At 64.0% G+C, this 230686-nt stretch carries 199 protein-coding genes, 9 pseudogenes and 2 riboswitches (2 of these 210 only partly in view); of the genes and pseudogenes, 111 read left to right on the top strand and 97 right to left on the bottom strand.

Annotated features, from left to right (window positions below; genetic code table 11):
- The 4 genes in view from lexA to LK03_RS18375 are tightly spaced (at most 3 nt apart) and all read left to right on the top strand, a layout consistent with a single transcriptional unit that may run on beyond the window.
- Positions 1-505, top strand: the 3' portion of a protein-coding gene (gene lexA / locus LK03_RS18390; RefSeq protein WP_038413910.1) for a transcriptional repressor LexA. Its footprint begins 113 nt before the window's first position; the window shows 505 of its 618 coding nt (coding positions 114-618); its start codon lies beyond the left edge, outside the window; the stop codon is at positions 503-505.
- Positions 505-1128 (top strand): translesion DNA synthesis-associated protein ImuA, encoded by a 624-nt coding sequence (gene imuA / locus LK03_RS18385; protein ID WP_038413909.1) that lies wholly within the window; start codon positions 505-507, stop codon positions 1126-1128. The genes lexA and imuA overlap by 1 nt, the downstream gene beginning before the upstream one ends.
- Before the next feature lie 3 nt (positions 1129-1131).
- Positions 1132-2550 carry a Y-family DNA polymerase gene (locus tag LK03_RS18380; protein ID WP_038413908.1) on the top strand — a complete coding sequence of 473 codons (1419 nt, stop codon included), beginning with the start codon at positions 1132-1134 and terminating at the stop codon, positions 2548-2550.
- Complete coding sequence (locus tag LK03_RS18375; RefSeq protein WP_038413907.1) at positions 2547-5645, top strand: error-prone DNA polymerase; 3099 nt, start codon at positions 2547-2549, stop codon at positions 5643-5645. The genes LK03_RS18380 and LK03_RS18375 overlap by 4 nt, the downstream gene beginning before the upstream one ends.
- Before the next feature lie 8 nt (positions 5646-5653).
- Here the strand turns inward: LK03_RS18375 and LK03_RS18370 are convergent, their stop codons facing one another.
- Both LK03_RS18370 and LK03_RS18365 read right to left on the bottom strand, forming a co-directional pair.
- On the bottom strand, positions 5654-6475 hold the full coding sequence (locus tag LK03_RS18370; RefSeq protein WP_038413906.1) for an aldo/keto reductase: 822 nt from the start codon (positions 6473-6475) through the stop codon (positions 5654-5656).
- Positions 6463-7368 (bottom strand): LysR family transcriptional regulator, encoded by a 906-nt coding sequence (locus LK03_RS18365; protein WP_038413904.1) that lies wholly within the window; start codon positions 7366-7368, stop codon positions 6463-6465. Before LK03_RS18365 ends, LK03_RS18370 begins: the two co-directional genes overlap by 13 nt.
- 114 nt (positions 7369-7482) lie before the next feature.
- Here LK03_RS18365 and LK03_RS18360 point away from each other — a divergent pair, with 114 nt between their 5' ends.
- Together LK03_RS18360 and LK03_RS18355 are read left to right on the top strand one after the other, a co-directional pair.
- Entirely contained in the window at positions 7483-8181 is a 699-nt protein-coding gene (locus LK03_RS18360; RefSeq protein ID WP_038413901.1) for a CoA transferase subunit A, read from the top strand.
- Between the two features lie 34 nt (positions 8182-8215).
- Positions 8216-8887 (top strand): CoA transferase subunit B, encoded by a 672-nt coding sequence (locus tag LK03_RS18355; protein ID WP_038413900.1) that lies wholly within the window; start codon positions 8216-8218, stop codon positions 8885-8887.
- Positions 8888-8929: 42 nt separating this feature from the next.
- On the opposite strand, the gene pbpG is transcribed toward LK03_RS18355, so the two are convergent.
- Both pbpG and LK03_RS18345 read right to left on the bottom strand, forming a co-directional pair.
- Positions 8930-9856: a D-alanyl-D-alanine endopeptidase gene (pbpG, locus tag LK03_RS18350; RefSeq protein ID WP_038413899.1), complete on the bottom strand. Its 927-nt coding sequence runs from the start codon at positions 9854-9856 to the stop codon at positions 8930-8932.
- A gap of 248 nt (positions 9857-10104) precedes the next feature.
- Positions 10105-10452, bottom strand: coding sequence for a hypothetical protein (locus LK03_RS18345; RefSeq protein ID WP_028694105.1), 348 nt, complete (start codon positions 10450-10452; stop codon positions 10105-10107).
- Positions 10453-10598: 146 nt separating this feature from the next.
- Between LK03_RS18345 and LK03_RS18340 the strand changes: the two genes are divergently transcribed.
- Positions 10599-11420, top strand: a complete 822-nt coding sequence (locus LK03_RS18340) for a shikimate 5-dehydrogenase (protein ID WP_038413897.1) — start codon at positions 10599-10601, stop codon at positions 11418-11420.
- Positions 11421-11434: 14 nt separating this feature from the next.
- Here the strand turns inward: LK03_RS18340 and LK03_RS18335 are convergent, their stop codons facing one another.
- From LK03_RS18335 to LK03_RS18325, 3 genes are all read right to left on the bottom strand, one after another.
- Complete coding sequence (locus tag LK03_RS18335; RefSeq protein ID WP_038413896.1) at positions 11435-11683, bottom strand: hypothetical protein; 249 nt, start codon at positions 11681-11683, stop codon at positions 11435-11437.
- A gap of 101 nt (positions 11684-11784) precedes the next feature.
- On the bottom strand, positions 11785-12306 hold the full coding sequence (gloA, locus tag LK03_RS18330; protein WP_038413895.1) for a lactoylglutathione lyase: 522 nt from the start codon (positions 12304-12306) through the stop codon (positions 11785-11787).
- 226 nt (positions 12307-12532) lie between these two features.
- Entirely contained in the window at positions 12533-12895 is a 363-nt protein-coding gene (locus LK03_RS18325; RefSeq protein WP_038413894.1) for a histone-like nucleoid-structuring protein, MvaT/MvaU family, read from the bottom strand.
- Positions 12896-13175: 280 nt separating this feature from the next.
- Between LK03_RS18325 and cobF the strand changes: the two genes are divergently transcribed.
- Positions 13176-13925 (top strand): precorrin-6A synthase (deacetylating), encoded by a 750-nt coding sequence (gene cobF / locus LK03_RS18320; protein ID WP_038413892.1) that lies wholly within the window; start codon positions 13176-13178, stop codon positions 13923-13925.
- Here the strand turns inward: cobF and LK03_RS18315 are convergent.
- A complete protein-coding gene (locus tag LK03_RS18315; RefSeq protein ID WP_049870554.1) occupies positions 13901-14287 on the bottom strand; it encodes a response regulator in 387 nt (128 codons plus the stop codon). The two genes, cobF and LK03_RS18315, sit on opposite strands and share 25 nt — an antisense overlap.
- A gap of 242 nt (positions 14288-14529) precedes the next feature.
- Between LK03_RS18315 and LK03_RS18310 the strand changes: the two genes are divergently transcribed.
- The 6 genes from LK03_RS18310 to LK03_RS18285 all read left to right on the top strand — a co-directional run bounded on the left by LK03_RS18310 (position 14530) and on the right by LK03_RS18285 (position 22847).
- Positions 14530-18000, top strand: coding sequence for a response regulator (locus LK03_RS18310; protein ID WP_038413891.1), 3471 nt, complete (start codon positions 14530-14532; stop codon positions 17998-18000).
- The gene (locus tag LK03_RS18305; RefSeq protein ID WP_038413890.1) at positions 17997-18818 is read left to right on the top strand and encodes a CheR family methyltransferase; all 822 of its coding nucleotides are present in this window, start codon (positions 17997-17999) and stop codon (positions 18816-18818) included. Before LK03_RS18310 ends, LK03_RS18305 begins: the two co-directional genes overlap by 4 nt.
- Positions 18815-19390 (top strand): chemotaxis protein CheB, encoded by a 576-nt coding sequence (locus LK03_RS18300; protein ID WP_038413889.1) that lies wholly within the window; start codon positions 18815-18817, stop codon positions 19388-19390. Before LK03_RS18305 ends, LK03_RS18300 begins: the two co-directional genes overlap by 4 nt.
- Positions 19384-20610, top strand: a complete 1227-nt coding sequence (locus tag LK03_RS18295) for a hybrid sensor histidine kinase/response regulator (RefSeq protein WP_038413888.1) — start codon at positions 19384-19386, stop codon at positions 20608-20610. The genes LK03_RS18300 and LK03_RS18295 overlap by 7 nt, the downstream gene beginning before the upstream one ends.
- 44 nt (positions 20611-20654) lie before the next feature.
- Positions 20655-21032, top strand: coding sequence for a response regulator (locus tag LK03_RS18290; protein WP_038413887.1), 378 nt, complete (start codon positions 20655-20657; stop codon positions 21030-21032).
- 243 nt (positions 21033-21275) lie between these two features.
- A complete protein-coding gene (locus tag LK03_RS18285) occupies positions 21276-22847 on the top strand; it encodes a TerC family protein (RefSeq protein ID WP_038413886.1) in 1572 nt (523 codons plus the stop codon).
- Here LK03_RS18285 and rarD read toward each other — a convergent pair.
- Both rarD and LK03_RS18275 read right to left on the bottom strand, forming a co-directional pair.
- On the bottom strand, positions 22810-23697 hold the full coding sequence (rarD, locus tag LK03_RS18280) for an EamA family transporter RarD (RefSeq protein WP_038414820.1): 888 nt from the start codon (positions 23695-23697) through the stop codon (positions 22810-22812). The genes LK03_RS18285 and rarD overlap by 38 nt on opposite strands.
- 30 nt (positions 23698-23727) lie before the next feature.
- Complete coding sequence (locus tag LK03_RS18275; protein ID WP_038413885.1) at positions 23728-25314, bottom strand: EAL domain-containing protein; 1587 nt, start codon at positions 25312-25314, stop codon at positions 23728-23730.
- A gap of 304 nt (positions 25315-25618) precedes the next feature.
- On the opposite strand from LK03_RS18275, the gene hppD reads away from it, so the two are divergent.
- Positions 25619-26695: a 4-hydroxyphenylpyruvate dioxygenase gene (hppD, locus tag LK03_RS18270; protein ID WP_038413884.1), complete on the top strand. Its 1077-nt coding sequence runs from the start codon at positions 25619-25621 to the stop codon at positions 26693-26695.
- A gap of 18 nt (positions 26696-26713) precedes the next feature.
- Here hppD and LK03_RS18265 read toward each other — a convergent pair whose 3' ends face one another.
- Positions 26714-27514, bottom strand: coding sequence for a CSS-motif domain-containing protein (locus LK03_RS18265; RefSeq protein WP_038413883.1), 801 nt, complete (start codon positions 27512-27514; stop codon positions 26714-26716).
- A gap of 217 nt (positions 27515-27731) precedes the next feature.
- Here LK03_RS18265 and LK03_RS18260 point away from each other — a divergent pair, with 217 nt between their 5' ends.
- Positions 27732-28190 (top strand): nucleoside deaminase, encoded by a 459-nt coding sequence (locus LK03_RS18260; RefSeq protein ID WP_038413882.1) that lies wholly within the window; start codon positions 27732-27734, stop codon positions 28188-28190.
- An 8-nt stretch (positions 28191-28198) separates the two neighbouring features.
- Here LK03_RS18260 and LK03_RS18255 read toward each other — a convergent pair whose 3' ends face one another.
- From LK03_RS18255 to alkB, 12 genes and pseudogenes are all read right to left on the bottom strand, one after another.
- Complete coding sequence (locus LK03_RS18255; RefSeq protein ID WP_038413881.1) at positions 28199-29803, bottom strand: response regulator; 1605 nt, start codon at positions 29801-29803, stop codon at positions 28199-28201.
- 105 nt (positions 29804-29908) lie between these two features.
- Complete coding sequence (locus tag LK03_RS18250) at positions 29909-30964, bottom strand: tetratricopeptide repeat protein (RefSeq protein WP_038413880.1); 1056 nt, start codon at positions 30962-30964, stop codon at positions 29909-29911.
- Positions 30965-31071: 107 nt separating this feature from the next.
- Positions 31072-32172: an LLM class flavin-dependent oxidoreductase gene (locus LK03_RS18245; protein WP_038413878.1), complete on the bottom strand. Its 1101-nt coding sequence runs from the start codon at positions 32170-32172 to the stop codon at positions 31072-31074.
- Positions 32173-32481: 309 nt separating this feature from the next.
- The gene (locus tag LK03_RS18240) at positions 32482-34098 is read right to left on the bottom strand and encodes a dipeptide ABC transporter ATP-binding protein (RefSeq protein ID WP_038413876.1); all 1617 of its coding nucleotides are present in this window, start codon (positions 34096-34098) and stop codon (positions 32482-32484) included.
- Positions 34095-34997 (bottom strand): ABC transporter permease, encoded by a 903-nt coding sequence (locus LK03_RS18235; RefSeq protein WP_038413875.1) that lies wholly within the window; start codon positions 34995-34997, stop codon positions 34095-34097. Before LK03_RS18235 ends, LK03_RS18240 begins: the two co-directional genes overlap by 4 nt.
- Positions 34998-35000: 3 nt before the next feature.
- Positions 35001-35951 (bottom strand): ABC transporter permease, encoded by a 951-nt coding sequence (locus LK03_RS18230; RefSeq protein ID WP_038413874.1) that lies wholly within the window; start codon positions 35949-35951, stop codon positions 35001-35003.
- The gene (locus LK03_RS18225; protein ID WP_038413872.1) at positions 35948-37576 is read right to left on the bottom strand and encodes an ABC transporter substrate-binding protein; all 1629 of its coding nucleotides are present in this window, start codon (positions 37574-37576) and stop codon (positions 35948-35950) included. The genes LK03_RS18230 and LK03_RS18225 overlap by 4 nt, the downstream gene beginning before the upstream one ends.
- Positions 37577-37665: 89 nt before the next feature.
- A complete protein-coding gene (locus LK03_RS18220; RefSeq protein WP_038413871.1) occupies positions 37666-38460 on the bottom strand; it encodes a class II aldolase/adducin family protein in 795 nt (264 codons plus the stop codon).
- 16 nt (positions 38461-38476) lie between these two features.
- Positions 38477-38854: pseudogene (locus tag LK03_RS18215) on the bottom strand (NAD(P)-dependent oxidoreductase); the annotation flags it as partial.
- A gap of 59 nt (positions 38855-38913) precedes the next feature.
- Entirely contained in the window at positions 38914-40050 is a 1137-nt protein-coding gene (locus LK03_RS18210; protein ID WP_049870553.1) for an acyl-CoA dehydrogenase family protein, read from the bottom strand.
- 128 nt (positions 40051-40178) lie between these two features.
- Positions 40179-41090 carry a LysR family transcriptional regulator gene (locus tag LK03_RS18205; protein ID WP_038413869.1) on the bottom strand — a complete coding sequence of 304 codons (912 nt, stop codon included), beginning with the start codon at positions 41088-41090 and terminating at the stop codon, positions 40179-40181.
- Positions 41091-41172: 82 nt separating this feature from the next.
- Positions 41173-41817: a DNA oxidative demethylase AlkB gene (gene alkB, locus LK03_RS18200; RefSeq protein ID WP_038413867.1), complete on the bottom strand. Its 645-nt coding sequence runs from the start codon at positions 41815-41817 to the stop codon at positions 41173-41175.
- A 246-nt stretch (positions 41818-42063) separates the two neighbouring features.
- On the opposite strand from alkB, the gene LK03_RS18195 reads away from it, so the two are divergent.
- From LK03_RS18195 to LK03_RS18170, 6 genes are all read left to right on the top strand, one after another.
- Complete coding sequence (locus tag LK03_RS18195) at positions 42064-43338, top strand: aromatic amino acid transport family protein (protein WP_038413865.1); 1275 nt, start codon at positions 42064-42066, stop codon at positions 43336-43338.
- 159 nt (positions 43339-43497) lie between these two features.
- Entirely contained in the window at positions 43498-43998 is a 501-nt protein-coding gene (gene tpx / locus LK03_RS18190; RefSeq protein WP_038413863.1) for a thiol peroxidase, read from the top strand.
- Positions 43999-44214: 216 nt separating this feature from the next.
- Entirely contained in the window at positions 44215-45468 is a 1254-nt protein-coding gene (locus LK03_RS18185; protein ID WP_038413861.1) for an MdtA/MuxA family multidrug efflux RND transporter periplasmic adaptor subunit, read from the top strand.
- Entirely contained in the window at positions 45465-48563 is a 3099-nt protein-coding gene (locus LK03_RS18180; protein ID WP_038413859.1) for an MdtB/MuxB family multidrug efflux RND transporter permease subunit, read from the top strand. The genes LK03_RS18185 and LK03_RS18180 overlap by 4 nt, the downstream gene beginning before the upstream one ends.
- Positions 48560-51667 carry an efflux RND transporter permease subunit gene (locus tag LK03_RS18175; RefSeq protein ID WP_038413857.1) on the top strand — a complete coding sequence of 1036 codons (3108 nt, stop codon included), beginning with the start codon at positions 48560-48562 and terminating at the stop codon, positions 51665-51667. The genes LK03_RS18180 and LK03_RS18175 overlap by 4 nt, the downstream gene beginning before the upstream one ends.
- Positions 51664-53166: an efflux transporter outer membrane subunit gene (locus LK03_RS18170; RefSeq protein ID WP_038413855.1), complete on the top strand. Its 1503-nt coding sequence runs from the start codon at positions 51664-51666 to the stop codon at positions 53164-53166. Before LK03_RS18175 ends, LK03_RS18170 begins: the two co-directional genes overlap by 4 nt.
- A gap of 12 nt (positions 53167-53178) precedes the next feature.
- Here the strand turns inward: LK03_RS18170 and LK03_RS18165 are convergent, their stop codons facing one another.
- Positions 53179-53439, bottom strand: a complete 261-nt coding sequence (locus tag LK03_RS18165) for a DUF1652 domain-containing protein (protein WP_038413853.1) — start codon at positions 53437-53439, stop codon at positions 53179-53181.
- Positions 53440-53671: 232 nt separating this feature from the next.
- Entirely contained in the window at positions 53672-54319 is a 648-nt protein-coding gene (locus LK03_RS18160; protein ID WP_038413851.1) for a DUF1345 domain-containing protein, read from the bottom strand.
- Between the two features lie 197 nt (positions 54320-54516).
- Here LK03_RS18160 and LK03_RS18155 point away from each other — a divergent pair, with 197 nt between their 5' ends.
- On the top strand, positions 54517-55431 hold the full coding sequence (locus tag LK03_RS18155; protein ID WP_081951634.1) for a site-specific integrase: 915 nt from the start codon (positions 54517-54519) through the stop codon (positions 55429-55431).
- A gap of 17 nt (positions 55432-55448) precedes the next feature.
- On the opposite strand, the gene LK03_RS22580 is transcribed toward LK03_RS18155, so the two are convergent.
- From LK03_RS22580 to LK03_RS18140, 3 genes are all read right to left on the bottom strand, one after another.
- Positions 55449-55751 carry a hypothetical protein gene (locus tag LK03_RS22580; RefSeq protein WP_049870552.1) on the bottom strand — a complete coding sequence of 101 codons (303 nt, stop codon included), beginning with the start codon at positions 55749-55751 and terminating at the stop codon, positions 55449-55451.
- 147 nt (positions 55752-55898) lie between these two features.
- Positions 55899-57251 (bottom strand): GntP family permease, encoded by a 1353-nt coding sequence (locus tag LK03_RS18145; RefSeq protein ID WP_028694142.1) that lies wholly within the window; start codon positions 57249-57251, stop codon positions 55899-55901.
- A gap of 119 nt (positions 57252-57370) precedes the next feature.
- Complete coding sequence (locus LK03_RS18140) at positions 57371-57910, bottom strand: gluconokinase (protein WP_038413848.1); 540 nt, start codon at positions 57908-57910, stop codon at positions 57371-57373.
- A gap of 205 nt (positions 57911-58115) precedes the next feature.
- Between LK03_RS18140 and LK03_RS18135 the strand changes: the two genes are divergently transcribed.
- The 3 genes and pseudogenes from LK03_RS18135 to LK03_RS22940 all read left to right on the top strand — a co-directional run bounded on the left by LK03_RS18135 (position 58116) and on the right by LK03_RS22940 (position 60556).
- Complete coding sequence (locus tag LK03_RS18135; protein WP_038413847.1) at positions 58116-59150, top strand: LacI family DNA-binding transcriptional regulator; 1035 nt, start codon at positions 58116-58118, stop codon at positions 59148-59150.
- 23 nt (positions 59151-59173) lie between these two features.
- Positions 59174-60019 (top strand): annotated as a pseudogene (locus LK03_RS22945) (PAS domain-containing protein); the annotation flags it as partial.
- Positions 60020-60061: 42 nt separating this feature from the next.
- A complete protein-coding gene (locus tag LK03_RS22940; protein ID WP_430962086.1) occupies positions 60062-60556 on the top strand; it encodes a methyl-accepting chemotaxis protein in 495 nt (164 codons plus the stop codon).
- Here the strand turns inward: LK03_RS22940 and LK03_RS18125 are convergent.
- The 6 genes from LK03_RS18125 to LK03_RS18100 all read right to left on the bottom strand — a co-directional run bounded on the left by LK03_RS18125 (position 60531) and on the right by LK03_RS18100 (position 66750).
- Positions 60531-63788 (bottom strand): transporter substrate-binding domain-containing protein, encoded by a 3258-nt coding sequence (locus LK03_RS18125; RefSeq protein WP_038413843.1) that lies wholly within the window; start codon positions 63786-63788, stop codon positions 60531-60533. The two genes, LK03_RS22940 and LK03_RS18125, sit on opposite strands and share 26 nt — an antisense overlap.
- Before the next feature lie 6 nt (positions 63789-63794).
- Complete coding sequence (locus tag LK03_RS18120; RefSeq protein ID WP_038413840.1) at positions 63795-64409, bottom strand: response regulator transcription factor; 615 nt, start codon at positions 64407-64409, stop codon at positions 63795-63797.
- 272 nt (positions 64410-64681) lie between these two features.
- Complete coding sequence (cobM, locus tag LK03_RS18115; protein WP_038413838.1) at positions 64682-65428, bottom strand: precorrin-4 C(11)-methyltransferase; 747 nt, start codon at positions 65426-65428, stop codon at positions 64682-64684.
- A 33-nt stretch (positions 65429-65461) separates the two neighbouring features.
- A complete protein-coding gene (locus tag LK03_RS18110; protein ID WP_038413836.1) occupies positions 65462-65863 on the bottom strand; it encodes a cobalamin biosynthesis protein in 402 nt (133 codons plus the stop codon).
- Position 65864: 1 nt separating this feature from the next.
- The gene (locus tag LK03_RS18105) at positions 65865-66554 is read right to left on the bottom strand and encodes a CbtA family protein (protein WP_038413834.1); all 690 of its coding nucleotides are present in this window, start codon (positions 66552-66554) and stop codon (positions 65865-65867) included.
- Positions 66555-66564: 10 nt separating this feature from the next.
- Complete coding sequence (locus LK03_RS18100) at positions 66565-66750, bottom strand: CbtB domain-containing protein (protein ID WP_038413831.1); 186 nt, start codon at positions 66748-66750, stop codon at positions 66565-66567.
- Between the two features lie 110 nt (positions 66751-66860).
- Positions 66861-67088: riboswitch (cobalamin riboswitch) on the bottom strand.
- 62 nt (positions 67089-67150) lie between these two features.
- Positions 67151-67358: riboswitch (cobalamin riboswitch) on the top strand.
- A 100-nt stretch (positions 67359-67458) separates the two neighbouring features.
- Between LK03_RS18100 and cobW the strand changes: the two genes are divergently transcribed.
- The 5 genes from cobW (at position 67459) to LK03_RS18075 (ending at position 74488) form a co-directional block, all read left to right on the top strand.
- Positions 67459-68529 carry a cobalamin biosynthesis protein CobW gene (gene cobW / locus LK03_RS18095; protein ID WP_038413829.1) on the top strand — a complete coding sequence of 357 codons (1071 nt, stop codon included), beginning with the start codon at positions 67459-67461 and terminating at the stop codon, positions 68527-68529.
- Positions 68530-68532: 3 nt separating this feature from the next.
- Complete coding sequence (gene cobN / locus LK03_RS18090; protein WP_038413827.1) at positions 68533-72294, top strand: cobaltochelatase subunit CobN; 3762 nt, start codon at positions 68533-68535, stop codon at positions 72292-72294.
- Between the two features lies 1 nt (position 72295).
- Positions 72296-73300 carry an ATP-binding protein gene (locus LK03_RS18085; protein WP_038413825.1) on the top strand — a complete coding sequence of 335 codons (1005 nt, stop codon included), beginning with the start codon at positions 72296-72298 and terminating at the stop codon, positions 73298-73300.
- Between the two features lie 101 nt (positions 73301-73401).
- A complete protein-coding gene (locus LK03_RS18080; protein WP_038414817.1) occupies positions 73402-73968 on the top strand; it encodes a vWA domain-containing protein in 567 nt (188 codons plus the stop codon).
- A gap of 88 nt (positions 73969-74056) precedes the next feature.
- On the top strand, positions 74057-74488 hold the full coding sequence (locus LK03_RS18075) for a PACE efflux transporter (RefSeq protein WP_038413823.1): 432 nt from the start codon (positions 74057-74059) through the stop codon (positions 74486-74488).
- A 32-nt stretch (positions 74489-74520) separates the two neighbouring features.
- Here LK03_RS18075 and LK03_RS18070 read toward each other — a convergent pair whose 3' ends face one another.
- The 4 genes and pseudogenes from LK03_RS18070 to LK03_RS18055 form a co-directional block, all read right to left on the bottom strand.
- Entirely contained in the window at positions 74521-75378 is an 858-nt protein-coding gene (locus LK03_RS18070; RefSeq protein ID WP_038413821.1) for an SDR family oxidoreductase, read from the bottom strand.
- A 106-nt stretch (positions 75379-75484) separates the two neighbouring features.
- Positions 75485-75976: a DUF1543 domain-containing protein gene (locus LK03_RS18065; RefSeq protein WP_038413818.1), complete on the bottom strand. Its 492-nt coding sequence runs from the start codon at positions 75974-75976 to the stop codon at positions 75485-75487.
- 99 nt (positions 75977-76075) lie between these two features.
- A pseudogene (locus LK03_RS22935) lies at positions 76076-76401 on the bottom strand (DUF2388 domain-containing protein).
- Between the two features lie 136 nt (positions 76402-76537).
- The gene (locus LK03_RS18055) at positions 76538-77452 is read right to left on the bottom strand and encodes a LysR family transcriptional regulator (protein WP_028694161.1); all 915 of its coding nucleotides are present in this window, start codon (positions 77450-77452) and stop codon (positions 76538-76540) included.
- A gap of 209 nt (positions 77453-77661) precedes the next feature.
- Here LK03_RS18055 and LK03_RS18050 point away from each other — a divergent pair, with 209 nt between their 5' ends.
- From LK03_RS18050 to yiaY, 8 genes are all read left to right on the top strand, one after another.
- Complete coding sequence (locus tag LK03_RS18050; RefSeq protein ID WP_038413817.1) at positions 77662-78693, top strand: zinc-dependent alcohol dehydrogenase family protein; 1032 nt, start codon at positions 77662-77664, stop codon at positions 78691-78693.
- 257 nt (positions 78694-78950) lie between these two features.
- On the top strand, positions 78951-80336 hold the full coding sequence (locus tag LK03_RS18045) for a hypothetical protein (RefSeq protein WP_038413815.1): 1386 nt from the start codon (positions 78951-78953) through the stop codon (positions 80334-80336).
- Between the two features lie 433 nt (positions 80337-80769).
- Positions 80770-81525, top strand: coding sequence for an HAD-IB family hydrolase (locus LK03_RS18040; RefSeq protein WP_049870550.1), 756 nt, complete (start codon positions 80770-80772; stop codon positions 81523-81525).
- Between the two features lie 52 nt (positions 81526-81577).
- Positions 81578-82612, top strand: a complete 1035-nt coding sequence (locus LK03_RS18035; RefSeq protein ID WP_038413813.1) for a TerC/Alx family metal homeostasis membrane protein — start codon at positions 81578-81580, stop codon at positions 82610-82612.
- 128 nt (positions 82613-82740) lie between these two features.
- Positions 82741-84390, top strand: a complete 1650-nt coding sequence (locus LK03_RS18030; RefSeq protein WP_038413807.1) for a VRR-NUC domain-containing protein — start codon at positions 82741-82743, stop codon at positions 84388-84390.
- Positions 84387-86648 carry an ATP-dependent DNA helicase gene (locus LK03_RS18025; protein WP_038413805.1) on the top strand — a complete coding sequence of 754 codons (2262 nt, stop codon included), beginning with the start codon at positions 84387-84389 and terminating at the stop codon, positions 86646-86648. Before LK03_RS18030 ends, LK03_RS18025 begins: the two co-directional genes overlap by 4 nt.
- 85 nt (positions 86649-86733) lie before the next feature.
- A complete protein-coding gene (gene pgm, locus LK03_RS18020; RefSeq protein WP_038413803.1) occupies positions 86734-88371 on the top strand; it encodes a phosphoglucomutase (alpha-D-glucose-1,6-bisphosphate-dependent) in 1638 nt (545 codons plus the stop codon).
- Positions 88372-88549: 178 nt separating this feature from the next.
- The gene (gene yiaY / locus LK03_RS18015; RefSeq protein WP_038413801.1) at positions 88550-89698 is read left to right on the top strand and encodes an L-threonine dehydrogenase; all 1149 of its coding nucleotides are present in this window, start codon (positions 88550-88552) and stop codon (positions 89696-89698) included.
- A 32-nt stretch (positions 89699-89730) separates the two neighbouring features.
- On the opposite strand, the gene LK03_RS18010 is transcribed toward yiaY, so the two are convergent.
- Together LK03_RS18010 and LK03_RS18005 are read right to left on the bottom strand one after the other, a co-directional pair.
- On the bottom strand, positions 89731-90909 hold the full coding sequence (locus LK03_RS18010) for a hypothetical protein (protein ID WP_038413799.1): 1179 nt from the start codon (positions 90907-90909) through the stop codon (positions 89731-89733).
- A gap of 74 nt (positions 90910-90983) precedes the next feature.
- Complete coding sequence (locus tag LK03_RS18005; protein WP_038413798.1) at positions 90984-92603, bottom strand: NADP-dependent glyceraldehyde-3-phosphate dehydrogenase; 1620 nt, start codon at positions 92601-92603, stop codon at positions 90984-90986.
- A 137-nt stretch (positions 92604-92740) separates the two neighbouring features.
- On the opposite strand from LK03_RS18005, the gene LK03_RS18000 reads away from it, so the two are divergent.
- Positions 92741-94966, top strand: coding sequence for a putative bifunctional diguanylate cyclase/phosphodiesterase (locus tag LK03_RS18000; RefSeq protein ID WP_038413797.1), 2226 nt, complete (start codon positions 92741-92743; stop codon positions 94964-94966).
- 6 nt (positions 94967-94972) lie between these two features.
- On the opposite strand, the gene LK03_RS17995 is transcribed toward LK03_RS18000, so the two are convergent.
- Both LK03_RS17995 and LK03_RS17990 read right to left on the bottom strand, forming a co-directional pair.
- The gene (locus tag LK03_RS17995) at positions 94973-97462 is read right to left on the bottom strand and encodes a TonB-dependent receptor plug domain-containing protein (RefSeq protein WP_038413796.1); all 2490 of its coding nucleotides are present in this window, start codon (positions 97460-97462) and stop codon (positions 94973-94975) included.
- Positions 97463-97826: 364 nt separating this feature from the next.
- On the bottom strand, positions 97827-98834 hold the full coding sequence (locus LK03_RS17990) for a GlxA family transcriptional regulator (protein WP_038413795.1): 1008 nt from the start codon (positions 98832-98834) through the stop codon (positions 97827-97829).
- Between the two features lie 146 nt (positions 98835-98980).
- Here LK03_RS17990 and LK03_RS17985 point away from each other — a divergent pair, with 146 nt between their 5' ends.
- The gene (locus tag LK03_RS17985) at positions 98981-99451 is read left to right on the top strand and encodes a hypothetical protein (protein ID WP_038413794.1); all 471 of its coding nucleotides are present in this window, start codon (positions 98981-98983) and stop codon (positions 99449-99451) included.
- 129 nt (positions 99452-99580) lie between these two features.
- A complete protein-coding gene (locus tag LK03_RS17980) occupies positions 99581-99793 on the top strand; it encodes a PLD nuclease N-terminal domain-containing protein (protein WP_038413793.1) in 213 nt (70 codons plus the stop codon).
- A 70-nt stretch (positions 99794-99863) separates the two neighbouring features.
- On the opposite strand, the gene LK03_RS17975 is transcribed toward LK03_RS17980, so the two are convergent.
- From LK03_RS17975 to ligD, 4 genes are read right to left on the bottom strand one after another with little or no spacing between them, the layout of a single operon-like run.
- The gene (locus tag LK03_RS17975; RefSeq protein WP_038413791.1) at positions 99864-100523 is read right to left on the bottom strand and encodes a glycosyltransferase; all 660 of its coding nucleotides are present in this window, start codon (positions 100521-100523) and stop codon (positions 99864-99866) included.
- Complete coding sequence (locus LK03_RS17970) at positions 100520-101119, bottom strand: class I SAM-dependent methyltransferase (protein ID WP_038413790.1); 600 nt, start codon at positions 101117-101119, stop codon at positions 100520-100522. Before LK03_RS17970 ends, LK03_RS17975 begins: the two co-directional genes overlap by 4 nt.
- A complete protein-coding gene (locus LK03_RS17965; protein ID WP_049870548.1) occupies positions 101116-102162 on the bottom strand; it encodes an acyl-CoA dehydrogenase family protein in 1047 nt (348 codons plus the stop codon). The genes LK03_RS17970 and LK03_RS17965 overlap by 4 nt, the downstream gene beginning before the upstream one ends.
- Before the next feature lie 44 nt (positions 102163-102206).
- Positions 102207-104669, bottom strand: coding sequence for a DNA ligase D (gene ligD / locus LK03_RS17960; protein WP_038413789.1), 2463 nt, complete (start codon positions 104667-104669; stop codon positions 102207-102209).
- A 155-nt stretch (positions 104670-104824) separates the two neighbouring features.
- Here ligD and LK03_RS17955 point away from each other — a divergent pair, with 155 nt between their 5' ends.
- Together LK03_RS17955 and LK03_RS17950 are read left to right on the top strand one after the other, a co-directional pair.
- The gene (locus LK03_RS17955; protein WP_038413788.1) at positions 104825-105289 is read left to right on the top strand and encodes a hypothetical protein; all 465 of its coding nucleotides are present in this window, start codon (positions 104825-104827) and stop codon (positions 105287-105289) included.
- 20 nt (positions 105290-105309) lie between these two features.
- The gene (locus LK03_RS17950; RefSeq protein ID WP_038413785.1) at positions 105310-105489 is read left to right on the top strand and encodes a metallothionein; all 180 of its coding nucleotides are present in this window, start codon (positions 105310-105312) and stop codon (positions 105487-105489) included.
- 100 nt (positions 105490-105589) lie between these two features.
- On the opposite strand, the gene LK03_RS17945 is transcribed toward LK03_RS17950, so the two are convergent.
- The 4 genes from LK03_RS17945 to LK03_RS17930 all read right to left on the bottom strand — a co-directional run bounded on the left by LK03_RS17945 (position 105590) and on the right by LK03_RS17930 (position 109057).
- Positions 105590-106450 (bottom strand): CAP domain-containing protein, encoded by an 861-nt coding sequence (locus LK03_RS17945; RefSeq protein ID WP_038413784.1) that lies wholly within the window; start codon positions 106448-106450, stop codon positions 105590-105592.
- Positions 106451-106626: 176 nt separating this feature from the next.
- On the bottom strand, positions 106627-107502 hold the full coding sequence (locus LK03_RS17940) for an ABC transporter permease (protein ID WP_038413783.1): 876 nt from the start codon (positions 107500-107502) through the stop codon (positions 106627-106629).
- Positions 107499-108512, bottom strand: coding sequence for an ABC transporter substrate-binding protein (locus LK03_RS17935; RefSeq protein WP_038413782.1), 1014 nt, complete (start codon positions 108510-108512; stop codon positions 107499-107501). Before LK03_RS17935 ends, LK03_RS17940 begins: the two co-directional genes overlap by 4 nt.
- An 80-nt stretch (positions 108513-108592) precedes the next feature.
- Complete coding sequence (locus LK03_RS17930; RefSeq protein WP_038413781.1) at positions 108593-109057, bottom strand: hypothetical protein; 465 nt, start codon at positions 109055-109057, stop codon at positions 108593-108595.
- Positions 109058-109235: 178 nt separating this feature from the next.
- Between LK03_RS17930 and LK03_RS17925 the strand changes: the two genes are divergently transcribed.
- From LK03_RS17925 to LK03_RS17900, 7 genes are all read left to right on the top strand, one after another.
- Entirely contained in the window at positions 109236-109634 is a 399-nt protein-coding gene (locus LK03_RS17925) for an NUDIX domain-containing protein (protein WP_038413780.1), read from the top strand.
- Between the two features lie 212 nt (positions 109635-109846).
- Positions 109847-109987 (top strand): hypothetical protein, encoded by a 141-nt coding sequence (locus tag LK03_RS22355; RefSeq protein WP_167334505.1) that lies wholly within the window; start codon positions 109847-109849, stop codon positions 109985-109987.
- 110 nt (positions 109988-110097) lie between these two features.
- Complete coding sequence (locus LK03_RS17920; RefSeq protein ID WP_038413779.1) at positions 110098-112182, top strand: hybrid sensor histidine kinase/response regulator; 2085 nt, start codon at positions 110098-110100, stop codon at positions 112180-112182.
- Positions 112183-112334: 152 nt separating this feature from the next.
- A complete protein-coding gene (locus tag LK03_RS17915; protein WP_038413778.1) occupies positions 112335-112661 on the top strand; it encodes a hypothetical protein in 327 nt (108 codons plus the stop codon).
- 28 nt (positions 112662-112689) lie between these two features.
- On the top strand, positions 112690-113007 hold the full coding sequence (locus tag LK03_RS17910; RefSeq protein WP_038413777.1) for a hypothetical protein: 318 nt from the start codon (positions 112690-112692) through the stop codon (positions 113005-113007).
- Between the two features lie 250 nt (positions 113008-113257).
- On the top strand, positions 113258-114679 hold the full coding sequence (locus LK03_RS17905; RefSeq protein ID WP_038413776.1) for an aldehyde dehydrogenase family protein: 1422 nt from the start codon (positions 113258-113260) through the stop codon (positions 114677-114679).
- A gap of 128 nt (positions 114680-114807) precedes the next feature.
- Positions 114808-116136 (top strand): hypothetical protein, encoded by a 1329-nt coding sequence (locus tag LK03_RS17900; RefSeq protein WP_038413775.1) that lies wholly within the window; start codon positions 114808-114810, stop codon positions 116134-116136.
- Here the strand turns inward: LK03_RS17900 and LK03_RS17895 are convergent, their stop codons facing one another.
- Complete coding sequence (locus LK03_RS17895) at positions 116137-116877, bottom strand: IclR family transcriptional regulator (protein WP_038413774.1); 741 nt, start codon at positions 116875-116877, stop codon at positions 116137-116139.
- A 312-nt stretch (positions 116878-117189) separates the two neighbouring features.
- On the opposite strand from LK03_RS17895, the gene LK03_RS17890 reads away from it, so the two are divergent.
- Positions 117190-118113, top strand: a complete 924-nt coding sequence (locus LK03_RS17890) for a helix-turn-helix domain-containing protein (RefSeq protein ID WP_038413773.1) — start codon at positions 117190-117192, stop codon at positions 118111-118113.
- A gap of 24 nt (positions 118114-118137) precedes the next feature.
- Here the strand turns inward: LK03_RS17890 and LK03_RS22930 are convergent.
- Positions 118138-118653: pseudogene (locus LK03_RS22930) on the bottom strand (methyl-accepting chemotaxis protein); the annotation flags it as partial.
- Positions 118654-118995: 342 nt separating this feature from the next.
- Positions 118996-119988: pseudogene (locus LK03_RS22925) on the bottom strand (HAMP domain-containing protein); the annotation flags it as partial.
- Positions 119989-120580: 592 nt separating this feature from the next.
- On the opposite strand from LK03_RS22925, the gene LK03_RS17880 reads away from it, so the two are divergent.
- Both LK03_RS17880 and LK03_RS17875 read left to right on the top strand, forming a co-directional pair.
- Complete coding sequence (locus tag LK03_RS17880) at positions 120581-121798, top strand: multidrug effflux MFS transporter (protein ID WP_038413771.1); 1218 nt, start codon at positions 120581-120583, stop codon at positions 121796-121798.
- A 56-nt stretch (positions 121799-121854) separates the two neighbouring features.
- Positions 121855-122088: a hypothetical protein gene (locus LK03_RS17875; RefSeq protein WP_038413769.1), complete on the top strand. Its 234-nt coding sequence runs from the start codon at positions 121855-121857 to the stop codon at positions 122086-122088.
- Between the two features lie 8 nt (positions 122089-122096).
- Here the strand turns inward: LK03_RS17875 and LK03_RS17870 are convergent, their stop codons facing one another.
- Positions 122097-122534, bottom strand: coding sequence for an SgcJ/EcaC family oxidoreductase (locus tag LK03_RS17870; RefSeq protein WP_038413768.1), 438 nt, complete (start codon positions 122532-122534; stop codon positions 122097-122099).
- Positions 122535-122625: 91 nt separating this feature from the next.
- On the opposite strand from LK03_RS17870, the gene hisI reads away from it, so the two are divergent.
- Both hisI and LK03_RS17860 read left to right on the top strand, forming a co-directional pair.
- Positions 122626-123090, top strand: a complete 465-nt coding sequence (gene hisI, locus LK03_RS17865) for a phosphoribosyl-AMP cyclohydrolase (protein WP_081951632.1) — start codon at positions 122626-122628, stop codon at positions 123088-123090.
- Entirely contained in the window at positions 123087-124433 is a 1347-nt protein-coding gene (locus tag LK03_RS17860) for a dihydroorotase (protein WP_038413766.1), read from the top strand. The genes hisI and LK03_RS17860 overlap by 4 nt, the downstream gene beginning before the upstream one ends.
- 102 nt (positions 124434-124535) lie before the next feature.
- Here LK03_RS17860 and LK03_RS17855 read toward each other — a convergent pair whose 3' ends face one another.
- Positions 124536-125423, bottom strand: a complete 888-nt coding sequence (locus tag LK03_RS17855; RefSeq protein WP_205621219.1) for a GlxA family transcriptional regulator — start codon at positions 125421-125423, stop codon at positions 124536-124538.
- 144 nt (positions 125424-125567) lie between these two features.
- Between LK03_RS17855 and LK03_RS17850 the strand changes: the two genes are divergently transcribed.
- The 9 genes from LK03_RS17850 to LK03_RS17810 all read left to right on the top strand — a co-directional run bounded on the left by LK03_RS17850 (position 125568) and on the right by LK03_RS17810 (position 135269).
- A complete protein-coding gene (locus LK03_RS17850; protein ID WP_038413765.1) occupies positions 125568-126776 on the top strand; it encodes an S-(hydroxymethyl)glutathione dehydrogenase/class III alcohol dehydrogenase in 1209 nt (402 codons plus the stop codon).
- Between the two features lie 89 nt (positions 126777-126865).
- Positions 126866-127270: an RNA polymerase-binding protein DksA gene (gene dksA, locus LK03_RS17845; RefSeq protein WP_038413764.1), complete on the top strand. Its 405-nt coding sequence runs from the start codon at positions 126866-126868 to the stop codon at positions 127268-127270.
- 202 nt (positions 127271-127472) lie between these two features.
- Complete coding sequence (locus tag LK03_RS17840) at positions 127473-127877, top strand: DUF3597 domain-containing protein (RefSeq protein WP_038413762.1); 405 nt, start codon at positions 127473-127475, stop codon at positions 127875-127877.
- A 264-nt stretch (positions 127878-128141) separates the two neighbouring features.
- Positions 128142-129209, top strand: coding sequence for an LLM class flavin-dependent oxidoreductase (locus LK03_RS17835; RefSeq protein ID WP_156109547.1), 1068 nt, complete (start codon positions 128142-128144; stop codon positions 129207-129209).
- A gap of 11 nt (positions 129210-129220) precedes the next feature.
- Entirely contained in the window at positions 129221-130165 is a 945-nt protein-coding gene (locus tag LK03_RS17830) for an ABC transporter substrate-binding protein (protein ID WP_038413759.1), read from the top strand.
- Positions 130166-130364: 199 nt separating this feature from the next.
- A complete protein-coding gene (locus LK03_RS17825) occupies positions 130365-131996 on the top strand; it encodes a methyl-accepting chemotaxis protein (RefSeq protein ID WP_038413758.1) in 1632 nt (543 codons plus the stop codon).
- Between the two features lie 149 nt (positions 131997-132145).
- Positions 132146-133111 carry an ABC transporter substrate-binding protein gene (locus tag LK03_RS17820; protein ID WP_049870547.1) on the top strand — a complete coding sequence of 322 codons (966 nt, stop codon included), beginning with the start codon at positions 132146-132148 and terminating at the stop codon, positions 133109-133111.
- A 16-nt stretch (positions 133112-133127) separates the two neighbouring features.
- A complete protein-coding gene (locus LK03_RS17815; RefSeq protein ID WP_038413757.1) occupies positions 133128-134084 on the top strand; it encodes an aliphatic sulfonate ABC transporter substrate-binding protein in 957 nt (318 codons plus the stop codon).
- A 279-nt stretch (positions 134085-134363) separates the two neighbouring features.
- A complete protein-coding gene (locus LK03_RS17810; RefSeq protein WP_038414812.1) occupies positions 134364-135269 on the top strand; it encodes a LysR substrate-binding domain-containing protein in 906 nt (301 codons plus the stop codon).
- An 18-nt stretch (positions 135270-135287) separates the two neighbouring features.
- Here the strand turns inward: LK03_RS17810 and LK03_RS17805 are convergent, their stop codons facing one another.
- On the bottom strand, positions 135288-136295 hold the full coding sequence (locus tag LK03_RS17805) for a zinc-binding alcohol dehydrogenase family protein (protein ID WP_038413755.1): 1008 nt from the start codon (positions 136293-136295) through the stop codon (positions 135288-135290).
- A 173-nt stretch (positions 136296-136468) separates the two neighbouring features.
- Here LK03_RS17805 and LK03_RS17800 point away from each other — a divergent pair, with 173 nt between their 5' ends.
- Positions 136469-137095, top strand: coding sequence for a dTMP kinase (locus LK03_RS17800; RefSeq protein WP_038413754.1), 627 nt, complete (start codon positions 136469-136471; stop codon positions 137093-137095).
- Positions 137096-137116: 21 nt separating this feature from the next.
- Here the strand turns inward: LK03_RS17800 and LK03_RS17795 are convergent, their stop codons facing one another.
- From LK03_RS17795 to LK03_RS17765, 7 genes are all read right to left on the bottom strand, one after another.
- Complete coding sequence (locus LK03_RS17795; protein WP_038413753.1) at positions 137117-138412, bottom strand: NAD(P)/FAD-dependent oxidoreductase; 1296 nt, start codon at positions 138410-138412, stop codon at positions 137117-137119.
- A 37-nt stretch (positions 138413-138449) separates the two neighbouring features.
- Positions 138450-138872, bottom strand: a complete 423-nt coding sequence (locus tag LK03_RS17790; RefSeq protein ID WP_038413751.1) for a RidA family protein — start codon at positions 138870-138872, stop codon at positions 138450-138452.
- 29 nt (positions 138873-138901) lie between these two features.
- On the bottom strand, positions 138902-140041 hold the full coding sequence (locus tag LK03_RS17785) for a tyramine oxidase subunit B (RefSeq protein WP_038413750.1): 1140 nt from the start codon (positions 140039-140041) through the stop codon (positions 138902-138904).
- A gap of 190 nt (positions 140042-140231) precedes the next feature.
- Complete coding sequence (locus tag LK03_RS17780; RefSeq protein WP_038413748.1) at positions 140232-141449, bottom strand: multidrug effflux MFS transporter; 1218 nt, start codon at positions 141447-141449, stop codon at positions 140232-140234.
- Positions 141450-141672: 223 nt separating this feature from the next.
- Complete coding sequence (locus LK03_RS17775) at positions 141673-142983, bottom strand: hypothetical protein (protein WP_038413746.1); 1311 nt, start codon at positions 142981-142983, stop codon at positions 141673-141675.
- Positions 142984-143165: 182 nt separating this feature from the next.
- Positions 143166-143606: a GlcG/HbpS family heme-binding protein gene (locus tag LK03_RS17770; RefSeq protein ID WP_038413745.1), complete on the bottom strand. Its 441-nt coding sequence runs from the start codon at positions 143604-143606 to the stop codon at positions 143166-143168.
- Positions 143607-143616: 10 nt separating this feature from the next.
- Positions 143617-145104 carry an aldehyde dehydrogenase family protein gene (locus tag LK03_RS17765; RefSeq protein ID WP_038413744.1) on the bottom strand — a complete coding sequence of 496 codons (1488 nt, stop codon included), beginning with the start codon at positions 145102-145104 and terminating at the stop codon, positions 143617-143619.
- A gap of 342 nt (positions 145105-145446) precedes the next feature.
- Between LK03_RS17765 and LK03_RS17760 the strand changes: the two genes are divergently transcribed.
- The 3 genes from LK03_RS17760 to feaR all read left to right on the top strand — a co-directional run bounded on the left by LK03_RS17760 (position 145447) and on the right by feaR (position 148564).
- Positions 145447-146943: an APC family permease gene (locus tag LK03_RS17760; protein WP_038413742.1), complete on the top strand. Its 1497-nt coding sequence runs from the start codon at positions 145447-145449 to the stop codon at positions 146941-146943.
- On the top strand, positions 146924-147508 hold the full coding sequence (locus LK03_RS17755) for a DUF3156 family protein (RefSeq protein WP_038413741.1): 585 nt from the start codon (positions 146924-146926) through the stop codon (positions 147506-147508). The genes LK03_RS17760 and LK03_RS17755 overlap by 20 nt, the downstream gene beginning before the upstream one ends.
- A 111-nt stretch (positions 147509-147619) precedes the next feature.
- Positions 147620-148564, top strand: a complete 945-nt coding sequence (feaR, locus tag LK03_RS17750) for a transcriptional regulator FeaR (RefSeq protein ID WP_038413740.1) — start codon at positions 147620-147622, stop codon at positions 148562-148564.
- A gap of 59 nt (positions 148565-148623) precedes the next feature.
- On the opposite strand, the gene LK03_RS17745 is transcribed toward feaR, so the two are convergent.
- Together LK03_RS17745 and LK03_RS17740 are read right to left on the bottom strand one after the other, a co-directional pair.
- Positions 148624-148989 (bottom strand): cupin domain-containing protein, encoded by a 366-nt coding sequence (locus tag LK03_RS17745; RefSeq protein WP_038413738.1) that lies wholly within the window; start codon positions 148987-148989, stop codon positions 148624-148626.
- Positions 148990-149019: 30 nt separating this feature from the next.
- Positions 149020-150318: an NAD(P)/FAD-dependent oxidoreductase gene (locus LK03_RS17740; protein ID WP_038413737.1), complete on the bottom strand. Its 1299-nt coding sequence runs from the start codon at positions 150316-150318 to the stop codon at positions 149020-149022.
- A gap of 320 nt (positions 150319-150638) precedes the next feature.
- Here LK03_RS17740 and tyrS point away from each other — a divergent pair, with 320 nt between their 5' ends.
- Positions 150639-151868, top strand: coding sequence for a tyrosine--tRNA ligase (tyrS, locus tag LK03_RS17735; RefSeq protein WP_038413735.1), 1230 nt, complete (start codon positions 150639-150641; stop codon positions 151866-151868).
- A 73-nt stretch (positions 151869-151941) separates the two neighbouring features.
- A complete protein-coding gene (hpaR, locus tag LK03_RS17730; RefSeq protein ID WP_038413734.1) occupies positions 151942-152364 on the top strand; it encodes a homoprotocatechuate degradation operon regulator HpaR in 423 nt (140 codons plus the stop codon).
- A 12-nt stretch (positions 152365-152376) separates the two neighbouring features.
- On the opposite strand, the gene LK03_RS17725 is transcribed toward hpaR, so the two are convergent.
- On the bottom strand, positions 152377-152979 hold the full coding sequence (locus LK03_RS17725) for a TetR family transcriptional regulator (RefSeq protein WP_081951631.1): 603 nt from the start codon (positions 152977-152979) through the stop codon (positions 152377-152379).
- 242 nt (positions 152980-153221) lie between these two features.
- On the opposite strand from LK03_RS17725, the gene LK03_RS17720 reads away from it, so the two are divergent.
- Entirely contained in the window at positions 153222-154391 is a 1170-nt protein-coding gene (locus LK03_RS17720; RefSeq protein WP_038413732.1) for a p-hydroxyphenylacetate 3-hydroxylase oxygenase component, read from the top strand.
- Between the two features lie 72 nt (positions 154392-154463).
- On the top strand, positions 154464-155405 hold the full coding sequence (locus LK03_RS17715; protein WP_038413731.1) for a p-hydroxyphenylacetate 3-hydroxylase reductase component: 942 nt from the start codon (positions 154464-154466) through the stop codon (positions 155403-155405).
- Positions 155406-155465: 60 nt separating this feature from the next.
- Here the strand turns inward: LK03_RS17715 and hpaI are convergent, their stop codons facing one another.
- The 8 genes from hpaI to LK03_RS17675 form a co-directional block, all read right to left on the bottom strand.
- Positions 155466-156269 carry a 4-hydroxy-2-oxoheptanedioate aldolase gene (gene hpaI, locus LK03_RS17710; protein WP_038413729.1) on the bottom strand — a complete coding sequence of 268 codons (804 nt, stop codon included), beginning with the start codon at positions 156267-156269 and terminating at the stop codon, positions 155466-155468.
- Positions 156270-156279: 10 nt separating this feature from the next.
- Complete coding sequence (gene hpaH / locus LK03_RS17705; RefSeq protein ID WP_038414811.1) at positions 156280-157083, bottom strand: 2-oxo-hept-4-ene-1,7-dioate hydratase; 804 nt, start codon at positions 157081-157083, stop codon at positions 156280-156282.
- A gap of 17 nt (positions 157084-157100) precedes the next feature.
- Entirely contained in the window at positions 157101-158408 is a 1308-nt protein-coding gene (locus LK03_RS17700; RefSeq protein WP_038413728.1) for an MFS transporter, read from the bottom strand.
- Positions 158409-158452: 44 nt separating this feature from the next.
- Positions 158453-158863, bottom strand: coding sequence for a 5-carboxymethyl-2-hydroxymuconate Delta-isomerase (locus LK03_RS17695; protein ID WP_038413727.1), 411 nt, complete (start codon positions 158861-158863; stop codon positions 158453-158455).
- Between the two features lie 55 nt (positions 158864-158918).
- On the bottom strand, positions 158919-159842 hold the full coding sequence (hpaD, locus tag LK03_RS17690) for a 3,4-dihydroxyphenylacetate 2,3-dioxygenase (RefSeq protein WP_038413725.1): 924 nt from the start codon (positions 159840-159842) through the stop codon (positions 158919-158921).
- A 93-nt stretch (positions 159843-159935) separates the two neighbouring features.
- On the bottom strand, positions 159936-161396 hold the full coding sequence (gene hpaE / locus LK03_RS17685) for a 5-carboxymethyl-2-hydroxymuconate semialdehyde dehydrogenase (protein ID WP_038414810.1): 1461 nt from the start codon (positions 161394-161396) through the stop codon (positions 159936-159938).
- Positions 161397-161401: 5 nt separating this feature from the next.
- Positions 161402-162169: a fumarylacetoacetate hydrolase family protein gene (locus LK03_RS17680; RefSeq protein WP_038413724.1), complete on the bottom strand. Its 768-nt coding sequence runs from the start codon at positions 162167-162169 to the stop codon at positions 161402-161404.
- Complete coding sequence (locus LK03_RS17675) at positions 162166-162837, bottom strand: fumarylacetoacetate hydrolase family protein (RefSeq protein WP_038413723.1); 672 nt, start codon at positions 162835-162837, stop codon at positions 162166-162168. Before LK03_RS17675 ends, LK03_RS17680 begins: the two co-directional genes overlap by 4 nt.
- A gap of 168 nt (positions 162838-163005) precedes the next feature.
- Between LK03_RS17675 and hpaA the strand changes: the two genes are divergently transcribed.
- Together hpaA and LK03_RS17665 are read left to right on the top strand one after the other, a co-directional pair.
- Positions 163006-163911: a 4-hydroxyphenylacetate catabolism regulatory protein HpaA gene (gene hpaA / locus LK03_RS17670; protein ID WP_038413722.1), complete on the top strand. Its 906-nt coding sequence runs from the start codon at positions 163006-163008 to the stop codon at positions 163909-163911.
- Positions 163912-164082: 171 nt separating this feature from the next.
- Complete coding sequence (locus LK03_RS17665) at positions 164083-165276, top strand: Bcr/CflA family multidrug efflux MFS transporter (RefSeq protein ID WP_038413720.1); 1194 nt, start codon at positions 164083-164085, stop codon at positions 165274-165276.
- On the opposite strand, the gene LK03_RS17660 is transcribed toward LK03_RS17665, so the two are convergent.
- Positions 165273-166559 carry a DUF2254 domain-containing protein gene (locus tag LK03_RS17660; protein WP_038413719.1) on the bottom strand — a complete coding sequence of 429 codons (1287 nt, stop codon included), beginning with the start codon at positions 166557-166559 and terminating at the stop codon, positions 165273-165275. The genes LK03_RS17665 and LK03_RS17660 overlap by 4 nt on opposite strands.
- Before the next feature lie 300 nt (positions 166560-166859).
- Between LK03_RS17660 and pcaQ the strand changes: the two genes are divergently transcribed.
- The 5 genes from pcaQ (at position 166860) to pcaC (ending at position 171053) form a co-directional block, all read left to right on the top strand.
- Positions 166860-167789: a pca operon transcription factor PcaQ gene (gene pcaQ / locus LK03_RS17655; protein WP_038413717.1), complete on the top strand. Its 930-nt coding sequence runs from the start codon at positions 166860-166862 to the stop codon at positions 167787-167789.
- A 118-nt stretch (positions 167790-167907) separates the two neighbouring features.
- On the top strand, positions 167908-168627 hold the full coding sequence (gene pcaH, locus LK03_RS17650; protein WP_038413716.1) for a protocatechuate 3,4-dioxygenase subunit beta: 720 nt from the start codon (positions 167908-167910) through the stop codon (positions 168625-168627).
- Between the two features lie 10 nt (positions 168628-168637).
- Positions 168638-169243: a protocatechuate 3,4-dioxygenase subunit alpha gene (gene pcaG, locus LK03_RS17645; protein WP_038413715.1), complete on the top strand. Its 606-nt coding sequence runs from the start codon at positions 168638-168640 to the stop codon at positions 169241-169243.
- A 44-nt stretch (positions 169244-169287) separates the two neighbouring features.
- On the top strand, positions 169288-170661 hold the full coding sequence (locus LK03_RS17640; RefSeq protein ID WP_038413714.1) for a 3-carboxy-cis,cis-muconate cycloisomerase: 1374 nt from the start codon (positions 169288-169290) through the stop codon (positions 170659-170661).
- Positions 170661-171053: a 4-carboxymuconolactone decarboxylase gene (gene pcaC / locus LK03_RS17635; protein WP_038413712.1), complete on the top strand. Its 393-nt coding sequence runs from the start codon at positions 170661-170663 to the stop codon at positions 171051-171053. The genes LK03_RS17640 and pcaC overlap by 1 nt, the downstream gene beginning before the upstream one ends.
- Before the next feature lie 277 nt (positions 171054-171330).
- Here the strand turns inward: pcaC and LK03_RS17630 are convergent, their stop codons facing one another.
- Positions 171331-172653 carry an APC family permease gene (locus LK03_RS17630; RefSeq protein ID WP_038413710.1) on the bottom strand — a complete coding sequence of 441 codons (1323 nt, stop codon included), beginning with the start codon at positions 172651-172653 and terminating at the stop codon, positions 171331-171333.
- 99 nt (positions 172654-172752) lie between these two features.
- Positions 172753-173577 (bottom strand): carbon-nitrogen hydrolase family protein, encoded by an 825-nt coding sequence (locus LK03_RS17625; RefSeq protein ID WP_038413709.1) that lies wholly within the window; start codon positions 173575-173577, stop codon positions 172753-172755.
- A 170-nt stretch (positions 173578-173747) separates the two neighbouring features.
- Between LK03_RS17625 and LK03_RS17620 the strand changes: the two genes are divergently transcribed.
- Positions 173748-174527, top strand: coding sequence for a helix-turn-helix transcriptional regulator (locus tag LK03_RS17620; RefSeq protein WP_038413708.1), 780 nt, complete (start codon positions 173748-173750; stop codon positions 174525-174527).
- A 126-nt stretch (positions 174528-174653) separates the two neighbouring features.
- Entirely contained in the window at positions 174654-175967 is a 1314-nt protein-coding gene (locus LK03_RS17615) for an MFS transporter (RefSeq protein WP_038413707.1), read from the top strand.
- A 41-nt stretch (positions 175968-176008) separates the two neighbouring features.
- Here the strand turns inward: LK03_RS17615 and dapA are convergent, their stop codons facing one another.
- Both dapA and LK03_RS17605 read right to left on the bottom strand, forming a co-directional pair.
- Positions 176009-176884 (bottom strand): 4-hydroxy-tetrahydrodipicolinate synthase, encoded by an 876-nt coding sequence (dapA, locus tag LK03_RS17610; RefSeq protein WP_038413706.1) that lies wholly within the window; start codon positions 176882-176884, stop codon positions 176009-176011.
- A gap of 372 nt (positions 176885-177256) precedes the next feature.
- Positions 177257-178177 carry a LysR family transcriptional regulator gene (locus tag LK03_RS17605; RefSeq protein WP_038413705.1) on the bottom strand — a complete coding sequence of 307 codons (921 nt, stop codon included), beginning with the start codon at positions 178175-178177 and terminating at the stop codon, positions 177257-177259.
- A gap of 95 nt (positions 178178-178272) precedes the next feature.
- Here LK03_RS17605 and LK03_RS17600 point away from each other — a divergent pair, with 95 nt between their 5' ends.
- The 3 genes from LK03_RS17600 to LK03_RS17590 all read left to right on the top strand — a co-directional run bounded on the left by LK03_RS17600 (position 178273) and on the right by LK03_RS17590 (position 181411).
- Positions 178273-179463, top strand: a complete 1191-nt coding sequence (locus LK03_RS17600; RefSeq protein ID WP_038413704.1) for an MFS transporter — start codon at positions 178273-178275, stop codon at positions 179461-179463.
- An 88-nt stretch (positions 179464-179551) separates the two neighbouring features.
- The gene (locus tag LK03_RS17595) at positions 179552-180709 is read left to right on the top strand and encodes an MFS transporter (protein WP_240478623.1); all 1158 of its coding nucleotides are present in this window, start codon (positions 179552-179554) and stop codon (positions 180707-180709) included.
- A gap of 183 nt (positions 180710-180892) precedes the next feature.
- Positions 180893-181411 carry a hypothetical protein gene (locus tag LK03_RS17590; protein ID WP_038414808.1) on the top strand — a complete coding sequence of 173 codons (519 nt, stop codon included), beginning with the start codon at positions 180893-180895 and terminating at the stop codon, positions 181409-181411.
- A gap of 301 nt (positions 181412-181712) precedes the next feature.
- Here the strand turns inward: LK03_RS17590 and LK03_RS17585 are convergent.
- A pseudogene (locus LK03_RS17585) lies at positions 181713-182015 on the bottom strand (transposase); the annotation flags it as partial.
- A 381-nt stretch (positions 182016-182396) separates the two neighbouring features.
- Here LK03_RS17585 and LK03_RS17580 point away from each other — a divergent pair.
- From LK03_RS17580 to LK03_RS22050, 4 genes and pseudogenes are all read left to right on the top strand, one after another.
- Complete coding sequence (locus LK03_RS17580) at positions 182397-185504, top strand: autotransporter domain-containing protein (RefSeq protein ID WP_081951630.1); 3108 nt, start codon at positions 182397-182399, stop codon at positions 185502-185504.
- A gap of 508 nt (positions 185505-186012) precedes the next feature.
- Positions 186013-186957, top strand: a pseudogene (tnpC, locus tag LK03_RS17575) (IS66 family transposase); the annotation flags it as partial.
- A 208-nt stretch (positions 186958-187165) separates the two neighbouring features.
- Positions 187166-187576 carry a YybH family protein gene (locus LK03_RS17570; protein WP_038413700.1) on the top strand — a complete coding sequence of 137 codons (411 nt, stop codon included), beginning with the start codon at positions 187166-187168 and terminating at the stop codon, positions 187574-187576.
- 95 nt (positions 187577-187671) lie between these two features.
- Positions 187672-187991, top strand: a pseudogene (locus LK03_RS22050) (IS3 family transposase); the annotation flags it as partial.
- 32 nt (positions 187992-188023) lie between these two features.
- Here the strand turns inward: LK03_RS22050 and LK03_RS17565 are convergent.
- From LK03_RS17565 to LK03_RS17540, 6 genes and pseudogenes are all read right to left on the bottom strand, one after another.
- Positions 188024-189172 (bottom strand): annotated as a pseudogene (locus LK03_RS17565) (DEAD/DEAH box helicase); the annotation flags it as partial.
- Between the two features lie 465 nt (positions 189173-189637).
- Positions 189638-189778: a hypothetical protein gene (locus LK03_RS22235; protein WP_156109546.1), complete on the bottom strand. Its 141-nt coding sequence runs from the start codon at positions 189776-189778 to the stop codon at positions 189638-189640.
- Between the two features lie 221 nt (positions 189779-189999).
- On the bottom strand, positions 190000-190365 hold the full coding sequence (locus tag LK03_RS17555) for a DUF4440 domain-containing protein (protein WP_038413695.1): 366 nt from the start codon (positions 190363-190365) through the stop codon (positions 190000-190002).
- A gap of 69 nt (positions 190366-190434) precedes the next feature.
- On the bottom strand, positions 190435-190839 hold the full coding sequence (locus tag LK03_RS17550) for a DUF2251 domain-containing protein (RefSeq protein WP_038413693.1): 405 nt from the start codon (positions 190837-190839) through the stop codon (positions 190435-190437).
- A gap of 245 nt (positions 190840-191084) precedes the next feature.
- On the bottom strand, positions 191085-191408 hold the full coding sequence (locus tag LK03_RS17545) for a DUF6555 family protein (RefSeq protein ID WP_240478622.1): 324 nt from the start codon (positions 191406-191408) through the stop codon (positions 191085-191087).
- A gap of 140 nt (positions 191409-191548) precedes the next feature.
- Positions 191549-192721 (bottom strand): zinc-dependent alcohol dehydrogenase, encoded by a 1173-nt coding sequence (locus LK03_RS17540; protein ID WP_038413692.1) that lies wholly within the window; start codon positions 192719-192721, stop codon positions 191549-191551.
- Positions 192722-193104: 383 nt separating this feature from the next.
- Here LK03_RS17540 and LK03_RS17535 point away from each other — a divergent pair, with 383 nt between their 5' ends.
- The gene (locus tag LK03_RS17535) at positions 193105-197232 is read left to right on the top strand and encodes a CheR family methyltransferase (RefSeq protein WP_038413691.1); all 4128 of its coding nucleotides are present in this window, start codon (positions 193105-193107) and stop codon (positions 197230-197232) included.
- 26 nt (positions 197233-197258) lie between these two features.
- Here LK03_RS17535 and LK03_RS17530 read toward each other — a convergent pair whose 3' ends face one another.
- Positions 197259-197810: an ATP-dependent Clp protease proteolytic subunit gene (locus tag LK03_RS17530; RefSeq protein WP_038413689.1), complete on the bottom strand. Its 552-nt coding sequence runs from the start codon at positions 197808-197810 to the stop codon at positions 197259-197261.
- A gap of 272 nt (positions 197811-198082) precedes the next feature.
- Here LK03_RS17530 and LK03_RS17525 point away from each other — a divergent pair, with 272 nt between their 5' ends.
- Genes LK03_RS17525 through LK03_RS17515 form a run of 3 tightly spaced genes read left to right on the top strand, consistent with a single transcriptional unit; the run spans position 198083 to position 201029 of the window.
- A complete protein-coding gene (locus tag LK03_RS17525; protein WP_038413688.1) occupies positions 198083-198868 on the top strand; it encodes an endonuclease/exonuclease/phosphatase family protein in 786 nt (261 codons plus the stop codon).
- Entirely contained in the window at positions 198865-200067 is a 1203-nt protein-coding gene (clsB, locus tag LK03_RS17520; protein WP_038413687.1) for a cardiolipin synthase ClsB, read from the top strand. The genes LK03_RS17525 and clsB overlap by 4 nt, the downstream gene beginning before the upstream one ends.
- Positions 200067-201029 carry a lysylphosphatidylglycerol synthase domain-containing protein gene (locus tag LK03_RS17515; RefSeq protein ID WP_038413686.1) on the top strand — a complete coding sequence of 321 codons (963 nt, stop codon included), beginning with the start codon at positions 200067-200069 and terminating at the stop codon, positions 201027-201029. Before clsB ends, LK03_RS17515 begins: the two co-directional genes overlap by 1 nt.
- Positions 201030-201031: 2 nt before the next feature.
- Here LK03_RS17515 and LK03_RS17510 read toward each other — a convergent pair whose 3' ends face one another.
- The gene (locus tag LK03_RS17510) at positions 201032-201724 is read right to left on the bottom strand and encodes a tRNA (adenine(22)-N(1))-methyltransferase (protein ID WP_038413685.1); all 693 of its coding nucleotides are present in this window, start codon (positions 201722-201724) and stop codon (positions 201032-201034) included.
- A gap of 153 nt (positions 201725-201877) precedes the next feature.
- On the opposite strand from LK03_RS17510, the gene LK03_RS17505 reads away from it, so the two are divergent.
- From LK03_RS17505 to LK03_RS17495, 3 genes are all read left to right on the top strand, one after another.
- Positions 201878-202258, top strand: coding sequence for a RidA family protein (locus tag LK03_RS17505; protein ID WP_038413684.1), 381 nt, complete (start codon positions 201878-201880; stop codon positions 202256-202258).
- 63 nt (positions 202259-202321) lie between these two features.
- Positions 202322-204424: a TonB-dependent receptor family protein gene (locus LK03_RS17500; RefSeq protein ID WP_049870545.1), complete on the top strand. Its 2103-nt coding sequence runs from the start codon at positions 202322-202324 to the stop codon at positions 204422-204424.
- 110 nt (positions 204425-204534) lie between these two features.
- Positions 204535-206535 carry a peptidase U32 family protein gene (locus LK03_RS17495; RefSeq protein ID WP_038413683.1) on the top strand — a complete coding sequence of 667 codons (2001 nt, stop codon included), beginning with the start codon at positions 204535-204537 and terminating at the stop codon, positions 206533-206535.
- Positions 206536-206641: 106 nt separating this feature from the next.
- Here LK03_RS17495 and LK03_RS17490 read toward each other — a convergent pair whose 3' ends face one another.
- From LK03_RS17490 to LK03_RS17480, 3 genes are all read right to left on the bottom strand, one after another.
- Positions 206642-207925, bottom strand: a complete 1284-nt coding sequence (locus LK03_RS17490) for an NTP/NDP exchange transporter (protein ID WP_038413682.1) — start codon at positions 207923-207925, stop codon at positions 206642-206644.
- 2 nt (positions 207926-207927) lie between these two features.
- The gene (locus tag LK03_RS17485; RefSeq protein WP_038413681.1) at positions 207928-208839 is read right to left on the bottom strand and encodes an aldo/keto reductase; all 912 of its coding nucleotides are present in this window, start codon (positions 208837-208839) and stop codon (positions 207928-207930) included.
- Positions 208840-208946: 107 nt separating this feature from the next.
- Positions 208947-209411, bottom strand: coding sequence for a sterol desaturase family protein (locus LK03_RS17480; protein WP_038413680.1), 465 nt, complete (start codon positions 209409-209411; stop codon positions 208947-208949).
- Positions 209412-209819: 408 nt separating this feature from the next.
- Between LK03_RS17480 and LK03_RS17475 the strand changes: the two genes are divergently transcribed.
- Positions 209820-210515, top strand: a complete 696-nt coding sequence (locus LK03_RS17475; protein ID WP_038413678.1) for an MgtC/SapB family protein — start codon at positions 209820-209822, stop codon at positions 210513-210515.
- Between the two features lie 21 nt (positions 210516-210536).
- Here LK03_RS17475 and LK03_RS17470 read toward each other — a convergent pair whose 3' ends face one another.
- Positions 210537-212105, bottom strand: a complete 1569-nt coding sequence (locus LK03_RS17470) for a sensor domain-containing diguanylate cyclase (protein WP_038413677.1) — start codon at positions 212103-212105, stop codon at positions 210537-210539.
- Between the two features lie 213 nt (positions 212106-212318).
- On the opposite strand from LK03_RS17470, the gene LK03_RS17465 reads away from it, so the two are divergent.
- On the top strand, positions 212319-212567 hold the full coding sequence (locus LK03_RS17465; RefSeq protein ID WP_038413676.1) for a hypothetical protein: 249 nt from the start codon (positions 212319-212321) through the stop codon (positions 212565-212567).
- 41 nt (positions 212568-212608) lie between these two features.
- Here LK03_RS17465 and LK03_RS17460 read toward each other — a convergent pair whose 3' ends face one another.
- Positions 212609-213619 carry a DNA-binding protein gene (locus LK03_RS17460; protein ID WP_038413675.1) on the bottom strand — a complete coding sequence of 337 codons (1011 nt, stop codon included), beginning with the start codon at positions 213617-213619 and terminating at the stop codon, positions 212609-212611.
- Positions 213620-213960: 341 nt separating this feature from the next.
- Here LK03_RS17460 and LK03_RS17455 point away from each other — a divergent pair, with 341 nt between their 5' ends.
- The 3 genes from LK03_RS17455 (at position 213961) to LK03_RS17445 (ending at position 217549) form a co-directional block, all read left to right on the top strand.
- Entirely contained in the window at positions 213961-216288 is a 2328-nt protein-coding gene (locus LK03_RS17455; RefSeq protein WP_038414805.1) for a putative bifunctional diguanylate cyclase/phosphodiesterase, read from the top strand.
- Positions 216289-216356: 68 nt separating this feature from the next.
- The gene (locus tag LK03_RS17450; RefSeq protein ID WP_038413673.1) at positions 216357-217307 is read left to right on the top strand and encodes a site-specific integrase; all 951 of its coding nucleotides are present in this window, start codon (positions 216357-216359) and stop codon (positions 217305-217307) included.
- Between the two features lie 62 nt (positions 217308-217369).
- Positions 217370-217549, top strand: coding sequence for a hypothetical protein (locus tag LK03_RS17445; RefSeq protein ID WP_038413672.1), 180 nt, complete (start codon positions 217370-217372; stop codon positions 217547-217549).
- Positions 217550-217586: 37 nt separating this feature from the next.
- On the opposite strand, the gene LK03_RS17440 is transcribed toward LK03_RS17445, so the two are convergent.
- Positions 217587-218663 carry an alpha/beta hydrolase family protein gene (locus tag LK03_RS17440; RefSeq protein WP_038413671.1) on the bottom strand — a complete coding sequence of 359 codons (1077 nt, stop codon included), beginning with the start codon at positions 218661-218663 and terminating at the stop codon, positions 217587-217589.
- A gap of 121 nt (positions 218664-218784) precedes the next feature.
- Positions 218785-219393, bottom strand: a complete 609-nt coding sequence (locus LK03_RS17435) for an FMN-dependent NADH-azoreductase (RefSeq protein WP_038413670.1) — start codon at positions 219391-219393, stop codon at positions 218785-218787.
- Positions 219394-219624: 231 nt separating this feature from the next.
- On the opposite strand from LK03_RS17435, the gene LK03_RS17430 reads away from it, so the two are divergent.
- Positions 219625-220554 carry a LysR substrate-binding domain-containing protein gene (locus LK03_RS17430; protein ID WP_038413669.1) on the top strand — a complete coding sequence of 310 codons (930 nt, stop codon included), beginning with the start codon at positions 219625-219627 and terminating at the stop codon, positions 220552-220554.
- A gap of 17 nt (positions 220555-220571) precedes the next feature.
- Here the strand turns inward: LK03_RS17430 and LK03_RS17425 are convergent, their stop codons facing one another.
- Both LK03_RS17425 and LK03_RS17420 read right to left on the bottom strand, forming a co-directional pair.
- A complete protein-coding gene (locus tag LK03_RS17425; RefSeq protein WP_038413667.1) occupies positions 220572-220955 on the bottom strand; it encodes a DUF1294 domain-containing protein in 384 nt (127 codons plus the stop codon).
- A 1-nt stretch (position 220956) separates the two neighbouring features.
- Complete coding sequence (locus LK03_RS17420) at positions 220957-221787, bottom strand: undecaprenyl-diphosphate phosphatase (RefSeq protein ID WP_038413666.1); 831 nt, start codon at positions 221785-221787, stop codon at positions 220957-220959.
- 249 nt (positions 221788-222036) lie between these two features.
- Between LK03_RS17420 and pnuC the strand changes: the two genes are divergently transcribed.
- From pnuC to LK03_RS17375, 9 genes are all read left to right on the top strand, one after another.
- Positions 222037-222603: a nicotinamide riboside transporter PnuC gene (gene pnuC, locus LK03_RS17415; RefSeq protein WP_038413663.1), complete on the top strand. Its 567-nt coding sequence runs from the start codon at positions 222037-222039 to the stop codon at positions 222601-222603.
- Positions 222600-223124: an AAA family ATPase gene (locus LK03_RS17410; protein ID WP_038413661.1), complete on the top strand. Its 525-nt coding sequence runs from the start codon at positions 222600-222602 to the stop codon at positions 223122-223124. Before pnuC ends, LK03_RS17410 begins: the two co-directional genes overlap by 4 nt.
- Positions 223125-223444: 320 nt before the next feature.
- Positions 223445-223891 (top strand): hypothetical protein, encoded by a 447-nt coding sequence (locus LK03_RS17405; protein ID WP_049870544.1) that lies wholly within the window; start codon positions 223445-223447, stop codon positions 223889-223891.
- 1 nt (position 223892) lies between these two features.
- Positions 223893-224471: a hypothetical protein gene (locus LK03_RS17400; protein ID WP_038413660.1), complete on the top strand. Its 579-nt coding sequence runs from the start codon at positions 223893-223895 to the stop codon at positions 224469-224471.
- A 56-nt stretch (positions 224472-224527) separates the two neighbouring features.
- The gene (locus LK03_RS17395) at positions 224528-225415 is read left to right on the top strand and encodes a hypothetical protein (RefSeq protein WP_038413659.1); all 888 of its coding nucleotides are present in this window, start codon (positions 224528-224530) and stop codon (positions 225413-225415) included.
- 70 nt (positions 225416-225485) lie between these two features.
- Positions 225486-226166: a C39 family peptidase gene (locus tag LK03_RS17390; protein WP_038413657.1), complete on the top strand. Its 681-nt coding sequence runs from the start codon at positions 225486-225488 to the stop codon at positions 226164-226166.
- A 34-nt stretch (positions 226167-226200) separates the two neighbouring features.
- Positions 226201-226947, top strand: a complete 747-nt coding sequence (locus LK03_RS17385) for a hypothetical protein (protein ID WP_038413656.1) — start codon at positions 226201-226203, stop codon at positions 226945-226947.
- A gap of 46 nt (positions 226948-226993) precedes the next feature.
- The gene (locus tag LK03_RS17380; RefSeq protein WP_038413654.1) at positions 226994-228319 is read left to right on the top strand and encodes a transporter; all 1326 of its coding nucleotides are present in this window, start codon (positions 226994-226996) and stop codon (positions 228317-228319) included.
- A gap of 197 nt (positions 228320-228516) precedes the next feature.
- Positions 228517-230686 carry the 5' portion of an LTA synthase family protein gene (locus LK03_RS17375; RefSeq protein ID WP_038413653.1) on the top strand. Its footprint extends 41 nt past the window's final position, so 2170 of the gene's 2211 nt are visible here — the first part of the coding sequence; its start codon is at positions 228517-228519; the stop codon falls past the right edge of the window.

Here is a 230686-nt window from a genome sequence, read left to right as displayed (position 1 = left end):
CGGCTTCGCCTCGCGCAGCGTGGCGCGCAAGCACGTCAGCGCCTTGTGCGAAAGCGGCTATATCGATGTCACGCCCAATCAGGCCCGCGGTATTCGCCTGGTTGCTGCCGTCCGGCGTCCCGAACTGCTTGAGCTGCCGGTGCTGGGCCGGGTCGCCGCCGGGGCACCGATCGGTCCCGACCTGGACATCCACGAACACCTGCAGATCGATCCGAGCCTGTTTCGTCGCACACCAGACTACCTGCTCATGGTGCGCGGTGACTCGATGATCGGCGATGGCATCCTCGATGGCGATCTGGTCGGTATCCGCCAGCAGGGCGAGGCCCAGGATGGGCAGATCGTGGTCGCACGGCTCGATGGCGAGGTGACCATCAAACGCCTGCAACGTAGCGCCAGTGGCTATCGGCTGATGCCGCGCAACCCCGCTTATGCCCCCATCGAAGTCGGCGCCGACCGCGAACTGGTCATCGAAGGGGTGTTCTGTGGTCTGGTGAGGCGCGACTGATGGGCGCGGTGGTCGATCTCGAGCGTCTGCTCGAACAACGCCAGGTCTGGCGGGGTGGACAGACGCAGGTTCGACCCCAGGGCCTGCAACCTACCGGGCATGCACAGCTCGACCAGCAACTGCCTGAAGGCGGCTGGCCAGTGGCTGCGCTCAGTGAACTGTTGCTGGCAAGCACCGGCTGTGGCGAGTTGCAGCTGCTGTGGCCGACCCTGGCTCGGCTGACCGGCGAGCGGCAGCGGGTGGTGCTGGTGGCGCCACCGTTCATTCCCTATGCGCCGGCCTGGCAGGCAGCAGGTGTCGATCTGCGCTGGCTGGCGGTCATCGATGCCAGCGGCCATGACGTGTTGTGGGCCGCCGAGCAGTGCCTGCGCTCGGGCAGCTGCGCGGCAGTGCTGTGCTGGCCAGCCCAGGCCGACGACCGCGCCCTGCGGCGTCTGCAGGTGGCCGCACACACCGGCAATGCCCTGGCGATCGCCTGTCGGCCCTTGCAGGCAGCGAACAATCCGTCGCCTGCGGCACTGCGCATCGCCCTCGATGTGCGCCCTGCCCAGTGGCGCGTGCTCAAGTGTCGCGGCGGGCAGGCGTCTGGCGCGCCGTTGGCCCGTCCATGGCAGGGCAGATGAGCCATGCTCTGGGCCTGCATCGTGCTGCCGCAATTGGCGCTGGATACCGTCCTGCGCGACCGCGACGACCCCGACACGCCACTGGTGCTGCTCGGCGGTCCGACTCAGCGTCGGGTACTCCAGTCCGTCAATGCTGCGGCAGCCGGGTTGGGGCTGCGCGCCGGGCAGACGCTCACCGCTGCCCGCGCTCTGGCGGAGGGTTTCACCTGTGTCGAGTCCGATCCGGCCCGTATCGAGCAGGTGCAGCAGATGCTCGCCGCCTGGGCCTACGGCTACAGCGCCCAGGTCAGCCTGCATTATCCACGCTCGCTGTTGTTGGAGGTGGGCTCGAGCCTGCGGCTGTTCGGCGCCTGGCCGACCTTGCAGGCGCGGTTGCGCGAGCAACTGAATGCGCAGGGTTTGCGCCAGCGCATCGTGCTGGCGGCCAATCCGGTGGCGGCGCGCATGTTGGCCAATGCCCATGACGGTCTCGCTGCGACCACCCCTGAGCAGACCCATGCGGCCGTGGCGCAATTGCCGATCGCGCGCAGCGGCTTGCCCGAGGAAGTGGCTCAAGCCTTTGCCCGCATGGGGCTGCGCCATGTGCAGCAGTTGTTGGAGCTGCCACGCGAGGCCCTGGCCCGACGCTTCCCGGCCAGTGTGCAGCTGCACCTCGACCAACTGCTCGGGCGCCGCCGTCTGCCGTTGGCCTTCTATCAGCCGCCCCAATGCTTCGAGGCCTCGCTGGAGCTGAACTTCGATGTCGAATCCCATCAGGCACTGCTGTTTCCCTTGCGCCGCCTGATCGGCGACCTGGCGGTGTTTCTCGTCGGCCGCGATTGCGGCGTGCAGCGGCTCGATCTGCACCTGGAGCACGCCGAAGGGCAAAGCACCTTGCTCAGGGTCGGTCTGCTGAGCGCCGAGCGTGATGCAGGCTTGCTGTTCGAACTGACCCGTGGTCGCCTGGAGGCCCTGCGCATTCCGGCGCCGGTGCGCAAGTTGCGCCTGCAGGTCGATGACCTGCCGCGCTTCGTACCGAGCCACCAGGGCCTGTTCGACCCACGTGCGGCCCAGGCGCAATCCTGGCAACAACTGCGCGAGCGCCTGCGCGCACGCCTGGGCGATGCGGCAGTCAATGGCCTGAGCGTGTACGCCGACCATCGCCCTGAACAGGCCTGGCGCAGTGTCGAAACCGAGCCTGGCAACGCCGTCGGAGCAATGACCGGACAGCGGCCAGGCTGGTTGCTGGCCGATCCGCAGAAACTGGCGCCCAGCACGTTCACGGTACTCGGCCAAGCCGAGCGTATCGAGTCGGGATGGTGGGATGGCGGCGATGTGCGCCGCGACTATTTTCGTATCGAAACCCGTGACGGTTTGCGCGGTTGGGCGTATCAGGACATCGCTCAACCCGGCCAGTTATGGCTGCAAGGCTGGTTCGCATGAAGCAACCGCCGCTGTACGCAGAACTGCACTGCCTGTCGAACTTCAGCTTTCAGCGCGGCGCTTCGAGTTGCGACGAGTTGATGCGCCGCGCCGCCCAGCAGGGCTATCAGGCTCTGGCAATCACCGATGAATGTACTCTGGCCGGTATCGTCAGGGCCTGGCAGGCGGCCAAGGCCCACGGCCTCAAGCTGATCGTCGGCAGCGAACTGCGTGTGCGGGACGGCGCCGGGCTGGACGGTCCCAGGCTGGTGCTGCTGGTCGAGGACCTGCGCGGTTATCAGAATCTATGCGTACTCATCACCCGCGCCAGACGCCGGGCCGGCAAAGGCCAGTACCTGTCGTTGCGCGAAGACTTTCACGGTCAGGTCGAAGGGCTGCTGGCGATCTGGGTACCCGAGGTTACTGGCGATCCAGCGCCGGGAGCCTGGTTGCGCGAGGTGTTCGGCGAGCGTCTGTGGCTGGGCGTGCATCTGCACCGCGGCGCGGACGATGATCGCCTGCGCGCCATGGCCGAGCGTCTGGCCCAGCAATTGGGCATTCGTGCAGTAGCATGCGGTGATGTGCACATGCACGTGCGTGGGCGCCGCGCCCTACAGGACTGCCTGACCGCCATCGGTCTGGGTTGCAGCGTGTTCGATGCCGGCACGCGGCTGTTCGCCAATGGTGAGCGACATCTGCGCAGTCTGGAGCAACTGGCCGAGTTGTATCCTCCGGCATGGCTGGCCGAAACCTTGTCCATTGCCGAGCGCTGCGAGTTCGACCTCAGCGAACTGCGCTACCAGTATCCCCGCGAACTGGTTCCGCAGGGCCACTCGCCGAGCAGTTGGCTGCGCCACCTGTGTGACGAGCGCCTGCCGATGCGTTGGCCCAACGGCCCCAGCGTCAAAGTGCGTCAGGCTTTGGCGGGTGAACTGGCGCTGATCGAGGAACTGGGTTACGAGAGCTATTTTCTCACCGTGCATGACATCGTCGCCTTCGCCCGCAGCCAGCATATTCTCTGCCAGGGCCGTGGCTCGGCGGCCAACTCGGTGGTGTGCTATGTGCTGGGGATTACCGAACTCGACCCGATGCGCCACCGCCTGCTGTTCGAACGCTTCCTGTCCCGTGAGCGTAACGAGCCACCGGACATCGATGTCGATTTCGAGCACGAGCGTCGCGAAGAGGTGATCCAGTATGTGTTTCGCCGCTACGGCCGCCAGCGCGCCGCGCTGACCGCGGTGGTCAGCACCTACCACGCCGCTGGCGCCGTGCGTGACATCGCGCGGGTGCTCGGCTTGCCGGGCGATCAGGTCGATGCCCTGGGCAAATGCTGCGGGCGCTGGACCGATCACATTCCCGACGCCCAGCGTCTGGCCGAAGCAGGTTTCGACGCCCAAAGCCCTTGGCTCAAGCGCATTCTGATCCTGGCCGGTGAACTGATCGGCTTTCCTCGACACCTGTCGCAGCATCCCGGCGGCTTCGTCATCAGTGAGCAACCTTTGCACCAGCTGGTGCCGGTGGAAAATGCCGCCATGGCCGAGCGCACGGTGATTCAGTGGGACAAGGACGACCTCGACATGGTCGGTCTGCTCAAGGTCGACGTACTGGCGCTGGGCATGCTCAGTGCCTTGCGCCGCTGCTTCGACCTGATCCACCTGCACCGCGGTCGTCGGCTGACCCTGGCGACCATTCCCAGTGAAGACCCGGCCACCTACGCCATGATCAGCCGCGCCGACACCATGGGTGTGTTCCAGATCGAATCCCGCGCGCAGATGGCCATGTTGCCGCGGCTCAAGCCCAAGACCTTCTACGACCTGGTGATCGAAGTGGCGATCGTGCGGCCTGGGCCGATCCAGGGCGACATGGTCCATCCGTACCTGCGCCGGCGTCTCGGCCAAGAGCCGATCAGCTATCCCTCACCAGCGCTCAAGGCCGTGTTCGAGCGAACCTTGGGCGTGCCATTGTTCCAGGAGCAGGTGATGGAGCTGGCCATGGTAGCGGCCGACTATAGCCCAGGTGAAGCCGATCAGTTGCGCCGCAGCATGGCCGCCTGGAAACGCCACGGCGGCCTGGAACCGCACCGCAAGCGCCTGCTCGACGGTATGTTGCGTAACGGCTATGAGGTGGCGTTCGCCGAGCGCGTGTTCGAGCAGATCAAAGGCTTTGGCAGCTACGGCTTCCCCGAGTCCCACGCTGCCAGTTTCGCCTTGTTGTGTTATGCCAGCAGTTGGCTGAAGTGCCACGAACCGGCGATTTTCACCTGTGCCTTGGTCAACAGCTGGCCGATGGGTTTCTACAGCCCCGATCAGTTGCTGCAGCAGGCGCGGCGCCAGGGTATCGATGTGCGTCCGGTGGATGTGGCGCATAGCCAGTGGGATTGCACGCTGGAGCCTGACGCCAAGGGCGAACTGAGCATTCGCCTGGGTCTGCGACAGATCCGCGGGTTCATCGAAGCCGATGCCCAGCGCCTGATACAGGCACGTTCAGTACAGCCCTGGCAGAATGTCGAAGACCTCTGTCTGCGCAGCGCACTGGATGCGCGGGCCCGTGCCCGACTGGCCGATGCCGGGGCCCTGCGCGGGCTGGCCCGGCACCGCCATGAGGCCCGCTGGGCAGTGGCGGCGGTGCAGGCGCAGTTGCCGCTGTTCGCCGAGATCGGCAGCCTGGCTGAACCCGCCGTTGCGTTGCCGGTACCGAGTGTGGGCCAGGACGTTGCCGCCGATTACCAATCACTGGGCACCACCCTTGGCCCGCATCCGCTGGCGTTGCTGCGCCCGCGCCTGCGCGCACTGGGCTGTCGCAGTGCCGCCGAGCTGGATGAGCTGGTGCATGGCGATCAGCTCGCCATGGCCGGCCTGGTGGTCGGGCGGCAGCGACCGCAGACGGCCAGTGGTGTGACCTTCGTTACCCTCGAAGACGAATTCGGGCTGGTCAACGTGGTGGTATGGCGCGAGCTGGCCGAGCGTCAGCGCAAGGCTTTAGTGGGCTCACACTTGCTCAAGGTCAGCGGTCGCCTCGAGCAACAAGGCGAGGTACGCCACTTGATCGCCCGACGCCTGGATGACATCAGCCCGCTGCTGGGCGGGCTGAGTGTGCAGAGCAGGGATTTCCACTGAGATCGGCCTCAGACCATTTCCAGGCGCTGCTTATGGGTCGGCGCAGCGAAGGCTTCGTCGATGATCTGCACGTCATCCTCGGTCAGGCGCAGCGCGCCGGCAGCGGCGTTGAGCTGCACGTGCTCGGGACTCACGGCTTTTGGAATGGCGATGACGCCGCCCCCGTGCGTGGCCCAGGCCAGGCACACCTGGGCCACGGTCGCGCCGTGGCTTTCGGCCACTTCCTGCAGACGCGGGTGGCGCAGCAGGCGACCGCCCTGGGCCAGCGGGCAGTAGGCCATGATTGGCATCCGCTGCGCGCGACTCCAGGGCAGCAGGTCGAACTCGATGCCGCGCTGGCTGGGGTTGTACAACACCTGGTTGGCAGCGCAGTCGGGGCTGGGAAGCCCCTGGACATCGGCGAGGTCGAAGTTGGACACGCCCCAGGCGCCGATCTTGCCCTGTTCGCGCAGGCGCTCGAACGCCTCGATGGTTTCCTCCAGCGGGTGCTGGCCCCGCCAGTGCAACAAGTACAGGTCGATGTGCTCGGTACCCAGGCGCTTGAGGCTGCGCTCGCACGCTTCAGGCACACCGCGGCGGCTGGCGTTGTGCGGGTAGACCTTGCTGACCAGGCAGACGCTATCACGGCGCCCGGCAATGGCTTGGCCCACCACCTCTTCGGCGCCGCCCTCCGCGTACATTTCGGCGCTGTCGATGAGCGTCAGGCCAAGGTCGATACCCTGTTGCAGTGCGGCTACTTCGGCCGCACGCTGCTCTGCACGCTCACCCATGTACCAGGTTCCCTGGCCGATGACCGGCACCTCGCAACCTGCCAGTTTCATGTACTGCATGTCACCTCCGGTGTCTGAGTATGGGATAGCACCACGTCGAGCAACGCCTGCGCAGCGGTGGACAGTTTCTGTTCGCTCAGGGCCATGACGCCGACTCGCCGCTCGACACTGGGCTCGACCAACGTCACGCAGCGGGCGCCAAGCTCCTGCATCTGGCGAATGCACAAGGCGGGCACCGCGCTGACGCCCAGGCCGTTGGCGACCATCCGGCCGATGGTCGACAACTGATGGCTTTCAAAGGCCACCGCCAGGCTGCCGGCCGCCACGGGCGCGTGCTCCTCCAGCAGCAGGCGCACCGCAGACGGGCGCTGCAAGGCGATGAAGTCCTGGGCGAGCAACTGCGCCCAACTGACCTGCGGTTGTTCGGCCAGCTCAGAATCGGCCGGCACCACCGCCACGAAACGGTCCAGATAAAGCGGATAGAAACGCAAACCTTCACCACTGTCAGGCTCGAAGCCGATGCCCAATTCGACGCGGCGATGGCGGACCAGTTCAAGAACTTGTTCATTGATCACGTCGTGCACCGTGACGTTGACCTTCGGATAACGCTGGCGAAACACCTTCAGGGCCGGCGGCAGCAGGTTGCCGGCGAACGAAGGCATGGCCGCTACCGCGACGCGCCCCAATTGCAGGGTGAAACGCTGGCGCAGCATCTGCTCGGTGTCATCCCAGTCAGCCAGCAACCGCCGCGCCAGGGGCAGCAACACTTCCCCCTCGGCGGTCAGGCTGACGCTGCGGGTGGTGCGGGTCAGCAAGGCGCCGCCAAGGTTTTCTTCCAGCGCTTTGATGGTCAGGCTCAGCGCCGGTTGCGAAATATGCAGGTGCTCGCTGGCTTGGGCAAAGCTCTGGTACTTGGCCACGCTGACGAATGCGCGAAGCTGTTTGACGTTCATGAATCCTCGACGGGTCAGGAAAACTTATCAATCCATCAATTAATCAAAATTAACAAATCAGTAGTCTCGCGTGATGATGGCGGCCATGTCTCTCCCACACAAGGCGAACGAGCAATGGCTGGACTGGACAAACGTGTAGCAACCTATGAAGAAGCCCTCGAAGGGCTCACCGATGGCATGACCGTCCTGGCCGGTGGCTTTGGCCTGTGTGGCATTCCGGAAAACCTCATTGCCGAGATCAAACGCCGTGGTGTCAGCGGGCTCACGGTGGTCTCCAACAACTGCGGCATCGATGGCTTCGGCCTTGGCGTGCTGCTCGAAGACCGGCAGATCCGCAAGATGATCGCCTCCTACGTGGGTGAGAATGCCGAATTCGAACGGCAGTTACTCAGCGGTGAGCTGGAAGTGGAACTGACTCCGCAGGGTACGCTGGCCGAGAAGATGCGCGCTGGCGGGGCCGGGATTCCGGCGTTCTTCACCGCAACCGGCTATGGAACCCCGGTGGCCGAAGGCAAGGAAGTGCGCGACTTCAACGGCCGGCCCTACATCCTGGAAGAGGCCATCACCGGCGACTTCGCCATCGTCAAAGGCTGGAAGGCCGACCACTTCGGCAATGTCGTGTACCGCCACACCGCGCAAAACTTCAACCCGCTGGCGGCGACCGCCGGGCGCATCACCGTGGTCGAGGTGGAAGAGCTGGTCGAGCCGGGTGTGCTGCTGCCGGCAGAAATCCACACGCCAGGCATTTTCGTCGACCGGGTCATCGTCGGTCAGTTCGAGAAACGTATCGAGAAGCGCACGCTCAAGGCCTGAGCGCCCTTGTCTTTCCCTGAATGAGAATCCGCACATGGCACTGACCCGCGAACAGATGGCGCAACGCGTCGCCCGTGAACTGCAGGATGGTTATTACGTAAACCTGGGCATCGGTATTCCGACCCTGGTGGCGAACTACGTTCCCGCCGGCATGGATGTGATGCTGCAGTCAGAAAATGGCTTGCTCGGCATGGGCGAGTTTCCCACCGCTGAAACCCTTGATCCAGACATGATCAACGCCGGCAAACAGACCGTCACGGCCCGCCGCGGCGCCTCGGTGTTCGATTCGGCGCAGTCGTTCGCGATGATCCGCGGCGGCCATGTCGACCTCACCGTGCTCGGTGCATTCGAAGTGGATGTGCAGGGCAACATCGCTTCGTGGATGATTCCCGGCAAGCTGGTCAAGGGCATGGGCGGGGCCATGGATCTGGTGGCCGGCGCCGAGAACATCATCGTGACCATGACCCACGCCTCCAAGGACGGTGAATCCAAACTGCTCGAGCGCTGCAGCCTGCCGTTGACTGGTGCAGGGTGCATACGCAAGGTGCTGACCGACCTGGCGTACCTGGAAATCGTCGACGGTGCGTTTGTACTGCGCGAAACCGCGCCGGGGGTGACGGTGCAAGAGGTGAGGGCGAAGACCGCAGGGCGACTTATCGTGCCCGACGATGTGCAGGAAATGAGCTTCCCTGCAGACCTTGCCTGAATGCCCGGCCGACTGCGTGAGTGCGCAGTCGGCCGAGGACGATCATTCCACGGCGACCCGCGCGCGGGTATGGCGATCAGCCTTGTACTGCATGGCCACCGCGGGTGCCGGTTTGGCCGCGCCGGTTTCCAGCCACTGGCGCATCCGGCTGGCGTCGGCGAAGTGGGTGTACTTGCCGAACGCATCGAGAATGACCATCGCCACCGGGCGGTTGTCCATGCGCGTCAGCAACACCAGGCAGTGACCGGCTTCGTTGGTGAAACCGGTTTTGGTCAGCTTGATGTCCCAGTTGCTCTTGTTCACCAGGTGGTCGGTGTTGCGAAAGCCCAGGGTGTAGTTGGGTTTGCTGAAGGCCACGGTTTTTTCACGGGTGGTCGACAGTTGGCTGAGCAAGGGGTATTTGCGCGAGGCCAGCAGCAGCTTGCCCAGATCACGCGCAGTCGACACGTTCTGTGTCGACAGCCCGGTCGGCTCGACATAGCGCGTGTGGCTCATGCCCAGGCTACGCGCCTTGGCGTTCATGGCCTTGATGAAGGCCGGATAGCCACCCGGATAGTGGTTGGCCAGGCTGGTGGCGGCGCGGTTCTCCGACGACATCAGGGTAATCAGCAAGGTCTCGCGGCGGCTCAGTTCACTGCCCAGGCGCACACGCGAATAGATGCCTTTCATGTCCGGGTTGTTGGCGATGGTCATGCTGAGCATTTCGTCCATCGGCAGCTTGGCATCGAGCACCACCATGGCGGTCATCAGCTTGGTCACCGAGGCGATAGGCCTGACCCGCTCGGCATGGCTTGAGTACAGTTCCTTGCCGGTGTTGAGGTCGATCAGCAAGGCGCTACCGGAGGCCAGGTGCAAGCTGCTCGGGTCACGCTGAACCTGAGCGGGGGGTTGTGCAGCAGCGGTCGACGGTAAGGTCGCAGTTCCTGTGAACAACAGCAGCAGGCTGAGGATGGACAGGGAAGTTTTCACGTTAAGGCTCACTAGAAGTTGTTATGTCGTTGGCTGTGCAAGGGTTTCCCCTAAAAAACCGGCGCATTGTGGAGTATGGGCCAGGCGCTGTCGATTGCTCGTCGAGCAGCCTGGTGCAGATGAAAAAACCTTCATCCGTTCGTCGGTAAAGTGGCCATTGCAGATACGAAAAAGCCGGCGGCTGCAACGCCGTCGGCTGTTGTCTCGTTACTTCCATTACCTGCTCGGCAGAGCGGGCCCTTCGTTCGTCACCAGCGCGGCGGGCCGTAGTAATAGCCCGGTGGCGGGCCGTAATAACGGTAGTGCGGCGGTGGCGGTGGGGGCATTGGCTCGTAGCGCTCGACCACGTAGGGCTGGTAGTACACAGGGGGGGGCGGTGCCTGGACATACACCGGCGGCGGCGGGTAATAGGCGCGTTCGCGTTCGACGTACACCGGCCGATCGTGCCCACCCGACACGGCCGCACCAACCACTGCCCCGACCACCGCTGCGCCCAGTACCGGGCCGGCACCGCGCCAGCCGCCGTGGGCAGCCGCCGGGCCGCTCAGGGCCAGGGCGCCGATCAGCAGGGCTATCGCGGGTAGGTGACGCTTCATGTTCGATCCTCGCAAGGCACCCCACGGTCTGGGGCGTATCACTATGACCGCGAATTCGTGCCGTTGCGCACCCTCCCAGGGTAAAGGTTGTGTAAGGTTTAACCCGCGGCCTGACGCTGTCGACCCTCTACTCAAGGACCCCGCCCATGACTCTCACCCCCAGCCCTGCCACCGTGCTCTGCATTTCCCTGGCGGCACGCCCTGGCAGCTTCGGTATCCGCTTTCACAACCACCTGTATGAGCAGCTGGGTCTGGACTACTACTACAAAGCCATGACCACTCAGGACCTGCCCGCGGCCATCGCCGGCCTCCGTGCCCTGGGCATTCGCGGCTGTGGCGTATCGATGCCGTTCAAGGAAGCGTGCATGGCGCTGGTCGATGCCATCGACCCTTCGGCCGCTGCCATCGACTCGATCAACACGGTGGTCAACGATGCCGGCCGCCTCACGGCCTATAACACCGACTACCTGGCTGTGCGGCAACTGCTGGAGCGCCATGAGGTCGATCCCGGTACCGCTTTCGCTTTGCGCGGTAGCGGCGGCATGGCCAAAGCAGTGGCGTGCGCACTGCGCGACAGCGGTTTCAGTGAGGGGTTGATCGTTGCCCGCAACGAGCAGGCCGGACAGCAACTGGCCGATACCTGCGGGTATGGCTGGGTCAGAGACTTGGACGACCGCTGTCCGCCAATGCTGATCAACGTCACCCCGATCGGCATGGCAGGGGGCGCCGATGCTGAGCGATTGGCCTTCACCGACAACGCCATCGCGGCGGCGCAGTGGGTGTTCGACGTCGTCGCGATGCCCGAACGCACGCCATTGATCGCCCGCGCGCTAGCGCTGGACAAATCGGTTATCACCGGGCTCGAGGTGATCGCCCTGCAAGCGCTGGAGCAGTTTGTGCTGTATACCGGCGTACGACCGACTCAGGCCCAGGTGGATGCTGCGGTGAAGTTCGCCCGCAATGGCTAAGGCTTGCGACCGGGTCAGAAATGCTGCACGTGTCCATCGAGGTGCTGGTCTACCAGCCAGCGCCCATGGGCCAGCGCGGCCTGTTGAGCATGTTCCAGGTCGGCCATGAACTTCATTTCCACAGGCAACGACAGGCGTCGACTGACGTGCCCTTCAGGGTCGGTAATCAGACAGCCGCTGGCGTAGGGCAGGGGTGAGTCAGGATGGGCCATCACGCTGGCGGTGATGGTGTGGTCGCGGTATTCACAGTGAAGGGTTTGCATGAGAGAACCTCGCTGCGATGTCAGGGAGTACTCCTTCCCCTATAGCACAACGAGCCCCCTGTGGCGCAGCGAGCGACGAACGTCGCTGCGCCCGCGCAGCCTCAGAGTTCGGTCGGCTGGATGATCTCGACCCAGTAACCATCGGGGTCTTTAATGAAGGCCAGATGGTTCATGCGGCCATCGGCCAGACGCTTCTGGAATGGCACCTGCAGCGACTCGAAACGTTCGCAGGCGGCGACGACGTCTGGCACCGAAATGCAGATGTGACCGAAGCCGCGCGGGTCGCTGTTGCCGTCGTGGTAGGCGAACTGGCCATCATTCTCGGTGCCATGATTATGGGTCAGCTCCAGCACGCCTGGAATCGACTTCATCCACTGATGACGCGCGGTGTCATCCTCCGGGATGCTGTTCCTGTCGGCCAACGCGAGGAAATACAGGCTGAAGCCGGCCTCTGCGAAGTCACGCTTGTCGACCAAGGTGAAGCCCAGTACGCGTGTATAGAAGTCCAAGGATTTTTCGATGTCCTTGACCCGCAGCATGGTGTGGTTGAACACGAAGTTGGCAGTGGCCGCATCGGGTTGCGCGGTGATGCCCGGCAGGGCATGCAGATCATTCAGGCTCATGGGTACTCCAGAAAAACGAAGCCGGCAGCAAGTACCGGCACAACAATCCAGACCCCATGATACGGAAGAAATTCGATCGCACAAATGAAAGCGCCCTGCACGAAAGGTGCAGGGCGCTGGAATTAGAGGCCCGCATGTGCGGGCGCGTGATGGGGTCGCTAGTCCGTTAGCTGGTTCAATGATGCCGACGTCGCTGTGAAAAATGTGTGAACCATTCGTTCACGTTTCATCGACGGACCCAACTTTCTACCGTGTCGCTGCCGTACTGTTCTTTCCAGGCCTTCAGGCCACGGTGATTACCGCCCTTGGTTTCGATCAGCTCGCCGCTGTGGGGGTTCTCGTAGACTTTCACCACGCGCGGTCTGCGGTGTTGCTTGGCGGCTGGGGCAGGGGCTTTGGCCTGGCCCTTGGGGTCGAGGATCGCGACGATGTCGCGCAGACCCTTTTCGTAGGTCTTCATCAGCCCCAGGAGCTTTTGCTCGAATTCGATCTCGCGCTTGAGACCGGCATCTTTTTTCATCGATTCCAGTTGTGCAAGTTGATCTTGTAGGGCTTTTTCTGCGGCACGAAATTCTGCAAGTCTGGACATTGGCGTCACTCCTTTAAGACTGCCGTGGCCGGGCGCGACGAACATGATGCAACGCTAGCCGCCTGCCACCGAGTGGGATGAAACTGTTCGTTGAAGTGCAGTGTAGTTGTCGTCATGCGGGCGGTAAACCCCAACTTTCAATCTGCTGATTCAAACTTGTAAGCGAAAGTGGCAGGCTGTTTTCAAGCGCCCTAGTCGGAAATGTCGAGCGTTCGTTGAGTGTGCCAAACTGTACAGCATGGCTCGACAGTGGCGTAGGTTGTTAATGACGGGGTCAACTATGAAACAACTGTTGTTGATCGGAATTGGTCCGGGCGATCCTCGCCAGATCACCTTGCAGGCCATCGAGGCGCTGCGCCGCGCGCAGGTATTTTTCGTGCTCGACAAAGGTCTCATCGGGCGCGAGCTGTTGCGCACGCGCCACGCCATGCTCGATCAGCATCGAGCCGATGGCAACTACCGCCTGGTGCAGGTGGCCGACCCCAGGCGCGATCAGTGCGCTGCGCATTACCAGCGCGCAGTAGAAGACTGGCACGAACAGCGCGCCGCGCTCTATGCCCGATTGCTGCGCGATGAACTCAAAGAGGGTGAGACAGGGGCTTTTCTACTGTGGGGTGAGCCGGGACTCTATGACAGTACCTTGCGCATTCTCGATCGGGTACGTCAGCGCGGCCTGCAACTAACGCTGGAAGTGATTCCTGGCATCAGCAGCGTTCAGGCCTTGGCAGCAAAACATCAGATACCGTTGAACCGGGTCGGTGAACCACTGACCATTCTGCCGGGCCGGCGCATGCCTGATCAAAGCGCTATCGACAATGTGGTAGTCATGCTCGATGGCGACTGCCACTTTGCCCATCTGGAGGACCCGGCGTTGTTTATTTACTGGGGGGCTTATTTGGGCAGTAGTGATGAACTACTCATCGCCGGGCCTTTGCAGCACGTCAAGGCACGCATCCTGCAAGTGCGGGAGCGTGCTCGTCGGGAAAAGGGTTGGATCATGGACACTTACTTGCTGCGCAGAGTGTCCTGAGCGAGATCGCAGCCAGCCTTGCCAATCACGCTGACGACCTTGTCACGCAATTGATCGATGCCAAAAGGCTTACCGATCTTGTGCATGCCTTCAGGCACGATGAGGCCATCGGAATACCCGCTGACGAACAGGATCGGCAGCACCGGACGGAGCGCGCGGGCAAGCTCCGCCAATTCCTGACCAGACTTGTCTGGCAGGCCGACATCGGTCATCAGCAGATCCAGGGACTGCTCAGGGTTCTCCAGCACCTCAAGTGCCTTGGTCGCGTTCTCAGCTTGCAGAACTTTATAGCCGAGCTCATCGAGCACTTCGACGATCAGCATTCGAACGATGTCGTCGTCTTCGACAACCAGTAGAGGCATTACGTGAGTCCTGTTGATGGCGTGTCCCTATTCAGTGCTCTAGGGCCGGTAGAAGTTCCGCAGCATACCGGTCTGTGCAAATAGATGGAACGATTACCTCACGCGCCCTTCCAATACTGGCTAAGTGACTGCCATGCCTGAAAAACCCAGGTAAAATCAGCGCTTTTGCCCAGGCCAGCAAGCGGGTGAGCATCGATCGACGCTCGTCCGTCAACACTCTTCATTCGCTCAGGCGTCACGTGATGATTCAAGCAGCTTCGATGAACCAACGCAGTTTCCGCAAACTGCTCAGCCGCAACGTGGGCTTGCCTTTGGGGGTGGGACTGCTTGGCGCCGTCGCATTCGTCGTGGTGATCACTTACTTGCTGGCAGCCATGCGTTGGGTCGAGCACACCGACCATGTCATCGGCAATGCCAATGAAACGGTGAAGCTGTCGATCGATATGGAAACCGGCATGCGGGGTTTCCTCATTACCGGTGATGAGCGCTTTCTCGATCCCTACGAGGTGGCCAAACCGCAGGTGTTCGGCAGCCTCGACAGTCTGCGCGAGATGGTCGGTGACAACCCTCAGCAGGTCGACCGCATCGACCGGCTCAAGGCCTTGCAGCATGCCTGGAACGAGTTCGGCAGCGAAATGATCGCCCAGCGTCGGGCTGGCGACGACTTCAGCCAGGCCATTGGCAATGGCCGAGGCAAGCGCATCACCGATGAGATTCGCAAGGAATTCGCGATCTTCATCGACAACGAACAAAAGTTGCGCATGAGTCGCACCGATACCGTGAGCACGGTCACGACCATTGCCATCAGTGCCTTCGTGCTGCTCATCGTCGCCCTGACTGCGCTGCTGGCTTACCTCGGTCGTCGTGACCTGCTGGCGTTGTCTGCCAGTTATGACGAGAACCTCTGGGCCCAGCAACGCGCTACTGAACGCCTGGAACATCAGGCGTGGCTGCGCAACGGCCAGACGCAGTTGGCGGGAGAGGTGATTGGCCAGCTAACCTTGCCGTTGCTGGGCGACAGCATCCTGCGCTTCTTCGCCACTTACCTGGGCAGTGTGGTCGGTGCGGTGTACGCCCGTGACGAGCACGATCAGCTGGTTCGCGTCGCCAGTTATGGGCTGGACGCCGAGCAGCAGGCCCGTGAGCAGCGTTTGAGCAACCACGATGGCCTGCTGGCGCAAGCCGTGCAGCAGAGCAAGGTCATTCGCCTGGACGACTTGCCGGAAGGTTTCCACCGACTGAGCTCCGGGTTGGGCAGCGGCTTGCCACGCAGCGCCATGCTGGTGCCGGCCAGCCACGATGGTGACGTCAACGGCGTCATCGAACTGGGTTTCCTGCGTCCTTTGCAGCCGCGCGACGAAGAACTGCTCGAGCGCCTGGCCGGCAACCTCGGCACCTCCATCGAAAGCGCACGCTACCGCCAGCGCCTGCAGGAAGTGCTGGCCCAGACCCAGCAGCTCAATGAAGAGTTGCAGGTCCAGCAAGAGGAGTTGAAAACCGCCAACGAAGAGCTTGAAGAGCAGTCGCGGGTGCTCAAGGAGTCCCAGGCCCACCTGGAAACCCAGCAGGCCGAGCTGGAACAGACCAACGAGCAACTGGCCGAGCGCACCGACGCCCTCGACCGCAAGAACGCCGAGCTGAACAAGGCGCAGCTCGAATTGCAGGCGCGCGCCGAAGACTTGCAGCGTTCCAGCCAGTACAAGTCGGAATTCCTTGCCAACATGTCCCATGAATTGCGCACACCGCTCAACAGCTCGCTGATTCTGGCCAAGCTGCTGGGCGAAAACGCTGGCGGCAATCTCACCCCTGAACAGGTCAAGTTCGCCGACTCCATCTACGCCGCCGGTAATGATCTGCTCAACCTGATCAACGACATCCTCGACATCGCCAAGGTCGAGGCCGGCAAGCTTGAGATGCGCCCGGAAAATACCCCCATCGAACGGATGGTCGATGGCCTGCGTGGCATGTTCCTGCCGCTGGCCAACGACAAGGGGCTGGATTTCCAGGTGCGTATCGAAGGCCAGGTGCCGGCCTCGCTCTACACCGACCGCCAGCGCCTGGAACAGATACTCAAGAACCTGTTGTCCAACGCCATCAAGTTCACCGAGCACGGCCAGGTCAGCCTGACCATCAGCCACCCACCTGAGCGCGGCGTGGTCTTCGCCGTGCAGGATAGCGGTATCGGCATCCCGGCCGACCAGCAGCAGGCTATTTTCGGTGCGTTCCATCAGGTCGATGGCACCAGCAATCGCCGCTATGGCGGCACTGGCCTGGGCCTGTCGATTTCCCGCGACCTGGCGCAGCTGCTCGGCGGCGAAATCACCGTGAGCAGCCAGATGGGGCAGGGCAGCCTGTTCAGCCTGTCGTTGCCGGAACACTACGACGGCGAAGAACAATTGCCAGCCCCGCTGCCTGCGCGGGCGATGCTCACCCAGCAACCGATGCTTGCCGCCTTGCCGCCTGCGGCCCAGGCACCCCAGCCACTGGCGCCGGCATTTGCAGACGACCGAGAGCTGGCGCCGTTCAGCAACCGCTGCATTCTGGTGGTGGAAGACGAGCCGAACTTCGCTCGCATTCTCTATGATCTGGCCCGTGAGCTGGGCTACAGCTGCCTGCACGCCCAAGGCGCCGACGAAGGCTTCGAACTGGCCGAGCGGTATCTGCCTGACGCCATTCTGCTGGACATGCGCCTACCCGATCATTCTGGCCTGACCGTGCTGCAACGCCTCAAGGAGCAGGCCACGACGCGGCACATTCCGGTACACGTGATCTCCGTGGAAGACCGCGTCGAGGCCGCCCTGCACATGGGCGCCATCGGTTATGCAGTCAAACCTACCACCCGTGATGAGCTCAAGGATGTGTTCGGCAAGCTCGAAGCCAAGCTCACGCAAAAGCTCAAGCGCATCCTGCTGGTGGAGGACGATGACCTGCAGCGCGAGAGCATCGCCCGTCTGATCGGCGACGACGACATCGAAATCACCGCGGTGGCCATGGCCCACGATGCCCTGGCGCTCCTGCACGAGCACGTCTACGACTGCATGATCATCGACCTCAAGCTGCCGGACATGCTCGGTAACGAGTTGCTCAAGCGCATGACCACCGAGGACATTCGCTCGTTCCCGCCGGTGATCGTCTACACCGGTCGCAACCTGACCCGCGAAGAAGAGGCCGAGCTGCTCAAGTATTCGCGTTCGATCATCATCAAAGGCGCACGCTCGCCAGAACGCCTGCTCGATGAAGTCACCCTGTTCCTGCACAAGGTCGAATCTCAGCTGTCCCATGAGCGCCAGCGCATGCTCAAGACCGCGCGCAGCCGCGACAAAGTGTTCGAAGGCCGGCGTATCCTCCTGGTCGACGATGACGTACGTAACATTTTCGCCCTGACCAGCGCGCTGGAGCACAAGGGTGCCGTGGTGGTGATCGGGCGCAATGGCCGCGAGGCCATCGAACGCCTCGAACAGCATGACGACATCGACCTGGTGCTGATGGACGTGATGATGCCGGAAATGGATGGCTATGAAGCGACCCGCCTGATTCGTCAGCAGCCGCGCTGGCGCAAACTGCCGATCATCGCCGTGACCGCCAAGGCCATGAAGGATGACCAGCATCGCTGCCTGCAGGCCGGTGCCAACGACTACCTGGCCAAACCCATCGACCTTGACCGGCTGTTCTCGCTCATTCGTGTGTGGCTGCCGCAATTGGAGCGCATTTGACCATCGACCGTGACACCGATATTGAAATTCGTCTGCTGATCGAGGCCATCTACCTCAAGTACAGCTACGACTTTCGCGATTACTCCGGCGCTTCGATCAAACGCCGGATCCTGCATGCCGTGGGCCAGTTCGAATGCCGCACGGTGTCGGCGCTGCAGGAACGGGTGCTGCATGACCCGAGCATGTTCATGGAGCTGCTGCAGTACCTGACGATTCCAGTCAGCGAAATGTTCCGCGACCCTAGCCACTTCCTCGCCCTGCGCAACGAAGTGGTGCCACTGCTGCGCACCTGGCCCTCGCTGAAGATCTGGATCGCGGGCTGCAGCACCGGCGAGGAGGTGTATTCGATGGCTATCCTGCTGCGCGAGGAGGGTTTGCTCGAGCGCAGCATCCTTTATGCCACCGATATCAACCCGTATTCGCTCGAGCGCGCCAAGCAAGGCATCTATTCGCTGCAGAGCATGCATACCTATGCCGAGAACTATCGCCTGGCCGGCGGCCGTCGCGACTTTTCCGAGTACTACACCGCCGCGTATGGCAACGCCATCATGGACAGCAGCCTGCGTGACAACGTCACTTTCGCCGACCATAGCCTGGCCACTGACAGCGTGTTCTCGGAAACCCAACTGGTGTCGTGCCGCAACGTGATGATCTATTTCAACAAGGATCTGCAGGACCGTGCCTTCGGCTTGTTCCATGAGTCGCTGTGCCACCGCGGGTTCCTGGTGCTGGGGAGCAAGGAGTCGGTCGACTTCTCAGCCTACGCCAACCAGTTCGAGGCGCTGGTACGCCCCGAGCGGATCTTTCGCAAATCATGAGCAGCGTACAGGCCATCGTCATCGGCGCCTCGGCGGGGGGCGTCGCGGCGTTGTTCGAAGTGCTCGGCAATTTGCCTGCAACCTTCGCCGTGCCGGTGCTGTGCGTGCTGCACCTGCCCCAGGATCGGCCCAGCCATTTGGCCGAGGTGATGCAGCGGCGGCTGCGGCGCACGGTGCGTGAAGGCTGTGACAAGGAACGTATCGTGGCCGGGATGATCTACGTCGCAGGGCCGGGGTATCACTTGTCGGTCGAGCGTGACCTGAGCCTGTCACTGAGTCAGGAGGACCCTGTGCACTTTTCCCGCCCGGCCATCGATTTTCTCTTCGAATCGGCTGCCGACGCCTATGGTCGTGAGCTGGTGGGCGTACTGCTTACCGGGGCCAACCAGGATGGCGCCGTGGGACTGGCTCGAATCAAACAAAATGGCGGCCTGACCATCGTTCAGGACCCCCGTGAAGCACAGGTCGCATTGATGCCGCAGGCCGCCCTGGCCCTGCATCGACCCGACCATATTCTTTCTCTGAGCGGTATCGGGCAGTTGCTCGCCACCCTGGAAGCCAGCGCATGCTAAGCCACATCACCGCGAAACTGCTGATCGTCGACGATCTGCCGGAAAACCTGCTGGCTCTGGAAGCCTTGATCCAGGGCGATGACCGCGAGGTGCATCAGGCGCAGTCGGCGGACGAGGCCTTGTCGCTGTTGCTCGAACACGACTTCGCCCTGGCCATTCTCGATGTGCAGATGCCCGGCATGAACGGCTTCGAGCTGGCCGAACTGATACGTGGGATGGAAAAGACCAAGCACATTCCCATCGTCTTCGTCAGTGCCGCCGGACGCGAGCTCAACTACGCGTTCAAAGGTTACGAGAGCGGTGCGGTGGACTTCCTGCACAAGCCCCTCGACACATTGGCCGTGAAAAGCAAGGTCAGCGTGTTCGTCGATCTATTCCGGCAACGCGAAGTGCTCGACCGCCAGCTCGAGGCGCTGGAACGCAGCCGTCAGGAGCAGGCGCTGCTGCTGACACAGCTACAGGCTGCGCAAACCGATCTGGAGCACGCGGTGCGCATGCGCGACGACTTCATGTCGATCGTTTCCCATGAGGTGCGTACGCCGCTCAACGGGCTGATTCTCGAGACCCAGCTGCGCAAGATGCACCTGTCGCGGGGCAACGTCGCAGCGTTCAGCCCGGATAAGCTGCAGACCATGGTCGAGCGCGACGAGCGGCAGATCAATAGCCTGATTCGTCTGGTCGAAGACATGCTCGATGTGTCGCGCATTCGCACTGGCAAGCTGTCGATTCAGCCCAAGGCGTTCCCAATCGACAGCCTGTTGAGTGGGCTGGTCGAGCGCTTCGCTGCCCAGGCCGAAGCACTGGAAACCCACATCGAGCTCACCATCAAGGACACCCTCTGCGGCGACTGGGACGAATTTCGGATTGAACAAGTACTGGTGAACCTGTTGTCCAACGCCTTGCGTTACGGCAATCGCAAAACGGTCCATGTACGCCTGCACCGTGATGGCGAGATGGCCTGTGTGCAGGTCCAGGATCAGGGCATCGGTATCAGCGAGCTGAATCAGAAAAGGATTTTCCAGCAGTTCGAACGGGTTGCCGCGCAACATGCCCGCACCGGTCTTGGTCTGGGGCTGTACATCTCCGAGCAGATCGTCCTGGCCCACGGTGGGCGCATCGAGGTCGACAGCGAGGAAGGCAAAGGCTCGACATTCAGTGTGTATCTCCCTTTGCCGGTGCTGGAAACACAAATCGACCCGGTCCAGGCAACCTCTGCCTGACTCTGAGGTCTTAGGGCCAACTTGTTGAATTCAAAGGCGTTGCCATGAGCGAAGATGCACAAGATGTGGTGTTGGTGGTCGAGGATGAACCTGCCATCCGTATGATTCTGCGCGACTATTTGTCGGGCGAGGGCTACCACGTGCTGGTGGCCGAAGATGGCGAGCAGGCGTTCGCCATCCTGGCGAGCAAGCCGCACCTGGATCTGATGGTCACGGACTTCCGTCTGCCTGGGGGGATTTCCGGTGTCGATATCGCCGAGCCGGCAGTCAAGCTGCGTCCGGACCTCAAAGTGATTTTCATCAGCGGGTATCCTGCCGAGATTCTCGAATCCGGCAGCCCGATCGCGCGCAAGGCGCCGATTCTGGCCAAGCCGTTCGATCTCAACACCTTGCGTGAGCAGATTCAGACGCTGCTCAAGTAACGATGCTCGATCAACGGGAGAGCAGAGCGCCTGCCTCCCGTGAGGCATGGCGCGCTGACCGTGTTGGCGGGACAGCTTTTGTAATAGTTTCGCGCTGTAAGATTTATCGGACTGAACTGTAGGATTATCTTCCGAAATTTCTATCAAGGTATCTATGAGCGCCTTCCCGGAGCCTCCCAGTTTCAGGTCGTCACGACCGTCCCGCCTGCACCCCCGCCCGTCCCTTCACGAGAGTAGTCGCTAATGGAATGGCTTGCCGACCCCACGGCCTGGCTAGGCCTGCTCACGCTCATCGTGCTGGAACTGGTGCTGGGTATCGACAACCTGGTGTTCATCGCCATCCTTGCTGACAAGTTGCCGCCGCATCAGCGCGACCGCGCGCGCATCATCGGCCTGAGCCTTGCGCTGATCATGCGTCTGGGCCTGCTGGCCAGCATTTCCTGGATGGTGACGCTGACCGAGCCGCTGATCGACATCTTCGGCAAAAGCTTCTCGGGACGTGACCTGATCATGCTGTTCGGTGGTGTGTTCCTGTTGTTCAAGGCGACCATGGAACTGCACGAACGCCTGGAGGGGCATGAGCCGCAAAACAACGGCGCAGTGCGACATGCGGCGTTCTGGCCGATCGTCGCGCAAATCGTGGTGCTCGACGCGGTGTTCTCGCTGGACGCGGTGATCACTGCGGTGGGTATGGTCGAGCAGCTGTCAGTGATGATGATCGCGGTCATTTTCTCGATCGGTATCATGATCGTTGCCAGCAAACCGCTGACCCGCTTCGTCAATGCGCACCCGACGGTGATCATGCTGTGTCTGGGCTTTTTGATGATGATCGGCTTCAGCCTGACCGCCGAGGGCCTGGGCTTCCATATCCCCAAAGGCTACCTGTATGCGGCGATTGGTTTCTCGCTGCTGATCGAGCTGTTCAACCAGTTGGCCCGCGCTCGCCGCAAGCGCCATGTGCAGACCCAGCGGCCGTTGCGTGAGCGCACCGCCCATGCCGTCTTGCGCCTGCTTGGCGGGCGTCGCGTCAGCAGTGACGAGGTGGGCGAGGAGATCGCCGATCTGGTCGAGGGGGGTGAAAGCGAGGTGCTGTTCGACCGTCGTGAGCGGGTGATGATCAGCGGGGTGCTGAACCTTGCGGAACGGCCGATCCGTACGGTGATGACGGTGCGCGCCGAAGTCGACGCTATCGATCTTTCATTGGACGCCGCCGCGATTGCCCAGGCACTGGCCCACTCGCCGTACTCGCGATTGCCGCTGATCCGTAATGGGCGTATCGAAGAGCCGCTGGGCTACGTGCACAAGAAGGAGCTGATCAAGGCGCTGCTTTCGGGCGAGACCCCTGACCTTGAAGGTGCCGCCCGCAGCGCTCTGAACCTGCTGGAGAGCTTCAGCATTCTCAACGCGCTGGAGCAGATGCGCAGCCAGTCGACGCACATTGCCTTCGTCGTCAACGAATTCGGTGACTTCACCGGCCTGCTGACCATGACCGATATTCTCGAGTCGATCGCCGGCGAGTTGCCCGATGCCAGTGAGATCGCCGGTCCCGGCATCGTCGAAGATGGCCAGGGCTATGTGGTCAGTGGTGCGTTGAACCTCAGCCAGATCCAGGCCCGAACCGGCTTTACCGCACGGGCCACCCAGGACTACCAGACCCTGGCCGGGCTGGTCATGAGCCTGCTCGATCGCCTGCCGCGGGTCGGTGATCGATTGGCCTGGAATGGCTGGACCCTGACGGTCGTCGCCGTGGAAGAACGGCGCGTGCGTCAAGTGCGACTCACGCAGGACGACGACGCTGACGCAACAGGTGCCTGAAGCCTTCGAGTACCAGCACCAGCACCGCTGCCCAGATCGGCAGGTAGGTCAGCCACTGGTCGGGACCGATGGTCTCGCCCAGTAGCAGCGCGACGCCGATCAGCAGCACCGGTTCGACGTAGCTGAGCAGGCCGAACAGGGTAAAAGGCAACATGCGGCTGGCCAGCACGTACGAGATCAGCGCTCCGGCGCTGATCGCCCCCAGTACCGGAATCAGCAGGTACAGACGGCTGTGCTCCGCCATGTCCGCGGTTGACAGCGGCCCTTGGGCGACGAAATACACCGCCCAGGGCAGCAGCAGGCACATGTCCCACCACAGCCCACCGAGATGGTCGGTCTGGCAGCGTCGGCGCAGCACGAAGTACACCGGATAACCGAGCACTACCACCAGGGTTTCCCAGGCGAAGCTGCCATGCTGGTACAACTCGTGCCCCACCCCCAAAGCCGCGCAGGCCACGGCTACGCCTTGCAGACGCGACATCCGCTCCCCGTAGACCAGTCTCCCGGTCAGCACCATGGCCAGTGGCAGCATGAAATAGCCCATCGACACTTCCAGGCTACGGCCATGCAGCGGCGCCCACAGGAACAGCCACAGCTGGATGCCCATCAGCCAGGACGTACCGAGCATGCCGAGCAACAACGCCGGCGTCTGGCGCACCCGTGCCAGCAGGGCGCCCACCCGTGGCCAGTCGCGTGAGGCCAGCATGAACAGCGTCAGGCAAGGCAGGGTCAGCAGGGTGCGCCAACCGAAGATCTCCTCACCATCGAGGGGCGACAGCAAGGAGGTGTAGAAGTACATCACGGCGAACAGGCACGACGCCACGACGGATACAACGATACCTTTTGACACGAACGCCTCGGCAGACAAGTGGGCCAATGATCAACCGTTGATGATCTCAGGGGCGGTCGGGGGCGGCAAGCTGACAGGGCCCGGTCCTGCGGCCAGAGACTTGAGGAAGTCGGCTACAGGCATGGGCCGGGCGAACAGGTAGCCCTGCTGGAAATCGACCGCGGACTTGGCCAGGTAGTCGCGCTGGGCGACGGTCTCGACGCCTTCAGCGACGATGCCCAGATTGAGCTTGCCGCACAGCTCGATGATGCTGTCCAGGATGTGCAGCGACAGTGCATCGGCGCCGACCAGGGCGACGAAACTGCGATCGATTTTCAGGTAATCAAAGTGGAATTGGCGCAGGTAATTGAGGCTCGACTGGCCGGTGCCGAAGTCATCCAGGGCGATCTTCACCCCCATTTCGTGGAGTTTGTCGAACAGCTCCAGCGTGATCGGCGTCGGTTCGATGAGCTTGCGCTCGGTCACTTCCAGGGTCAGCGACACCCGGCCTGGCGGAAACTGTTCGAGAAAGCGCTGGCAGTCGTGCAGCAGACTGAGGTCACGGCAGTGATCGGCGGTGATATTGAAGCCGATGTGGAAACCGTCGTCGAGCAGACCAGCGAATGGCGCCAGGCTACGCGCGGTATCGTCCATCAGGACGCGGGTCATGGCGACGATCTGCCCGGTGTGCTCGGCGTAGGGGATGAACAGGTCTGGGCGCACCAGACCATCGCGTGGATGCTGCCAGCGCATGAGTACTTCTGCGCCCGCCCAGCGGTAGTCGCCCTCGCGCACCACAGGCTGCAGGAAAGGTACGAACTCGTTGGCCAGCAGCGCCCGCTCCAGCTCCGCACGCGGTGACGAGGCACGGCGTATCTGCCAATGGCACAACACGCCGGCAAACGCACCGAGCAGCCCCAGCAACGCCAGCAGCGCCGGGTAGTGACCGAGCAGGTAATCCCAGGCCGGATCGGCACTGAAACCGGTATGCACCGTGATCGGGTAGCGCGTGGAAGCCAGGCTCACCGGCGTTCGCGCCACTGTGGGCAGCGGTCCGCTGCGCACCTGGCCGCTGGCTTCCAGCCACTGCTCGCCCACTTGCAGCTGGACCGCAAGCCCGGCAGGGCTCAGGCGTAAGGCGCTCAGGAGGTGCTCGCCATCCACCGTTGCCAATACGCCTCGCCCGGCGCTGTCGAGGCGGTAGATCAACAGCGGTCGGTCCGGGGTCAGCGAGTTGCCGGGCAACAGCCACAGCTTGCCCTCGGTGTAGTCGTCAGGGTCGACCTGCTCTTCATATTCGCCCAGCAGCGAGGTGCAATACAGGCGGTTATTCTGGAACAGCAGCGTCGCGCGCACGAATGGCACGCGTGCGGCCTGCGCGCGCAGTGCCAGGCTGGCCTCGGCGCAGGGTTTCCCGGCCAGAGGCAGCAGGCCCTGGGCGGCCCCGGCAAGGTTGTCGAGAATCCGCTCAGTGTGACCAAGCACCTGGCTTGCAGCGGCTTCGCTCTGCATTTGCAGCTCGCGTTCGGTCTGCCAGCGCAGGGCGATCAGGCCAACAATCACAGGCAGCAGGCCGACGGCCCAGGGGAGGAGTGCGCGCCAGCTCCAGCGGGCAGGACGGCGGACCGAAAGGGGCATGCTGATCTAACCTTTAGGGAGGAAACACTGCGCAGGATAGCCGTTTGTCATCGCTGGGCAACATCGATCAGCGACAAACTTGATTACGCTCTATAGAATCACGTTACGAATAAAACAATAAGCCGTCCCGCTCCGGGATGGCTGCCCGCCGAGAATGGGTAGTCATGGCACCTCATGGGTTCAAACTGATCATTGGTGGCTTTCTCGCCCGCAGCGTGCGCGGTGTGCCGTGCTCACCGCCTTGTCATTGCGCAGCACCACTGTGCAAGACCTGCCGTTCATTCTGCTGACAAAGGTACCTCCAATGACTGATCTCCATGAAAACCCCATGGGCCTGATGGGCTTTGAATTCATCGAGCTGGCCTCGCCCACGCCCGGCGTGCTGGAACCGGTATTCAAGGCGCTGGGCTTCACTCACGTCGCCACGCACCGTTCCAAGAACGTGCATCTGTATCGTCAGGGTGACATCAACCTGATTCTCAATAACGAGCCCAAGAGCGTGGCTTCGTATTTCGCTGCCGAGCACGGCCCATCGGTATGCGGTATGGCGTTTCGCGTGCGCAACGCTCATCAGGCTTATGCCCGCGCGCTTGAACTGGGTGCGCAACCCGTGGAGATCGAGACCGGACCGATGGAGTTGCGCCTGCCAGCGATCAAAGGTATCGGCGGGGCGCCGCTGTATTTGATCGACCGCTTCGAGGAGGGCAGTTCGATCTACGATATCGACTTCACCTTCCTCGACGGCGTCGATCGCCACCCGCAAGGCGCGGGCCTCAAGATCATCGACCACCTGACCCACAACGTCTATCGCGGACGCATGGCCTATTGGGCCGGCTTCTATGAAAAGTTGTTCAACTTCCGCGAGATTCGCTATTTCGACATCAAGGGCGAATATACCGGGCTAACCTCCAAGGCCATGACCGCGCCCGATGGCATGATCCGCATTCCGCTCAACGAAGAGTCGTCCAAGGGCGCCGGGCAGATCGAAGAGTTCCTCATGCAGTTCAATGGCGAGGGCATCCAGCACGTGGCGTTTCTGACCGACGACCTGATCCAGACCTGGGATGCCCTCAAGGCACTGGGCATGGTCTTCATGACCCCGCCGCCGCAGACCTACTACGAGATGCTCGAAGAACGCCTGCCGAACCATGGTGAGCCAGTGCAGGCCCTGCAGAGCCGCGGCATCCTGCTCGATGGTGCGGCGCAGGATGGCAGTCGCCGTCTGTTGCTGCAGATCTTCTCCGGCACGCTGCTGGGCCCGGTGTTCTTCGAGTTCATTCAGCGCAAGGGCGACGACGGGTTCGGCGAAGGCAACTTCAAGGCGCTGTTCGAATCGATCGAGCGCGATCAGGTTCGGCGTGGGGTGCTGAACGCCGAGTAACGCGTTATGCGCCGCCTTTCATGGCGCCGCGCGCACGCGTCGGCGCTGACTGCTGAGCATGCCCAGGTACACACCTGCGCTGGTCAGTACTCCGACCAGGATGAACGACGGCAGGCTGCCCACGCTGTGTTGCCAGAGCAGTCTGCTGAAGGTGCCGGCCGAATAGCCGGCACGCACCTTGAAGCCGTAGGCGGAGGACGTCTTGCTGACCCGGTTGAAGACTACCTCGGTGTTCTGGTGGCGGTAGTTTTCGGCGCTGATCCAGACCGAATGGTCGGCGAATTTCACCTCAATGATCTCGCCCCCGGCAAACTGCGATAGACGATCCCTCAACGGTTCTCCGTAGACCGTGGCCTGCAGTAAATAGTCGTCATATTGCCGGGCGAACGACAGCAGCGCATCGGGCGCCTCGACCGCCCGCTCCGACAGTAAAGTCATCCCAAGCCCTGCCAGCCCCTGCAACGTTTGCAGGTGCTTGGGCTCCTGTTCGCTGGAGCCGCACGAGCTGCCGTTGGCCTCAAGCACCTGCATGGAGCGCAGCAAGGGGCTGGCGCTGACCTGGCGGCGTAGTCTGGCCGCCAGGCCGGTGCAGTTGTAGGAAGGCGCATAAGCGATATGCGCGCTGGTATCGCGCAGCGAATCGAATACCTGATCGAGTGCGCGGACCGTGCGCGCTGCAGTACTTCGCGCCTGGGTCTGCAGCTCGCTATCGACCTGGTGAACCATCACCAGCATGCCGCACAGCACCGGAATCAGGCCGATGCCCAACGTGGTCAGTAGCGTTGGCAGACGTCGTTGGGCAAGACGGCGTGTATTCATGGGCACTTCATCCTCTGTCGGCGGGCGTACCCCGCGCAGCGGCTGCGCGAGGGGAATCGGCGCAGGTTAGGGTAAAACGACTTCTACGGCGGGTGGCTTATTTCAGCCCGTTGCCCGGCTAGTGAAGACACGTGCTGTGAGACTTGTCGCAGGCAGCCATGGCTGCACGCTGGCAGTGTGCTAGCCTAGAGCCGCCTTCAACCCCTACGGAGCCGCCATGGACCACTCACTCAGCAACCCGGACCCATTCATGCAGGCGGCCATCGAAGAGGCCCGCAAGGGACTCGAAGAGGGCGGTATTCCGATCGGTTCGGTGCTGGTTCACCGGGGCGCGATCATTGGCCGGGGCCATAACCGCCGCGTGCAGCAGGACAGCGCGGTGCTGCACGGAGAAATGGACGCGCTGGAGAACGCCGGCCGGCAGAGCGCGGCGGTTTACCGTGAAAGCATCCTGTACACCACCTTGTCACCGTGCCCGATGTGCAGCGGGGCGATCCTGCTGTATGGCATCCGTCAGGTGGTGGTGGGCGAGAACCGCACCTTCATGGGCGAAGAAGCCCTGCTGCGCAGTCGCGGGGTCAGTATCGAGGTGCTGGACGACAGCCAGTGCCAGCGCTTGATGGGCGATTTCATCGAGTGCCATCCCGAACTGTGGAACGAGGACATCGGCCGCTGAAGGCGGTCTTACTCGCCCTGCAATATAGCCAGTACCCGGTCGCGCACCTGCTGCATCGCAAAGGGTTTGCACAGCAGATCCATGCCCGCCTCGAGGAAGGCTTCGCGAGCCATGGCCGTTTCCGCGTAGCCGGTGATGAACAACACCCGCAGCTCCGGCTGATGGGTACGCGCGATCTGCGCCAACTGACGACCGCTCATGCCTGGCAAACCGACATCGGTGATCAATAGGTCAAGCGCATGACCACTGCGCAGCAACTCCAGCGCTTCGCCCGCATCGGCTGCGCAGCTGCACGCCAGCCCTTCTTCAGTCAAGGTCTGGTGAAGCATTTGCCGCACCTGATGATCGTCTTCGACGATCAGGACATGGAATTCGGTCGGGCCTGCATGAGCGTCTCTGATAGGGTCTTGCGCGCGCTGCGGCGCTTCTGCGCAATGATCCACGAAGCGCGGCAGGTACAACGTGGCCTGGGTACCCAGACCGATCTGACTGCTGAGCGTCACATGTCCGCCTGACTGCTTGCTGAAGCCGTACACCATCGACAAGCCCATGCCGATGCCCTGGCCGGTGGGCTTGGTGCTGAAAAACGGCTCGAAGGCATGTTCGAGAATGCCCGGCGCCATGCCCTGTCCGCTGTCGGTGACGGTCAAGCTCAAGTAGTCGCCGGCGGGCAGGGCGTCGGCGAACTGCGCTTGAGGGAAATGGCAGTTGCGTGCCTCCACCTTCAGCACGCCGCCACTGGGCATCGCTTCACAGGCGTTGCACAGCAGGTTGTCGAACGCGTCGGTCAACTGAGCGGGATCGGCCTGGGCCTGCCAGAGGTCGTTGGCAAGGCTCAATTGCACGGTGATGCCAGGCCCTGTCTGACTCGCCAGCTGCGCGGAACGCAGCCAGCCGGCGACATCGATGGGCTGGCTTTCCAGCGATTGGCGTGAGGAAAACGCCAGCAGCCGATGGGTCAGCCGGGCGGCCCGGTTGACCGCCTCGCGTCCCATGTTGAGCACCGCCGAGAGACCTTCGATCTGCCCACGGTCCAGACGCCGCCCGGCGATTTCCAGGCTGCCGCCAATGCTGGTCAACAAATTGTTGAAGTCGTGGGCGACGCCGCCCGCCAGTTGGCCAATGGCTTCCATCTTGCGCGTATGGTGCAGCATGTCCTGGTGCTGCTGGCTGAGTCGCGCTTGACGCTGCAAGGCCTTATCGAATCCGCTCAGTTGATCTCGGCAGCGATATTGCAGCTGCCGCGCGCGCAGCGCGCTCTTGACCAGCCCCAGCAGTTGCACATCCTGGCAGGGGTGCGGCAGCAGGAACAGATTGCCCAGGATGGCCCAGTCCGAGGTCGACTGCGGCGCGCACAACAGCAGTACCGGCAGGTCGGACCAAGGCGGCTGGGTGGCAAGGAACGTGCGCAGGCCGTCCAGATCGCAAGACAAGCTATGCTCGTCGACGATGGCCATGGCCGCACCATCGACCAGCCACTGTCCCAGGTTGTGCAAGTCATCGGTGGCGGCGCAACCGAATCCGGCTCGGCTGAGCAGTTGCGAGGTATGGTCGGCACGCTGTGAGGGGGCCAGAATCAACGCGCGCTCATCCAGTGAAATCGTCCTGGCCACGAGGCGCTCCTGTGAGAAGTGGACACTATTACAGCACTGGACTGTGCCCATCGCGGCGCGGTTCAAACTGTCCGCAGCCGCCCACCGTATAACTGCCGAGTGGTGTCACAAACCCTGTTGCAGGGCTGGATCGTCAGGGTTTTGCCGCTCAAGTTCGGCGAGCAGCACCTGGACGTTCTGCAACTGCCCGGTTTCTTTCCAATAGTCGATCAACAGCAGGCGGGCACGACGATCGTTGGGGTGCTGGTCGAGCAAGGTCTGCAACTGAGTTTGCGCTGCATCGACTTGTTCGAGCTGATGCAGGCCGGTGGCAAGGGTGTAACGGTAGTCGGCGTTGTCTGGCTGCAGCTCGACGGCGCGAGAAAACGCCAGCAGGGCGTATTCGGTCTGCGCATGGCGCTGCAACCAAAGCCCCAGCTCGTGCTGCAGGAAGGCCGAGTCGGGCTGTTCGGACAGGGCTTTGGCCAGCACCTCGCGCGACGCATCGTGCTGGCCTTGTCGCTCCAGCAAACGTACCTGGGTGGCCAGCGCTTCGCTGCTGTGCGGTCGCAATGCCAGGCTGCGCTGCAGGGCGCGGCTGGCGTCGGGGTAGTCGTTCTCGTGCAGGTACAGGCGAGCCAGGTGCAACTGCGCATCAGCGTCGTCCGTTTGCGCCTCCAAGGTCTGCTGATACTGCTCGAGGGCATCGCGCAATGGGCTGAAGTAAAGACCGATGGCATCGGGCGACAGCCCCAGTAACGCATCGACCGCCGCGTGGCGCACGCTCAGGTCCTGGTCTTCCAGCAAAGGCCCCAGGGCCATGCTGCGCTGCGCCGCGGGCAGTAGCCGCTGGATACCGGCGATGGCCGCTCGGCGTACCTGGGGTTGGGCCGCGGCGAGATCTTGCTTGGCCAGTTTCAGGGCGATGGATGAAGGGTAATTGGGCAGCTCTTGGTACAGCGCGGCGCGCCGCTCGGGAGACAAGTCGTTGCGTTGCAGCTGCTGGTAGAGCAGGCGTGCCGCCCCCGGCTGACCTTGATGGGCCAGGCGCATGGCTTTGCCATAGCTGTGCGGCGCCAGTGCGACCGGCGTTGGAGCCGGTGTACGCCACAGGTAGCTGAAGGTGGCGACAACGGCCAGCACCAGGGCGAGGGCGATCAGGTAGTGGGTGCGTCTGCGCATCGTCCGCTCCATGGCAAGTGGAGCGGCAGAGCTTGGGACACGCGCCGGGCAAATGCAACGGCTGCCGTCTGGGGCCGGCCGCGCAGGTGCGCGTGGGCGCTGCGGGTTCAGGCGCGCTGAGCTTCGCCCAGTTGATCGTAAGCTGCGACCTGAGTCCGGATCAGCGGTAGCAGATCGCGGCCGTACTGCACGGCATCCTGCAACTGATCGAAACCGCGGAACAAAAAGGTGCTGACTCCCAGTTTGTAGTACTCCAGCGCTGCTTCGGCGACTTGCTCGGGCGTACCCACCAAGGCCGTGGAGTTGCCTGCGGCACCGGTCAATGCGGCGATTTCAGTCCACAGCCGCTGGTCGTGGACCTGGCGCTGGCTGGCCAGTTGCACCAGGCGCTGCGAGCCGACATTGCTGTTACCGAAGCGTTTGTCGCGATTCGATGCGGCGTGTTGCCCATGCAACTGGCGGGCGTCGGCGAGAATCTGCTCGGCGCGCGCCCAGGCTTGTTCTTCCGTGGCGCCCAGGATCGGACGCAGCGACAGGCTGAAGCGGATCTGCCCTTCACGGCCATGTCGCGCAGCAGCCTTGCGCACCTTGGCGATGCGCTCGGCGACTTGCTGCAGCGGCTCGCCCCACATCATGTAGACATCGGCATGCCGCGCGGCGACGTCCACCGCTGCATCCGAGGCGCCCGAGAAATACACCGGCAGCTTGCCCTTGGGTTTGACCAGCGTGAGGTTGTCCTCGACCTGGTAGTGCGCACCGTGGTGGTTGAACGGCTCGCGTGCGTACCAGGTTTTTTGCAGCACCTGCAGGTATTCGTCGGTACGCGCGTAGCGGGCATCCTTGTCGAGAAAATCGCCGTCGCGTTGCAAATCGCCGCTGTCGCCGCCGGTGATGACATTGATCGCCGCGCGGCCGGCACTGAGCTGATCGAGTGTGGCCAATTGCCTGGCTGCGAAGGTTGGGGCCTGAAAGCCCGGACGATGGGCCACCAGCAGCCCAAGCCGCTCGGTGACTGCCGCCACATAGCTGGCCAGAATCAACGAGTCCGCCGCGCTGGTGTTGACTGCCAGCAGCGCCTTGTCGAAGCCTGCGTATTCCTGGGCCTGGGCGAAGGCCTTGATGAACGGCAAATCCACCTGGGGACCGCGCGGTGCCTGGGATTCGCTGCCTTCCTGAGGGCCGATCAGGCCGATGAACTCAACGCTCATGCAAGCACTCCTGTGCGGGTTGGGGTGGGCAGTTGTCGGGTGGTCATGGCAGTGCTCCTGCGCGGTGGGTGAGTGATCAGGGAAAGCGGCCTCCGCCAGGAGTGGGGTTGGTCTGGGTTAGACCTTAAAGGCTTGCATGGGAAGAAGGGAAAGGCTTTTTAGCTCTAAGCTAATATGCGCTTTGGGAATTAATATTGGATTTGGATATCGGCTTTATGCATTTAGCGGCAAGCCTTGAGCGGCAAGCGACAAGCGATGTGGGGTCTGCTTGCAGCTTGCAGCTTGCAGCTTGCAGCTTGCAGCTGCCCGCTAGGGCCGCCCTCGGCTAGGAATGGCATCGAGCAGGGCTTGGGTGTACGGGCTGCTGGGGCGTTCGAACACGACGCTCAGCGGGCCTTGTTCGACGACCTGGCCCTTGCGCAGTACCAGCACCTCATCGGCCATGCTCGCCACCACCGCCAGGTCGTGGGACACCAGCACGTAGGCCAGCCCCAACTCGCGTTGCAGTTCGTCGAGCAGTTGCAGCACCTGGGCCTGCACCGACACATCCAAGGCGCTGACCGGCTCGTCGAGCAGCAGCAGGTCGGGCTTGAGCGCCAGCGCGCGGGCGATGGCGACCCGTTGTCGTTGCCCGCCGGACAACTCACGCGGCAAGCGCTCAAGACACGCCACGGGCAAATGCACGCGATCGATCAGCTCGCAGGCGGCCCGTTCCAGCTCGGCCAGCGTGTGCATGCCGAACGCCTGCAACGGCTCGACGATGCTGTCGAACACGGTCAGCCGCGGGTCGAGGGCAGCGAAGGGGTTCTGCTGCACCAGCTGGATGCGTCTGCGCAGCGGGCGAAACTCGCGCCAGCTGAGGTCGGTGACGTCCTGGCCAGCGAAGTGCACGCGGCCCTGACTGGGACGCTCCAGGCCCAGTGCCAGGCGCAGCGTGGTGCTCTTGCCCGAGCCTGATTCGCCGACGATGGCCAGGGTCTGCCCCGGATACACCTGCGCGGTCAGATCATCAAGGGCGACGAAACGCGCACCGGCGGCGCTGCCGCGGGGCAGTTCGAAGTGCTTGCCGACGGCCTCAAGGCGCAACAGCGGCTCGGCGCCGGGGGCGGCGCGAAAGGCCGCTCGGCTGCGGGTGACGAAGGCGGGCGCAGCGGCCAGCAGGCTGCGGGTGTAGGCCTGCTGGGGCTGCTCGACGATATGCTGCGGCGGGCCCTGTTCGACCAGCTCGCCGTGTTTCATCACCAGCAGGCGGTCGGCGCGCTCGACCGCAACGCCCAGGTCGTGGGTGATGATCAGCAGCGAGATACCGCGCTCGGCCACCAGCCGTTGCAGGTGATCGAGGATGGCGCGCTGCACGGTCACATCCAGGGCGCTGGTCGGCTCATCGGCGATGATCAGTTGCGGCTGGCCAGCCAGCGCGATGGCGATCAGCACCCGTTGGCGCATGCCGCCTGACAACTCGTGGGGATACTGCCGGGCGCGCAGCGGGGGATCGTCCAGGCCCACCTGTGCCAGCAGCGCCAGCACCTCGGCCTGGGCCTGCGGGTGGCGGCTGCCGCGCGGCAGGTGCAGGGCTTCGGCGATCTGCTCGCCGATGCGCAGGGTCGGGTTGAGGCTGACCATCGGGTCCTGCGGCACCAGGCCGACCGTGCGCCCGCGCAGTTGGCGTTTCTGTGTTTCGCTGGCGTGGCGCACATCGACGCCGCTCAGCCACAGTTCGCCCGAGTCGATGCGCGCATTGCCGGGCAACAGGCCGAGCAGGGCGTTGGCCAGGGTCGATTTGCCCGAGCCGGATTCGCCGACGATGGCCACGGTTTCCCCGGCACCGAGGCTGAACGACAGGCCGCGCACGGCGGCATGGCGCTGGCCTGCCACGGCGTAGCTGACCTGCAACTGATGCACCTCGATCAAGGCAGGCGTGCTCATCGCGGCACCTCCTCGGCGCTGCGCGCCAAGTGGTTGAGGCTGAACACCACCGCCACCACGCACAGCCCCGGCAACAGCGAGACCCAGGGCGCGGTGATGAGAAAGTGCCGGCCATTGGCGATCAACGTGCCCCATTCCGCAGCCGGAGGGGCGGCGCCGAAGCCCAGGAAACTGAGGCCGGCGGTGGCCAGGATGGCGGCACCGAAGTCCAGCGTCGCCAGGACCGCCACCGGCCCCCAGGCATTGGGCAGCACATGGCGCAGCAAGGTGCGCGGCCAGCTGACCCCCGCCAGTCGCGCCGCCTCGACATACGGCAAGGTCTTGACCCGCAGTACCTCGGCGCGGGTGGTGCGGGCAAAGCCCGGCAGAATGCCGACGCCCACGGCAATCGCCACCGGCACCGTGCCAAAGCCGATGGCGGTGACGATGGCCAGCGCCAGCAGCAGTCCGGGCAGCGCCAGTAGCACGTCGACCACGCGCATGATCAGCGCGTCCACCCGCCCGCCGGCAAAGCCTGCCAGCACGCCCAGGCCCAGGCCGCCGAGCAGCGCCAGGCCGACTGCCAGCAACGCCGCCTGAATCGACAGGCGCGCGCCGTACAGCACCCGGGTGAATAGGTCGCGGCCCAGTTCGTCGGTGCCGAACCAGTGCACTGCATCGGGTGCGCGCAGCTTGTCGGCAGGTGCAGTGGCGTAGGGGTCGAAGGCCGTCAGCCAGTGCGGCACCAGTGCTGCCAGCAGGGCGAACGCGACCACGGCCAAGGCCAGGCTGAAGCCTGGGCGACGCAGCAACGGCAGCACTGTCAGTTGCAGTCGGCGCAGGCGGCTGCGGCGGCGCCAGGTCGCCGCAGCGGGGGCCAGCGGCGTGGAAGCCGGGTAAACGGGCGATGGAGTAGTCATGCTTCACGACACCTTTGGGCAATGGCTGATACGCGGGTCCAGATAGGGGTAGAGCAGATCGACCAGCAGGTTGATGACCACGAACGCCGCTGCCGACACGCTGACGATCGCCAGCACCACCGGGATGTCCTGGCGCAGCACCGCTTCCTGCGCCAGGCGTCCGACGCCATTGCGCGAAAAGATGGTCTCCACCAGTACCGCCCCCGACACCGTGTTGCCCACCTGCAGGCCGACCAGGGTGAGAATCGGCAGGGCGGCGTTGCGCAGGCCGTGGCGCGCCTGCACCTGCGCGCGGCTCAGGCCCTTGGCGAATGCGGTGACGATATAGGGCTCTTGCCACACGCCCTGAAAGCCCCGCTGCAGCACCTGGGCGTACACCGCAGCGCTGGGGATCGCCAAGGTCACGGCGGGCAACACCAGGCTGTCGAAACCACGGCTGCCGGTGGCCGGAAACCAGCCCAGGCCGAAGGCAAAGACCTGGATCAACAGCAGGCCCATCCAGAACACCGGCACCGAAAAGCCCAGCGAGGGCAGCCGGCTCAGTGCGGTTTTCAGTGGCCGCCATTGCAGGTAGGCGGTCAGGTAGCCCAGGCCGATGCCGCCGAGCAGCGACAGCACGATGGCCAGCCCGGCCAGGGCCAGGGTCTGCGGCAGGCGTTCGGCCAGCAGCGCAGTGACCGGCCGGTTGAGTGACAGTGAATGGCCCAGATCACCGTGCAGCGCCCGCCACAGCAGGTCGGCATATTGCTGCCACAGGCCCTGGTCGAGGCCGTAGTAGGCGCGGGCCTTGGCCAGGTCTTCGGCCGACAGCCCATCAGCCTCCATGCCCGAGGCGCTGAGCATGATCGACAGCGTGTCACCCGGCAGCAGGTAGAGAATCAGGTACGTCACGGTGTAGGCGCCCCACAGCACCAGCAGCGCCTGGCCGATACGGCCGATCAGGTAGCGCTTCATGGCTGCTTGACCTGAATGTCATTGAGCAGGGCGAAGCCTTCGGCGGTCCAGCGGAAGCCCTCGACCCGCTGCGCCGTAGCGGCCTGCCAGACCCGTTCGTACAGCGGGAAGGCAGCGACCTGGTCGAGCAACAGATCCTGCAGCTCGCCATAGGCTTGAGCGCGCTGGGCGTCGGCGGTCGCGGTGATGCCGCGATCGAACAGTGCCTTGACCGCTTCCAGCGTATGCGGTTCGTAGGTATTGGTGGCCAGGGTGGCGCTGTTGGCAGCGCGCGGATCGAGAATGGTCTGCAGGATGATCGGATCAGCGCGGGTCATGTAGGTCGAGGTCAGGTCGTAATTGCCCGAGGCATTGCCGGCCACCCACTCGGCGCGGGTCAGCACGTTGAGCTTGAGGTCGATGCCGACCTTGCGCAGTTGGTCTTGCACCAGCACGTCGCCGGCGCTCTCGGCAGGTGAGAGGTTGTAGCGCAGGCTCAGGCGCTTGCCGTCCTTGTAGCGGTAGCCATCGCTGCCCGTGTGCCAGCCGGCATCCTCGAGCAAACGCTCGGCACCGCGCGGATCGTAGGCGAGCTTGTCGGTCTGAGGCTTGAAGTACGGCGTGGTCACGTCGTACACGCCGCTGACCACCGGAAACTCGGCGTTGTACACGGTATGGGCATAGCTGCTGCGGTCGATGGCCTTTTGCAGGGCCAGCCGCACCTGACGGTCACCGAGCACGCGGCCATTGCGCGTGTTGGGGTAGAGGTTCAGCGCAGGGCCGGGCAGCGAGCGGCTCTGAATGGTCGCGCCTTTGGATTGCAGCAGCTTGAGGTCGACCTCGGAAAACGGGTTGCGCGGCCAGAGAATGTCGGTCTTGCCTTGCAGGAACAGGCCGTTGCGTACGCTCTCTTCCGGGGTGTAGCTGATGTTCACCACCTCGAGGTGGGCGGCGCCGCGGTTGGCGACATTGGCCGACGGCCAGGCGTAGTCGGGGCGCTTGCGCAACTTCGCGCCGACTTCCGGGGTGTAGTGTTCGAGCACGAACGGGCCGCTGCCGATGATCTGCCCCAGCGAGCGCTGCTGGGCGCTGAGGGCATACGATGCCGGCGCGAGAATGCCCAGGTTGGTGGTCGAGGTGGCTTGCAGGAAGCCCGCGTTGGGTCGCGACAGCACCAGGCGCACGGTGAACGGGTCGAGCACCTCGGCATGCTCGTAACCGGCCAGGTAGGTGGCGCCGAAGGTGGCCGGCAGTTCGTCGGCGAAGGCCTTGTTGCTGTCGAAGGCGGTCTTCACCGCGGCGGCATCGAAGCGCTCACCGTTACTGAAGGTCACGTCCTGGCGCAGGGTGAAGGTGTAGCTCAGGGCGTCATCGCTGACGCTCCAGGACTGCGCCAGCCAGGGGATGATCTTGCCGGTGAGTGGGTCCTGGTCGGTCAGCGATTCGACCACGTTGCGCAGCAGCACACGGTGTTCCAGCCAGTAGACCTGGAACGGATCGACGCTGACCAGCGTGGTGTTGTCACCCCAGAAAGCGATGTTGAGGGTCTGCCCGGCGTCGGTCTCGGCCTGGGGCGAGCAGCCGGCCACGGCCATGGCCAGGGTGCAACTGGCGAGCAGGTGTTTGAGCGAGAGTCGGTGGGTCATGGCAGCGTCCTGGTACGAAGCGGCGGGGGTGGCGCCGTAGGAGGGTGGGAGAGCAGGGGCCAGCAGCGGCGCACGTGGTGCTGATGGGTTCAGGCCTGGTAATCGCGACCGTGGCGGTCGAGTTGGCGAATCAGGGCATCCCAGTGCCGCTGAATGCCTTCGCCGTGGCCTTCGGAGAAGCGCTTGGCCTGCTCGTGAACTTTGGCGATCGCCGCTGGCGCTGCGTGCAGCAAGTCGGCGTTGCCGCCGGCCTGGGCAGCGATCTGAATGTTGCAGGCGCGCTCCAGGCCATGCAGTTCACGGAAGGCGTGCTCGACGCTGACCCCGCCGGTGAGCAGGCCGTGGTTGCGCAGAATGAAGATGTTGCTCTGGCCCAGGTTGGCGACCAGGCGTTCTTGCTCGTCCAGATCCAGCGCTACGCCTTCGTAGTCGTGGTAGGCCACTCGGCTGTAGTAGGCCAGCGCGTGCTGGGAGATCGGCAGCAGGCCGGCACGCTGCGCCGAGACCGCCGCGCCATCGCGGGTATGGGTGTGCAGCACGGCCTTCAGATCAGGACGCGCGCGGTGGATGGCGCTGTGGATGACATAGCCTGCCTGGTTGATGCCCAGCCCCAGCGGGTCATCGATGAGGGTGCCATCGACGTCGACCTTGAGCAGGTTGGAGGCGGTGATTTCGTCGAACAGCAAGCCGAAGGCGTTGATCAGAAAGTGCTCGTCAGGCCCGGGCACACGGGCCGAGAAATGCGTATAGATGTGGTCGGTCCAGCGAAACAGGGCGGCCAGCCGGTAGGCCGCCGCGAGCTTGACCCGCACTTGCCATTCTTCGGCGCTGACACGCTGGCGCAGGTCGGGGGCTTGGCTGGGAACAACAGACAGTGAATTCATGGAAGGCTCCGGAAAGTCAGTAGCCGCGCTGGGCGTCGACCAGGTTGTGCAAGGGCGCCTGCTGGGTGTAGCGGGCGGTGTTGTCGAGAAAACGTTGCAGCAACAGTTGTGGCCCGTCGGCACTGATCGCTGCGGTGTGCGGCGATCGGTACACCTTTGGGTGGCGGTACAGCGGGTGGCCATCGGGCAGTGGTTCGGGGTCGCTGACATCGAGGCTGGCGCGGCCGATGCGCCCTTCGTCCAGCGCACCGAGCAGCGCTTGCTGATCAAGCAGGCCGCCTCGGGCGATGTTGATCAGTTGCAGGCCGGGTTTGGCACGGGCCAGCACGCGAGCGTCGATCAGGCCGCGGGTGTCAGTGGTCAGGGGGGCTACGAGCACCTGGTGCTCAGACCGTAGCGCAGGCAATGCAGCGTTGGCAGCGGCGTCCAATTGGCGGGCGATGATCGAGCGGCTCATGGGCGGGCGCCTTCTAGCGTGGCGCGGCCGCGCTGGGCGAACACCACATCGTCCTGGGGCGTGTGGATACGGCTGCAGAGCACGTCGCGCAGGTGCCGCTCCAACGGATTGCTGCGCGAAAGCCCAGGATTGCCGGCAGCCTCGACGGCCAACTGCACCGCCTCGATGGCATGGCTGCACACCCGTTGCTTGAGCTGGCCGGCATGCACGGCAGGCACCAGGCCGGCGACCGCGGCGTCGAGCAAGGTACGGTTGTCGAACAACAAGGTATCGATACGCCCGGCCAGTTCCTCGAACCGCGGCAGGCTCGCCAGGGCAGCGCCGAGGTTGCTCGGCACGCGGCGGTGCAGAAAGCCCAGCAGCCAGTCGCGCGCGGCCTGGGCCACGCCGTCGTACAGCGCCGGCAGCAGGGTCGACATCCACAGCAGCGTTTCGCTGTCGAACTCGGCGCGTGGCGCGCTGGCCGGACTCACCGCCACGGCGTGCTCAAGGGGAATCAGCACCTCGTCGAAATGCACTTCATGGCTGCAGGTGGCGCGCATGCCCAAGTGGTCCCAGGCCTCGATGATGCGAATGCCGGGGGTATCGCGGTGTACCAGGAAGCCGCCGACCAGCGGATCGGCATCATCGCTGCGCGCCCACACCAGGTACCAGCTCAGGCCATAGCTGCCGGTGCAGTACAGCTTGCGCCCCGACAGGCGCCAGCCCTCGGCGCTGCGCCTGGCCATGGTTGCCGGCAGGCCGCCGCGGGCCGGGGTGCCCAGTTCGGGTTCGACGCGAAAGGCATTGATCAGCGCACCGTGCGCCACCGCCTCGCGGGCCAGGCGCTGGCGCAGGTGCAGCGGCCAGCGCGTGTCGTCCTGCAGGCGCAGGTGTTGCAGGTACTGCATGACGACGATCAGCGCGCTGGCCGGGTCACCCTTGGCGATGGCCGCAACGACGCGGCGTGCGGTCGCAAGGTCGGCGCCCGCGCCGCCCAGGGCAGTCGGCACGGTCAGCGCAAGCAGACCGTGCTGGTGCAGCAGCGCGATGTTGTCGGCAGGAAATTCGCCGCTGCGGTCGTAGCGCTCGGCGTTGGTGGCCAGCGCCTGGGTCAGTTCGGCCAGGGTGGCGTCGGAGGGGGCGTAACGCATGGGGTCCATCCTGGAATACGGGGTTGCTTAAGACCGTATTCTTCTGAATGGACGCTGTAAAAGTCTTTTTGCTTCTAAGCTAATTATTTGTTTATAGAATCAAAGGTAAGTTTGTTAATGCAAAACTTTTATTTAATAGGGCTGGCCGAAGCGCCGTTGAGCAAGCGCCCGGCAATGCTGCCGAACAGCTCCACTGGTTCTTGCAGGTTGCCCAGATAGCGCGGATGGAACAGCCACAGGTCGACCTGCGGCTTGAAGTCACTGACCTGCAGCACGTCCAGCTGATCGCGGTGGCGGCTGGCTTGCAGTAGCGGTTCGGGTACCAGGCCCAGGCCCTGGCCGTTGGCGACCAGGCCCAATTGCAGGTCGGTGCCGAACGTCTCCAGGTTGATCGCAAGGCTCAGGCCCTGTTCGCTCAGGGCGCGCTGCAAACCGGCGCGAAAGCCGCAACCGTCGGGGTTGAGCACCCAGCCCTGGCTGTAGCAGTCCTTGAGCTTGTAGCTGCGCTTGACCGCGCTGCCCTTGGCGGCGACCACCCGCAGTGGCATGCGCATCAACGACTGGCTGGCGATGCCTTCAGGAAAGATCTTGCCGGCCGGGAACAGCGCGGCGGCGGCGTCCAGTTCGGCATTTTCCATGCGTGCGATCAGGCTGCTGCCCCAACCGCTGGTGACCTGGGTGCGCAACGCCGGGTAGCGCTCGCGCAATTGCCCGAGGGCATCGAGCAGCAGCACATCGCCCAGGGTCTGCGGCACGCCCAGGCGCAAGGTCCCCGACGGCGCACCGTCATTGGCCACCAGTTCGTGCAAGGCGTCGATTTCGCGCAGGATCGCCTTGCACTGCTCGAACACGCGCACGCCCATTGGCGTCGGTTTGAGCGGTTTGGTGTGACGGTCGAGGAGGGTGGCGCCGAGGTCTTCCTCGAAGTTCTGCACCCGCCGGGTAATGGCCGGCTGGGTCAGTTGCAGCGCTTCGGCGGCAAGGTTGGTCGACTGGCAGCGGATGACTGCCACGAAGGCGTCCATGTCATCGATTTTCATATTCGGCGCTCACATAGTGGCGAGAGGGGACATACCCGCGCAGCATAATGGTGCGCGCGTCGGTTGTCACAGCCCGCGCCGTTCAGCGCGCCTTGCGCAGGGTCAGGTTGATGCGCCGAGCGCCCATGCGCGGGTGCTCACCTGGCTTGATCGGCAGCACGCCATGGAACCGCAGACGGTCTTCGCCGCCCCACACCAGCACATCGCCATGGTTCAGCGGCACCCGCTGCGTGGCCTCGTTGCGCGCGTGACCGCCGAGCAGGAACACCGCCGGCAGGCCCAGGGAAATCGACACGATGGGCTGACTGAAATCGCGCTCGTTGCGATCCTGATGCAGCGACAGCCGGGTGCCGGGCAGGTAGTGGTTGATCAGGCAGGTGTCGGCCAGGAAGTGCTCGAAGCCTGCCGCCAGGGCCGCTTGCGCAGCCACTTCCACCAGCAGCGCTGGCAGCGCCGGCCAGGGCGCGCCGGTCAGCGGGTCGTGCTCGGTGTAGCGGTAGCCACGTGCATCGCTGATCCAGCCAAGCGTTCCGCAATTGCTCACGGGCACGCCAATGGCCTGGCCGCCCGGGGTGCTCATGTGCCGAAAAGGCGCGGCGCGCAGCACTGGGCGCAGGACGTCGAGCAGGCTCTCGACGCGCTCCAGAACCAGGCCCGGCAGCAGCACGGTGTGGCTCGCCAGGCGCTGGGTCTGGCCGCCGAACAGGTCGAGATCGGACTGGATCATGGTCGTATGTTGACGGCTGAAAGGGTCGCCAGTGTAACCCAGCGCATCACACGGCCCTAAACTTGAGTGCCTTCCTGGGACTTGGTGCGACCGGTGGCTAAAGGTGCAACCGCTGCTCGGAGAGGGCTTCGCAAGCGCCCCCAATGGGTGCACAATCGCGCCCCTCTTTTTCGGTTGGGCTGGCGCGACCCCCGTGTTTCGCCATGCTCAGCCTGTTGCAGTCTTGCGAGTGGAGTTGCACCCGGAATGAATGAGCAGGCCCCAAGCGTTGAACAACAATACCAATCGACCCCTACAGAGCTGGCCAGTTGGTCCCGTCAGGACACCACCTGGATGCTCGGCCTGTTCGGCACCGCCATCGGTGCCGGCACCCTGTTTCTACCCATCAATGCCGGTCTCGGTGGCTTCTGGCCGCTGCTGATCCTGTCGCTGCTGGCGCTGCCGATGACCTACTTCGCCCACCGCGGCCTGACCCGCTTCGTGCTGTCCGGGCGCGGCGGCGACATTACCGAGGTGGTGGAGGAACATTTCGGCCTCACCGCGGGCGCTGTCATCACCGTGCTGTATTTCTTCGCCATCTTCCCCATTCTGCTGATCTACAGCGTGGCGCTGACCAACACCGTCGCCAGCGTGATGGAGCACCAGTTGCACATGCAGCCCCCGCCCCGCGCGCTGCTGGCGTTCGTGCTGATTCTTGGCCTGCTGGCCATCGTGCGCTGCGGTGAGGCGGCCACGGTCAAGGTCATGAGCCTGCTGGTCTACCCCTTCATCGTCGCCCTGGCGCTGCTGGGCCTGTACCTGATTCCGCACTGGACCGGCGGCATCCTCGACACCGCGCATCAGTTGCCCAGCGGCTCGGCCTTCCTGCACACCGTGTGGCTGGCGATTCCGGTGATGGTGTTTTCATTCAACCACTCGCCGATCATCTCGGCCTTCGCCGTCGACCAGAAGCGCCGCTATGGTGAGCACGCCGACGAGCGCAGCGGCCAGGTGCTGATGCGCGCGCACCTGCTGATGGTGGCGATGGTGCTGTTCTTCGTCTTCAGCTGCGTGCTGACCCTCGACACCGCTCAACTGGCCGAAGCCAAGGCACAGAACCTGTCGATTCTGTCGTACCTGGCCAACCACCTGGAAAACCCGATCATCCGCTTCGTCGCGCCGCTGATCGCCTTTGTCGCCATCGCCAAGTCGTTCCTCGGTCACTACATCGGGGCCAGCGAGGGCCTCAAGGGCATGCTGACCAAAGCTGGCGTGCGCACCGGCGAGAAGACCCTCGACCGCGTGGTCGCCGGCCTGATGCTGGTGGTGTGCTGGATCGTCGCCACGCTCAACCCAAGCATCCTGAGCATGATCGAATCGTTCGGCGGGCCGATCATCGCCGTGCTGCTGTTCCTCATGCCGATGTACGCCATCCGCCGCGTGCCGTCGATGCGCAAGTACAGCGGGGCGATGTCCAATGTGTTCGTCACCCTGGTGGGGCTGGTGGCGTTGACCTCGGTGGTGTACGGGTTGGTGAGCTGAAAGCTGGCTTTTTGAGTGGGCAGGCAATAATTGTTCGCGGCTGAAGCCGCGACGGCCTGTCCACACTCCCCGCAACAATTTCACCCCCGCCCATAGGCACCCGCCTGGCTTCATGCTTAACTCCTCGTCCTCTTCAACTGTGCAAAAGGAACCCGTTCCATGGCTCAAGTCACCCTCAAAGGCAACCCGGTCCAGGTCAACGGCGAACTGCCTCAGGTCGGTGCCCAGGCACCTGCGTTCAAGCTGGTCGGTGAAGGTCTGGCGGACGTGTCGCTGGCTGATTTCGCCGGCAAGCGCAAAGTGCTGAACATCTTCCCAAGCGTCGATACCCCGACCTGCGCCACCTCGGTACGCAAGTTCAATGCCCAGGCCAACGACGTGGCCAACACCGTGATTCTCTGCGTGTCCGCCGATCTGCCGTTCGCCCAGGCGCGCTTCTGCGGTGCTGAAGGTCTGGAAAACGTCAAGAACCTCTCGACCCTGCGTGGCGCCGAGTTCCTGGAAAACTACGGCGTCGCCATTGCCGAGGGGCCGCTGGCCGGCCTGGCTGCGCGCGCGGTGGTAGTGCTCGATGAGCACGATAAAGTGCTGCACAGCGAACTGGTCGCCGAAGTCGGCAGCGAGCCGAACTACGACGCGGCGCTGGCTGTCCTGAAGTAAGCCGGGCAGGGCAGGCCCCCAGGGTTTGCCGACACATCAGGTAGCGCACCAAGACGGCCTGGAAGCCATTCCAGGCCGTTTTTATTTAAAGTGCCCAGCGCCAATTGCGTCTGGCGTGGGTAAAGGCGCTGTAAAGGGCCTTTGCTAAACCCCTCGCAATGCTTATCGTTCACACCTCCCGACACTGCTGTCTCTCGAACAAGGTCTGTTCAACCCATGCAAGCTCCCGTCTCCCGCTCCCCTCGTCGCTGGCTCATCGGCCTGCTGATCCTGCTACTGGTGGCCGTGCTGGCCTGGTGGCTGTGGCCTGCCGAGGCGGACAAGGCGCCCAAGGCCGGGGGCCGGCCAGGCTTTGGCGGCTCGGCAGAGGCCGTACCGGTGCGTGTCGAACCGGCGCGCAAGCAAGACTTCCCGCTTTATTACAAGGCCCTGGGTACGGTCACCGCCACCAACACGGTGAACGTGCGCAGTCGGGTGTCCGGCGAGCTGGTGAAGATTCATTTCCAGGAAGGCCAGCAGGTCAAGGCCGGTGATCTGCTCGCCGAGATCGACCCGCGTAGCTACCGCATCGCCTTGCAGCAGGCCGAAGGCACCCTGGCGCAGAACCAGGCGCAACTGAAAAATGCCCAGATCGATGTCGCCCGCTACAAAGGCCTGTACCAGGAAGACAGCATCGCCAAACAGACCCTCGACACCGCCGAAGCGCAGCTCGCGCAATTTCAGGGCCTGATCAAGACCAATCAGGCCGCCGTCAGCGATGCCCGCCTGAACCTTGAATTCACCCAGATCCGCGCGCCCATCAGCGGCCGCGTCGGCCTGCGTCAGCTCGATCTGGGCAACCTGGTGGCGGCCAATGACACCGCAGCGATCGCCGTGATCACCCAGACCCAGCCGATCAATGTCGCCTTCACCTTGCCGGAAACCGAACTGGCCACGGTGCTTGAGCGCTACCGCACTGGCGCCAGCCTGCCGGTCGAGGCCTGGGACCGCGCCGAATCCAAGCAGCAGGCCACCGGCGTACTGGCCAGCCCCGATAACCAGATCGACACCAGCACCGGCACCCTGAAGTTCAAGGCACGCTTCGAAAACCGTGACCAGGCGCTGTTCCCCAACCAGTTCGTCAACGTCCGCCTGCTCGCCGATACCCTCAAGCAGGTGGTGGTGGCCCCGGCTGCGGCCATTCAGTTCGGCACCGACGGCACCTTCGCCTACGTGGTCAATGCAGATAACAAGATCAGCGTGCGCCCGCTCAAGGTCGGCCCCAGCGATGGCGAGCAGAGCGTGATTCTCGATGGCCTGGCGGCAGGCGACCGGCTGGTGCTCGAAGGCACCGACCGCCTGCGTGAAGGCACGGTGGTGGAAGTGGTCGAAGACAGCTCGCAGGTGCCAGCAGGCCCAGGCCAGCAACTGCAAGGCAAGGACAGCGACAGCGCGGCGCAGCCGGCCGATGCAGCGAAGGCCGGTGCATGAACCTCTCGCGCCTGTTCATCCTGCGCCCGGTCGCCACCACGCTGAGCATGCTGGCGATCGTCCTTGCCGGGTTGATCGCCTACAAGCTGTTGCCGGTCTCGGCCCTGCCGCAGGTCGATTACCCGACCATCCGCGTCATGACCTTGTACCCCGGCGCCAGCCCGCAGGTGATGACCAGCGCCGTCACCGCGCCCCTGGAACGTCAGTTCGGGCAGATGCCGGGCCTTACCCAGATGGCCTCGACCAGCTCGGGCGGGGCTTCGGTGCTGACCCTGCGCTTCAGCCTGGACGTCAACATGGACGTCGCCGAACAGCAGGTGCAGGCCGCCATCAACGCTGCCAGCAACCTGTTGCCCAGCGACCTGCCAGCGCCGCCGGTGTACAACAAGGTCAACCCGGCCGACACCCCGGTGCTGACCCTGGCGATTTCTTCCAAGACCCTGCCTCTGCCCAAGCTCAACGACCTGGTCGACACCCGCGTGGCGCAGAAAATCGCCCAGATCAGCGGCGTGGGCATGGTCAGCATCGCCGGCGGCCAGCGCCAAGCGGTGCGCATCAAGGTCAATGTCGAAGCCCTGGCCGCAGCCGGGCTGAACCTTGAGGATGTGCGCACCCTGGTCGGTGCTTCCAACGTCAACCAGCCCAAGGGCAACTTCGACGGCCCGACACGGGTATCGATGCTCGATGCCAACGACCAGCTGCGCTCGCCCGAGGAATACGCCAACCTCATCCTCACCTACAACAACGGTGCGCCACTGCGCCTGAAGGACGTCGCCGAAATCGTCGACGGCGCGGAAAACGAACGTCTCGCCGCCTGGGCCAACGAGAATCAGGCGGTGCTGCTGAACATCCAGCGCCAGCCAGGGGCCAACGTCATCGAAGTGGTCGACCGCATCAAGGCGATGCTGCCATCGATCACCGATAACCTGCCCGCCGGGCTGGATGTCAGCGTACTCACTGACCGCACTCAGACCATCCGCGCGGCGGTCACCGATGTGCAGCACGAGCTGTTGATCGCCATCGTGCTGGTGGTGATGGTCACCTTCGTGTTCCTGCGCCGGGTCAGCGCGACGATCATTCCTTCGATTGCCGTGCCGCTGTCGCTGATCGGCACCTTCGGGGTGATGTACCTGGCGGGTTTTTCGATCAACAACCTGACCCTGATGGCGCTGACCATCGCCACTGGCTTCGTGGTCGACGACGCGATCGTCATGCTGGAAAACATCTCCCGGCATCTGGAGGAGGGCGAGACGCCGCTGCAAGCGGCGCTCAAGGGCGCTCGGCAGATCGGCTTCACCCTGGTTTCGCTGACCCTGTCGCTGATCGCCGTGCTGATTCCGCTATTGTTCATGGCCGATGTGGTCGGGCGGCTGTTCCGCGAGTTCGCCATCACCCTGGCGGTGGCGATCCTGATTTCCCTGGTGGTATCGCTGACCTTGACGCCGATGATGTGCGCGCGGCTGCTCAAGCCCGAGCCCAAGGAACACGAGCAGGGCCGCTTCTACCGCGCCAGCGGGGCGTGGATCGACTGGCTGATCGCGCGGTATTCCAGTGCCCTGACCTGGGTGCTGCGTCACCAGCCGCTCACCTTGCTGGTGGCCATCGGCAGCCTGGTGCTCACCGTGGTGCTGTACCTGATGGTGCCCAAGGGCTTCTTCCCGGTGCAGGACACCGGGGTCATCCAGGGCATCTCCGAAGCGCCCCAGGCCACCTCGTTCGCCGCCATGAGCGAACGCCAGCAGGCGCTGAGCCGGCTGATCCTGCAAGACCCGGCGGTACAAAGCCTGTCGTCCTACATTGGCGTGGACGGCGACAACGCCACGCTCAACAGCGGTCGCCTGCTGATCAACCTCAAGCCCCACGCCGAGCGCGACGACACCGCCGCAGCGGTGATCAACCGCCTGCAACCCAAGCTGGACAAGCTGGTCGGCATTCGCCTGTACATGCAGCCGGTGCAGGACCTGTCCATCGAAGACCGGGTCAGCCGCACCCAGTACCAGTTCAGTCTGTCGTCACCCGATGCCGAGATGCTCGCGCAATGGAGCGGCAAGCTGGTCCAGGCCCTGCAACAGCGCGCCGAACTCACCGACGTCGCCAGCGACCTGCAGGACCAGGGCTTGCAGGTGTACCTCAACATCGACCGCGACAAGGCCAGCCGCCTGGGCATCACCGCCGCGCAGATCACCAGCGCGCTGTATGACGCGTTCGGTCAGCGGCAGATTTCCACCATCTACACCCAGGCCAGCCAGTACCGCGTGGTGTTGCAGGCACAGAATGCCAGCAGCGGCGGCCTGCAGGCGCTCGACTCGATTCACGTCAAGGCGGCCGATGGCGGGCAAGTGCGCCTTTCTGCGCTGGCCCAGGTCGAGCAGCGCCAGGCGGCGCTGGCGATTTCCCACATCGGCCAGTTCCCGGCGGTGATGATGTCGTTCAACCTGGCTGACGGCGTATCGCTGGGCGAGGCGGTGAAAGTGATCGGCGAGGTCGAGCAGCAAATCGGCCTGCCGATTGGCGTGCAGACCCGCTTCCAAGGCGCTGCCGAGGCGTTCCAGGCCTCGCTGTCGAGCACCTTGCTGCTGATTCTGGCCGCCGTGGTGACCATGTACATCGTGCTGGGCGTGCTCTACGAGAGCTACATCCATCCGGTGACGATCCTCTCGACCCTGCCTTCGGCTGCGGTGGGCGCTTTGCTCGCGCTGCTGCTCAGCGGCAATGATCTGGGCATGATCGCCATCATCGGCATCATTCTGCTGATCGGCATCGTCAAGAAGAACGCGATCATGATGATCGACTTCGCCCTGGAGGCCGAACGCAACCAGGGCATGGCGCCGCGCGAGGCGATCTACCAGGCGGCGCTGCTGCGCTTCCGGCCGATTCTGATGACCACCCTGGCGGCGCTGTTCGGCGCCATACCGCTGATGCTCGCCAGTGGTTCGGGGGCCGAGCTGCGCCAGCCGCTGGGCTTGGTGATGGTCGGCGGGCTGCTGGTCAGTCAGGTACTGACGCTGTTCACCACGCCCGTGATCTACCTGTACTTCGACCGTCTGGCGCAGCGCTGGCGGCGGCGTACGGCAGCGCAGCAGGCTGACGCATGAACCTCTCGGCGCCGTTCATTCGTCGCCCGGTGGCGACGCTGCTGCTGAGTCTGGCGATCATGCTGCTCGGCGGGGTGAGCTTTGGTCTGTTGCCGGTGTCGCCGCTGCCGCAGCTGGATTTCCCGGTGATCGTGGTCCAGGCCAACCTGCCTGGGGCCAGCCCCGAGGTGATGGCCGCCACCGTCGCCACGCCGCTGGAGCGCAAGCTGGGCAGCATCGCCGGGGTCAGCACCCTGACCAGCAATTCCAACCAGGGCTCGACCCGGGTGATCATCGGCTTCGACCAGGGCCGCGACATCAACGCTGCCGCCCGCGAGGTACAGGCGGCCATCAACGCAGCGCGCAACCTGCTGCCCAGCGGTATGCGCAGCATGCCCACCTACAAGAAGATCAACCCGTCGCAGGCGCCGATCATGGTGCTCTCGCTGACCTCCGACGTGTTGCAGAAGGGCCAGTTGTACGACCTGGCCGACACCATCCTGTCGCAGAGCCTGGCCCAGGTCAGTGGCGTTGGCGAAGTGCAGATCGGCGGCAGCTCGCTGCCAGCGGTGCGCATCACCCTCGAGCCGCAATTGCTCAACCAGTACGGCCTGGCGCTGGATGAGGTGCGCACTGCGGTGTCCAACGCCAACCAGCGCCGGCCCATGGGCTTCGTCGAGGATGCCGAGCGTAACTGGCAGGTGCGGGCCAACGACCAGCTGGGCATGGCCAAGGATTACGAGTCGCTGGTGATTCGCCAGAAGGACGGGGCGATTCTGCGTTTGTCCGATGTCGCCACGGTCAGCGATGGGGTGGAAAACCGCTACAACAGTGGTTTTTTCAACGACCGTGCGGCGGTGCTGCTGGTGGTCAACCGGCAGACCGGCGCCAACATCATCGAGACCGTCGAGCAGATCAAGCAGCAATTGCCCGCGTTGCAGTCGCTGCTGCCGGCCAGTGTGCAACTGAACGTCGCCATGGACCGCTCGCCGGTGATCAAGGCCACTTTGCAGGAAGCCGAGCACACTTTGCTGATCGCCGTGGCGCTGGTGATTCTGGTGGTCTATCTGTTCCTCGGCAACCTGCGCGCCTCATTGATTCCGAGCCTGGCGGTGCCGGTGTCGCTGGTCGGCACCTTCGCAGTGATGTACCTGTGCGGTTTCTCGCTGAACAACCTGTCGCTGATGGCGTTGATCCTGGCCACCGGGCTGGTGGTGGATGACGCCATCGTCGTGCTCGAGAATATTTCCCGGCACATCGAGAACGGCGAAAAGCCGCTGCAGGCGGCTTTCCTCGGGGCCAAGGAAGTCGGCTTCACCTTGCTCTCGATGAACGTCTCGCTGGTGGCGGTGTTCGTCTCGATCCTGTTCATGGGCGGTATCGTGCGCGGGCTGTTCATGGAGTTCTCGGTCACCCTGGCGGCGGCCATTCTGGTCTCGCTGCTGGTGTCGCTGACCCTCACGCCGATGCTCTGCGCGCGCTGGCTCAAGCCCCACGAGGCGCAGCGCAACCGCCTGCAACGCTGGAGCGACCGCCAGCATGCGCGCATGGTCGCCGGCTACGACCGTAGCCTGGGCTGGGTGCTGCGCCATCCGAAACTGACCCTGCTCAGCCTGCTGGCGACTATCGTGCTCAACGTCGCACTGTACGTGATCGTGCCCAAGACGCTGATGCCGCAGCAGGACACCGGCCAGTTGATGGGTTTTATCCGCGGCGACGACGGGCTGTCGTTCACCGTCATGCAGCCGAAGATGGAAGCCTATCGCCGAGCGTTGCTGGCCGATCCTGCGGTGCAGAGCGTGGCCGGCTTCATCGGCGGCAACAGCGGCACCAACAACGCCATGGTGCTGGTGCGTTTGAAGCCGATCGCCGAGCGCAAGGTCGATGCGCAGAAGGTCATCGAACGTTTGCGCAAGGAACTGCCCAAGGTGCCCGGCGGGCGTCTGTACCTGATGGCCGACCAGGACCTGCAACTGGGCGGTGGCGGGCGCGACCAGAGCTCGTCGCAATACCTCTACACCTTGCAAAGCGGCGACCTCGTAGCGCTGCGCGAGTGGTTCCCGAAGGTCACCACGGCGCTGCGCGCACTGCCAGAACTGACCGCCATCGATGCCCGTGACGGCGCCGGCACCCAGCAGGTGACGCTGGTGGTCGACCGCGACCAGGCCAAGCGCCTGGGCATCGACATGGACATGGTCACCACGGTACTCAACAACGCCTACAGCCAGCGGCAGATCTCGACCATCTACGACGCCCTCAACCAGTACCAGGTGGTGCTGGAGATCAACCCGCGCTACGCCTGGGACCCAAGTACCCTCGAGCAGGTGCAGGTGATTACCGCCGCGGGTGCGCGGGTGCCGCTGTCGACCATCGCCCGCTACGAAAACACCCTGGCCAACGACCGCGTCAGCCACGAAGACCAGTTCGCCTCCGAAGACATCGCCTTCGATGTGGCCGAAGGCTACAGCCCCGACCAGGCCCTGGCGGCGGTGGAGCGGGCGGTGGCCAAGCTGGGCCTGCCCGAATCGGTGATCGCCAAGCTCGGCGGCACCGCAGATGCCTTCGCCAAGACCCAGGAAGGCCAGCCGTTCATGATTCTCGGCGCGCTGCTGCTGGTGTACCTGGTGCTGGGCGTGCTCTACGAGAGCTACATTCATCCACTGACCATCCTCTCGACCTTGCCGTCGGCCGGGGTTGGCGCATTGCTGGCGCTGTACCTGACCGGCGGCGAGTTCAGCCTGATCTCTTTGCTCGGCCTGTTCCTGCTGATCGGCGTGGTGAAGAAGAACGCCATCCTGATGATCGACCTGGCCTTGCAGTTCGAGCGTCACGAAGGACTGTCGCCGGAGGAGTCGATCCGCCGCGCCTGCCTGCTGCGCCTGCGGCCGATCCTGATGACCACCCTGGCGGCGATGCTCGGCGCCTTGCCGTTGCTGCTGAGCACCGCCGAGGGCGCGGAAATGCGCCAGCCGCTGGGCCTGACCATCATTGGCGGCCTGGTCTTCAGCCAGGTCCTGACCCTGTACACGACGCCGGTGGTGTACCTCGCCCTCGACCGCCTGCGCCATCGATTCAACCGTTGGCGCGGTGTGCGCACCGACGCTGCTCTGGAAACCCCGCTATGACCTTCGCCACCACTCCACTTCATCGCCTGCTCAAGCGCCTGGGTGACGGCCGCGGCTCGCGCGTGCTCGGCGCCGGGCTGTGCGTGGTCTTGCTCAGCGCCTGTAGCCTGAGCCCCGACTACCAGCGTCCGGTGCTGGCCACGCCGCTGCAGTTCAAGCATGCCGAAGGCTGGACCCAGGCACGCCCGGCCGACCACGTCCAGCGCGGGCACTGGTGGGAGCTGTACGATGACGCCCAGCTCAACCAGCTGGTCGACACCCTCAACCGCAGCAACCAGACCGTGGCCCAGTACGAGGCGCAGTACCGTCAGGCTACGGCATTGGTGCGCAGCAGCCGCGGCGCGCTGTTCCCGAGCCTGGATCTGAGCGTCGGCAAGACCCGCTCGTCCCAGGGCACCGGCAGCAGCAGCTCGAGCCTGTCGAACAACAGCAGCGGCATCCGCAATACCTACAACGCGCAATTGGGCGTGAGTTGGGAAGTCGATCTGTGGGGCAAGCTGCGCGAGACGCTCAACGCCAACCAGGCCAGCGCCGAGGCAAGCATCGCCGAGCTGGCCTCGATTCGCCTGAGCCTGCAATCGGAACTGGTGCAGAATTACCTGCAACTGCGCGTCATCGATGCGCAGAAGCGCTTGCTCGAGGCCACGGTGGCGGCTTACCAGCGCTCGTTGCGCATGACTGAAAACCAGTACCGCGCCGGCATTTCCGGGCCTGATGCCGTGGCCCAGGCCCGCACCCAACTGCACACCACCGAAGCTGACTTGATCGACCTGGCCTGGCAGCGTGCGCAGTATGAAAATGCCATTGCCGTGCTGTTGGGGCGCGCGCCGGCGGACTTCGCCCTGGCGCCGAGTACGGCGATTCCGGCGCTGCCGAGCGTGCCTATGCAGCTGCCTTCGCAACTGCTGGAGCGCCGTCCCGACATCGCCGCCGCCGAACGCCGGGTCATGGCCGCCAACGCCAACATTGGCGTGGCCCGCGCAGCGTACTTCCCCGACTTGAGCCTGAGCATGAGCGGCGGCTATTCCAGCAGCAGCTACAGCAACTGGATCGAGCTGCCCAACCGCTTCTGGTCGGTCGGCCCGTCGCTGGCCATGACCCTGTTCGACGCCGGACGGCGCAGCGCCGAGGTCGACCGTACCGTGGCGGTGTATGACCAGACCGCCGCGCAATACCGGCAAACCGTGCTCGATGGCTTTCGCGAGGTGGAAAACTACCTCGTGCAGTTAAGGGTGTACGGCGACGAAGCTGTGGTCCGCCAGCAGGCCTTGGACGCCGCACGGCAATCGCTGCGCCTGACCGAAAACCAGTACAAGGCAGGGCTGATCGGCTATCTGGACGTGGTCAACGTGCAGGCCACGGCATTGAGCAACGAGCGCAGTGTGCTCAACCTGCTGCAAGGTCGGTTGCTCGCCAGCGTGCAACTGATTGCAGCGCTCGGTGGCGGCTGGGATCAGACCCAGGCCGACGCCGACCGCCAAGCGCTCGAGCCACGATGAGGTGGGTCTGACTCAGCCGGCATAGCGCAGCGCGCAGAAAGGCACGAAGGCGTCCATTTCCGCTTCCACCGCTTCGATAATGCGCTCGACCTCGGCCGGTGCCATGATCGCCGCGCAAGGGATGCCGGCAATCGCCATCACGGTCTCGCCGCTGGCCCGGTCGAACAGGCGCGCGATCATGCTGCGCGGCGCATCCATGCTGGCTTCGAAACCCAAAGGGTGGAAATGCCAGCGCATGACCTGACATGCGTTGGGAAACGTCATCGTGTTCATACCAGCCTCCATGTTCATCCTGAACGAGGTCACGGCCAACCCGCCCAGGGTTGGGCGGAATCATTACCATAGCAGTGGTTGGGAGAAAGGTTCCCGCGAATCGATGACGGCGTCATGACCACGTGACGCGGTTCACAGACGATGACTATTCACCTTCACCCCAAAGGCCGGTACCAGAGCAGTTGGTTCGCTCTGATCCGCCGTGAGGGCATTTGCAGCGTCGGACCGACGGTCAGTTCAGCAGACCAGCGGCGATGTTGATGGTGAAACCCAGAATCGCCGTGTTGAATACGAAGCCGACCAGCGAGTGAGCCAGCACCACCCGGCGCATGGGCCGCCCGGCCACGCCAATATCGGAGGTCTGCACCGCCACGCTGATGGTGAAAGAGAAGTAGTGGAAGTCCCAGTAGTCGGGGCAGCGCTCGCCATCGGCGAAGCGCAGCGGCACGTCCTTGCCGTCGTGGGTATAGAACAGCCGCGCGTAGTGCAGGCTGAAGATGGTGCCGATCAACAGCCACGAGCCCGCTACGGTGAGGCCGGTGTACAGGTAGTGCAGCAGCAGTGCCGAACCGTGCAGGCCCTTGCTCGAGATCAACTGCAAAGTCACCGCCGCCAGGCTGGCGATTGCCGCCACGCTGACCGTGAACAACACCAGGGCGGCGTTTTCGTCCTCGATGCGCGCGACCTTGCGTACGGTGTCCGGCCCCGAGCGGCAGGTCAGCCACAGCACCAGCGCCAGGTATAGCCAGACACTCAGATTCCAGCCGGCCAGCACCCGTTGTACGGCGTCGTCCGCCGGAATCAGCCAGGCACCAAGCAGGCCGACCAGGGTCGCCAGGCTCAGACGCGGATGGGAGTGGGTGAGGCGGTACAGGGCCATCGGTCAGGTCTCCGTCGATTCCTGACTCTAGACCACGGGCCATGAGACAAAATCCTCTGCGTTCGAAGCGGCCAGGTAAATCGGTTACCATCGCCGACAACCCGCTTTCCCGATCAGCAGCCATCTGAGCCGTTGATCCCCGCTCTACGGCCCACGTCGCTTCCCCAGCCACGTGGCCCCGCAACAGGATGTACACCGTGACCGACCTCCTGCATAACCCGCTGCTGCAGTACCTGGCGCGGCTGGCGCCGTCCAGCCAGCAGACCATGCGTTACGTGCTGCAGGATGCCGCCGACCGCCTTGGCTTCGACGACCACGCCATCACCGACGTGCCTTGGCACCACCTGCAACCGGGCCACCTGATCGGCCTGGTTGCGGCCTTGCGCAGCGACGGCTACGCGCCCAACTCCTCATCGCTGTACGTCAACGCCATTCGTGGGGTGATGAACGAAGCCTGGCGCCAGGGCCTGATCGACCATGAGCAACTGCTGCGTATCCGTGAGATCAAGGCCGACAGCGGCACGCGCCTGCCGCCTGGGCGCAACCTGCGCCGCAGTCTGATTTGCGAACTGATGGAGGTGTGCGCCGCCGACCCGCGACCGCAGGGGGTGCGTGACGCGGCGATCATCGCGCTGCTGTATGGCACGGGAATGCGCAAGTCGGAGTCGGTGGATATCGACCTGTCGCACGTCAGTTTCGTCGAGCGCAGCTTGCAGGTACGCGGCAAGGGCAACCGCCAGTTGCTCAAGTACGCACCGCCCTGGGCGTTCGAGAAACTCCAGGCATGGCTCGATCTGCGCCGCGACCAGCTACCGGTGGGTGAGGCTGACGATGAGTTTCTGTTCAACCGCATCCGCCGTGGCAACCACATCACCCGCGCGCGCATCACCAAGCATGCGATCTACTACATCGCCCGACAGCGCGGAACTCAAGTGGGTGTGAAGATCATGCCGCATGATTTTCGCCGGGCGTTCATCACCCGGGTGATCGAGGAACACGATCTGTCCATCGCGCAGAAACTGGCACACCACGCCAACATTCAGACCACCGCCAGCTACGATCGACGCGACGACAACGAACGGCGCAGGGCAGTCGAGCGTTTCGACTACTGACCTGCGCCGCGAGCCGCTCAGGGCTTGGTGGTCGAGGGGGTTGCCGGGGTCATCGGCGCCGTGCTGCCCGAACCGGGCAGGCTCGGATCATCTGCCGGGTTGGCCGGCGCGCGCTGATTTTCCGCAGGCAGGCGCTGATCGTCGTCGGGCAAGCGCGGATCGGTAGCGCGCGGCATGTTCTTCTGCACGGGTTCGAGTGTGGTGCCCACGCCAGGGGTGGGCGCGGGGTTGTGCGGATCATCGGGGTAGGTAGGTCCCGTGCCGACGGCCAGGGCCAGCGGCGAGACGAGCAGGGCGGCTAACAGCAGTGAACGTTTCATCGGGCAGGCTCCTTTGCGAAGGGAAGGAGACGACCGAGCCCCGTTCAGCAGCGCCGGATGTGGACGGAGCTGCTGAACGGGGCACGGCCGCCTCTACTGCCTTGGGCCAACGGCGTGGGGCAAAGGTGCGGCCGTGCCGATCAACGGTCACACCACCAGCGACAGCGCCATGATGAAGATGATGCCCACCACCGACAGCAGGGTTTCCATCAGCGTCCAGGTTTTCAGGGTTTCGGCCACGGTCATGTTGAAGTACTGCTTGACCAGCCAGAACCCTGCGTCGTTGACGTGGGACAGAATCAGCGAGCCGGCGCCGGTGGCCAGCACCAGCAGTTCACGGTTGATGCCCGGCACCAGTTCCACCACTGGGGCGACGATGCCGGCGCCGGTGATGGTGGCAACGGTCGCTGAACCGGTGGCGATACGAATCACCGCGGCCACCAGCCAGGCCAGCAGAATGGGTGAAATCTCGGCCTGCACCGCCATCTGCCCGATGACGTTACCCACGCCGGTGTCGACCAGCATCTGCTTGAAGCCGCCACCGGCACCCACGATCAGCACGATGGCCGCGGTCGGCGCCAGGCTTTGGTCGAGCATCTTCATGATCTGCTGACGCGAAAAACCGCGTGCCGAGCCGAAGGTGTAGAACGCCAGCAACAGTGCGGCGAGCAGGGCGGTGATCGGGTGGCCGATCAGGTCCAGCCATTGGCGCACGATGTGTTCGGCCGGGAGCACCACGTCAGCGAAGGTCTTGAGCAGCATCAGCGCCACTGGCAGCAGCACGGTCAGCAGGGTGATGCCGAAGCTGGGCAGCTCGCGGGTCTGCGACTCGCGGGCGATCTGGTCCATCAGCTCTTGCGATGGCGTGCCAGGAATGTAGCGGGCGATGAAGGTGCCGAACAGCGGACCGGCGATGACGGCAGTGGGCAGTGCCACCAACAGGCCATAGAAGATGGTGCGGCCGATATCGGCATTGAAGATACCGATTGCCAGCAGCGGCCCCGGATGCGGCGGCACCAGGCCGTGCACCACCGACAGCCCGGCGAGCAGCGGAATGCCGATCTTCACCAGCGAGACGCCCGTGCGCCGGGCGACGATGAACACCAGGGGAATCAGCAGCACGAAGCCGATTTCGAAGAACAGCGGAATGCCCACCAGGAAGGCGGAGAACATCATCGCCCAGTGCACGTTGCGCTTGCCGAAGGCGCGTATCAGCGTCTGCGCGATCTGATCGGCGCCGCCGGAGTCGGCCATCAGCTTGCCGAGCATGGTGCCCAGCGCCAGGACGATGCCGACGAAGCCCAGCACGCCGCCGAAGCCGTCCTGGAACGATTTCATCACTTTGGCCACCGGCATGCCCGAGGTGAGGCCGAGGAAGCCGGCGGCCAGCGTGAGGGCGACGAAGGGGTGGACCTTGAAATGGGTGATCAGCACGATCAGGCCGATGATGGTGACCAGAGCGTCGAGCAGCAGGAAGGTGTCTGTAGCCAGTCCGAACATGGAAGTATGCCTCGGTATTATCGTTGTTCTGTGTTGAGCGATGCGTCGTGGCCAGGCCAGGACGCGCACCCGCGCTTGTCTGGGACAGCGCTGTCTTCGGTGAGCCGGGGCAGCGCCCTCTAGGCGCTGCGGGCCAGTCCCGACTCACCTGGGTGCTTTAACCAGGTATCGACCTGCTCGGCCAGCGTAGGGATTGGCTGGGTGGCGTCGAGGGTCAGGGTCAGGGCTTCGCCCTCTGGCGATTCGAGCGCAGCGAACTGGCTGGCGATCAGGCTGGCCGGCATGAAATGTCCGGGCCGTGCCAGCACGCGTCGTTCAGCTTCAGCGGGGGTCAGCTGCAGGAACACGAACGCCAGGCCCGGCACGGCATCGCGCAGGGTTTCACGGTAGCGGCGCTTGAGTGCCGAGCAGGTGAGGATGGGGCGCTCGCCGGCAGCGATGGCCGCTTGCAGCTCCTGGCCAAGACGCACCAGCCAGCCGGCTCGATCGTCATCGTCCAGGGCGATGCCGGCACTCATCTTGCGAATGTTTTCGGCAGGGTGAAAGGCATCGCCCTCGATCAGGCGACCGCCGCTTTTCCCGGCAATGGCCGAGCCGATGCAGCTTTTGCCGCAACCAGCGACGCCCATGACCACGATGGCGGACAGGGAAGGATTCATCAGTACCTCCTGCGGGGCGAGATAGCGCTGTCTTGAATCAGCTACAAGGCAGGCTGGCGCTACTTCCCGGGTTTTATTGGTCTTGTGGTGAACGCAGTCGGGCGCTCGAGCAATGCCGACCAGCGAGGATGCATTGCCTAGGCCCTGAGACAGCGCTACCTTAGTGGCCGTTCCCCATCCATGCAAGTAGTAAAATGACAACACCATGACGCGCACAGGTTCTCGCACCACCGGTCGTCCCACACTGGCCGAGGTGGCCAAGCTTTCCGGGGTTTCACCCATCACCGCTTCGCGCGCGCTGCGTGGTGTCAGCACCGTGGCGCCGGCGCTTGCTGAAAAAGTCCAAGCCGCGGCCGCTACGCTCGGCTATATCGCCAACCCTGCGGCCCGTGCCCTGGCCTCGGCACGCAGCCATTCGGTGGTGGTGCTGATTCCCTCGCTGTCCAACCACTTGTTCATCGACACCCTCGAAGCCATCCATGAGGTGATGCGTCCGCGTGGCCTTGAGGTGCTGATCGGCAACTACCACTACGACGCGGTCGAGGAAGAGAACCTGATCCGCAACTACCTCGCCTACCAGCCCTGCGGCATTCTGCTCACCGGCCTTGAGCGCAGCGAGGCATCCCGGCAGATGCTTGCCGCCAGCGGAGTGCCGTGCGTGCACATGATGGAACTGGGGGGCGCAGAACTGGGGGGCGCAGGTGAGGCGCTGTCAGTCGGCTTCTCGCAGTTCGAGGCAGGCCGCGCTGCGGCTCGGCACCTGATTGCACGCGGGCGGCGTCGCCTGGGATTCATCGCCGCCCAGCTCGACCGCCGCGTCATGCAGCGTGCCGAGGGGTTTCGTCAGGGGCTGGCCGAGGCCGGTCTGAGTGCGCCAGAGCTGGAACTGCTGGCCCCCGAGCCGTCTTCCATCGCCCTGGGCGGGGCGCTGTTCAGCCAGTTGCTGGCACAGGCCGACGACGTCGACGGTCTGTTCTTCTGCAACGATGACCTGGCCCAGGGCGCCGTGCTGCAGGCGCTGCGCGAGGACATCGCGGTGCCTGGACGGGTGGCGATGGTCGGCTTCAACGATCTGCCCGCCTCGGCGCACATGGTGCCGCGGCTGACCTCGATCCGCACGCCGCGGGCGGCCGTGGGACGGGCCGCGGCCCAGGCTTTGCTGACGCTGCTCGATGGCAAGCGGGTCGCCGTCAGCCAGCTTGATCTGGGCTTCGAGCTGATGGTGCGCGAGAGCTCCTGAGATCCGACGAGCGTACTGGCCAGATGCTTGTAAGGCCAAAGTGGCGATCTATGCTCAGCACACCGCGCATAAGGGAGGCCGGGGTCATGTTCGATTACCGTCGCAAGTCCGATCTGATGGAAATCCAGCGTTGCCGTGAAGCGCTGGCAGAGCGTGAGGCGAAACTGGCCGCCATCAGCCACTCGATGGCGATGCTGGAACTGGCAGCGGACGGCACCATCATCGACGCCAACGAGGGTTTCTGTGCCCTGTTGGGTTATGCCGACGAGACGCTGCGCGGTCAGCATCATCGGCGACTGTGCAGCCAGAGCTATGCCCAAAGCCTCGACTATCGTCAGCTCTGGCATGATCTGGCCCACGGCACGCCACGCAGCGGTACCTTCATCCATCTCGATCAGGCAGGCCGAGAACGGTGGCTGGAGGCCAGCTACTTGCCCGTGTGCGATGAGCAGCAGCGAGTGACGCGGATTCTGCTGCTCGCAAGCGACGTTACCGAGCGGGTCCAGCAGACCCATGAGCAACGCTATCTGTTGCAGGCCATCGGCCGGGCGATGGCGGTGATCGAATTCACCCCCCAAGGCCACGTGCTGACCGCCAACGACAACTTCCTGCGCACCCTGGGCTACGAGCTGGACGAAATCGTCGGCCAGCACCACGGCATGTTCTGCCGCCGTCAGGAGCGGGAGTCGGCGCAGTACCGCGAATTCTGGGCGTCGCTCAATCGTGGTGAATACCACTGTCATCGCTTCGAACGGGTCGACAAGCAGGGGCGTGTGGTTTATCTGGAGGCCGCTTACAACCCGATCTTCGACCACCAGGGCCGGCTCAGCAAAGTGGTCAAGGTCGCCAGCGACATCACCGCGCAGGTCAGCACCCAGCAGACCGCAGCCAATGCCGCCCACGCCAGTTCGGTGCAAACCGACGCCAGTGCCCGCAAGGGCACCGAGGTGGTGCAGCAGACCGTCGCCGTCATCGAAGAGATTTCCACCGAGCTCAACCAGGCCGCACGCAGCCTGGATGCCGTCAGTCGGCAGTCGGAACTGATCGGCAAGATCGTCCTGACCATTCGCGGGATTGCCGATCAGACCAATCTTCTGGCGCTCAATGCCGCCATCGAGGCAGCCCGCGCCGGTGAGCACGGGCGCGGTTTTGCGGTAGTCGCTGACGAAGTGCGCAACCTGGCGGCACGCACCAGCAAGGCCACACTGGAAATCGTCGATGTGGTCCGGCAGAACCATGACCTGTCATTGACTGCCGTGGCCAGCATGCAGTCGAGCCTGAGCCGCACCGGACGCGGGGTGGCGCTAGCCAACGAGGCAGGCACGGTGATTCTGGAAATCCAGCAGGGTTCGCGGCATGTGGTAGATGCCATCAGCCAGATCAGCTCGACCCTGCAGTTGCACTGAGGCCCGCCTCCAGCTCGCTGGCCAGTGCTTGCAGGCTGGCCTGCAGGGCAAGCAACGCATGGCCGGTCGGCAGGCCTTGCGTACACGCCTGCTCCAGCGCCTCGCAGTTGGCCACCACCTGCGGCACCTTGAGCATCTTGGCGCCGCCCTTGATGCGATGCACCAGTTCGCGCAGCGCCTGCCTGCCGGGCTCTGCGCCCAGGGCGTGCAGGGCGTTGAGGTCTTCGGCGTTGCTTTGCGCGAGTTGTTCGAGCAAGCGTCGCACCAGCTTTTCGTCACCCTGGGTCAGGTGCAGCAGATTGTCCAGGTCGAAGCCGCTGGCAGGTGCGTCATGGACCTGCACGGCGCTGCCAGGCAGGTGGGTCTTGAGCGTCTTCAATCCCACCGGTTTGAACAGGCAATCGTCCATGCCGCTGGCCAGGCAGCGCTCGCGCTCTTCGATCTGGGCATTGGCGGTGATGCCGATGATCCGGCACGGCGGGCTGTCGGTCTGCCGTTCGCGCTCGCGGATCTGCCGGGTCAGTGCATGGCCGTCGAGCAACGGCATGCTGCAATCGGTGAGCACCACGTCGAAAGCGCCCGGCTGCCAGAGGGCCAGCGCCGCCTCGCCGTTCTCGGCCACTACCACGCGGTGGCCCAGCGTGCTCAGCTGCTTGTCGAGCAGGAGCAGGTTGGCGGGATAGTCGTCGACCACCAGAACGCGTAACTGCGCTGCATCGAGCGCCTCTTCGCCAAGCGGCGCAGTGACCACAGCCACTGGTTCCGTGGCCTCGAGCGGCAGTTGCACCAGCACCCGCGTGCCGACGCCTTTGACGCTCTGCAGCTCAAGGCTGCCGCCCATCAGCTCGCTTAAGGTGCGACTGATGACCAGACCAAGGCCTGCGCCCTGCCGCACCTTGCTGCAGTCGAGCTGGCCGAAGGTGCTGAACAGCCGCGCCTGATCGGCAACGCTGATGCCCTCACCACTGTCTTGCACCTGCAGGTCCACCCGCAATCGACCTTCGTTGTCTTCGAGCTGCAGCGACACCACGACCTTGCCGTGCTCAGTGAACTTGATGGCGTTGCTCAGCAGGTTCGACAGCACTTGTCGCAAACGCAGCGCATCGACCTTGACCCACACCGGTGCCTGCGGCAATTGCACCTGCAGCGACAAACCCTTGACCCGCGCATTGCCTTCGAAGACCCGGGCCGTAGCGCTGACCAGCTCGCACAGCTCGGTCGGTACCGAGTGCAGGGTCAAGTGCCCGGCTTCGATCCTTGAAATATCGAGGATATCGCCGATCAACTCCAGCAGCCCAATCGCCGAATCGTGCGCGGTCTGCAGTGAGACGCTGTCGCACTGGCCGCGGCGACTGTCTTCCAGCGCCAGTTCCAGCAGGCCGATGACGGCGTTCATGGGCGTGCGGATTTCATGGCTCATGGTCGCCAGGAACGTGCTTTTCGCCTGGCTGGCCTGTTCGGCATCGTTCTTCGCCTGACGCAGTTGTTCCAGCAGGCTGCGGCTGAGCGTCAACTGTGCCTGAAGGGCCTGCTGCGCCTCGGTGCGCTGATTGATCAGCTTGCGCAGATAGGTGTTCCAGAACACCACACCGGCCAGCAGCAGCGCGGAAAACACCAGCACTTGCAGCACCAGGGTGCGGTAATTGCGCCATGGGCTGTCGCTGACCACCGCGTTGGTGCGCCAGCGGTTGATCAGTTGCTCCAGCTCGTCCGGGGGGATGCTCATCAGCGCCTTGTCGAGAATATGCTGCAGCAGCGGCAGCTGCGGCGCGACACCGAACGCGGCGACCGCCGGTTCCTCGTCGAGCACCGACGCGATCTGCAGCACGTTTTTGAACACGTGGGTGATGTAGTAGGTGGCATTGACCTGCGAGCTGAAGGCGATGTCTGCTTCGCCATTGGCCACTGCCTCCATCATGCGCAGCGGATTTGGCACTTCGACGAACTGGATGGCGCCGTAGCGCTGGCGCAAGGAATCGCGCAGGGGTGAGCCGCTGAGCACGGCCACCCGTAGGTGGCGCATCTGGTTGAGGTCGGGCGGCGGTTCGTCCGTGCGAGTGATCAGCACCCGTGGGCTGACCAGATAAGGGCGGGTATAGCGTAACCGCGCGGCACGCTGACTGCCGTAGCCCAGCGCGCCGATGATTTCCGCATCACCGCGCACCAGTTGCTCGACCATGGCCTGCACCGAGTCGCGCTGGACGATCTGGAAACGCAGCCCGGTGCGCAGGCCGATCTGCTCGAGCAGGTCGAGGGTGGCACCGCGTGGTTGCTGATTGGCATCGCTGAAGGTCAGTGGCGCCAGGGTATCGGTGACCAGCACGCGCACCGTCGGGTGCTGATCGATCCAGCGTTGCTCTTCGGCGGTCAGGGCGCTGAGGTGACGCTCGAGCAGAATGCTGGTGTTACCGCTGGTCCAGCGCCGCAGGATGTTCAGCCGCTCGCTGTTGAACACCCGTGTCAGCGCCTGGTTGATCAGACTGCGCAGGCGCTGATCGTCACGGCGCAGGGCGAAGGCGAAAGCACCGACGGGTGCATTGACGAAGTGATCGATTTTCAGCTGTCCGGGGTAGCTCATGCCGATCAGGTAATCGGTGCTGATGGCGTCGCCCAGGTAGACATCGGCCTGGCCCAGCGCCACGGCCGCCAGGCCTGCCAGGGTCGAGCGGTAGAGGGTCAACTGCGCCTTGGGGTACAGACGCCGCACCATGGCCGTAGGCAGGTAGTGATCGACGCTGGCCAGGCGCAGCCCGGACAGGTCGTCATCCTTGCGCAGGCTGCGGCCTGGCCTGGCGACGATCACCGGTAGGTCGTCGGCGTAGGCGGTACTCAGGGCCAGATCGGCGTCAGCGGCTTCGAAGGCGTTGGAGCTGCCAAGCAGGTCGATCTCGCCCGCGTGCAGGGCGTCTATGGCGTGCTGGCGTGTGGAGAAACGTCGCACCTCGATGTGCACGCCCAACTGCTCGGCCAGAAGTCCCGCATAATCGGCGCTCAGGCCTTCGTAGTCGTTGAGGCTGGTATTGATCTCGAAAGGCGGGTAGTCCGGTTGTGAGCTACCCAGCACCAGGCTGCCGCGCTGCTGGAGCCAGATGCGGTCCAGGTCGCTCAGTGTCATGGGGGGGGCAGCGCTCTGTGAGCGCGCCAGCAACTGGCGCGGCTGGCTGTCGACCTCGGCCTGAACGGGTAGGGCCATCAGCCCGGTCAGCAGCAGGGCTGACAGCATCCGCTTCATGGGTGCTCAGTTCACTTGGTTGCGTTTGGCTAGGTCGACCATCTCCACCAGCGACTCGGTCTTGAGCTTGTCCATGATGCGTCCGCGGTAGGTGCTGATGGTCTTGGCGCTGAGGTTCATCTTTTCCCCGATGAACTTGTTGCTTTCGCCGCGGGTGAGGCGACGCAGCACTTCCACCTCACGGTTCGACAGGCTCGCCAGGCGCGCCGACTCGCTTTCCAGCGAGCTGCTGTTGACGGCCATCTGCGGGAAGGTCGAATAGCCTTTGACCAGGGCCTTGAGGGCGAAGATCAGCGAGTCGAGGTCTTCGTCCTTGTTGACGAAAGCCGAGATGCCGGCGTCCAGACAGCGCCGCACGTAGAGATCGGCAGGTTGGCCGGTGAGGACCATGATCTTGGGGGCGGGCTCGAGCAGTTGCAGGCGCTTGATCACCTCCATACCGTCCAGGCGTGGCAGGCCGATATCGAGGATGACAACGTCGGGGTGCAGTTTGCGAGCCATTTCAACCGCCTGCATGCCGTCGCTGGCGGTGCCGACCAGGTCGAAATGCTGGTTCTCGAGCAACATGCTTACGGCAAATCGAATGGCAGCGTGGTCATCGACTACCAGTACGCTTGTCATGGGAAAACTCCTGTCGGAAAGGTGGTCCGTTTCCTGAAATCACCCAGGAACACGTCGCTGCCTCAGCAGAGGACGCGCACCATACGTCGAATCTGGCGGCTTAGTAATGGCGGACAGAGAAGTGTTGAAAAAGCCTTGATGATCTGACGAAAAATCCTACAAGCGAAGGTGATGAGTGCAGTCTAGGCGACGCCTGACGTCCTACGCAGGGGAGACGATGGAAGGCGCCTTCCCGGCAGTGCAGGCGAGGTGCAACGGGTGAGCGTTGCGGCTCAGGGGCGATACAGGTGGGCGTGGCTGGCGCGGTAAAGTGCCGACTCGGAGAACGGCGCATCGCCCAGCACTGGACCGACCAGGATCAGCGCAGTACGCCGAAAGCCCTTGGCGTTGGTGAGGTCGGCGATATCTTCGAGCGTACCCAGCACCCAGTCCTGGTCGGGCCAGGTGGCACGGTGCACCACTGCCACCGGGCACCGGGCACCGTAATGCGGCAGCAACTGGGTGACGATTTGCGGCAGATGCCTGACGCCCAAGTGGATCGCCAGGGTGCAGCCATGCCGGGCCAGATCGGCCAGTTGTTCACCCGCAGGCATGGGTGAGCTGTCGCCGTAGCGGGTGAGGATGACCGTTTGCGCGACGCCGGGCAGGGTGAGTTCGCAGCCCAGCAGTGCGGCACTGGCCGCGGTGGCGGTCACACCGGGAATGATCTGGTAAGGAATGTCGAGCAGGCGCAGCCTGGCGATCTGTTCGCCGATGGCACCATACAGGCTCGGATCGCCGCTGTGCACGCGAGCCACGTCCTGGCCTTGGCGGTGCGCGTGGTCGATGGCCTCGATGATCTGTTCGAGGTTCATCTCGGCGCTGTTGAGCACCTGCAGCGCCTGGTGCCCTTCAAGCACCGCCGCTGGAACCAGCGAGCCTGCGTAGATGATCACCGGGCACTGACGGATCAGGCGCTGGCCCTTGACCGTGATCAGCTCCGGGTCGCCAGGGCCGGCACCGATGAAATAGACCGTCATGAAAAGTCCTTGCTGCGGGTCGAAAGGGCGCGATTATCCGCGTCCAGCCAGCGCAAGGGTAGCCTTGCCTGCGACACGCCGCTCGACCCACAGGCGCGCTGACCCTTCGGCGCAGGTGGCGGCCACCAGCGCGGCGCTCTCGGCCACACCCCAGCAGCCGGTGTGGGCGAAGGCGCTGGCCGAGCGTTGGCTAAGCTGGACGACGACCCCGTTCAACGTGGCGGCATCGAAGGTCAGCAGCGGTAGACCCAGCTGCGCGGCCAGCGCTACAAGTCCCGGTTCAGCAGCCTTCAGGTCGATGCTGGCGATGGCCTTGAGCGAGGCAACCGCCAGACCCTGCTGGTGCAAGGTGTCGTGCAGCAGCGCCGACAGCGCCTGCACCGAGCAGCCGCGTTGACAGCCGAAGCCGGCATACAGCGCCGGCTCAGCGGGCATGTCAGGCACGCGCGCCGCGCCGGTACAACCAGGCGCTGAGCAGCCCCAGGGCCAGCCAGAAGGCGGCGTTGGTCAGCCATGAAGCGAGCTTGAACTGTGCCTCCAGGGCCTCGGGGGCCAAGCTTGCGTGCATTTCCGGTTGCGGTGCGCCGACCACATGCGGCGCTACCAGCAAGGCAGCGCCGAGCAGCTTGAACAGCCACGAGCGGGCGAAGACCATCAAGCCCAGGCCTGCTGCGGTAGCAGCGGCGGTGGCGATCCACCAGGTCTGTCGCTGCCCCAGATCGGCGGCGGCAGTGCCCGGCAATTCCGGCGGCAAGCCCAGGGTCGGTGCCAGGCAGAACACGGCAAAGCCAGCCAACCCCCACAGCGCGCCGGTGGCAACCCTGTTCGGCTCGCGCAGGCTATAGAGCGCGGCCAGCATCAGGGCGAAACCGACCGCGACCACCAGGTTGCCGCCTGTGGTCGACAGTACCCGCTGCCAGCCGTCTTGCGGCGCCCAGGCTTCGGCGCTGTGTTCGTGAGTAGCGGCGCCCTCGGGGTGTTCGTGCTGCGTGGCCACCGGTTCGGCGACCTCGAAGGTTTCGGCCTGGAGAATCAGCGGGCTGACCCACAGGCTTTGCAGCGCAGTCAGCAGCAGCGCGGCGAGCAGGCCACTGAACCCGGCGGTGCGGGCGATACGAGTGATCATGGCGGCGGTCTCAGTGGCAGGGGAAGGCGGCGCTGTGGCGGGTGTCGTGGGCGGCGTTGTGCACCGCTTCGATGTGCGAGAAGCCGGCGAAGTACACCAGGCACAGGCCCAGCAGGCTGGCGCCGAGGGCGACCGTGATGCGCTGGCTCAGGGTGGTGGGGGTGACCAGGGTAGGTTTGGCGCTGGTGATGGGCATGACGCGTTCCTCTGCTGACTGAAAGACAGACTCTTCGAAGGCAGGCCACGCGCGAACGCCCCAGCACCGGACGGCACTGAGGCAGACGACAGCGCCCGCCCACCGCGGGGTGTAGATCGACGCATCAGGCCGGTCTCCGGGCTGGCGAGCGGAAGCAGGGCTTCCAGTGCGTGGCATCGTCCTTCCCAGGCCGTTGCAGTGGCCCAGTGGTCAAGACGCCTGGCTCGCTTACCGTTGCGGGGGCAGCACCGGCCTTGTCCTGTCTGCCTGGGCAGCACGGACGCACCGGTTTCCCGTTTCACCCCAATACAAGGGGCACCTGAACGTAAGTGCGCTAGCAAATCATGGGGCGTATTTCCCGTCAATCACCGCCAGCGGTTGACCGTCTGGCAGGCACTGCGTAGCCTTGCCGCTTCGAGGTTCTCGGGTGGCTGTCTTTGCCCATCCGAGCTAAGACGGGAACGCGGTAAAGGCCGCGGCTGCCCCCGCAACTGTAAGCACCGAAGCACATCGACACGGCCACTGCGCAGCTGCGGGAAGGCGTCGATGTCCAAGCTCTTGATGAGCCCGGTGCAAGCCAGGAGACCTGCCTCGGACGGCTTTCGACTATCAACCGGGCGGGGTGATCCGGTGGCGAGCACGCTCGGCCAGCCTGGCCGCAGGCGATCGTCCCGCATGCCCGCGCCATCCTGCCAAGGGCACCGATCCATGAAAACACTGGCCAAGCTCCCCGTTACCATCGTCACCGGCTTCCTCGGCTCGGGGAAAACCACGTTGCTGCGGCACATGCTCGACAATGCCCAGGGCCGGCGGATCGCGGTGATCGTCAACGAGTTCGGTGAGCTGGGTATCGACGGTGACATCCTCAAGCAATGCAGCATCGGCTGCAGCGAAGAGGAGGCCACCGGCCGGGTCTATGAACTGGCCAACGGCTGCCTGTGCTGCACGGTGCAGGAAGAGTTCTTCCCGGTGATGCGCGAGTTGGTGGCGCGCCGGGGCGACCTGGACCACATCCTCATCGAAACCAGTGGCCTGGCCTTGCCCAAACCTTTGGTGCAAGCGTTCCAGTGGCCGGAAATTCGCAATGCCTGCACCGTCGATGCGGTGATTACCGTGGTCGACAGCCCGGCGGTCGCCGCCGGCACCTTCGCCGCCTACCCCGACCAGGTCGACGCCCAGCGCAAGCTCGACCCAAATCTGGACCACGAATCGCCGCTGCACGAGCTGTTTGCCGACCAGTTGGCCAGTGCTGACCTGGTGGTGCTGAACAAGGCTGACCTGATCGACGCCGAGGGCCTGGCCAAGGTCCGCGCCGAGGTGCAGGAAGAACTGCCGCCTGCGGTGAAAGTGATCGAAGCCAGCAGCGGTCGTCTGCCGCTGGAGGTGCTGCTGGGTCTTGGCGCCGAGTCGGAGGTGCACATCGATGGCCGCCGCACCCACCACGATTCGCACCACGACGAAGACGGCGAGCACGACGACCACGACCACGACGCCTTCGATTCGATTTCCCTCGACCTGCCCGAAGCCGACGAGCGCCTGCTGCTCGATGCGCTGGGCCAGTTGGTGGCCGAGTTCGGCATCCTGCGCGCCAAGGGCTTCGCGGCAGTGCCCGGCAAACCCATGCGCCTGCTCATCCAGGGCGTTGGCAGCCGCTTCGACAAGCACTTCGACCGCCCATGGCGCAGCGATGAAGCGCGCATCACGCGCCTGGTGCTGATCGGCCAGGACCTCGACGCCGCGGTGCTCGAAGCGCGCCTGCGCCAGGCCCTGGGCGCCTGATCGATGCACCTGCTGCGCACCCAGCCCGGCGGCTTCGTACCCGACGATAGCATCGCCGACCTGGGCCAGACCCCAGCCGAGCTGGTGATTCTGTGCAGCGGTGATTCGCACCTGGCGCTGCTGGCCGAAACCGCCGAGCAGTTGCCGGCGGATTTCCCCAGCGTGCGCCTGGCCAACCCGATGCAGGTGCAGAACCACGCCTCGGTCGACCTGTACGTCGATGAGGTGCTGCGTCACGCCAAGGTCATCCTGCTGTCGCTGCACGGCGGCGTCGGCTACTGGCGCTATGGTGTCGAGCAACTGGTCGAGCTGGCCGCGCGCGGGGTACAGCTGATTCTGGTGCCCGGCGATGACCGTCCCGACCCCGAGCTGACCGACCTGGGCAGCGTGCGCGACGCCCGCGCCGAGCGGCTCTGGCACTACCTACGCCAGGGCGGCAAGGCCAATGCGCTGAACCTGTTCAACTGCATCGCCAGCACCTGGCTGGGCCGCGATTACGCCTGGCATGAGCCCGAGCCCTTGCCGCGCACCAGCGTCTATCATCCGCGCATCGCCAATGCCGGCCTGGCCGACTGGTACGCCGACTGGCAGGTCGACTTCCCAGTGGCGCCGCTGCTGTTCTATCGCTCGCACCTGCAAGCGGCCAATACCGGGTTCATCGACCAGTTCTGCGCGCGGATGCGTGCCGCTGGGCTCAACCCGCTGCCCATCGCCGTTGCCAGCCTAAAAGATGCCGCCTGCCTTGAGCAGGTGCAAGCCTGGATGGACGAGGTCGAAGCTGAAGTGGTGGTCAACACCACAGGTTTTGCCCTGTCCAGCCCGGAGCGCCCCAACCTGCGCCCGCTGCGCCGTGACGTGCCGGTGTTGCAGGCCATCTGCGCGCAAGACAACCAGCCTGCCTGGGAGCAGAGCGAGCAGGGCCTCGGTGCGCGCGACCTGGCCATGCACATCGTGCTGCCGGAACTGGACGGGCGCATCATCAGCCGGCCGATCAGCTTCAAGGACCTGGCCTGGCGCAGCGAGCGCAGTCAGGCCGATGTGGTCTGCTACCGTGCGCACCCCGAGCGCATGGATTTCGTCGCCGAGCTGGCGCGGCGCTGGGTCAACCTGGCGCGCCTGCCCAACGGGCAGAAACGCGTGGCCCTGGTGCTGGCCAACTACCCGACCCGCGACGGACGCATCGGCAATGGCGTCGGCCTCGACACCCCGGGCGCTGCGCTGAACATTCTTCGTGCCCTGCAACAGCAGGGCTATCCGCTTGACGCGCTGCCTGAAAGCGGCACCGCCTTGATTCAGCAGTTGCTGGGCGGCGTCACCAACGATCTTGAGCAGCTCGACCAGCGCCCCTGCGCGCAGAGCCTGAGCCTTGACGACTACCAGCGCGCATTCGCCCAGTTGCCGGAAAGCAACCGCCAGGCGGTGTTGCAACGTTGGGGCTCGCCTGAACACGACCCGATGTTTCGCAGTGGGCGGATGATGATCGCCGGGCTGCGCTTTGGCCTGACCTTCGTCGGTATCCAGCCGGCACGCGGTTATCAGCTCGACGCCAGCGCGGTGTACCACGACCCCGACCTGGTGCCGCCGCATGGCTACCTGGCGTTCTATTTCTGGTTGCGCCATGCCTACGGTGCCGATGCGCTGGTGCACGTGGGCAAGCACGGCAACCTGGAGTGGCTGCCGGGCAAAGGCGTGGGGCTCTCGGCGCAGTGCTGGCCGGATGCGTTGCTCGGGCCGTTGCCCAACGTCTACCCGTTCATCGTCAACGACCCGGGCGAGGGCGCCCAGGCCAAGCGCCGCACCCAGGCGGTGATCATCGACCACCTGATGCCGCCGCTGACTCGCGCCGAAACCTACGGGCCGCTGCGCCATCTGGAGCAACTGGCCGACGAATACTACGACGCGCAACTGCTCGACCCACGCCGGGCGCGCGAACTGCAGCGTGACATCCTCGAACTGATCAAGGCCAACCACATCGACCGCGAATTGCAGCTCGAAGGCCAGTTGGATGACGCCGCGCTGTGGCTGCCGCGCCTGGACACCTACCTGTGCGACCTGAAGGAATCGCAGATACGCGACGGCCTGCATGTGTTCGGTGAGTCGCCGCACGGGCGCCTGCGCCGCGACACCTTGCTGGCGCTGCTGCGGGTCGAGCGCGGTGATGGCAAGGGCGCCAATGCCAGCCTGGTGCGGGCGCTGAGCAAGGCCCTGGCGCTGGGCTTCGATCCGCTCGACTGCGACCTTGGCGCGCCGTGGCAGGGTCCGCACCCTGAGTGCTTGAAGCCTTATGGCGAGGGCTCCTGGCGCACCTGTGGCGATACCCGCGAGCGGCTGGAACAGTATGCGCTGGCGTTGATCGAGCAGGCCCTGGCGGGCAGCTTGCAGCTGCCCGATCAAGCCGCCTGGCAGCCCCTGGCTGAAGTGCTGGGTGGTTTGGTCGAGCACGTCGCCCCTGATCTGGACCGCTGCGGCGACGCTGAACTGAACGGTTTGCTCGCCGCCTTGAGCGGGCGCTTCGTCCCCGCAGGGCCCAGCGGCGCACCCAGCCGCGGGCGCCTCGATGTGCTGCCCACGGGGCGCAACTTCTACACCGTCGATGTGCGCAACCTGCCAACCCCGACCGCCTGGCGCCTGGGTTTTGCCTCCGCCAGCCTGATTCTCGAGCGTCACCTGCAAGACCACGGCGATCACCTGCGCCAGTTGGGCCTGTCGGTGTGGGGCACGGCCACCATGCGCACCGGCGGCGACGACATCGCCCAGGCCATGGCGCTGATGGGCGTGCGTCCGGTGTGGGCCAGTGGCTCGCAGCGCGTCGATGATTTCGAAATCCTGCCGGTGAGTGTGCTCGATCGGCCGCGGGTGGATGTGACCTTGCGCGTATCGGGCTTTTTCCGTGATGCCTTTGGCGGGCTGATTCGCCTGTTCGATGCCGCGGTGCAGGCGGTGGCCGCGCTCGATGAGCCAGACGACATCAACCCGCTGGCAGCCCGGGTACGCGCCGAGCGCAGTGCCTTGCTGGCGCAGGGTGTCGAGGCCGAGCAGGCTGCGCGCCAGGCCGGTTGGCGCGTGTTCGGCGCCAAGCCGGGCAGCTATGGCGCGGGTGTGCAGAACGCCATCAACGGGCGCCTGTGGCAGGATCGCGCAGATCTTGCCGAGGTCTACCTCAACCACGGCGGCTACGCCTACGGCGCCGGCGATGAGGGGACACCTGCGCGCGCCCAGTTCGCCCAGCGCCTGAGCCAGGTGCAGGCGGTGTTGCAGAACCAGGACAACCACGAGCATGACCTGCTCGATTCCAACGACTATTACCAGTTCCAGGGTGGCATGCTGGCTGCCGCAGAAACCTTGGCCGACGCGCCACGCGCCAGCTACCACGGTGACCACAGCCAGGCCGACCGACCGCGCATCCGCACCCTCAAGGAAGAGCTGAACCGGGTGGTCCGTGCCCGCGCGCTCAACCCCAAGTGGATCGACGGCGTGAAACGCCACGGCTACAAGGGCGCGTTCGAGCTGGCGGCAACCGTCGATAACCTGTTCGCCTTCGACGCCACCACCCACTTGATCGACGATCATCACTACCAGGGCCTGGCCGATGCCTACGTGCTCGACCCCGCCACCCGCGACTTCATGCGTGAGCACAACCCAGACGCCCTGCGCGACCTCACCGAACGCCTGCTCGAAGCCCAGCAGCGCGGCCTGTGGGGCGAGCCGGGTGCGTACCGCGAAGCCCTCGAATCCCATTTGCTCGACGGCGAGGAAGACGCCTGACATGACCCAACCTGTGCAATTTCCCCTGGCCGCCGTGGTCGGCGCCGATGACCTGAAGCTGGCGCTGTGCCTCACCGCCATTGACCCGCAGATCGGCGGCGTGCTCATCGAAGGCCCGCGCGGCATGGCCAAAAGCACCCTGGCCCGCGGCCTGGCCGCGTTGCTCGACGACGCCCCGTTCGTCACGCTGCCGCTGGGCGCCACTGAAGAGCGTCTGGTCGGCACGCTGGATCTGGACGCAGCGCTGGGCGAGGGCAGGGCGCAGTTCTCGCCGGGTGTGCTGGCGCAGGCCGATGGTGGCGTGCTGTATGTCGATGAAGTGAACCTGCTGCCCGATGCCTTGGTGGACTTGCTGCTGGACGTGGCTGCCAGTGGGGTCAACCGTGTCGAACGTGACGGCATCTCCCATCAGCACGCGGCGCGCTTCGTGCTGATCGGCACCATGAATCCGGAAGAAGGCGAGTTGCGCCCGCAACTGCTCGACCGTTTCGGCCTCAACGTGCTGCTCGACGGCCTGCCTGCCCCCGAGGCGCGTCAGCAGATCATCCGCCGGCGTCTGGCCTTCGATGCCGATCCGCAGGGCTTCATCGCCCAGTGGCAGCCGGCCCAGCTTGCCCTGCGCGAGCGCTGCCAGGCCGCGCGCGCGGCGCTGGGCGCGATACCTCTGGATGACGCAGCACTCGAGAGCATCACCGCGCAGTGCTTCGCTGCTGGGGTCGACGGCATGCGCGCAGACCTGGTCTGGCTGCGCGCCGCCCGTGCCCACGCCGCCTGGCGCGGTGCGCGGCACATCGAGCAGGAAGATATCGATGCGGTGGCCGAGTTCGCCTTGCGCCATCGTCGGCGCGAGCCCGCGTCGGCACCGCCTCCACCGCCACCGCCCCAGGGCGATGCTCGCCGCCCAGATAATCATCAAGACGCTGCAGGCGACTGGGGCGCACTGCCGCCACAGGCGGTTACCAGCGGCGAGCGGCGCGAGGTGCCGAACTGGGCAAAAAAGCCCTGAGCATCCCCCAGCCGGCAGCTTCGCTGGTGGATGCCAGGCCCGGTGATGGACGGCGCCCTGGCGCCAGCCGTGGCCGCGCCCAATCCAGTGCCAGCGGACGCGTGGCGTGGTTGCCGACCCTGCTCAAGGGCCGCCCGCGCGTACGCGGCGATTTGTGCTGGCAACAGCGCCGCGGCCAGGCGCCGGAGCTGTGGCTGGTGATCGTCGATGCGTCCGCCTCGACCCGACGGCACGGCGCGCTGGCAGCCTGCAAAGGCGTGCTGGCCGAGGTGTTCGACCAGGCCTATCGGCGTCGCGCGCGTCTGGCGCTGCTCACCGCCAGCGGGCGTATCCCGCAATGGCAGCGTCACGGCCTGAAGGCCTCTGCGGCGTTGCAACCCTGGTTGCAGCAACTCGGTGCCGGCGGCGGCACGCCGTTGCTGGCCGCACTCGCCGAGGCGCGGCAATGGCTGCTGCGCCGCGCCAACCAGCATCCGCACGAGATGCAGCGTTGCCTGGTGTTCACCGACGGTCGTCTGCAACGCTGGCAGGCCCTGGCACCGCTGCCGTGTGACAGCGTACTGGTGGACATGGAGCGCACTCCGGTACGCCTCGGTCGCGCCCAGCAGCTCGCCGAGCAGTTGCATGCCCAGTACTGGCACCTCGACGCACTCAACCCTCGGCGCTAGCCGCGCCTGCAGGCGACATGGCGGACTACGCCGAGAAGCCGTACCCTGCAGCGCTGATGCGCATTTCCCACCGACTCTGGAGCCTGCCATGCAAGGCACACCGCGCAAGATCGTCCAGGCCATCCTCTATGAGGCGATCGCCGTCGCCTGCGTTGCCCCGGCGCTGGCCTGGCTGTTCGATGCCGGCATGGCCCAGTCCACCGCGCTCTCCTTGATCATGTCGGGCGTGGCCCTGAGCTGGAACATGGCCTTCAACTGGGCCTTCGAACGCTGGGAGTCTGGCCGCAAGCAACGCCGCCGCACCCTCTGGCGGCGCTTTCTCCACGCCTTGGGCTTCGAAGGCGGCCTGGTTTTGCTGCTGCTGCCGCTGGTGGCCTACTGGCTGAGCATCAGCCTGTGGCAGGCGCTGCTGACCAACCTGGCACTGTTCGCCTTCTTCTTCGTCTATGCATTCGTGTTTCAGTGGGCCTTCGACAAAGTGTTCGACGTGCCGTTGTCAGCGCAGCAGGTCAGGGGCTAGGCGCCGGCGTTGTGGGCTGGCGACTGCTCCGGCTACAAAATAGGCTTGCCCCCCGTCACCGCATAGCGCGACCCAGAAATATAACTCGCCTCATCCGACCCCAACAGCACATAGATCGGTGCCACTTCCACCGGCTGGCCGGGGCGGCCCATGGGGTAGGCGGCGCCGAAGTTCTTCACCGCTTCATCGGGCATGGTTGCAGGAATCAACGGGGTCCAGATCGGGCCGGGGGCGACGCTGTTGACGCGGATGCCTTTGTCGCCCAACAACTGGGCAAGACCTGCGGTGAAGTTGGCAATCGCCCCTTTGGTGGTGGCGTAGGCCAGCAACTGCGGGGAAGGATCGTCGGAGTTGACCGAGCTGGTGTTGATGATCGAGCTGCCTTTGGGCATCGACGGCAAGGCGCGTTGGCAGATGCGGAAGATCGCCGTGATGTTGACGTCGAAGGTCATCAGCCACTCGTCGTCGCTAATCTCGTCGAAGTGCTGGTGCGCCATCTGGAACGCGGCGTTGTTGACCAGGATGTCGATACGGCCGAACTCGGCGACGGTCTTGTCGACGATGTCGTAGCAGTGCTGCTTGTGCGCCAGGTCACCCGGCAGCAGCAGGCACTGACGTCCGGCAGCCTCGACCCAGCGCGCGGTCTCCTGGGCATCTTCATGTTCATCGAGGTAGGCGATGGCCACATCGGCGCCTTCACGGGCGTAGGCGATCGCCACGGCACGACCGATGCCACTGTCGGCACCAGTGATCAGCGCGATCTTGCCTTGCAGCCGGCCATGGCCGGTGTAGGACTGCTCGCCGCAATCTGGGTAGGGCTCCATCTTGCGCTGCGAGCCTGGCACGCTCTGCGGTTGCGACGGAAAGGGCGGTTTGGGGTATTGGCGCATGGTCTGGCTCCTGCAGGTTGGATACGTTGATACCTGTTCGAAGAGCCTGGCCAGCGAGTGTTGGAGTGGATGCGCCACTTAGGCGACGGACGGCCATCGGCCGGGATCAGATCAGCAGGTAGTCACTGCGCTGCACGATGCCGCCATGCTCGCCCTCGAGCAGGTGTACATAGCGCCCGTCGATGCGATCGACCGGCAGGCAATCATCGACATCGATGACCGCATCGGTGTGCGGCTTCAGCCAGCCGCGCACCATGCGCTGGCGCCCGATACGCTTGGCCTCGGCCTTGTCTGCCGCGACCACCAGCAGATAGCGATGCGCCTCGCCAAACACCCCACGCTCGTAGCCGCCCAGGTTGAGAAAGAACAGCCGCGGCGCGCCCGGCGCCGGGCTGGCATCGCTGAACTCGACCCGATAGCCCTCGACGCCCGACACTTCCAGCCATGAATCGATGTGCAAGCCCTTGGTACTGCCAAACCAGCCAGCACGCAGTTGCGGGTAGGTGTCTTGCAGCGAGTCGGCCTGTGCGAACAGCACGTCGTGAACTTCGATACTGGCGCGCGGGTGGCGCCCGCCGAGCATGATGATGAAAAGCATGGAGGGTTCCGTTAGGGCTGGGCTGGTCAGTGTCCTTGGACAAGCGAAAGGCTATCCGAACCGGCGAAAAGGGTACCTGTTGCCCAGTACATTCTGGAGTCAGAAGGATGCAGCGATCGCCTGGGCAAGCTGCAGGTCGTTCATCAAAGGCGGTTCATAGCTCGAACGGTAGCGCCGCGATGCCTGTTCGAACTGCGCGCCACGTATCTCCCGTCCGAACCGATGAACGCCAAGGCATCGGACTTGACGGTTCTGAGTTGCTGTTGCCAGTCGTCCGTCATCCCCGTGGACCACGCCGAGGATAGAAACGGCCCGAATGTGGTGTACAGCGTCAACTTATCGGAGGGTTTGGCATTTTCATTGGCAATGACAGGGTTGCCAGCCAGCACCAGTGCGGTGATCGCCAGCATCTTCCATGGCTTCATTGTGGGTTGCTTTCAGGGTGGCCAGGGGCGTCACGATAGCAGAGTCGACTACGAGCAGAACGCAAAAGCTCGGTGTTGGGACTGGGGCGCTTAAGTGCTCAGTGTCGTCTGTGCAGCGATTTAGCGGGTCGAGCGATCAAAGGCTATCCGGATCCCCAAAAAACATCTGAATCCGCGACCGCAACCAGCGCTCTCCCGGGTCGTTATCCTGCGCCCCACGCCAGGCCATGTGCAGTTCGAAGCTCTGCAGCGGCAGGGGTGGGTCTTCGGCGCGCAGGCCGCCGGCGGCGGTGAGGGCTTCGGCGGTGTAGTCGGGGACGGTGGCGATGATGTCGGTGCCCGACAACAGGCTGCCCAGGCCGTTGAACTGCGGAACGGCGAGCACTACGTGCCGCGTGCGCCCGAGTTCGGCGAGGGCGTCGTCGATGAAGCCTGAGAGGTCGCCTGCGAATGACACCAGGGCATGTGGGCGTTTGCAGAAGTCGTCGAGGCTGATGGCGCCGGGAATGCTGTCGGCGCGCAGCAGCTTGGCGGTGCTGCGCCTTAGCAGCTTGCGCTTGGCGTTGGCCGGCAGGTCGCTGGTGTAGCTCACGCCCACGGAGATCTCGCCGGAGGACAGTAGCGTCGGCATCAGCAGGTAGTTGACCCTGCGCACCACCAGCACGATGCCCGGTGCTTCGGCGCGGATGCGCTTGAGCAGTTGCGGCAGCAGGGCGAATTCGGCGTCGTCCGACAGGCCGATGCGAAACACCGCGGTGCTGGTGGCCGGATCGAACTCGGCGGCGCGGCTGACGGCGGTGGAAATCGAATCCAGCGCCGGCGAGAGCAGGGCAAAGATTTCCTGAGCCCGGGTCGAGGGCTCCATGCTGCGCCCGGTGCGCACGAACAGTGGGTCGTCGAACAGGTTGCGCAGGCGTGCCAGGGCGGCGCTGATGGCCGGCTGGCCGAGAAACAGTTTTTCCGCGGCACGGGTGACGCTGCGTTCATGCATCAGGGTTTCGAACACGATCAGCAGGTTGAGGTCTACACGGCGCAAGTCGTTGCGGTTCATCGAAAAGGGCCTATTGCCTGGGGCTGGGGCAGGGTGAATCTTACGGGCAAAGGCTGTTACCCTGCATCGTTTTCCGGCCTGTGCATCGGCAATGCCAGGCGAATCAATCGATGACAGGCATGTCGACTATCAATGGCCACTGATGGCTGCCAGGTTCAAGCCCGGATAAAGTCCGTGGTCATACGAGATTCACAAAGGTGAGGTAGGCGATGTCGCGCATCATCCGTTTCCACAAGTTCGGCGCCGCCGACGTGCTGCGCTGCGAGGAACGGCCCGAGCCGAGCCCGGCCAGTGGCGAGGTGCAGGTCCGGGTCGAGGCGATCGGCATCAGTTGGTACGACGTGCTCTGGCGGCAAGACCTGGCCCCTTCGCAGGTGCGCCTGCCGTCGGGGATTGGCCATGAAATGGCTGGGGTGGTCACCGCCCTGGGCGAGGGCGTCGAGGATCTGGCGATCGGTGATCGGGTCGCCAGCTTTCCGGCCACCAGCCCCAACGACCATCCGGTCTATGGCGATGTCATCGTGCTGCCGCGCAGCGCCCTGACCCGCTACCCTGAGGTGCTCAGCCCGGTCGAGGCCAGCGTGCACTACACGCCGCTGCTGATCGCCTACTTCGCCTATATCGACCTGGCCCGGGCCAAACCTGGGCAAAGCGCGCTGGTCACCGATGCCAGCCACTGTGCCGGCCCGGCCTTCGTACAGCTCGGCAAGGCGCTGGGCCTGCAGGTGTTCGCCGCCACCAAGGAGCCCGAACAGCGTGAGTACTTGCTGCAACTGGGTGCCGACAAGGTGATCGTCACCGAAGAGCAGGACTTGCTGCTGCAGGTCAGCAAGTACACCGGCGGACGTGGCGTGGACATGGTGCTCGATGGCATGGGCGGGCCGCAGATGTCCATGCTCGGCGACGTCCTGGCACCGCGCGGCAGCCTGGTGCTGTATGGCCTGCAAGGCGGCAACCAGACGCCATTCCCGGCCTGCGCGGCATTCAAGAAGAACATTCAGTTCCACCTGCACTGCGTGAGCAACTTCACCGGCAAGCCGGAGCTGGGTATCGACCAGGACCAGGCTGCGCTGCAACGGGCGCTGATCGATATCAACCGGTTCACCGCCGAGCGCAGGCTGACTCCACAGATCATCAAGGTCTACCCCTTCGAGCAGGTGGTCGAGGCGCACCGGCATATGGATGCCTGTCCTTGTGGTGGGCGGGTGGTGCTGGAGATGACCTCAGCCGAGCCGCACTGAAACGCCACGCTCCTTCCTGCAAGACACGGCCTGTACCGCCTACACCCGTGTAGGCGGGCCTCGCTCACATCCTTCTCCTGAAACGTCCTACAGCTCAGCAAAAATTCCCCTACAGAACGTGGGAAGAAAGCCTCATCGCCAACTGCCTCAGTGACTGTCTACCGTTGTCGCGCAGGAAATGCTTCCCCTGTTCAGCACGTGCGGGGGAAGAACAGGACAGGGTCGCAAGCCTGAGGGATTCAGGGAGGGGGAGGGCAATGAGTGACATGCACGAACAAGCCATGCAGGCGATTTATCGCCAGGTGCTCGAGCGTTTGCTCGAGCAGATGGCGCAGGCGCAGCGCGCCTCGCTGCAGTTGTTGATCCAGCGCCTGCTGGTGGCGGCCGGCGGCGCGCAGTCGATTGGGCGCTTCCGCCTGGTGCTGCTGCACGGCCCGGACCGCCCCAGTGCGCATTTGCTGGCCTGCCTGCGGGCAGCTCAACTGAGCATTGCCCAGCGCTCGGCGCAGACGTTCCAACTGCGTGTCGTGGTGGTCGCCCAACCTGGCGCCGGCGCGGCCGAGCTGATCAGCCATGAGCGTTGCTTCAATGCGTTGCTGCTGCACAGCGATCCGCGCGTCGAGCTGCTGGTGGCGCGAGCCGAAGGTGCCAGGCCGTTCGACGTGCAATGGTTGCTCGCTGAACCGGCGGACACACTCAACCGCAAGGCCTGGCTATTGTCCGGGCATCTGCCCGGTAACCCACTGCACAGCCTGCTTGGCAGTCGCCTGTGGCTGCAACTGGCCCACGCCTGCGCGCCTGTATTGCGCTGTGAAGAGCACGACTGCGTGGTGGTCATGGCCATGCCGGCCAGCCAACGCCGGCGCCTGCTGGCCTGGGGGCGGCGTTGCCTGCGCCTGGCCGATCCCGAGCAGCCACCACTGCCCAACTGCATCGCCGCCTGGGTCGATGCGGTGGCGCGTCTGCATGCCCATCTGAGTCGTTTGCCTGGCCCGGCGGCGCGCGTTGCCGGACCTGGGGCCAAACATGCCTGCGCCCATGCACTGCAATTGCTCGACCTCGACGAATTGTTGCAGCACCTGGGTCGTACCGATCGTCTAGACCGAATGCTCGGCCTGGGCGAAGACGCTCCTTGTGCCGCGCCTGGACTGCAGGCGTTCAAAGATCCGCATCTGTCGGGGCATGTCCTTGGACTACAGGCGCATTACCTTGGCGGGGACCGCTATCCACAGACCCTGCGCTCGGCCCCGCGGACCCATCACCTGGGACGCGGGCAATCACTCCGGCTGACCCCGCAAGCCCTGCGCGAAGACGCAGAACAGCGACTTCTGCGCGGTTACGGTGTGGCGGATCGGCAGATGGCGTGCCTGCTGTTCAATCCTTTCATCGATCGTGGCCGCCGACTGGAAGCCTTCGTTGAGCATTGTCATCCGAACATGGCGGTCGCCTTGCCGTACCTGCACAGCGCCTTGCAGGGCCAACCGTGCCCGGCTTCGGTGGTGCGTTGGCTGGTCGGCGTCAGCGGGCTTTCGCTGATCATGATGCGTGGGCTGTACGCGCTGCGCCTGGATGAACGGACCCTGCGCCTGTCGCAGCAGCTGATGCGACGTGATGCGGCTTTGCGCATGCAGGCCACCGGCTAACGCCACACCCGAGCCGGTCGCGCGCCGGCCGTGGGCAGGGGCAAAAGGAAAAAGGGGCTGCACGATGGGCGCAAACCGTCTAAGGTGCCGCGGCGCTGGCGTCACATCAGGCAATACGTGTACGGACATCGGTAGTCAGCAGACCCGGCAGGGTTGGCCGACTCGGTCCATACTCCCGGCGGCTGGTCCAGGCTAGGTGGGCGCACCTGCGAGGCGCGGGCGAACTCGCCCGGTGACGTGCTGTCACCCGTATTCGAAGGTTCGCCCACGCTGATGGGCCAGACGCCGACAGGTTGCAGCATCCTGCGCGGCCTGTGACAGCCGGCGCATGTGTTGCCACCGAGTGGCGAAAACGGAAAAACGCCCCAGGGCATGGAGTGAGGCCCGCCCAGCGCGGGATCGCAGAATGAGTACGTATAGCGGAGGTCGCTTGATGACCCAGGAAATGATGGAGGCGGGCCCTGCAGACGCAGAAGTTCTGTCAGTGTTCGACTTCGATGGCACCTTGACCCACCGCGACAGCTTTGTCCCCTTCTTGCTGTTCGCCTTCGGCAAACGTGCCTTCGCCGTGCGCGCCCTGCGCATGCTGCCCGATTGCCTGCGGTACATCGGCAAAGGCCTGACCCGCGATGAGCTCAAGGCTGCCTTGATCGCCACCTTTCTGACGGGCGTCGAAGAGCAGTGGGTGCAGCGCAAGGCGGTGGAATTCCAGCGCGCGTACTGGAAGCGCCTGATGCGTTCGTCCGGGGTACGCTCGGTGGCTGCCGAGGTCGACAGCGGCGCGCACGTGACCATCTGTTCAGCCTCGCCGCGGCTGGTGTTGACACCGTTCGCCGACAAGCTCGGCATCAAGCTCATTGCCACCGAACTGGAAGTGGTCGATGGCCGCCTGACCGGTGCCATCAGCGGCAGCAACTGCCGCTGCGAAAACAAGGTACTGCGCCTCGAAGCGGTGTATGGCTCGCTGGACAACTATCGGCTGCGCGCGTGGGGCGACACCCGTGGCGACCACGAGCTGCTGGCCGCCGCCCACGAGCCGCACTGGCGGCATTTTCACCCACGCTGGAAGCGTGGGCGGCTGAAGGTCGAGCGCATCGTGGCGCGCCTGCGCGAGGACGAGGCGCTGTCCAATCCGGTCACCGGCACCTTGCGCAGCGAGACCCCGCACGACCAGCAGTCCAGGCACTGATTTCCACCGGTTGCAGCAGCCGGCTGATTGTCGAACTTGAAGGTACATGCCCATGCAAGCCTCCCCTCTCGGTTTTCCCCCTGTGACCATGACGGTTTTCATTGGCATCGCGCTGGGCGCCTTGCTGCTGGACATCGCCACGCACCGAGGGGACAAGCCGGTCACCTTGCTCAAGGCCTCGTTGTGGTCGGTGTTCTGGATCGTCGTCTCGCTGGGCTTCGCCGGTTTTCTGTACTACCAGCACGGCCCGCAGGTAGCCAGCCTGTTCGTCACCGGCTACGCCCTGGAAAAAGTGCTGAGCGTCGACAACCTGTTCGTGTTCATGGCGATCTTTGCCTGGTTCAAGGTGCCCGAGGGCCTGCGTCACAGGGTCCTGTACTGGGGCATCATGGGCGCCATCGTGTTTCGCGGAATCTTCGTGGCCATCGGCACCGGGCTGCTGGCGTTCGGTCCATGGGTCGAGGTGGCGTTCGCGGTGATCGTCGCCTGGACGGCGATCATGATGCTGCGCTCAGGCGGTGACGACGAAGAAGAGGTGGATTATTCCAAACACATCGCCTACCGCTTCGCCAAGAAGCTGTTCCCGGTGTGGCCGAAGCTGTACGGCAACCACTTCTTCGTACGCCGCAAGACCCTCGAGGCCGAATTGCTCAAGCCGGAACACCAGGGCATGACCCTGGCGGCCAAGGGCGGCCTGTTCGCCACGCCGCTGTTTCTGTGTCTGGTGGTGGCCGAGGTGTCGGACATCCTGTTCGCCTTCGACTCGGTGCCAGCGGTGATCGCCGTCAGCCGCGAGCCGCTGATCGTCTATTCGGCCATGCTGTTCGCCATCCTCGGGCTGCGTACCATGTACTTCGTGCTCGAGGCGCTCAAACGCTACCTGATTCATCTGGAAAAAGCGGTCATCGCGCTGCTGTTCTTCATTGCCGTCAAGCTGGCGCTCAACGCGACCGATCACCTGTTCCACCACGGTTATGTCATCGAGCCGAACACCAGCCTGCTGGTAGTGATGGTGACTCTGGTGATCGGCATTCTCGCCAGCCTAGTGTTCCCCGAGAAGAAAGCGGCCGAGCCTGAGCCCAAGTGACGGTGGCTGCGTTCAGGCGTCATTCCGGCGCCTGGGACGGCAATGGCGAACCGACCTACGGCCCTTGCAGGAACGGCTGATCTGTATGTATAAACAGTGCCCGTTTCCGTTTTGCCCGGCCTTGCATCGTGATCGCCCATTCTGTTCAAGACCCGCTCTATTACCTGCACAACTTCCGCCAGGTGCTCGCCTGGGTAGGGTCGCGCTACGCCGACCTGCTCGATGAGCACGAGCAGCGCTTCATTCACGACTTCCACCACCTCGCCGAGCCGTCCCAGGCATTGCTGGTACGCATGGTCATGCGCAAGGGCGAGTTGTTTCGCAGTGATCGCCTCGACTACGCCGAAATCGGCGACACCCGCAGTGCCCTGTTGCCACTGCTGGAGCAGGGCTGGGTATGTGAACAGCCGAGCCTGAGCATCGAGCAGCTCGCCGCAGTTCTGCGCAAAGAAGAACTGGCAGAGGGCTTTTGCGCCATGCTACGCCAGCCCAAAGTGGCCAAGTCGCAACTGCTGGCGCAACTGAGCGAGCTGCAACTTGCGCCACGGCCGTTGGCGCAGTGGTGGCCGCAGTGCCCCATCAGTATCCTGCACTGGCGCCTGCAAGCGCTGTGCGACCGCTTGCGTCTGCTGTTCTTCGGCAATCTGTACCAGGACTGGTCCGAATTCGTCCTCGCCGACCTGGGCTTGCTGCGCTTCGAGCAGGTGGCGTTCTGCAGTGAATCGCGAGCCTTGCGCCAGCGCAGTGAAGTGGTCCTGGCGATGGCCTTGCACCACTGCGCCGAGCAACTTGAACAGGGCCAGCCGCCCGCTGAAATCCTCGCCACACTGGAGGGCCTGAGCGCCGACAACCCCTGGCTTGAACGGCGCCGCTCGCGCCTGCTGTTCCAGGTTGGCCGGCAGTGCGAGCGCCAGGCCGATTGGTCGCTGGCGCTGGCGGTGTACCAGGATTGCGCCCACGCCGAGGCGCGCATCCGCCAGGTGCGCGTGCATGAGCGCAGCGAGCAGTGGCAGGCGGCCCATAGGCTGGCCCAGCAGATCGCTGCGGCGCCGCGCAATGCCCTGGAAGTGCAGGCCTGCGAGCGCATGCTGCCGCGCCTGGCGCGCAAGCTGGGCGGGCCGCCGCAAACGCGCCGCCGCGCCCGCGCAGTGCAGACCCTCGAACTTGAACTGCCTCGCGAGCTGGCTACCCTGGGCGTCGAGCGCGCGGTGCGTGAGCACCTGTTGCAAGAAGGCGGCGAAGTTCACTACGTGGAAAACACCTTGCTCAACAGCCTGTTCGGGCTGTTGTGCTGGGAGGCGGTGTTCGCACCGATTCCCGGCGCGTTCTTCCACCCGTTCCAGAGCGCCCCGCAAGATCTGCACGATGCCGACTTCATGAGCCGCCGTCAGGTCCAGTTCGATCGCTGCCTGGCGCAGTTGGCCGATGGCAGCTATCGCCAGGTGATCAACGAGCGCTTCCAGAGCAAGTTCGGCCTGCAGTCGCCGTTCGTGATCTGGCAGGTGCTGACACCCGCCTTGCTGGAGCAGGCATTGCATTGCCTGCCAGCGGCGCACCTGCAGGCGTGCTTTCTGCGCTTGCTGCAGGACATCCGCAACAACCGCACTGGCATGCCCGACCTCATCCAGTTCTGGCCGCAGCAGGGTGGCTATCGAATGATCGAGGTCAAAGGCCCCGGCGACCGGTTGCAGGACAACCAACTGCGCTGGCTGGCCTTCTGCGAGCAACACGGTCTGCCGGTGCAGGTCTGCCATGTGCGCTGGCGCGAGGCGGCATGAGCTACAGCGTGGCCGTGCGGGCGCTGTGCGAGTTCAGTGCCAAGGTCGGTGACCTCGACCTGCGCTTCACGCCATCGCCCAGCGCCGAGCAGGGCATCGAAGGCCATCGCCGCGTGGTGGCCGGGCGCGGCGCAGGTTATGAGGCCGAGGTGGCGCTGTCGGGCGAGTACCGGGGGCTCAAGGTACGAGGCCGCGCCGACGGCTATGATCCTGCGCGCAATCGCCTGGAAGAGATCAAGACCCATCGCGGCGACCTCTCACGTCAGCCAGACAACCACCGCCAATTGCACTGGGCGCAGGCCAAGGTGTACGCCTGGCTGCTGTGCCAGAGCCGTGGATTGCCCAGCATCGAGGTGACGCTGGTTTACCTGGACATCGACAGCCAGCGCCAGACGTTGATCAGCGAGTCGTATCAGGCCGACGCCTTGCAGGGCTTCTTCGAGCTGCAATGTCAGCGTTTCATCGCCTGGGCGCAGGCCCAGGAGCAGCGCCTGGCCACACGCGACGAGGGCTTGCAGGCGCTGAGCTTTCCCTACCCGCAGTTTCGCCAGGGTCAACGCCAGCTCGCCGAGACGCTGTACAAGGCCGTCAGCACGGGCCGTTGCCTGCTGGCCCAGGCCAGCACCGGCATCGGCAAGACCCTTGGCACGCTGTTTCCGCTGCTCAAGGCGATGGTGCCGCAGCGCCTGGATAAAGTGTTTTTCCTCACTGCCAAGACTCCTGGGCGCAAGTTGGCCCTCGATACCTTGCAGCAGATCGAGCAGGGCAGTGGCCAGCCGGCGCTGCGAACCCTCGAGCTGATCGCCCGCGACAAGGCCTGCGAACACCCAGACAGCGCCTGCCACGGCGAATCCTGCCCGTTGGCCAGGGGCTTCTACGATCGCCTGCCCGCCGCGCGCCAGGCGGCCGGGCAACGTCAGTTGCTCGACCAGGCCGGGTTGCGCGAGGTCGCACTGGCGCATCAGGTGTGCCCGTACTACCTGGCCCAGGAAATGGCCCGTTGGGTCGATGTGGTGGTCGCCGACTACAACTATTACTTCGACGCCCACGCGCTGCTGTTCGGCCTGGCCCAGGCCAACCAGTGGCGGGTAGCGGTGCTGGTGGACGAGGCGCACAACCTGGTCGAGCGCGGCCGGCAGATGTACAGCGCAAGCTTCGATCAGGGGCAGTTGCTGGCCTTGCGTCAGCGCAAGCTCGAGGGCCTGGGCAGCGTGCTCGACCGGCTCAACCGGCAGTGGAACGCGCTGTACAAGGCGCAGGTGGCGCCGTACCAGGCCAGCGACCGGGTGCCCGAGGCGTTCGTCGGTGCGGTGCAGCAGTTCATCGGCCACATGCAGGAGCGCCTCGAACAAACCCCGACCCAGGTCGACGGGCCGCTGTTGCAGTTCTATTTCCAGGCCCTGCAGTTCAGCCGTGTGGCCGAGCTGTTCGACGAGCATTACCTGTTCGACATCACCCAGCGCCAGGGCCCGCGCAAGCGCCGGCTGGCCACGCTGTGCCTGCGTAATGTAGTGCCGGCGCGGTTGCTCGGGCCGCGTATGCAGGCGGCGCGCAGCGTCACGCTGTTCTCCGCGACCCTGGGTCCGCAGCAGTTCTACCGCGACCTGCTGGGCATGCCCAAGGACACCGCCTGGCTGGAAGTGCAGGCGCCGTTTCGGGCCGAACAGTTGCAAGTGCGTATCGTCAGCGACGTGTCGACCCGCTATCACCAGCGCCAGGCCTCGGTGGCACCGATCGTGGCGCTGATCGCCGAGCAGTACCAGCGCCAGCCGGGCAATTACCTGGCGTTCTTCAGCAGCTTCGAATACCTGCAACAGGTGGCCGGCGAACTGGGCCGCTGCCATGGGCAGATTCCCAGCTGGTCGCAGGCTGCCGGCATGGATGAAGCGGCCCGCGAGGCCTTTCTGGCGCGCTTCGTCGCCGATGGCCGCGGCGTGGGGTTCGCGGTGCTCGGCGGCGCGTTTGCCGAAGGCGTCGATCTGCCCGGCACACGGCTGATCGGGGCCTTCGTCGCCACCCTTGGCCTGCCCCAGGTCAACCCGGTGAACGAGCAGTTCAAGCAGCGCCTGGGCCGGCAGTACGGGGCGGGGTACGACTATGCCTATCTCTACCCAGGGGTGCGCAAGGTGATCCAGGCCGCCGGGCGGGTGATTCGCGGCGATGGTGATCGCGGCGTGCTGCTGCTGATCGATGAGCGCTTCGCCGAGCCGCGGGTGCAGCAGATGTTTCCCGGCTGGTGGCGGCACGCGGCGCAATAATCACGGCCAGCCATCGCGCGGCACTGCAACTCTTCGTACACTGTGCGCTCTTACCCCCTACATTCGTTGAACTCGAGGTTCTTGCATGACGCTCAGTCCTTTGGCAGGCAAACCGGCTCCGGCCAGCGTGCTGGTCGATATCCCGCGCCTGCTGACTGCTTACTACACCGGCCGCCCCGATCCGGCCATCGCCGGGCAGCGCGTCGCCTTCGGCACCTCGGGCCACCGTGGCACCTCGCTGGAGCTGAGCTTCAACGAAGACCACGTGCTGGCGATCACCCAGGCCATCTGCCTGTACCGCGCCGCCAATGGCATCGACGGCCCGCTGTTCATCGGTGCCGACACCCACGCGCTGTCCGCGCCGGCTGCCGCCAGTGCGCTGCAGGTGCTGGCCGCCAATGGCGTGCAGGTGATGCTGTCCAAGGACGACGAATACACCCCCACGCCTGCGGTGTCCCACGCCATCCTCTGCTACAACCGTGGGCGCACCAGCGGCCTGGCCGACGGCATCGTCATCACTCCCTCGCACAACCCGCCGCAAAGCGGTGGCTTCAAGTACAACCCCACCAACGGCGGCCCGGCCGACAGCGATGTCACCAAGTGGATCGAAGCCAAGGCCAACGAACTGCTCGCCGCCGGCCTGGCCGGGGTCAAGCGCGTGGCCCATGCCGACGCCTTGCAGGCCGCCACTACCCAGCGCCATGACTACGTCAGCAGCTATGTGGCCGACTTGGAAAACGTCATCGACTTCGAGGTGATCCGCGCCGCCAAGCTGCGCCTGGGCGTCGACCCGCTGGGCGGGGCAGGGGTGCGCTACTGGGCGGCCATCGCCGAGCGTTACCAGCTCGACCTGGAGGTGGTGAACAGCGAGGTCGACCCGACCTTCCGCTTCATGACCGTCGACTGGGACGGGCAGATTCGCATGGACCCGTCCTCGCCCTACGCGATGCAGGGCCTGATCGGCCTGCGCGAGCGCTTCGACGTGGCCTTTGCCTGCGACCCGGACCACGACCGCCACGGCATCGTCACTGCCGAGGGCCTGTTGGCGCCGAACAACTACCTGGCCGTGGCCATCGATTACCTGTACCGCCACCGCCCTGAATGGCGCCAGGACGCCGCAGTCGGCAAGACCGTGGTGTCCAGCGGCCTGATCGACCGCGTCACCGCGCGGCTGGGCCGCGAGCTGTACGAAGTGCCGGTGGGCTTCAAGTATTTCGCCCAGGGGCTGTTCGACGGCAGCCTCGGCTTCGGCGGCGAAGAGAGCGCCGGCGCCTCGTTCCTGCGCCGTGATGGTTCGGTATGGGCCACCGACAAGGACGGGCTGATTCCAGCGCTGCTCGCGGCCGAGATGACCGCGCGTACGGGTCGCACCCCGAGCCAGGCCTACAACGACTTGACCCAAGCCCTGGGCAAGCCCTTCGCCACCCGCGTCGAGGCCAAGGCCGACGCGCGTCAGAAGGGCCTACTGAGCAAGCTTGCGCCCGAGCAGGTGACCTCTACCGAGCTTGCCGGCGAGCCGATCGAGCAGATCCTCAGCCACGCGCCGGGCAACGGCCAGGCCATCGGCGGCCTCAAGGTCATGACCGCCAACGGTTGGTTCGCCGCACGGCCGTCGGGCACTGAAGACATCTACAAGATCTACGCCGAAAGCTTCATCGACGAGGCCCACCTCGAGCGTCTGGTGGCTGAGGCGCAGGTGCTGGTCGATACGGCCATCGCCTGAAGCAATATTCGCGGCCAAACCGCCCCTACAACCCCCGTAGGGGCGGTTGAGCCGCGATGGCCGGCAAAGCCGGCCCACCCGCACCCATCCCCCCTCACCCCATTGCCCTGGATCAATATCCCCGAATCCGCAACAGCCCATGCTCATAGCAAACCGCCATAGCCGTTGAGGATTCGCCATGAGCAGCACCTTCTTCATCCCCGCCGTGAACATCATGGGCAACGACTGCCTGAACGAAGCCATGGACGCCATTGCCGGCTACGGTCTGCGCCGGGCGTTGATCGTCACTGACCAAGGGCTCGCACGTGCGGGGATTGCCGCGCGCATCGCAGGCCTTCTGGCCGAGCGCGACATCGACTCGCGCATCTTCGATGGCGCCAAACCCAACCCCACCGTCGGCAACGTCGAAGCGGGCCTGGCGGTGCTGCAGCGTGAGCGCTGTGACTGTGTGATCTCCCTCGGTGGCGGCTCGCCCCACGACTGCGCCAAGGGCATCGCCCTGTGCGCCACCAACGGTGGGCACATCAGTGACTACGAGGGTGTCGACCGTTCCAGCAAGCCGCAGCTGCCGCTGATCGCCATCAACACCACCGCCGGCACCGCCAGCGAAATGACCCGCTTCTGCATCATCACCGACGAAGTGCGCCACGTGAAAATGGCCATCGTCGATCGTAACGTCACGCCGCTGCTGTCGGTCAATGACCCGGCGCTGATGGTCGGCATGCCGCCGTCACTCACCGCCGCCACTGGCATGGACGCGCTGACCCATGCGGTCGAGGCGTACGTTTCGACCGCGGCCACGCCGATCACCGACGCCTGCGCGCTCAAGGCTGTCAGCCTGATCAGCCAGTACCTGCGCCAGGCCGTGGCCCACGGCAGTGACCTGCAAGCCCGTGAGCAGATGGCCTACGCCCAGTTCCTCGCCGGCATGGCCTTCAACAACGCCTCGCTCGGCTACGTACACGCCATGGCGCACCAGCTTGGCGGCTTCTATGACTTGCCCCACGGCGTGTGCAACGCGGTGCTGCTGCCCCATGTGCAGCGCTTCAACGCCCAGGTCAGCGCGGCGCGCCTGCGCGACGTGGCCAAGGCCATGGGGATCAAGGTGTGCGGCCTGAACGATCAGCAAGGTGCGCTGGCCGCCATCGAGGCCATCGAGCAGCTCTCGGCCGACATCGACATTCCCAATGGCCTGCGCGCCCTGGGCGCCAAGGTCGAAGACGTGCCCCTGCTGGCAGCCAATGCCCTGAAAGACGCCTGCGGCCTGACCAACCCACGCAGCGCCGTGCAGAGCGAAATCGAAGCGATCTTCAAAGCAGCGTTCTGACTCCAGGCCAGCGCTGATGCCGCACGCCGGTATCAGCGCTCGCGCATGAAGAACCCGGCCACGTACTTGCGAAACGTCTCAAGGCTCTTGAAGTCGGCATAACGCTTGAAGGTTTCGGCATCCGGCTCAGGGCCCAGCGGTTGCTCGAGCAGCGACACCGACAGCACTCGGTCCTGGTCGGAGGTCAGCACCAGCTCATCCATCACCTGGCCGCCGATCACCGGGCGGCGCATCTGCACCTTGCCCCCTTTGCCCGCCATCCAGTCGATCAGCGACACCAGCGCCTTGAGCGGTTCGCGCTCCTCGTCGCGATACACCGGAAACAGCTGCGCACGCGACAGCACCGGCACGCTGGCGATGTGGATCAGCTCGTAGAAGTGACTGCCCGCGGTTGCCGGCGAATACAAGCCCAGCGCCAGCAGCGGCCCGCTGGTGCGGCTTCCGCCCCAATACAGGTGGTGGCCCTGGAAATCGAAGCCCTCACTGCTGCGCGCGCTGAACACTTTGCGGCCCTTGATCTGCTCGACGCAGTCGAGCAGCAGGCCGTGGCGACGATGGTTGCCGAACACCGTGGCCTCACGCAGCCGCGCCTTGAGCATCATCATGTGCTTCATGTCCAGCCGCGTTTCCAGGTAGTTGCTGGCCGGCACCCGTTCGAGCAACGGGTAGCGGCCGGCGACACTGCGCAGGGCAGCGAACTGCTGGGTGAGGTCTTGCTTGAGGTGGGTGGCGTAGAGGTTCAGGCCGCTGGTTTCGATCCAGGTCAGCAGCAGTGACAGCAACTGCGGTTGCTCGTGAGCAGCGCTGCGCGATGGCCCGCCAGCGCTTGCTGCGCTGCGAAAATCGCCGATCAGGCGCAACGGCGTATCCGGTGCCAGCCAGGCGGCCGGTGGCGTCTGGCTGGCGCTGGCGCCGGCTTCGCGCTCGACCTTGCTGAACGGACAGCCCGGCGCGTGTTCGGCGGTGCCGGGGTTATTCTTCAGAAAGAGTGTGCCGGTGTGGCCGTTTAGGCTGACATTGAGTACCGGCAGCACGTCGCTGCGACAATCGCAGGCCAGCCACTGGTTGGCGCTGCGCACGCGCATCAGCCATTGATTGGCTTGCAACAGCTGCGGCCCGTTGAGCTGTTCGCTGGCGAACGCACTGAGCAATTGCACTTCGGCAGGGGTGAGGGTGCGCACCAGCGCGGCGTTCTTGTCGATGATTCGCATGTCGGCATCCAGGCAACGTGCCCCGAGCTTCCGGTAAAGCCGCGGCGCTTTCAACTGCGCCGCGGCGCTGCGCCTCAGAAAATGTAGTCGGTGCTGAGGAAATTCGACTGCCGATTGCGGATGATCTCGCTCACCAACTGTTTGTTGGCGGCATTGAAGCGGGTAGCGACCAGCGTGCGGATGGAAAACACCCGCAACGCATCGTGCACCGACAGCGTGCCTTCGGCGCTGTTCTTGCGCCCGTTGAACGGGTAGGTGTCGGGGCCGCGTTGGCACTGCGCGTTGATGTTGATGCGCCCGACCTGGTTGGCGAAGGTATCGACCAGCCGGCCGATGGTCGCCGGGTCGTTGCCGAACAGGCTCAGTTGCTGGCCGTAGTCGGAGTCGAGCACGTAGTCGATCACGCTCTGGATGTCGCCATAGGGCACCACGGGAATGATGGGGCCGAACTGCTCTTCATGGTAGACACGCATGGCCGCGTTCACCGGGTACAGCAACGCCGGGTAGAAGAACGCGCCACGGCGCTGCCCGCCACCCTCGTTGAGTACCCGGGCGCCGTGGGCGCAGGCATCGGTCAGCAGGCCTTCGAGGTAATCCGGTTTGCCCGGCTCAGGCAGTGGCGTCAGGGCCACCCCCGGCGTCCAGGGCATGCCGGCCTTGAGGGTGGCGAGTTTCGCTTGCAGGCGTTCGAGGAAGGCCTCGACCTGCTGTTCATGGACGAATAGAATTTTCAGCGCCGTGCAGCGCTGGCCATTGAACGACAGCGCGCCGGTCAGCGCTTCGTCGACGGCGTTGTCCAGATCGACGTCGGGCAGGACGATGCCCGGGTTCTTCGCATCCAGCCCCAGCACCGCGCGCAGGCGATGCGGGCGCGGGTGCAGCTTCTTCAGTTCGGCGGCGGCCTTGTGCGTGCCGATGAAGGCGAACACATCGACCTTGCCGCTGGCCATCAGCGCGCTGACGGTGTCGTGGCCACGGCCGTAGATGACGTTGATCACCCCAGGCGGAAAGCTGTCGCGGAAGGCTTCGAGCAGCGGACGGATCAGCAGCACGCCGAACTTGGCCGGCTTGAACACCACCGTGTTGCCCATGATCAACGCCGGAATCAGCGTGGTGAAGGTTTCGTTGAGCGGGTAGTTGTACGGCCCCATGCACAGTGCCACGCCCAGCGGCGCCCGGCGAATCTGGCCCAACGTGCCTTGTTCGAGCTCAAAGCGGCTGGAACGGCGGTCGAGTTCCTTGAGCGCACCGATGGTGTCGGTGATGTAGTCGCAGGTGCGGTCGAATTCCTTCTCGGCGTCCTTGAGGTTCTTGCCGATTTCCCACATCAGCAGCTTGACCACCGCGGTGCGTTGCTCGCCCATGCGCTGCAGGAACTGCTCGACGTGCTGGATGCGTTCGGCGACGCGCAGCGTGGGCCAGGTGCCGCGGCCGTTGTCGTAGGCACGCACGGCGGCGTCCAGGGCGCTGAGAGCGGTGTCGGCGTCGAGCAGCGGCGTGCTGCCCAGGATCAGCGGCTGCTCGCCGTCTGCCGATTTCAACGAGATCGGACTGCGTACGGCGGCCAGGGCACCGGGCCACTGGCGCAGTTCACCGTCGACCAGGTATTCGCGTTGCTCCTGAGGTTGGCCAGGACGCCAGGCCTCGGGAATCTCGTCAATGCTGGGGAAAAGAGCGTCGAGCACAGCATTCATGGGTGGCGCACCTCGCAGTTCAGACACGTTGAATCGGTTCAGCCCGGGCATGGCCCCAGCGCTGGAAAAACACCAGTGTGGCTCAACATTTGCCACCTCGCGCCGATACAGCAGCAATCGAATGATCTATCGGGCTTATGAGTACAGCGAACGAGAAGGACCTTCCAGCTGCCGCCAAACCTCTGCGCAGGCGTCTTCAGCGCCTGCTGCCTGCAGGTTTCGCGGCCATCGGCATTGGCTTGGCATTACTGCTGGGGCATCTCGATGAGCAACGCGATCAGGGTGAACGTCTGGCTGCGATCAACGCTCGGCTGGGTAGCCTGGGCGCCGGTTTGCAGGCGCAGTTGCGTGCGACGTACGGCGAAACCGAAGGCATGGCGCAGCTGATCATCGCCGACGGCAAGATCAGCAGCGTGCATTTCCAGAGCATGGCCCGCGAGGCGCTGAGTTCATCGCCTTACATGCGCAGCATCACCCTGGCCCCGGACGATGTGATCGACGAGGTCTATCCGTTGCAAGGCAACGAGGTATTGCTCGGCCTGGATTATCGCAGTCTGCCGCAGCAATACCCGCTGGTAGAGCAGGCCCGCGAGCGGCGTGACGCGGTGCTGGCCGGGCCGATGAAACTGCTCGAAGGCGGTTACTCGCTGGTCTACCGGCGGCCTGTGTTCCTGCCCGGCAAGCGCGGGGTGAGTTTCTACTGGGGTAGCGTTTCGGTGGTGGCCGATGTCGAGCACCTGCTGCGCGCCGCCGGTTTGAACCCTTACAACCCCCTGCAGCTGGCCATTCGCGGCACCGACGGACGCGGCGCCGAAGGCGGCATGATCTGGGGTGACGAGCGCCTGTTCGAGACGCCCCGGGCCAGTGTGCTGGTGGAGGTGCCGGGGGGCGTCTGGCAACTGGTCGGTGCGCCGCCGGATGGCTGGCCGTTAGCCAGCCCGTTTCGTTCGCCGTTGTTCCTGCTGGCGCTGGGCTGCACCGCGTTGTTCAGCCTGTTCGTCGCGCAACTGACACGCAGCCAGCGCCTGCTCGCCGAACGCAATGCCGAACTGGGCGAGTCCCAGGCACAACTGCAACGCCTGGCCCATTACGACGTCATCACCGAACTGCCTAACCGCGTGCTGTTCCAGCAGCAGTTGCAGGCTGCTATCGCCGATGGTCACGGCCTGGCCGTGCTGATGCTCGACATCGACGGTTTCAAGCAGGTCAACGATAGCCTCGGCCATGCCATGGGCGATCTGCTGCTGCGTCTTGCTGCCGAGCGCTTCGAGGCTACCTTGCCTGCCAGCGACCGCCTGTGCCGGCTGGGGGGCGACGAGTTCGCGTTCATTTTGTTCGGCAATCACGATCCAGTGATCGAGCGTGCGCAGGCGCTGCTCGCTTGTCTGCGCCGTCCCTTCGACCTGCAAGGCAACGCCACGCTGGTCACCGGCAGCATTGGTCTTGCCTGCTTCCCCCAGCACGGCATAGCGGCCGACACCTTGCTGCGCCACGCCGACACGGCCATGTACGCCGCCAAGGAAGCGGGCCGCAATGGCTGGCGCGCCTACCACGAAGACATGACCGAGCGCCTGCAGCAACGCCTGGTGCTGGAGCGCAACCTGCGCCGGGCCTTGCAGTGCAACGAGTTCGAGCTGTGGTATCAGCCCAAGCTGGCGCTGGGCAGTGGACGCCTGCAGGGGGTCGAGGCGTTGTTGCGCTGGCGAGATCCTGAACATGGCCTGATCTCGCCGGGCGAGTTCATACCCCTGGCCGAGCGCACCGGGTTGATCCTGCCGCTGGGCGAACGGGTGCTGGAGCTGGCCTGCGCGCAGTTGGCCGAGTGGCGCGCGCTTGGCTGTCTGCCGGGCACGCTGGCGATTAATGTGGCGGCCTTGCAGATCGAGCGCAGCGATTACGTTGCCAGTTTGCGCGACACCCTGCAGCGCTTTGACATCAGCCCGGCGCTGCTGGAGGTGGAGATTACCGAGAGCCTGCTGATGGAAAGCCAGCAACAGGCCTTCGCGGTGCTGGCGCGCTTGCGCGCGATGGGTGTGGTCACCGCAGTCGATGACTTCGGCACTGGTTATTCTTCGCTGGCCTACCTGCGCAGCCTGCCCATCGACCATCTGAAGATCGACCGCGCCTTCGTCAAGGACCTGCCCGACGATGCCCATGCCGTTGCCATCGCCCAGGCCATTATCGATCTGGGCCATGCCCTGGGGTTTCGCATCACCGCCGAAGGCATCGAGACGCAGGCGCAGTACGACTTCCTGTGTGACGCCGGCTGTGACCAGGGTCAGGGCTACCTGCTCGGCCGACCCATGCCAGCGGCGCAGCTGCAAGCCTGGATGGCCGCGCAGCAGATCAGCGATCCTGTCTAGACCCGCCTAGAAATCGTAAGCGAGCTTGGTGTACCAGAACCCGCCACCGGGATGGAATGGCGGGTTGCCGTAGCCCGCCTGGTTGCCGTTGGCGTTGTACACGCCGTTCTTGTCGGGCCGCACGTTGAACAGGTTGGTGCCGCCCACGCTTACCGTGAGGCTGTCGAGCAACAGGTAGGAAAGATCCAGGTCAGTGATCCACTTGGCGCCGAAACTGCGATCCTGGCTGGGGTTCTGCTGCCAGGTCTCGACCTTGCCGTAGCGGGTGGTCTGCAACGTACCCGTGAAGTTGCCCAACAACCACTGGCTGCCCAGCACCCACTTGGTCTTGGGCGAGGCCGCCACCAGATCACCCTCGCGGCCGTGGCCGACCACATTGATACCCGCGTCGCTCAGTGCCTGGGGCGTACCACGACTGCCGCGCACGGTGGTCTTGTTCCAGTTGAAGCCCAGGGTCCAGCGCACATCGCCCCATTCGCCGAACTCACTGGTGTGGTCGCCGACCAGGTCAAGGCCGCGGGTGCGGGTGTCGAAAGCGTTGGTGTAGTAGTTGATCCAGGTGGTGCGCGCCAGACCCAGCGAGGCGAGGATGTCGCCCACCGCGCCTGCGCCGTTCTGCTGATCGTAGAGGTTTTCCGTGAGCACGATGCGGTCGTCGATGTCGATCAGGTAGGCATCCAGGGTCACGCTGGTGCGCCGTGCCGGCTGCCAGGTCAGGCCCAGCCCGGCGTTGCGGGATTTCTCCGGGTCGAGGGTGTCGCCGCCGAAGGCCAGCGCTGCGGCGCTGCCGGGGGCGACCGTGCGGCGCAGGGCCGGCACCACGTTGCCGTTGGCGTCCAGCGCGGTGCGGTTGTCGCTGACGGTGTAGCCACTCTGGGTCAGGGAAGGCGCGCGAAACCCGCTGCCCAGGGTACCGCGCACGGCGACGCTGTCGCTCAGCTCATAGCGTGAGTTGAGCTTGAAACTCGCGGTGTTGCCCGAATCATCGTCGTAATGCTCCAGGCGCGCGGCCGCGCCCAGGTACCAGACCGGACTGAGGTCCAGGCCCAGGTCAAGGTAGCCGGCGTAGTTGTTGCGCTTGACGTCGGCTTCGTCCTCCGGGCGGATGGTCAGTGCCGCCTGGGCGCCGACTGCGGTCTGCCCGTTGGCCAGGGCATACAACGGGTTGGGGCGGCCATCGGGTAGGGTGGCCGGGTAGGTGTAGGGGCCGACCGAGTAGGCCAGCGGGTCGCCTGCGAAGGTGCGGAAACGTTCCCAGCGGTGTTCCAGCCCCGCCGACACCCGGGTCGGTACGCCCAGGCCAAACAGCCCGTCGAAGGCGCGGGTGACGTCGAAGTTGTTCACCCACTGGTCGAATTGCAAGGTCGCCAGGTCATCGAACGAGGTCGGTGAGGCCGGGCCGTAGGTGGGGTTGATGGTCAGGTCGCTGGACTGCTGATTCTTGTTGCGCCCATAACTGGTGGACAGGTCCCAGTCCCACAGCCCGGCATTGCCCTTGGCGCCAAGCAGCCATTGGTAGTCGGTGTCCTTGATGTTGTTCAGCGGGTAGTAGCCGTCGGGGAACAGTTCAGGGATCGACGCATTGCTGTTGGGCAGGCGGTAGTTGTTGTAGGCCTCCAGGCGGCGCTCGCCGTAGGTGGCGAAGGAATACAGCTTGAATGCATCGCTCAGTGGCAGTTCGGCGTTGTAGCCCAGGTTGAAGGCGCGCAGGTCGGGGTCGCCGTTCTTTACCGCGCGACGATCCCAGCCGGCCTGGCGTTCGTCTTCGAAGTAGGCGCGGTAGCTGGGGTCGGCTTTGTCGATCCAGGTGGCTGTGCCGCGTTTGCGTGCATCTGCGAACAGGTGCAGGAAACCGCCGTCATCGCCCAGACTGAAACCTTTGTCGCCGCCGAGCTTGAGGGTTTCACCCTGTCCGCTATATAGCTGGCCGTAAGTGCTTTCCACGTGTCCGCCCTGGGCGCTGTTCTTGAGGATGATGTTGATTACCCCGGCCACGGCGTCCGAGCCGTATTGCGCTGCGGCACTGTCCTTGAGCACTTCGATGTGGTCCACCGCGCTGATCGGGATCATGTCGATGTCGACCGCGTTGGCGCCGCTGTTGTCGGTCGAACCGCTGGCCGGCACGGCGCCGTTGTGACGGCGTTTGCCGTTGACCAGCACCAGGGTATAGGCCGGGCTCAGCCCGCGGTTGCTCAATGGCCTGACCCCGGACTGAAAGCCTGCGGTGTTGGTGCCGAAGTTGAACGAGGGCAACAGTTTGGAAATGGCCTCCGACAGCTCGGCGCGACCGCTGCGCAGCAATTGCTCACTGCTGATCACATCGATCGGCGCTGGGCTGTCGGCCACCGTGCGCTGGTTGCCGCGCACACCGGTGGAAATCACCGTGACGGTCTCCAGGCGCGCATCGTCGCTGGCGGGCAGGGCGTTTGCGGTGGGGGCGAGCAGGCAGGCAAGGGGCAAGCCCAGCAGGTAAGGGGTGCGCAAGGCGTGGGTCATCATGTCCTCTGTAGCGCGCCATCGAGGGTCACGCGGGGCAGAGAGCGACAGGTGGTGGTGGGTCGCGAAGAAGAAATCGGCGGCGTCCAGTGAGGGTTGGAAGCAGGCCAGACAGGCCGGCGGGGGGTGAGTGCTCCGGCTTGGTTAATAACGTAAGGGTATTTGCAGAGCGAAGGAAATGCCGTTTTCTTCTAAGTTAATTATTTATCTTCTGTATTTATCAATTGGTTTTTATGCGTATAGCTGATTTTATGATCGGCAGTGGCGGTTCGCCGCTGAAGACGCACCTACAAGGACAGTTCAGCAATCGCGCCAGCGCCGTGTAGGAGCGGAGTCAGCCGCGACGGCCGGTGAAACCGGCCCGCTACTCGCCCAGGCGCTGCTCACGCGACGGCGGGTAGCCGAAGTAGGCGGCGTAGCACTTGCTGAAGTGCGACACCGAGACGAAGCCGCAGGCCACTGCCACGTCCATGACCGAGAGGTCGGAGTACTGCAGCAGGCGACGGCTCTTGGTGATGCGCAGCTCCATGTAGTAGCGCCGCGGTGAAGTGCCCAGCTGGGCCTGGAACAGGCGGTCGATCTGGCGCCGCGAGCGGCCGCTGTAGGAGGCCAGTTGGTCGAGGCTGAGGGTCTCTTCCAGGTTGTTTTCCATCAGCTCGACGATGTTGCGCAGATGCAGGCTCATGGACTTCTTCGCCCCCGGGCCGACCTGGCGGTAACGCGCGCCCGAAAACGACAGAATCTCTTCCACGCCCTCGGCCAGGGCGTCACCGTGCATGCGGCGCACCAGGCCCAGCATCAGTTCCATGGCGCCATTGGGGCTGGCGGCGCTGAGGCGATCGCGGTCGAGGGTGAAGCTGGCCGGGGTGATGCGCGTCTGCGGGCTGCGCTCGGCCAGGCTGGCGCGCTGCTCGGGGTGGATGCTGCAGCCATAGTCGGCCAGCACACCGGCGCGGCCGAGGAACCACGCGCCGTTCCATAGCCCGCCCAGGGCCATGCCGTGACTGGCGCAGTCTTCGAGCAGGCGGTCCAGCTCAGGGTATTTCAGCGATGTGCGCAAGCCGCCGCAGACCAGCAACAAGTCGAGGTTCTTCAGCTCGCGTGCCACCAGCGGTGTGGCGATCAACTCCAGGCCAAGGTCGCTCAGAACCCGCTCGCCGGTCATCGACAGCGGCGCGAACGCGAAGCTGTCGGCGCGCAGCAGGTTGGCGGTCACCAGCACATCCATGGCCACGGTGAAACTGGCCATCGAGAAGTGCTCGAGCAGCACGAAGCCGACCTGATACGGCGCCTCGACCTCGGCGCTGGCGGATTTGAGCCGCAGCATGTTGCTGGTGCTGGCCTTCTTGCTGAACTGACGAGGTGTGGCCACTCTGAACTCCGCTGGCGAGTAACGGCGCTGAGTGTGCGGGGGGCGCCCGGGAAAGACAACTGCACGGGTCGTTATGACGCTGGCGGCAAACTCGGCGACGCACTCGGAGTATGCTGTCGATCATCATTCGCCCAAGGACACCCTCGATGAAATACGTTCCCGCAGTGCTCCTGTGCCTGCTGCCGCTATTCGCCCACGCACTGGAACGCGGCGACCCGATCGCGCCCTGGACCCTTAGCGACCAGCATGACCAGGCCTACACCCTCGGCAACGACACGCGCATTCTGCTGGTCGCGCGCGACATGGACGGCGCCAAGCTGGTCAAGGCTGCGCTGATCGACCAGCCCAAGGGCTATCTGGAAGCGCGCGATGGCGTCTTCGTCGCCGACATCCAACGCATGCCGGCCATCATCAGCAAGCTGTTCGCCGTGCCAGCGATGCGCGATTACCCCTACCGGGTCATGCTCGACCGCGACGGCCAGATCGCCAGCCGCTACCCCGCAGGCGAGGGCCAGGTGCTGTGGCTGCAGCTCGACCAGGGCCACGTGCAGGAGCAGCATTCGTTCAGCGATGCCGCCACGCTCAAGCGCGCCTTGGACAAGGCGCCTGCACGCTGAGCGGCACAGCCAGCGCATCCACGACAGAACATATCCGCTGGCGGCAGCGACGCTTGCCGCTACGCTTCAGATGGAACCCTTGCCGCTTGCCGTGACCGAACGTACTACTGGCTCATTGGGAGAACGTATATGGAAATCGGAACGATCTGGATCATTATCGCTGCCGTGGTGATCATCACGCAGATTTGGGCGATCTGGCACATCATCGGCAGCGATCGCCGGGCCGAGCGCAAGATGCTGTGGGTGGTATTCGTCGTCTGGGCGCCGATCCTCGGTGTGCTGGTATGGCTGGTCAAAGGCCCACGCGCCGTGAAAGGTCGCGAAGTACTCAAGGAAAAATGATCGTCCCACCCGCCCGGCGCGCCAGGACGGCGCGTAGGTCTGGCCGTCTCCTGGCAGGGGGCACCGGCGATCAGCCGGGCTGCGCCAGACCTATCAAGTAATCCCCGAACCCCTCCCGGGCACGCGCGTCGCCACGGCTGCTGGTGGCTACGCTGTTGCGCGCGGTCCAGATGATCTGTGCGCCGCTGTCCTGAAGGGCGTGGACCAGGTGTACGTCCTCATGGGCCGCCAAAGGCTGAAACCCCCCGGCACGTTGATAGGCCAGGGCGCTGATGCCCAGGTTGGCACCATGTATGTGTCGATGCCCCTCACAGGCCTGGTAACGGCTGCGGTATTGCGCACGCAGGGCTGCGTCCTGCCAAGGCTGCCAGCGCTCGATGTGGACGGTGCCGCATACCGCATCGGCGGCGCAGTGCATCTGCCAGCTCAGCCAATGGGGCGGAACCTTGCTGTCGGCATCGGTGCAGGCCAGCCAGCGCACCCCGCGTTCGAGCATGTGCTGGGCACCCGCGCGGCGCGCCATGCCGACATTGCCTGCATCCACCGCAACCGTGTCGACGCCATGGCGCTTGGCAATTGCTGCCGTGCTGTCGCTGCAGCGGTCCAGCACCACCACGACCTGCACCGAATGCCCCAGCACCTGGGCCTGTGCGGCCGCCGCGTGGACTGCGCGCAGGCAGCGGCCGAGGCGCCGCGCTTCGTTGTGCGCCGGAATCACCACGCCGATCATAGGCACCTCTCTTCGAGGTCGATGGCCCGTGGGCGGCATGTCCAGTAGGCCAGCTGAAAATCGGCTTCGTCGTGCAGCAGCAAGCGGTGCAACGGCAGGTGCTGTTCGAGCATGGCGTGCACCTGCTGGCCATCTTGGGGACAGCCGTCGATAGGGTGGCGCCAATGACAGGCCAGCAGGCCGCCGTCTTCGGTGAGGCTGCTCAGTGACTGCTCGATGACCCGCAGCCAATCGTCGGCATCCAGGTAATAGCCGATCTCGCCGAGCACGATCAGGTCGAAGCGCTCGCCTGGCCAGTCGGCCGGCAAGCGCCCCAGCTCGACGCTGGCGTGGCTGAAACCGGCCAAGCGCTGGCGGGCCAGGCTCACCGCGGTGGTGTTCAGGTCCTGACACACCAGGCGCGCGCAGCGTTCGGCGAGCAGGGCACTGAGCTCGCCATTGGCGCAGGCCGGCTCGAAGATCCGTTCGAAGAACTGACGGGGCAGGCAGGCCATGATCAGCTCACGCTTGCGCCGTTCGTACCAGCGGGTGCGAAACGCCCAAGGGTCTTCATCACCTGCATAGAGCTCGGCGAAATACTGCGCATCGATACTCATAGATCCCACGCTCCTGTGGAAAGGTCTGCGACCTGTTGGCCCAGCACGGCGAGGTCGCGTTCGGCGTGGCTCTGCCTGAGAAACACCGGTAGATCGGCACTCAGGCGGGCGAAATGGTGATTGCGGCAGAAGGGCGTGGCGCCCAGGGCTCTGCCGACATGCTGGATGACCTGCTCGGCCGCCTGCTCGACCACTGCCCGCAGCTGACGTACGGGCAGCTCGGCAGTGGCGCGTGGCTGCGCGTCGATGTGCAGCGCACACGCTCGCAGGCTGTGGGCGGCAGCGTTCAAGGCCACGTCCACGGCACCCAGATGGGCGTGGGCATGGGCGTCACTGTGGGGTTTGCGGCAGTGCTCGCGCAGGTACTCGGCCAGCGACCGCGCCGCGCCATACCAGCAGGCGGCGATGCCGCCGCCGCCGTGCCAGAAGCCGGCACGGCTCAGGTACTGGCCGGGGCTGCCGACCAAGGTCGCCGAGCAGCCTGTGAAATCGATTTCAAGGCTCGCCGACCCGGCCATGCCCACCGCCTGCCAGGCATCGCTGCGGATTTCGATGCCCGGCGCGTCGAGCCTGACTGCGACCAGGTGCGGTCGCAGGTCTTGATCCCAGGCCGTGAGCAAGGCGCAGTCGATCAGCGCGGCGCCAGAGCACCAGGCCTTGCGCCCAGTCAGCGTAACGTCGCGCCCCCCGCGGGCGACGATCCGTACCCGCGCGGCCGGCGGTTCGGCAGCCCACACGCCCCAGATCTGCGGCGGCTGCGCCAGCTCGCTGGCGGCGCATTCGGCCAGAATGGCCAGGGCATCCGTATGCCCCTCGTAGAGCTTGGTCAAGGCCAGGTCGGCCCCGCCTACGTACGCCAGGGAGCGCCAGCGCGCCAGCGTCTGACCGGCACCGGGCAGTGGCAACTGGTCCAGACCTTCACCCGCCAGCATGCGCAGACGCCCGGTGAGCAGGGGCTCGATCGGACCCGGCAGGCTTGCCTGGAAAAAGGGTTCGAGGCAGTGCAGCAGGCGAGTGTCGCTGGCATCAGAGGTGGGCGGCATGGGTTCGGCTCCGGCACGAAAGCGGGTGGGCGAGGCGGCGTTCATTACGCCAACCCCAGCTGCTGGCGCATGCGCCGGGTGATGGATTGGCGAGTAGCGGGCATCGTCGCCCACGGATCGTCCACGCTGTCCAGGCGCTTGAGCAGGGTGGCGATGGTCCATTGGTCGGCGCCCTTGAGGCGCGGCAGTTCTTCGCGGCTGACCGGTACCGACGCTGCCAAACCGGGGCGTGCGCGCAGTGAGTAGGCGCACACCGTGGTGGCACCTAGCCCATTGCGCAGGTAGTCGATGAAGATTTTACCGACGCGATTCTTCGGCCCCGACACATCGGTCAGGCGCTCGGGGAACAGCTCGGCCAGGTGACTGACGATGGCGTGGCTGAAATGCTTCACGTCATCCCAGCCAGCGCGGCGAGTCAGGGGCACGATTACGTGCAGGCCCTTACCACCGCTGGTCTTGATGAACGCCGTAAGGCCCAGGGTATCGAGCAATGTGAGGGTCAGTTCGGTGGCCTGCAGCATTGCCTTCCACGGCAGCGCCGGGTCGGGATCGAGGTCGAGCACGAAACGATCGGGCCGCTCGAACGACTTGCCGGTGGCGTTCCAGCTGTGCAACTCCAGGGTGTTCATTTGCACCGCGGTCAGCAGCGCGGCGCTGCTGTCCAAAGTCATCGCCGCCTGGCCTGCCTGTTGCTTGCTGTAGCTGTGACTATCCGGCAGGTGCAGCTGGGCGGCGTGCTTCTGGAAGAACAGCTCGCCGTCGAGGCCCTCTGGGGCGCGCACCAAGGCCACTGGACGCTGCTCGATGTGCGGCAATAGCCAACCCGCCACGGCGGCGTAGTACTCGGCAACCTGTTGCTTGGTAGTGCCCGTGCTGGGGTCGATGACCCGCTCGGGGTGAGTCAGCTGCACGGTGGCGAGCGTGGCGTGTTTCGATGGGCTCGGAGCGGGGCGTTCGAGGTCGATGGCCTTGGCCGGCTTATCGTCGCGCAGGCCATGAAACACCGCATGCCGGACGCTGCCGGCGCGGGTGATCTGCGCGTACGACACCTCGGCCAGCAATCGCGGGCGCAGCCAGTGAACGCCCCGTGCTGCTGCCCCGGTAGGCGGTCGTTGCAAGGCCGGCTTGCTGCTGTGCAGCCGTCGCAGGCGAGCATGAATCTGCGTCAGGCTCTGGCTGCTGAAACCGGTGCCGACCCGGCCGGCGTAGCGCAGCGCGCCGCTGTCATCGTGCAGCGCCAGCAGCAGCGCGCCGAAACCTTCGCGACTGCCTTTGGGGTCGGTGTAGCCGACGATGACGAACTCTTGCCGGCGCTGGCACTTGAGCTTGATCCAGTCCTGACTGCGACGGCTGCGGTAAGGGCTGTCCGCCCGCTTGCCGATCAAGCCTTCCAGGGACAGCTCGCAGGCGCTGGCCAGCAGCGAGTCGACCGGCCCTTCGAAGTCCTCGGAATAGCGCAAGGTGTCGCTGGGTTGCGACTCAAGCAGCCGTTGCAAGGCGGCGCGGCGAGCGTGCAGGGGTTGCTCACGCAGGTCGTCGCCATTCAGCCAGAGGGCGTCGAACAGGTAGTAGGTGAGGCCGTCGGCCTGGTTGCTGTCGAAGGCGTTCTGCAGGGCCTGAAAGTCCGCCACGCCGTTTTCATCGGCCACCACCACTTCACCGTCGAGCCACCCCGACGTGAGCTTGAGTGCGCGCAAGGCGTCGATCTGGCGCGGCAGCCTGGCGCTCCAGTCGTGGCCGTTACGGGTGAACAACCGCACATCCTTGCCATCGATTCGTGCCAGCAGGCGGTAGCCGTCGAACTTGACCTCATAACGCCAATCGCCGCTGGGTGCAGCTTCCACCAGCGTCGCCAGTTGTGGCTTGAGGATGGCGGGAAGGGTGGCGTTGTCGGTCTTGCGCCGAGCGCGAGCGGCGGGTTGGGTGCGTTTGGGTTCGGGGTGACTGGAGGCGAGGGTGCGCTCGCTGAGCACGCTGTCTGGAAGTGCTTCGACCACGCTGTAGTCGTGCTCGCTGCGGGCATGCTCGTCATCGGACTTGACCAGTAGCCATTGCTCCTTCTTGCCGGCCAGGCGGGTGCGAAACAGATTCCACAGGCCTGAGAGCTTTTCGCCGTGCAGCCGAAACTGCAGCTTGCCTTTGGCGTAGCCCGCCAGGGCATCGCCTTGGGGTTCCCAGATGCCGCGATCCCAGACGATCACGTCACCGGCACCATAATGGCCTTCCGGGATATGCCCTTCGAAGCTGGCATAGTCCAGCGGGTGGTCTTCGACGTGCACGGCCAGGCGCTTTTGCCCAGGGTCGAGCGATGGGCCCTTGGGTACCGCCCAGCTTTTGAGCGTGCCGCCCAGCTCCAGACGAAAATCGTAATGCAGGTGGCTGGCATCGTGTTTTTGAATGCAGAACTGCAGGGCTTGCGCCTTGCCGGACCGACCGCGCTTGCCCGTAGGTTCCGGCGTAGCACTGAAATCACGCTTGCGCTGGTACTCGTTCAACGGCTTGGCCATACGACAAGGCTCCGGGAGGTTCAGCGAACAGCTGTCAGGGTTGGGAGCCGGGGGTGGACAGGGGAGTTCAAACAATTGCTGGGTTGCAGGAAAACTGAATTATCCCAATCGGTGCGCAGTCGACCATTCATACCTGACCGGATGGAGTAGCCAGCATGGCCCACAAAGACGACACCACTACCCCTGTCCCTGCCGAGCTAGACAATCTCGACGACCGCATGGGCAGCGTGCATGAACTGGACTTCTCAGACCGCGCCCAAGGGCCGCAGGGACGTATTGGCGACGAACTGTCAGCGCGCGAGGTCGAGCAGGACTACCCTGAACAGCGAGTCGCCAATTTCGGCATGAGCGGCGGGGAAGCCCTGACTGAAGGCGAGCATGAGGATGGCGTCACCGACGATGATCTGAGTCCCGGAACGTTGTTCGATGAAACCGGTGCACGTGATCCTTACGAGCCAGGCAACGGCGGCCCGGCCGATCAAGACCTGCGTGAAGTGCCAGCCGATGAAATCGGTGCGGGTACCGGGCTTGATGAAGCCGAATTGGCTCATCGCCATCCGCTGGATGGCAAGCCATGGTCTGAGCAAGAAGACACCCCGGACAACCGGGATGATGCGTAAGACAACCTGAGGATAACGTCATGAACCAGCAAACCTGTGCCTGTCCACACTGCTCCTGCAGCCTGGGTGCCAATGCCGTCGAACGTGACGGGCGTCGTTACTGCTGTGAAGCCTGTGCCAGCGGCCATGCCAACGGCCAGGCCTGTGAGCAAGGCGGTTGTGGCTGCGCCAAAGGTGCCTCCGCGCCCCATGGGCACTGACGCACCTTGAGCGTTTTCGCGGCCCGCGCCGCTCCTACCCCCCCTTGTAGGAACGGCGCAAGCCGCGAAGCGCTTGATGCACTAAAATCTCCCCGGCCTGCTACTGCGCCGTACCGAACAACCCCGTCCAGTAAATCCCCGCATCGCTTTTCGGATCCACCGCATACGCAGCGCCCATCTCGTGGAACTCAGGGTTCATCAGCGTGGCGCAGTGGCCAGGGCTGGCCAGCCAGCCATCGACCACCTTGCGCGGGGTGTCACGACCAGCGGCAATGTTTTCGCCGATCTGCTGGTACAGGTAACCGGCCAGTTCAGCGCGGTCGCCAGGCGTGCGGCCGTCGCGGTCGATATGGTCGAAGAAATTCTGATTGGCCATGGCCCGGGTATGACTGGCCGCCACTGTGGCCAGAACTTCGCTCCATTGCAGCGGCGCGGCTTCGGCAAAGGGTTGACCGCCACATTGGCGGGGCAGCTTGCGCGCGGCATTGACTTCCTGCAGCAACTTTTGCCCCTCGGCCTGCCAGTCGCCCAGGCGACCGCTGAGCAGCGGCCGGGCCAGGACGATGCGCCAGTCACGGCCTTCCTGGCTGACGCCGATGTCGACGAACTGCGGGTCGAGCACTACCTGGCAGAAGCTTTCCTTGATGACGTTCATGGCCGCATTGGCATCGCGCGGGCCCGAGAGGCTGATGGCCTGGACGTTGACCATCGGGTAGGCGGCGCGGCTCATGGCCTGTTGCAGATCGCGGGTGCCCTCGGGCGACAGTGCCAGGCGGGTGTCGCTGTTGAGCGGCGGCAGCTCCAGCGAGGCTTCACCCCCGCAAGGCTGAGCCTGGCTGCGCCAGGTGTTGATCGTCTCGATCAGCTGCGCTTCTTCGCCGCTGGCGGCCAGGCCCTGGGTCGACAGGGTCAGACCAAGCGACAGTGCGGCGCAACGGGCCGCGAGTGACAGAACGCGCATGATGATCTCCCTATGACTGGCAGCACTGCCTCGAAAGGCCGCGCTGCCCATCCTACACAAGCCCACGGCGTTTGGCCTGTGCTGTGCAGCGGCATGAAAACAGCCGCTGGATAAGCGGCGCAGAAGGCAGTAGACCGGTCATGGGGGAAAAAGTGCAACGGCGGCCAGGCGTGAGGTCAACGGTGGTCGCGCACGCGCTCACCCTCGACCTTGGCGCTGCCATAGCCTTGGCTGATGCGGTCGATGACCATCGCCAGCGCCACGATCGCAAGCCCCGCTTCAAGACCCTGGCCGACGTTGAGGGTCTGGATGCCGGCCAGCACGTCCTCGCCCAGACCCCGCGCACCGATCATCGAGGCCACCACCACCATCGACAGCGCCATCATCACTGACTGGTTGAGCCCGGCCATGATGCTCGGCAGGGCCAGGGGCAAGGCAACCTGCCGCAGACCCTGCCAGCGGCTGGCACCCAGCCCCTGGGCGGCCTTGAGCAATGAAGGATCGATCTGCGCCAGGCCCAGATGGGTGAGGCGCACCAATGGCGGCAAGGCATACACCAGGGTGGCGAACACGGCCGGCACCTTGCCCAGGCCGAACAGCATCAGCACTGGAATCAGGTACACGAACGCGGGCAGCGTCTGCATCACGTCCAGCACCGGTAACAGCAGGCGGCGGGCCAGCGAACGGGTGGCCAGGAGAATGCCCAGCGGCACCCCGACCAGCACGCACAGCCCGGTGCTGACCAGCACCAAGGCCAGGGTCTGCAGCAGTTTGTCCCACAGCCCGAGCATGCCGATGGCCGTGACCAGGCCCATCAGCACCAGCGCACGCAGCCAACTGCGACTGGCGTGCCAGGCCAGTACGCCGACCACTGTAACGATCAGCCACCACGGCAGCCAGCGCAGTCCATCTTCAAGCCCCACCAGCAGGCGCAGCAGCTGGTTCGACACGCTGCGCAGGCTATCGCCATAGTGCAGCACCAGCCAGTCGACCCAGGCATTGACGGGTTCGGCGAAGGAAAACTGCCAGCTCTGCGGGAAGCCCGCGCTCACAGGGCGGCCTCGACCTTGGCCGCTTGCTCAGCCGGCAACCAGGCCTTCCACACCTGCGGATTGGCCTTGAGGAAGGCTTGCGCAGCGTTCCGCGCGGGCTGACGTGAGCTGCTCATGCTGGCCAGGGTCTTGTTCAACAGGTCGATGGGCAGGTCGACTTTCTCGAACATGGCCACCAGGTCAGGGTACTGCTCACGGAATGCCTTCGACACGCCAATCGACAACTTCGCCGGCAGAGACTGACTGCCGCGCGGCGCGGGATTGCGTGCATCGGTCAAGGTGGCCCAGGCGCTGGCGTCGTAGGGCGGTTCCTGCAGGCGCACCAGGTCGTAGCGGCCAATCAGCGGGGTTGGGCTCCAATAGTAGAACAGCACCGGCTGGCGCAGCTTGATCGCCGAGGTCACTTCGGCATCCAGCGCGGCGCCGGAGCCGGTGCGCACGTTGCTGTACAGCTCATCGAGCCCATAGGCCTTGAGCTTCTGGCTGTTGACGGTTTCCGAGGTCCAGCCACTTGGGCTGTTGAGGAAGCGGCCTTTGCTGGGGTTTTCCGGGTCTTTGAACAGTTGCGGGTAGCGCTTGAGATCTTCGACGCTGCGCAGGTCGGGAGCCAGCGCCGCTTTGCCGGTGGCCGGGTCGCCTTTGACCACGTAGGCGGGCACCCACCAGCCTTCCTCGGCATTCTTCACCGTGTCACCCAAGGCGAAGACCTGGCCGGCCTGCTCGGCCTTGACCCAGGCAGGACTGCGTCCGGCCCATTCCTCGGCAATCACCTGCAGGTCGTTGCGCGCCAGCGCCACCTCCATGCTCACCGTGCTGCCGGGTAGGGTGTCGGTGGGGTAGCCGTAGCCGTGCTCGACGATCAAACGCAGCACTTCAGTGGTCAGCGCGCCACTTTCCCAGCCGATTGCGCCGAAATGGATGGGGGTGTCAGGCGCAGCGCTGACGCGCTCGGTGCTGAACAGGGCAAAGCTGAGCAGCGCGCCGGCAAGCAGGGCGGGGAGAGTCTTCATAGGTGTCCTTGGGGGCGTCAGGCATTAGGTTCGGCAAGTGTAGACGAGCCTTGCCGGGTACCCGGTGCGCCCCCGAGGGCTTAGCGCGGCAACTGCGCCAGTGCCTGACGCAGCGGCTCGGCCTCGCTGAAGCGTTGTTCGCGTACCACCTGGCCGTCCTTGAGTTCCAGCCATTGCACACTGTCGCGATCACCGCCGTAGCGCCCGGCGACGGCGCCGGTCTGGTCAAGGACGATGCGGTAGTTGGCTGAACGCATGGCCGGCAGCATGACCATTTTCGCCACCCCTGGCATTTTCTCGATGTCGGCGACGTAGATTACACCGCGTTCCTCCAGGTAGCCCGCTGGCTGCTCGCCGACGCTGGCGTTGACCAGCTTGGCGGTGGACATGCTGCGCGCCACCAGCAGCACGCGGGTGGCATCGTTGAGGGTATAGGCCTGCTCATGTTGATCGAGCAGGGTCCAGGCGCCGTGCGGGGCGCTGGTGTCTACGGCGAGGGCGCTGCTGGACAGGCACAGGGTCAGCGCGACGGTTAACCATTTCATGACAAGCGACTCAGCTGGAAAAGTGCCAGCACGATAAGCGCTGTCTGCGCATATGCCAACCGCGCGCACGGTTGAACTTCAAGATTCACGAAAGTGTCATTCGAACAGGTTTGCACTGACGTGCTCGATACCCACACAGGCCAGTTGCAGGTAACGGTTCAACGAACAAGGCGGACGGATGCCGGAACACAAGCACAGCGACACTAAACTCCGGGCGACCATTCTCTGTCTGCGCAGCAGGCAAGTCCTGCTGGTTCGCAAGCGGGGCGGCAAATGGAATTTCCCGGGCGGTGCCATTGAGGCCAACGAGACGCCCAGGCAAGCCGCGGCGCGTGAACTTCGCGAAGAAACCAGTCTGTGCCTGCCCGGCCTGCTGCCGCTGTGCGCGATAACTGCCGGCTCGACCTTGCACCACGTGTTCACTACGCAGTTCGACGAGGGCGCAGAACCGGTGCCACAGAACGAAATCGCCGGCTGCAAGTGGGTGGGGCTAGGAGCGCTTGGACGCACGCCGTTGACAGCAGCGGCAATGGCACTGTTGTCGATGCAGATTCCGGCGTTGATGGATGTCTTTTGACCTTCGCACAAGTGTGACCCGTAACTGGCACGAAATTCTCATCCGTAGTGCAGGCGTTACGCCGCTGAGTTGATTCGCACACTTTCATCCACCCCACACAACACGAACAAGGGGGTTCCATGAGTTGTCTGATCTGTGCTGGCCAGGCAGAGTCCATTCAGTGCGCCTCCGGTTGGGAGCAACGTCAGTGCCAGCAGTGCGGGTGTTACCGAATGTCCCAGGCATTGATCCTGCAGATGATGGAAGAGGGCCAGATATTCGATTCGACCAAGATGCGCGCCTGGTTGCACGGGCAGCGAGGCATGGTCGCGGTGCCGTCGATCGAGTTTCGCCAGGCCATTCTCATGCCATGAGTTTGCTGCCATCATGCGCTGTCGAACACGGCGCACTTCGCTGCGCACAACCCTGAAACCCCGCACGAGGCGGGGTGTCTGACGGTCCAGATGCAGGACTGAGGCATGTGATGGACCAATCAGGCAATCGCACTTCCCCTTGCGGCGACACCAGCCCGGCCGCATCGCGCCCTGGCACCGACGCACAGGAGCGCCTGCAACTGGCGCTGGATGCGGGTGCCATCATCGGCACCTGGGTCTGGGATATCGCCCTTGATCGCGTCACCGCCGACGAGCGCTTCGCCAGTGCTTTCGGGCTCTGCGCGCAGCGCTGCATGGCCGGCATTGCCATCGAAGAAGCCTTCGAGTCTATCCACCCTGACGACCGCGAGCAGGTTGCCCTGCAGATTCGCTCGGCCATGAGCCGCGGCGGTGCGTACCGCTGCGAGTATCGCGTACGCCAGGGCGAGGACGAGTATCGCTGGATCGAGGCCAACGGCCGCGCCGAACTCGATGAGCACGGCCAGCCGGTGCGTTTCCCGGGAGTATTGCTCGATATCGAGTCGCGCCGCGCCGCCGAGGCCGAGCGCGACCGCATGTCGGTGCTGCTGCGCACCTTCACCAGCGCGGTGCCCGGCGTGGTGTACGCCAAGGACCTGCAAGGTCGCATGCTGGTCGCCAACCACGGTACTACCGAACTGATCGGCAAGCCGCCGTCGTTCTACCTGGGCAAGACCGACCTGGACTTTCTCGAAGACAAGCAGCAGGCGCTGCAGATCATGCAGACCGACCAGCGCATCATGCGCGCTGGCAAGGCCGAACAGATCGAAGAGCAAGTAGACATGCCCGATGGCTCGGCGGCCACTTGGCTGTCGGTCAAGGCGCCTTTGCGCAATGACGAGGGTGAAATCATCGGCCTGATCGGCTCGTCCATGGACGTCACCGCGCGCAAGAATGCCGAAGCGGCGCTGCAGGAACTCAACCGTTCATTGGAAAGCCGGGTCAGTCAGGCCGTGGCCGAGCGGGAAGCGGCTCAGGCGGCGCTGCGCCAGGCGCAGAAGATGGAAGCGGTGGGCCAGTTGACCGGCGGCATCGCCCACGACTTCAACAATCTGCTGGCAGGCATCACCGGCAGCCTGGACCTGATCAAACTGCGCTTGAGCCAGGGGCGCCAGGCCGATGTCGAGCGTTACGTCGGGGTGGCCCAGGGCGCTGCGCAGCGGGCTGCGGCGTTGACTCACCGCCTGTTGGCCTTTTCCAGACGCCAGACCCTGCAGCCTGTGCACACCGACATCAACGGCCTGATCCTCGATCTGGAAGAGCTGATCCGTCGTACGGTCGGCCCTTCGATCACCGTCAAGGTCGAGCTCAGCCCCAGCACCGACACCTGCCTGGTCGACCCGGCACAGGTCGAGAATGCCCTGATCAATCTGTGCATCAACGCCCGTGATGCTTTGCTTGGCGGCGGCTGCATGACCATCAGCACCACCAGCCAGTGGCTCGAACACGGCCCGGATCTGGACCCGGAGCTGGCTCCAGGGCGGTATCTGAGCATTTGCGTGGCCGACGACGGCATCGGCATGAGCCCTGAGGTGCTGGCCAAGGCCTTCGAGCCATTCTTCACCACCAAGGAAGTGGGCGCCGGGACCGGACTTGGCCTGTCGATGATCTACGGCTTCGCCAAGCAGTCGGGCGGTCAGGTGCGCATCGAGTCTCATCCGGGACAGGGCACCCGGGTGTCTCTGCAGTTGCCTAGCCACGCGGTGTCGGTAGCGCTCGATGAGCGCAGTGAAGTCAGCGTGCCGAGCCCTGTGGCGCACGCCGGTGAAACCGTGCTGGTGGTCGACGACGAGCCCTCGGTGCGCCTGTTCGTCACCGAGTTGCTGAGCAGCCAGGGTTACCTGGTGCTGGAGGCCGCCGACGGCCAGGCCGGTCTGCAACTGTTGCAGTCGGACATGCGCATCGATCTGCTGGTGACCGATATAGGCTTGCCCGGCACCCTCGACGGTCGGCAGATGGCCGATGCTGGTCGCCAGCTGCGTCCGGCGCTGCCCGTGCTATACATGACTGGCTTTGCCGAGCCACACGTGTTGCACGACTGCCCGCAGGACCAGGGCAGCGCCGTGCTGATCAAACCGTTCGCCTTGGAACGATTGGTCGCCAGCGTCAGTCAGTTGCTGGGCAAATCGGCGGGTGAGCAGCAGGACTCAGCATGATCGACCACACTGATATGGAAATATCCTCTGCGTTGCTACTCCGGCGATGACAACGTTCTGTTACCCTCAAGCGCATATCCACTAGCCACTACTGATCCAGGCACCACGCCGTTTGCAGTTCAACGACCTCATCGAGGAAAGGGAGATTCACCATGACCGTTACCGACCGTCTGAGCTTGCTTCAGTACGAGCATCTGAGCCTGGGTGGGACCGCAGCGGCGCAGTTCACCCTTTCCCTGGACGCGCTGCGCGCGCTGAGCCTGGCCGAGCGCTATGAGCACCCGGCGGCGCTCTACCTGGGTGACATCGCCGATGTCGACAATCGTGATGAATTGCTCGGCGCCAAGCACCTGGCCCTGGGCTTCGCCCATGGCCTGATCGTCGCCAAGGTCATCAGCGAGGCCAAGGGCGAGGCGCTGCGCCAGGTCTTCCAGGACGCTGCCGAGCGGGCCATCAAAGACCTCGCCGACCAGGCCTGAGACGCGCGCCCGACAGCGCCGCCACGGTATGTACCCGACCACCCCGGACGGCCGTTATTTCGTGGTCAAGGGCCAGCTCTGTCGGTGTAGCAACCCGGACCTTGACCCCGCCCAGCGCCAGCACTGGGTCAAGAGGCTGATGACCGCGCGGCGTGCGGTCAAGACGGCCAAGGCCGCAGACGATGACGCGCAATTGCGTGCGGCCCGCCAGGCGGTCAATGAAGCGAAGGTCGCGCTGGGTGAGCGCGGCCCGGTGTGGTGGCGCGATGGCAGCCCCGACTACAACCGCAGGCAGGTGCGCAACACCCCCTACGCGCAATGGTTCAACGAGCAGCCACAAGGCTGACTCGCCTGCCGTTCCCCAGCCAGACGGCGCTGCTCGCCACCTCTGCCACCACCGGGCCGGCGATTGCTCCAGCTCAGGGCCATGGCGTCGCACAATCCCGCCGTTTTGGGCTAACCGTGTTCGGCAGGCGCCGACTAGCATCGGTTCCAGGCCCAAGGCTGCTGCACTGAGCAGCCAACGGCGTCGAACCCTGTTGGTCCCACCTGAACGTGGCTTCGCGCCTGCGCGCGGCGCTGCCGAGGAAGTGTGTATGGAAACGTTCCACCTGTTGATCGATGGTGTTGCCCAAGCCGGGGAGGCCGGTGATTTCGCCGTACTCAATCCGGCCACCGGGGACGCTTTCGCCCGCTGTCCGGCAGGCTCCCTGGAGCAGCTCGACGATGCCGTGCGCGCCGCCCGCGCAGCGTTCGCCGCCTGGAGCCTGAGCAGCGCTTCGACCCGGCGCACGTGCCTGAACCTGGCCGCTGACGACATCGAGCGCGAAGCGGCCGATATCGCTCGGCTGATCGTGCAGGAGCAGGGCAAACCTCTGGCCCTGGCCATGTCAGAGGTCATGGGCGCGGTCGCCTGGACGCGCTACAACGCCGAGTTGAAGATTCCCGTCGAACTGATCGAAGAAACCCCCCAGCAACGCGTCGAGCTGCACCGCAAGCCACTGGGTGTCGTGGCCTCCATCACGCCGTGGAACTGGCCGTTCATGATCGCCGTTTGGCATATCATTCCGGCCCTGCGCGCGGGTAACTGTGTGGTCAGCAAGCCGTCCAGCCTGACGCCGCTGAGCACCCTGCGCCTGGTGCAGATTCTCGACCGCCACCTGCCGCCTGGGGTGATCAACATCGTTACCGGCGAGAAAGGCTTGGGCAGCGCCATCACCACCCACCCTGACATCGACAAGATCGTCTTCACCGGCTCCACCCCCACCGGGCAGAGCGTGATGCGCGGCGCGGCCAGCAACCTCAAGCGCTTGACCCTCGAGCTGGGTGGCAACGACGCCGCAATAGTGCTGCCGGGGACTTCGGTCGAAGCGGTGGTCGACGATATCTTCAATGCCGCCTTCCTCAACATGGGTCAGACCTGCGCTGCACTCAAGCGCCTGTACGTGCACGAGTCGCAGTACCAGGCCTTCACCCAGGCGCTGGCCGAGCGCGCCGGGCGCGAGGTGATCGGCGATGGCTTGCAGCCTGAGGTGAGCTTCGGCCCGGTGCAGAACGCCGAACAGCTGGCGTTGGTCAGCGAGCTGGTGGAAGATGCGCGGCGCGCTGGTGCGACGATTCTGTGTGGCGGCGAGCGGCTGGCGGGCAACGGTTACTTCTATCCGCCGACCATCGTCGCCGATGTCAGCGATGGCCAGCGCCTCGTCGATGAAGAACAGTTCGGCCCGGTGTTGCCGGTCATCGCCTATCACGACGTCGAGGACGCCCTCAAACGTGCCAACCGCAGCAGCATGGGCCTGGGCGGCTCGGTGTGGGGTACCGACGTGGTCAAGGCCCAGGCACTGGCGGCGCGTTTGCAAAGCGGCGTCGCCTGGGTCAACTGCCACGCGCAGATCCAGCCCAACACGCCGTTCGGTGGTTGCAAGATGTCCGGCTTCGGCGTCGAGTTCGGCCTGGACGGGTTGCTCGAATACACCGGCCAGCAGTTGCTGTTCGTGCGCAAGGCGCAATCGACCTGAGTCAGTTGGCTCGGCTCGCAGCGGTCAGCGCCCAGGCGCGATCGCTGACGTTTTCCAAGTCATCGGCAGGTGCCGGTGACCTTCACTTGCACTGATAAGAATGCCGTCAAGGCACCCAGGAGCACTGCATGACCCACCCCCTGTTCACCAAGACCGCCCGGCACAGCCTGATGCTTTCCCTGGCACTGGGCGTCAGCCTGCCAGCGCCGGCCTACGAGCTGTACAGCGACGACGATGCCCACCTCAACGCCGATGTATTGGCGGTGTATGGCCTGTTCAACAGCCGCAAAAACTATGACGGCACCCGTGGCGGTTCGACCTGGCGCGAGGGCTTCGTCAAATACGGCCTGAGCGGCGATTACCGGCTGCGCGATGCCGGCACCGCCTACGGCGGCTTCGCCATGGTCAGCTCGGCCACCTGGGGAGATGGCGATGCCGGTGGCAACAGCACAGGCGATGAAGGCACCAGCAAGATCGAAGACGCCTTCCTCGGCTGGCGCTCGGGCGATCTGTTCCCGCTGCTGGGCAAGGACGGCGTGGACATTTCCGGCGGTCGCCAGGTGGTCAAGCTGGGACGTGGCTTCATCATCAACGACGACGGTGCCAACCTCGGCAAGGGTCCGGCCGATGGCGCGCTGAACCGTGGCGGCGCCTATTACCTGGCGGCTCGCCACGCGTTCGATCGTACTGCGGTGGTGCGCCTGGGCGGGCAGGAGGGCGTGCATGGCAGCCTGGTGTGGCTGCAATCAGACAACCGCGCCCAGGCGAAAACGGAAATGGCTGCCGGCACCTTCGAATACACCAACGAACTCGGCACCCTCGGCCTGACCTACATCCACGGCATGGACGTCGACACGCGCTGGGCCAGCGACTTCCAGCGCCAGCGTGACGGCATGAACATCTACAGCCTGCGCGGCGAGGGCAGCGCCGGTGTCGAGAACGCCTTCTTCGCCTTCGAGTACGCCCGCCAGGACAAGCCCAACGGCACCCTGCCCAGTGCCTGGTACGCCGAGGCGGCGTACACCTTCGCCGACGCCCCGTGGACGCCCAAGGCCACTTACCGCTATTCGCGCTACGCGAAGAACTGGGACTTGATGTTCACCGGCCAGAGCACCGGCTACGGCACTTGGTTCCAGGGTGAAGTCACCGCCAACTACGCAGGCCCCTTCGCCACCAACGTCGGCATCCACCACGTCGGGCTGATCGCCAACCCGCTGCCCAACGTCACCCTCGGTGCGCTGTACTACGACATCAACAGCATCGAAAAGCGTCAGGCACTGAACCTGACCGCCCGTGAGCTTGACCTGTACGTGGAGTGGGCGATCAACGATCACCTGATCGTCACGCCGCTGGTGGGGCTGTACAAGCCCGAGAAAGACAGCACCACTGGTGGCAACCAGATCAACGGCAACGGCACTAACGTGTATACCCAACTGGTGGTTGCCGTACCGTTCTGATCAGTCCGCCTGCAACTTCGCGGCGATGCTCCGAGCGGTCTGCATGACCCGCTCGGTCACCGCTTCCTGGCGCAGCAGGCGGAAGTTGTCGCTGGTGCCGACCGCCGCCAGGCTGCCGAGAATATCGTCGCTGCCCGCGGCGAAGATCGGGGCGGCAATGCCGGTGAGCCCCAGGTTCAGTTCGTCGTGGGTGACGCAGTAGCCGTCCTTGCGAATCTTCTTCGCCGCCTTGGCGAAGCCCTGCCAGTCGTAGGCGGCCTGTGGGTCGCTGGACATCTGCTCATCGAACAGGCGTTGCAGGCGTCGGCCTTTCTGGAACGCGATCAGCACTTTCGATTGCGCACCGCGAAAGAACGGCAGCGGTTGACCGCGGCCGAAGGCGAAGCGGTAAGTGTCGCTGGGCTCGGCGATGTAGGTGTTGATGATGCGTCCGTCGTAGAACACGCTGGCGAACACCGCAAGGCCGGTCTCGTTGGACAGTTCATGCATCAGCTCGCGCCCGGCGATCAGGATCGGGTCGTACTGGCGCATCATCCAGTCCAGTTCGATGATCCGCGGCCCCAGGCCATAACTGCCAGCATCGACCCGCACCAGCAGGCCCGCGTCGCACAAATCCTTGACGTAGCGGTACACCGTCGCGCGGGACAGCCCCATGCGTTCGGCAATGGTCTCGGGGTCGATTTTCAGGGTAGTCGGGCTGAACAGGTCCAGCACGCTCAGCATCTTGCTCAGGCTGCTCATCTTGCTCCATCACGTGTGAAAGGGCGCTGCCGCTGCGCAGGCGCCAGGGTGGGCAGAGGATAGGAGATTTATGCTGAGAAAAACAGATTCACAGGTTGATCACGATACCGATTAACTGTGCATTAATCTCACAATGTGAGTAATTAGCAAATTAATTGCTTGAATGCTCTGTGCTGATATGGGATAAATCTTTCCATCTGCAACGTTTGCGCCCAGGCAGGCGGCCCATGCTGGCGCTTGAACCTGTGCCGGCGTCAGGGAGAACGCCGCGCTACAGAACCTTCTGCGCTTGCTCACCGAGGGGCACGCCTCATGTTCGTCGAAACCCGTCGTTTCCATGACTCGCAGCAACATGCCGGGTCCATTGCAGGCTGGGACCAGGTGTATGCCCAGATCGAGCGTGGCCCCCTCACCAGCCAGTTGACCCAGGCTTGCGGCACAGGTTTTCAGGTGTTCCGTGAAGTGCTGGACAAACGTGTGTTGCAACAAGGCCGGGCGCCACGCGGACGGCTGTGTATCGCCCTGTCGCTGGAGGCCAGTTTTCCGCCGCTTATTCAGGGCCAGCAGGTCGCTGACGGCGGCGTCGCGCTGCTGCGCGATGGAGAGGAGTTCACCTTGCATGCCCCTGCTGGCAGCCAGGTGCTGGCGGCCAATATCGACCAGACGCGCTTCGCTCGACATGCCGCGCTGGAACTTAGCGAAGGCCAGCGCCAGCGCCTGCGCAGTGCGTCACAGGTGGCGCTGAGCGGTGCACCGCTGCAACGTCTGCGCCAACGCCTGAGCGCCTTGCTCGAGGCCCCCGGGTTGCCGGAAGCGCAGATCCAGGAGCAACTGCTCGAAGCTTTTCTCGACTTGTTCCAACTGGCCGAAGACGACGTGCGCAGCCGGCGCGGCAACCTGGCGGTCAGCGCCTACCTGGTGCGGCGCAGTCAGGAGTTGCTGCAACAGCAACCCGATCAGCCGCTGAGCATCCTCGACATCTGCCATAGCCTGCGGGTCAGCCGGCGCACCTTGCAGAACAGCTTCCAGCAAGTCACCGGCCTGCGCCCGCTGGAGTACCTGCGCAACGTGCGCCTGAACAGCGTACGACGCACCTTGCTAAGCACCCGTGCCGAGCAGTGCAACGTCAGCGAAGTGGCCTGGCGCCAGGGCTTCTTCCACCTCAGCCACTTCGCCGCGCATTACCGGGCGTTGTTCGGCGAATGCCCTTCAGCGACCCGCCGCCACGACGCCTGAGCCAGGCGCCGCAGCGCAGCAGCTTCAGGTGCGAAAATGCGCCAACAGCGCCTGTTGATCTTCGGCCAGGCCGTCCAGTGAGCGGCTCAGGGTGCTGGATTCGTCCATGCGCTCGGTCAGGCGTTGGCTGATGCCACGAATCTCGCTCATGCGCTGGGCAATTTCATCGATCACCTGATGCTGCTGGCCGGTGGCCGAGGCGATGTGCTGGTTCATCTCGTTGATGGTGTCCACGGCGCGGCTGATGGTTTGCATGCTGTCGTGGGTGTGATTGATCTGCTCGACCACTTGCACGGTACGCTGGCGGCTGTCGAGCATGCCCTCCAGGGCGTCCTGGGTCAGGCTGCGCAGACGCTCTACCACCTCGCGGATTTCTGTGGTGGAGTGCTGGGTGTTGGCGGCCAGGGTGCGCACCTCATCGGCGACCACGGCAAAGCCGCGGCCCTGGTCTCCGGCGCGGGCGGCTTCGATGGCCGCATTGAGCGCCAGCAGGTTGGTTTTCTGCGCCAGGGTGCTGATCACGTCCAGTACCTGATTGATCTGCGCGCCGCTGTTGGCCAGGGCCTCGATGCGCCCCAGGGTGTCGCGCAGGTTGTCGTCCAGCTCGGTAATGCCCTGGCGGGTGTCGTCGAAGCGCTGCATGCCCGCGCGGGTCTCCAACTCGGCGGTACTGGCCGCCTGCGCCGCGCTGGCCGAGTGGTTGGCGATTTCCTCGGCATTGGCGCCCATCTGTACCAGCGCGGTAACGGTCTGCTCGACCTGGCCATGCTGCTGGTACATGTCGCTGTTGACCGCGCGGGTGATGTCAGCCGAGCGACTGGCGCAGGCGCGTGCCTCGCCGGCGGTGCTCTGAATGGTGTGCAACAGCGGTTGCAGCTTTTCCAGGAAGCGGTTGAAGCCGTCCACCAGGCGGCCCGGCTCTGCCGCCCGACGCTGCGGCAGGCGCTGGGTCAGGTCGCCGTCACCATCGACCACGCTGTCCAGCGCGTCGGCCACCTGCAACAGTGGCCGGGTGGCGCTGTGGGTCGCCCAGCCCAGAATCAGCACGCCCAGAAGCGCGCACAAACCACCCCAACTCAGGCTCTGCCAGTTGGCCTGACGACTGGCGGCGTCGAAGCTGGCTTGCAGGCGCAGCGCAGGTTCTAGCAGCAGCGTCTTGGCCACCTGAACCTGCAAGGTCCAGGGGCGCGCACCCTCGATGGGGCTGAAGGCGGCGTTGACCTGCGCCTGAGGGCCTTCGACATCACCGTTGACCTGAGCCACGGCAAGCCCTGTGGCCGAGGTCAGCCCCACGCTGGCCTTGCCCTCGTAAAGCTGGCGCTGCAACTCGCCGGTCAGGCGCTGCAACGTGGCCAGACTGATGTCGACGCCCACCACACCGATGACCTTACCGTCACGCAGCAGGGGCAGGGCGACGCTGCTCATCAGCGTGTCCTGGCCTTCGACACTGACCGTATACGGCTCGATCACGCAGGCCTGGGCGGTTTTCGTCGGGCAGGCATACCAGGCGTTTTCCGCCTCGCTGCCGGGCGCCGAGCGGTCGAGAAGAATGTTGTCTTCAGTCAGCGCGGTCTGCTGCGCCTGGCCCGCCTGGGCCTGCGACCAGTACAAGGCGAAGCGGCCACTGGCATTGCTGGCCAGGGCCGTTTGATCGACGAAACCGCTGTCTTGCCCGTCCAGCGCGTTACGCTCGAACACCACGTACAGGCCGAGCAGTTGCGGGCGTTGCGCCAAAGCCGTGGCGGCCCTGCCCACCAGTTGCTGGCGCAGGGCCTGGGCGCTGATCAGGCCGCGCTGTTGTTGCTCCTGCAACTGCAGCAGTTGCCCTGCCAGGCCCTCCAGGTACAGCCGGTTATCGTCGAACACCCGCTGCATGCGCAGCGCCTGGGCAGCAGCGCTGTCTTGCAGGCGGGCCGTGGCCAGTTGTTCGAAGCGCTCGGTGCTCTGTTGCTGCAAGGTGCTGGAGATGCGCTGCGCCTGCCACAGGGTGGCGCACAGGATCGACACCACCACTGCCAGCAGGCACACGCCGCCAAGCAGAGTGATGCGCCATTTGATGCTCATACCGGAAGGGTTCATGCGGGCTCCTTGGATCGATCACGGGCGAACCGCGACAGCGCCTGGGCGGGGCGCAGGTTGCGCGTTGTTTTTATAGGGGGCGGGCGATCTGGCGCGCTGACCCGAGCTTAGACTGCACATTGCCATCATCGACATCCCATATCGGCAGCTTAAGCAGGGTACTGAAGGATTCGCCGCCCAGCGGTGGTGCGTGATCGTCTGCCGAAACGGGATAACGTCGCGCCGGCTGAGGGCCCTATGCTGGATTCGTGGTGGGGCAGGCTGGCCCGGGGTCCAGCCTTCTCGCCACTCCACGCTCACCCTCCTCACGACGCAGATTGTGCTTGTCGTCCGGCTGCACCCCACGGTGCAGTCGGGATTTTTTTGTGTCGTGCGCCCTGAGGCTTCCATGCCCGAGAATCCACGCCGTCTGATCTGGCTGCTGGCGCTACTGGCCGCCTTCGTACCGCTGTCGATCGATACGTATTTGCCGAGCCTGCCGCAGATCGCCGAGCAGTTGCAGGCCGACGCCGCCAGCGTGCAGCGCACCGTAGGCGTGTTCCTGCTTGGGCTGTGCAGCGGCATGCTGGTCTACGGACCGTTGTCGGACCGCTTCGGCCGGCGCCGCCTGCTAGTGCTCAGCCTCATCCTGTACATCGCCGCGAGCCTGGCCTGCATGGCGGTGCGTGAAGTGGGGCAATTGCAGGTGTTGCGCTTCATTCAAGCCTGGGGCGGGGCGGGGGCCATGGTGCTTGCGCGCACCATCGCCCGTGATCTGTTTCCACAGGAGGCGGCGCGCACGCTGTCGCTGATGCACCTGATCGCCATGCTCGCGACCTTGGTCGCGCCCTTGCTCGGCACCTGGCTGGTGCTGCTGGGCGACTGGCCGGTGATTTTCCTCGCCCTGGCGCTGCTCGGCATGCTGTGCCTGGCCGCGGTCATCCTGCGTCTACCGGAAAGCCTGCCGGTGAGCGCCCGCATCGGCTCGTTGACCCATGCCTACGGCCATTACCTGGCGGTGCTGCGCCATCCTCTGGGGATGGCCTACATTCTGGCGATGGGGCTATCGGTGGGCGGCATGTTCTGCTTCATCACTGCGTCGGCGTTCGTTTTCATCGACTACTACGGCTTCTCGCCGCGTGGCTACAGCCTGGTATTTGCTCTCAACCTGTTCGGCATCGTCCTCGCCAGCCTGCTCAACGCGCGCCTGTTGCCGCGGCGCGGCCCGCTGGCGCTGATTGGCGTGGGCAGCGCGCTGTGTGCCGCAGCCGCAGCGCTGCTGTTGGTGCTGGCCTGGGGCGGCTGGCGCGCACCGGGGCTGCTGGTGGCAGTGGTGATGGTGTTCATGGGCTGCAGCGGGCTGATCGGGGCCAATTGCATCGCTCGGCTGATGGCGTTGTTCAGCCATAATGCGGGCGCTGCGGTGGGGCTGGCGGTGTCGCTGCAATTTGCCTGCGGGGCGGCGTTCAGTGGCTTGGTCAGCCTGTTGCAGGACGGCTCGCCGCAGATGATGTGTGTGCTGATGGCGGCCAGTGGCATGGGCGGCGGCCTGTGCTGGCTGCTGATTCGTCGGCTGGAGCGCGACGCACGGGCGGTGAGGGAGGGCAAGGTACTGGCGCGGAACTAAAAGGCTGACCAGTGGGTCAGGTAAAACACTGCCCTCTCAACCTGTGGAGCCTGACCATGCCTGTGTTCAACCTCGATTACCGCCTCGCCGACAAACCCCATCAACAGCGTCTGGAACTGGATCAGGCCTCGCTGACCCAAGCCGATGCCGCGTTGCACCTGCTGATGCTGCACTTCGGCGACAGCGAGAACAGCCTGTTGATGCCTCAAGCCGACGCCAGCGCCGCCGAGGTGCTGGCCCAGGCCGAGCTGCTGGGTCTGAGTCACATCACCGTCACGCCTGAACGCTGAAGCACGCTTCAGGCTTCGAGGGAGGAGTGGTGGCCGGTGATCAGCCACTGGCCGTCGATCTGCTCGAAGGTGAACAGAAAGCGCGCCGGCACGGTGCGCGGCTGGCCGTCCTCGCGGTAGACGAAGGTATACAAGCCGCCCACCACCACGGTGCCCAGCTTGCGGCTGACGCGCTTAGTGAACACCTGGATGTCGCACACCAGGCCATCGTTGGCGAGAAACTGCTCGAAGTAGCCGCGGCGACTGTCGCGGCAATCGCGTACCTGGTTGGACAAGGTCGGCACCAGGATCGCGTCGCTGGCGTACAGCGCCAGGACCGCATCGACGTCACGGGTCGAGACCGTCGCGGCCCAGCGATACAGCGCCGCCTTGGCTGCGGCCAGGCAGGCCATTTCAACATCGGCGCAGGATTGGGTAGGTGCGGCAAGTGACGCGGTTGCGGTCATGCTGATGGCTCCTGATCAGGCGAACGGTGGTGGCAGGGGTTGCCTACGGGTTTAAGTGTTATAACATAACATTTTACCCGAGGTAGTCCCTATGTTTCTCCTCCTGGAACAGGCCCCGGCCGGCAGCCGTTTCGCCTTTGATGCACTGTGTCGGCACATCCCCTGGAACGAACACGGCCTGATCGCCGCCGTAGCGCAGCAGCACGACACGGGCGAGGTGCTGATGCTGGCCTGGATCAACCCGACAGCGCTGCGCGAGACGCTATCCACGGGCCGCGTGTGCTATTGGTCACGCTCACGCCAGCGCCTGTGGCGCAAAGGCGAGACATCAGGCCATGTCCAGCGCCTGATCGAAGCACGACTGGACTGTGACGGTGACGCGCTGCTGCTGCGCGTCGATCAGCACGGTGCGGCTTGCCATACCGGGCGGCGCAGTTGCTTCTACAACCGTATCGACGGCGGGAGTGTCGAGGTCATGGGCGATGCAGCTTCCGGCCCACCGCCCTCGCTCCAGGCACCTGCTTGCGAGGTGTCGCTGTGGGAGGTGCCGTCATGAAGCGGCTGATCATTCGCAACGCGCGGCTGGTCAACGAAGGCCGGGTGCAGGATGCCGATGTGCTGGTGCTCCATGGCCGTATCGACAAGATTGCCGCCAGCATCGACGGCGTGCAGGCTGACACCGAAATCGACGCCGCTGGGCAGTGGCTGCTGCCTGGGATGATCGACGATCAGGTGCATTTTCGCGAACCCGGTACAGGCGCCAAGGGCTGCATGGCCAGCGAATCGCGGGCGGCGGTGGCCGGTGGCATCACCAGCTTCATGGACATGCCCAATACCCAGCCAGCGACCCTGACGCTGGCGGCGCTGGAAGACAAGAAAGCCCGCGCCGCAGCCGGCTCGGTGGCCAACTACGGGTTTCACTTCGGCGTCAGTCAGGACAACCTCGACGTGGTGGCAGCGCTCGACCCGCGTCAGGTGGCGGCAACCAAGGTGTTCATGGGCGCCTCGACCGGCAACCTGCTGGTCGACGATCCGGCACTGCTCGAGCGCCTGTTCGCCTGCGTGCCGACGGTTTTGCTGGCGCACTGCGAGCACACGCCGTCGATCCTCGCCAACCAGGCGCGCCTGCAGGCGCGCTACGGCCAAGCCATCGCTGCCGCGATGCACCCGTTGATTCGCGACGCCGACGCCTGCCTGCGTTCTTCACGCCTTGCGGTCGAGCTGGCCAGGCGCTTCGACACCCGCCTGCACGTGCTGCACCTGACCAGCGCCGCCGAGCTGCACATGTTCAGCCCCGGCCCGCTGACCGGCAAGCGCATCACCGCCGAGGTCTGCGCCCATCACCTGCTGTTCGATGACGGCGACTACGCAAGGCTGGGCAACCTGATCAAATGCAACCCGGCGATCAAGACCCGCGCCGACCGTGATGCGTTGCGCCAGGCACTGCGCTGCGGGCGGCTGGATGTCATTGGCACCGACCACGCGCCGCACACCTGGGCGGAAAAACAGCTGCCGTATGCCCAGGCTCCAGCCGGGCTGCCGCTGGTGCAGCATGCGCTGCCGGCGCTGTTCGAACTGGTCGAGGAGGGCTGCCTGACCCTGGCCGAGCTGGTGAGCAAGACCAGCCACGCCGTGGCCGAGCTGTTCGGTGTGCAGGACCGCGGCTATGTGCGGGAGGGCTACTGGGCCGACCTCACCCTGATCGAGCGCCTGCCCGCGCCACGCCCGGTGCGCGATGATCCGGTCCTCGCGCACTGCGGCTGGACGCCGTTCATGTACCACGCACTGCGCCACCGGGTTACCAGCACCGTGGTTTCGGGGCAACTGGCCTGGCATGCCGGGCGCATCGTCGAGGGCTGTCAGGGCTTGCCGCTGAGCTTCAGCGGCAACGCGCGTTGAGGGGGATTACAGCGCCACGGTGTGGCGTTCGCGATACGCCTTTGGGGTCATGCCCAGGCAGCGTTGGAAGACCCGACGCAGGCGGTCTTCGGAGGCATAGCCTCAATGGCTGGCAACACGCTTGAGCGGCATCGTTCCCTGCACCAGCAAGCGTTGCGCACGCTCCAGACGCGCGCGTTCGACAAAGGCACTGGGGCTGCACTGCGCCTCGCGCTGGAACAGCCGACGCAGGTTACGGCTGCTCATGTTCATGCGGGCAGCCAGGTGTTCGAGGCCAAGCGGCTGTTCGAGGTGCTGGAGAATCCAGCCTTGCAGCGCGCCGATGCCGGCGTGCTGGGCCATCTGGCTGCCCAGGTGCTGGCTGAATTGCGCCTGGCCGCCGGGGCGTTTGAGGTAGATCACCAGTTCCCGGGCGATGGCTAGCGCCAGGGCCTGGCCGAGGTCCTGCTCGACCAGCGCCAAGCTCAGATCGAGCACCGCCGACACGCCGGCGCAGGTCCATAGATGCTGTTGCTGGATGAAGATGGCGTCGGCGTTGACCCGCAGCGCCGGGTAGTCCTGCGCCAGCCGGTCGGCCAGGCGCCAGTGGGTGGTGACCTCCAGGCCCTTCAGGACGCCGGCCTCGGCGAGAAAGAACGCCCCCGAACACACGCCGATCAGCCGCTGCCGGCGCGCCGCAACGTGGCGGCACCAGTCGATCAGCGCCGGCTGCTGGGCCAAGGCCTGATGGATGTCGCGGGCGCCGATCACCAGCGCGGTGTCGGCGCAGGCGGGGTCGGGCAGCGTCGTGGCGCTGAAACTGATCAGGCTGTCGGCCATCACCTCACCGGCTTGCGGCGCTACCAGACGCAGGTCGTAGGCGGGGGGGTGGCCGAGGGCCTGGCGCTGCTGGTTGGCATGATCGAAGACGGTGAGCGCGCCAATCACTTCGATGGCTTTGCAGCCGGGGTAGACGACGATGTGCACGGTGCGGGGAGGGGTGAGCCTCATGGGCGGGGAATCCTTGCAATGCGGGTGGCGCCGCAATCGGACAGTCTGCGCGCGGATGCGGCCAACCTGTGCGTCCGGGTCTGGCAGCGCAGCGGTGATGCGGTATGTTTGTGTTACGTTATAACATTATCAAGGAGTGCTGCCATGAAAACCCGCGCCGCCATCGCCTGGGGTCCCAACCAGCCGCTGGAATTCGAAGAGATCGACCTCGAAGGCCCCAAGGATGGCGAAGTGCTGGTACGTATCGTCACCACCAGCCTGTGCCACACCGACGTGTTCACCTTGTCCGGGCGTGATCCGGAGGGCAAATTCCCGTGCATTCTCGGCCATGAAGGGGTCGGCATCGTCGAGGACGTTGGCCGTGGCGTCACCTCGGTGCAGCCTGGCGACCACGTGATCCCGCTGTACACCCCGGAAGACCCCAACTGCCCGTTCATTCAGTCGGGCAAGACCAACCTCTGCCAGACCATCCGCAAAACCCAGGGCGAAGGGCTGATGCCCGACGGTACTAGCCGCTTTTCCTACAAGGGGCGGACGATCTTCCACTACATGGGCACCTCGACCTTCAGCGAATACACCGTGTTGCCGGAAATCGCCGTGGCCAGGATCGACCCTGCCGCGCCACTGGCCAAGGCCTCGATCATGGGTTGCGCGATTCCCACCGGGGTGGGGGCAGTGCGCAACACCGCAAAGGTCCGCCCTGGCGACATGGTGGCGGTGTTCGGCCTGGGTGCGGTGGGCATGGCGGTAATTCAGGGCGCGGTGCTGCAAGGCGCCGGACGCATCATCGGCATCGACGTCAACCCCAACAAGTTCGCCCTGGCCCGTTCACTGGGCGCCACCGAGTGCGTCAACCCGCGCGACTACAAGGAGCCGCTGCAGAACGTCATCATCGACATGACCAACGGCGGCGTGGACTTTTCCTTCGAGTGCGTGGGCAACGTCGAGCTGATGCGCGCGGCCTTGGAGTGCTGCCACAAGGGCTGGGGCGAAAGCATCATTATTGGCGTCGCCGGCGCCGGTGAAGAAATTGCCACCCGACCGTTCCAACTGGTCACAGGCCGGGTGTGGAAGGGCAGCGCCTTCGGTGGCGTACTGGGCCGTTCCGAGCTGCCGGGCATGGTCGATGAGTGGCTGCGCGGTGAAATCGACGTCGACCCCTACATCACCCACAACATGGACCATGAATCCGTGAACGTAGCCTTCGATCTGCTCAAGCGCGGCGAGGCCATTCGCTCGGTGATCCATTACCGCGAACGCGACACCCTCAGCCACGACCTGCCCGGGGTGATCGTCGACCGCCACGGCCGGGTCATCGCCAAACCGCCAGCAGCGGCCGGCCAGCCCGTTTGAGTCACTACCCGCAGCGCCCTCGCGGCCCGCGCTCGACCTGTGTGTCGGGCGCGGGCCCTGACGTTTCTGCCTGCACAGGAGCCCCCGCCATGACCGAGCAAGAACTGCTGGCGCAACCCGCCGAAGCCTATATGAACGCCGAACAGCGGCGCTTCTTCTACGCCCTGCTGAGCGCCCAGCGTGAAGATCTGCAACAGCGTATCGCCACCGAATTCGACGCCATGCGCGAGGTCGAGCCCAATGCCGACCCCATCGACATCGGCGCCGCCGAACATCAACGGCAATGGCAACTGCGCTTGCTGGAGCGGGAGAAGAAGCTGCTGGACAAGATCGACCAGGCCCTGGAGCGCCTGGCCAGAGGCGAATACGGCTGGTGCCAGCACACCGGCGAGCCGATCGGCCTCAAGCGCCTGCTGCTACGGCCCACGGCCACCCTGAGCATCGAAGCCAAGCAGCGCCAGGAAGCCCAGGAGCGGCATCGCCGCGAGTTCTGAGAACGGCCAGGCCCAGGCCGGGTGCGTGGCTCGGTGGCGCGCAAGATCGCCCGCTGTTGGCGGCGGGTGGCCGAGCGATTGCCGCCGGGCTACTGATCAGGACCGACTGTGCAACTCGATCAAACTTTGCTGCGCCGCCATGAGTCACCCATGGGTCGCCATTGCTCATCCAGGGCTGGCACTTAGCTACAGGGAGATTCACATGAGCCTGTTCCGCTCGATTCTGGAAAAACTCGGCATCGGTCAGCATGATGCACCCAAGGCAGATGCTGCCCCTTCGGCACCGCCTGCCGGCGGCGCCAGCGCGCCGAACAGTCCCGCCCCCGGTGCGGCGCCTGCGGCGGTCAGTGAAGTGGATGTCGCGCAAAAGCTCGAGAGCCTGGCCACCCAGCATTCCGAGCCGCTCAACTGGCGGACCTCGATCGTCGACCTGCTGAAGCTGCTCGGCTTGGACAGCAGCCTCACGGCACGTAAAGAGCTGGCCAGTGAGCTGGGCTACAGCGGCTCGACCGATGACTCGGCAGCGATGAACACCTGGCTGCACGCCCAGGTCATGAAAAAGCTCGCCGAGAACGGCGGCAAGGTGCCAGCTGAGCTGCTGCACTGATCGCAGACTGTCAAGCCATTCCACCAAGGGCGCGCAGGTTACTCACCTGCGCGCCCTTGGCGTTTTCAGCTTCTAGCTTGCAGCTTGCAGTACCTAAAAGATGCAAAAAAACAATATTAGGTTATGCCTAAAATGAATTTCCTCGCCCGACCGCGACGCGGTAGCATCCCACCAATCACATCTAAACAACTAGATTTTTATAACCAATAGTGCCGGCGCCGCGCCGGCGGCGAGGGCATCACTATGAGTGTGGAGATTCTCGGCATGATTACCGCCACCCCCAGTTCGGAGGTGGATCAACCCTTGGGCGAGGCGGTTGACCCGGCGTTCGTCCGGCGGTTCGCCCAGGCCCACGAGGCGGCAGGCTTCGACCGGGTGCTGGTCGGCTATTTCAGCAATGCCGCCGAAGGCGTGGTGGTCAGCTCGTTCGTCGCCGCCGCAACCCAGCGCCTGGGCATCCTGCTGGCGTATCGCCCAGGGGTGGTGGCGCCACCGTTGGCCGCTCGGCAGCTGGCGACGCTCGACCAATTCAGCGCTGGGCGCTTGGCGCTGAACGTGGTCAGCGGTGGCAACGATGAGGACCTGGCCCGCGATGGCGATTACCTCGACCACGACCAGCGCTACGCCCGCACCGATGAATACCTACACGCGCTGCGTGCGATCTGGACTGCCTGTGAGCCGGTGCACTTCGACGGCGCTTTCTACCGCTTCCAGGGCGCCTCGCCAGCGGTTCGGCCGGAGCAGAAACCGCACATCCCGATCTACTTCAGTGGTTCGTCCGATGCTGCCATTGCGGTGGCGGCGCAGCATGCCGACACCTACATGCTCTGGGGCGAGCCGCTGGCGGCGGTCGACGCGCACGTCCGCCGGGTGCGCGCCGCGGCGCAGGCCCAGGGCCGCGATCCGCGCTTCTCGGTGTCGTTCCGGCCGATCATTGCCGACACCGAGCAGGCCGCCTGGCGGAAAGCCGCCGAGGTGCTCGAACAGGTGCGCGAGCAGCGCAGCAAGCTCGGCCTGCCGCTGCACGACCACCAGCCCGAGAACGTCGGCTCGCAGCGCCTGCTGGCCGCCGCGCAGCAGGGCGATGTGCTAGACACCCGGCTGTGGACCGGGGTCGCACAACTGACCGGCGCACGCTGGAACTCCACCGCCCTGGTCGGCACACCGGAACAGGTCGCGGCAGCCCTTGGCGAGTACTACCGCCTGGGTGTGTCGACCTTCCTCATTCGCGGCTTCGACCCGCTGGCCGACACCGTGCAGTACGGCAACGCCCTGATTCCCGCCATTCATGCCCACATCGCCCGCCTGCCATCACTGCGCCAGGCCAGCTGAGGAACCGCTCGATGAAACTACCGTCCCGCCTGCGCGCCACCGTCGTCGCGCTGCTGCTCGGCGCCCCCCTGGCCCAGGCCGCCGACCTGCCGCGCCTGAGCGTCGGCGATCAGAACTACTACAACGTGCGCGCCTCGATGGAGGCCTCCGGGGTCCTGGAAGGCGCGCCGTACACCGTTGACTGGAAGCATTTCCAGTCTGCCGCCCCGGTTGCCGAAGGCCTGCAGGCCGGCGCGCTGGACCTGGGCTTTCTCGGCGACTCTGGGTTCATCTTCCTGGCTGCCAAAGGCGCGCCGGTCAAGCTGATCGGTGTCTCGCGGCAGAACCCCGACACCATTGCCTTGCTGGTGCCCAAGGACTCGCCGGTCAAGACCATCGCCGACCTCAAGGGCAAGAAAGTCGCCTATTGGCCGGGGGCCTGGAGCCAGCAACTGACCCTGCGCGCGCTGGAAAAAGCAGGGCTGCCCAATGACTACGTCGAGTTCGTCAAGCTCATGCCCATCGACGCCGCCGCCGCGTTGCCACGCGGCAGTATCGATGCCTTCCCGGTGTGGGAACCGTACATTTCGCAGCAGATCGTGTTCTCCGGGGCGCGGCCGATTCTCACCGCGCGCAACCTGATGCCCGGGTTGTCCAGCGTGGCCGCCAATGTCCAGTCGATCGAGCCCAAGCGCGCGCAGATCGCCGATTTCCTCGGTCGCCTGCAACAGGCCCGGGCCTGGGTCGAAGCGCACAAGGAGCAGTACGCCGACACCTGGGCGAAGAAGGCCAATCTTGACCAGGCGGTCTCACGGCACTGGATCGGCCAGGCCGCCATGAGCGTCGGCCCGGTCGATGCCGAGGCGGCCAAGGATTACCAGGATACCGCCGACTTCCTGCTGCACACCGGCGCGCTGCCCAAAGCGTTCGATACCGGCAGCGTCATCGATACCTCGTTTGCGCAGGCCTTTCACTGAGGGTATGGGTTGAAGAGGGCCGCGGCGCGGCCCATCGTGGATAAACCTCCCGGCTACCGCTTCGCTTATACAACGAACTTTTCTTGTACAAGAAACGTCCGAGCACTGATGTCATTTGGACATTGAACAGCCATTACCCAACGCGCCAACGCGCGCCAGGGGCAGGCGACCAGCCAGTGCTTTCGGGAGCCGTCATCCAGTGTTTGCCAATCTGAGCCTTTCCAAGAAGCTGTACGCCGGTTTCGGCCTGATTCTGTTGATCATCGTCGTGCTGGTGCTTGCCGCACTGCGCGGCTTCGACCAGGTCAGCAGCAGCGTCAAGCGCAACATCCACAGCTATGAAGTGCTCAACCAGTCGGGCGGTATGCTGCGCAGCCTGATCAATATCGAAACCGGCATGCGCGGCTATGCGCTGACCGGCCGCGACGGCGACCTTGCGCCGCTGCGCGAGGGTGAAAAGGAGTTCGCCGAGTATTTCCAGCGCATCCGCAGCGCCACCGCGGATAACCCGCAGCAGCAGGCGCGCCTGCAACAGCTGCAAGGCCTCTATCAACAATGGCGCGGCGAGGACATCCAGGCCAACCTGACCCTGCGCGAGCAGGTCAATGCCGGTACCCAGTCGCTGGCAGCGCTCAGCGAGCAGATCAGCGCCGGTCGTGACAAGGCGCGCATGGACGCCATGCGTGATGTGGTCAGCCAACTGCGCGAAAACGAAAAGGCCCTGCTCGAAGAACGCAGCGCCCTGATGAACCAGGCCAAGGCCTCGGCGTCGTGGATTCTGATCGGCGGCGGCCTGGCCGCGGCAGTGCTGGCCATGCTGATCGCCTGGTCACTGTCGAACAACCTCGCCGGGCGGCTCGAGCAGGCCCTGAACGTGGCGCGGCGCATTGCCGAAGGGCGCCTGGACAACAGCATCGATGAGCGCGGCCGCGACGAGGTGAGTGTGCTGCTGCAGGCCTTCGCTGCCATGCAATTGCGCCTGCGCGGCATGATCGGCGAAATCAAGCACGGTGCCGAGCAACTGGTTGGCGCTGCGCAGAGCATCTCGGCCGCTTCCCTGCAACTGTCGGCCTCGGCCCAGGAGCAGTCCCATTCCGCCTCGTCCATGGCCGCCACCGTCGAGCAATTGACGGTGAGCATCAACCATGTCGCCGACAACGCAGGCGACGCCCACGCGCTGTCCAGCGAATCGGGTCGCCAGTCCACCGAAGGCGGCAGCGTGATTCAGGAAACCCTCGAGCGCATGCGTGTGATCGCCAACACCGTCGAAGCCTCGGCCGGGCAGATCGGCGAGCTCGATCAGCACGCCGAGCAGATTTCCAGCATTGTCGGGGTGATCCAGGGGGTGGCTGAGCAGACCAACCTGCTGGCGCTCAACGCCGCCATCGAAGCCGCGCGGGCCGGCGAGCAGGGCCGCGGCTTCGCCGTGGTGGCCGACGAGGTGCGCCTGCTGGCGCAGCGTACAGCCAACTCGACCCAGGAGATCACCGATATGGTGAAGAAGATCCAGAGCGGCACCCGCGATGCCGTGCAGCAGATGGACGTCGGCGTCGAGCAGGTCAAGGGCGGGTTGCTGCTGGCGCAACAGGCGGGTGAGGCGATCGTGCACATTCGCCAATCGTCCGGCGATGTGGTGCGGGTGGTCGACCAGATCTCCCTGGCCCTGCGCGAACAGACCGCCGCCAGCCAGGATGTGGCGCGCAACGTCGAGCGCATCGCGCAGATGTCGCAGCAAAACAGCCAGGCGGTGGAACAGACCAGCGACACCGCCGGCGACCTGCAACGCCTGGCCCAAGGTCTGGAGCGACAGGTCAACGTGTTCGTGCTGTAGACCGGGGCAGCGGCAAGTAGCTAGCGGCAAGCTGCAAGATAGCGCATATTAGGTTATTCCTAAAATGCATTTAATTTATTGATTAGTTGACGTTACAGTTCTAAGGCATGGGCGACATGAAGCCGCCCCCCTGAATGCCGAGGAACCTCATGTCTATTCGAACCAAGCTGCTGACCCTGGCCGCAGCCTTGCTGCTTGCCGGGCAGGCCAGTGCCGCCGAGCGCCTGACCCTGCGCATTGGAGACCAGAAGGGCAACATGCGTGCCCAGCTGGAAGCTGCCGATGCCCTGCGCGATCTGCCCTATGACATCCACTGGGCCGAGTTCCCCGCCGCTGCGCCGTTGGCCGAGGCACTCAATGCCGGGGCGATCGATGCCGGCATCATCGGCGATGCCCCGCTGCTGTTCGTGCAGGCCTCGGGGGCACCGGTCAAGGCGATTGCGGTGGACAAGTCCGACCCATATGGCACGGCGTTGCTGGTGCGTCCCGATGCGCCGCTGCACAGCGCAGCCGACCTCAAGGGCAAGCGCATCGCCACCGGTCGCGGCTCGATCGGGCACCATCTGGCGCTCAAGGCGCTGGATCAGGTGGGGCTGAGTGAAAAAGACGTGGAGTTACGTTTCCTCGGGCCGGTGGATGCCAAGATCGCCCTCGCCAATGGCTCGGTGGACGCCTGGTCGACCTGGGAGCCCTATACGGCTCTGGGCGAGCTAACCGGGCAAGCGCGGGTGCTGGTCAACGGCCGAGGGCTGTCGAGCGGCAACAGCTTCCTCGCCGCGACCAACAAGTCCCTGGAGCAGCCCGACAAGCGTGCAGCGCTGCAGGATTACCTCAATCGCCTGGCCGGCGCGCAGGCTTGGGCCAACCAGCACCTGGACAGTTACTCGAAAACCCTGGCGGCGATCATCGGCTTTCCCGAGAAGGCCGCTCGCCTGCAATTCGAGCGGCGCAAACTGCGTTGGCAGGTGATCGATGCGCAGACCGTGGCCGCGCAGCAGGACACCGCGGACTTCTACCATGCCCATGGCCTGATCGGCACTCGCCTCGACGTCGCGCCGACCTTCGCCAGCGATTTCACCCTTCCCGGCGCCGCCAAGCTGGCCGTGCAACCCTGACTGCGGAGAGTGCCCCATGCTGATCAAACCCCTGCGCCAGCTGGCCGTGGCGCTGCTGGCCAGCGCCTTGCTGCCAAGCCTGGCGCATGCCGAGCAGACCCTGCGCATCGGCTACCAGAAGTCCTCGACCTTGCTGACCCTGCTCAAGGCGCAAGGCAGCCTCGAACAGCGCCTGCAGGCTGAGGGCATTCGCGTCAGCTGGCACGAGTTTCCCAGTGGCCTGCCGCTGCTGGAGGCGCTGAACCTGGGTAATGTCGACCTCTCCGCGGACGTCGCAGATACCGTGCCGGTGTTCACCCAGGCCGCCGGCGCCAAGCTCACCTACTTCGCCCGGGAAGCGCCGTCGCCCACCGCCCAGGCGATCCTGGTGCCCGCCGACTCGCCGCTCAAGACCCTGGCCGACCTCAAGGGCAAGCGCGTCGCGGTCACCAAGGCTGCTGGCAGTCATTACCTGCTGATTCAGGCCCTGGCCAAGGCGGGGTTGAGCTTCAAGGACATCACCCCGGCATATCTGATTCCCGCTGACGGGCGGGCCGCGTTCGAGAACCACAAGGTCGATGCCTGGGTGACCTGGGATCCTTACGTAGCCAGCGCCCAGCGCCAGCAGGACGCGCGGATTCTGGCCGATGGCAGCGGGCTGGCCAGCTACCAGCGCTACTACCTGGCCGGCAGCGACTACGCCAAGGCCCACCCCGAACTCCTGCAACAGGTGTATCTGGCGCTGCGCGAGGCCGGCGCCTGGACCAAGGCCAATCCGGCCCAAGCGGCGCGCATCCTCGGCCCGTTGTGGGGCAACCTGGACAGCGCCACGGTCGAGCAAGCCAATGCCCGGCGCAGTTATGACGTACAACCGGTCAAGCTCGACAACCTGGCCGAGCAGCAGCGCATCGCCGATGCGTTCTACCGCGAGGGGCTGTTGCCCAAGCCGGTGGATGCGCGGGCGGTGAGCGTTTACGAGCCGGCGCAGAACTAGGGTCTGTATGAAAAGTCTTGAGGCGCCGGTCAGGCAAGGCCGATGGCGGCCCCGCGAAAACAGGCGAAAAAGCGGAGCGTACTGTAGTACGTGAGCATTTTGAGGCTGTTTTCAACGCAGCATGACCAAGTATCAAGGCTTTTCGTACAGAGCCTGGCGGTCTTCACGGCGTCAGGGCCGGGCATTATCCGCCTGCCTCGGCACCAAGTTTGGCTGCAATCCCGCTTTGCCAGTACGCTGGCCCGCCGAGCCACCGCCAAGACCGCCTTCGTGAAGAAAATCATCCGCGTCGATGACCTGCAAATCTTCGTCACCACCGCTGGCGCCGGGAGTTTCTCGGCTGCTGCGCGGCAGTTGGACATTTCTCCGGCGCTGGCCAGTGGCGCCATGCAGCGGCTCGAGGCTAGCCTGGGCGTGCGGTTGTTCGTGCGCTCGACCCGCAGCCTGCGCCTGTCGGAGCACGGCGAGCGCTATTTGCCCCACGCGCGCCAGGCGCTGCAGGCCTTGCACAGTGGCGAGGCGGTGCTCAGCGAAGGCCGTGACGAGATTGCCGGCACGCTGCGGCTTTCAATGCCTTCGGACACTGGCCGCAATCTGTTGCTGCCTTGGCTCGATGCCTTCCAGCTTGCCCATCCGCGCCTGCTGTTGCAGGTGCGCCTGAGCGACCAGGTCGCTGACCTGTTCAGCACGCCGCTCGATGCCAGCATTCGCTATGGACAGTTGGCCGACTCCAGCCTGGTGGCGGTGGCCCTGCTGGCCGATAACCGGCGCATCGCCTGCGCTTCGCCTGACTACCTGGCGCGCCACGGCTGGCCAGACACGCCGGCCGCGCTGAGCGAGCACAATTGCCTGCGTTATGTGATCGACGAGCAGACCCACGAGCGCTGGAGCTTCCGCGTTGGCGAAACCGTGCAGACCGTGCAGGTCGAGGGTGATCGGGTCAGTGACGATGCCGAGGTGGTGCGGCGCTGGGCGGTGGCAGGGCTGGGCATCGCCTACAAGTCACGCCTGGACGTGCTCGACGACCTGCGCCATGGCCGTCTGCTCGAGCTGTTCCCCGAAACCCGCGGCCAGCCGGCGCCATTGCAACTGGTGTGCGCCCACCGCACCGCCCTGACTCCGGCGGTGCAGGCCCTGCGCGGGTTTCTGCTCGAGCGTTTGCAGCAGTATGTGCTCGAGCAGTAGGGCGCTGTGGGGGGTGGCTCAGAAACCTTCGAGGACGATCTTGCCCTTGGCCTTGGCGCTTTCGATCAGCCCGTGGGCGCGGCGCAGGTTGCTGGCATTGATGGTGCCGAAATGCTCGCCCAGGGTGGTTTTCAGCACGCCGTCGTCGACCAGCGCCGAGACCCGCTGCAGCAGCTGATGCTGCTTGATCATGTCGTCGGTGTGGAACAGCGAGCGGGTGAACATCAGTTCCCAGTGCACCGACAGCGACTTGCGCTTGAACGGCACCACATCCAGCTGCTTGGGATCGTCGATCAGCGCCAGTTTGCCCTGCGGGCGCAGAATCTCGACGATTTGCGCCAGGTACTGGTCGGTGTGGGTCAGGCTGATCACATAATCCACCGAACCCAGCCCTTGGGCGTCGAGCTGTTCAGCCAGCGGCGCCGAATGATCGAGCACGTGATGGGCGCCTAGTTCGGTGACCCAGGCGCGGGTTTCAGGGCGTGAGGCGGTGCCGATCACGGTCAGCCCGGTGAGCTTGCGCGCCAGTTGCAGCAACATCGAACCGACGCCACCCGCGGCGCCAATCACCACCAGTTTTTGCCCTTCACCGCCGTTTTCCGCCACGCCCAGGCGGTCGAACAGCAGCTCCCAGGCGGTAATCGAGGTCAGCGGCAGGGCCGCGGCACTGGCTGCATCCAGGCTGCGCGGCTTGTGCCCGACGATACGTTCATCGACCACATGAAATTCGCTGTAGCAGCCTGGGCGGTCGATGGCCCCGGCGTAGAACACCTCATCCCCGGGCTGGAACAGCGTCACCTCGGCGCCCACCTCACGCACCACGCCCACGGCATCCCAGCCCAGCACCTGCGGCGCATCGCTTTGGCGACTGGCGCGGACCTTGGTGTCCACCGGGTTCACCGCGATGGCGCGCACCTCCACCAACAGATCGCGGGCGCCTGGCGTGGGCTTGGCCAGTTCATGGTCGAACAACGACTGTGGGTCGCTCAGGGGCAGGGCAGGGGTGGTGAAGACGACGGCTTTCATGGCAAGACCTTGTGCGAAGTTGGTCGAGCGAGCCTAGAGCGCTTGGCGCGCTTCGACCAGCAAGGCCACGCGGGAAGTGTTTCGTGATAACGACGAAAGTGGCGCAGGTCGCTGATCCACAGGCAGACTACCCCTTCGTCGATTCGAAAAAGATCCCCGCCCGTGTATGCCCCATGACCCGCCCACTGCTGATTTGCCTCGACGGCGCTAAGGGCGTCGGCAAGACCACCCTGCTCGAAGCCGTGACCCACGCCCTGCGCCGCCAGGGCCACACCGTGGTGCGCCTGAGCGAGCGCAACCATGACCCACAGCGCGCCGAGACCATGGCCCTGGTCAACGCTTGTGCACGGCACCCCGACGCCGAGCTGGAATGGCGCATCTGCCAGCGCCTGGCCGACAGCCGCGCCTGGATCAGCCGCGAGGTGTTACCTGAGCAACCGCCCGGCAGCTTGATCTTGATGGACCGCTGGTTCGCCTCCGACGCCGCCTTTCGCCGCAGGGTGGCGTTTGCCGATGTGCTGCAACTGAATGTGCAGCGCGGCGTGCAGGTGCCGGACTTGCAGGTGGGCGTGGTGACTGACCCGCACCTGTCCTGGGCCCGCGCCCAGGCGCGCAGGCAGGGGCTGCGCAGCACGGTGGTGCAGGCGTTCGAAGACCATGTGGCGTGCTCGCAGGCGTTCGAGCGGGTGATCGGCGAGCAGGGCTGGTTGCAGTGCCGCAATGACGGCGCTCTGGCCGTGGCGGCCACGCAACTGCTAAGCGCCGTCCACGTCGTGCTCGAGCGCAACGCCGGAAACTGACGCCACGCAGCGGCAAGCGCTTCAGGCAAACCGGTCGAAGCGATACGGGGTCGGGTCGGTCAACGGTGTCTGTTGCGTGAGCAGGTCAGCAGCCAGTTGCCCGGCCGCCGGCGAGGTGCCGAAGCCGTGCCCGGAAAAACCGGTCGCCAGGGTCAGCCCTGGCAGCCCGGCGACCGCGCTGATCACCGGATTGGAGTCAGGCGTGACGTCGATAGTCCCGGCCCACGCGGCGGCGATGCGCGCCTGCTCGAAGGCCGGCCAGGCGGCTGCGAGATTGCGCAAGGCGTCGTCGTTGAGCCCTGTGTTGACTGCTGGGTCCTGCACGCGAACGCGCTCGAAGGGCGACACCTGATCGGCTTGCCAGCGCCGCGCCAGGCGCAGGTCATTGAAAAAATACTTGCCCAGGCTAATACGTAGGAAGTCGCGCTGCGCCCGCAGTTGCGGCAGGTAGCGTTTGCCGAGCAGCAGGTGATCCAGCGTCAGGTGGGCATCGAGCTTGCCGCGCTGGGTGATGATGAAGCCGCCATCGAGGTGCTTGCGGAACGAGAAATCCGGCGCGCCGACAGCGATTTCGCTCGGGCCTTGCATGGGCGCGGTGCGCAGTACCGAGCAAGTCAGGGGCAGGGTCGGCAGGTCGATGCCGAGGTTGCCAAGAAAGCGCCGTGACCACAGACCTGCGGCCAGCAGCACCTGGTCGCAGCGGATCTCGCCATGCTCGGTGACCACGCCGCTGACCCGCCCAGCGCTGGTTTGCAGCGTACGAACGGCGCACTGTTCGATGATCACGGCGCCCTTGGCCATGGCCGCGCGGGCGATCGCACTGGCGGCCAAGGTTGGCTCGGCGCGGGCATCGGAGGGGGTGTACAGACCTCCGGCCCAGGTGCCCCGGCCGCCAGGCACCTGACGGGCGATCTCGGCGTTGCTCAACAGACGCGAATCCAGCCCCAGGTGCTCGACGCTGCCCAGCCACTGCTGGTGCATGGCCATCTGCGCTTCGCTGCGGGCGATGAACAGGATACCCGCCTGCCGGTAGCCGACGTCGCAGCCTACCCGCTGCGGCAGGTGCGCCCAGAGCCGGTCGGCCGCCAGCGCCAGCGGGATGTCATGGGCATGGCGGCTGGTCTTGCGCACCCAGCCAAGGTTGCGCGAGGACTGCTCGCCGGCCAGGCGACCTTTCTCCAGCACCACCACCGGGATGTTGCGCTCGGCGAGGGTCAGTGCGGCGGTCAGGCCGACGATACCGCCGCCGATGATCACGACCGTGGTCGCAGCGGGTTGGTGTGGATGGGTGATGACGCGGTCGATGACAGGTGACATGGCAGTTCTCGGCGACAAGGAAGGGGGCCGCAAGGCGTTACTGGCCCAGGCGAATCAACGTGACATCGGCACGTGAGGCGCCGCGGTAGGCAGTGACCTCCAGCTCGACCTTGTAGATGCTCGAACCCAACGGCGGGCAGGTAACGGTGGTGGCCGGGTCGATACCGCGAAACTTGGCGCCGATCACCTCCAGCACCGCGGCCACATCGTCGGGTTGCTGGATGAACACCCGCGAGCAGATGACGTCGGCCAGGCTGGCATCGACGGCGGCCAGGGCACTTTCGATGTTGGCGAAGACCTGGTGGGTCTGTTCGATCACGTCGTCGGCGATCTGCTGGGTCTGCGGGTTGCGGCCCGCGGTGTTGGAGACGTAGATCCAGTTGTCGACAGCCACCAGGCGCGAGTAGCTGGCCAGGTCTTCGAATTTGGAGCCGGTTTTCACTTTACAGATGTGGGTCATGGGGGAGCCTCGTAAGCGGGTTGAGTGGATTAGCTGAGAACGGGTGTTTCCCACAGGTTGAGCCTTACGCCAATGCCGCGCTCGAGTGCGTTGCGGTACACCACGGTGCCCCAGGCAACGTCTTCGACCGGCATGCCACCGACCGACATGAGGATGATTTCCTCGTCGTTGCGTCGACCCGGGGCGTGGCCTGCGACGATCTTGCCCAGGTCTTCGACCTGCGCGGCATCGAGGCTGCCTTCGGCGATCAGGTCCATGAAGCGCACGCCCACCAACGGCACATGGTGATGGGCAGGTTTGGGTAATTCATCGAACCAGGCTTCGTACAGGCCGGTGTTGTCGACCACCTTGCGCACGTCGGCCTGCTCCATCCCGGCATCGATGCTGCAAGGCGCCGGCATGGCCAGGAAGGCCCCAGGCTTGACCCATTCCCGCTTGACCAGCGGGTAGCGCGACGGATCGCCCACTTCTCCTGAGCTGCAGTAGCTGACCAGGTCGGCACCACGCACGACCTCTTCGAGGGTCTGCACCACTTCGATATGGGTGATCTGCGGGAAGGTCTCGTTGACCCAGCCGAGGAACGTGTCGAGGCTTTTCTGACTGCGGCCCTTGATCTTCAGGGTGTCGACCTGCGGGCAGACGGCCATGAAGGCGGCAACGGTGGTCTTGCCCATCACACCGGGACCGGCCAGGCCGATGACCTTGGCATCCTTGCGCGCCAGGTGCCGAGCGCCGACCCCGGGGATCGCGCCGGTTCGGTAGGCCGACAGCAGGTTGGCCGACATATGCGCCAGCGGAGCGCCGGTGTCGGCATCGTTGAGAGTGAGCATGAGGATAGAGCGCGGCAGGCCCTTTTCGCGGTTGGCGATGTTCGATCCATACCACTTGGCGCCGGCAGTCTGGAAGTTGCCACCCAGGTAGGCCGGCATGGCCATCATGCGGCGGTCGGCGGTGGGCTTGGGCATGGTCGCGAACGGTGACTGTTCGGGGAAGGTGATCATCGCCCCGTGCGAGTCGCTGTTGGGCCCCGCCATGCGGTAGTCGCCGTGGTAGAGCAGGCCGAACATCTCTTCCATGGTGTCGACACAGGCCGGCATGTCGGTGACCCCGGCGCGGATCATGTCCTGCTCGGAGAGGTAGATGAAATCGATGCGGGTATCGAGGGTCATGGCGTGTCTCACTGCGCGAGCGGCACGCAGGGCACCGCTGCTGATCGGATGTTGTTGTTGTGCCGTGCCAGTGCAGGCGGCGAGCGACGTGCAGTGTCGCTAACGACTGGTAGGTCGTCTTGTGTCAGCCTGCCAGCCGCGTTGATCGTGCGTGCCATGGCCGCTGCCGCCCGGCGGGCATGGCATGATCTCAATGATCGGCCAGGGCGAAGCTCACCGGCGCATCACGCAGGCAAAGCGCGGTCAGCCCGCACACGACCAAGGTGCTGGCCGTCAGCAATACGGCCCAGGCCAGCGGACCATGGGCCAGCGCCAGCGCTGCCAGCGGCGAGGCGCTGGAGGACACCGACAGCTGGATGGCGCCGAGCAGGGCGGCGGTCGATCCGAGCGAGGTCTGCTGCGACGACATCACCAACGACATTAGCGTCGATTCAGCAATGCCCAGGCCGAACAGCGCCAGCGCCATGCCGCCTGCGACCCCTGGCAGACCGATGCCGCTGAATGCGCTGAGCAACGTCAGCAGCGCGCCTGCCGTCATGCAGCGTACGCCCAGGGTACTCAGCCTGTTCAGGCCCAGACGAGCGACTCGGCGGCTGGCGAACAGAGCACCGAGCATCACTGCGATGCCGGTGGCGCCAAACAGCAGGCCGAAGTGCTGACCGCTCATGCCGTAGTGCTGCTGGTAGACCAGCGTGGCGCCGCCGATGTAAGCGAACAGGAAGAAGAACACTGCAGCGACTGCCAGCGCCGGGCGCAGGAAGCGGCGGTCGCGCAGGATGCCCAGATAGGTGCGCGCTGCACGGCGCAGGCGCAGCGGTTCGCGTTGATTCGCCGCCAGCGTTTCGGGCAGGGTCAGCAGGCTGTTGATCAGCACCACAACGCCTAGCCCAGCCAGTACCAGCATCACCGCACGCCAGCCGAAATGGGCGTCGATTACCCCACCCAGAGCTGGCGCCAGAATTGGCGCGACGCCTTCGATGGTCATCAGCAGGGCGAACAGCTTGGTCGCTGCAACGCCGTGGCTGACGTCGCGCACCATGCTCATGATCACCACCAGGGTCAGGGCGCTGCCCAGCCCCTGAAAGAAGCGCAGGGCAATCAGCGTGTCCAGGCTCGGCGCCAGGGCCGCAGCGAACGAGCAGACAATGAACAGCAGCAGACCGGCAATCAACGGTTTGCGCCGACCATAGGCGTCGACCACAGGACCGAACAGCAACTGCCCTGCGCCCATGGCCAGCAGAAAGAAGGTCAGGGTCAATTGCACGTGGGTAAAGCTCGCCTGATAGTCGCGGGCGATCTCCGGCAGGCTCGAGAGGTACATGTCGATGGCTGAAGGGCCAAGCGCCCCGATCAGACCGAGGCCGACGGCAAACTTCATCGGCACAGAGGAGGATTGATTGACTTGCATGGGGATCTCTTCGAAAGTCAGCCTACCGGTCGGTAGGTTGGCGCATCCTAAGGGTGATTTTCGTGCAGGTCAAACACTCGGCACGGGCATGCAAATGCACTGGCAGGCTCAGGCAAGCCACAACGTCGAAAAGCGTCGATAGTGGGCATGCCTCACCGGGGCGTGCTGGAACTCATAGGTACTACGCTTGACCGCTGGCGTGCGCGCCAGCGGTCTTTTTTCGTCAAAACGGCACGGCCACGGTCAGTTGGCTATACACGTTGGTGCCATTGCCACCGACCTGATTACCGCCGTTTTCCTCGGACTTGCGTGGCTGGTACAGGCCTACCAGTGGGCTGATGATCAGGTGTGGACTGACGGCCCATTCGGCGTAAAGGTCCAGCTCACGGGCATCGAGGTTCAGGTGATTGCGTGTGCGCACGGTGCTGAAGTCGAAGTACAAGGCGCCGACGGTGAGGTTTTCCAGCGGCGTCGCCTTCAGGCCGACATGGTGAATGCCGGTGTTGCTGTTGAACGGCCCGGCGTAGTTGGCGGCCACCTCGCCCTGAAACCAGGTGCCGTAGCCGCTGGACAGACCGCTGAACAATGAATCCCACTGGTCGGAATAGCGCGTATAGCGGTAGCTGACCTGCGGCGTCCATGGCTCGTCGGCGAACGTGTAGCCCGCCTGCAGGTACCAGGCCTGCTGCGCCCCGCCGCGTTTGTCCTGCCAGGCGTATTCGAACGCAAACTGTGCGTTTTCGATGCCGGCGCTGCCTTCGCCGCGCAGGCTGTAGACGTTCATCCCCTCTCGCGCCTTCTGAAACTCGCTGGCCCAGCGGTCCGCGACGTCGATGCCATGAATCCAGGTCAGGCCCAGCGTGCCCAGGCTGTGCGTGTAGTCCAGGGTGCCGGCGGCCAGCTCGGTCTGTGCCTGCGCGCGGTTGTCGGACTTCAGCCATTGCAGGCTGCCGTGCAGACCGTCCTGCCCGCCCAGGCGCAGGACGGCAGTGCGGTCGAAGGCGTGGCGAGCAGCCAGGTAGTAGGCGCCGCCCCGATCGAGCGCGCCATCGGCCACGCCATTGCCCAGATTCGGACCATCGTCATTGATCAAAAATCCGCGGCCCAGGCGGACCACCTGGCGCCCGAAGGAGACGTCCACGCCATCCTTGCCCAGCAGCGCCAGGCGATCCGCTGAGCGCCAGCCCAGGTAGGCGTCCTCGATCTTGGTGGTGCGCTCCGAGCCGTCGGTGTTGCCTGCGGCATCCCCATCGCCCCACGTACCGGAACTGACCCAGTTCAATGCTCCGTAGAGCGTGCCGTTGCCGGCCAGACCCTGATCTCCGCTGACCCCGTACTTGATGAAGCCCTCGCGCCAGGTCGAGCCCCCGGGCGTGGCGTCGTAGTTCTTGCGGGCGTTGAACATGCCCCACACCGCCAGCAGGTCGGCATTCAGGTGACTGTCGTCGTCAGCGTACAGTTCGTAGGCAGGCGTTGCCTGGCTGACGAGCAAGGCCGCCACGGCCAGGGTCGACAGCGTTTGCACTTTGAACATTGCACTTTCCCTCGTTGTCATGCGCCTTTGCCAGAGCGCTTTGTTATTCGTGGGCACTCGTGCAGAGTGCCGTCGCGGTTGGCAGCGACGGCCTATTAGCGCTTGTACGGGGGAGGAGGGTCTTGCCTGTGCCTGCCAGCGCGTTTGCACGCCCCGGCCAGGCATGGCGATGGCGAGCCGGTTCAGTCTTGCAACAGACGTGCGATCTGTTCGACAGCGGCCTTGGCGCAGAGGGTGTCGAGCGCCTCGCTGGCGCCTGACACGCCAATCGCGCCGATGATCTGCTGTTGATGGTGCAGAGGCTCGCCGCCACCGAACAGCGCCATGTCCGGCTGCAACGGCAAGCCGCTGCGTACGGCTTCGGAACACTGTGCCAGGCGCGCGTGCCAGTCAGCGGTGGGGATACCGAAGCCGAGCGCGGTCAGCGCCTTGCGCTGGGCGATGGCCTGGGCCTGAGGCGGCGCACCGTCCATGTGCGCGCTGTGCAAGGGCATGCCGCCAGCATCGACCAGCACGATACTGACCCTGACCTGCCGTTGCGCGGCAGCGTCCAGCGCAGCCTGCAAGCCGCGCATGGCCAGCGGCAGGCCCAGGTTCCACTGCTGACGCAGCCATTGCGACATCTCAGTGCCCTCAGTAGCGGATCATCACCGACTTGAGTTCGGTGAAGTCATCGATGAATGCCGAGCCGAACTCCCGACCCACACCGGATGCCTTGATGCCGCCAAACGGCACGGCAGGGTCGAGCAGGGTGTGCATGTTGACCCACAGCGTGCCGGCCTGAATCTCGGGGATCAGGCGCATGGCCTTGCCCAGGTCGTTGGTCCACACGCTGGCGCTCAGCCCGTAGGGCGAGGCGTTCATCAGGTGCAGCAGTTCATCTTCGTTGTCGTAAGGCAGGAATGTCGCAACGGGGCCGAAGGTTTCCTGGTTGAGCAGGGTATCGCTGGCCGAGCTGGCGAGAATCACCGTGGGCTCGACGAAGCAGCCCGGACCGCTGGAGACCTGACCGCCATGAATGATCTGGCTGCCCTCGGCGCGGGCGGTGGCGAACAGCTCGGCCAGTTTCTGCTGGTGCGGCTTGTTGGCCACCGGCCCGAACTGGGTGCTTTCATCCAGCGGCGAGCCGATCTTGAGTTGTCCCAGGCGCTGCGACAGTGCTGCCAGCGTCTCGTCGATCCGCGAGCGGTGAACGTAGAAGCGTTCCCCCGCAGCACAGATCTGTCCGGAATGTAGAAAGCCGGCTTCGATAATGCCGTTGACCGCTGTATCGATGCTTACATCGGGCAGGAATGCCACGGCATTCTTGCCGCCCAGTTCGAGCGTGGCACGGGTCAGCCGGGCGCCCATGGCGGCCTGGCCTACCGCGATGCCGGTGGGCACGGAGCCTGTGAACGAGACCTTGTCGGTGTCCGGGTGTTCGATCAGCGCCTTGCCGACCTGGCCGGCACCGGTCAGCACGTTCAGCGCACCGGCAGGCAGGCCTGCTTCGCTTGCCAGTTCAGCGATGCGCAGCAGCGTCAGCGGGGTGAACTCGCTCGGTTTGATGATGATGCTGCAACCGGTGGTCAGCGCCGAAGCCAGCTTCCAGATGGCGATCATGGTGGCGAAGTTCCACGGCACGATGCCGACCACTACACCGATCGGCTCGCGCAGGGTGTAGGCGCTGTAACGTTCGCCGGCGAAGGAAGGCAGCGATGGGGTGATGGTCTGGCCGGTGATCTTGGTCGCCCAGCCTGCGTAGTAGCGCAGGAAGTGCGCCGCCTGTTCGACTTCGAAAGCACGCGACATGCCGATCAGCTTGCCCGATTGCAGGGTTTCGAGCTGCGCGAGCTCTTCGCGGTTGGCTTCCAGCAACTCCGCCAACTTGAACAGCACCGCTGCGCGGGCGGCAGGTGCGGTGCGCGACCACGTGTTGAAGCCTTGCCTGGCTGACGCCACGGCCTGGTCGACGTCACGCTCGCTGGCATCGGCAATGTGGGCGATGGTCTGGTCATTGGCCGGGTTGCGCACGGCGATTCGGCCACCGCCCTGGCTCGGGGTGGTGCGGCCGTCGATGTAATGACCATGGTCGCGGGCCAGGAAGGCGTTGACGCAGGGAAGGAGGGCGATATCGCTCATGAAAGCTCCAGGGCAAAATGATGCGCTGGCCAGTGCTGCTTGAGGGACGTTCACCCGCGAGCCTTTCGGGCAACTCCACGCGTGCAGATACTGACCAGGCGGTGCATTGAACGACTGAGGCTAATGGATGCACAGCCTGGGATCTTGCGCCTAGCTGCCAGGTGATATGACCGTGCCTGCCAGCCCTGGCGCCACTGGCAGGCTGCTACAAGAGCTGCGGCAGCCAGGAGCAAGACGTCCGCTGGACACCGGCGCACAGTGACCGACGCATGGAGGCAAGCAGCCGTGCGTGCAGAAACCTTTGCCGCGCTCAACGCCATAACAACAAGCCGGGGCACAACGATGTCATTCGCCAACAAGCTCACTGAGCATCTCAACCAAGGCACGGTCGGTTTCCCCACCGCACTGGCCAGCACCGTCGGTCTTATCATGGCCAGTCCGGTGATTCTCACCGCCACCATGGGCTTTGGCATCGGCGGCAGCGCCTTCGCCATCGCCATGGTTATCGCTGCGCTGATGATGCTGGCGCAGTCGACCACCTTCGCCGAGGCCGCGTCGATTCTGCCCACCACCGGTTCGGTGTACGACTACATCAACTGCGGCATGGGCCGCTTCTTCGCCATCACCGGGACATTGTCGGCCTACCTGATCGTGCACGTGTTCGCCGGCACCGCCGAAACGATCCTGTCCGGCGTCATGGCCCTGGTGAACTTCGAACACCTCAACACACTGGCCGAATCGGCTGGCGGGTCGTGGCTGCTGGGCGTGTGCTTCGTGCTGTCGTTCGCGCTGCTCAACGCCTTCGGCATCAGCGCGTTCAGCCGCGCCGAAGTGGTGCTCACCTTCGGCATGTGGACCACCCTGATGGTGTTCGGCGTGCTTGGCCTGATCGCAGCTCCCGCAGTGACGCTGGACGGCCCGTTCGGCACCTCGCTGGTGGGCACCGACCTGATGACCATCCTGTCGTTGATCGGCATGGCCATGTTCATGTTCGTTGGCTGCGAATTCGTCACCCCGCTGGCGCCGGAGCTGCGCCGCAGCGCCTGGGTGTTGCCGCGGGCCATGGCACTTGGCCTGTTCGGCGTCGCCAGTTGCATGTTCATCTACGGTGCGGCAATGAAGCGACAGGTAGAGAACGTGGTGGTCGACGCTGCAACCGGCACGCGTCTGCTCGACACGCCCATGGCCATTCCGCATTTCGCCCAGCAGGTAATGGGTGACATCGGGCCGATCTGGCTGGGTATCGGTTTCCTCTTCGCCGGCGCTGCCACCATCAACACGCTGATGGCAGGGGTGCCGCGTATTCTGTACGGCATGGCTGTCGATGGCGCCTTGCCCAAAGTCTTCACCTACCTGCATCCACGCTTCAAGACGCCGCTGCTGTGCATCGTGGTGGTGGCGCTGATTCCCTGCCTGCATGCCTGGTACCTGGGCGGCAACCCGGACAACATCCTGCACCTGGTGCTGGCGGCGGTGTGCGCCTGGAGCACGGCGTATCTGCTGGTGACGTTGTCGGTGGTGATCCTGCGCATTCGCCGGCCCGACTTGCCACGCGCCTACCGCTCGCCACTGTTTCCGTTGCCGCAGATCGTCTCCAGCGTCGGCATCATCATCGGCATGTCCTTCATCACCCCGCCTGGGATGAACCCGGCAGATATCTACGTGCCATTCGCCATCATGCTCGCCGGCACGGCCAGCTATGCGTTGTTCTGGACCCTGTGCGTGCAGAAGGTCAACCCGTTCAAGCCGGCCCGGGTCGAAGAGGTACTAGAGAAGGAATTCGCCGCCGAGCCCGGCCACAGCGTGGAGCACCCGCAGCATGCTCGCCCGGTTGCGTGAGCGGCTGGGTAGACCCGGCGCGCCGGCAGGCTATCGCCCGGGGGTGACCCTCAGCCACCTGCTGCGCAACCTGCAACCGCTTCAGGTCATCGAACAGCAGGCGACCATGGCCTGCGTGCAGGACTCGGTACGCGGCTGGCAGGGCGAACTGCGTGAGTGCGTGCAAGCGCATCTGCTGATGCATGTGGTGACGTGCGAGGTGCACCTGAGCGTGCCGGCGGCGCAACCGGGTGCACTGCGCCTGGACCTGCGCCATACCGGTGCGCTGCGGCGCACGGGCGTGACGTGTATCTACCGCAGTGGCGACCGGCAGCGCTTCATTGCCTTGCGCGACCACCTCTTGAGCGATGCCCGCCTGTTGCAGGCGCTGATGCCGCTCGACTTCAAGCGCCTGAGTCTGGAGTGCCATGACGGCCGCTGGCAGCTCGTGCTGGAGCACATGGGCGGTAGCGAGGTGGTCAACCGGATGCCGGCGCTGCGCCGCTACATCCGTATCAGCCCGGAGCAGCGCACGCATCTGCTTGACTGCCTGGCGCGGTTCGATGAGGTGCTCAAGCGCCTGTAGGTCGTCTGGCACGTCCTTTGCTGGCTTTTCTCGACAAAATGTTACAGTTGTACGGCCATTGTTAACATGTTATCAATGCCGCATAACAATAACGCTGCGTCGAGGATCGTTATGCATACTCAACAGCTCAATCACCAGGGCCTGGAGCGCTGGACCCAGGCCATGCAGCAAATCTGCGGTCGGTTCGAAACGGCGCTGGCGGCCAGTCATGCCCTGTTCATCGGAGAAGTGGCGGCCGGCTCGCGTGCCGGACTGCCGGTCGCAAGCCTGCGTACCAATGCCGGCAGAATCTGCCGCCTGGGCGAAAACCCCACGCTCGACGATGATCAGCACTGTTTTCTGGTCAGTCAGCGCACCGGGCATTCCAGCGTGACTCAAGGCGGCGAGCAGGTGATGCTGATGCCCGGTGAGCTGTTGCTGATGGATTCGGTGGGCCAGTGCGAAATCATTCCCAATGGCCTTATCGAGCATGTGTCGCTGGCGCTGCCGCGCGAGCAGGTGCGCCAGCATCTACGCCCGGCTGCGCCTCTGTTCGGCAAGATATCGTCGGTCAATACCTGCGGGCGCATGCTTCATCTGCTGATGGACCAATTGTGCAAGGAAGGCTGCAGTGGCGAGGACGCAGCCCAGGGCCAGGCCCTGCAATGTGCGCTGATCGCGTTGCTCGATTCGGCCCTGGAGCGCAATGCCGAGAGTAGCCCTTGCAGGCCCGGCGTCGTGCAGGGTGCGCAGCTGCGCAGCTACGTCGAGCAAGTGATCGATGAGTCGCTGTCCCAGCCTGGGTTGACGCCGGCCAGCCTGGCCGCCCGACTGAGCATTTCAGTGCGGCATCTGTACCGGATATTCGAAGAGCAGGGCGACAGCGTCTGTCGCTATATCCAGCGCGCACGGCTCAAGCGCAGCGCTGACGACCTGGCCAACCCCTGCTACCGCGGCGACTCCATCACCTCGATCGCCTACAAGTGGGGCTTCACCGATTCGGCGCATTTCAGCCGCTCGTTCAAGAAGCAGTTCGAGTGCTCGCCCAAGGACTTTCGTGCCCAGGCGCTGCTCTGAGCGAGCCAGCGGTGCCGCTTGTGCGTGCCTGACGACACGAGCAAGCGGCACGGCCTGAGTCAGGCCACAGCCAGGTAATGCTTGACGAACGACTCGCTCAGCACTTCCCACAGCACCGGCGTGCCTTTGCTGACGAACCAGGCATCGCCCGCCTTGTAGCGGGTGACTTGGCCGGTGGACTCATCGGTCAACTGGATTTCCCCGGTCACCACCACTGCCTGCTCGGCGAAGGGGTAGACCATACGGAATTTGCCGCGTGTGGTACCGAAATAGGCGCTGCTGACCGGATCGTCCGGGGCGCCGTAGGTCATCTTGCCGAAGGCTTTGACTTCACCTTCGAGGATTTCCGAGCCCAGGTCAGCGACGCTGCCCCACGCATCGAGTTCAGACAGTTGAATGCCCTGGCGGGCGGCAGTAAGGGTCATGGCAATGCTCCTGAGTGGGACAGTCGCGGTCTAGCGACGGCCGTTGAAGTAGCCCGACAGCTGGTGCACGGTCTTGCCGGCGGTGAGCAGCAGCGGGCGGAAATGGTCTTTGCCGACGATGCGAGCATGCTTGACCGAGCGCAGCAGGTCGTAGCGCGCCGAGCCCTCCAGCATGCCTTCGGCGAGGATCTTGCAAACGATGTGACTGGGGGTCACGCCGAAGCCGGAATAGCCCTGAACGTAGAAGGCGTTGGGGCGGTCGCTCAACGTGCCGATCTGCGGGAACAGGTTGGCGCTGGTGGCCATCGGGCCTCCCCAGGCAAGGTCGATGCGAACATCTTTCAGATAAGGGAAGATCTTGAGCATCAACGCCCGGTTCCAGGCCGCGAGGTCCAGCGGTATATGCTCGATGAATGAGGTCGCGGCGCCAAACAGCAGACGGTTTTCCCGGGTCACACGGTAGTAGTCGATCACCGGTCGAATGTCACTGTAAGCGCCGCGAATCGGGCTGATGCGCTCGATCAGCTCGTCCGACAGGGGCTCGGTCATCATCTGGAAGGCATAGGTGTTGATGGTTCGTGCGTGCAGCTCGGGTTCGAGCTTGTTGAGGAAGCTGTCACAGGCCCACAGCAGCTTGCTGGCACGCACCGAACCGCGTCCGGTGCGTACGGTGATGCGTTCGCCGTAGGTCACCTGCAGGGCGGGGCTGTGTTCGAAGATCCGTGCCCCGTGGCCAACCAGCGCCTGGGCCTCGCCGAGCAGCAGGTTGAGCGAGTGCACGTGGCCGCCACCCATGTGCAGCAGGCCGCTGCTATAGGCATCGCTGCCGATGATCTGGCGCAGCTCACTGCCGGCCAGGAAGCGAATCTCGTCGTGGTCGTTGATCGATTTGAAGTCACGTTCCCACTGGCGCAGCGTATTGGCCTGGCGCTCATTGAAGCCCAGGTAGCCGTAACCGTGACGGAAGTCGGCATCGATAGCGTAGCGGGCGATGCGCGCCTTGATGATGCCGGCCCCCAGCTCGCTGATTTCGAAGATCTGCCGCAGGCCCTGTTCGCCGACGCTGTTCTTGATCTTCTCCAGGTCGTGGCCAATGCCGGCCATGATCTGCCCTCCGTTACGCCCCGTTCCGCCAAACCCCAGGTAGCGCGCCTCCAGCACCACCACATTGTTGACACCTTGTTCGGCCAGCTCCAGGGCGGTGTTGATACCGGAAAACCCGCCGCCGATGACCACCACATCTGCATCGATGTCGCTTTCCAGGATCGGGAAGCTGAGGTTGTACTTGCGGGTTGCGGTGTAATAGGTCGGGGTCTCGATGTTGATCATGACGCAGCCTGTCGAATTGGGATTGTGAAGGTCCGTCGCCGCCGGCGGCTCTATGACGCCATTGGGCACCTAACGAAAGGTAGGTGTCTTGATTACGCCTGCCAGTGAGTTTAACCAGCCTGCCAGGTGGGGATAAAAGCCGCTACTTGACCTCGCCGGCAAACTTTTGGATGATGCGGCCCATGAACATGTTAACTAAATCACTTCGTTACCGTTACTACGCTTCCTCGTTCTGAGGCGGTCGTAGCTACGTGCACGTCATCCGCCCAAGGCGGCCTGACGTGGGTCTTGCGCCTTGGGCCACAACCTGAGGAGCTGTCATGAGCGAAGCTCAATTCGACCTGATCGACCACCTGCACGCCAGGGGATTCATCCACCAGAGCACCGACCTCGAAGGCCTGCGCGCGCATTTGCAGGAGCGGCCGCGTACCTTCTACCTGGGCTTCGACGCCACTGCCGACAGCCTGCACGTCGGTCACCTGCAAGGGCTGATGCTGATGCGCTGGCTGCAGCAGGCGGGCCATCGGCCGATCCTGCTGATCGGCGGCGCGACTACCCGAATCGGCGACCCGAGCTTTCGTGACGAAAGCCGGCCCATTCTCGATCAAGCGCAGATCCAGGCCAATATCGCTGGCATCACGCGCACCTTCGGCCGTTACCTGCAGCTGGGCGAGGGCGCCGGATTGGTCGTCGATAACGCCCAGTGGCTCGACGGCATTGGCTACCTGCAGTTTCTCGATCAGGTTGGCCGCTATTTCTCCATCAACCGCCTGCTGACTTTCGACTCGGTGCGCCAGCGCCTGGAGCGCGAGCACTCGCTGTCATTCCTGGAGTTCGGCTACACGCTGTTGCAGGCGCACGACTTCACCGAGCTGGCGCGCCAGCACGACTGCACGGTGCAACTGGGCGGGGCCGATCAGTGGGCCAACATCATCAATGGCGTGGAACTGGGCAGGCGCCGCGACCAGCGCGCACTGTTCGGGCTGACCATGCCGCTGTTGACCAGCAGTGATGGCAAGAAGATGGGCAAATCGGTCAACGGTGCCGTGTGGCTCGACGAACAGCGCTTGTCGAGCTTCGACTTCTGGCAGTTCTGGCGCAATTGCGATGACCGCGATGTGGCGCGCTTCCTGGCGTTGTTCACTGAACTGCCGATGTCGCAGATCGCCGAGCTGACCCGTGACGGCGGCGCGGCGCTGAATCAGGCCAAGGTGCTGTTGGCCGACCAGGTGACCACGTTGGCGCATGGCCTGGAGGCCGCGCAGCTAGCGCGGGAAGCGGCCAGCGGGGTGTACGGTGCAGGTGAAGACAGCGGTTTGCAGAGCTTGACGCTAAGCCGCGCTGTGCTGCAGCCGGCGACCCTGGCACAGGCCTTGGTGCAGGCTGGCGTGCAGCCCTCGCGCGGCGCGGTGCGGCGCCTGGCCGAAGGCGGCGGCCTGCGCCTGGACGGCGAGCTGGTGCACGATGTCGACGCGCCGCTACCGGCTGGCACGTTGCAGTGGCGGCTTAGCCTGGGCAAGAAGCGTCACTACCGGTTGACCATCGACTGACTGGTTAATGTATTAATGAGCGCGTGCTGGCATACTCGCCGCACGCTCCTCATCGATCACGTTCCAGGTAAGAATGACCCAGCCCAGACCCTCCCTGACCCTCACGCTGCTGCAAGCCCGCGAAGCCACCATGGCGTTCTTTCGCCCGGCTCTGAACGCCCACGATCTGACCGAACAACAGTGGCGGGTGATCCGTATCCTGCGTCAGCAGGGCGAGCTGGAAAGCCATCAGCTGGCCGAACTGGCATGCATCCTCAAGCCCAGCATGAGCGGGGTGCTCAAACGTCTGGAGCGTGATGGCATCGTCGCCAGGCGCAAGTCGCCAGAAGATCAGCGGCGAGTGTTCATCAACCTCACGGTCAAAGGCCAGCAGGCGTTTTTGGCCATGAGCGAAGAGATGGGTCGCAACTACGACAAAATCCTTGCGCAGTTTGGCGAAGACAAGCTGCAACAACTGATGCAACTGCTGGAAGAAATGAAGAAGATCAAACCCTGAGCCGGCCCGCGCTCATTGGTTCAGCGACAGCGAGTCGTCAAGGATTTTCAGCAGCGAGGCCGCACGCCGGGTATATACCGCCGGGTCGGCGTACATCAGCTCTACATGCAGGCTGTCGATGATGCCGAGGTAGGCATCGGCATACAGTTCTACCCGAGTGCCGGCGTTGGCCGCCCAGGCGAAGCGAGCGCTCAGGGCGTCGCAAAAGCCTTTGCGCACACCCTCCAGGTAGTGCTCGAACCCTGAGGTTACCTGTGCCTTGACCTCCGCCGGGGGCAGGAATGCGCTGCGCAGGATCAGCCGCAGGTGCTCGGACTGCTGATAGCGCTCGGCCAGCTGCAGCACCAACCAGTGTCCGGGGGCCAGCGCATTGACCGCCTCTTGCTCGAACATTCGCTCGACGAAGGTGGTCTCGCTGGCCAGTGCCCGCTGGAACGCGGCGACGAACAACGCATCCTTGTTGACGAAGTGCGCATACAGCGAGGCCTTGCGCATGCCAGCCAGCTGGGCGATTTCATTCAGCGAGGAGGCGTCGTAGCCATTGGCCGCGAAATGGCCGATAGCGGCGTCGCACACCCGTGCCGCCGAGGGGGAAAGCGCTTTCAACAGTGTCACTCCTTGATGAGCGCGAGCGGGCGCGCAGGGTGGGGGGGCGATTGTGGTGGCCGTGGCGGCAGCGGTCAACGGCTTGCGTCCAGGCTCGATGCCAGGCCCATGAAAAGTGCAATCTTCCCCGCGTAACGTGCATTTCTCGGCATCTGCCAGCGCCACATACTGAACGCGTCATCGAGATCAGACGGCCTTCCTGTGCTGCATCCAGGCGGCTTGCTGGTCATCCAATAATAAAGAGACCGTTCATGAAAAAGCCAAACCCCTTGCTGGAAGACCTCAAGGCCATTCTCCCTGCCATTGCCGCCAATGCCAGCGCCGCCGAGCAGGCGCGCAGTGTCCCGGCCGAAAATATCGCGCTGCTCAAGAGCATCGGCATGCACCGCGTGTTCCTGCCCAAGCGCTTTGGCGGCATGGAGCTGTCGCTGCCGCAGTTCGCCCAGTGCATCGCCGTACTGGCCGGCGCCTGTGCCAGCACGGCCTGGGCGATGAGCCTGCTGTGTACCCACAGCCACCAGTTGGCGATGTTCCCGGCCAGGCTGCAGGAGGAAGTCTGGGGCGACGACCCGGATGCCACGGCCAGCAGCAGCATCGCCCCGTTCGGTCGCACCGTCGAGGTCGAAGGCGGCGTCAGCTTCAGCGGCGAGATGGGCTGGAGTTCGGGCTGCGACCATGCCGAGTGGGCGATCATGGGCTTTCGTCGGGCCAATGCCGAAGGCACCCAGGATTACTGCTTCGCGGTCCTGCCGCGCAGTGACTACGAGATCCGTGACGACTGGTACGCCATCGGTATGCGTGGCAGCGGCAGCAAGACCCTCATCGTGCGCGACGCCTTCGTTCCCGAGCACCGTATTCAGAAAGCCAAGGACATGATGGAAGGCAAGTCCGCAGGCTTTGGTCTGTACCCGGACAGCAGGATCTACTTCGCTCCTTATCGACCGTATTTCGCCAGCGGTTTCTCGACCATCAGCCTGGGTGTGGCCGAGCGCATGCTCGAGGTCTTCCGCGACAAGACCCGCAACCGTGTGCGTGCCTACACCGGTGCCGCGGTCGGTGCGGCGACGCCAGCGCTGATGCGCCTGGCCGAGTCGACGCACCAGGTGGCTGCCGCCCGTGCGCTGCTCGAACAGAGCTGGAACGACATTGCCGAGCACAGCGAGCAGCATCAGTACCCATCCCGCGGCACCCTGGCGTTCTGGCGCACCAACCAAGGCTATGCGGTGAAGATGTGTATCGAGGCAGTCGATCGGCTGATGCAAGCCGCAGGCGGCGGCGCCTGGTTCGAAAGCAACGAGCTGCAGCGGCTGTTCCGCGACTCGCACATGACCGGCGCGCATGCCTACACCGACTACGACGTCTGTGCGCAGATTCTTGGCCGTGAGCTGATGGGTCTGGAGCCGGACCCGACGATGGTCTGAGCAGACCCGCACCGTCCTGACAACCACAACAATGAACAGGGCAGGCCATTGCGGCCTGCCTGGGAGTCTTGCATGTCCGTTTCTACCCCAGTCACCGATTTCGACACCCGTGCCTTTCGCCGCGCCCTGGGCAATTTCGCCACTGGCGTCACCGTCGTCACTGCCGCCGGTCCCAGTGGACGCAAGGTGGGTGTGACCGCCAACAGCTTCAACTCAGTGTCGCTCGACCCGGCGCTGATCCTCTGGAGCATCGACAAGCGCTCCACCAGCCATGAGGTGTTCGAAGAAGCGTCGCACTTTGCCGTGAACATCCTGGCCGCTGACCAGATCGACCTCTCCAACACCTTCGCCAGGCCCAAGGATGACCGTTTCGCCGGCATCGAACACGAAGCGGGTATCGGTGGCGCGCCGCTGTTCCCAGACTGCTCGGCACGTTTTCAGTGTCAGAAATTCCAGCAACTGGACGGTGGCGATCACTGGATTCTGGTTGGCAAGGTGGTGGCTTTCGATGATTTCGGCCGCTCGCCACTGCTGTACCACCAAGGCGCCTACTCGATGGTGCTGCCGCACACGCGTATGACCCCGCGGGCTGAAGGTCAGGCGCCGAGCAGCCACTTTCAGGGCCGCCTGCAACACAACCTCTACTACCTGATGACCCAGGCCCTGCGCGCCTACCAGGCCGACTACCAGCCGCGCCAGTTGTGCACCGGCCTGCGCACCAGCGAGGCGCGCATGCTGATGGTGCTGGAGAACGATGCCGGGTTGAGCCTCAACCAACTGCAGTACGAAGTGGCGATGCCGGCGCGGGAGATCGAAGAGGCTGTGGCCAACCTGACCCGTAAAGGCCTGATCGCCGATGACGAGGGCAGGGTGCGTCTGTCGACCAAGGGTGTGGATGAAACCGAAGCGCTGTGGGGCATCGCCAAAGAGCAGCAGGACAAGGTCTTTGCCCAGTTCAGCCAAGACCAGCTCGATACCTTCAAGACCGTGCTCAAGGCCATCATCCAGATGTGAGCCTGACGGGATACAAAAACGGCGCCCAGTGGGCGCCGTTTTCATGTGTGCGTGAAACGCTCAGTACACGCTGCCGCTGCTGCCGGCAGGCACGGGTGTGTCCTTGAACGCGCCGGCTAGCTCGCGCAACCCACGCATCAGCACGGTGGTGTCGACGCCCACGGCGACGAACGCCGCCCCCAGTTCGATGTAGCGGCGAGCGAGCGTCTGGTCGGCGCTGAGAATGCCCGCGGCCTTGCCGGCCCTGGCGATGCGCACGATGGCGTCTTCGATGACCGCCTGGACCTGCGGATGCCCCGGATTGCCGCGATGACCCAACGCCGCACTGAGATCGGCCGGGCCGATGAACACGCCGTCGACGCCATCGACGGCGAGGATCTCATCGAGGTTGGCCACGCCTTGCTGGTTTTCGATCTGCACCAGCAGGCACATCTGTTCGTCGGCATGATCCAGATAGCCGGCAATGCTGTTCCAGCGCGATGCCCGCGCCAGGGCGCTGCCGACACCCCGCACCCCGCTGGGTGGGTAGCGCACGGCGCGGACCAGCTGGCGCGCCTGCTCGGCAGTCTCGACCATCGGCACCAGCAGGGTCTGCGCACCGATATCCAGCACTTGCTTGATCAGCGCGGTATCGCCGATCACCGGACGAATCACCGCCTGGCTGGGGTAGGGAGCCACCGCCTGAAGCTGCGCGAGCATGCCGCGCAGATCATTGGGAGCGTGTTCGCCGTCGATCAGCAGCCAGTCGAAGCCTGCGTTGGCTGCAAGCTCCGCGCAGTAGGCATCGGCCAGGCCGAGCCACAGGCCAATCTGCGCCTCGCCGCTGCGCAGGCGCTGTTTGAAATGGTTGATGGGCAGGTTCATGGTCAACTCCTCAGACGAAGCGGCAGGCGATGGAGCCGAGCAGGTCGTAGTCGACATGGAACGTGTCGCCAGGACGCGCGGCCACCGGACGGGTGAACGAGCCACCGAGAATGATCTGTCCAGGTTCGAGAGTGACGTCATACGCGGCCAGCTTGTTGGCCAGCCACGCGACGCCCTTGGCCGGGTGGTTGAGCACCGCCGCGCTGACCCCTGACTCCTCGATCACGCCATTGCGGTAGAGCACGGCAGGCACCTTGCGCAAGTCGATATCGCTGGGGCGAACGGCGCGGCCACCCATCACCACGCCGGCGTTGGCGGCGTTGTCGGAAATGGTATCGAACACCTTGCGGGTGACCTGGGTCTGCGGATCGATCTGCTGAATACGTGCATCGATGATCTCCAGCGCCGGGATCACCCATTCGGTGGCCTCCAGCACATCGAACAGCGTCACGTTCGGGCCTTTGAGTGGCTTGCCGAGAATGAACGCCAGCTCCACCTCGACTCTCGGCACGATGAAGCGCTCGAAGGGGATGTCGCTGCCTTCTTCGAACAGCATGTCGTCGAGCAGCGCGCCGTAGTCCGGCTCGGTGATATTCGACGACACCTGCATGGCGCGAGAGGTCAGGCCGATCTTGTGGCCCACCAGTTTGCGCCCTGAGGCGATCTTCTTCGCCACCCAGGCGCGCTGAATCCCATAGGCATCCTCGATGGTGATGGCTGGATGCTCGAGGGAAAACTGACGGACCTGCTCACGCTGGCGCTCGGCCTGGTCGAGGCGCTCGGCGGCCTGTTGGATGGAAACGGTATCTAGCATGGTAAAGGTCTCGGCGTTCAAGGATTGACGATGGCGGCCTGGGTGCGCAGCACCAGCAGGGCACCGAGGGTGATGAAGACGGCAAGGGCGTAGAGCGCCAGACTGGCGCTCTGCGTGGTGTCGCGGACCCAGCCGATGAAATACGGCGCGGCGAACGAGGCGACACTGCCCAGCGAGCTGATCAGGGCGATGCCGGCTGCCTGGGTGCGGGCATTGAGGAACGCCGGCGGCAGCTGCCAGAACATCGGCAGCGCCGCGCTGGCACCCATGCCTGCCAGCACCAGCCCAGCCAGCACAGAACCTGGGTTGTGCGGCGCGACCGCGGTGATGGCGATGCCGGCGGCAGACATCAGCATTGGCACGCTCAGGTGCCAGCGGCGTTCACGCCGACGGTCGCTGGAGCGCCCGCAGGCCAGCATGAAGGCGCAGCCGGCCAGGTACGGCAGGGCGCTGAGCAGGCCGACGTTGGCATCACTGCCGATCCCGGCGCCATGAATCAGGCTGGGCATCCAGAAGGCCAGGGTGTTCACCGCCAGCATCACCGCGCAATACACCGCCACCAGCAACCAGATCGCCGGACTGCTGACGATGCCACCCAGTGAGGTCACGGTCTTGCGCTGTTCCTCCTGGCCAAGCTGGGCGCGCAGCCCGGCCTTCTGTGGCTCGGTCAGCCAGCTGACCCGCTCGAAGTGTTCCGGCAACGCGCGCAGCACCACCAGCCCGAGCAGCACCACCGGCGCCCCTTCGAGCAGGAACATCCACTGCCAGCCGCGCAGCCCACCGACCTCGTGCATGAAGGTCAGAATGGCGCCGGACAGCGGTCCACCGACCACGCCTGCCAACGGCACGGCGATGGCGAACAGCGCGGTGATCTGTGCGCGTCTGCGCGCCGGGTACCAGCGGTTGAGGTACACCAGAATCCCTGGGAAAAAGCCTGCTTCGGCAGCGCCCAGGGCAAAGCGCAGCAGGTAGAAACCGCTGCTGCTTTCCACCAGCAGCATGCTGGTCGAAAGCGTGCCCCAGACCACCATGAGCGTGGCGATCCAGCGCCTGGGGCCTACTCGCTCGAGCATCAGGTTGCTGGGTACGCCAAACAGCGCGTAGGCGATGAAGAACAGCCCGGCGCCCAGGCCGTAGACCGTGTCCGACAAGTGCAGGTCCTGGCTCATCTGCATCTTGGCAAAGCCGATGTTGATGCGGTCGAGGTGGGCGAACAGGTAACAGATCAGCAGCAACGGCATCAGTCGCCAGGTCACTGCACGGTGGGTGGCCTCGGCCAGTTGCGCCTGGGCAGGGGCGGGTGCAGCGTGTTGGAGTTTGCTCATGATTTTTGTACTTATTCTGGAGGCAAGCGGTGACAGGGCCGGACTCAGACCGGGCGGTTGAACAGCGGGTGCAGGGTGCTGTGCTTGGCGTCGTAGACCTGCTGGGTGCTTTCATCGATCTGCAGGGTGATGCCCACCGGGCGGCGTTGCAGCAGTGGGTCGAGGCACTGGGTCAGTACCTGCAGCAGGCTGTCGCCGACGGCTTTGTGCACCGCCGGGCTACGGCCGCTACCCATGCGCAGGTTGGCGTAGAGAAAACCGTAGTCGCCCTGGCCATCGGCGACCGCGCAATGCGCCGCCGGATAGGCCAGCACCCGTGTGCCACCGGTGGGGAAGACTGCCTTGCCGGCTGCGTCGCGCTGTTCCAGCATGCGGTCGGCCAGCGCGCGGCACAGCCCGGGTATATCGGCGTCGTGTTCCAGGTCAGGGGTATAGAGCAGAACCAGATGTGGCATATCGACCTCGTCTTGGCATAAACGCCGAGCCACCGCTTTGGGCTCGGCGAGCGCATCACAGGCGGCTGGTGAAAACCACCGCTTCAGGGTGGGCGGCCTGGGCCGGCGGGATCGCCGAACCGTCCTGGGGCGTAACCGGGAAGATGGCGTTGATCTGGCCGGTGCCCGAGGAGCCGAAGTAGGGCGTGACCACCTCGGCATGGCCGTCGTAGTCCGACCAGCCCAGCACGCCCATCAGCATCGCGGTGTCGTGCATGAAGCCCTCGCCATGGCCTTTGGCGGCGTACTCGGGGAGCATCCCGCAGAATTCCTCCCATTCGGCGTTCTCCCACATCTTCACCACACGGTGATCGAGGGTTTCCAGAAATGGGCTCCAGACCTTGGTGGCGAACGCTGGCGCCTGACCGTTCTGGGCGAAGCGGTGGGACAGCGAGCCACTGGCGAGGAACGCCACGGTGCCGTCGTAGTGATCCTCGACCGCCTTGCGCATGGCCCAGCCCAGGCGCGCGCTGTCGGCCAGGTAGTGAGAAGTGCACAGCGCCGAGACCGAAATCACCTTGAAGTGCTGGTCCTGATTCATGTAGCGCATCGGCACCAGGGTGCCGTATTCCGGCCCGAGCGTGGTGGCGTGGTGGGCCATGGTTTCTACGCCGAACCCATTGCACGCGTCGGCCAGGATCAACCCCAGCTCTTTGTTGCCAGGGAAGGCATAAGGCATGTTGCTGATGAAGTGCGGCAGCTCGTTGGAGGTGTACACCCCCTCGAAATGCTCGCCGCAAAGAATGTGGTAGTTGGCATTGACCAGCCAGTGGGTATCGAACACCACGATGGTGTCGACGCCCAGCTCACGGCAGCGGCGGCTGATGGTGTGATGCCCGTCGATGGCCGCCTGGCGAAAGCCCTGGCGCGGGCCAGGCAACTCCGACAGGTACATGCTGGGCACGTGAGTGATCTTTGCTGCCAGGGCGACTTTACCCATGATCAGACTCCTTGTTGTTGTCATCAGGCTGGGGTGTCGGGCGCAGCGGTCGGTCTTGCCGACCCCGCCGCGCCCGGCGCTTCAGCGCTTGGGTCACACGCCCCAGCGCGGGATGTGGTGACTGCCCATGGAAATGCACACGTTCTTGATCTCGGCGAACACTTCGAAGCTGTACTGACCGCCTTCACGGCCGGTGCCCGACCCCTTGATCCCGCCGAATGGCTGGCGCAGGTCGCGTACGTTCTGGCTGTTGATGAAGACCATGCCGGCCTCGATACCGCGGGCCAGTCGATGCGCCTTGCCGATGTCCTGGGTCCAGATGTACGAGGCCAGGCCGTACTCGGTGTCGTTGGCCAGTTGCAGCGCTTGGGCCTCATCCTTGAAGGGAATCAGGCATACCACCGGGCCGAAGATCTCTTCCTGGGCGATGCGCATGCTGTTGTTCACGTCAGCGAACACGGTGGGCTGAATGAACTGCCCCTTGTTCAGGTGCGCGGGCAGGTTGGCCGGCCGCTCCAGGCCACCGGCAAGCAGCGTGGCCCCTTCCTCCAGACCGATGCGGATATAGCCGGTGACCTTGTCGTAGTGTTGCTGGGTGATCATCGAGCCGACCTGGGTTTTCGGGTCGTTCGGGTCACCGACGATCAGGCGCTTGGCGCGGGCCGCGAACTCGGCCACGAACTGCGGGTAGACGCTTTCCTGGATGAAGATGCGGCTGCCAGCGGTGCAGCGTTCGCCGTTGAGCGAGAAGATGGTGAACAGCGCCGCGTCCAGCGCGCGCTCCAGGTCAGCGTCCTCGAAGATCAACACCGGCGACTTGCCGCCCAGTTCCATCGAGTACTTCTTCAGGCCTGCGGCCTGCATGATTTTTTTGCCGGTGGCGGTGCCGCCGGTGAAGGAAATGGCGCGCACATCCGGGTGACGGACCAGTGCATCGCCGGCGGTGGCGCCGTAGCCCTGAATCACGTTCAGCACGCCATTGGGGATGCCGGCCTCCACTGCCAGACGACCCAGTTCGTTGGCGGTCAACGGCGACAGCTCACTCATTTTCAGCACTGCGGTGTTGCCCAGGGCCAGGCACGGTGCGGTTTTCCAGGTGGCGGTCATGAACGGCACGTTCCACGGCGATACCAGACCACAGACCCCGACCGGTTGGTACAGGGTGTAGTTGAGCATCTGGTCGTCGACCGGGTAGGTGTGGCCATCCATGCGCGTGCACACTTCGGCGAAGAACTCGAAGTTATGCGAGGCGCGCGGAATCAGCACGTTGCGGGTCTGATGGATCGGCAGGCCGGTGTCCTGAGTTTCCAGTTCGGCCAGTTTCGGCACGTTCTGGTCGATCAGGTCGCCGAGCTTGCGCATCAATCGCGCGCGTTCCTTGGCCGGGGTGTTGGCCCATTTCGGGAAGGCGTCCTTGGCCGCCGCGACCGCCTGGGCAACTTCCTCAGCGCCGCCGCTGGCGACTTCGCCAATGGCCTCGCCAGTGGCTGGGTTGTAGTTGATGAACGTGTCTTTGCTTTCGACCTCACGGCCGTTGATCCAGTGCTTGATCATGCTGCTCATGCCTTGTTGTTCTTGAAGAAGTCAGCTTCGCTGACGATGCGATTGACCAGGCGGCCGACGCCTTCGACCTCCACCACCACCTCATCGCCCGGCACCACATCGGCCAGACCCTCGGGGGTGCCGGTGGCGATCATGTCGCCCGGTTGCAGGGTCATGAAGCTTGAGAAGTATTCGATCAGGTAGGGGATGTCGAAGATCATGTCCGCGGTGGTGCCTTCCTGCTTGAGCTCACCGTTGATCCAGGTGCGCAGCCTCAGGTTGCTGACATCCGGCACATCGCCGGCGTCGACGATCCACGGGCCGACCGGGGTGGTGGCGTCGCGGTTCTTCACCCGCAGGTTGGGCCGGTAGTAGTTCTCCAGGAAGTCACGAATGGCGTAGTCGTTGCACACCGTGTAGCCGGCGACATAGGCCAGGGCATCCTCACGGCGAACGTTCTTCGCCGGCTTGCCGATCACCGCCACCAACTCGCACTCGTAGTGCATGTACTCGACGTTATCGGGGCGCCAGGTCACCTGGTTGTGCCCGGTGTAGGTGCCGGGCGACTTGATGAAGGCCAGCGGCTCGGTGGGCGGGGTGAAGGCCAGTTCGCGGGCGTGGTCGGCGTAGTTCAGACCCAGCGCGAACATGTTGCCGCTGGCCGGCGGCAGCCACTCGACCTGGGCCTCACCAAGCAGTTGGCCATCGGCCAGGCGCACTGCGTTGTCGGCTTCGACGGTGACGGCGTGAACACTGCCCTGATAACGGATACGTGCGTGTTTCATGCCTGCTCCTCCGGCCCGGCGACGATGGTATTGGCCAGGCGACCCAGGCCGGTGATCTCGACTTCCACGTGATCCCCCGGGTGGACATCGACACGGCCTTCCGGGGTACCGGTAATCAGTACGTCGCCGGCATGCAGGGTCATGAACTCACTGAGTTCGGCGATCAGTTGCGCGATGCTGCGATGCAGGTTGGCGGTGCTGTTTTCCTGCACCACGGCGCCATTGACGTAGAGCTTGAGGGTGAGGGTGTGGGGATCATCGATTGCCGAAGCCGCCACCAGGTCTGGACCGATGGCGCAGAAGCCGTCGCGGCACTTGGCCTTGACCGCAGGGCGGTAATAGCTGTCTTCGGGCAGGCTGTATTCATTGACGATGGTGTAGCCGGCCACATGCTGCATCGCCTCGGCGACGCTGACGCGGGTGGCATCCTTGCCGATCACCACGCCCAGTGCCGGGCCGGGTTGCAGACGCTCGCCGGCGGGGTGAATCACCTCGCCACCGTGGACGTTGCGGGTATTAGGGGTCTTGATGAACAGCACCGGCTTGATCGGCGCCTGTTTGTACGGCGGCTGCTCGAACTCGGCCAGACGCTGCTGCAGCAGGCCGTTGTAGTTCAGCGCGACGCCGAACAAGGTGCCGTTGGCAGCGTCATGCAAGGCATGGCTCATGCTTCTCTCCTGGCAGTGAAGGGCGGGGTCCGCACCCTCATTTCGTTAATTTGTTAATGTTATAGTTAATATGTTAACAATGGTCAACACGCACGGCTTGTGGCACTCGCCTGACCGATGCACCATGAGCCTCGACATCGTGCTCGACCCACCGCTGGATACCCTGCCATGAGCAACCGCCATCCGATCCCCAACATCAACATTGGGCAGGTCTACGATCAGCGCTACAGCGATAGCGAGGTGCACCATGACAAGCTCGGCAACCTTGCCGGCTTCTTCGGTCGCAACATGCCGGCGCACCGCCACGACCGTTTCTTTCAGGTGCATTACGTCAAGTCTGGAACGGTGCGGGTGTACCTCGATGACCAGCAATTCATCGAATCCGGCCCGCTGTTTTTCCTCACCCCGCCGACGGTGACCCATGCCTTCGTTACCGAGGCCGAGAGCGACGGCCATGTGCTGACCGTGCGCCAGCAACTGGTGTGGCAATTGATCGAGGCAGATGCCAGCTTGCTGCCGGCCGGTCTGCAGGTCAGCCCGGCGTGCGTGGCGCTGAGCAAGCTGCCGGAGGCGGCGCAGGCCGAGGCGAGGCGTCTGGAGTGGTGTCTGGATGCGCTCAGTGAGGAGTTCCTCGCTTCGCGTCCGGGACGCGAAGCAGCGTTGCAGTCGCTCACGCGGCTGATCGTGATCAGCCTGTTGCGCCTGTGCCCCAATTCTCGCGAGGCCTCTGCGGCCCGGCATGAAGACCTGAAAATCTTCAACCGCTTCAACGCGTTGATTGAAGAGCATTACCTGGCGCATCAGCCGCTGGCTGCGTATGCGGCGCAGATGGGCGTGACCGAGGCTCGCCTGAACGACATCTGCCGGCGTATCGCCGACCTGCCATCCAAACGCCTGGTGCTGGAACGGCTGATGCAGGAGGCCCGGCGCCTGCTGCTGTTTTCCTCCAGCTCGGTCAACGAAATCTGCTACCAGCTCGGCTTCAAGGATCCGGCATATTTCAGCCGGTTCTTCAGCCGCTATGCAGGCCTCACCCCAGGTGAGTATCGGCAGCGGCAGGCGCAAGGGCAGTGACATAGGGCGATACCGAGGTGGAGTCATCGTTGTTTGTCATCGATGCTCGCAGCTTACCGGCCCGCCATGAATGGGTTTTCCGTGGAAGCGCTTGCACTTTCCATGGGTGGCCCTTGGCGTCATTCGTGGTGAATGTTAATAAGTTATCGAAATAGCCCGGCCGGAGCATCCATGTCGATCCACCCCAACCGTCTTATCGTTCTGCTCGCTGCGTTGGTGGCGTTCGCGCCGTTGTCGATCGACACCTACCTGCCAAGCCTGCCGATGATCGCCAGCGACCTGGCCGCCGACCCCAGCCGTGTGCAGTTGACCATCGGTATATTTCTCGTCGGCTTGTGCGTCGGCATGCTGGTGCACGGTCCGTGCTCGGATCGTTTTGGCAGGCGTCCGGTGTTGCTCTGGGGCATGGCCTTGTACCTGTTGGCCACGGTCGGTTGTCTGCTGGCACAAAGCGTCGAGGCATTGATCGTCTGGCGTCTGCTGCAAGGACTGGGCGGTGCTGCCGCGGCGGTGCTGGCCAGGACCATCGTGCGCGACCTGTTCTCGCTCGGCGAAGCGGCGCGCACGCTGTCGCTGATGCACCTGGTGACGATGCTGGCAACGCTGGTGGCACCGCTGATCGGCAGCGTTCTGATGCAGTGGCCCAGTTGGCGCAGCATCTTCGTCGGGCTGTTGGTTTTCGCAGCGGTATGCCTGCTGGCCAGTGTGCGCTACATCCCCGAGACCCATCCGCTCGAGCGCCGAGCCGGTTCGCTGGTCAGCGCACTGCTGGCGTACGGGCAGATTGCCCGCAGTGCTGAGGCGCTGGCCTACATCCTCTGCATGGGCCTGTCGTTCGGCGGTATGTTCGCCTTCATCACCGCCTCACCGTACGTCTACATCGACTACTTCCAGGTGTCGCCGCAGGGGTATGCCTGGCTATTCGCGCTGAACATCCTCGGGGTGATCGTGGTGACCTTGGTCAACGCGCGCCTGGTCGGGCGACATGGCCCACTGGCCATGCTCGGTGCCGGGGCGGCGCTGGTCAGTGTCGCAGCGTTGGGCCTGGGGATCGTCGGCAGCCTGGCAACACCGAGCTTGCCCGTGGTGGTGGCGCTGATAGTGATCTATGTAAGCGTCACCGGCCTGATGGGTGCCAACTGCGTGGCCAGCCTATTGCGTTTGTTCCCAGCCAACGCTGGCGCCGCAGCGGCACTTGCAGTGGCCAGCCAGTTTGCCCTTGGCGCTGCGTTCAGCGTGCTGGTCGCCGCACTGGCCGACGGCTCGCCACGCCCCATGTGCTGGGTGATCGCTGCGGCAGGGGCAGGCTCGGCGCTGTGCTACCTGGGGCTGCGCCGCGGCTGGTGGGCTGGCGCGTCGCGCTAAGCACTCGGGAGATCGCCCGCCACCGCCCGCAGCCGCTGCTTGTCTTCTTCCAGTTGCAGCGCCAGGTCGGCGCGTTTGAGCAGCAGTCTGGCGTGCAGCCGGCACTGCTCACCGAACAGCGCCGGGTCGATCTGCGCCAGGCTCTGCAAGGCCTTCATGAAGCGGATGTCGATCTCAAGCAACCCGGCGCCATCGCGGGCGATGAGGGTGAAGAAGTCATCGAACAGGTCCTCGACTGCGATGGCACGCACATGCACCTGCCGGCAGCGGTCGTCTTCATCGAGCGGTTCGGGCGCCTGCTTCGACCACTGGGCAAAGCAGCGCACCCCCCGGCCAATGACATCGATCACCGTGCCGGAGTCGTTGGTGGCAGGCGACAGCGCCCGGGAGGCGATCTCGGCCAGTACCGACAAGCCAAAGCGCGGGTCCTGGTCGAAGGTACGGCGCAGGCCAATGGTGATGGCCGCGAGCAGTTTGGTTTCAACGTCGACCTGAGCCTCGGCGCCGCCCGCGCCGTCGTTGTGCCAGACGACCCGCGCCAGCGGCGCGCCCTCGTGCAGGAAGCTGCCGGGCAGCACCTCCAGGTAGATCGCCAGGCCATGCTGTTCGGTGACCGCGCCCAGGGCACTGACATCGATGTGCTGGACATAGCCGGTGTCACGGCTGAGCAGGGTAGCGGCACTGGCGGGAAGCTTCAGATCTGCGGGGTAGGGCGCAGCACCGAGAAACGGCCATTTGCCACGTCGCTCCAGGGCGGCAAGGGCGGCGGTCTCGACCCGGTCGATGGTTTCGCCAACGCGCCCGAGCTTGGACAAGTGGTCGATCCAGCGCAGCAGGGTGTAGACGATCAGCATCACCATGACGATGGTCACTGCGAACAGCACCACACGGCCTTGTGCGCCGTAGGCACCGGTGCTCAAGGCGATGATGCCGACCAGGCTGAACAGGAACGAGCCAATGAAGGTCGCCAGCGCGTTCTGCGTGGTCGAGTCCTCCATCACCAGGGGCGTTGCCCTTGGCGTCACGCCGTTACTCGCCGCGCTGTAGGCCGACACCATGGTGCTCAGCGAGAAGGTGGTGACCGCCAGCATGCTCGAGGCGATGATGCTGAGGATCTTGTCCACCGAATCGGCACCGACCTTGGCTGGCAGCGAAGGCGGCACGAAGTCGCGCAGGGCGATGGCCAGCAACGCCGTCAGCACCCCGGCCAGAGAAAACAGCGTGGCGCGGAACCACAGGCGTTTGGTGGTTTGCGACAGAAGCCAGCGCCAGCGAGCGATCATCCTGGAAGACCTTGCGGTGATTAAAGCGTGGTTGGACGGCAGGGCGCGGCCTGCCGGGGTCATTGCTCGATTGAGTCGTTTTCCGGGGGCAGAGTTTCATTGCTGCCAGCCCATTCTGACCCCATGGGCAGTGCAGCGCCGTCGCCTGCGTTGCGCGGCATGCGCAAAGCCCGACAGGTGTGCTAGCGTGGCCGCCGCCGAACGGGTGCCAGGACCGTCGCACGGGTTGGCACTTCATGATCGAACGATGAGAACACGGCTGCTGAAGATCGGCCCGGTCAACTTGTTCCAGGAGCCCCGATGAGTATCGACAACCGCATCAAGTTTCGTCACTTGCAGTGCTTTCTGGAGGTGGCGCGGCTGGGCAGCCTGGCGCGGGCGGCGAACCGCTTGGCGGTCAGCCCGCCAGCGGTATCCAAGACCCTCAAGGAACTGGAGGACGTGCTTGGTACCCAGCTGTTCGCGCGCAGCAAGGGCGGCGCTGAGCTGACCGCCGCCGGGCGCGACTTCCAGCGCTACGCCGGGCCCTGTGTGCAGGCGCTGCGCGAGGGGGTCGAGCGCCTGCACGATGCCGAAGCGCGCACCAGCAGCGTCCGGCTGGGGGTGTTGTCCACCGCCGAAGGCGGCTTTCTTCCCGAGGTGGTGCGGCGCCTGCACGAGCGGCATGCCGCGCTGATCCTGAGCGTAGTGACCGGGCCCAGTTCGTACCTGCTCTCGCAACTGCGCCTCGGCGAGCTCGACCTGGTGGTCGGGCGCATGGCCGACAGCCCGGATATCCAGGGGCTGACCTTCGAGCACCTGTACAACGAGCCGTTGACCCTGGTGGTGCGCGCCGCTCACCCGTTGCTCGATGAACCGTTCGACCCCTCGGCGCTGGCCCGCTACCCGTTGGTATTGCCCATTGCCGGTACGACCATCCGCAAGCGCATCGACAGCCTGTTCATCGAGCAGGGCCTACATCTTCCACAACGACGGCTGGAGACGCTGTCCCTGAGTCTGGGCCGGCGCTATGTCGACGACAGCGATGCGCTCTGGGTGGCGCCCATCGACGCGGTACGCATGGCACTGGCCAGCGGCGAGCTGGTCGAGCTGGCCCCCCAGTTGCGCGAGGCGGGCGGTTCGGTGGGGATTTGCAGCAACACCACGTTGCCGCTGTCGTTGAGTGCCGAACGTTGCCAGGCGGTGTTTCGCGAAGTGGGTGCAGAGTACCGTGACGGGGTCTATCCATAACCACTTGGTTAATGATGTGCCACCCCTTTTCAATTTTCATCGCTGAGTAACTGGCGGACACTGCGGCGCATCGCCTGATGCTCTACAGGCTCCTATAACTCCAATAAAGGAGACCGCCATGTCCGAACTGGACACCAGCCGTTTCGTCATCCGTGATCGCAACTGGCACCCCAAAGCGCTGACCCCGGACTACAAAACCTCCATCGCCCGCTCGCCGCAGCAGGCGCTGGTCAGCATTCCCCAGTCGATCTCGGAAACCACTGGCCCGGATTTCTCGCACCTGAAAATGGGCAAGCACGACGATGACTTGCTGCTGAATTTCAACACCGGCAGCCTGCCGATCGGCGAACGCATCCTCGTTGCCGGGCGGGTCATGGATCAGTACGGCAAGCCGATCCCGCATACCCTGGTGGAAATGTGGCAAGCCAACGCCGGTGGCCGTTACCGGCACAAGAACGACCGCTACCTGGCGCCGCTGGACCCCAACTTCGGCGGGGTCGGCCGCGTCTTGACCGATGCCGACGGCAACTACCTGTTCCGCACCATCAAGCCAGGGCCTTATCCATGGCGCAACGGCCCGAACGATTGGCGGCCAGCGCATATCCACTTCTCCATCAGCGGCCCATCGATTGCCACCAAGCTGATCACCCAGCTGTATTTCGAAGGCGACCCGCTGATCCCGCGTTGCCCGATCGTCAAATCGATCGCCAACCCCGACGCGGTGCAGAGCCTGATCGCCAGGCTCGACATGAGCACGGCCAACCCCATGGATTGCCTGGCCTATCGCTTCGACATCGTGCTGCGCGGCCAGCGCAAGACCCACTTCGAAAACTGCTGAGGATTGCGCCATGGCTATTGAATTGCTGCCCGAAACCCCTTCGCAAACCGCCGGCCCGTTCGTACACATCGGCCTGGCCCTGGAGGCTGCAGGCAATCCGCCGCGCCCGCAGGAAATCTGGAGTGAACTGGCCAAGCCAGACGCGCCGGGCGAACACATTCTGCTGATCGGTAGCGTCTACGATGGCAACGGCCATCTGGTGCGCGACTCGTTCCTGGAGCTCTGGCAGGCCAACCATGAAGGCCAGTACGACCGCGCCTTCGATGTGGAAAAACCGTTCAACAGCTTCGGCCGCACCGCGACCACCTTCGATGCCGGCGAGTGGACGGTCAAAACCGTCAAGCCCGGCGTGGTCAACAACGCCGCTGGCGTGCCGATGGCGCCGCACATCAACCTGTCGCTGTTCGCCCGGGGCATCAATATCCACCTGCAGACGCGCCTGTACTTCGATGACGAAGCCCAGGCCAACGCCCGCGATCCGGTGCTCAACCTGATCGAACAACCGCAGCGCCGCGAAACCCTGATCGCCAAGCGCTGCGAAGTGGACGGCAAGCTGGCCTACCGCTTCGATATTCGTATTCAGGGGCAGGGCGAGACGGTGTTCTTCGACTTCTGAGCCAGCGCCCAGGCAATCATCCACGGCAATCACGGAGTAGCGCTTTGAGTCGTCCAAGCAACCAACTGTTCGATGCCTATTTCACCCATCAGGACATGCGCGAGGTGTTCAGCGACCGCGGCCGGGTGCAGGGCATGCTGGACTTCGAGCTGGCCCTGGCACGCGCGCAGGTGCAGGTCGGCTTGATCCCTGCAGACGTGCTGGAGCCCATCGCTGCTGCCTGCCACGCTGAAGACTACGACTTCGCCGAGCTGGCCGAGGCCATCACCCGTGCCGGTAACTCGGCGATCCCGCTGGTCAAGGCGCTGGGCAGGAAGGTGGCAGCGCAGAGCGTTGAGGCCGAGCGCTTCGTGCATCTGGGTGCCACCAGCCAAGACGTCATGGACAGCGGCCTGGTGCTGCAAGCCCGTGCCGCCATCGCCTTGCTCGAGCGCGACCTGGCGGCGCTGGGCGATGCCCTGGCCATGCAAGCCGAGCGCTACGCCGCGTTGCCGCTGGCAGGACGAACCTGGTTGCAGCAGGCCACGCCGGTGACCCTGGGTATGAAGCTTGCCGGTCTGCTGGGCGCGCTGACTCGCCATCGCCAGCGCTTGAGCGAACTCAAGCCGCGCTTGCTGTGCCTGCAATTGGGCGGCGCTTCCGGCAGCCTGGCAGCGCTGGGCGAGAATGCCTGGCCGGTGAGCGAGGCGCTGGCTGTCGAGCTACACCTGCACCTGCCGGAACAGCCCTGGCACACCCAGCGCGACCGACTGGTGGAGTTCGCCAGCGTGCTGGGGCTGATTGCCGGCAGCCTGGGCAAGTTCGGCCGTGATATCAGCCTGCTGATGCAAACCGAAGTCGGCGAGGTATTCGAGCCGTCGGCTCCGGGCAAGGGCGGCTCGTCGACCATGCCGCACAAGCGCAACCCGGTCGGCGCTGCGGTGATGATCAGCGCCGCGACCCGCGCTCCAGGCCTGCTCTCGACCCTGTTCGCCGCCATGCCCCAGGAACATGAGCGCAGCCTAGGCCTGTGGCATGCCGAGTGGGAAACCCTGCCCGAGCTGTGCTGCCTGGTCTCCGGGGCCTTGCACCAGGCGTTGTCGGTGGTGACCGGCATGCAGGTCGACCCCGCACGAATCGAACGCAACCTGCAACTCACCCAGGGCCTGGTGCTGGCCGAGGCGGTCAGCATCGCCCTGGCGCAACGGATTGGCCGCGACGCCGCGCACCACCTGATCGAGCAGTGCTGCCGCCAGGCAGTCGAGGAACACGCGCAGCTGCGCAGCGTGCTGGGTGCCAACAGCGCGGTCAGCGCCCAGCTCTCGGCCGATGAGCTTGACCGCCTGCTAGACCCTGCCCACTACCTGGGGCAGGCCACCCACTGGGTCAGGCGGGCCATTGCCGAACATTCCACTTTCAGCGCCCAGGAGAATCACTGATGGACGAACAACAACGCTACGAGCAAGGCATGCAGGTTCGCCGCGCAGTACTGGGCGATGCCCACGTCGAGCGCAGCCTGCAGAAACTGACGCCGTTCAACCAGGAATTCCAGGACATGATCACCCGTCACGCCTGGGGCGACATCTGGACCCGCCCAGGCCTGCCACGCCACACGCGCAGTTTGATTACCATCGCCATGCTCATCGGCATGAACCGCGAAGGCGAACTCAAACTGCACCTGCGCGCGGCGAAGAACAACGGCGTGACCCGCGACGAAATCAAGGAAGTGCTGATGCAGAGCGCGATCTATTGCGGCATTCCGGCGGCCAACGCCACGTTTCATCTGGCCGAGGACGTGTGGGATGAGTTGGGGGTCGAGTCGTTGGAGTGACGGCCATTGCCTTGCATTCGGATCGGGCGGTGCGTACTTCGCCTTGAACGCCTATGAATCGGACGTTGGCGAATGGGGGGTGCAGATCGGTTGCCCAGCTGTCGCCGGAGTGCTTGTGGCTGACGACACCACGCTGATGGCTAGCCTGGACATTTCGTGCAGGCAAAAGAAAGCCCGCTGCTAGGCGGGCCAAGTCCATCACGTAGGGATAGGGTGATACTGCGCCCCCTTCCGTGAAAATTAAGTCAATCCCACGTCGAAAGCGTGTTATCCGTTCTCACGCTTCGTCGAAGTGCATTTCCGGTGGCTGCCGGCGCAAACCGCCGGTCATGAAGAACAGATACACAAGCCCAATCGCCAGCCAGCCAAGCCCCAGATAGATCGCCAGGTGATCAAGACTCGCCATCAGCCACAGGTCGGCGATCAAGCCCATCAGCGGGAACAGCACATATGCCATCAGCGCCTTCGCGCCCCGTTCGCGCTGGGCTATCCAGTAGTGAAAGATCACTGACAGGTTCACCAGGCTGAAGGCCAGAAATGCGCCGAAGTTGATGAATGACGTCGAGGTGGTGACATCCATGCGCAGCGCCAGCAACGCAACGATGCCGCAGAGGATGATGCTGCTCACTGGCGTGCCAAAGCGTTCGCTCAAGCGGCCGAACACGCGTTTGGGCAGCACGCCGTCGCGGCCCATGGCGAACAGCAATCGCGAGGCGCTCGCCTGGGCAGACAACCCGGAGGTGAACTGGCCCACGATCAGGCCGATCAGGAACAAGCTGACGAAGATATCGCCGCCGATGGTCTTGGCGATTTCCGAGGCTGCCGAATCGGCGCTGGCAAACTCTGTGGAAGGGTGAGCGAGTTGCACGAAGTAGCTGGCGACGATGAAGAGGGCGCCGCCCAGCAGGGTAATCAGCAGAATCGCTCGGGGAATGGTCTTGCGCGGTTCGTGGGTTTCTTCGGTCAAGGTACTGACGGCGTCGAACCCCAGGAACGAGTAACAGGCGATCGCCGCGCCGCTCATCACCAGCGGCAACTGGAAACTGTCCTGATAGAACGGGGCCAGCGAGAACAGCGGCTGATTCAACTCGCCGGTGGCGTAATGCGCCGCCAGGCCGACGAACGCGGCCAATACCAGAAACTGCAGCAACATCAGCAAGCCGTTGACGGTTTTCGCCACCTGCAACCCGATGATGTTGATCAGCGTGGTGATGACAATGAAGGTCAGCACCCACACCGGCTGCGGCACGTTCGGGAAGGCTGAATGCAGATACGCCGCGCCGATCAGCCAGATGGCCATGGGCAGGAACAGATAATCGAGCAACACCCCCCAGCCGGCCAGAAAGCCCAGTTTCGGGCTGATGGACTTGCGTACATAGGTGTAGGCAGAGCCGGCAACGGGAAACGCCTTGGCCATCTTTGCGTAACTCAATGCAGTGAACAGCATCGCGATGGAGGCTGCCACATAGGCGGAAGGCACCGCGCCACCTGTGGCATCGGCAAGAATGCCGAAGGTGCCGAGCACAATGATCGGTGTCATGTAGGCGATACCGAAGAGCGTGACCGCTCCCAGCGAAAGGGTCCGCTTCAATTGGGCCATGTTGTGTGTACTCCGGTTTGTGTTTTTTATGGAGTTGATCTGCCAAGGCCGAGCCATGGCCCTGGCATAGAAAGTAGGGGCAAGGGTGCTGCTGACGATTCAACGTCGGTTGATCAGAAACTCCCGTAGCCCGTCAGCGTGTTCGATGAGTTGGCCTGGCAGTTCGAAGCGGCGTTCGTCGAGGTAGCTGTAGTCGCGGCGCGCTTCCTGCACACGGGCCAGGTCCAGCTCCATGTGCATCCGGCACGGCTCACGGCCTGCCTCGCAGAGCACCTGCCCATACGGGTCAACGACCGTGCTTCCACCGGCGAACACCAGCTCGCCGTCCCCGGCGCCGACGCGGTTGACCATCACCGCATAGGCCTGGTTTTCCATGGCGCGTCCGCCGATGGCAGTGCGGTGGGTGGGGCCGTAGGGGTCCATATTGCCGTTGGTGACCAGCAGCAACTCGGCGCCCAGCTGGCCCAGGGCGCGGGCGCTTTCGGGAAACTCGATATCGAAACAGATCAACAGCCCCACCCGAACGCCTTTGAACAGCGCAGTGGCGTAGCGGTCGCCCGGGGTGAAGATGCCCTTGTCGGAAGCCCACAAATGCGTTTTGCGGTACTTCAGGGCGATGCCCTCGGCGGTGATCAAGACGGTGGTGTTGTAGAACTGGCCGTCTTCGCCTGCCTCGGCGAGCCCCACCCCCACACCGACGTTCTTCGCTCTGGCGGCCTCGATCACCGCACTGACGGCAGGGCCGTCGAGCGGCTCGGCGATGCGCGAAATGTTCTGCTCGGTGGGAAAGCCCATCAATTGGGTTTCCGGAAATACCAGCAGGTCCGTGTCCGGCGCACTGGCGTGGATCGCCTGGAGCGTGCGCTCCAGGTTGTAGGCCGTGTCGCCGTCGCGACCTGCCAATTGAACGAGTTCTACTTTCATGAAGGCTCCTGACGATACGCAAGGGGTCGAGCGGCTGACCAAACCGATGCAGTGGGTACTTGAGGTAAAGTGGCGAGGCTGCGCAGCGGGCCGACCCGGCTGACCCGAGTATGCCGTCACGTTGCCAGTAGGGGTAATCACGCCCTTGAGGTACCCCTAATGAGGTAGTCATGACCCTGACGTTACAAGACATCGCCTGGCATCGCTCGGTAGGCCAACTGATCGAAACCCTCGACCAACCCCACTTCTGGCTGCGCCTGGTACGCCTGCTCGAACATTACGTGGAGTTCGACAGCTGGGTGGCGCTGCTTTTCAGCAACGGCCGCCCGGAAGTGTTCGCCGCATGCCCCGGCGAGGACGGGGGGCCAGACCCTTTGTTCGAGGATTACCTCAAAGGCCTGTACCTGCTCGATCCGTTCTACATCGCCAGCCGCGAAGCGCCTGCGACCGGCCTGCAGCAACTGGCCTTCGTCGCGCCTGAATGCTTCGAGCAGACCGATTACTACCAGCATTACTTCCGCCTCAACGTCGTGGCCGATGAAATCCAGTACAACGTGCAACTCGATGCAGAGCGCACGTTGTGCCTTTCTTTGGGCAGTCGCATTCGTTACAGCGTTACGCAGCTGGCGATGCTGGACCTGGTCCAGCCCTGGGTCTCGGCGCTGATGCGCCAGCGCCTGCACTTTGAAACCATCACCGCCCAGGCCGTACCTGCGCCAAAGTGGCAGGACCGGCTGGAGCAGGCCGTCGAACGACTGGAAACACCGCTCACCGCACGGGAGCTGGAAGTGGGGCGGATGATGCTCAGTGGCTGTTCGAGCAAGGAGATCGCACGCAAACTGGCCATCTCCTCGGAGACCGTGCGGGTGCACCGCAAGCACATCTACAGCAAGTTGAATATCAAGTCGCAGTCGGAGTTGTTTGCGTTGTTCTTGCGCGGGCAGGGGTGATGAGCCGCTGGCGACACGCGCGGCCTTTCTGGCGTCACTCACCCCGCGCATATAATGCGCGGGGCTGGCACGTCGAAAACGCCTGGCCTTGAAACCACTACACCGTCGCCCGCCAAGAGACAGTAAATGCCCATTGCGAATGCAACCCCGGCCAGCACTCACACCGACCCTGGCACTAGCGCGCTGTACGGCAAGATCACCTGGAGGCTCATTCCCTTCCTGTGCTTTTGCTACCTCGCCGCGTATCTGGACCGCATCAACGTCGGCTTCGCCAAGCTGCAAATGCTCGAAGACCTGCAGTTCAGCACCGCCGCCTATGGCCTGGGTGCCGGGCTGTTCTTCGTCGGCTATATCCTCTTCGAAGTGCCGAGCAATCTGATCCTGCAGCGCGTCGGCGCCAAGCTGTGGATTGCCCGCATCATGATCACCTGGGGCCTGCTGTCGGCCTGCACGATGTTCGTCAGCACCACCACGCAGTTCTATATCCTGCGCTTTCTGCTCGGTGTTGCCGAGGCCGGCTTCCTGCCGGGGGTGCTGTACTACCTGACCCTGTGGTACCCCACCTACCGGCGCGGGCGCATCATTGCGCTGTTCATGATCGGGCTGCCGTTGTCGAGCGTGATCGGCGGGCCGCTTTCCGGCTGGATCATGGCGCACTTCGACCAAGTGCATGGCATGCGCGGCTGGCAGTGGCTGTTTCTGCTGGAGGCGATTCCCAGTGTGCTGCTCGGCATCCTCACCTTCTGGGTCCTGCCCAACCACTTCCAGCAGGCCAAATGGCTGTCGGTCGAAGACAAGTCACAACTGGCAAAGGACCTGGCCGCTGACGATGCCGAGGGCAAGGACAGCAGGCACAGCTTTGGCGATGGGTTGTTCAACCTGAAGGTGTGGATGCTGGGCGGCATCGACTTCTCGATCCTGCTCAGCGCCTATGCCATGGGCTTCTGGATGCCAACCTTCATCCGCGATGCCGGAGTCAGCGACACCTTGTATATCGGCCTGCTGACGGCCATTCCAAGCCTGGCCGCGCTGGCCGGCATGCTGATCATCGGCGCCAGTTCCGATCGCCATCGCGAGCGCCGCTGGCACATCATCGTGCCGTTCATCATCGGTGCGATCGCCATGGCCAGCAGTACCTTGTTCAGCCAGAGCCTGGTGATGACGGTGGTGCTGTTCGCCATCGCCTCGGCAGCGATCATCGGCGCGGTGCCGGTGTTCTTCAGCCTGCCGGCGACCTTCCTCAAGGGAACGGCCGCCGCGACCGGCTTTGCCCTGGCCTGTTCGCTGGCCAACATCGCAGGCCTGGTCAGCAACTCGCTCATGGGCCTGGTCACCGACCTGACCGGCACCGCCCATGCGGCGCTGTGGGCATTTGCCGGCTGCCTGATCCTCAGCTGCTTTCTGGTCATAGCCCTGCCGGCGAAGCTGGTCAACCGCTAGCCGCGCAGCTTCACCCAAGCACCGGCCCGCTGCACGGCGACCTACTGGCTCTGGCAGAGCAACTGCGAAAGCACAGGCCGCAGGCGTTCCAGCGTCACTGACGAACACGGTTGCATCGGCTCGCGAAGTTCTTGGCTGATCACGCCTTGCAAGCTCAGAGCGGCTTTGATGACAGCCGGGTTGGGTTCGCTGAAGGCCATTTTGATCCAAGGCAACAGCCGGTAGAACGTGGCCCGGGCCGAGACCAGGTCGCCGCCGTCAAGCTGCTGCATCATCTGCACGTACAGTTTGGGGGTGATATGTGCTGAAGCCGACATTGCACCGCTGCCGCCCAAGGTAAGATGGCTGAAGATCTGCAGATCTTCGCCAGTCAGTATTTGCGCGTTGCCATCGGCGATCAGCGCCAAGGTGGTTTCGAGATCGCCGCTGCAATCTTTCACCGCAGCGATTCGCGGGTGACGCACGATCCTTCTCAGCGTCTCTGGCTCAATCCTCACGCCTGTTCGGTAGGGGATGTCATAGAGAACCACGGGAACTGACGACGCATCTGCGACTGTCTGGAAAAACCGCTCGAGGCCTTGCTGCGAAGGCCGAATGTAATAGGGCGCTGGAACCAGGACGCCGGCGATGTCACGGCTCTGGATCAATCGCTGGAAGCCCAGAAGGTCCTGCAAGTTATTCCCCGACAGCCCCATGACCACCTGATCAGGCCGGGCCACTTGCAACACGGCATCCAGAACCGCGAGCCTTTCTTCCTCGCTCAGGGCTGCCGCTTCCCCGGTAGTGCCACAGACCACCAAACCGCGCACACCGTCAGCGAGCAACTGACCGGCCAGGTTTTCAAGCGCCTCGAAATCGACCTGACCTGAACGGAAAGGTGTGACCAGTGCAACCCAGATACCGCGAAAATCAGACATGCATAACTCCTCAGGTAGACCGATTAGTCGACGTCAGAGGAGAAGTAGGGAATCAAGCGGGGAGTAGGCCTGGCGCTATCTGTCCTGTCAGCTCATCTGACGGGACAGCGCCCCGGTCAAATGAGCGACTGTTTCTTGGATTTCTTGGCAACGGACACGCATGCGTCTACCTGGGCGGCAAGGCCCTGGGCAGTTGGCATGGAGTCGGTAGGGCGGATCATGGCAGAGCCGTTGCGAAGAATGAGTGTCGGATAATGAGTAAGGGCGCCGGGGGTAGTCAACAGATAAATTGAGTTCGATGGAAGGACACGTTCCAAGGGGTATTGGAGAAGCGCTGTATGATCACGGGTGCTTGTCGGCCGGGCAGGGGGGTCAGGATGACTGTTCGCTCGTGGCGTGAGCCTGCAGCACGTGCTCGAGCACTCCCATGAAGGCATCGACCAACTGGCTGCGGCCTTGCTTGCGGGTCAGTACCAGCAACGGCGCGCTGGCACTGGGGTCGGCCAGGGGGCGATAGGTGACGCCTTTTTTCGCCAGGGCCTGGGCGCAGCTCGGCACCAAGGCGATGCCTTGACCGGCGGCGACCAGGGCGATGATCGAGGTGATCTGCCGTCCGCTGGGCCCGGGGCGCAAGGGTAGGGCGTTGCGTCGGTAAAGCTGCTCGATGGCTTCGTTGAGGCCTGAGCCGTAGTCGGCGGGAAACAGAATCAGTGGATGCTCGCTGAGCTCGGCCAAGCTCACCTGCGCCTGCGCAGCCAGTGGGCTGTCGCAGGCGATCGCCGCCACCAGCGGTTCGTCCGCCAGGGAGAGCGTCTGTATATCGCTGCGCTCGCTCGGCGGCTGCAGACGGCCGAGGCCGATGTCGATGCGCCCGTCGACGATCTGCGACCACTGGCTGACCGAGGCGCCTTCCACCAGGGTCAATTGCACGTCGGGGAAGCGCTGGGCGAAGGCCTGGAGGGCCTGGCTGAACAGGTCGGACAGGGCGATGGAGCTGGCATAGCCCACGGCCAGTTGCCCGGCGGTTCCCGCCGCCAGCTTGCCGGCCATGACCTGGGCCAGCTCGACTTGCTCCAGCACGGCGCGGGCGTACGGCAGGAAATGCCGGCCCTGAGGGGTAAGGGTGACGCTGCGGCTGGTGCGATCGAACAGGCGAAACCCCAGCTCGGCCTCCAGCGCCGAAATCTGCCGCGTCAGCGGCGGTTGCGCCAGGTGCAGGCGCACGGAAGCGCGACCGAAATGTAGCTCTTCGGCAACCGTCAGAAAATAACGCAACCTGCGTAGATCGAGCATCCTGTTCCCTGGGTATTGATCGGTCGGAATTCGGTATTGGTGTTGGGCTGGCGACGCATCTTATAAAGGTCGTCGGGCACAAAACGAGATGTTGCATGAATTCGCGTCAACTGTGTGCGCGCATCGCCCTGTTTCTATGTGGCTGTGCGGCCTTTCTCAACCTGTATGCAACCCAAGGCATTCTCAACGAATTGGCCCGCAGTTTTCAGGTGAGCATTCAGCAAGCCGGCTGGAGCATCACCGTCACGACGCTCGCGGTGGCTGCCACCGCGCCCTTCGTCAGCCGCCTTACCACGCGTTTCGACCAGCGCCAGGTGATTGCGCTGGCCGCGCTGTTGCTGGCGTTGCCAGCAGCCCTTGCCGCTTGCGCCACGAGTTTCAGCCAACTGCTGCTCTGGCGTCTGCTTGCAGGCGTGCTGATTCCTGTGGTGTTCGCCACCAGCGTGGCCTATATCGGCGATCGCTGGCGCGGTGGCAGCGTGACCGAAGTGACCAGTCTGTATGTTGCCGGGACCGTGTTGGGCGGCTTTGCGGGACGCTTCATCACCGGACTCATGACCGAATATGTGGGCTGGCGGGAAGCCTTCGTGGTGCTCGCCGGCCTCGGCCTGCTGATCGGCGTGGCGATTCATCGGCTACTTCCGACCAACTCGCCGCTCTGCGCGCCACCGGCCAGCAGCCCCAGCGCGCTGCGCGAGCTGTGCCGATGGCCCTTGCTCGCGGCTTATGGCGTGGGCTTCTGCGTGCTGTTCGCGCAAGTGGCGATGTTCACCTACGCAGGCCTGTACCTGAGTCAGGCGCCGTTCGATCTGGGCAGCGCCGCCCTGGGTGCGCTCTACAGTGTGTTCCTGGTGGCCCTGGTGGTCACGCCGGTCGCCGGACGCCTGAGCAAGTCGCGGCCGCAGGCCCAACTGCTGTTGGTCGCGGCGCTGCTCGGGGTCTGCGGTTCGGCCCTGACGTTGCTGCCGTCGCTATGGCTGATCGTGCTGGGCTTGGCCTTGAGTTGCACCGGGGTGTTCCTGACCCAGGCTGCCGCCAACGCCTTCACGACGGCCACGGCCGGCCATAACAAGGCCGGCGCCGTGGGCCTGTACCTGACCTGCTATTACCTGGGCGGCAGCCTCGGCGCGGTGGTCCCGGGGTTGCTCTGGAACCCGTGGGGCTGGCAGGGCTGCGTGGTGCTGATCGTGCTGTTCCAACTGCTGTCGTTGCTGATCGGCTGGGCCGGCTGGAAGCCTGCGAAGCTGCAAACGCCGGGCGCGGCTACGCAACGGGCCAACCCTTAGCATCTTCATCCAATTCTCTGAGCAGTCTGCCTTGACCACCAATGAACTGAAACAACCCGTGTCACCCAGGGCTTTACCGGCAGCCGACGTGTCGGTTCGCCGCCGTTCCCTGGTCGCCGGGTGCGGTGCCCACGCCGTGCATGATGGCCTGACCGACGTGATCTATGTGCTGCTGCCGATCTGGCAATCACAGTTCGCCCTGAGCTACGCGCAGATCGGCCTGCTGCGCGGCGCCTATTCCGGGATGATGGCCGGCTTCCAGTTGCTGGCCAGCCGCGGCGCCAGGCGCTGGGGTCGCGAGCGCCTGCTGGTGGGCGGTACTGCCTTGGCCGGCCTGGCGTACCTGCTGGCCGGACAGGCCGGCGGGCTAGGGGTGCTGCTTGTGGCGCTGCTGTTGGGCGGCCTGGGGGCCAGTACCCAGCACCCGCTGGCGTCCTCGATCATCACCGACACCCACGAGGCCGGCGACGGGGTCAAACAGGCGCTGTCGCAGTACAACTTCGCTGGTGACATCGGCAAGACCCTGATTCCCGCATTGGTCGGCCTGCTACTGACCGTGATCAGCTGGCGCACCAGCGCGACGCTGATCGGCCTGCTCGGCCTGGCTGCCGCGCTGGCGCTGTGGTGGCTGATCCCCTCCCACGCAGCGACCCAGGCCATGCAGCAAAAAGCCCCCAAAACCGCCAACGGCCACGGCTCGTTCGGGGGCCTGCGGGCCCTGATCCTCACCGGCGCCCTGGACAGCGCAGCCCGCATGGGCTTCCTGACCTTCCTGCCGTTCCTGCTCAGGAGCAAAGGCGCCGGCACCGCCGGCATCGGCCTGGCACTTACCCTGCTGTTCGTCGGCGGCGCGTTCGGCAAGCTACTGTGCGGCTACCTCGGCGCCCGCATCGGCCTGATGAAAACCGTCTGGATCACCGAACTCACCACCGCCAGCCTGATCGTGCTCGCAGTTTTTCTGCCCTATGCAGGCTTGATGGTGATGCTGCCATTGCTGGGGGTGGTGCTCAACGGCACCTCGTCGGTGCTCTATGGCGCAGTGCCGGACCTCGCCGGGGCGGGCAAGCGTGAACGGGCTTTTGCGCTGTTCTATACCGGCACCATTGGCGGCGGGGCGGTGGCGCCGGTGGTGTTTGGTGGGCTTGGGGATGCTGTAGGGGTCGCTTGGGCGGTGGTGGGGTTGGCGGGGGTTTTGTTGGTGACGTTGCCGTTGGTTTGGTGGGTGGAGCGGGGGGTGGAGATTTGACGATAATGCTGAATCTGCTTTCTCTTGCCCGTGCTCCAGGCAGGCCAGGGTTCGGTTTTCTGCCGCATTGCTCCAGAGCTTAACAGGCATGCCATGTCGGAACTTCACCGCGCACACGCGCATCAGATAGCCGTTCGGCAGTCCCACGAGCCCAAGGGCCGCCAGAAAATCAGGGAGCGATCAATGTACAAGCTACAAAAGTATGGTTGGTGCGTGGCGCTGGCAGGAACCGTTGCCATGACTGGCTGCAATTCGATCCTGTACGGCAAGCAATACGCTGTTCCTCAGCCGGGTGAGCCTTCAGCGACCGTACGTATGAAGTACGACCGCGACGCTCGACTGGATATCATGACTTTTAATGACAAGGGGTGCTACGCGGGTTACACGACGCTGCTTGGCAGCGGCGGTTTCGTCGAGTCCCCAGTGGCTGTTGATAAAGAGCTGATCATGACTTACCAGAGCGCAGTCGGAGGTATGGCATGCAAGGTTCCGTTCTCTTTCACACCTGAGAAAGGGGCTACGTATACCGTCGTTAACGGCTCTTGGAGCGAGGACCGGAAAGGCTTTCTCTCCGCGATCAGTCCAGACCAGTACTTTTGTGGCGTGAACGTCATCAAAAAAGTTGGCGATCAGGAAAGCATTGAGCCTGTTCAGCCGCTGCGAATCGAGACTGGATTTGCCTGCCTCAAGTGGGTGAAATAGGGCTTTGGGTGTTGCTTGTATCCAGATCGGGTCACCAGAACGATCTGGTGAAATCATGGTGTGCCTAGGCTCTGTCTGAAAAGTTCTGAGACGCCGGGGAGACAAGGCGAAAACAGCCGAGGAAGCGGAGTTTACTGGTTGTAAATGAGCATTCCGAGGCTGTTTTCAACGCAGGATCATCAAGTATCAGGGCTTTTCAGACAGAGCCTAGGGAAACTCCGAACAAGTTGCCATCAGCCGGAAAGCCCGATTTTCAGCCGCTGATTATTGGAAAACCAAGGATAGCCTTGGTTTTCTGCCCTCACGGGTGCACCTCTCCCGCGGCCGGCAATAATTGCCGGCGCACCCTCCACAGATTCGACAGGGCAAACAGCGTGGTCAGTTGCGCCGTGTTCTTGGCCAAGCCACGGAAACGGGTTTTCACATAGCCGAATTGGCGCTTGATCACACGGAATGGATGTTCGACTTTCGCTCGCACCTGCGCTTTGACCTTCTCGATCTTGCGTCTGGCCTTGTAGAGCACGCTTCGTTTGCTCAAGTGTTTATGGGTGCTCCGACGAGCCGCAATCTGCCAGATCACCGGCCTTCCTTCATGCCCATCTCGGCCAGGAAACGCTCGCGTCGGGTTTGCTTGCGCTTACCGGCGTACTCGAAATCGGAAAATCTCATCTGACTCATGGAATGGCGGGCTTGTAGAGGGTAGTTGGACGGAAGGCTATTTCAGCACAGGTCAGACGGCCTGTGCTGACTTGATCGGAGAATCCCTAATTTCACAGAAAAATACCGCCAAATCAAAATACGGCCTATGTTCATGAAATTAGAAAACTTTCAATAAGAGTAATCCTAAATAATTCGGAAATTAGGTTTTCGGCAAAATGATTCTTATGAAATATTTTTTGGCGGATTAGTAGCGCAGTAACAAAACCGAAAAGAAAGCCCCGAATAATGACACCCTCTTAATAATCCATACACCTCTGGAAGAATCATGCCATCAACAGTTAAAGCCTCAAATATTAGACCGCCTGGCAAATACAAAGCGGTAAAGCACGCGTTTTTCCTCTTGTTAGCTCCAGCGACAGATGTATTAGCAGAAATTGAAACCCACAACGCTGAAGCGCTGATTGACTCTAAAAGATATAGCTGGTTCGAGGAACTCCAAAGCAACATCATCGCTAGCTATCCACTGCCAGGGTCAGAAGCAGCAGACCTTGACCGAGAAGGGTCCATCGCTTATTCACAAGACAGTGGCGCCAGATACAAGCTAGCCAACAGCGACAGGGCCCAAAATACCGCTTATAGGCTATCGACCATGACGCTGTCAGCACTAGGATCGCTTGCTCCGACAGAAACACCCCACACGCCGCTAGATCTTTCAAATTTCGACTCTTACGACAGGCTGGTAGACCTATATGAACTTTCAGCCTACTCGTATGATGCCGACAAGAAAAGGGAAAGAACCGCAGATTTTATATTAAAAGATAAGTTTCTTCGTGGTCGCCCCAGAGATGTCCTGGAGAACGGAAGATATATAAAAGACTACTTATCCATAAATGGCTCATCCTACCCCAGCGGCCACACTTGGGACGGTTACGCAACGGCACTGCCCATGAGCCTGATATTCCCAGAGCGTGGTAACGAAATCCTTTCCCGTGCCATTCAGTACGGCGAAAGCCGTGTCGTCTTGGACGCGCACTTTCCTACCGATACTATCGCTTCCCGTATTGGTAACTATTTCTACCTGTCAAAAATACTGGCAGATGACACGCTGGCAATGACCTTTTTTGAACTGAGCAAGGATATTCGGACACAGGCAGAAGCATCAAATCTTTGCTCAGGCTCTTTGCGTAGCTGTCTTGAGGCTCAAGACTCGCCCTTGGCCAAGACTCAAGCCAACGAAAACTACAGCATCGGCTACTACAACCAAATGTTCAAACGCCCTGCTGTAGTACTCACCCCTAAACATATTCCGCAACAATCCGGCGCATTGTTGCGATTTCGCTTCCCCTATTTGAAATCACCCGAATGGCAGCAGATTCTGGCTAGCACGGCTTACCCCAGCAACTCGCTGGCAGGCTGGACCTTCGACACCAATAACCCTGATGCCAACTGGGGCCTAATCAACCTGCCCCGCGCTTTTAGCGGCCCCACCTATTTTTATGAGGACTTCACAGTCAACCAGAATCCAGCGTCGGATATGGATCTGGCCGGCTTTTCTCAGACCGATACCTGGAAGGAGGATATTGGCGGCCCTGGCAGTTTGATCAAAAATGGCAGCGGAACGCTAATCCTCACAGGTAACAACACCTTCAGAGGCGGCATTGAGATAAATCAGGGCACCTTGCAAGTCGGTAATGGCGGGACAAAAGGCTCAGTGGCGAGCAATATCATCAATAATGGCACGCTGATCTTCAACCGCAACGATAACATTACCTTTAGCAGCAACATCAGAGGTGACGGTAACATAAAAAAAGACGGTGCAGGCCAACTCAACCTGACGGGTATCAGCGACTTTGCCGGACGCATCGATATCAACAAAGGCATGCTAAGGGCCAATGGCTCCCTGAGCAACGCAATGCTTTACGTCGACTCCGATGCTCAATTGCAAGGCATCGGCGAGGTTGGCTCGGTCACCGTCAACAAAGGCGGGATCATCGCCCCTGGCAATTCGATCGGTACCTTACGCATAACCCAAAACCTAACTTTCAGGCCCGGGTCGATTTACCGCGTCGAGGTCGATGCGACTGGGCGTGCCGACCAGTTGGACGTGGCCGGTTCTGTTGACCTACGAGGTGGTCGGGTCGATGTCCAGGCGCAAACAGGCGATTACAAGCCCAATACCAATCTGGCTATTATCCAGGCGCAAAAAGGTGTCAGCGGCCAATTTGCCAACGTCACATCCAATCTGGCCTTCCTCACGCCTAGCCTGACTTATGAAACAAACCAAGTGAACCTAAACTTGGTGCGTAATGATGTCAGCCCCCAAGCACTAGTGGAAAACGCAAACGAAAAAGCCCTGGCTACCCAGCTTCTGAACGAGGCCTCTGTCAACGCACCCCCGGACGCTTCGACAGCGGTGCCTCTGACCTGGGCTGAAAAAGAAACCAATGCCTTGATCGGGCTCTCAAGTGACGAGTTCAAGCAAATCATGCAATCCATGCCCGGAGAGCTGCACGCCTCGCTTAAGAGTGCGCTGTTGCAGAATTCAAGCTACTTGCGCAACGCAACGCTTGATCGTATTTATGAAACAGAGCAGAATCCGCGCGCTCTGGGCGCCTGGGGATATGTCTTCGACTCTAAAGGAAAACAAAATCGCCAAGATGATGCGGCCAAGCTCAATCGTTCGACTCACGGGGTCATCTGGGGGCTTGATCAGCAGGACGAAGTCAGCGGTTTGATAGCCGGTATCGCCGCTAGCTACCAAAGTAGTTCTGCCTCGCTCTCCACGCAGAGTGCTTCGGCCGATATCGAAACCTACAGCCTTGCCGCCTATGCCAGCAAACAGTTGGACAGCTTTACACTACGCCTCGGAGCGGGCTATAACCGGCATGAAATCGACAGTAAACGCGATGTAACTCATAAGAATGGCACCACGCGGCTTAAAGGGAGTTACGGCGGCAGCATCCGTCAGGTCTTTGCCGAGCTGTCCAAGCCCATCAACTTCAACTTCTGGACTCTAGAACCCTTCGTCGGGCTCAACTACACCCATCTTGAAACCGAAGCCTTTTCCGAGAGGGAAAACCTATTCGCCATCAGTGGCAAAAAAAGCCGCATGGACATGACCTCTGGCCGACTCGGTGCACGCGCAAACGCCATCCATCCTCTTACCCATGGCATGACCCTCCGCCTGAATGGCAGCGCAGGGCTGCAACATGCCCTTACCAAACAAACTACAGAGTCCCGACTGAAACTGCGGTCCCAAGGAAGCTTCGTCAACATCTCTGGTTTGCCTGTGCAGAAAGATACGGCCCAGTTCGCGCTTAGCGCTAGCTTGGACCTGACGCCATCCTTTTCCATAGGCTTGCGATACACAGGAGAAATAGGCCAGCGCTTTCATGATGAGAGCGCATCAGCCACGGCCGCATGGACGTTCTAGGAAGGGGCACGTAGACAAAATAAAGTAAGCTGCTGGCCCCTTGTCTACACAGCATCGCGCCATGCCTAAACAGCGCTACCCCAGTTGCTTGACGGACGTAGAATGGACACTGGTCGCTGATTACCGTCGCCAAGGCCGTGAAATCCGGTTAAGTGCCTGCGGGCGGTATCGTCATTTCCGACGAGATCTGCAAGCATTTCGACACGGCATTCTTCCCAAGTGGCTTGACCTATTGGGGGCACCCAATGGCCATGGCATCCATCGTCGCGACGATCGATGCCATGCGCGAATCGAAGGTTGTGGAGAACGCAGCCAACTCCATGTCGTACCACCATGCATCGTCACCGCGGACCTGGTATACCGCGCACTGGAGATCCTTTATGAGGCGCTCGCCATCATCTCTAAGGACTGATGTCGTAGATGGACCGGAAGACCCAAGCCACCTGGCATATGCCGGGAGTGATGAGGTCTTCCTTTATGGCATGGAAGCCTAAGGATTCTCCGATCAAGTCAGCACATGCCGCTGTACCGGCAGGAAAAGATCTTTGGTCGCGCCGGGCTGGCAATTGCTCGCTCGACCTTGGCCCAGTGGGTCGGACAAACCGGCGTGCGGCTCCAGCCGCTGGTCGATGCACTGCGTGAAGCGGTGCTGAACCAAGGCGTGATCCACGCCGATGAAACACCGGTGCAAATGCTTGCCCCAGGCGAGAAGAAAACTCACCGAGCCTATGTCTGGGCGTACAGCACGACGCCGTTTTCGGCGCTCAAAGCCGTGGTATACGACTTCAGTCCAAGCCGTGCGGGCGAACATGCGCGCAATTTCCTGGGCGACTGGAACGGCAAGTTGGTCTGCGATGACTTCGCCGGATACAAAGCCGGTTTTGAGCAGGGCATGACTGAAATCGGCTACATGGCTCACGCGCGTCGCAAGTTTTTCGATCTGCATGTCGCGAGCAAAAGTCAGCTGGCCGAACAGGCGCTGCACTCGATTGGCGGTTTGTACGAGGTTGAACGCCAGGCTCGGGATATGAGCAGCGAAGACCGTTGGCGAATACGTCAGGAACTGGCGGTACCGATCAGCAAAACACTGCATGACTGGATGTTGGCCCAGCGCAATCTGGTGCCCAACGGATCAGCCACGGCCAAGGCCCTCGATTACAGCCTGAAACGCTGGGTAGCGCTGACGCGCTAACTGGAGGATGGGGCTGTGCCCATCGACAACAACCAAGTCGAGAATCAGATACGGCCATGGGCACTCGGTCGCTTGAACTGGCTGTTCGCTGGGTCGCTGCGCAGTGGTAAACGGGCGGCTGCAATCATGAGTTTGATCCAATCGGCGCGTATGAATGGGCATGATCCGTATGCCTACCTCAAAGATGTGCTGACGCGCCTACCGACACAGCGAGCCAGTGAGATTGATCAATTGTTACCCGATCAGTGGCGACCAGCATAGTGGTGAACGGTGTCAACACAGCATCGTATCAGTTGATTTTCTTGTCTTTATGCGGCAGATTCATGCCATGAACAGTTACCGTTTCCTGTGCGCAAATTCAATTATTACCACCTTCACCTAGGCGGTGGGACTGCGCACGATTTGCCAAACCCCGCCTCAGCAGCGGGGTTTTTCATTCCTCCTCTGAGGCTACTTCAGGAGCGCAGGAATGGACGCACTTACCCGAGCCCTCAAAGAGACAATCGAGGCCGCTGATCGAGCCATCACAGCCGAAGACTTCGACGAGCTAATGAAGTTTTATGCGGATGATGCCAGTCTCGTGGTCAGACCAGGATTGACCGTTGCAGGCAAAGAAAGCATCCGCCGAGCATTTGTCGCCATTGCGGAGCATTTCAATAACAGCATCGTTGTCACACAGGGGGAGATGCAGGTTATACAAGGGGGTGATGTAGCTCTCGTTATCATGGAGACCCGGCTACAAGCCACGGACAAGACGGGAGTGAAAACTGAGATTTTGCGTAGGGCGACCTACGTGTTTCGTCAATTTTCAGAAAAGTGGCTATGCGTGGTGGACAACTCCTACGGAACGACGCTACTGGATAGCGATGTCGAATCGTAGGATATCAAGAGGGTGGAGCCTACCCGGGTAAGTAGGCTCCATCACCCAAGCGGAAGGCAAAAGTTTTGCTATCCGCAAGGTGTGTCGGCCAGACGCTTACCGTGTGGCGACGCAAGCCACAGTAGCAAATGATTCACTCAGAGCAAGGCAGTGAGTTCGGTAGCTCAGATTGGCAAAGCTCCCTCAAGGCCAACAATGTGATCAGCAGCATGAGCCGACGGGGAAACTGCCATGACAATGCCGTAGCCGAGAGCTTTTTCCAGCTTTTGAAGCGGGAGCGAATCCGACGAAGGATCTACGCAACACTTAGCGAAACCCGAAGTGATATTTTCGATTACATCGAGATATTTTATAACCCAAGCGTCGACATAGCAGTGCTATGCAGCTGTCTCCAGTAAAGTACGAGAAACGCTATTGCTACTGGACACGCCTAAGCGCACTCCAGTGCTACTGGTTTTCAGTGATTTTTCGAGCTATTTCCACCGCCCCTTGCAGGTCTAAGTGACTTGAGGCAAACGACCTCATCAGAAGCGGTCGAGGAAGAGCCCAGTCCCATTTCTCCCGGATCATGTTTTCCACGTTCTCGAGAATGGGCTCTAGGTTAGAGATATCTAGCTGAGCAACGGTATGCAATGCTTTCAGTGAATCTTCCGCACCAAATGCGATGTCCAGAAAAAGTCCCGAGTTCTCACACTGGATGCCCGCATGCCTCAGCAGCAAAGCCAAGGCATCATTGGTGTAGTCGCCTTGCCAGGTTACAAGATGGCTGGCGCTAGCCGATCCCACGATCGACTTTTCCCCGAGCCCTAGGGCATGAAATGTTTGCCGCGCTTCCTGGAGCAACGATTGGGCCTGCTTGTCCAGGAAAGGGCAGGGTGATGTTTCCGAAAGAACACACCGCATCTCCATTCGAACGCGGTCATGGATCTGAGCACCCAAGCCATCAAACTGGGGTGGCTCGCCGCCGCGCGTTGGGGTGACCACGATGACTTTGGCCTCAAGATCTACATCCTGAACCTGCCAGCGTCTACCACCAAAGATGATCCTCTGGCCCTTGGAGAGTGGTCGACTGACGGCTAGAGACCCCAGTAGCTTGCCATCTCTGAGCAGTCGGAACTCTTCATCGCTGGTAAAAGCGGTGTTGAACTCATAGTGATTGATCAGGCGCTCACCCAGCTCACCTGGCAGGAGCAGACCAGAACTGTCTTGGACAATCAGCTCCTTTTCACCCATACCTTTGACCAGCAACATCAGATCGCCCTTCGTTACGCTCGCGAAGCTGCCGCTGGCAATGAGATCGTTCCACAGTTGGGCAGCGCTGGCACCTCCCATTTGGGCAATGGTCGATAGGCATTGCTGAACCAGCGTGGAGGCATGCATTCCCTGCGAACGAGGGGGCTCAAACCAACCGGCCACCAGCAAGCGAATCATGGCAACGGTTTGTACCAACACTTCGCGCAACTGATCTGAAAGATTGGACTGATCCGTGAGCAGGCGCTCCCGGCAGTAGCCTCTCAGGATGGCAGGCTCGCCCGCACGCCGTCCCGATCTTCCGAGCCTTTGTCGCAGGCTGGCTACAGAGGGTGGGCATCCCAAAACCACTCTTCCAACACGGTGAGCCGAAAGACCACGATACTGGTCGTCGGTGGTCAAGATATCAGTCGGCTTGGGGGCAAAGAGAAAAGCAGCAAGCATCTGAAAGCCGAGGAACTGAATGAGGCTGGGCAGGAGATCCGGATCGTTGGTGAGTCCGACTTCCTGGCGATGGTTGCGATTGGTCGTTCCAGCGAATGATGAATCAATAGGCTCTACTTTCCGTAGCCCACTCGAAGCAGGTCGAGCGCACTTTGACGCCGGCATTGAGTGGGAGCGGAATCAGGTTTTGAGCTCAGTTGATTTGCTAATGCAGACAGGAGGTGAGGGTGATCTAGTCGGGATTGGTAGCCAAATGAATGCGTAGCGCTTCCGCCAATGCTTGCAGTGCGTCCTCCAACCTGCGGTCTTACCGATTGTCTCCTGATGCTGCGCTGAAATTCTCGCAGTGACGGAGCAATGTAGTGCTCAACAATTCCCGGACACAGAATTGAGTTTTTCTTCCGCCAACGCCGGTCGCACGAAGCCGTTGTGCTGATGTGGCCCTGACCAGTTGTACGGCAGCATGAGGTAACGGCCGATGTCCTGCTCGGCCAACGCTGTCGTCATGTAAGCTACCTAACTGGTTAGTGTGGAATGTTTTCCGATTAACCAGTGGGGGTTACACATGGCCTGCTGGGCAGAAGGCCATTAACGATCGAGCACGAAGAGTCTGACACTTACACCATATTTAACATAATACACATTATGCGCACCCTCACATAATCCCAACTCACCCAACTCCCAGACATCGAAACACCCCCAGCTCGCAATCCCATCCCCCCAAACCATCATCGATCAACCCGCGTCCCCTGATGAAACACCATCTGCCACCCGACCACCCCCAACCGCCAAACCGAACTGCGCAGCGACGTCACCATCGCACCGTGCTCATCGCGCTGAACACAGCGATACGTCGCAACGGCAACGTCAGGCGTAAGCACTTGCAGGTGGAAGTTTTCAAGAATGCGTTCGTTGGGGGTTTCGCTGTGTAGCGCGTTGATGGCTTGGGGTTTGTTGCAGGTCGATCCGCTGGCTGTGAACTCGATGAAAGTGTCAGCCAGGAGTTGATCGAGTTTGCGTGGGTCGCGGCGGGTTTGCGGTTGAAGCAGTTCGCGTTCCAGGTTCAGGAGCTGGCGTTTGATGTCCGTATCCATACGTGGGTTGCCTTGAAATCAGTGCGCCGGGCGTTGGGCTGGTGGCGCCCGGCGCTGTTTGACGGGGGTTCAGGCGAACAATTGCAAGGCTTCGTCGCTCCAGTCATGGCCTTCTTTAGACCACCCATTACCGGTCGCCCGTGGAAAGCTGCTGCGGCAGTAGCCGCGCTTGCTGTGGAAATCGAATACGGCGTGGGGATAGTCGTTGATCAGCAGAACGGCTTTGAGGTGGTCCTGGGACCAGCCGATGCGTACCGTCGAGGCTTTTTCGCGGTCGGAAATGTCTTGCACGTTATACACGTGCAAGGCGTCCTGAATAGGGTTGTCGTCTTTGCTGCTGTCCAGGGCGTAGAAGTAGCCAGTTTCACCGTCATCTTCGAATACGGCTGCATACGGGCCTTGGGCTGCGGGGCCTTCGATGACCAGTTCGGTGCCGGGGAGCCATTCACTCTCGGCGGCCAGGTAGATGGGCATGGGAAGGTTCCTTACGCTGAGTGAGGAGCCCATAGTGGCCGAACCGTTCTACGGCCGGCAAGCCATGAGGTTGATGGGTGATGAAAGTCTGGTCAGAATCAGGGCTTGAGCGCCCTACTTCTTAAACCATAATAAAAACAATAAGTTAACTCGACTAAATGAATATTTAGTCGAGTTAACTTAAGGGTTGTTGATAGATCATCTGAATTGGGGTACTGCTGCGGTTTGTTGCGCAGACTTCTGGTTCAGGCGATCACCGCTGTTTCACCGGCATTCGACACATCTTCACCACCGCTGCGTCCGTGCTGGGTCTGCCCTGTCGGGCCGACTGGGTTTTCCCGAGTGCCAGATAGCCTCCAGCGTACATCGGTGATGCCGTAGCGCTCGGCCATGGGCCGACTGACCTTCCTGATCTTTTCGCGTCCGAACTTGGGAATGATGCCGATACCGGCATCGCAACTGGCCCAATGCCAGGCTTCGGCATTGTCCATGCGCTCCAGACGGATAATGAAGCTGCGCAGTTGGTCGTGCAGGCGGTAATCGATGATGTAAAGCTGTGGAGCTGGCATCGAAAGGCCCTCCTCTTCTCCATGGATGACTAAGGGTTGAGTGATCGGGGGCAGGAAAATTCAAAAGATTATCGACGTACTGGCGCGAGCGGCCCGTTGGCAGTTGGCCAAGCGAGCCGCCGGGTAATCGTTGTAGGTAGTCAGCTATCCAGTGTGAGGATGACCTTGCAGCATCCTGGGCGTTTTTCGTCGTACATTTCGTAGCCTTGTACTGCCTCGTTCAGAGATAGCCGATGGGTGATCAGTCGCTCTGGACGCAGGCTGCCTGCCTGCAGATGCTTACAGAGTTCGGGCAGGTAGGCATGCACATGGGTCTTGCCCATGTGGAACGACAAGCCTTTGTCGAATGCAGCGCCCAGTTGCAAACTGTGCATCAGCCCTGAGTACATGCCCGCCACGCTGACCACCCCGCCGCGCCGTACGGCTTCGATGCACTGGCGCAAGGCTTTACCGCTGCTGCCTTCGAACCCGAACATGTTCATTACTGCTTCGACCGTGGTGCCGCTGGCCTCGAATCCAACCGCGTCAATCACGGCATCGACGCCGCGCTGGTCGACAGTGGCGTTGACGATGGTCCGCGCGGGGTCGTTATCGTGGTAGAAATTCACGGGAATAACGCCATAGGTCTCAGCCGCGAACTTCAGGCGGTAACTGTACTCATCGACCAGGAAAATCTGCGTGGCGCCTAGCATCTGCGCTATTTCCGCAGCCAGCAGGCCTACCGGACCGGCCCCGAAGATCGCAACTGAACTGCCCTTGTCGACCTTGGCGTTCTTGATCGCCTGCCAGGCGGTGGGCAGGGTGTCCGAGAGCAGCAACGCGGCTTCATCACTGATGTCGTCTGGCACTTTGAAGGCATTTATGTTGCCTTTTGGCACGCGTACGTATTCGGCCTGGCCGCCCGGTACGCCACCGTACAGGTGTCCGTAGCCAAACAGCGCTGCGCCGCTGCGGGTAGCGTGCTCGCCGGAGATTACCGCTGAGGTGGGATTAGTGGTTTCGCAGGCGGCGTATTGTTCTTGCTTGCAGAAAAAGCACTCGCCACAGGCAATGATGAACGGCACCACCACGCGGTCGCCCTCGGCGACCGCCGTCACTGCGCTGCCGACCTTGACCACCGTCCCCATGAATTCGTGACCGAGGATATCGCCCTTGCGCACGCTGGGAATCTTGTCGTGGTACAGATGCAGGTCCGATCCGCAGATGCCGCTGAGTCTGACCCGTACCAGCACATCGTCATCCTGTTCGATGACCGGGTCGGGCACCGACAGCACTTTCACCTCTCCAGCCCCCTGATACGTCAATGCAAGCATGGTGCTTCTCCTTCAGGCGAAAAAGAAAAGACCCCTGCATGCAGATACCTCATGGGGCCTTGACTCAGCCTAGCAAAGGCCTGGGAATTGCGTGCTCGGTTACTGTTCACGTACGCGACGGTGGCTGCTGCGCCCACCCTTCTGCCCGGCCCGCGCTGCGCGTTCGAGGGTGGATGTTGATGGCCCAGGTGAAGGAACCCCGTACATAGTCTGAGCGCCGCAGGGGCTGAACCGACCAACGGGCCGTGGCCATACGCGGTTGAACAATAATGCTCAACACCTGTCGTTGCCTCTCGTCGCTGGCCCGGTAGCAGCTTATAATTCCGGTCCCACTGCCCGGCAACGTTTCCATGGGCCACTCAGGTTTGCACAAGGCGCAGTAGATGACGTCCACTTCGAAACCGGCTGTCGCGGGTCCCAAGAATCCTGAGCTGCTCCCCAGCCACTTGGACTTCCCCGTGGTGGGCATCGGCGCCTCGGCCGGTGGCCTGGGGGCGCTGAGCACGTTCTTCAAGCACATGCCCGACAACACAGGCATGGCCTTCGTCGTCGTCCTGCACCTGTCACCTACCCATGAAAGCGAAGCAGACCGGCTGATTCAGGCGCACACCTCGATGAAAGTGCTGCAGGTCAGCGAGTCGGTGCCGATCCAGGCCAACCACGTCTACGTCATCTCACCGGCCAACCGCCTGTCGACCAACGATGGTTACCTGCGCGTGCGCCCTGCGCAGCGGCGCAATGGCGAGCGCGTGGCCATCGATCTGTTCTTCCGCGAACTGGCTGACGTCCATCAAGAGCACGCATTCTGCGTGGTGCTGTCCGGCACCGGCGGCGATGGCGCCGTGGGCCTGACCCGGGTCAAGGAGCAAGGCGGTGTGACCTTCGTCCAGGCCCCGGACGATGCCGAATACGACGCCATGCCCCGCGCGGCCCTGGAAACCGGCATGGTCGATGTCGTGCTGCCGGTAGCGCAATTACCCGCGCGCCTGGTGGAAATCTGGCAAACCGCACGCAACGTGCGCCTGCCGGAAATCGACGACGACCTGCGGCCACCGCCGCTAGGTCATGAAGCCGGCGACCCGGAGCGCGCCGAGCCGCAGCTCGATGCCATCCTTGCGCAGTTGCACAACAGCACCGGCCACGACTTTCAGCACTACAAGCGCGCCACGGTATTGCGTCGCCTTGAGCGGCGCCTGCATGTCACCGGGCAGATCGACCTGGCCGCCTACCTCGCCTATCTGGAAAGCCACCCTGAGGAGTCCCAAGCGCTGCTGGCCGACATGCTGATTGGCGTGACCAATTTCTTCCGTGACCGTGATGCCTTCGAGGCGCTGGAACGCCATGTGCTGCCAGCGTTGGTCAGCGATACCGGCGACGAGCGTACCCAGCGCGAAGTACGCATCTGGTCGGCAGGCTGCTCGTCAGGCGAAGAAGCCTACAGCCTGGCCATGCTGATGATCGAGCAGCTGGCGCTGGAGCAACGCAGCGCGAAACTGCAGGTGTTCGCCACCGACCTCGACGAGCGCGCCATCGCCATGGGCCGCGCCGGTCTGTACCAGGAAGCGATCGTTACCGACGTGGCCCCGGCAAGGGTGCGGCAGTTCTTCGTCAAGGAAGACCACCACCTGCGGGTGCGCAAGGAGGTGCGCGAGAAGGTGCTGTTCGCCCGCCACAACCTGCTGTCCGACCCGCCATTCTCGCAGCTCGATCTGGTGGTGTGCCGCAACCTGCTGATCTACCTGGATCGCGACGTACAGCGGGAAATCCTGCGCATGTTCCACTTCGCGCTGCGTCCGGGCGGTTACCTGTTCCTGGGCAGCTCGGAATCGGCCGATGTCGCCAGCGAACTGTTCACCGCGGTCGACAAACGCAACCGCATCTTCCGCGCGCTGCAGGTGGAAAGCCGCGGGCGGCGCTCCAGCCAGTTGCAGGCCCCCAACGACACCCTAACCACGGCAGAGCCGGCCAAGGCCAAGGCCCGCCCTGGGCGCAAACTGTCGTACGCGGAAATCCACCACCGCGCCCTCGCCCGCCGCACTCCGCCCAGCCTGATCGTCGATGTCGATGGCAACATCCTGCACATGAGCGAAGGTGTCGGGCGTTTCCTGCGGCACATCGGAGGAGAGCTGAGCCGCAACCTGCTCAACCTGGTCTTGCCGCCGCTGCGCCCGGCGCTGCGCAGCACCCTGCTGCACGCCCAGCACAGCGGCCAGGCGATCACCTCGCGCTCGGTGACCCTGGACAGCAGCCAGATCGATATCCTCGCCCAGCCACACCTGGACGAACCCAGCGGCAGCGAATGCCTGCTGGTGGTGTTCGAAGAGCGCGAGCCGGATCGCCCGGTGCCGGTGGCCACCGGCATCCAGCAGACCGACGACATGATCCTCGCCAACCTGGAAAGCGAACTGCAGCGTACGCGCCTGCAGTTGCAGGAAACCATCGAGCAGTCGGAAATCTCCAGCGAAGAGCTCACCGCCTCCAACGAGGAAATGCAGGCGATCAACGAGGAACTGCGCTCGGCCAGCGAAGAGCTGGAAACCAGCAAGGAAGAGCTGCAGTCGATCAACGAAGAACTGCTCACGGTCAATTACGAACTCAAGACCAAGGTTGAGGAAACCGACAAGGTCAACGACTACCTGAGCAACCTGATCGCCTCAACCGACATCGCCACGGTGTTCGTCGACCGCAACCTGCATATACGCTGGTTCACCCCGCGCGCGACCGACATCTTCAGCATGCTGCCAGTGGATACCGGCCGCTCACTGCTCGACATCACCCACCGCCTCGAATACCCCGAGCTGGCTGACGACGCGCGCGCCGTGGTCGAGCGCGAAGCCACCATCGAGCGTGAGGTCGGCGGGCGCAATCAGCGCTGGTACCTGGCGCGATTGCTGCCCTACCGCTCCAGCGAGCAGCACATCGACGGCACAGTGCTGACCTTCATCGACATCAGCCAGAGCCGCGCTGCCGAAGAAAGCCTGCGCTTAGGCGAAGAACGCATGCGCCTGGTCGCTGAAAGCACCCACGACTTCGCCATCATCCTGCTCGACGAGAACGGCACCATCACGGACTGGAACACCGGCGCCGGATTGATCTTCGGCCATGCCAAGGAAGAAGTGATCGGCCGTCACTATGGGCTGATCTTCACCCAGGACGACCGCCGCGCCGGGGTGCCCGAGCAGGAGTTGCACGACGCCCAGTTGCGTGGTCGAGGTCAGGACGAGCGTTGGCACGTACGCAAGGACGGCAGCCGCTTCTACTGCAGCGGCGAAGTCACGCGTCTGGCCGGCAGCCTGCGCGGCTTCGTCAAGATCGCCCGTGACCTCACCGGGCACAAGCGCCTGCACGACGAGCAGACCAAGCAACTGGCCGAGTCGCAGAGCACCAGCCACATGAAGGACGAGTTCTTCGCCATCATGTCCCACGAACTCAAGCACCCGCTCAACCTGATTCAGCTCAACGCGGAAATTCTCCGCCGTTCGCCGCTGGTCAAAAGCAGCAGCGCAGCAAACAAGGCCGTGAGCATCATTTGTGATGCGGTGGCCAGCCAGGCGCGGATCATCGATGACCTGCTCGATGTTGCGCGCATTCGTACCGGCAAGCTCAAGCTCAAGACCCAGCCAGTCGATCTGGCCGCCGCCCTGCGCGGCATCCACAACGTGGTGGTCAGCGAGCAGCGTGGCTGCACGGTGACCCTCGGCCTGCCACAGGACGAAACCTCGCTGTATATCGAAGGCGACAGCACGCGGCTCGAGCAGATCGTCTGGAACCTGCTGAACAACGCACTGAAGTTCAGCCCGGCCGACAGCGAAATTCGCCTGGAGCTGAGCAGCGAGGATGGCTGGGCACAATTGCAGGTGATCGACCACGGCGTGGGTCTGGACCCGGAAAGCCTGGAGAACATCTTCGAGCTGTTCAGCCAGGCCGCGCCCACCCAGGCTTCACCCAACCGCGAAGGCCTGGGCATCGGTCTGTCGCTGGTGCGCCAACTGGTCGAAGCCCACGGCGGCAGCGTGCGCGCCAGCTCGCCGGGGCTGGGCCAGGGTTGCACCTTCACTGTGCGTCTGCCGCGCTGCGACGGTAACCAACCAACCTCGGCGCTGGGTACGGATGTCAGTGTCCAGGGCCGCCTCAGTGGCATCCACGTGCTGCTGGTGGATGACTCACCCGATGTACTGGATGTGATGCAGCAATTGCTGGAAATGGAAAATGCCGAAGTCACGGCCTTCAGCGATCCACGGCGCGCGCTGGCTGCCGCAGGGGAAGGTCGTTACGAGGTGATTCTTTCGGACATCGGCATGCCAGGCATGGACGGTCATGAACTGATCAAGGCCCTGCGTAGCTTGGCCCATCTTCGCTACACGCCCGCCATCGCCTTGACTGGCTACGGTGCCAGTGCTGACCAGTACAAGTCCAAGCAATCGGGCTTCGACCGCCATCTCAATAAACCGGTCAGCTATGACGACCTGATCGACGCAATCGAGGCGCTAAGCGGCACTCAGCCGTATTGACCCGTCGAGCGCTGCATGCCGGTAGCTCAGGCATGCACGCTCCACTGCACGGCGTCGGTGTCGATGCGCCGCTCGTCGATGGCGGTGATCATGCCGCAGTCGAGCGCTTCTTGCGGGCCGAGAATTCGCGGGTAGGCCGTCAGGTAGCGCGGCACGTCGAGCACCTGTGCAGCACCGGCGGTGCGTTCGGCGACGATCTTGGCGTACAACTCGAGGTCGTAGTCCAGGCTCATGGCGTATTCGGTCATGCGCGCGTGGTCGACCGAGCCATGCAGCGTCCAGTGAAACGGATGGAACAGAAACTTGCTGTAGCGGCAGGCCGTACGCTGCTCGCCGGCAAGAAACAGGATATTGCCCATCGATTCGACGGTGCCGAGGTTATGGGTGTGCAGTGGTACGGGTAACGAGCGCAAGAAGTTGTACAGGGTGAAACCGTAGCTGCATTCCCCGCCCATGGTGGCAACGTTGACTTGGAGCTCACTGGCACCCTGATTGATCGCCTTGGCGCAGGTATTGATGAGGTTGCCGCAGGTCGATGAGTTGATCGGCCCGGTGTAATGAATGATGTGCCTGGCCATGTGCCCTCCGTCAGGTGCAGGTGCGCGGTCTTCGGTGGAGGCGCGCTGGGCAAGCAAAGTTCCCAGCATCGTCGCCGCTGCACGGAGCGCTCATGGCACATTGATTGCGGATTGCGCCAGACGGGTGAACCTCATCGAGCTCACGCAGGTCGATTGCCTAACGACTTTTCGGAGAACTTGCGCGTGAGCCTTACCTGCCTCGACCCGACCGGCTGGCCCTGCGCCCTGCCCGCCTTGCCAGCGCTGCCTGCGTTGCACTCCAAGGAGTGCGCATGACGTCGATCCTCGCCCAGCCCAGCGTCGTCGCCAGCAGTGGCATCCAGGTCAGTCGCCTCAACGTGCTGACGCTCAACGTGCACAAGGGCTTCACTGCCCTGAACCGGCGCTTCATCCTGCCTGAACTGCGCGATGCGGTGCGCGCCACCGGGGCTGACCTGGTGTTCCTGCAAGAGGTGCACGGCAGCCACCGTGAGCACGCCGAACGCCACCCGTTGTGGCCGGAAACGCCGCAGTACGAATTCCTCGCCGACAGCATGTGGCCGCAGTTCGCCTACGGGCGCAACGCGGTCTATCCCCATGGCGATCATGGCAATGCCCTGCTGTCGAAATTCGCCATCGCTGAGCACAACAACCTCGACGTCAGCGTCGAGGGCAACGAACAACGCGGCCTGTTGCATTGCCGCCTGGAGGTGCCGGGGCACGATGAGGTGCACGCCATCTGCGTGCACCTGGGCCTGAGGGAAGCGCACCGGCAGAGCCAGGTGCGTTTGCTGCTGGATCTGCTCGAACGTCTGCCGGCGAGGGCACCGGTGATCATCGCCGGCGATTTCAACGACTGGCGGCTCAAGGCCGACGCCGTGCTCTCTCAGCACCTGGTGGAAGCCTTTGGCGAGCGCTTCGGTACCCCGGCGCGCAGCTTTCCGGCGCGCCTGCCGCTGCTGCGACTCGACCGCATTTACTTACGCAATGCCATGCCCAGCGGTGCACAGGTCTTGTCCAAGTACCCGTGGTCGCACCTTTCCGATCATGCTCCGCTGGTGGCGCAGGTGAGTTTGTGAAGCGCCCATGGGTCGAAGGCAACCAGGTCGAGTTGCTGATCAATGGCGAGGAGTACTACCCGCGGGTGTTCGAGGCCATCGCCCAGGCCCGCGAAGAAGTACTGCTGGAAACCTTCATCATTTTCGACGACAAGGTCGGTCAGCAGTTGCGTCAAGTGTTGATCGAAGCCGCTACGCGTGGGGTGCGAGTGGAGGTGGCGGTCGATGGCTACGGCACGGCGTCACTGAGCGATGAGTTCGTCTGCTCGATGACCCAGGTGGGCGTCGGCTTCCACGTCTTCGACCCGCAGCCGCGCGTGGCTGGCATGCGCACCAACCTGTTCCGCCGCCTGCACCGCAAGATCGTGGTCGTCGATGGTGAGCGGGCGTTCATTGGCGGCATCAATTACAGCGCTGACCACTTGGGCGATTTCGGCGCGATGGCCAAGCAGGATTACGCGGTGGAGGTCACCGGTCCGGTGGTGGCGCAGTTGCATGCCTCCAGCAAACGGCTGATGAGCGGTGTGCTCGAACCGGCTAGCCAAGTGCGCCCGTTGACCGAGCCGGCCGGCACTGTCACCGCGGTGCTGGCCGAGCGCGACAACGGCCGCCACCGCACCGAGATCGAAGCCTATTACCTGGAAGGCTTTCGCATGGCCCGCCAGCGCATCGTGGTGGCCAACGCGTACTTCTTCCCCGGTTACCGACTGCTGCGCGAACTGCGCAATGCCGCCCGCCGTGGCGTGGAGGTGACACTGATTCTGCAAGGCCAGCCCGACATGCGCTGGGTGCGGGCCTTGTCGCGGCTGCTGTACAACTACCTGCTGCGCGACAACGTGCGCATCTATGAGTATTGCCAGCGGCCACTGCACGGCAAGGTCGCGCTGATCGACGACCTGTGGTCGACGGTCGGTTCCAGCAACCTCGACCCGCTGAGCCTGTCGCTGAACCTGGAAGCGAACCTGCTGATCCGTGATCGGGCGTTCAACCAGCGGCTCTACGAGCACCTCAGCGGCCTGGCCGAACAGCACTGCAAGACCGTGACCCTGGAGCGCATGATCCGCGGTTACTGGTGGCGTGCACCGCTGATCTTCCTCGGCTTTCACATCACCCGCTTCTTCCCACGCATCGCCGGCTGGCTGCCCGCGCACCGCCAGCGCCTGCAATCGCTGCAACCTGAAGCACCCACCACGGCCGATATCCATGAGGGGCAAGCCTGATGCCAGCCAAGCAAAACTGGATGAAATGGGGCAAGCGCCTGTTCACCGTGTTGTTCATCGTGTTGATTCCGGCCCTGCTGTACTCACTGGCACGCAATCTGGACTGGAACGAGGTGCGGGAGTCGTTGCAGGCCTACAAGCTCAGCACGCTGCTGATCGGCCTGGGTATCGCGGCGTGCAGCTATGTGGTGTTCGCCAGCTACGACCTGCTGGCCCGCGCCTACACCGGGCATAACCTGCCAGCGCGGCAGGTGCTGCCGATTGCATTCGTCTGCTACGCGTTCAACCTCAACTTCACCACCTGGGTCGGTGGCGTGGCGCTGCGTTACCGACTCTACGGGCGGCTTGGCCTGGATAACGGCACCATCACGCGGATTCTGACCCTTGGCCTGCTGACCAACTGGATGGGGTACCTGCTGGTGGCTGGTGTGGTGTTCGCCTTGCGTCAGGTCAAGCTGCCCGATGACTGGGCCGTGGGCGTGACCGGTCTGCAACTGATCGGCGTGCTGATGCTGGCGGTCGTGGCGGGCTATCTACTCGCCTGCGGCCTGGCCACGCGACGCACCTGGTCCATCCGCGGCCACGAACTGACCTTGCCATCGCTGCGTCTGGCCCTGTGTCAGGTGGCGCTCGGTGGCAGCAACTGGCTGTTGATGGCGGCGTTGATCTGGTGGCTGATGCCTGGGGATGTGTTCTACCCATCGGTATTCGGCGTGCTGATGATCAGCTGCGTGGCCGGGGTGGTGGCGCACATTCCGGCCGGGCTTGGCGTGCTGGAGACGGTGTTCCTGGCCCTGCTCAGCGGGCAATTGAGCCAGGGCAGCCTGGTGGCGGCGCTATTGGGCTACCGCACGCTGTACTACCTGATTCCGTTGATGGCTGCGGTGATTACCTACCTGGTGCTGGAAAAGCGCGCCAAATCCATGCGCCAACAGCGCGCCAGCGACGCGCCACAACGCTGAACTCAGGCGAGCAACTGGCGAATCATGCGCAGTTGCTCGCCCACTTCCTCACGCTTGGCCGCAGGCACTTCCCGAGCCCGTTCGAAACGCGCCACCACCCGCTCCTTGCGTTGCAGGTTCAACCGCCACTTGGCGAGGAACAGCGGGCTGCGCTGAGCCATGAGCAGCGGGCCAAAGTACAACTGTTCAGGGCTGTAGCTGACCGCCTCGCCGCGCTGGGCGACGATGATTTCGTAGGTGAACTGATTTTCCTCGAGGATTTCCTCGTGGAGGATTTGGTAACCGTTGGCCGCCAGCCAACCACGGGCCACCCATTCGCGCACGTTCGGTTGCAGCACCAGCAGCTCATCACCGCGCAAACGCTCGCGGCCGGCTTCGAGAATGTCGCGAATCGTCTCGCCACCCATACCGCACAAGCTGATGGCGGTGATGCGGTCGTGCGCCTCGATGGCCGCAAGGCCACTGGCGTGGCGCACGGTGATGTGCGCCTGCAGGCCGTTCTTGCGCACTTTGCCTTGGGCCGAGTGAAACGGTGCCAAGGCGACTTCCCCGGCGACCCCCGCCTCGATCACCCCGCGCAGGTACAAGGCGATGGGCAGGTAGCCGTGGTCCGAGCCGATGTCGGCCAGGCGTGCGCCCTGGGGAATGTTGGCCGCTACCCGTTCCAGGCGCAGCGACAGAGTCTGTTCGTTCAAGCCTTGACCTCGTTGCGGCGTGGCAAATTGAAAGGGGCGTGATTCTGCCGGGCCAGGGCGGGCAATACAATCATTGCCGGCCACGCGGCTCGACCCCGACGCAGTGCTCAAGTAGGCTTCCAGGCTTTCCCACTGCCCAGGTAGCGATTTCCCATGAGCACTCAGGACATCACCTTCATCCCCGACAGCGACGCCGAGTCGATTTCCTCCGACGTGGCGCTGTTCAACGGCCTGCTGGTGACCACGCAAATTCCCGTGCGCGCCGACGGCAGCCTTGAGCTGGGCGATATCGTCACCCAGTGCGAATGCACCTTGCAGGCGCTCAAGGAGGCCCTCGAGCGTGCCGGCAGCGGCATGGATCGTGTGCTGCACCTGACCATCTACCTCACCGACATGGCCGACCGCGCCGTGTTCAACGAGGTCTATCAGCGCTTCTTCGCCAAACCCTGGCCCGTGCGGGCCGCCGTCGGTGTGGCGTCGCTGGCCTTCGACGGCATGCGCGTGGAAGTCACCGCCATGGCCGCCCAAGGCTGATTCACCGACGCGGCTGGCGTATGCCGGCCGCGTCCTCGCTTTTTTTGCAGGAACCTGCCCCGCATGACCCACGCTTTTTCCTGGTGCCGCCCGTTCACCGCCCTGCTCCCGGGCCTTGGCCTGTGCGGCGTCGCCTGGGCCCAGCCGCCCGCCTCGTTCACCCTGCTCGAACCGCTGGTGGTGACCGGCAGCTACGCCCCCAGCGCCAGTTTCGACCTGCCGTTCTCGGTCGATACCGTCGAGCGCAGCCAGTTCGCCGATGGCCAACTGGGCGTCAATCTGTCCGAGGCGCTCAACCGTGTGCCTGGCCTGGTGGTGCAGAACCGTCAGAACTATGCCCAAGACTTGCAGATTTCCTCGCGCGGCTACGGCGCGCGTTCGGCCTTCGGCATTCGTGGCCTGAAGCTGATCAGCGATGGCATTCCCGCCAGCACACCCGATGGTCAGGGCCAGGCGGCAACGCTCAACCTCGATGTGGCCGATCGCGTCGAAGTGCTGCGCGGCCCGGCCTCGGCCATCTACGGCAGCAACGCAGGCGGGGTGATCCAGATGTTTTCCCGTGATGGCAGCGGCCCGCCCAAGGTCGGCGCAGCCACCACCTACGGCAGCGACGGTTTCAGCAAGCAGCGGGTGTATGGCGAGGGCGGCAATGACGATGCCGGGTTCATCGTCGACGCTTCGCGCATGGATACCGACGGCTACCGCGACCACAGCGCCGCGCGCCGCGACCAGACCTTCGCCAAGGTCCACGTCAACCCTGACCAGGACAGCCGCCTGGCGCTGATCTTCAGCAGCCTCGAGCAGAACGGCACGCAAGACCCGCTCGGCCAGACCTGGCAAGGCTACAAGGATGACCCGCGGTCGGTGTCGGCCAACGCCTTGAGCTACGACACACGCAAGAGCATCCACCACCAGCAGCTGGGCATGAACTACGAACGCGCCTTTGGCGACGCCACCTTGCAGTTCAACCTGTATGGCGGCAAGCGCAGCGTGATCCAGTACCTGTCGATCCCCAAAGGTGCGCTACCCAATCTGCGCGGTGGCGGCGTGGTCGACTTCGACCGCGAGTTCCACGGCGGCACGCTGCGCTGGATTCAGCCGATCAGTGCGGCGCCGGGGGATCTGAAAGTCACCGTCGGCGCCGACTACGACCGCAGCCAGGACGATCGGCGCGGCTTCCAGAACTTCAGCGGCGATACCTTGGGCGTCAAAGGCGAACTGCGCCGTGACGAGATTGACACCGCCACCAGCCTTGACCCCTATGTGCAGGCGCACTGGGAGATCGAGCACTGGACCTTCGAGGCCGGCCTGCGCCGCAGCAGCTTGCGCATGAAGGTCGACGACCACTACCTGGACGATGGCGACTCCAGCGGTTCGCGCACCTACCAGCGCACCCTGCCGAGCCTGGCACTGATGTACGCCTTCACCCCCGAGCTGCAAGGCTACATCAGCGCCGGCAAGGCGGTGGAAACCCCGACCCAGGCCGAAATGGCCTACGCGCCGGGCGCTGGCGGTGCATTCAACTTCGGTCTTTCCCCTGCGACCAGCACCCAGGTCGAACTGGGCCTTAAAGCGCGACCCGATGCCAACACCCGCATCAACGCCGCGCTGTTCGAGATCCGTACCGATGACGAGGTGGTGGTGTACGCCTCCGAAGCCGGTCGCACCAGCTACCAGAACGCCGGCAAGACCCTGCGCCGTGGCCTGGAGCTGAGCGTGCAGCGCGAGTTCAGCCCGCAGTGGCAGGCCAACCTCGCCTACACCTGGCTCGACGCCACCTACGCCCAGGACTTCAGCAAGAGCGGCCAGACCGTCGATAAAGGCAACCAGCTGCCGGGCGTACCGCGCAGCAGCCTGTTCGCCGAGCTGGTGTGGACGCCGCGCGAGGGCATCAGCATGGGCCTGGAGGGTCAGTACCGCAGCAAGGTGTATGTCGAGGACAGCAACCAGCAGCACGCCGCGCCCGCTTACACCGTGTTCAACTGGCGCACCCAGTTCGAGCAGACCTTGGGCCCATGGACCTTCCGAGAGCTGGTACGGCTGGACAACCTGCTCGACCGCCAGTACGTCGGTTCGGTGATCGTCGGCGACGGCAATGGCCGCTACTACGAAGCCGCGCCAGGACGCAGTTGGTACGCCGGCGCCGGGCTGGAATATCAGTTCTAGGCTGCGCGCGCGAGCTGCCCGGTGTGCAACTGGGCAGCTCGAGGGTGCCGGGGCGGCGTTTCACCGCTACAATCCCCCGCCTCGACCGTGACAAGCCTGACCATAACGACATGTCCCTGCCCAAGAACCACCTCGAACTGCTCAGCCCCGCCCGTGACGTGAGCATTGCCCGCGAAGCGATCCTGCATGGCGCTGACGCCATCTATATTGGCGGCCCCAGCTTTGGCGCGCGGCACAACGCCTGCAACGAGGTGAAGGAAATCGCCGAGCTGGTGACCTTCGCCCGTCGCTATCATGCGCGGGTGTTCACTACCCTCAACACCATCCTCCACGACAACGAGCTGGAGCCGGCGCGTGCGCTGATTCATCAGTTGTACGATGCCGGCGTCGACGCGCTGATCGTGCAGGACCTCGGGGTGATGGAGCTGGATATTCCGCCCATCGAGCTGCACGCCAGCACCCAGACCGACATCCGCACCCTGGAACGCGCGCGTTTTCTCGACCAGGCCGGCTTCTCGCAACTGGTATTGGCCCGTGAGCTGAACCTGCAGCAGATTCGCAGCATCGCCAGCGAAACCGACGCGGCCATCGAGTTCTTCATCCACGGTGCGCTGTGCGTGGCGTTCTCCGGGCAGTGCAACATCTCCCACGCACAGACCGGGCGCAGCGCCAACCGGGGTGATTGCTCCCAGGCCTGCCGCCTGCCCTACACCCTCAAGGACGACCAGGGCCGGGTGGTGGCCTTCGAGAAACACCTGCTGTCGATGAAAGACAACAACCAGACCGCCAACTTGCGTGATCTGGTCGATGCCGGCGTGCGTTCGTTCAAGATCGAGGGCCGCTACAAGGACATGGGCTATGTGAAGAACATCACCGCCCACTACCGCAAGGAACTCGACGCCATTCTCGAAGACCGCCCCGCGCTGGCCCGAGCTTCCAGCGGGCGGACCGAGCATTTCTTCATTCCTGACCCGGACAAGACCTTCCACCGCGGCAGCACCGACTACTTCGTCAGCGACCGCAAGATCGACATCGGCGCGTTCGACTCGCCGACCTTCACCGGCCTGCCGGTGGGCGTGGTCGAGAAGGTCAACAAGCGCGACCTGCTGGTGGTCACCGAGGTGCCGTTGACCAACGGTGATGGCCTCAACGTGCTGCTCAAGCGCGAAGTGCTGGGTTTTCGCGCCAATATCGCCGAGCCACGCGGGCAGTTCGAGGGAGACGGCCAGCCGCGCTACCGCTACCGCGTCGAGCCCAACGAGATGCCGGCCGGGCTGTACAAGCTGCGCCCGAACCATCCGCTGTCGCGTAACCTCGACCACAACTGGCAGCAAGCCCTGCAGCGCACCTCGGCCGAGCGTCGCGTGGGCCTGAGCTGGCACGCCGAACTGCGCGAGTCGCACCTGGCGCTGACCGCGCGCAGTGAAGAAGGCGTCAGCGTTCAGGTGCAGTTGCCAGGCCCGTTCGGCGCTGCCAACAAGCCTGAACAGGCGCTCGAGCAATTGCACGACCTGCTCGGCCAGCTGGGCACCACCCAGTACCACGCCACCGCCATCGAGCTGGACGCGCCGCAGGCGTTCTTCATTCCCAACTCACAGCTCAAAGCGCTGCGCCGCGAAGCCATCGATGCGCTGACCGAAGCGCGCGTGCAGGCCCATCCGCGCGGTGCGCGCAAGGCCGAGACCAGCCCACCACCGGTGTACCCGGAGGCGCACCTGTCGTTCCTGGCCAACGTCTACAACCAGAAGGCCCGCGATTTCTACCATCGCCACGGGGTCAAGCTGATCGATGCTGCCTACGAGGCCCACGAGGAACACGGCGAAGTGCCGGTGATGATCACCAAGCACTGCCTGCGGTTCTCGTTCAACCTGTGCCCCAAGCAGGCCAAGGGCGTAACCGGCGTACGCACTAAGGTGGCGCCGATGCAACTGATCCAGGGCGATGAAGTGCTGACCCTGAAATTCGATTGCAAGCCGTGTGAAATGCACGTGATCGGCAAGATGAAAAACCACATCATCGACCTGCCCACCCCGGGCAGCGCGGTGGGCCAGGTGGTCGGGCACATCAGCCCGGAAGACTTGCTCAAGACCATTCACCGGGCGCCGCATTGAGGCAGGCATAGACCGGCTTCACCGGACATTCGCGGCTAATGCCGCTCCTGCACCAACCGTGGGAGCGGCTTTAGCCGCGAAGGGCCGCCACAGGCATTAGCCGCGTTCAGCATCCATTCCCGCGCTCCAGCCCCCGCTGCCGCCGGCCCAGCCAATGCCCTGTCGCCCCCCATGCCACCGCCAGCACCCCGCCGATCAGCATGGCCAGTTGCGGGTGCTCGCCGAGCACATCCAGCGCCCTTTTCAGCCAGCCACTCAGCGCGTCGCCCCCGCGATAGACCACCGTATCGATGAAGTTCTTGGCCTTGTACTTGGCCTCATTGGGCAGCACGGTGAAGAGCATCTCGCGACCGGGGCGCACCAGCGCGTACTCGCCCGCCCGGCGCAGCACCATCACCGCCACGAACAGCGCAAAGGTCGGTGCCAGGGCCAGCCAGACGAAGCCCACCGCCATCGCCAGCGGTACACCCACCAGCAGCACCCCGACCCCCAGCCGCCGCGCGAGACGTCCGGTGAAAAACACCTGGGTGAGAATCGCCAGGGTCTGCACCACCGTATCGATCAAGCCGAACACCTGGGTCTGCCGGGTGCGGTCGGTGAAGGTTTCGCTGACCAGCCGCGCCTGCTCGAAATACAGGAACGTGCTGACACTGGCGAGCAACAGCACGAACACCGCGATGCCGAGCAGGTACGGCGTGCGCAGTACTGCGCTGGCACCCGCCCAAGGGTTTCCCCCGACCGGTCGGCAGGCGGCTTGCTCGCTGTCGCCCGGCAGCGGGTGCTGCGCACGCCAGCGTTGCAGGTAGAGCACCGCCAGGATGCTGCCGAGCAGCAGCAACGCCGCCAGCACCAGCAGCCCGGCATGGCCGAGCGGCGCCACCAGCAGGGTGCCGAGCATCGGCCCGCTCAGCCCACCGAGGCTGGCGCCAGCGGCGAACAGGCCGAACAGCCGCTTGCTCTGCTCGCTGCTGAACACATCGGCGAGCACGCTCCAGGCCAGGGAAATCGCCAGCAGGTTGAATACCGACAGCCAGATATAGAACGCCCGCGCCTGCCACAACCCCTCGGGATCGCGCTGCAGCAAGACCGCGAACAGCACCAGGTTGCTGGCGAAGAAGGCATAGGTCCACGGCAGAATGCGCCGGCGCCGTACTTTCGACACCAGCCAGCCGAACAGCGGCAGGCACGCCAGAGTGGCGATGAAGGTGCCGGTGAACAGCCATTGCAGGTTATCGATACCGCCGGCCACGCCCATGGTTTCGCGCACTGGGCGCAGCATGAAGTAGCCGGTGAACAACAGATAGAACAGCGTCAGTGCGCCCAGCACCCCCGGGCCTTCGCCAGGGGCAAGGTTGAGCCAGCGGGCCAGACGCTGCCGCCACCGGCCCATGCTCAGGCGAACTGCTCGATCAGGGCCTGGCGCTGTTGCGCAGTGAGCAGCGGGCCGCGACCGGCCTTGAGCTGATCGAGCTGGCGGTCCGGGCGGCCAGTGGCGGGGATCACTGCGGTCACTGCCGGATGGCTGATGGCGAACTTGAGAAACAGCTGCGCCCAACTGCCGATGCCCAGCTCCGCACACCAGCCAGGCAGCGCCTGATCCTTGACTCGGGCGAACAGTCGACCATCGTCGAAGGCGCGATTGGCCAGCACCGCGACGCGTTTTTCCTGGCACAACGGGAATAGCGTCCTGGCCGCCTCAGGGGCATTGACTGAATAGTTGATCTGCACGAAATCCAGCGACTCGCGGCGCACGATGTCCGCCACTTCGGCGTGACCGCTGTTGAGGTAGTGGGTGATGCCGATATAGCGGGTCTTGCCTGCCGCTTTCAGCTCACGGGCGTAGGCCAGTTGCCGCTGCCAGTCGCGCAGGTTATGGATTTGCAGCAGGTCGACCTTGTCGGTACGCAGGCTTTTCAAGCTGCCGGCCCACTGCCGTTCGGCCGCCTCGCGGCTGTCGGCGGCGATCTTGGTGGCCAGGAAACACTGCGTGTGCCAGCCGCCCTCTTCCAGCAACTGTCCCAGTACGGCATCCGCGCCGCCGTAGTTGGGCGAGGTGTCGATGACCCGACCACCGCCTGCAAAGAACCCTTTGAGTGCCTGCTGCAGTTGGCCATAGGCCGCAGAATCGGCCTGCACCTCGAAACTGCCCGAGGTACCGGCACCGATGACCGGTAGCTGTTCGCCGGTGCTGGGGATCGGCCGGCTGAGCAGCCCTGCCTCAGCGCTGGCGACGGCGAGCCAGGGACTGCTGGCAAGCAGGCCCACGGCGGCGCTAGCGCGTAAGACATCACGACGTCCATACATAGGAAGTTTCCCCGTCACAAATCGGAAACTTCCTAGGCTAGTTGCTCAGGCCGACGTTTGATCGGGATTCTGTATCTGGATGTAAGAATTCAGGCGGGGGCCTGCGATCAGCGCTGGCGGCGTGCGCGCAACTGGCGCTTGAGTACCGCCAACGGCGGTGCATAGAAGAACCCGAACGACACGCTACCGCTGCGGCCCTTGACCGCGTGGTGCAGACGGTGGGCACGTTGCAGACGCTTCAGATAACGGTTGACCGGTCGCGGAGCCCGTGGCCAGTGGCGATGAAACAGGCCGTCGTGCAGCAGCACGTACAGTACCCCATAACCGGCCACCCCTGCGCCGACCCATTGCAACGGCGCATGCCCGGCTTTGCCGAGCGCCACCAACGCGGTGGCGATCAGCGCCAGGGCCAGCAGGTAGACATCGTTGAGTTCCAGCACGCCCAGCTGCGGGGCGTGGTGCGAGCGGTGCAGCCACCAGCCCCAGCCGTGCATGACGTACTTGTGGGCCAGGGTGCCGACACCTTCCATGGCCAGCAAGGTGCCGAACAGCACGGCGAAGTTGTACAGCATGAAGGCGTTCCGCAGGACAGCGTTGGGGCGGCAAGATTACCACCGCCGCCGCTGGCTTCGCCAATGCACTCGTCGTGTAGGGCAAATCTGAATTCAACCCGGCAGGCCTTTGCTACGTTGACCTGCGCCGGCGTGGCTCGTAAGGTCCGCCGCGCACTACTGCATCGGTACAGGAGACCACCATTGGACAGTTGCCCCAGTCGCTTGCGACAGACCCTCAGGGTGCGCTAGTCCGGCAGTGCTGCTGCCGCGGTCTGGCGTCCGCCGACCGCGTTCGCTGGCCTCAACGCCAGCCCCCCCTAACGCTCCACGCACCCTTGCGGCCTTACGCATCTCTGGTTTCGATCCCCACCGCCGGCTGCGTTGCCGGCGTTTACGCGGGCACGTCCCCGCACAGAGGTTGTTGCTATGGAATGGAACATATTTCTCCTGCGCGTAAGCGTCGCGCTGGTGCTCGGCGCACTGATCGGTGCGGAACGACAACTGCGCCAGCGCCTGACCGGCCTTCGCACCAACGCGCTGGTCAGCACCGGCGCCTGCCTGTTCATGCTGATCACCCAGGCGGTGCCGGGCATGGAGCCGGGCGACGCCTCGCGGGTCGCCGCCTATGTGGTGTCGGGCATCGGCTTTCTCGGTGGCGGCGTGATCATGCGTGACGGCTTCAACGTGCGCGGCCTGAACACCGCCGCGACGCTGTGGTGTACCGCCGCGATCGGCGTCCTGTGCAGCCTCGACCTGTTGCTGGAAGCCGCCCTCGGCACCTTGGTAGTGCTGTGCGCCAACATCCTGCTGCGCGAGGTGGCCCAGCGTCTGGACCGCCAGCAAGTGGTGCCGGCCAGTGAGGTCGAGCAGCAGTTCGAGGTGCGCATCATCTGCCGCGCCGAAGACGAGATTCAGGTGCGCAGCCTGATGTTGCACAACCTCAGTGACCCCGGGCTGCGCCTGCAATCACTGCACAGTGAAGACCTCGACGCCGGTGCGCGGCTGCAGGTGCGCGCCGAGTTGCTCGGCAGTGCCCAGGCGCCGCTGCAACTTGAGCGCATGGTCAGCCGCGTGAGCCTGGAGAAAGGCGTGAGCAGCGTGCGTTGGCAATTGCTCGACTGAGCGCGCCTGCCCCGGCACGTCTCAGGGCGTCTGCCACTCACCCACCTGCGGCGCCAGGTTCACGCGGTCGCGTCCTTGGTGCTTGGCTTCGTACAACGCAGCGTCTGCCGCCTCGATCAGTGCGCCGGCGCTGACTACAGCCCGTGCTGGGTAGCCGATAGCGATACCGGCACTGACCGAGACGATACCCAGTGGGCTGTCAGTATGCTCGAGGGCCAGCCGGCGCAGGTTGTGCAGAATCTCATGCACCACGGCCCCGGCGCCCTCGGCGTCGGTGTCGGGCAAGAGCAAGGTGAACTCTTCGCCGCCGTAGCGCACCGCCAGGTCGGCCGGGCGTTTGAGTGCGGCCTGGAGCACTTCGCCGAGGCGCCGAAGGCACTGGTCGCCGGCTGGGTGACCATAGCGATCGTTGTAGCGCTTGAAGTAATCCAGGTCGATCATCACCAGCGCCAGCGGGTAATCCTGACGCCGCGCCCTACCCAGTTCCGATTCCAGCACGCCATCCAGGCGCCGGCGATTCCCGAGTCCGGTAAGGCTATCGGTCAAGGCGAGCGAGCGTAACGTCTGGTGGGCCTGCAGCAAGGCGCGCTCGATGGCGATCCGTTCGCGCAACTGACGCAGCACCACCCAGGCGAATGCCGAAAGGCCAACCATCAACAGCAGCAGAACCACCACGCTCTTGATCATGTCGTGGCGCCACGGCTCGATGATCGACTCGCGGGACAATCCTGCTTCGGCCACCAGCGGGTAATTACTCAACGCCTGGTAGCCGTAAATGCGCTGCGTGCCATCGGTGACCGCTTTGGCCTCGACCACGCCTTGCTCGGCATAGGGCAGGTGATGACGGAAGATCTCGCTGCTCGCCAGGCTGACACCCAGCACTCGCTCGCTGAACGGCCGCCGCACCAGGATCGTGCCGTCACGCTTGGCCAATACCAGTGCGCCGCGGTCATCGATCTTGAAGTCGCCGTAGTAGCGGACGAACCAGTCGACCTTGATGGTGCCCAGCAGGACGCCGGCAAAACTGCCATCCGGGTGATCGAGACGCCGCGAGATCGGGATGATCAGTTCGTTGGTGGTGCGGCTCTTGATCACCGAGCCGATGTGCACGTCACGCGAGGTGTGTTCGCGGTGATAGACGAAATAGTCTCGGTCGGCGTTGTTGGCGTTGGGCGGGACGGAGGTCTTGTCGGTCACCAGCCAGTAGCCTTGCGCATCGTAAACGAACAGGCCGTGCAGTTGCGGCATGATCTCGGCTTGCTGGCGTAGCACACGGTGAAGGCGTTTGCGGTCGAGGTGGGTCAAGCCATCGCCTTCTACCCGCTCGGCGAGCGCTGCGGTGATGGCGTCGACCTGGCGAATGGCGTCTTCGGCATGCTGGGCAGTCGCCCGGGCCAGGTTGGTCACGGCGTCCTGAGCGTTGGTCAGGGCATGTCGGTAATCACGCCAGATACGCCAGCCCTCGACCAGCACGAAGGTCAGCATGACCACCGCCATGAAGCTCGCCACCAGCCTGAACAGCGCCACCGCCCGCGCTTCGCCGGTTGCCGTGAAGAGGCCGTCATCGTCCTGTTGTGTGCCTGAGCGCATTGCAATCCCTGTTGCTGGAGCTTTTGCCGGCGCTGACTATAGCTGCCCGCGCCTGTTGATGCAGCGTCATTGATTCATCCGAACAAGCTTGGTCGGTCAGGGTTCCCCCGCGTCGCTGCCGGGAAAAAGATCAAACCTTTGCCAGCGTCAGGGCTCAACCGTATGCACATGGCGCTACTCGCTGTGCCGATGAATCAATCAAGAGGTAACCACATGAGCAATCAAGCCCTGCAAGCCGAGCTGCTGACCCGACTCTTGCACGCCCACCCACATGGACTGGGCAAGGAGATTCTCGACAACTACCGGGGCGAGAAAGCCGTCGCCGGGATGCTCAAGACCCTTCAGGATGACGGCCTGATCCACGACGGCGCGGTGAGCATCGACGAACATCAGGTGAGTCTGTCGTACCCGATCAAGTTGTCCAGCGCCGGCGTCGACGCGGCGAAGAAAGCCGAAAGCTGATTTCCAGCCCCCACCTCGGAAACCTACCAGGTGGGGGTCTTCTACTCCTCCGCTCGCTGCTCCCCTCGCGCTCTCAACTGCGCACACTCCTCTCGACTTTCGCGCAAGGCGTTGTGCTGTTGGGTCAGCTCGTTCTGTAAACGTTCCAGCTGCCTGGCCTGCTCAGTACACAGCGACTGGCGCTGCTCCAGACGCTGCGCCTGCTGCGCGGTGTGCCTGCGCAGCTCGTCACTGGCGCCCTGCACTTGGGCCAGCATCGAGCGCAAGCCTTCGATCTGGGCGTCACGCTGCTCAAGCAATTCGTCGCGCAGGGCCAATTGCGCGAGCGCATGGCGCTGCTCGCCCTGCGCCCGCTCGTTGTCGCGGTGCAGCCGGGTCAGCTCGTCCTGCCTGACCACCAGGCTCTGCTGTAACTGCCGCAGCTCGACCTGCAACTGCTGCACCTGGCCTTCATGGCGGCGCTGCTCCTGCTCACGCTGCTCGCGGCTGGCGGCGCGATAGTGCTCGAGAGCATCGCGGGCGTGCCGGTGCTTTTCTTCCAGCGAACGCAGATGTTCGTCCTTGTCGGTGAGGCGCACCTGCAGTTCGCCGAGGGATTGATTGAGGCTGGCATTGCGCAGCTGTTCAGCCTGTAGCGACGCGGTAGTTGCCTGCAGCCGCTCGGATTCTGCCGCCAAGGCGCTGGCCTGAACCTCGGCTTGCTGGTGCGCTGCGGCAAGGGCCTGCTGAGCCACTTGCAGTTGCGTTTCGAGCTGCTGGCGCTGCTCGGCGAAGGCGCTCTGCGCCGCGTGCAGCTCCGCTTGGGCTTCGACTTCGAGCTGCTCGGCGAGCTGTTGCACCAAGGCACCTAGCTGCTCGCTGAGCGCAGGGCCCTGCGCCTGCGGCGACGGTGCAAGCGCTTCCAGCTCCTTCAGATAGCGGTGAATGGTGGTTTTGGAACCGGTATTGCCGAGTTCGATACGTATCGCATCGATGCTCGGGTGCTCGCCACGGGCGATCAGCGCCTGCCGCGCCTGCTGCACTACCGCCCTGTTGATGCCGCCACGGGCCATGTCCGCTCCTATTATTTCGTACCATGGTATGTACCACGTAATTACGTACCGATTCTGCAAGCGTAATCTGGAGATCACAAGCTATTTCTAAGATCAAATAATCACGGCTTATCGCATGTGATTAATGATTTGCTGTGATTTTTCGTTCAAGTCAGTGCGACCGGTATGTATGGAGTACCAGCCAGCACGTTTCGTAGTCAGACGCAGGGCGCCGGTTTAAAAGCCGGCAGCCCCTCAGGAGCGCCTGTGAAACGCATCCGTCAAGGCACATGGCCATCAGTCATTCGGTTGTCATCTTTCTGTCGTACTTTTCCGCATCCCTTCTGCTGGACTCGCCCTTCGTGACACGACGCTCACTCTCTTCGGCGCGCTTGCTGCCGCAGTTGCTTCTGGCCTTGTGCGCCATCACCCTGGTGTTTCTCTGGGGGCTGCATTTCACCCAAAAGGCCGCCGCCCGCGAGCAGGCACTGCAGGCCAAGGCGGCTGAGCACCTGAATTTGGCGAGTGTGGTGGGTGAAAGCCTGCGTCAGGTGGTCGATCGCGCGCAGGTGGTGGGTCGCGTGACCCAGGACGGCATGAAGGCGCTGCGCCAGACCGACTTCAGCCTGGCGCAACTGCTGGCCCAGGACCCGGTATTCCAGCGCATGGCCCTTTACAGCCGGGATGGGCGCCTGCTGTCCTCCAGTGATGACCAGGACCGAACGCGGCTGCCTGAAGCCTGGTTGGCGCAACTGGTCGAGCATGTCGGTCAGCAGGGTCTGCATCCCTTGCTGGTACACACTGACGCGCCGACGTCTGTTGCCAGCGACGACACCCCGCGCCTGCTGTTCATGCTGCCGCTCGGCGAGGGAGTGGGCAGCCGACTCGACAGCCTGCTGCTGGTCGAGCTGGACATCGACTACCTGGCGGTGCTGTTTCAGCACATCGATCTGGGCCAAAGCGGACGGGTGCGGCTGTTGCAGGACGACGGCCAGGAGCGCCTGCGCATCGATGGCCGAGGCGTGACGCCAGTCAGTGACGCATTGATCCCAAGCCTCCCGGCGATCGCCAACGATGCCGGATTGCTCACCCAGTCTTCGCCCGCAGGCGTCTTTCAGAGCCTGTACCGGCGCATGTCCGATCACGGCTTCAGTATCGTCGTCAGCCAGCGTGAAGATGAGATCCTCGCTGCGGTCAACGCCACGTACACCCGCCAGTTGTGGCTGAACCTGTGCATGACGCTGATGATCCTCGCCGGCCTGGCCTGGGGGCTGCGGCTGTTGCGCAAGCGTCAGGACGCCTTCTGCGCGCTGGAACAGGCGCAGCAGGTGAATCAGCAACTGATCGGCCGCCTGGAAGACGCCCATCGTCTGAGCAGTCACGCCGCCGCGACCGACCACTTGAGTGGGCTGCACAACCGCCGCCAGTTCGTCGAGATCGCCAGCCAGGCACTGACGGTGCAGCGTGGCAGGAGGCAATTGCTGGCGATACTGTTCATCGACATGGATCGCTTCAAATCGATCAACGATTCGCTCGGGCATAAGGTCGGCGACCTGCTGTTGCAAGCGGTGGCTGGGCGTATCCAGCGTCTGCTGGGCAGCACCGACCAGGCCTCGCGCTTTGGCGGCGATGAATTCGTGGTATTGCTGGCCGGCGAGCGCAGCGAAGAGCAGATCGACGCCTGGGTGCGCGCGCTGGTGGAAAAGCTCTCGGCCACGTATGCCCTCGATGGCCAGGAGGTCAACACCAGTCCTAGTGTCGGCGTCAGTATCTGCCCGCGCGATGGTCAGGACATCGACACCTTGATTCGCTGCGCCGACGCTGCGATGTACTCGGCCAAACAGGCCGGTCGCGCGCAATACCGCTTCTTCGATCCCTCGCTGAACCTCGCCGACATCCAGGCCTTCACCCTGGAACAAGCGTTCGGCAGTGCCCTGGCCGAGCGTCAGTTCGTACTGCACTTCCAGCCGCAGTTGCGCCTCGATACCTTGCAGGTAATCGGCTATGAAGCCTTGGTGCGCTGGAACCATCCTGCATTCGGCCTGCTCTACCCGGACCGCTTCATCGGCCTGGCCGAGCGCAGCGGATTCATCGTCGCCCTGGGCTGGGAGGTGCTCCGCCTGGCGTGCCAGGCCTTGCGTGACTGGCCCGCAGCTGCTGCCGACGCACGTTTGGCAGTGAACGTCTCGGCGCTGCAGTTGCGCCAGAACGACTTCAGCGAACGGCTACTGATCACCCTTCAGGAGTACGGCCTGGAGCCGGCACGCCTGGAACTGGAAATCACCGAAACCACCGTACTGGACGGCGAAGGTATGGCGCTGGAGCATCTGCGCCGGCTACGCGCTGCCGGAATAGGCGTCAGCCTGGACGACTTCGGTTGTGGCTATGCCGGTTTCGCCCATTTGCAATCGCTGCCGCTGAGCAAGCTGAAGATCGACCGTGCGCTGATCGCGCCGCTGTCCAATAGCTATGACGACAGTCCGATCGTGTCCTCGACCATTATCCTGGCCAAGCGCCTGGGTCTGGAGGTGGTTGCCGAGGGCGTGGAAACCCGCGAGCAAGTGGTGTGCCTGAAGCTTGCGGGCTGCGACGTTGCCCAGGGGTATCACTTCAGCCGCCCGCTGTCGGCCCGGCAATTGGCCGAGTATCCACCCTTCAGCGGCGTCCAGGACGCTGCCTGTAGCCATTGAACGGCCCTTGGCCGGGGTCGACGGCTGGTTTAAGGTGGCGGCCATTGTCCACCCCGATGGCCTGACCCATGACCGACATCGAACGCTATGTTCGCGCCGCGACCCGCGACAATACCCGGCGCAGCTACCAGGCTGCCGTCGAGCACTTCGAGGTGCACTGGGGTGGCTTCCTGCCCGCCACGGCCGACAGCATCGCCCGCTACCTGGTCGAGCATGCCGACGTGCATGCGGTCAGTACGTTGCGCCAACGCCTGGCCGCGCTCGGTCAATGGCACCTGAGCCAGGGCTTTCCCGATCCGACCAAAGCCCCGCTGGTACGCCAGGTGCTGCGCGGCATCCGCACGCTGCATCCGGCTCAGGCCCGTCAGGCCACCCCGCTGCTGCTCCAGCACGTGCGCACCGCCGTGCAGTGCTTCGAGACAGAAGCCCAGCAGGCCGAGGCCGCCCACGATCTGCCTGCCCTGTTGCGCGCCCGTCGCGACCGAGCCTTGCTGCTGCTGGGGTTCTGGCGTGGCTTTCGTGGTGATGAGTTGGCGCGCTTGCAGGTCGAGCATATTCAGGCCGAGGCCGGTGTCGGCATCAGCCTGTACCTGCCACGCAGCAAGGGCGACCGCGAAGGCCTGGGTGTGCAGCACCGCACCCCGGCGCTCAAGGCGCTGTGTCCGGTCAACGCCTACCTGCAGTGGATCGAAGTGGCAGGCCTGGCCCGTGGCCCGGTGTTTCGCAAGCTCGATCGCTGGGGCAACCTCAGCGACGCCGCACTCAACAGCAACAGCCTGATCGGCCTGCTACGGCGCATGCTGGAACGGGCGCAACTGCCGGCTGCGCTGTACACCGGCCACTCGCTGCGCCGCGGTTTCGCCACCTGGGCCACGGCCAACGGCTGGGAACTCAAAGCCCTGATGAGTTATGTCGGCTGGAAGGACGCCAAGTCAGCCCTGCGCTACATCGATGCCGCGCAGCGCTTCGGCGAGCTGGCCGTCCCTGCGCCAACGCCGCTGCTGCCCGGAAAAGACTGAACGCCCTAGCCACTGCGATGACCTAACCCCTGACACCCACGTCATTGCACGAGGAGCGCACCATGGCTGACCCAGGCGAACCCGATCCGTACATCGATGACAACCTGCGCAACCCAGGCGAACCGCTTCCCGATGGCGCACGCCCGTTCAACCCTGAGCCCGATCCTGAGCTGCCTGAAGAGCCAGAGGTCGCAGAGTGTCCGCAAGGCCAGGTGCCGCCGGAAGAACAATCCGACGGCTGATGCCGTATTGCCAACCCTGCGCGGCGGCTCGCCGATCTCAGCGGGCTGCCGCCGCGCGCAGTGCTGGCACCGGCTGTCGTTCAGCGATGGTTGCGGATTGATCGCCTCGCAACGTTTCGCTGAAAAACCTCGCTGCCTCCTCCTGTAGCGTCTGGTGGATATCATGGCGGTCGACCCCCTCGCCGTCTTCGCACAGCACTGGCATGCGCCGCTGTTGACGCTCGTCGCAAGGGGCCATGAAGACGAAATGCCCCGCGCCATTGAGCAGCCGATAGTCAGACACTTGCGGCAGCTTGCGTGCCAAGGCATCAGCATTGTGTTCCAGCGCCAACAGCTGGTCCTGATCGCCGCTGTAGATCAGCGTCGGCACCTGCACGCTACTGAGTGCCTGGCGACCGAACAGCAGGCTCAGCGGCGCCATCAGCAACGCCGCACCGATGCGCGGATCTTGCTGGGCAGCGAGCTCGGCATGATCGGCAATCAGTACGCCCCGGGTCTTGCAGGCGTCACGGTCATCGGGGAAGCGTTGGCAGTATTGCTCCAGGCGCTGCAAGTCCGGCCTGGCGCCAGCCATGATCAGTGCCGTCTCGCCGCCTGCCGAATAGCCGATGACGCCCACCTGCCCCTCATCCAGACCTTGCCGCAAACGACTGTCTTCACGGGCTGCGGTGATGGCTGCGCTCAGCTGCAGGGGACGACCGTAGACATTGCTCAGCGCGCCCAGGCGGCTGTGGTCACGGTCGTTGTCACCCGGATGCACCACTGCAACCACGATGAATCCCTGCTCGGCCAGCGCCGTGGCCAGGTCATGCAGCGCCAGCGGGCTGCCGCTGTTGCCGTGGGACACCACCACCAATGGGAAGCGCCCACGTGCCAGGGGCTGGTCGAGGCCTGCTGCCACGTCGTAGCCGTCGATGCGGCTGTGGGCGGCAGGCGCCGTCGACGGGTAGAACGCCAGCGCCGCCATCGGGCTGGCGTCGACCGGATCGCTGAGCTGCAGCCACTGCACGGCGGCATTCCAGCGTGCAGGGCGCGCTGCAGTTTCGGCATGGGCGAGCGATTGCAGCAACAGGCCGGCAAGTAACGCAGGCCACAGACGGCGAGGTGTTTTCATCCTGCGATCCCAGGGTCAGGGTGTCAGCGCTGCCCTGAGCTTAGGCTCGCCGGCTCAGGGCACAGATGAAAACTCGATGAAAACCACCGGCGTGGGCCGGTGGTGGCGAGGCTTTGGACGGTCAGGCGGCGCTGAAGGCTTCGGCAATCTGCGCCTTGGCGCCCTGCAAGGCGCTGCTGCGCTGCTCTTCACCGTAGGCCAGGCCTTCGGCGCGCACGACCTGAATGTCGGTGATGCCGATGAAGCCGAGGAACACGCGCAGGAAATCTTCATGGCCGACACCGCTCGGCTGGCCTTGGTGCATGCCGCCTGCGGTGGACACCAAGACCACTTTCTTGCCGCCACACAGGCCTTCAGGGCCGGCTTCGGTGTAACGGAAGGTCTGCCCAGCAACGGCGATGCGGTCGATCCACGCCTTGAGCTGGGTCGGCACACTGAAGTTGTACATTGGCGCACCGATCACCACGGTGTCGGCGGCAAGGAACTCGGCCAGTGTCTGGGCGCTGAGCTGCACTTCGTGGGCCTGGGCGGCATCGCGCGCTTGTTCGGCAGTACCGGCGGCCAGCAGCGTGGCGGCAGAGAAGTGGCTGATGGCGTCGGCGGCCAGGTCACGGTAGGTCACTTCGATGCTCGGGTCAGCGGCCTGCATGGCCTGCACGACCTGCTGGGTGAGCTGACGCGAGGCGGAATGCTCGCCGAGAATGCTCGAATCGATATGCAGCAGTTTCATAGCGGTGCTCCTATGTGCAATGGGGGCATGCCCGAGGGCAATTGACGACGGTGGCCATCCTACTGGAGCGATCAATGGATGATAAGTAGCAGTTTGCGCACTGGATTGTTCTGTTTATGGAACGATGGAAGTCAAGATATTGCGATTGTCGGCGGCGGAGTACAAAAGTGCTCCTGACGGCGTGTTCGTCGCAGCTGCTATCATTGCCCGTCCTTCCCTATGGTCTGCGCCATGACGACTCCCCGCGCCTTCCCTGCCACCCGCGACCTCAACGACCTGTTCTATTTCACCGAAGTGGTCGCCGCCGGCGGGTTCGCTGCCGCGGGGCGCCGCCTGGGCATTCCGAAATCGCGCCTGTCACGACGCATCGCCGAGCTGGAGGCGCGCCTGGGCACGCGTCTGCTGCAACGCACCACCCGGCAGTTGAAGCTGACCGCCGTCGGTGAGCGCTACCTGCATCACTGTCAAGCAATGCTGCTGGAGGCCGAGGCTGCCGATGAGGTGGTGGCCAGCATGAGCAGCGAGCCGCGCGGACGCTTGCGGGTGTCGTGTCCCGTCGCCCTGGCCCATGCTCTGCTGCCGGACATCATTACCCGCTTTCTCAGCCAATACCCGCTGGTGCAGTTGGACATGGTGTTGCTCAACCGCCGTGTCGACCTGATTTCCGAGGGTATCGATGTGGCCTTGCGGGTGCGCGAGCTGGGCGATGAAGACCCGGCGCTGGTCACTCGCCGGTTGAGCCAGGCGCAGATGCAACTGGTGGCTGCGCCGGGGTTTGCCGAACGCCTCGATGACCCGGCACAACTGGCCGAGTTGCCAGTGCTGGGCGCCACCGAGGCCGACCGGCTGGTGCACTTGCGCCTGCTGCACGGCGACGGCCGCCGCCATGACCTGGCACTCGAGCCGCGGCTGGCGGTGGATGATTTCGTCGTGCGCAATGCCGCCGTGCGCGCAGGGTTGGGCTTCAGTGCCCTGCCCAGCCTGTTCTGCGAGGCGGAACTGGAACGGGGCGAACTGGTGCGGCTGTTGCCGGAATGGTCATTGCCAGGCGGCTGGCTACAGGCTGTCTACCCGCACCGGCGCGGCTTGCTACCGGCCGTGCGGGCGTGGATCGATCATTTGGCGGCGTCGTTCGAGACCTGCGGCGAGCGTTACGTGTAAGGCGTCGCCGATCAGGCTCAGGAACCTTGCCACGCCAGCAGCAGCGGCGTGAGCCATAACGCCTGGTGCAAGGCCACGATCAGCCAGAACGGCACTTGGTAGGCCAGTTTGCGCGTCTTGTGGCGCAGCAGTTGTTGCGCCAGCAATGCGCCGGGCCAGCCGCCGCACAGTTCGCCCATGTGCAGCACTTTCTCGGGAATGCGCGATCCCTGCCGGCGAGCCTGGCGCTTGTCGTAGCCGTACAGCGCCGCAGTGATCGCGCTGGCCAGGGGGTAAAGCAGCAGCGGCACTGGACTGACACCACTCAGGGCCAGGTGCGCCGCGCCTAGACCTGGCAGCAGGCACAGGCCGATGAAGATCGCCAGCTTCAGCGGCAGGCGTTGAACAGTGTGCTGGGTCATGTCAGGCGATCGCCGTCGACCAGTCGACCCAGCCGAATGCCCAGGTCGCCAGAATCAGCACACCGAAGACGATGCGGTACCAGGCGAAGGCTGCGTAGCTGTGGTGAGCGATGAATTTGAGCAGCGCGCGCACGGCGATCATGGCGAAAATGAACGACACCACGAAGCCCAGGGCGAACACCGGCAGATCAGCAGGCTGGAACAAGTCGCGGTACTTGTAGCCGGAATAGACCGCCGCGCCGACCATGGTCGGCATGGCCAGGAAGAACGAGAACTCGGTGGCAGCCTGGCGAGACAGCCCGAACAACAGACCGCCGATGATCGTCGATCCCGAACGTGAGGTGCCGGGAATCATCGCCAGGCACTGCACGAAGCCGATTTTCAGCGCATGACTCCAATTCATCTCATCGACGTGCTCGACCTCGATCCGATGTACGCGCCGTTCGGCCCAGAGCATGATCACGCCACCGATCACCAGCGCCGCAGCCACGGTGATGGGGTTGAACAAGTAGTGATGGATCAGATCGGCGAAAATCACCCCCAGCACCACTGCCGGCATGAAGGCGATCAGCAGATTGAGGGTAAATCGGCGTGCGCGAGGCTGCCTGGGCAAACCGACGACGATGTCGCCGATCTTGCGGCGAAACTCCCAAACTACCGCCAGGATCGCACCCAGCTGAATGATGATGTTGAACGCCATGGCGCGTTCTCCACCGAAGTCGATCAGGTCGGCCACGATGATCTGGTGACCGGTGCTGGAAATCGGCAGGAACTCGGTCAGCCCTTCGACGATACCCAGAATGATTGCCTGAGCGGCACTCCAAAAATCCATCAATCCCCCAAAAGCGCCGCAGATGGCGGGCGCCCGTTGTGACCAGTACGAAAGCGGTATTGCACAAGCGATTAAGCGCGGCTGTTTTACAGCGTGCGTTGGTCGCAGCGCCAGCGGAAAAGTTCAGCAGTGACAAGGTTTCATCTTGTTCCTACAACGCCATGTCATTAACGCACCCGCGCATGCACTGGCATTGCCGGCGGCTCAAGGTACAATCGCCGGCCCTATCCCCCTCGCACAGGAACGCCGATGTCCGGCCTGGAACTGTTCGCCGCCGTACTTGGCGTAGTCGCCGTGTGGCTCACCGTCAAGCAGAACCCTTGGTGCTGGCCTATCGGCCTGGTCATGGTGTTGCTGTACAGCTGGATTTTCTATGAGGTGAAACTCTACTCGGACATGCTGTTGCAGGTGGTCTACGCCGCGCTGCAACTGTACGGCTGGTGGCAGTGGACACGCCCTGGGGGACACGCACACGCGCGGCAGGTCAGTCGTCTGGCGCCCTCGGCGCTGCTCGGCGGGCTTGGCACGGGATTGCTCGCCAGCCTGGCCCTGGGCGCGGCGATGGCGCACTGGACCGACGCCGCCCAGCCCTGGCTGGACGCCGCGCTCACCGGCTTCAGTCTGGTGGCGCAACTGTGGATGGCGCACAAGCGTGTGCAGTGCTGGCCGCTGTGGGTGGTGCTGGATGTGATCTTCGTGGCCTTGTTCCTGTACAAGGGGCTGTACCTCACCGCTGCGCTGTACGCGCTGTTCACGCTGATTGCCGTGCGCGGCTGGCAGGAGTGGCGCCGTGACCCAGCGCTGGCCTCGGCATGAAGGTGGTGGTGCTGTGCGGCCCGGAATCGAGTGGCAAGAGCTGGCTGAGCGGGGAAATTCAGGCCCGCTTCGGTGGCCAGGTAGTCGGTGAGTACGTGCGCCACTTCATCGACCGCGAGCAGCGCGACACCTGCTACGCCGACATTCCCGCCATCGCCTGCGGCCAGCTCGACTGGGAAGACCGCGCCAGGGCCAGCGCCCCGCCGTTGCTGATTCTCGATACCCACCTGCTGAGCAACCTGCTGTGGAGTCGCACACTGTTCGGCGACTGCCCCGCGTGGATCGAGCATGCCGTGCTGGAACGTGAGTATCACCTGCACCTGCTGCTGCGCCCAGACGGGGTCGACTGGGTCGATGACGGCCAGCGCTGCCAGCCGCAGTTGCAGGAGCGCCAGCGCTTCTTCGACGCCAGTCTGGCCTGGTTGCTGCGTCATCAGCAGCCGCTGCAGATCATCGAAGGCTCATGGGATCAGCGGCGCGTCGCCGCGCTCGGCGCGGTGGCTGAACTGCTGGAGCGATGAAGCCCGACGCCCGCCCTCGTCTCAGTCCTGAAACACATCACCGCGGCGCAGGCCGCGTCTGCGCTGGACCGACGCTGCGCTGCGGCGGTCTGTATCAAGCCTGAAACACCCAGTCAACCACGATGGCCGCTCCTGTAAACGCAAGGGCTTGACCCACGATCACCCGGATGAGTGTTTCAGCCTTGAAACAACATCGCGGGTTGATTGACTCCGTATTCATCCAAGTCGTTGTATTCCCAGGCTTTTCAAAAAGCGGCACAGCTTCTGCTATCTCTCTGGCACCGCCGCAAGGCACCACGCAGACCAGGGAGAACGCCGTGATGATCGCCACCCGCACGTTGCCCGCAGTGCTGTTCGTCGCAGGTATCGGCTGCATCAGCCTGGCGCAGCCGGTAGTCGCTGCCGGCAATGGCGTGATCGTCATCAACCGCGATGTGCAGCCGCGCGCCGCAGTTCGCCATACCGGCACCCCAGACCCCTACCCGGCCACGGTCAGTGCCAATCCCTCGCAGCACGTGCTGGCGCAAACCAATGAACTCAGCGACGGCGACTTCGCTTCGGTTGCCAGCGGCACCCGCTTCAACCGGGTACTGACCCCCGACAGCCACGGCAACCTGCCGGGCATGAATGCGGGCCAGGGCCAGTTGCCGGGTGTCGGCGGCGGCTCGGCAGCCGGCGCCTCGGCAGGCAACAGCATTTCCAACACGGTCAATCAAAGCGTCCAGCGCGGCCTGGCCCCGCTGCAGATTCTGACTCGGGGGCAATGAGATGAACGTCCGTCTGCTTTGCCTCATCTGCACCGCGCTCGGCAGCACCAGCGCCCTGGCTGCCTCGCCGGTACAGGACACTGCCCGCATCGATGGCAGCGCCAGTGCCTATCAAGGCAACTTCAGCATCAATCAGGCCGCCGGTGACACTCTGCAGCAGGCCAACGCTCGGTCCATCGCCATCGGCAGCAGTGCCAGCGCCCACACCGCGATCGAGCAGTCCAGCGATTTGGCCGCCAACCCGGCGCGCGACGCCAGCGCCGCGATTACTGGCAATGCCTTCAGCGGCGGCAACGGCTTGTTGGGCGTCAACCAGGCAGCCGGTGCCAGCACCCAGCAAGCCAACAGCGTGCGGATCGGCATCAGTGCCCTCCCACAGCGCATCGACGACAGCATTCTCAGCCAGCAGACAGTAGCGCTGGCCAACAGCTCCGACGCAACGGATCACGCACCAGGCAGCCGCCAGGTCACCCTCGGGGACCAGGCCTTCACCGGCAGCCGTGGGGTCGTCCAGTTGAATCAGAGCGCCGGGGTCGGCAATCGCATGGCCAACACCCTGAGCGTCCGGGTCGCTGATTGACCCATATGGCACCAAGACACATCCCACACTTAACGGCAAACAAGCGGAGAAACACCATGAAACCAACAACGGCACTCAAGCCTCTGGTATTCGCCCTGGCTGCAGTCATGGCAGTGGCAGCACAAGCAGGTGGCTATGGCTCCAATGGCATTGGTGCTGCCGCCAGTGTCAACGACACCCAAAGCAACAGCAACAACTCCAACCTCAATCAAGGGACTCGCAACGACGCCCGGGTCGACAGCTCGGCCAACGGCTCGCAAGGCAACCTGGGCGCCAACGCCGCGGCCGGGGTGGCCAACCAACAGGACAACGCCGCCGCCATCGCCACTGCAGATGAGCGCTTCATCTTCGGCAGTGCATCCGCGTCCACCAACGTCAACCAAGTCAACAGCGGCAACTTCGCTAACAACCACTCGACGTCCAACAGTGCCAGCCTGTCGAACTCGGCCAACGGCACCTCGGGCAACGTTGGGGTCAACGTCACCTCCGGCAGCTACAACCAACAGAAAAACAACTTGGCCATTGCCGTCTCCGCGGGTCAGGTAGCGTCCGCCTCGGCCGGTGCCAACCAGAGCAGCAGCGGTTTGAACGTTCAAAACCGCACCGATCGCAGCCACGAAGTCACCACCCTTACCACCACCACCAATGCCAAGGGCACCTACTCGGGCACCGGCACAGGCTACATCGAGGAGCGTGGCAGCTACGGCAGCAGCCAGCGCCACCCGATCAAGATTCACGAAGAAGGCACCTTTGGCCTGGCAGGCTCGTCCTCCTACCAAGTGCTGACCCCGACCGGCTGGCGTAACCCGGTCACCAACACCGCCAGCTTGAACAACTCGCTCAACGGCGTGTCGGGCAACGTCGGTGCCAACGTTTCGGCCGGCACCAGCAACCAGCAAAGCAACTCGCTGGCCATTGCCGCAGGTTGCCAGGCCTGCAAGTAAGGCAGTACGCGAACAGGGCCCCTCGGGGCCCTTTTCCTGTCTGTAGCCGATGCTGTCGCTGGAGAGAACCATGCGCGTCGTTCTACTTGCCGCACTGATGTGCCTGAACAGCCTGTGCCTGGCCGCGCAGATGGCCGTGGTGGCATTGCCGGGCGGCAATATGGTGTACAAACCGGTGCAGAGCGTTCGTGAACGTCGCTTCGCCGATCTGGTGCAACAACGTACCGACTTCAGTTGCGGCGCCGCCGCCCTGGCCACCGTGCTCAAGCAGGCCTACTGGCTTGACGTCGACGAGCATCAGGTGATCGAGGGTATGCTCGCCGAGTCCGATCAGGACACCGTCAAGGTCCAGGGCTTTTCCATGCTCGACATGAAACGCTATGTCGAGCGCATCGGCATGCGTGCCCGCGGCTACCGGGTCGAAGCCGACAGCCTGCAGCGCATTACCATCCCGGTGGTGGTGTTGATGGATATCCGCGGTTACAAGCACTTCGTGGTACTACAGCGCATCGACAAGGGCTGGGTCTACATTGGCGACCCGGTACTGGGCCACAAGCGCTACAGATTCGATGATTTCGTCAAAGGCTGGAACGGCATCGTGTTTGCCGTCATCGGTCCAGGCTATGACAAGGCCAACGCGCTGCTCGACCCACCCGCCCCGCTTACCGCGAAAAGTCGCGTCGATGGGTTCTTCCCGGTCGAGGATGCGCAATTGATGGAATTCGGTTTTATCCAGAGTGATTTCTTCTAATGACGACAGGGGCACCAAGCTCCGGGGAGCAACGATGAAGATCTCCACCTGGCTGGTGGCTGCCTGCCTGGCCGCCAGCCTTCCAGCCCATGCCCAGTTGTTCAAACCTCTCGAGATCAAGGACCAGGAACTGGCGCAGTTGCGCGGCAAGTACGTCATGCCGGGGCGCATCATCAGCTTTGGTGTGGTCATGAGCAGCACCTGGCAGAACGCGGCAGGTGACCGCATCGGCGCGACCACCACGCTGCAGGTGCAGCAGAACGTGATCAAGCCGCAGTTCTATGTGTCGATCAGCGGCGAGAACGGCAAGGGCGGCGTACCGGGACAGGGCACGGGCGTGGTGCAAGGCGGCACCGGACTGACGGGCAATGTCCAGGGCGTGACCCAGACGGTGCGCGTGGCCGGTGACAACAACAGTGCCTTCAACGATGTCGCGATCAACGTGCGCGAAGCCAGCCAGGCACCCGACCTGGGTACTCCGCAAGGCCAGGTGCTGACGTCCGGCGCTACCCTCAGTGGCAGCAGCAACGCCGGCACCTTGAGCGTCAGCCACAGCGGCAATGGCATCCAGATGGCGATCCAGGCCGGTAACAATCAGGGCGCCAGCCTGCAGCGTCTGGCTGACGGTGGATTGCTGCAGAGCACGACCTTGCTCGGTGGCAGCAATGCGGTCAGCAACATGACGCAGCTCAATGTGGTGCTGCGCGACAACATGCCGTCTGCCGGGGCGCTGAACTGCAATCTGGACCCGCTCAAGGGCCTTCGTGTTTCAGGATATTGATCTACGCTTCGTCTCAATTCAACGCAGTAGGAAGGGACGGCCAATCATGCACCGATCGTTGTCATTCAAGGCAGTCATCTGCCTGGGGACCTTGGTGCCATCCTCGCTTTTGTACGCTGCCGCCGACCCCCAGGTGGAAGCGCTCAAGGCTGAGCTGATGGCGCTCAAACAACGCTATGAAGCGCAACAGCAAGCCCTGATGGTGCTCGAGCAACGCGTGCGTCAGGTCGAGGATCAACCCACCGCCGCGCCCCCCAAGCGCCTGACCCGCTCGCCCGCTTCACAGCCGCGCAGCGCTACGGCCGTCGCTGCGGCTGGCAATGGCAATGGCAATGGCAATGGCGCAGCGACGGGCAGCACGCCCGGCCAGAGCGCCTCCTATGGCCAGTCGCTGCAGGATGATTCGCAACCGGCGCAGAGCGTTTCGAACCTGTACGATGAAGCCAGCGGCTTCTTCGGCGGTGGGCGTTTCAGCCTGGAAACCGGCGTCACCTATGCCCGCTACGATACCCGTCAGTTGATCCTCAACGGCTTCCTTGCGCTGGATTCGATCTTCCTGGGCAACATCAACCTCGACCGTATCAAGGCCGACAACTGGACCCTGGACGTCACCGGCCGCTACAACCTCGACCAGCGCTGGCAGTTCGACGTCAACGTGCCGGTGGTGTACCGCGAATCGACTTATCAGTCTGGCGGCGTGGGCGGCAATGCCCAGGGCGTCTCGGAACGGAGTGTGACCCGCGATCCGACCTTGGGCGACGTCAACTTCGGCGTGGCCTACAAGTTCCTCGACGAGTCCGAAAACAGCCCCGATGCCGTGGTCAGCCTGCGGGTCAAGGCGCCGACCGGCAAGGATCCATTCGGTATCAAGCTGCTGCGTGATACCGCAAACGACAGCCTGAGCTACCCCGAAGACCTGCCGACCGGCAACGGCGTCTGGTCGATCACGCCGGGTCTCTCGCTGGTCAAGACCTACGACCCGGCGGTGATCTTTGGCAGCGTGGCCTACACCCACACCTTCGCCGATTCGTTCAGCGACGTGAGTTCCACCCTGAACCAGAAGGTGCCGGGCAAGGTCAAGATCGGCGACAGCTTCCAGATCGGTGCAGGGGTTGCCTTCGCGCTCAACGAGAAGATGTCGATGTCGTTCTCGGTATCCGACCTCATCGCCCGGCGCTCGCGTATCAAGTCGGCGGAAACCGGCGATTCCTGGGCCGATGTGAAAAGCAGCGACGCCAACGCCGCGTACTTCAACGTTGGCATGACCCTCGCCGCGGCGGACAACCTGACGATCGTCCCCAACCTCGCCATCGGTTTGACCGACGACGCGCCGGACTTCACCTTCAGCCTGAAGATTCCGTACTACTTCTGATCGCCCCCTCCCTCCTCGACGCCAATGGCCGCCCGGCGGCCATTCGCGGCCGTTGCCGCAGACCGCGCCGCCTCGGAAAGTGCGCGCTGCTCTGTCGGAAGTGACGGGTTCGGTCCTGCGCTCAGCCGCGACACGCCGGCCCTGTTATCATCGCGCACAGTCATGTGACAGTCTGATGGCAATAAGGAAATCTTTTCGTGAGGAAACACACCGACGGGTCCGGGCGATACACCGCCAGGACCGTCTCTCTGTTCGTGCTGGTCCTGGTGATCCCGCTGCTGTGTCGCGCCCTGCTGGGGTGGTCGAACCCGGCCGGTTACCTGTCGGATCTCGCCATCGGCACCCTCCTGGCGCTGCTGCTGCAGCGCCGTGCGTGGTGGCTGGCGTTACCGCTGCTGCTGTTCTGGGCAGGACTGCTGGTGGCATCGGCTGAGCTGGTCAGTGCCGTCGGGCGGCTGCCGGCCAGTGCCGACCTGAACTACCTGATCGATCCGCAGTTCATGGAAAACTCCACAGGCGGCGCATTGGCCCATGGCTGGTTGCCTTGGCTGCTTGGTGTCGGCGTGGTGGCCTGGCTGCTGGCACGCTGGCGCAATCGACGCCAGCCCGAACGGCCGTTGCCAGGCGCCTTGTGGTTGCTGGCGCTGGGTCTGTTCGCCGGCCATTGGGCCGGTCAGCACTTGTGGCCATCGGATGCCGACCAGTGGCGCCAGTACAACCTCTCGCACCAGTTGCTCTCGGCCGCTACGGGCAACGCCCAGCGCCAGGTGCGCCATTGGCTGGGCAACGATGCTCCACCCGCGCCGCTGTCCACCGTCGGCCTGACGCACGCCGACCTCAATGGCAATCGCCTGTTCGACGGGCCAGGCAAGGCGCGCAACCTGTTGCTGATCACCCTGGAAGGTATCCCGGGTGCCTACCTGCGGCCCAACCGTGAGGCGCTGCACAGCCGCTTCGACCAGGACCTGATGCCCAACCTAAGCCGCTGGGCAGCCCGCGGCATGAACACCCCGGACTACGTGCTGCACACCCACCAGACCATCCGCGGCCTGTACGCCATGCTCTGCGGCGACTACGACAAGCTCGCCAACGGTACGCCCAAGGGCGTCGAGCTGCTGACCCAGCAGACCCGCAACCGCGACTGTCTGCCCAACCAGCTGCGTGAGGCCGGTTTCTCGACCCACTACCTGCAAGCGGCCGGCCTGCGCTTCATGGCCAAGGACCGCATCATGCCGCACATCGGCTTCAGCCAAGTGCATGGCGATGAGTGGTTCAGCAACGCCAACTACCTCGACTTCCCCTGGGGCAAGGACGACCGCGCCTTTTTCGAAGGCGCGCTGGACTACGTCGGCACGCTGCGCAAGCAGCGCCAGCCGTGGATGCTCACGCTGCTGACCGTCGGTACCCACCAGCCCTATTCGGCGCCCGAGGCGTACCTGGAGCGTTTCGACACCCCGAAACAGGCGGCCGTCGCCCACCTCGACGACGCCATCGGCCAGTTCCTCGACAGTCTCGAACGCCAGGGCGTACTCAAGGACACCCTGGTGGTCATCACCTCGGACGAATCCCACGGCATCGATGGCGTGCGTCTGGCCTCCTCCTGGGGCTTCAACCTGATCCTCGCCCCGGAGCAGGCGCAACTGCCAACCGTGCATGCCGGTACCTACGGGCATGTCGACCTGACAACCTCATTGCTCGACTACTTCGCCTTGCCGATCCCCGCCTCGCTCAGTGGCCGTTCACTGCTGCGCAGCTACGACAGCGGCCGGGAAATGGTCTCGTTCACCAATGGCATGCTGCGCTACCACGATGGCCTGGGCACCTTCACCGAGTGTGATTTCCAGGAACGCTGCCGGCGCTATGCCAGCACCGGCTTCATCGCCGACCGCGCCAAGTACCTTGGCCCGGGCGACGACGTCAGCGGCGTGCAGATCGCAGGCCTTGCCAATGCACTGGATCAGTCGTTGCTGCAAACCCCTCTGAATCTGCGCTACCAGTTCGGTGGCCCCAATCCCATCGCCCTGCAAGAAAGCATTCGCGACGACTGGGCCGATAACCTGATCGGCGCACAGTACCTGGAAATGCCCGAAGGCACGCGCACACGGGTACGCCTGAAGGTCCGCGCGCTCGACCCTGCGCACACCGCCTATATCCAGCTCAAGGCCAAGGAGTTCGAGCAGGACGTGGCCATTGGCCTGCCGGATGAAATGCAGGTGACCGCCGATCAGCCGCTGGAAATGCAGTTCGATTTCGACAACCCGAACCTGCGCAAGGCGTTCTCCTTCCACCTGCTCGGCTACGGCGGCGGCGAGGTGGAAATCAGCGATTTCAGCGTGATCACCGCCCTGCCTGGCGAAGACAACGGCT

Origin of the sequence: Pseudomonas cremoricolorata, assembly GCF_000759535.1 — a bacterium.
GTDB classification, from domain to species: Bacteria; Pseudomonadota; Gammaproteobacteria; order Pseudomonadales; family Pseudomonadaceae; genus Aquipseudomonas; species Aquipseudomonas cremoricolorata_A.
This window is presented reverse-complemented; position numbering and strand designations above follow the sequence as displayed.

Bases quoted from the DNA above. Each gene is read 5' to 3' on its own strand.
- imuA (WP_038413909.1), top strand. From the start codon at position 505: ATGGGCGCGGTGGTCGATCTCGAGCGTCTGCTCGAACAACGCCAGGTC.
- LK03_RS18380 (WP_038413908.1), top strand. From the start codon at position 1,132: ATGCTCTGGGCCTGCATCGTGCTGCCGCAATTGGCGCTGGATACCGTC.
- LK03_RS18375 (WP_038413907.1), top strand. From the start codon at position 2,547: ATGAAGCAACCGCCGCTGTACGCAGAACTGCACTGCCTGTCGAACTTC.
- LK03_RS18370 (WP_038413906.1), bottom strand. From the start codon at position 6,475: ATGCAGTACATGAAACTGGCAGGTTGCGAGGTGCCGGTCATCGGCCAG.
- LK03_RS18365 (WP_038413904.1), bottom strand. From the start codon at position 7,368: ATGAACGTCAAACAGCTTCGCGCATTCGTCAGCGTGGCCAAGTACCAG.
- LK03_RS18360 (WP_038413901.1), top strand. From the start codon at position 7,483: ATGGCTGGACTGGACAAACGTGTAGCAACCTATGAAGAAGCCCTCGAA.
- LK03_RS18355 (WP_038413900.1), top strand. From the start codon at position 8,216: ATGGCACTGACCCGCGAACAGATGGCGCAACGCGTCGCCCGTGAACTG.
- LK03_RS18345 (WP_028694105.1), bottom strand. From the start codon at position 10,452: ATGAAGCGTCACCTACCCGCGATAGCCCTGCTGATCGGCGCCCTGGCC.
- LK03_RS18340 (WP_038413897.1), top strand. From the start codon at position 10,599: ATGACTCTCACCCCCAGCCCTGCCACCGTGCTCTGCATTTCCCTGGCG.
- LK03_RS18335 (WP_038413896.1), bottom strand. From the start codon at position 11,683: ATGCAAACCCTTCACTGTGAATACCGCGACCACACCATCACCGCCAGC.
- gloA (WP_038413895.1), bottom strand. From the start codon at position 12,306: ATGAGCCTGAATGATCTGCATGCCCTGCCGGGCATCACCGCGCAACCC.
- LK03_RS18325 (WP_038413894.1), bottom strand. From the start codon at position 12,895: ATGTCCAGACTTGCAGAATTTCGTGCCGCAGAAAAAGCCCTACAAGAT.
- cobF (WP_038413892.1), top strand. From the start codon at position 13,176: ATGAAACAACTGTTGTTGATCGGAATTGGTCCGGGCGATCCTCGCCAG.
- LK03_RS18315 (WP_049870554.1), bottom strand. From the start codon at position 14,287: ATGCCTCTACTGGTTGTCGAAGACGACGACATCGTTCGAATGCTGATC.
- LK03_RS18310 (WP_038413891.1), top strand. From the start codon at position 14,530: ATGATTCAAGCAGCTTCGATGAACCAACGCAGTTTCCGCAAACTGCTC.
- LK03_RS18300 (WP_038413889.1), top strand. From the start codon at position 18,815: ATGAGCAGCGTACAGGCCATCGTCATCGGCGCCTCGGCGGGGGGCGTC.
- LK03_RS18295 (WP_038413888.1), top strand. From the start codon at position 19,384: ATGCTAAGCCACATCACCGCGAAACTGCTGATCGTCGACGATCTGCCG.
- LK03_RS18290 (WP_038413887.1), top strand. From the start codon at position 20,655: ATGAGCGAAGATGCACAAGATGTGGTGTTGGTGGTCGAGGATGAACCT.
- LK03_RS18285 (WP_038413886.1), top strand. From the start codon at position 21,276: ATGGAATGGCTTGCCGACCCCACGGCCTGGCTAGGCCTGCTCACGCTC.
- LK03_RS18275 (WP_038413885.1), bottom strand. From the start codon at position 25,314: ATGCCCCTTTCGGTCCGCCGTCCTGCCCGCTGGAGCTGGCGCGCACTC.
- hppD (WP_038413884.1), top strand. From the start codon at position 25,619: ATGACTGATCTCCATGAAAACCCCATGGGCCTGATGGGCTTTGAATTC.
- LK03_RS18265 (WP_038413883.1), bottom strand. From the start codon at position 27,514: ATGAATACACGCCGTCTTGCCCAACGACGTCTGCCAACGCTACTGACC.
- LK03_RS18260 (WP_038413882.1), top strand. From the start codon at position 27,732: ATGGACCACTCACTCAGCAACCCGGACCCATTCATGCAGGCGGCCATC.
- LK03_RS18250 (WP_038413880.1), bottom strand. From the start codon at position 30,964: ATGCGCAGACGCACCCACTACCTGATCGCCCTCGCCCTGGTGCTGGCC.
- LK03_RS18245 (WP_038413878.1), bottom strand. From the start codon at position 32,172: ATGAGCGTTGAGTTCATCGGCCTGATCGGCCCTCAGGAAGGCAGCGAA.
- LK03_RS18240 (WP_038413876.1), bottom strand. From the start codon at position 34,098: ATGAGCACGCCTGCCTTGATCGAGGTGCATCAGTTGCAGGTCAGCTAC.
- LK03_RS18235 (WP_038413875.1), bottom strand. From the start codon at position 34,997: ATGACTACTCCATCGCCCGTTTACCCGGCTTCCACGCCGCTGGCCCCC.
- LK03_RS18230 (WP_038413874.1), bottom strand. From the start codon at position 35,951: ATGAAGCGCTACCTGATCGGCCGTATCGGCCAGGCGCTGCTGGTGCTG.
- LK03_RS18225 (WP_038413872.1), bottom strand. From the start codon at position 37,576: ATGACCCACCGACTCTCGCTCAAACACCTGCTCGCCAGTTGCACCCTG.
- LK03_RS18220 (WP_038413871.1), bottom strand. From the start codon at position 38,460: ATGAATTCACTGTCTGTTGTTCCCAGCCAAGCCCCCGACCTGCGCCAG.
- LK03_RS18210 (WP_049870553.1), bottom strand. From the start codon at position 40,050: ATGCGTTACGCCCCCTCCGACGCCACCCTGGCCGAACTGACCCAGGCG.
- LK03_RS18205 (WP_038413869.1), bottom strand. From the start codon at position 41,090: ATGAAAATCGATGACATGGACGCCTTCGTGGCAGTCATCCGCTGCCAG.
- alkB (WP_038413867.1), bottom strand. From the start codon at position 41,817: ATGATCCAGTCCGATCTCGACCTGTTCGGCGGCCAGACCCAGCGCCTG.
- LK03_RS18195 (WP_038413865.1), top strand. From the start codon at position 42,064: ATGAATGAGCAGGCCCCAAGCGTTGAACAACAATACCAATCGACCCCT.
- tpx (WP_038413863.1), top strand. From the start codon at position 43,498: ATGGCTCAAGTCACCCTCAAAGGCAACCCGGTCCAGGTCAACGGCGAA.
- LK03_RS18185 (WP_038413861.1), top strand. From the start codon at position 44,215: ATGCAAGCTCCCGTCTCCCGCTCCCCTCGTCGCTGGCTCATCGGCCTG.
- LK03_RS18180 (WP_038413859.1), top strand. From the start codon at position 45,465: ATGAACCTCTCGCGCCTGTTCATCCTGCGCCCGGTCGCCACCACGCTG.
- LK03_RS18175 (WP_038413857.1), top strand. From the start codon at position 48,560: ATGAACCTCTCGGCGCCGTTCATTCGTCGCCCGGTGGCGACGCTGCTG.
- LK03_RS18170 (WP_038413855.1), top strand. From the start codon at position 51,664: ATGACCTTCGCCACCACTCCACTTCATCGCCTGCTCAAGCGCCTGGGT.
- LK03_RS18165 (WP_038413853.1), bottom strand. From the start codon at position 53,439: ATGAACACGATGACGTTTCCCAACGCATGTCAGGTCATGCGCTGGCAT.
- LK03_RS18160 (WP_038413851.1), bottom strand. From the start codon at position 54,319: ATGGCCCTGTACCGCCTCACCCACTCCCATCCGCGTCTGAGCCTGGCG.
- LK03_RS22580 (WP_049870552.1), bottom strand. From the start codon at position 55,751: ATGAAACGTTCACTGCTGTTAGCCGCCCTGCTCGTCTCGCCGCTGGCC.
- LK03_RS18145 (WP_028694142.1), bottom strand. From the start codon at position 57,251: ATGTTCGGACTGGCTACAGACACCTTCCTGCTGCTCGACGCTCTGGTC.
- LK03_RS18140 (WP_038413848.1), bottom strand. From the start codon at position 57,910: ATGAATCCTTCCCTGTCCGCCATCGTGGTCATGGGCGTCGCTGGTTGC.
- LK03_RS18135 (WP_038413847.1), top strand. From the start codon at position 58,116: ATGACGCGCACAGGTTCTCGCACCACCGGTCGTCCCACACTGGCCGAG.
- LK03_RS18125 (WP_038413843.1), bottom strand. From the start codon at position 63,788: ATGAAGCGGATGCTGTCAGCCCTGCTGCTGACCGGGCTGATGGCCCTA.
- LK03_RS18120 (WP_038413840.1), bottom strand. From the start codon at position 64,409: ATGACAAGCGTACTGGTAGTCGATGACCACGCTGCCATTCGATTTGCC.
- cobM (WP_038413838.1), bottom strand. From the start codon at position 65,428: ATGACGGTCTATTTCATCGGTGCCGGCCCTGGCGACCCGGAGCTGATC.
- LK03_RS18110 (WP_038413836.1), bottom strand. From the start codon at position 65,863: ATGCCCGCTGAGCCGGCGCTGTATGCCGGCTTCGGCTGTCAACGCGGC.
- LK03_RS18105 (WP_038413834.1), bottom strand. From the start codon at position 66,554: ATGATCACTCGTATCGCCCGCACCGCCGGGTTCAGTGGCCTGCTCGCC.
- LK03_RS18100 (WP_038413831.1), bottom strand. From the start codon at position 66,750: ATGCCCATCACCAGCGCCAAACCTACCCTGGTCACCCCCACCACCCTG.
- cobW (WP_038413829.1), top strand. From the start codon at position 67,459: ATGAAAACACTGGCCAAGCTCCCCGTTACCATCGTCACCGGCTTCCTC.
- cobN (WP_038413827.1), top strand. From the start codon at position 68,533: ATGCACCTGCTGCGCACCCAGCCCGGCGGCTTCGTACCCGACGATAGC.
- LK03_RS18085 (WP_038413825.1), top strand. From the start codon at position 72,296: ATGACCCAACCTGTGCAATTTCCCCTGGCCGCCGTGGTCGGCGCCGAT.
- LK03_RS18075 (WP_038413823.1), top strand. From the start codon at position 74,057: ATGCAAGGCACACCGCGCAAGATCGTCCAGGCCATCCTCTATGAGGCG.
- LK03_RS18070 (WP_038413821.1), bottom strand. From the start codon at position 75,378: ATGCGCCAATACCCCAAACCGCCCTTTCCGTCGCAACCGCAGAGCGTG.
- LK03_RS18065 (WP_038413818.1), bottom strand. From the start codon at position 75,976: ATGCTTTTCATCATCATGCTCGGCGGGCGCCACCCGCGCGCCAGTATC.
- LK03_RS18055 (WP_028694161.1), bottom strand. From the start codon at position 77,452: ATGAACCGCAACGACTTGCGCCGTGTAGACCTCAACCTGCTGATCGTG.
- LK03_RS18050 (WP_038413817.1), top strand. From the start codon at position 77,662: ATGTCGCGCATCATCCGTTTCCACAAGTTCGGCGCCGCCGACGTGCTG.
- LK03_RS18045 (WP_038413815.1), top strand. From the start codon at position 78,951: ATGAGTGACATGCACGAACAAGCCATGCAGGCGATTTATCGCCAGGTG.
- LK03_RS18040 (WP_049870550.1), top strand. From the start codon at position 80,770: ATGACCCAGGAAATGATGGAGGCGGGCCCTGCAGACGCAGAAGTTCTG.
- LK03_RS18035 (WP_038413813.1), top strand. From the start codon at position 81,578: ATGCAAGCCTCCCCTCTCGGTTTTCCCCCTGTGACCATGACGGTTTTC.
- LK03_RS18025 (WP_038413805.1), top strand. From the start codon at position 84,387: ATGAGCTACAGCGTGGCCGTGCGGGCGCTGTGCGAGTTCAGTGCCAAG.
- pgm (WP_038413803.1), top strand. From the start codon at position 86,734: ATGACGCTCAGTCCTTTGGCAGGCAAACCGGCTCCGGCCAGCGTGCTG.
- yiaY (WP_038413801.1), top strand. From the start codon at position 88,550: ATGAGCAGCACCTTCTTCATCCCCGCCGTGAACATCATGGGCAACGAC.
- LK03_RS18010 (WP_038413799.1), bottom strand. From the start codon at position 90,909: ATGCGAATCATCGACAAGAACGCCGCGCTGGTGCGCACCCTCACCCCT.
- LK03_RS18005 (WP_038413798.1), bottom strand. From the start codon at position 92,603: ATGAATGCTGTGCTCGACGCTCTTTTCCCCAGCATTGACGAGATTCCC.
- LK03_RS18000 (WP_038413797.1), top strand. From the start codon at position 92,741: ATGAGTACAGCGAACGAGAAGGACCTTCCAGCTGCCGCCAAACCTCTG.
- LK03_RS17995 (WP_038413796.1), bottom strand. From the start codon at position 97,462: ATGACCCACGCCTTGCGCACCCCTTACCTGCTGGGCTTGCCCCTTGCC.
- LK03_RS17985 (WP_038413794.1), top strand. From the start codon at position 98,981: ATGAAATACGTTCCCGCAGTGCTCCTGTGCCTGCTGCCGCTATTCGCC.
- LK03_RS17980 (WP_038413793.1), top strand. From the start codon at position 99,581: ATGGAAATCGGAACGATCTGGATCATTATCGCTGCCGTGGTGATCATC.
- LK03_RS17975 (WP_038413791.1), bottom strand. From the start codon at position 100,523: ATGATCGGCGTGGTGATTCCGGCGCACAACGAAGCGCGGCGCCTCGGC.
- LK03_RS17970 (WP_038413790.1), bottom strand. From the start codon at position 101,119: ATGAGTATCGATGCGCAGTATTTCGCCGAGCTCTATGCAGGTGATGAA.
- LK03_RS17965 (WP_049870548.1), bottom strand. From the start codon at position 102,162: ATGCCGCCCACCTCTGATGCCAGCGACACTCGCCTGCTGCACTGCCTC.
- ligD (WP_038413789.1), bottom strand. From the start codon at position 104,669: ATGGCCAAGCCGTTGAACGAGTACCAGCGCAAGCGTGATTTCAGTGCT.
- LK03_RS17955 (WP_038413788.1), top strand. From the start codon at position 104,825: ATGGCCCACAAAGACGACACCACTACCCCTGTCCCTGCCGAGCTAGAC.
- LK03_RS17950 (WP_038413785.1), top strand. From the start codon at position 105,310: ATGAACCAGCAAACCTGTGCCTGTCCACACTGCTCCTGCAGCCTGGGT.
- LK03_RS17945 (WP_038413784.1), bottom strand. From the start codon at position 106,450: ATGCGCGTTCTGTCACTCGCGGCCCGTTGCGCCGCACTGTCGCTTGGT.
- LK03_RS17935 (WP_038413782.1), bottom strand. From the start codon at position 108,512: ATGAAGACTCTCCCCGCCCTGCTTGCCGGCGCGCTGCTCAGCTTTGCC.
- LK03_RS17930 (WP_038413781.1), bottom strand. From the start codon at position 109,057: ATGAAATGGTTAACCGTCGCGCTGACCCTGTGCCTGTCCAGCAGCGCC.
- LK03_RS17925 (WP_038413780.1), top strand. From the start codon at position 109,236: ATGCCGGAACACAAGCACAGCGACACTAAACTCCGGGCGACCATTCTC.
- LK03_RS22355 (WP_167334505.1), top strand. From the start codon at position 109,847: ATGTCCCAGGCATTGATCCTGCAGATGATGGAAGAGGGCCAGATATTC.
- LK03_RS17920 (WP_038413779.1), top strand. From the start codon at position 110,098: ATGGACCAATCAGGCAATCGCACTTCCCCTTGCGGCGACACCAGCCCG.
- LK03_RS17915 (WP_038413778.1), top strand. From the start codon at position 112,335: ATGACCGTTACCGACCGTCTGAGCTTGCTTCAGTACGAGCATCTGAGC.
- LK03_RS17910 (WP_038413777.1), top strand. From the start codon at position 112,690: ATGTACCCGACCACCCCGGACGGCCGTTATTTCGTGGTCAAGGGCCAG.
- LK03_RS17905 (WP_038413776.1), top strand. From the start codon at position 113,258: ATGGAAACGTTCCACCTGTTGATCGATGGTGTTGCCCAAGCCGGGGAG.
- LK03_RS17900 (WP_038413775.1), top strand. From the start codon at position 114,808: ATGACCCACCCCCTGTTCACCAAGACCGCCCGGCACAGCCTGATGCTT.
- LK03_RS17895 (WP_038413774.1), bottom strand. From the start codon at position 116,877: ATGAGCAGCCTGAGCAAGATGCTGAGCGTGCTGGACCTGTTCAGCCCG.
- LK03_RS17890 (WP_038413773.1), top strand. From the start codon at position 117,190: ATGTTCGTCGAAACCCGTCGTTTCCATGACTCGCAGCAACATGCCGGG.
- LK03_RS17880 (WP_038413771.1), top strand. From the start codon at position 120,581: ATGCCCGAGAATCCACGCCGTCTGATCTGGCTGCTGGCGCTACTGGCC.
- LK03_RS17875 (WP_038413769.1), top strand. From the start codon at position 121,855: ATGCCTGTGTTCAACCTCGATTACCGCCTCGCCGACAAACCCCATCAA.
- LK03_RS17870 (WP_038413768.1), bottom strand. From the start codon at position 122,534: ATGACCGCAACCGCGTCACTTGCCGCACCTACCCAATCCTGCGCCGAT.
- hisI (WP_081951632.1), top strand. From the start codon at position 122,626: ATGTTTCTCCTCCTGGAACAGGCCCCGGCCGGCAGCCGTTTCGCCTTT.
- LK03_RS17860 (WP_038413766.1), top strand. From the start codon at position 123,087: ATGAAGCGGCTGATCATTCGCAACGCGCGGCTGGTCAACGAAGGCCGG.
- LK03_RS17855 (WP_205621219.1), bottom strand. From the start codon at position 125,423: ATGAGGCTCACCCCTCCCCGCACCGTGCACATCGTCGTCTACCCCGGC.
- LK03_RS17850 (WP_038413765.1), top strand. From the start codon at position 125,568: ATGAAAACCCGCGCCGCCATCGCCTGGGGTCCCAACCAGCCGCTGGAA.
- dksA (WP_038413764.1), top strand. From the start codon at position 126,866: ATGACCGAGCAAGAACTGCTGGCGCAACCCGCCGAAGCCTATATGAAC.
- LK03_RS17840 (WP_038413762.1), top strand. From the start codon at position 127,473: ATGAGCCTGTTCCGCTCGATTCTGGAAAAACTCGGCATCGGTCAGCAT.
- LK03_RS17835 (WP_156109547.1), top strand. From the start codon at position 128,142: ATGATTACCGCCACCCCCAGTTCGGAGGTGGATCAACCCTTGGGCGAG.
- LK03_RS17830 (WP_038413759.1), top strand. From the start codon at position 129,221: ATGAAACTACCGTCCCGCCTGCGCGCCACCGTCGTCGCGCTGCTGCTC.
- LK03_RS17820 (WP_049870547.1), top strand. From the start codon at position 132,146: ATGTCTATTCGAACCAAGCTGCTGACCCTGGCCGCAGCCTTGCTGCTT.
- LK03_RS17815 (WP_038413757.1), top strand. From the start codon at position 133,128: ATGCTGATCAAACCCCTGCGCCAGCTGGCCGTGGCGCTGCTGGCCAGC.
- LK03_RS17805 (WP_038413755.1), bottom strand. From the start codon at position 136,295: ATGAAAGCCGTCGTCTTCACCACCCCTGCCCTGCCCCTGAGCGACCCA.
- LK03_RS17800 (WP_038413754.1), top strand. From the start codon at position 136,469: ATGACCCGCCCACTGCTGATTTGCCTCGACGGCGCTAAGGGCGTCGGC.
- LK03_RS17795 (WP_038413753.1), bottom strand. From the start codon at position 138,412: ATGTCACCTGTCATCGACCGCGTCATCACCCATCCACACCAACCCGCT.
- LK03_RS17790 (WP_038413751.1), bottom strand. From the start codon at position 138,872: ATGACCCACATCTGTAAAGTGAAAACCGGCTCCAAATTCGAAGACCTG.
- LK03_RS17785 (WP_038413750.1), bottom strand. From the start codon at position 140,041: ATGACCCTCGATACCCGCATCGATTTCATCTACCTCTCCGAGCAGGAC.
- LK03_RS17780 (WP_038413748.1), bottom strand. From the start codon at position 141,449: ATGCAAGTCAATCAATCCTCCTCTGTGCCGATGAAGTTTGCCGTCGGC.
- LK03_RS17775 (WP_038413746.1), bottom strand. From the start codon at position 142,983: ATGTTCAAAGTGCAAACGCTGTCGACCCTGGCCGTGGCGGCCTTGCTC.
- LK03_RS17770 (WP_038413745.1), bottom strand. From the start codon at position 143,606: ATGTCGCAATGGCTGCGTCAGCAGTGGAACCTGGGCCTGCCGCTGGCC.
- LK03_RS17765 (WP_038413744.1), bottom strand. From the start codon at position 145,104: ATGAGCGATATCGCCCTCCTTCCCTGCGTCAACGCCTTCCTGGCCCGC.
- LK03_RS17760 (WP_038413742.1), top strand. From the start codon at position 145,447: ATGTCATTCGCCAACAAGCTCACTGAGCATCTCAACCAAGGCACGGTC.
- LK03_RS17755 (WP_038413741.1), top strand. From the start codon at position 146,924: ATGCTCGCCCGGTTGCGTGAGCGGCTGGGTAGACCCGGCGCGCCGGCA.
- feaR (WP_038413740.1), top strand. From the start codon at position 147,620: ATGCATACTCAACAGCTCAATCACCAGGGCCTGGAGCGCTGGACCCAG.
- LK03_RS17745 (WP_038413738.1), bottom strand. From the start codon at position 148,989: ATGACCCTTACTGCCGCCCGCCAGGGCATTCAACTGTCTGAACTCGAT.
- LK03_RS17740 (WP_038413737.1), bottom strand. From the start codon at position 150,318: ATGATCAACATCGAGACCCCGACCTATTACACCGCAACCCGCAAGTAC.
- tyrS (WP_038413735.1), top strand. From the start codon at position 150,639: ATGAGCGAAGCTCAATTCGACCTGATCGACCACCTGCACGCCAGGGGA.
- hpaR (WP_038413734.1), top strand. From the start codon at position 151,942: ATGACCCAGCCCAGACCCTCCCTGACCCTCACGCTGCTGCAAGCCCGC.
- LK03_RS17720 (WP_038413732.1), top strand. From the start codon at position 153,222: ATGAAAAAGCCAAACCCCTTGCTGGAAGACCTCAAGGCCATTCTCCCT.
- LK03_RS17715 (WP_038413731.1), top strand. From the start codon at position 154,464: ATGTCCGTTTCTACCCCAGTCACCGATTTCGACACCCGTGCCTTTCGC.
- hpaI (WP_038413729.1), bottom strand. From the start codon at position 156,269: ATGAACCTGCCCATCAACCATTTCAAACAGCGCCTGCGCAGCGGCGAG.
- hpaH (WP_038414811.1), bottom strand. From the start codon at position 157,083: ATGCTAGATACCGTTTCCATCCAACAGGCCGCCGAGCGCCTCGACCAG.
- LK03_RS17700 (WP_038413728.1), bottom strand. From the start codon at position 158,408: ATGAGCAAACTCCAACACGCTGCACCCGCCCCTGCCCAGGCGCAACTG.
- LK03_RS17695 (WP_038413727.1), bottom strand. From the start codon at position 158,863: ATGCCACATCTGGTTCTGCTCTATACCCCTGACCTGGAACACGACGCC.
- hpaD (WP_038413725.1), bottom strand. From the start codon at position 159,842: ATGGGTAAAGTCGCCCTGGCAGCAAAGATCACTCACGTGCCCAGCATG.
- hpaE (WP_038414810.1), bottom strand. From the start codon at position 161,396: ATGATCAAGCACTGGATCAACGGCCGTGAGGTCGAAAGCAAAGACACG.
- LK03_RS17680 (WP_038413724.1), bottom strand. From the start codon at position 162,169: ATGAAACACGCACGTATCCGTTATCAGGGCAGTGTTCACGCCGTCACC.
- LK03_RS17675 (WP_038413723.1), bottom strand. From the start codon at position 162,837: ATGAGCCATGCCTTGCATGACGCTGCCAACGGCACCTTGTTCGGCGTC.
- hpaA (WP_038413722.1), top strand. From the start codon at position 163,006: ATGAGCAACCGCCATCCGATCCCCAACATCAACATTGGGCAGGTCTAC.
- LK03_RS17665 (WP_038413720.1), top strand. From the start codon at position 164,083: ATGTCGATCCACCCCAACCGTCTTATCGTTCTGCTCGCTGCGTTGGTG.
- LK03_RS17660 (WP_038413719.1), bottom strand. From the start codon at position 166,559: ATGATCGCTCGCTGGCGCTGGCTTCTGTCGCAAACCACCAAACGCCTG.
- pcaQ (WP_038413717.1), top strand. From the start codon at position 166,860: ATGAGTATCGACAACCGCATCAAGTTTCGTCACTTGCAGTGCTTTCTG.
- pcaH (WP_038413716.1), top strand. From the start codon at position 167,908: ATGTCCGAACTGGACACCAGCCGTTTCGTCATCCGTGATCGCAACTGG.
- pcaG (WP_038413715.1), top strand. From the start codon at position 168,638: ATGGCTATTGAATTGCTGCCCGAAACCCCTTCGCAAACCGCCGGCCCG.
- pcaC (WP_038413712.1), top strand. From the start codon at position 170,661: ATGGACGAACAACAACGCTACGAGCAAGGCATGCAGGTTCGCCGCGCA.
- LK03_RS17630 (WP_038413710.1), bottom strand. From the start codon at position 172,653: ATGGCCCAATTGAAGCGGACCCTTTCGCTGGGAGCGGTCACGCTCTTC.
- LK03_RS17625 (WP_038413709.1), bottom strand. From the start codon at position 173,577: ATGAAAGTAGAACTCGTTCAATTGGCAGGTCGCGACGGCGACACGGCC.
- LK03_RS17620 (WP_038413708.1), top strand. From the start codon at position 173,748: ATGACCCTGACGTTACAAGACATCGCCTGGCATCGCTCGGTAGGCCAA.
- LK03_RS17615 (WP_038413707.1), top strand. From the start codon at position 174,654: ATGCCCATTGCGAATGCAACCCCGGCCAGCACTCACACCGACCCTGGC.
- dapA (WP_038413706.1), bottom strand. From the start codon at position 176,884: ATGTCTGATTTTCGCGGTATCTGGGTTGCACTGGTCACACCTTTCCGT.
- LK03_RS17605 (WP_038413705.1), bottom strand. From the start codon at position 178,177: ATGCTCGATCTACGCAGGTTGCGTTATTTTCTGACGGTTGCCGAAGAG.
- LK03_RS17600 (WP_038413704.1), top strand. From the start codon at position 178,273: ATGAATTCGCGTCAACTGTGTGCGCGCATCGCCCTGTTTCTATGTGGC.
- LK03_RS17590 (WP_038414808.1), top strand. From the start codon at position 180,893: ATGTACAAGCTACAAAAGTATGGTTGGTGCGTGGCGCTGGCAGGAACC.
- LK03_RS17580 (WP_081951630.1), top strand. From the start codon at position 182,397: ATGCCATCAACAGTTAAAGCCTCAAATATTAGACCGCCTGGCAAATAC.
- LK03_RS17570 (WP_038413700.1), top strand. From the start codon at position 187,166: ATGGACGCACTTACCCGAGCCCTCAAAGAGACAATCGAGGCCGCTGAT.
- LK03_RS22235 (WP_156109546.1), bottom strand. From the start codon at position 189,778: ATGACGACAGCGTTGGCCGAGCAGGACATCGGCCGTTACCTCATGCTG.
- LK03_RS17555 (WP_038413695.1), bottom strand. From the start codon at position 190,365: ATGGATACGGACATCAAACGCCAGCTCCTGAACCTGGAACGCGAACTG.
- LK03_RS17550 (WP_038413693.1), bottom strand. From the start codon at position 190,839: ATGCCCATCTACCTGGCCGCCGAGAGTGAATGGCTCCCCGGCACCGAA.
- LK03_RS17545 (WP_240478622.1), bottom strand. From the start codon at position 191,408: ATGCCAGCTCCACAGCTTTACATCATCGATTACCGCCTGCACGACCAA.
- LK03_RS17540 (WP_038413692.1), bottom strand. From the start codon at position 192,721: ATGCTTGCATTGACGTATCAGGGGGCTGGAGAGGTGAAAGTGCTGTCG.
- LK03_RS17535 (WP_038413691.1), top strand. From the start codon at position 193,105: ATGACGTCCACTTCGAAACCGGCTGTCGCGGGTCCCAAGAATCCTGAG.
- LK03_RS17530 (WP_038413689.1), bottom strand. From the start codon at position 197,810: ATGGCCAGGCACATCATTCATTACACCGGGCCGATCAACTCATCGACC.
- LK03_RS17525 (WP_038413688.1), top strand. From the start codon at position 198,083: ATGACGTCGATCCTCGCCCAGCCCAGCGTCGTCGCCAGCAGTGGCATC.
- LK03_RS17515 (WP_038413686.1), top strand. From the start codon at position 200,067: ATGCCAGCCAAGCAAAACTGGATGAAATGGGGCAAGCGCCTGTTCACC.
- LK03_RS17505 (WP_038413684.1), top strand. From the start codon at position 201,878: ATGAGCACTCAGGACATCACCTTCATCCCCGACAGCGACGCCGAGTCG.
- LK03_RS17500 (WP_049870545.1), top strand. From the start codon at position 202,322: ATGACCCACGCTTTTTCCTGGTGCCGCCCGTTCACCGCCCTGCTCCCG.
- LK03_RS17495 (WP_038413683.1), top strand. From the start codon at position 204,535: ATGTCCCTGCCCAAGAACCACCTCGAACTGCTCAGCCCCGCCCGTGAC.
- LK03_RS17490 (WP_038413682.1), bottom strand. From the start codon at position 207,925: ATGGGCCGGTGGCGGCAGCGTCTGGCCCGCTGGCTCAACCTTGCCCCT.
- LK03_RS17485 (WP_038413681.1), bottom strand. From the start codon at position 208,839: ATGTATGGACGTCGTGATGTCTTACGCGCTAGCGCCGCCGTGGGCCTG.
- LK03_RS17480 (WP_038413680.1), bottom strand. From the start codon at position 209,411: ATGCTGTACAACTTCGCCGTGCTGTTCGGCACCTTGCTGGCCATGGAA.
- LK03_RS17475 (WP_038413678.1), top strand. From the start codon at position 209,820: ATGGAATGGAACATATTTCTCCTGCGCGTAAGCGTCGCGCTGGTGCTC.
- LK03_RS17470 (WP_038413677.1), bottom strand. From the start codon at position 212,105: ATGCGCTCAGGCACACAACAGGACGATGACGGCCTCTTCACGGCAACC.
- LK03_RS17465 (WP_038413676.1), top strand. From the start codon at position 212,319: ATGAGCAATCAAGCCCTGCAAGCCGAGCTGCTGACCCGACTCTTGCAC.
- LK03_RS17460 (WP_038413675.1), bottom strand. From the start codon at position 213,619: ATGGCCCGTGGCGGCATCAACAGGGCGGTAGTGCAGCAGGCGCGGCAG.
- LK03_RS17450 (WP_038413673.1), top strand. From the start codon at position 216,357: ATGACCGACATCGAACGCTATGTTCGCGCCGCGACCCGCGACAATACC.
- LK03_RS17445 (WP_038413672.1), top strand. From the start codon at position 217,370: ATGGCTGACCCAGGCGAACCCGATCCGTACATCGATGACAACCTGCGC.
- LK03_RS17440 (WP_038413671.1), bottom strand. From the start codon at position 218,663: ATGAAAACACCTCGCCGTCTGTGGCCTGCGTTACTTGCCGGCCTGTTG.
- LK03_RS17435 (WP_038413670.1), bottom strand. From the start codon at position 219,393: ATGAAACTGCTGCATATCGATTCGAGCATTCTCGGCGAGCATTCCGCC.
- LK03_RS17430 (WP_038413669.1), top strand. From the start codon at position 219,625: ATGACGACTCCCCGCGCCTTCCCTGCCACCCGCGACCTCAACGACCTG.
- LK03_RS17425 (WP_038413667.1), bottom strand. From the start codon at position 220,955: ATGACCCAGCACACTGTTCAACGCCTGCCGCTGAAGCTGGCGATCTTC.
- LK03_RS17420 (WP_038413666.1), bottom strand. From the start codon at position 221,787: ATGGATTTTTGGAGTGCCGCTCAGGCAATCATTCTGGGTATCGTCGAA.
- pnuC (WP_038413663.1), top strand. From the start codon at position 222,037: ATGTCCGGCCTGGAACTGTTCGCCGCCGTACTTGGCGTAGTCGCCGTG.
- LK03_RS17410 (WP_038413661.1), top strand. From the start codon at position 222,600: ATGAAGGTGGTGGTGCTGTGCGGCCCGGAATCGAGTGGCAAGAGCTGG.
- LK03_RS17405 (WP_049870544.1), top strand. From the start codon at position 223,445: ATGATCGCCACCCGCACGTTGCCCGCAGTGCTGTTCGTCGCAGGTATC.
- LK03_RS17400 (WP_038413660.1), top strand. From the start codon at position 223,893: ATGAACGTCCGTCTGCTTTGCCTCATCTGCACCGCGCTCGGCAGCACC.
- LK03_RS17395 (WP_038413659.1), top strand. From the start codon at position 224,528: ATGAAACCAACAACGGCACTCAAGCCTCTGGTATTCGCCCTGGCTGCA.
- LK03_RS17390 (WP_038413657.1), top strand. From the start codon at position 225,486: ATGCGCGTCGTTCTACTTGCCGCACTGATGTGCCTGAACAGCCTGTGC.
- LK03_RS17385 (WP_038413656.1), top strand. From the start codon at position 226,201: ATGAAGATCTCCACCTGGCTGGTGGCTGCCTGCCTGGCCGCCAGCCTT.
- LK03_RS17380 (WP_038413654.1), top strand. From the start codon at position 226,994: ATGCACCGATCGTTGTCATTCAAGGCAGTCATCTGCCTGGGGACCTTG.